The organism is Halobacteriovorax sp. GFR8 (genome assembly GCF_050955245.1).
Taxonomy (GTDB): Bacteria; Bdellovibrionota; Bacteriovoracia; order Bacteriovoracales; family Bacteriovoracaceae; genus Halobacteriovorax_A.
Genome location: NZ_JBPBLR010000002.1, coordinates 1,972,843 through 2,200,496, shown reverse-complemented (window position 1 = coordinate 2,200,496; position 227,654 = coordinate 1,972,843). Strand labels below are relative to the sequence as shown.

General features: G+C 37.1%; 233 protein-coding genes, 3 tRNA genes and 1 pseudogene (2 of these 237 only partly in view). 140 read left to right on the top strand and 97 right to left on the bottom strand.

Features of this window, described 5'->3' with window-relative positions:
* The 4 genes in view from ACRXC1_RS11015 to ACRXC1_RS11000 are tightly spaced (each overlapping or abutting the next) and all read left to right on the top strand, a layout consistent with a single transcriptional unit that may run on beyond the window.
* Positions 1-979: the 3' portion of a TolC family protein gene (locus ACRXC1_RS11015; RefSeq protein ID WP_433658758.1), read on the top strand. It extends 227 nt beyond the left edge of the window; the window shows 979 of its 1,206 coding nt (coding positions 228-1,206); the start codon falls outside the window, past its left edge; the stop codon is at positions 977-979.
* Positions 972-2,321, top strand: coding sequence for an efflux RND transporter periplasmic adaptor subunit (locus tag ACRXC1_RS11010; protein WP_433658756.1), 1,350 nt, complete (start codon positions 972-974; stop codon positions 2,319-2,321). The genes ACRXC1_RS11015 and ACRXC1_RS11010 overlap by 8 nt, the downstream gene beginning before the upstream one ends.
* Positions 2,314-5,430: an efflux RND transporter permease subunit gene (locus tag ACRXC1_RS11005; RefSeq protein WP_433658754.1), complete on the top strand. Its 3,117-nt coding sequence runs from the start codon at positions 2,314-2,316 to the stop codon at positions 5,428-5,430. Before ACRXC1_RS11010 ends, ACRXC1_RS11005 begins: the two co-directional genes overlap by 8 nt.
* Positions 5,423-5,899: a hypothetical protein gene (locus ACRXC1_RS11000; protein ID WP_433658752.1), complete on the top strand. Its 477-nt coding sequence runs from the start codon at positions 5,423-5,425 to the stop codon at positions 5,897-5,899. Before ACRXC1_RS11005 ends, ACRXC1_RS11000 begins: the two co-directional genes overlap by 8 nt.
* Here the strand turns inward: ACRXC1_RS11000 and ACRXC1_RS10995 are convergent, their stop codons facing one another.
* Entirely contained in the window at positions 5,900-6,412 is a 513-nt protein-coding gene (locus ACRXC1_RS10995; protein ID WP_392909058.1) for a DUF2391 family protein, read from the bottom strand. It lies immediately after the preceding gene.
* 74 nt (positions 6,413-6,486) lie between these two features.
* Positions 6,487-7,383, bottom strand: a complete 897-nt coding sequence (locus ACRXC1_RS10990) for a hypothetical protein (RefSeq protein WP_433658750.1) — start codon at positions 7,381-7,383, stop codon at positions 6,487-6,489.
* Between the two features lie 240 nt (positions 7,384-7,623).
* Here ACRXC1_RS10990 and ACRXC1_RS10985 point away from each other — a divergent pair, with 240 nt between their 5' ends.
* The 9 genes from ACRXC1_RS10985 (at position 7,624) to ACRXC1_RS10945 (ending at position 17,772) form a co-directional block, all read left to right on the top strand.
* Entirely contained in the window at positions 7,624-8,085 is a 462-nt protein-coding gene (locus ACRXC1_RS10985) for an ankyrin repeat domain-containing protein (protein WP_433658748.1), read from the top strand.
* A gap of 84 nt (positions 8,086-8,169) precedes the next feature.
* Complete coding sequence (locus ACRXC1_RS10980) at positions 8,170-8,400, top strand: hypothetical protein (RefSeq protein ID WP_433658746.1); 231 nt, start codon at positions 8,170-8,172, stop codon at positions 8,398-8,400.
* Positions 8,401-8,575: 175 nt separating this feature from the next.
* Positions 8,576-9,094 (top strand): hypothetical protein, encoded by a 519-nt coding sequence (locus tag ACRXC1_RS10975; RefSeq protein WP_392909065.1) that lies wholly within the window; start codon positions 8,576-8,578, stop codon positions 9,092-9,094.
* A gap of 55 nt (positions 9,095-9,149) precedes the next feature.
* Complete coding sequence (locus ACRXC1_RS10970) at positions 9,150-10,433, top strand: PepSY-associated TM helix domain-containing protein (RefSeq protein ID WP_433658744.1); 1,284 nt, start codon at positions 9,150-9,152, stop codon at positions 10,431-10,433.
* Positions 10,430-11,620, top strand: coding sequence for a hypothetical protein (locus ACRXC1_RS10965; protein ID WP_433658742.1), 1,191 nt, complete (start codon positions 10,430-10,432; stop codon positions 11,618-11,620). The genes ACRXC1_RS10970 and ACRXC1_RS10965 overlap by 4 nt, the downstream gene beginning before the upstream one ends.
* A complete protein-coding gene (locus tag ACRXC1_RS10960; RefSeq protein ID WP_433658740.1) occupies positions 11,613-13,811 on the top strand; it encodes a GNAT family N-acetyltransferase in 2,199 nt (732 codons plus the stop codon). The genes ACRXC1_RS10965 and ACRXC1_RS10960 overlap by 8 nt, the downstream gene beginning before the upstream one ends.
* Entirely contained in the window at positions 13,808-15,532 is a 1,725-nt protein-coding gene (locus tag ACRXC1_RS10955) for an IucA/IucC family protein (protein WP_433658738.1), read from the top strand. Before ACRXC1_RS10960 ends, ACRXC1_RS10955 begins: the two co-directional genes overlap by 4 nt.
* Positions 15,533-15,552: 20 nt before the next feature.
* Entirely contained in the window at positions 15,553-16,821 is a 1,269-nt protein-coding gene (locus tag ACRXC1_RS10950) for a lysine N(6)-hydroxylase/L-ornithine N(5)-oxygenase family protein (RefSeq protein ID WP_433658736.1), read from the top strand.
* Between the two features lie 15 nt (positions 16,822-16,836).
* A complete protein-coding gene (locus ACRXC1_RS10945) occupies positions 16,837-17,772 on the top strand; it encodes a hypothetical protein (RefSeq protein ID WP_433658734.1) in 936 nt (311 codons plus the stop codon).
* A 34-nt stretch (positions 17,773-17,806) separates the two neighbouring features.
* Here ACRXC1_RS10945 and ACRXC1_RS10940 read toward each other — a convergent pair whose 3' ends face one another.
* Complete coding sequence (locus ACRXC1_RS10940) at positions 17,807-18,832, bottom strand: succinylglutamate desuccinylase/aspartoacylase family protein (protein WP_393060967.1); 1,026 nt, start codon at positions 18,830-18,832, stop codon at positions 17,807-17,809.
* Between the two features lie 13 nt (positions 18,833-18,845).
* Positions 18,846-20,282, bottom strand: a complete 1,437-nt coding sequence (locus ACRXC1_RS10935) for a hypothetical protein (RefSeq protein ID WP_433658732.1) — start codon at positions 20,280-20,282, stop codon at positions 18,846-18,848.
* A 244-nt stretch (positions 20,283-20,526) separates the two neighbouring features.
* On the opposite strand from ACRXC1_RS10935, the gene proB reads away from it, so the two are divergent.
* The 13 genes from proB to ACRXC1_RS10870 all read left to right on the top strand — a co-directional run bounded on the left by proB (position 20,527) and on the right by ACRXC1_RS10870 (position 32,663).
* The gene (proB, locus tag ACRXC1_RS10930; protein WP_392909082.1) at positions 20,527-21,672 is read left to right on the top strand and encodes a glutamate 5-kinase; all 1,146 of its coding nucleotides are present in this window, start codon (positions 20,527-20,529) and stop codon (positions 21,670-21,672) included.
* On the top strand, positions 21,656-22,894 hold the full coding sequence (locus ACRXC1_RS10925; protein ID WP_433658730.1) for a glutamate-5-semialdehyde dehydrogenase: 1,239 nt from the start codon (positions 21,656-21,658) through the stop codon (positions 22,892-22,894). The genes proB and ACRXC1_RS10925 overlap by 17 nt, the downstream gene beginning before the upstream one ends.
* 24 nt (positions 22,895-22,918) lie before the next feature.
* The gene (locus tag ACRXC1_RS10920; protein WP_433658728.1) at positions 22,919-23,722 is read left to right on the top strand and encodes a pyrroline-5-carboxylate reductase family protein; all 804 of its coding nucleotides are present in this window, start codon (positions 22,919-22,921) and stop codon (positions 23,720-23,722) included.
* A 62-nt stretch (positions 23,723-23,784) separates the two neighbouring features.
* A complete protein-coding gene (locus ACRXC1_RS10915; protein WP_021268485.1) occupies positions 23,785-23,979 on the top strand; it encodes a hypothetical protein in 195 nt (64 codons plus the stop codon).
* 110 nt (positions 23,980-24,089) lie between these two features.
* Positions 24,090-25,565: a sodium/proline symporter gene (locus tag ACRXC1_RS10910; RefSeq protein ID WP_433658725.1), complete on the top strand. Its 1,476-nt coding sequence runs from the start codon at positions 24,090-24,092 to the stop codon at positions 25,563-25,565.
* Positions 25,549-26,421 carry a mechanosensitive ion channel family protein gene (locus ACRXC1_RS10905; RefSeq protein ID WP_433658723.1) on the top strand — a complete coding sequence of 291 codons (873 nt, stop codon included), beginning with the start codon at positions 25,549-25,551 and terminating at the stop codon, positions 26,419-26,421. Before ACRXC1_RS10910 ends, ACRXC1_RS10905 begins: the two co-directional genes overlap by 17 nt.
* Before the next feature lie 186 nt (positions 26,422-26,607).
* On the top strand, positions 26,608-27,585 hold the full coding sequence (locus ACRXC1_RS10900; RefSeq protein WP_433658721.1) for a LysR family transcriptional regulator: 978 nt from the start codon (positions 26,608-26,610) through the stop codon (positions 27,583-27,585).
* Positions 27,586-27,651: 66 nt separating this feature from the next.
* A complete protein-coding gene (locus ACRXC1_RS10895) occupies positions 27,652-29,076 on the top strand; it encodes a LysM peptidoglycan-binding domain-containing protein (RefSeq protein WP_433658719.1) in 1,425 nt (474 codons plus the stop codon).
* A gap of 58 nt (positions 29,077-29,134) precedes the next feature.
* Positions 29,135-29,422 carry a hypothetical protein gene (locus ACRXC1_RS10890; protein ID WP_393060977.1) on the top strand — a complete coding sequence of 96 codons (288 nt, stop codon included), beginning with the start codon at positions 29,135-29,137 and terminating at the stop codon, positions 29,420-29,422.
* 61 nt (positions 29,423-29,483) lie between these two features.
* On the top strand, positions 29,484-30,539 hold the full coding sequence (locus ACRXC1_RS10885) for a hypothetical protein (protein ID WP_433658717.1): 1,056 nt from the start codon (positions 29,484-29,486) through the stop codon (positions 30,537-30,539).
* A 9-nt stretch (positions 30,540-30,548) separates the two neighbouring features.
* Positions 30,549-31,433: a metal ABC transporter substrate-binding protein gene (locus ACRXC1_RS10880; RefSeq protein WP_433658715.1), complete on the top strand. Its 885-nt coding sequence runs from the start codon at positions 30,549-30,551 to the stop codon at positions 31,431-31,433.
* Positions 31,433-32,239 (top strand): metal ABC transporter permease, encoded by an 807-nt coding sequence (locus tag ACRXC1_RS10875; RefSeq protein WP_433658713.1) that lies wholly within the window; start codon positions 31,433-31,435, stop codon positions 32,237-32,239. Before ACRXC1_RS10880 ends, ACRXC1_RS10875 begins: the two co-directional genes overlap by 1 nt.
* Positions 32,240-32,456: 217 nt before the next feature.
* A complete protein-coding gene (locus ACRXC1_RS10870) occupies positions 32,457-32,663 on the top strand; it encodes a cold-shock protein (RefSeq protein WP_392909106.1) in 207 nt (68 codons plus the stop codon).
* Positions 32,664-32,680: 17 nt separating this feature from the next.
* Here ACRXC1_RS10870 and ACRXC1_RS10865 read toward each other — a convergent pair whose 3' ends face one another.
* Positions 32,681-33,103, bottom strand: coding sequence for a hypothetical protein (locus ACRXC1_RS10865; RefSeq protein WP_433658711.1), 423 nt, complete (start codon positions 33,101-33,103; stop codon positions 32,681-32,683).
* Positions 33,104-33,193: 90 nt separating this feature from the next.
* On the opposite strand from ACRXC1_RS10865, the gene ACRXC1_RS10860 reads away from it, so the two are divergent.
* On the top strand, positions 33,194-33,361 hold the full coding sequence (locus ACRXC1_RS10860; RefSeq protein ID WP_433658709.1) for a hypothetical protein: 168 nt from the start codon (positions 33,194-33,196) through the stop codon (positions 33,359-33,361).
* A gap of 1 nt (position 33,362) precedes the next feature.
* A complete protein-coding gene (locus ACRXC1_RS10855) occupies positions 33,363-34,820 on the top strand; it encodes a disulfide bond formation protein B (RefSeq protein ID WP_433658707.1) in 1,458 nt (485 codons plus the stop codon).
* Positions 34,821-34,823: 3 nt separating this feature from the next.
* Here the strand turns inward: ACRXC1_RS10855 and ACRXC1_RS10850 are convergent, their stop codons facing one another.
* Entirely contained in the window at positions 34,824-35,387 is a 564-nt protein-coding gene (locus tag ACRXC1_RS10850; RefSeq protein ID WP_433658705.1) for a redoxin domain-containing protein, read from the bottom strand.
* A 62-nt stretch (positions 35,388-35,449) separates the two neighbouring features.
* On the opposite strand from ACRXC1_RS10850, the gene rlmN reads away from it, so the two are divergent.
* The 8 genes from rlmN (at position 35,450) to ACRXC1_RS10810 (ending at position 42,334) form a co-directional block, all read left to right on the top strand.
* A complete protein-coding gene (gene rlmN, locus ACRXC1_RS10845) occupies positions 35,450-36,484 on the top strand; it encodes a 23S rRNA (adenine(2503)-C(2))-methyltransferase RlmN (RefSeq protein WP_393060979.1) in 1,035 nt (344 codons plus the stop codon).
* 95 nt (positions 36,485-36,579) lie between these two features.
* Positions 36,580-37,512, top strand: coding sequence for a glutathione S-transferase family protein (locus tag ACRXC1_RS10840; protein ID WP_433658702.1), 933 nt, complete (start codon positions 36,580-36,582; stop codon positions 37,510-37,512).
* Positions 37,513-37,522: 10 nt separating this feature from the next.
* Positions 37,523-38,389: a pirin family protein gene (locus ACRXC1_RS10835; RefSeq protein ID WP_392909120.1), complete on the top strand. Its 867-nt coding sequence runs from the start codon at positions 37,523-37,525 to the stop codon at positions 38,387-38,389.
* Positions 38,389-39,591, top strand: a complete 1,203-nt coding sequence (locus tag ACRXC1_RS10830) for a multidrug effflux MFS transporter (protein ID WP_433658700.1) — start codon at positions 38,389-38,391, stop codon at positions 39,589-39,591. Before ACRXC1_RS10835 ends, ACRXC1_RS10830 begins: the two co-directional genes overlap by 1 nt.
* 36 nt (positions 39,592-39,627) lie before the next feature.
* The gene (locus ACRXC1_RS10825) at positions 39,628-40,401 is read left to right on the top strand and encodes a phosphatase PAP2 family protein (RefSeq protein ID WP_433658698.1); all 774 of its coding nucleotides are present in this window, start codon (positions 39,628-39,630) and stop codon (positions 40,399-40,401) included.
* On the top strand, positions 40,398-41,324 hold the full coding sequence (locus tag ACRXC1_RS10820; RefSeq protein WP_433658696.1) for a hypothetical protein: 927 nt from the start codon (positions 40,398-40,400) through the stop codon (positions 41,322-41,324). Before ACRXC1_RS10825 ends, ACRXC1_RS10820 begins: the two co-directional genes overlap by 4 nt.
* Positions 41,325-41,561: a hypothetical protein gene (locus tag ACRXC1_RS10815; protein WP_433658694.1), complete on the top strand. Its 237-nt coding sequence runs from the start codon at positions 41,325-41,327 to the stop codon at positions 41,559-41,561.
* Positions 41,546-42,334, top strand: a complete 789-nt coding sequence (locus ACRXC1_RS10810) for a hypothetical protein (protein WP_433658692.1) — start codon at positions 41,546-41,548, stop codon at positions 42,332-42,334. The genes ACRXC1_RS10815 and ACRXC1_RS10810 overlap by 16 nt, the downstream gene beginning before the upstream one ends.
* Here the strand turns inward: ACRXC1_RS10810 and ACRXC1_RS10805 are convergent.
* The 8 genes from ACRXC1_RS10805 to ACRXC1_RS10770 all read right to left on the bottom strand — a co-directional run bounded on the left by ACRXC1_RS10805 (position 42,312) and on the right by ACRXC1_RS10770 (position 49,373).
* Positions 42,312-43,121: a hypothetical protein gene (locus ACRXC1_RS10805; protein ID WP_433658690.1), complete on the bottom strand. Its 810-nt coding sequence runs from the start codon at positions 43,119-43,121 to the stop codon at positions 42,312-42,314. The two genes, ACRXC1_RS10810 and ACRXC1_RS10805, sit on opposite strands and share 23 nt — an antisense overlap.
* A gap of 53 nt (positions 43,122-43,174) precedes the next feature.
* Positions 43,175-44,698, bottom strand: coding sequence for a hypothetical protein (locus ACRXC1_RS10800; protein WP_433658688.1), 1,524 nt, complete (start codon positions 44,696-44,698; stop codon positions 43,175-43,177).
* Positions 44,699-44,845: 147 nt separating this feature from the next.
* A complete protein-coding gene (locus tag ACRXC1_RS10795) occupies positions 44,846-45,433 on the bottom strand; it encodes a hypothetical protein (protein ID WP_392859719.1) in 588 nt (195 codons plus the stop codon).
* Between the two features lie 12 nt (positions 45,434-45,445).
* Positions 45,446-46,030 carry a hypothetical protein gene (locus ACRXC1_RS10790; protein ID WP_433658686.1) on the bottom strand — a complete coding sequence of 195 codons (585 nt, stop codon included), beginning with the start codon at positions 46,028-46,030 and terminating at the stop codon, positions 45,446-45,448.
* A gap of 15 nt (positions 46,031-46,045) precedes the next feature.
* Complete coding sequence (locus ACRXC1_RS10785) at positions 46,046-47,533, bottom strand: DUF4105 domain-containing protein (RefSeq protein WP_433658684.1); 1,488 nt, start codon at positions 47,531-47,533, stop codon at positions 46,046-46,048.
* Positions 47,534-47,629: 96 nt separating this feature from the next.
* The gene (locus ACRXC1_RS10780) at positions 47,630-48,064 is read right to left on the bottom strand and encodes a DUF5522 domain-containing protein (RefSeq protein WP_433658682.1); all 435 of its coding nucleotides are present in this window, start codon (positions 48,062-48,064) and stop codon (positions 47,630-47,632) included.
* Positions 48,064-48,795 carry a YebC/PmpR family DNA-binding transcriptional regulator gene (locus ACRXC1_RS10775; RefSeq protein ID WP_392909142.1) on the bottom strand — a complete coding sequence of 244 codons (732 nt, stop codon included), beginning with the start codon at positions 48,793-48,795 and terminating at the stop codon, positions 48,064-48,066. Before ACRXC1_RS10775 ends, ACRXC1_RS10780 begins: the two co-directional genes overlap by 1 nt.
* Before the next feature lie 65 nt (positions 48,796-48,860).
* Positions 48,861-49,373 carry a TlpA family protein disulfide reductase gene (locus tag ACRXC1_RS10770; RefSeq protein WP_392909144.1) on the bottom strand — a complete coding sequence of 171 codons (513 nt, stop codon included), beginning with the start codon at positions 49,371-49,373 and terminating at the stop codon, positions 48,861-48,863.
* Positions 49,374-49,510: 137 nt separating this feature from the next.
* On the opposite strand from ACRXC1_RS10770, the gene ACRXC1_RS10765 reads away from it, so the two are divergent.
* Together ACRXC1_RS10765 and ACRXC1_RS10760 are read left to right on the top strand one after the other, a co-directional pair.
* Entirely contained in the window at positions 49,511-49,732 is a 222-nt protein-coding gene (locus tag ACRXC1_RS10765; protein ID WP_392909146.1) for a SlyX family protein, read from the top strand.
* A gap of 6 nt (positions 49,733-49,738) precedes the next feature.
* Positions 49,739-51,226: a protein adenylyltransferase SelO gene (locus ACRXC1_RS10760; protein ID WP_433658679.1), complete on the top strand. Its 1,488-nt coding sequence runs from the start codon at positions 49,739-49,741 to the stop codon at positions 51,224-51,226.
* Here the strand turns inward: ACRXC1_RS10760 and ACRXC1_RS10755 are convergent.
* A complete protein-coding gene (locus ACRXC1_RS10755; RefSeq protein ID WP_433658677.1) occupies positions 51,223-51,663 on the bottom strand; it encodes a DUF4430 domain-containing protein in 441 nt (146 codons plus the stop codon). The genes ACRXC1_RS10760 and ACRXC1_RS10755 overlap by 4 nt on opposite strands.
* An 80-nt stretch (positions 51,664-51,743) precedes the next feature.
* Between ACRXC1_RS10755 and ACRXC1_RS10750 the strand changes: the two genes are divergently transcribed.
* From ACRXC1_RS10750 to ACRXC1_RS10720, 7 genes are all read left to right on the top strand, one after another.
* Positions 51,744-52,775, top strand: a complete 1,032-nt coding sequence (locus tag ACRXC1_RS10750) for a serine/threonine protein kinase (RefSeq protein ID WP_433658675.1) — start codon at positions 51,744-51,746, stop codon at positions 52,773-52,775.
* 63 nt (positions 52,776-52,838) lie between these two features.
* Positions 52,839-54,734 carry an acetate--CoA ligase gene (acs, locus tag ACRXC1_RS10745; RefSeq protein WP_433659916.1) on the top strand — a complete coding sequence of 632 codons (1,896 nt, stop codon included), beginning with the start codon at positions 52,839-52,841 and terminating at the stop codon, positions 54,732-54,734.
* Positions 54,735-54,802: 68 nt separating this feature from the next.
* Positions 54,803-55,837, top strand: a complete 1,035-nt coding sequence (locus tag ACRXC1_RS10740; protein ID WP_433658673.1) for a fatty acid desaturase — start codon at positions 54,803-54,805, stop codon at positions 55,835-55,837.
* Positions 55,838-55,862: 25 nt separating this feature from the next.
* On the top strand, positions 55,863-56,414 hold the full coding sequence (locus ACRXC1_RS10735; RefSeq protein WP_433658671.1) for a hypothetical protein: 552 nt from the start codon (positions 55,863-55,865) through the stop codon (positions 56,412-56,414).
* Positions 56,404-56,727 carry a hypothetical protein gene (locus ACRXC1_RS10730; protein WP_433658669.1) on the top strand — a complete coding sequence of 108 codons (324 nt, stop codon included), beginning with the start codon at positions 56,404-56,406 and terminating at the stop codon, positions 56,725-56,727. Before ACRXC1_RS10735 ends, ACRXC1_RS10730 begins: the two co-directional genes overlap by 11 nt.
* A gap of 51 nt (positions 56,728-56,778) precedes the next feature.
* Entirely contained in the window at positions 56,779-56,958 is a 180-nt protein-coding gene (locus ACRXC1_RS10725) for a hypothetical protein (RefSeq protein ID WP_392909170.1), read from the top strand.
* A gap of 125 nt (positions 56,959-57,083) precedes the next feature.
* Positions 57,084-57,488 carry a hypothetical protein gene (locus tag ACRXC1_RS10720; protein ID WP_433658666.1) on the top strand — a complete coding sequence of 135 codons (405 nt, stop codon included), beginning with the start codon at positions 57,084-57,086 and terminating at the stop codon, positions 57,486-57,488.
* 30 nt (positions 57,489-57,518) lie between these two features.
* On the opposite strand, the gene ACRXC1_RS10715 is transcribed toward ACRXC1_RS10720, so the two are convergent.
* The 3 genes from ACRXC1_RS10715 to ACRXC1_RS10705 all read right to left on the bottom strand — a co-directional run bounded on the left by ACRXC1_RS10715 (position 57,519) and on the right by ACRXC1_RS10705 (position 60,182).
* A complete protein-coding gene (locus ACRXC1_RS10715; protein WP_392909174.1) occupies positions 57,519-58,598 on the bottom strand; it encodes a lipocalin family protein in 1,080 nt (359 codons plus the stop codon).
* Positions 58,599-58,722: 124 nt separating this feature from the next.
* Entirely contained in the window at positions 58,723-59,328 is a 606-nt protein-coding gene (locus tag ACRXC1_RS10710; protein ID WP_433658664.1) for an FKBP-type peptidyl-prolyl cis-trans isomerase, read from the bottom strand.
* A gap of 86 nt (positions 59,329-59,414) precedes the next feature.
* On the bottom strand, positions 59,415-60,182 hold the full coding sequence (locus ACRXC1_RS10705) for a hypothetical protein (RefSeq protein WP_433658662.1): 768 nt from the start codon (positions 60,180-60,182) through the stop codon (positions 59,415-59,417).
* A gap of 70 nt (positions 60,183-60,252) precedes the next feature.
* Here ACRXC1_RS10705 and ACRXC1_RS10700 point away from each other — a divergent pair, with 70 nt between their 5' ends.
* The 11 genes from ACRXC1_RS10700 (at position 60,253) to ACRXC1_RS10650 (ending at position 71,745) form a co-directional block, all read left to right on the top strand.
* A complete protein-coding gene (locus tag ACRXC1_RS10700) occupies positions 60,253-60,789 on the top strand; it encodes a DUF924 family protein (RefSeq protein WP_433658660.1) in 537 nt (178 codons plus the stop codon).
* A gap of 14 nt (positions 60,790-60,803) precedes the next feature.
* Positions 60,804-61,133: a hypothetical protein gene (locus ACRXC1_RS10695; RefSeq protein ID WP_433658658.1), complete on the top strand. Its 330-nt coding sequence runs from the start codon at positions 60,804-60,806 to the stop codon at positions 61,131-61,133.
* Positions 61,134-61,166: 33 nt separating this feature from the next.
* On the top strand, positions 61,167-61,499 hold the full coding sequence (locus ACRXC1_RS10690; RefSeq protein WP_433658656.1) for a hypothetical protein: 333 nt from the start codon (positions 61,167-61,169) through the stop codon (positions 61,497-61,499).
* Between the two features lie 47 nt (positions 61,500-61,546).
* The gene (locus ACRXC1_RS10685; protein ID WP_433658654.1) at positions 61,547-62,770 is read left to right on the top strand and encodes a TolC family protein; all 1,224 of its coding nucleotides are present in this window, start codon (positions 61,547-61,549) and stop codon (positions 62,768-62,770) included.
* Entirely contained in the window at positions 62,767-63,285 is a 519-nt protein-coding gene (locus tag ACRXC1_RS10680; RefSeq protein WP_433658652.1) for a hypothetical protein, read from the top strand. Before ACRXC1_RS10685 ends, ACRXC1_RS10680 begins: the two co-directional genes overlap by 4 nt.
* A gap of 17 nt (positions 63,286-63,302) precedes the next feature.
* Positions 63,303-66,422, top strand: a complete 3,120-nt coding sequence (locus ACRXC1_RS10675; RefSeq protein ID WP_433658650.1) for an efflux RND transporter permease subunit — start codon at positions 63,303-63,305, stop codon at positions 66,420-66,422.
* A gap of 173 nt (positions 66,423-66,595) precedes the next feature.
* Positions 66,596-67,378, top strand: coding sequence for a hypothetical protein (locus tag ACRXC1_RS10670; protein WP_433658648.1), 783 nt, complete (start codon positions 66,596-66,598; stop codon positions 67,376-67,378).
* A 120-nt stretch (positions 67,379-67,498) separates the two neighbouring features.
* The gene (locus tag ACRXC1_RS10665; RefSeq protein ID WP_433658646.1) at positions 67,499-68,611 is read left to right on the top strand and encodes a hypothetical protein; all 1,113 of its coding nucleotides are present in this window, start codon (positions 67,499-67,501) and stop codon (positions 68,609-68,611) included.
* Between the two features lie 33 nt (positions 68,612-68,644).
* Positions 68,645-69,160: a hypothetical protein gene (locus ACRXC1_RS10660; RefSeq protein WP_433658644.1), complete on the top strand. Its 516-nt coding sequence runs from the start codon at positions 68,645-68,647 to the stop codon at positions 69,158-69,160.
* A gap of 885 nt (positions 69,161-70,045) precedes the next feature.
* A complete protein-coding gene (locus ACRXC1_RS10655; RefSeq protein ID WP_433658642.1) occupies positions 70,046-70,876 on the top strand; it encodes a hypothetical protein in 831 nt (276 codons plus the stop codon).
* A 131-nt stretch (positions 70,877-71,007) separates the two neighbouring features.
* Complete coding sequence (locus tag ACRXC1_RS10650) at positions 71,008-71,745, top strand: hypothetical protein (protein ID WP_433658640.1); 738 nt, start codon at positions 71,008-71,010, stop codon at positions 71,743-71,745.
* Between the two features lie 97 nt (positions 71,746-71,842).
* On the opposite strand, the gene ACRXC1_RS10645 is transcribed toward ACRXC1_RS10650, so the two are convergent.
* Together ACRXC1_RS10645 and recQ are read right to left on the bottom strand one after the other, a co-directional pair.
* Entirely contained in the window at positions 71,843-72,493 is a 651-nt protein-coding gene (locus tag ACRXC1_RS10645) for a hypothetical protein (protein ID WP_433658638.1), read from the bottom strand.
* A 91-nt stretch (positions 72,494-72,584) separates the two neighbouring features.
* Positions 72,585-74,468 (bottom strand): DNA helicase RecQ, encoded by a 1,884-nt coding sequence (gene recQ, locus ACRXC1_RS10640; protein ID WP_433658636.1) that lies wholly within the window; start codon positions 74,466-74,468, stop codon positions 72,585-72,587.
* A 130-nt stretch (positions 74,469-74,598) separates the two neighbouring features.
* Between recQ and ACRXC1_RS10635 the strand changes: the two genes are divergently transcribed.
* Genes ACRXC1_RS10635 through ACRXC1_RS10625 form a run of 3 tightly spaced genes read left to right on the top strand, consistent with a single transcriptional unit; the run spans position 74,599 to position 78,342 of the window.
* Positions 74,599-75,189, top strand: a complete 591-nt coding sequence (locus tag ACRXC1_RS10635) for an arylesterase (protein ID WP_392909217.1) — start codon at positions 74,599-74,601, stop codon at positions 75,187-75,189.
* The gene (locus tag ACRXC1_RS10630) at positions 75,189-75,863 is read left to right on the top strand and encodes an ABC transporter ATP-binding protein (RefSeq protein WP_392909219.1); all 675 of its coding nucleotides are present in this window, start codon (positions 75,189-75,191) and stop codon (positions 75,861-75,863) included. The genes ACRXC1_RS10635 and ACRXC1_RS10630 overlap by 1 nt, the downstream gene beginning before the upstream one ends.
* The gene (locus ACRXC1_RS10625; protein ID WP_433658633.1) at positions 75,853-78,342 is read left to right on the top strand and encodes an ABC transporter permease; all 2,490 of its coding nucleotides are present in this window, start codon (positions 75,853-75,855) and stop codon (positions 78,340-78,342) included. Before ACRXC1_RS10630 ends, ACRXC1_RS10625 begins: the two co-directional genes overlap by 11 nt.
* 39 nt (positions 78,343-78,381) lie before the next feature.
* On the opposite strand, the gene ACRXC1_RS10620 is transcribed toward ACRXC1_RS10625, so the two are convergent.
* The gene (locus ACRXC1_RS10620; RefSeq protein WP_393060991.1) at positions 78,382-79,053 is read right to left on the bottom strand and encodes a hypothetical protein; all 672 of its coding nucleotides are present in this window, start codon (positions 79,051-79,053) and stop codon (positions 78,382-78,384) included.
* A 217-nt stretch (positions 79,054-79,270) separates the two neighbouring features.
* The gene (locus ACRXC1_RS10615) at positions 79,271-80,866 is read right to left on the bottom strand and encodes an ABC-F family ATP-binding cassette domain-containing protein (protein WP_433658630.1); all 1,596 of its coding nucleotides are present in this window, start codon (positions 80,864-80,866) and stop codon (positions 79,271-79,273) included.
* Positions 80,867-81,047: 181 nt separating this feature from the next.
* On the opposite strand from ACRXC1_RS10615, the gene ACRXC1_RS10610 reads away from it, so the two are divergent.
* The 5 genes from ACRXC1_RS10610 (at position 81,048) to ACRXC1_RS10590 (ending at position 84,528) form a co-directional block, all read left to right on the top strand.
* On the top strand, positions 81,048-81,992 hold the full coding sequence (locus ACRXC1_RS10610; RefSeq protein ID WP_433658628.1) for an alpha/beta hydrolase family esterase: 945 nt from the start codon (positions 81,048-81,050) through the stop codon (positions 81,990-81,992).
* Between the two features lie 96 nt (positions 81,993-82,088).
* A complete protein-coding gene (locus ACRXC1_RS10605; RefSeq protein WP_392859829.1) occupies positions 82,089-82,550 on the top strand; it encodes a BLUF domain-containing protein in 462 nt (153 codons plus the stop codon).
* Between the two features lie 37 nt (positions 82,551-82,587).
* Positions 82,588-83,820 carry a TIGR03862 family flavoprotein gene (locus tag ACRXC1_RS10600; RefSeq protein WP_433658626.1) on the top strand — a complete coding sequence of 411 codons (1,233 nt, stop codon included), beginning with the start codon at positions 82,588-82,590 and terminating at the stop codon, positions 83,818-83,820.
* Entirely contained in the window at positions 83,813-84,226 is a 414-nt protein-coding gene (locus ACRXC1_RS10595) for an HIT family protein (protein WP_433658624.1), read from the top strand. The genes ACRXC1_RS10600 and ACRXC1_RS10595 overlap by 8 nt, the downstream gene beginning before the upstream one ends.
* Positions 84,227-84,330: 104 nt before the next feature.
* Positions 84,331-84,528 (top strand): cold-shock protein, encoded by a 198-nt coding sequence (locus ACRXC1_RS10590; RefSeq protein WP_021267754.1) that lies wholly within the window; start codon positions 84,331-84,333, stop codon positions 84,526-84,528.
* Positions 84,529-84,591: 63 nt separating this feature from the next.
* On the opposite strand, the gene ACRXC1_RS10585 is transcribed toward ACRXC1_RS10590, so the two are convergent.
* The 4 genes from ACRXC1_RS10585 to ACRXC1_RS10570 all read right to left on the bottom strand — a co-directional run bounded on the left by ACRXC1_RS10585 (position 84,592) and on the right by ACRXC1_RS10570 (position 87,078).
* Positions 84,592-85,428 carry a CvfB family protein gene (locus tag ACRXC1_RS10585; RefSeq protein ID WP_392909233.1) on the bottom strand — a complete coding sequence of 279 codons (837 nt, stop codon included), beginning with the start codon at positions 85,426-85,428 and terminating at the stop codon, positions 84,592-84,594.
* A complete protein-coding gene (locus ACRXC1_RS10580; protein WP_392909235.1) occupies positions 85,376-85,729 on the bottom strand; it encodes a DUF1456 family protein in 354 nt (117 codons plus the stop codon). The genes ACRXC1_RS10585 and ACRXC1_RS10580 overlap by 53 nt, the downstream gene beginning before the upstream one ends.
* Positions 85,729-86,112, bottom strand: a complete 384-nt coding sequence (locus ACRXC1_RS10575; protein ID WP_392909237.1) for an RNA recognition motif domain-containing protein — start codon at positions 86,110-86,112, stop codon at positions 85,729-85,731. Before ACRXC1_RS10575 ends, ACRXC1_RS10580 begins: the two co-directional genes overlap by 1 nt.
* Before the next feature lie 99 nt (positions 86,113-86,211).
* Positions 86,212-87,078 (bottom strand): LysR family transcriptional regulator, encoded by an 867-nt coding sequence (locus ACRXC1_RS10570; protein ID WP_433658620.1) that lies wholly within the window; start codon positions 87,076-87,078, stop codon positions 86,212-86,214.
* 104 nt (positions 87,079-87,182) lie between these two features.
* Here ACRXC1_RS10570 and ACRXC1_RS10565 point away from each other — a divergent pair, with 104 nt between their 5' ends.
* Positions 87,183-87,722 carry a YceI family protein gene (locus ACRXC1_RS10565; protein WP_392909241.1) on the top strand — a complete coding sequence of 180 codons (540 nt, stop codon included), beginning with the start codon at positions 87,183-87,185 and terminating at the stop codon, positions 87,720-87,722.
* Positions 87,723-87,777: 55 nt separating this feature from the next.
* Here the strand turns inward: ACRXC1_RS10565 and ACRXC1_RS10560 are convergent, their stop codons facing one another.
* On the bottom strand, positions 87,778-89,049 hold the full coding sequence (locus ACRXC1_RS10560; RefSeq protein ID WP_433658617.1) for a dicarboxylate/amino acid:cation symporter: 1,272 nt from the start codon (positions 89,047-89,049) through the stop codon (positions 87,778-87,780).
* Between the two features lie 78 nt (positions 89,050-89,127).
* Between ACRXC1_RS10560 and ACRXC1_RS10555 the strand changes: the two genes are divergently transcribed.
* Entirely contained in the window at positions 89,128-89,709 is a 582-nt protein-coding gene (locus ACRXC1_RS10555; protein ID WP_392909243.1) for a DNA-3-methyladenine glycosylase I, read from the top strand.
* Here ACRXC1_RS10555 and ACRXC1_RS10550 read toward each other — a convergent pair.
* From ACRXC1_RS10550 to ACRXC1_RS10535, 4 genes are all read right to left on the bottom strand, one after another.
* Positions 89,706-91,508, bottom strand: a complete 1,803-nt coding sequence (locus ACRXC1_RS10550) for a hypothetical protein (RefSeq protein WP_433658615.1) — start codon at positions 91,506-91,508, stop codon at positions 89,706-89,708. The two genes, ACRXC1_RS10555 and ACRXC1_RS10550, sit on opposite strands and share 4 nt — an antisense overlap.
* Positions 91,509-91,527: 19 nt before the next feature.
* A complete protein-coding gene (locus tag ACRXC1_RS10545; RefSeq protein WP_433658613.1) occupies positions 91,528-93,270 on the bottom strand; it encodes a phosphatase PAP2 family protein in 1,743 nt (580 codons plus the stop codon).
* Between the two features lie 11 nt (positions 93,271-93,281).
* Positions 93,282-95,570: a BamA/OMP85 family outer membrane protein gene (locus ACRXC1_RS10540; RefSeq protein ID WP_433658611.1), complete on the bottom strand. Its 2,289-nt coding sequence runs from the start codon at positions 95,568-95,570 to the stop codon at positions 93,282-93,284.
* 142 nt (positions 95,571-95,712) lie between these two features.
* Positions 95,713-98,835, bottom strand: a complete 3,123-nt coding sequence (locus ACRXC1_RS10535; protein ID WP_433658609.1) for an efflux RND transporter permease subunit — start codon at positions 98,833-98,835, stop codon at positions 95,713-95,715.
* Between the two features lie 145 nt (positions 98,836-98,980).
* Here ACRXC1_RS10535 and msrA point away from each other — a divergent pair, with 145 nt between their 5' ends.
* From msrA to ACRXC1_RS10515, 4 genes are all read left to right on the top strand, one after another.
* The gene (gene msrA / locus ACRXC1_RS10530) at positions 98,981-100,039 is read left to right on the top strand and encodes a peptide-methionine (S)-S-oxide reductase MsrA (protein ID WP_392909253.1); all 1,059 of its coding nucleotides are present in this window, start codon (positions 98,981-98,983) and stop codon (positions 100,037-100,039) included.
* A gap of 74 nt (positions 100,040-100,113) precedes the next feature.
* A complete protein-coding gene (locus tag ACRXC1_RS10525) occupies positions 100,114-101,616 on the top strand; it encodes a hypothetical protein (protein ID WP_433658607.1) in 1,503 nt (500 codons plus the stop codon).
* A gap of 2 nt (positions 101,617-101,618) precedes the next feature.
* Entirely contained in the window at positions 101,619-101,966 is a 348-nt protein-coding gene (locus tag ACRXC1_RS10520; protein WP_433658605.1) for a hypothetical protein, read from the top strand.
* Positions 101,959-103,059 (top strand): hypothetical protein, encoded by a 1,101-nt coding sequence (locus ACRXC1_RS10515; protein WP_433658603.1) that lies wholly within the window; start codon positions 101,959-101,961, stop codon positions 103,057-103,059. Before ACRXC1_RS10520 ends, ACRXC1_RS10515 begins: the two co-directional genes overlap by 8 nt.
* On the opposite strand, the gene ACRXC1_RS10510 is transcribed toward ACRXC1_RS10515, so the two are convergent.
* Entirely contained in the window at positions 103,056-104,177 is a 1,122-nt protein-coding gene (locus ACRXC1_RS10510) for a hypothetical protein (protein ID WP_433658601.1), read from the bottom strand. The two genes, ACRXC1_RS10515 and ACRXC1_RS10510, sit on opposite strands and share 4 nt — an antisense overlap.
* Before the next feature lie 93 nt (positions 104,178-104,270).
* Positions 104,271-105,176, bottom strand: coding sequence for a DUF6607 family protein (locus ACRXC1_RS10505; protein WP_433658599.1), 906 nt, complete (start codon positions 105,174-105,176; stop codon positions 104,271-104,273).
* A gap of 194 nt (positions 105,177-105,370) precedes the next feature.
* Between ACRXC1_RS10505 and ACRXC1_RS10500 the strand changes: the two genes are divergently transcribed.
* On the top strand, positions 105,371-107,596 hold the full coding sequence (locus ACRXC1_RS10500; protein WP_433658597.1) for an NADP-dependent isocitrate dehydrogenase: 2,226 nt from the start codon (positions 105,371-105,373) through the stop codon (positions 107,594-107,596).
* 45 nt (positions 107,597-107,641) lie between these two features.
* Here the strand turns inward: ACRXC1_RS10500 and ACRXC1_RS10495 are convergent, their stop codons facing one another.
* A complete protein-coding gene (locus tag ACRXC1_RS10495; protein ID WP_433658596.1) occupies positions 107,642-108,409 on the bottom strand; it encodes an STAS/SEC14 domain-containing protein in 768 nt (255 codons plus the stop codon).
* Positions 108,410-108,493: 84 nt separating this feature from the next.
* Positions 108,494-109,693, bottom strand: coding sequence for a lytic murein transglycosylase (locus tag ACRXC1_RS10490; protein WP_433658594.1), 1,200 nt, complete (start codon positions 109,691-109,693; stop codon positions 108,494-108,496).
* A 237-nt stretch (positions 109,694-109,930) separates the two neighbouring features.
* On the opposite strand from ACRXC1_RS10490, the gene ACRXC1_RS10485 reads away from it, so the two are divergent.
* Positions 109,931-110,473: a hypothetical protein gene (locus tag ACRXC1_RS10485; RefSeq protein WP_433658592.1), complete on the top strand. Its 543-nt coding sequence runs from the start codon at positions 109,931-109,933 to the stop codon at positions 110,471-110,473.
* 382 nt (positions 110,474-110,855) lie between these two features.
* On the opposite strand, the gene ACRXC1_RS10480 is transcribed toward ACRXC1_RS10485, so the two are convergent.
* From ACRXC1_RS10480 to ACRXC1_RS10465, 4 genes are all read right to left on the bottom strand, one after another.
* Positions 110,856-110,932 (bottom strand) — tRNA-Arg (locus ACRXC1_RS10480).
* Between the two features lie 40 nt (positions 110,933-110,972).
* Positions 110,973-111,377, bottom strand: a complete 405-nt coding sequence (locus ACRXC1_RS10475) for a DUF2237 family protein (protein WP_433658590.1) — start codon at positions 111,375-111,377, stop codon at positions 110,973-110,975.
* A complete protein-coding gene (locus ACRXC1_RS10470) occupies positions 111,374-111,727 on the bottom strand; it encodes a hypothetical protein (RefSeq protein WP_433658588.1) in 354 nt (117 codons plus the stop codon). Before ACRXC1_RS10470 ends, ACRXC1_RS10475 begins: the two co-directional genes overlap by 4 nt.
* Entirely contained in the window at positions 111,724-112,305 is a 582-nt protein-coding gene (locus tag ACRXC1_RS10465) for an RNA polymerase sigma factor (RefSeq protein ID WP_433658586.1), read from the bottom strand. The genes ACRXC1_RS10470 and ACRXC1_RS10465 overlap by 4 nt, the downstream gene beginning before the upstream one ends.
* Positions 112,306-112,448: 143 nt before the next feature.
* On the opposite strand from ACRXC1_RS10465, the gene ACRXC1_RS10460 reads away from it, so the two are divergent.
* On the top strand, positions 112,449-112,976 hold the full coding sequence (locus ACRXC1_RS10460; protein ID WP_433658584.1) for a hypothetical protein: 528 nt from the start codon (positions 112,449-112,451) through the stop codon (positions 112,974-112,976).
* A 34-nt stretch (positions 112,977-113,010) separates the two neighbouring features.
* On the opposite strand, the gene ACRXC1_RS10455 is transcribed toward ACRXC1_RS10460, so the two are convergent.
* The 4 genes from ACRXC1_RS10455 to ACRXC1_RS10440 form a co-directional block, all read right to left on the bottom strand.
* Positions 113,011-113,748, bottom strand: coding sequence for a lipoyl protein ligase domain-containing protein (locus ACRXC1_RS10455; RefSeq protein ID WP_433658582.1), 738 nt, complete (start codon positions 113,746-113,748; stop codon positions 113,011-113,013).
* Positions 113,738-114,721 (bottom strand): lipoyl synthase, encoded by a 984-nt coding sequence (gene lipA / locus ACRXC1_RS10450; RefSeq protein ID WP_392909282.1) that lies wholly within the window; start codon positions 114,719-114,721, stop codon positions 113,738-113,740. Before lipA ends, ACRXC1_RS10455 begins: the two co-directional genes overlap by 11 nt.
* A gap of 83 nt (positions 114,722-114,804) precedes the next feature.
* On the bottom strand, positions 114,805-117,108 hold the full coding sequence (locus tag ACRXC1_RS10445; protein WP_392909283.1) for an efflux RND transporter permease subunit: 2,304 nt from the start codon (positions 117,106-117,108) through the stop codon (positions 114,805-114,807).
* A gap of 186 nt (positions 117,109-117,294) precedes the next feature.
* Positions 117,295-117,852, bottom strand: coding sequence for a pentapeptide repeat-containing protein (locus ACRXC1_RS10440; protein ID WP_392909284.1), 558 nt, complete (start codon positions 117,850-117,852; stop codon positions 117,295-117,297).
* A 100-nt stretch (positions 117,853-117,952) separates the two neighbouring features.
* Between ACRXC1_RS10440 and ACRXC1_RS10435 the strand changes: the two genes are divergently transcribed.
* Genes ACRXC1_RS10435 through ACRXC1_RS10420 form a run of 4 tightly spaced genes read left to right on the top strand, consistent with a single transcriptional unit; the run spans position 117,953 to position 121,917 of the window.
* On the top strand, positions 117,953-118,846 hold the full coding sequence (locus tag ACRXC1_RS10435; RefSeq protein WP_392909285.1) for a LysR family transcriptional regulator: 894 nt from the start codon (positions 117,953-117,955) through the stop codon (positions 118,844-118,846).
* Between the two features lie 42 nt (positions 118,847-118,888).
* Complete coding sequence (locus tag ACRXC1_RS10430; protein ID WP_433658578.1) at positions 118,889-120,793, top strand: hypothetical protein; 1,905 nt, start codon at positions 118,889-118,891, stop codon at positions 120,791-120,793.
* 3 nt (positions 120,794-120,796) lie between these two features.
* Positions 120,797-121,399, top strand: a complete 603-nt coding sequence (pdxH, locus tag ACRXC1_RS10425; RefSeq protein WP_392909288.1) for a pyridoxamine 5'-phosphate oxidase — start codon at positions 120,797-120,799, stop codon at positions 121,397-121,399.
* The gene (locus tag ACRXC1_RS10420) at positions 121,372-121,917 is read left to right on the top strand and encodes a hypothetical protein (RefSeq protein WP_433658576.1); all 546 of its coding nucleotides are present in this window, start codon (positions 121,372-121,374) and stop codon (positions 121,915-121,917) included. Before pdxH ends, ACRXC1_RS10420 begins: the two co-directional genes overlap by 28 nt.
* Here ACRXC1_RS10420 and ACRXC1_RS10415 read toward each other — a convergent pair.
* Positions 121,907-122,299: a hypothetical protein gene (locus ACRXC1_RS10415; protein ID WP_392909292.1), complete on the bottom strand. Its 393-nt coding sequence runs from the start codon at positions 122,297-122,299 to the stop codon at positions 121,907-121,909. The genes ACRXC1_RS10420 and ACRXC1_RS10415 overlap by 11 nt on opposite strands.
* Positions 122,300-122,403: 104 nt before the next feature.
* Between ACRXC1_RS10415 and ACRXC1_RS10410 the strand changes: the two genes are divergently transcribed.
* Positions 122,404-122,661, top strand: coding sequence for a hypothetical protein (locus ACRXC1_RS10410; protein ID WP_392859900.1), 258 nt, complete (start codon positions 122,404-122,406; stop codon positions 122,659-122,661).
* Between the two features lie 16 nt (positions 122,662-122,677).
* Here the strand turns inward: ACRXC1_RS10410 and ACRXC1_RS10405 are convergent, their stop codons facing one another.
* Positions 122,678-123,253 carry a superoxide dismutase gene (locus ACRXC1_RS10405; protein WP_392909294.1) on the bottom strand — a complete coding sequence of 192 codons (576 nt, stop codon included), beginning with the start codon at positions 123,251-123,253 and terminating at the stop codon, positions 122,678-122,680.
* Positions 123,254-123,421: 168 nt separating this feature from the next.
* On the opposite strand from ACRXC1_RS10405, the gene ACRXC1_RS10400 reads away from it, so the two are divergent.
* The 6 genes from ACRXC1_RS10400 (at position 123,422) to ACRXC1_RS10375 (ending at position 128,099) form a co-directional block, all read left to right on the top strand.
* On the top strand, positions 123,422-124,378 hold the full coding sequence (locus ACRXC1_RS10400) for a hypothetical protein (RefSeq protein WP_433658573.1): 957 nt from the start codon (positions 123,422-123,424) through the stop codon (positions 124,376-124,378).
* A 162-nt stretch (positions 124,379-124,540) separates the two neighbouring features.
* On the top strand, positions 124,541-125,023 hold the full coding sequence (locus ACRXC1_RS10395; RefSeq protein WP_114706451.1) for an NADH-quinone oxidoreductase subunit B: 483 nt from the start codon (positions 124,541-124,543) through the stop codon (positions 125,021-125,023).
* On the top strand, positions 125,016-125,651 hold the full coding sequence (locus ACRXC1_RS10390) for an NADH-quinone oxidoreductase subunit C (protein ID WP_433658570.1): 636 nt from the start codon (positions 125,016-125,018) through the stop codon (positions 125,649-125,651). Before ACRXC1_RS10395 ends, ACRXC1_RS10390 begins: the two co-directional genes overlap by 8 nt.
* Positions 125,652-125,672: 21 nt before the next feature.
* Entirely contained in the window at positions 125,673-126,818 is a 1,146-nt protein-coding gene (locus ACRXC1_RS10385) for an NADH-quinone oxidoreductase subunit D (RefSeq protein WP_392909300.1), read from the top strand.
* Entirely contained in the window at positions 126,815-127,333 is a 519-nt protein-coding gene (locus ACRXC1_RS10380) for a 4Fe-4S binding protein (protein WP_392909302.1), read from the top strand. The genes ACRXC1_RS10385 and ACRXC1_RS10380 overlap by 4 nt, the downstream gene beginning before the upstream one ends.
* Positions 127,334-127,577: 244 nt before the next feature.
* A complete protein-coding gene (locus ACRXC1_RS10375; protein WP_433658568.1) occupies positions 127,578-128,099 on the top strand; it encodes a hypothetical protein in 522 nt (173 codons plus the stop codon).
* Between the two features lie 12 nt (positions 128,100-128,111).
* Here ACRXC1_RS10375 and ACRXC1_RS10370 read toward each other — a convergent pair whose 3' ends face one another.
* The 4 genes from ACRXC1_RS10370 to ACRXC1_RS10355 all read right to left on the bottom strand — a co-directional run bounded on the left by ACRXC1_RS10370 (position 128,112) and on the right by ACRXC1_RS10355 (position 130,878).
* Complete coding sequence (locus ACRXC1_RS10370; RefSeq protein ID WP_433658566.1) at positions 128,112-128,831, bottom strand: lysophospholipid acyltransferase family protein; 720 nt, start codon at positions 128,829-128,831, stop codon at positions 128,112-128,114.
* Positions 128,832-128,907: 76 nt separating this feature from the next.
* Positions 128,908-129,354: a DMT family transporter gene (locus tag ACRXC1_RS10365; RefSeq protein WP_392909308.1), complete on the bottom strand. Its 447-nt coding sequence runs from the start codon at positions 129,352-129,354 to the stop codon at positions 128,908-128,910.
* Positions 129,355-129,367: 13 nt separating this feature from the next.
* On the bottom strand, positions 129,368-130,585 hold the full coding sequence (locus ACRXC1_RS10360; protein ID WP_433658563.1) for a class I SAM-dependent rRNA methyltransferase: 1,218 nt from the start codon (positions 130,583-130,585) through the stop codon (positions 129,368-129,370).
* 2 nt (positions 130,586-130,587) lie between these two features.
* Positions 130,588-130,878, bottom strand: coding sequence for a hypothetical protein (locus ACRXC1_RS10355; protein WP_433658561.1), 291 nt, complete (start codon positions 130,876-130,878; stop codon positions 130,588-130,590).
* A gap of 52 nt (positions 130,879-130,930) precedes the next feature.
* On the opposite strand from ACRXC1_RS10355, the gene ACRXC1_RS10350 reads away from it, so the two are divergent.
* The 3 genes from ACRXC1_RS10350 to ACRXC1_RS10340 all read left to right on the top strand — a co-directional run bounded on the left by ACRXC1_RS10350 (position 130,931) and on the right by ACRXC1_RS10340 (position 134,603).
* Complete coding sequence (locus ACRXC1_RS10350; protein ID WP_433658559.1) at positions 130,931-131,791, top strand: hypothetical protein; 861 nt, start codon at positions 130,931-130,933, stop codon at positions 131,789-131,791.
* 81 nt (positions 131,792-131,872) lie between these two features.
* On the top strand, positions 131,873-133,558 hold the full coding sequence (gene ettA / locus ACRXC1_RS10345) for an energy-dependent translational throttle protein EttA (protein WP_392859919.1): 1,686 nt from the start codon (positions 131,873-131,875) through the stop codon (positions 133,556-133,558).
* Between the two features lie 4 nt (positions 133,559-133,562).
* Positions 133,563-134,603, top strand: a complete 1,041-nt coding sequence (locus tag ACRXC1_RS10340; RefSeq protein WP_433658557.1) for an aspartate kinase — start codon at positions 133,563-133,565, stop codon at positions 134,601-134,603.
* Here the strand turns inward: ACRXC1_RS10340 and ACRXC1_RS10335 are convergent.
* The 6 genes from ACRXC1_RS10335 to ACRXC1_RS10310 all read right to left on the bottom strand — a co-directional run bounded on the left by ACRXC1_RS10335 (position 134,533) and on the right by ACRXC1_RS10310 (position 139,134).
* Positions 134,533-135,699, bottom strand: coding sequence for an ATPase, T2SS/T4P/T4SS family (locus tag ACRXC1_RS10335; RefSeq protein ID WP_433658555.1), 1,167 nt, complete (start codon positions 135,697-135,699; stop codon positions 134,533-134,535). The two genes, ACRXC1_RS10340 and ACRXC1_RS10335, sit on opposite strands and share 71 nt — an antisense overlap.
* A 9-nt stretch (positions 135,700-135,708) precedes the next feature.
* Positions 135,709-137,043 carry a hypothetical protein gene (locus ACRXC1_RS10330; protein WP_433658553.1) on the bottom strand — a complete coding sequence of 445 codons (1,335 nt, stop codon included), beginning with the start codon at positions 137,041-137,043 and terminating at the stop codon, positions 135,709-135,711.
* A gap of 175 nt (positions 137,044-137,218) precedes the next feature.
* Positions 137,219-137,509, bottom strand: a complete 291-nt coding sequence (locus ACRXC1_RS10325) for a hypothetical protein (protein WP_040314888.1) — start codon at positions 137,507-137,509, stop codon at positions 137,219-137,221.
* A complete protein-coding gene (locus ACRXC1_RS10320) occupies positions 137,493-137,993 on the bottom strand; it encodes a hypothetical protein (RefSeq protein WP_392909322.1) in 501 nt (166 codons plus the stop codon). Before ACRXC1_RS10320 ends, ACRXC1_RS10325 begins: the two co-directional genes overlap by 17 nt.
* A gap of 36 nt (positions 137,994-138,029) precedes the next feature.
* Positions 138,030-138,665 carry a hypothetical protein gene (locus tag ACRXC1_RS10315; RefSeq protein WP_433658551.1) on the bottom strand — a complete coding sequence of 212 codons (636 nt, stop codon included), beginning with the start codon at positions 138,663-138,665 and terminating at the stop codon, positions 138,030-138,032.
* 298 nt (positions 138,666-138,963) lie between these two features.
* Positions 138,964-139,134: a Flp family type IVb pilin gene (locus tag ACRXC1_RS10310; RefSeq protein WP_433658549.1), complete on the bottom strand. Its 171-nt coding sequence runs from the start codon at positions 139,132-139,134 to the stop codon at positions 138,964-138,966.
* 178 nt (positions 139,135-139,312) lie between these two features.
* On the opposite strand from ACRXC1_RS10310, the gene ACRXC1_RS10305 reads away from it, so the two are divergent.
* From ACRXC1_RS10305 to ACRXC1_RS10290, 4 genes are all read left to right on the top strand, one after another.
* Entirely contained in the window at positions 139,313-140,026 is a 714-nt protein-coding gene (locus tag ACRXC1_RS10305) for an SPOR domain-containing protein (protein WP_392909326.1), read from the top strand.
* A 67-nt stretch (positions 140,027-140,093) separates the two neighbouring features.
* Positions 140,094-141,158 carry a mannose-1-phosphate guanylyltransferase gene (locus tag ACRXC1_RS10300; RefSeq protein ID WP_433658547.1) on the top strand — a complete coding sequence of 355 codons (1,065 nt, stop codon included), beginning with the start codon at positions 140,094-140,096 and terminating at the stop codon, positions 141,156-141,158.
* 8 nt (positions 141,159-141,166) lie between these two features.
* Entirely contained in the window at positions 141,167-141,379 is a 213-nt protein-coding gene (locus ACRXC1_RS10295; RefSeq protein ID WP_433658545.1) for a hypothetical protein, read from the top strand.
* A gap of 76 nt (positions 141,380-141,455) precedes the next feature.
* A complete protein-coding gene (locus ACRXC1_RS10290; protein ID WP_392909331.1) occupies positions 141,456-141,740 on the top strand; it encodes a putative quinol monooxygenase in 285 nt (94 codons plus the stop codon).
* 42 nt (positions 141,741-141,782) lie between these two features.
* Here ACRXC1_RS10290 and queC read toward each other — a convergent pair whose 3' ends face one another.
* The gene (gene queC / locus ACRXC1_RS10285) at positions 141,783-142,481 is read right to left on the bottom strand and encodes a 7-cyano-7-deazaguanine synthase QueC (RefSeq protein ID WP_433658542.1); all 699 of its coding nucleotides are present in this window, start codon (positions 142,479-142,481) and stop codon (positions 141,783-141,785) included.
* A 17-nt stretch (positions 142,482-142,498) separates the two neighbouring features.
* Entirely contained in the window at positions 142,499-144,265 is a 1,767-nt protein-coding gene (locus ACRXC1_RS10280; protein ID WP_433658540.1) for a phospho-sugar mutase, read from the bottom strand.
* Positions 144,266-144,389: 124 nt separating this feature from the next.
* On the opposite strand from ACRXC1_RS10280, the gene ACRXC1_RS10275 reads away from it, so the two are divergent.
* Complete coding sequence (locus tag ACRXC1_RS10275; RefSeq protein ID WP_392909336.1) at positions 144,390-144,638, top strand: ferredoxin; 249 nt, start codon at positions 144,390-144,392, stop codon at positions 144,636-144,638.
* 9 nt (positions 144,639-144,647) lie between these two features.
* Here ACRXC1_RS10275 and ACRXC1_RS10270 read toward each other — a convergent pair whose 3' ends face one another.
* Positions 144,648-146,108, bottom strand: coding sequence for a hypothetical protein (locus ACRXC1_RS10270; protein ID WP_433658538.1), 1,461 nt, complete (start codon positions 146,106-146,108; stop codon positions 144,648-144,650).
* A gap of 136 nt (positions 146,109-146,244) precedes the next feature.
* Here ACRXC1_RS10270 and ACRXC1_RS10265 point away from each other — a divergent pair, with 136 nt between their 5' ends.
* On the top strand, positions 146,245-147,564 hold the full coding sequence (locus tag ACRXC1_RS10265; protein WP_433658536.1) for a putative Na+/H+ antiporter: 1,320 nt from the start codon (positions 146,245-146,247) through the stop codon (positions 147,562-147,564).
* 56 nt (positions 147,565-147,620) lie between these two features.
* Here the strand turns inward: ACRXC1_RS10265 and ACRXC1_RS10260 are convergent, their stop codons facing one another.
* Together ACRXC1_RS10260 and ACRXC1_RS10255 are read right to left on the bottom strand one after the other, a co-directional pair.
* Positions 147,621-148,673, bottom strand: coding sequence for a branched-chain amino acid aminotransferase (locus ACRXC1_RS10260; protein ID WP_433658534.1), 1,053 nt, complete (start codon positions 148,671-148,673; stop codon positions 147,621-147,623).
* Between the two features lie 15 nt (positions 148,674-148,688).
* Complete coding sequence (locus tag ACRXC1_RS10255; protein WP_392909344.1) at positions 148,689-148,976, bottom strand: hypothetical protein; 288 nt, start codon at positions 148,974-148,976, stop codon at positions 148,689-148,691.
* 126 nt (positions 148,977-149,102) lie between these two features.
* Here ACRXC1_RS10255 and ACRXC1_RS10250 point away from each other — a divergent pair.
* Positions 149,103-149,179, top strand: a tRNA-Val gene (locus ACRXC1_RS10250).
* A 156-nt stretch (positions 149,180-149,335) separates the two neighbouring features.
* Here ACRXC1_RS10250 and ACRXC1_RS10245 read toward each other — a convergent pair.
* Positions 149,336-150,220 carry a sensor histidine kinase gene (locus tag ACRXC1_RS10245; RefSeq protein ID WP_433658531.1) on the bottom strand — a complete coding sequence of 295 codons (885 nt, stop codon included), beginning with the start codon at positions 150,218-150,220 and terminating at the stop codon, positions 149,336-149,338.
* A gap of 126 nt (positions 150,221-150,346) precedes the next feature.
* Between ACRXC1_RS10245 and ACRXC1_RS10240 the strand changes: the two genes are divergently transcribed.
* From ACRXC1_RS10240 to queG, 7 genes and pseudogenes are all read left to right on the top strand, one after another.
* On the top strand, positions 150,347-152,080 hold the full coding sequence (locus ACRXC1_RS10240; protein WP_433658529.1) for an ABC transporter transmembrane domain-containing protein: 1,734 nt from the start codon (positions 150,347-150,349) through the stop codon (positions 152,078-152,080).
* Positions 152,052-152,837 (top strand): annotated as a pseudogene (locus ACRXC1_RS10235) (ABC transporter transmembrane domain-containing protein); the annotation flags it as partial. The gene ACRXC1_RS10240 and the pseudogene ACRXC1_RS10235, both read left to right, overlap by 29 nt.
* A 228-nt stretch (positions 152,838-153,065) precedes the next feature.
* Entirely contained in the window at positions 153,066-153,812 is a 747-nt protein-coding gene (locus tag ACRXC1_RS10230) for an ATP-binding cassette domain-containing protein (protein ID WP_392909549.1), read from the top strand.
* Between the two features lie 79 nt (positions 153,813-153,891).
* Positions 153,892-154,938, top strand: coding sequence for a DsbA family protein (locus ACRXC1_RS10225; protein WP_392909349.1), 1,047 nt, complete (start codon positions 153,892-153,894; stop codon positions 154,936-154,938).
* A 144-nt stretch (positions 154,939-155,082) separates the two neighbouring features.
* Entirely contained in the window at positions 155,083-157,053 is a 1,971-nt protein-coding gene (locus tag ACRXC1_RS10220) for a hypothetical protein (protein WP_433658527.1), read from the top strand.
* Positions 157,054-157,091: 38 nt separating this feature from the next.
* Positions 157,092-158,786: a pyruvate kinase gene (gene pyk, locus ACRXC1_RS10215; RefSeq protein WP_392909353.1), complete on the top strand. Its 1,695-nt coding sequence runs from the start codon at positions 157,092-157,094 to the stop codon at positions 158,784-158,786.
* On the top strand, positions 158,783-159,775 hold the full coding sequence (gene queG, locus ACRXC1_RS10210) for a tRNA epoxyqueuosine(34) reductase QueG (RefSeq protein ID WP_433658524.1): 993 nt from the start codon (positions 158,783-158,785) through the stop codon (positions 159,773-159,775). The genes pyk and queG overlap by 4 nt, the downstream gene beginning before the upstream one ends.
* Here queG and ACRXC1_RS10205 read toward each other — a convergent pair.
* Complete coding sequence (locus ACRXC1_RS10205; RefSeq protein ID WP_433658522.1) at positions 159,767-160,549, bottom strand: alpha/beta hydrolase; 783 nt, start codon at positions 160,547-160,549, stop codon at positions 159,767-159,769. The two genes, queG and ACRXC1_RS10205, sit on opposite strands and share 9 nt — an antisense overlap.
* Before the next feature lie 108 nt (positions 160,550-160,657).
* Here ACRXC1_RS10205 and ACRXC1_RS10200 point away from each other — a divergent pair.
* Positions 160,658-160,733, top strand: a tRNA-Phe gene (locus ACRXC1_RS10200).
* Positions 160,734-161,352: 619 nt separating this feature from the next.
* Here the strand turns inward: ACRXC1_RS10200 and ACRXC1_RS10195 are convergent.
* On the bottom strand, positions 161,353-161,793 hold the full coding sequence (locus ACRXC1_RS10195) for an Lrp/AsnC family transcriptional regulator (RefSeq protein WP_433659913.1): 441 nt from the start codon (positions 161,791-161,793) through the stop codon (positions 161,353-161,355).
* A 99-nt stretch (positions 161,794-161,892) separates the two neighbouring features.
* Here ACRXC1_RS10195 and ACRXC1_RS10190 point away from each other — a divergent pair, with 99 nt between their 5' ends.
* Positions 161,893-162,471, top strand: coding sequence for a LysE family translocator (locus ACRXC1_RS10190; protein ID WP_433658520.1), 579 nt, complete (start codon positions 161,893-161,895; stop codon positions 162,469-162,471).
* A gap of 221 nt (positions 162,472-162,692) precedes the next feature.
* Here ACRXC1_RS10190 and ACRXC1_RS10185 read toward each other — a convergent pair whose 3' ends face one another.
* A complete protein-coding gene (locus ACRXC1_RS10185; RefSeq protein ID WP_433658518.1) occupies positions 162,693-163,325 on the bottom strand; it encodes a hypothetical protein in 633 nt (210 codons plus the stop codon).
* 726 nt (positions 163,326-164,051) lie between these two features.
* On the opposite strand from ACRXC1_RS10185, the gene ACRXC1_RS10180 reads away from it, so the two are divergent.
* Positions 164,052-164,567 carry an ORF6N domain-containing protein gene (locus ACRXC1_RS10180; RefSeq protein WP_433658516.1) on the top strand — a complete coding sequence of 172 codons (516 nt, stop codon included), beginning with the start codon at positions 164,052-164,054 and terminating at the stop codon, positions 164,565-164,567.
* 161 nt (positions 164,568-164,728) lie between these two features.
* On the opposite strand, the gene ACRXC1_RS10175 is transcribed toward ACRXC1_RS10180, so the two are convergent.
* The gene (locus tag ACRXC1_RS10175) at positions 164,729-165,448 is read right to left on the bottom strand and encodes a YoaK family protein (protein WP_433658514.1); all 720 of its coding nucleotides are present in this window, start codon (positions 165,446-165,448) and stop codon (positions 164,729-164,731) included.
* Between the two features lie 671 nt (positions 165,449-166,119).
* On the opposite strand from ACRXC1_RS10175, the gene ACRXC1_RS10170 reads away from it, so the two are divergent.
* Positions 166,120-167,028 carry a hypothetical protein gene (locus ACRXC1_RS10170; protein ID WP_433658512.1) on the top strand — a complete coding sequence of 303 codons (909 nt, stop codon included), beginning with the start codon at positions 166,120-166,122 and terminating at the stop codon, positions 167,026-167,028.
* 68 nt (positions 167,029-167,096) lie between these two features.
* Here ACRXC1_RS10170 and ACRXC1_RS10165 read toward each other — a convergent pair whose 3' ends face one another.
* Entirely contained in the window at positions 167,097-169,073 is a 1,977-nt protein-coding gene (locus ACRXC1_RS10165; RefSeq protein WP_433658510.1) for a DEAD/DEAH box helicase, read from the bottom strand.
* Positions 169,074-169,169: 96 nt separating this feature from the next.
* On the opposite strand from ACRXC1_RS10165, the gene ACRXC1_RS10160 reads away from it, so the two are divergent.
* The gene (locus ACRXC1_RS10160) at positions 169,170-169,664 is read left to right on the top strand and encodes a GrpB family protein (protein ID WP_392909375.1); all 495 of its coding nucleotides are present in this window, start codon (positions 169,170-169,172) and stop codon (positions 169,662-169,664) included.
* Here ACRXC1_RS10160 and ACRXC1_RS10155 read toward each other — a convergent pair.
* Positions 169,661-170,053 carry a cupin domain-containing protein gene (locus tag ACRXC1_RS10155; RefSeq protein ID WP_433658508.1) on the bottom strand — a complete coding sequence of 131 codons (393 nt, stop codon included), beginning with the start codon at positions 170,051-170,053 and terminating at the stop codon, positions 169,661-169,663. The genes ACRXC1_RS10160 and ACRXC1_RS10155 overlap by 4 nt on opposite strands.
* A 108-nt stretch (positions 170,054-170,161) precedes the next feature.
* Here ACRXC1_RS10155 and ACRXC1_RS10150 point away from each other — a divergent pair, with 108 nt between their 5' ends.
* The 4 genes from ACRXC1_RS10150 to ACRXC1_RS10135 are packed head-to-tail and all read left to right on the top strand — an operon-like array spanning position 170,162 to position 172,567.
* Positions 170,162-170,611, top strand: a complete 450-nt coding sequence (locus tag ACRXC1_RS10150) for a hypothetical protein (protein WP_433658506.1) — start codon at positions 170,162-170,164, stop codon at positions 170,609-170,611.
* Positions 170,592-171,029 carry a GNAT family N-acetyltransferase gene (locus ACRXC1_RS10145; protein ID WP_433658504.1) on the top strand — a complete coding sequence of 146 codons (438 nt, stop codon included), beginning with the start codon at positions 170,592-170,594 and terminating at the stop codon, positions 171,027-171,029. Before ACRXC1_RS10150 ends, ACRXC1_RS10145 begins: the two co-directional genes overlap by 20 nt.
* Before the next feature lie 11 nt (positions 171,030-171,040).
* Positions 171,041-172,060 (top strand): lipoate--protein ligase, encoded by a 1,020-nt coding sequence (locus ACRXC1_RS10140; RefSeq protein ID WP_433658502.1) that lies wholly within the window; start codon positions 171,041-171,043, stop codon positions 172,058-172,060.
* Between the two features lie 9 nt (positions 172,061-172,069).
* The gene (locus ACRXC1_RS10135; RefSeq protein ID WP_433658500.1) at positions 172,070-172,567 is read left to right on the top strand and encodes a cupin domain-containing protein; all 498 of its coding nucleotides are present in this window, start codon (positions 172,070-172,072) and stop codon (positions 172,565-172,567) included.
* 65 nt (positions 172,568-172,632) lie between these two features.
* On the opposite strand, the gene ACRXC1_RS10130 is transcribed toward ACRXC1_RS10135, so the two are convergent.
* Positions 172,633-173,934 carry a hypothetical protein gene (locus tag ACRXC1_RS10130; protein ID WP_433658498.1) on the bottom strand — a complete coding sequence of 434 codons (1,302 nt, stop codon included), beginning with the start codon at positions 173,932-173,934 and terminating at the stop codon, positions 172,633-172,635.
* Positions 173,935-174,110: 176 nt separating this feature from the next.
* Positions 174,111-174,593 (bottom strand): hypothetical protein, encoded by a 483-nt coding sequence (locus ACRXC1_RS10125; RefSeq protein WP_433658496.1) that lies wholly within the window; start codon positions 174,591-174,593, stop codon positions 174,111-174,113.
* A 143-nt stretch (positions 174,594-174,736) separates the two neighbouring features.
* Between ACRXC1_RS10125 and ACRXC1_RS10120 the strand changes: the two genes are divergently transcribed.
* The 6 genes from ACRXC1_RS10120 to ACRXC1_RS10095 all read left to right on the top strand — a co-directional run bounded on the left by ACRXC1_RS10120 (position 174,737) and on the right by ACRXC1_RS10095 (position 177,873).
* Entirely contained in the window at positions 174,737-175,189 is a 453-nt protein-coding gene (locus ACRXC1_RS10120) for a GNAT family N-acetyltransferase (RefSeq protein ID WP_433658494.1), read from the top strand.
* A 77-nt stretch (positions 175,190-175,266) separates the two neighbouring features.
* Complete coding sequence (locus ACRXC1_RS10115) at positions 175,267-175,638, top strand: tRNA-binding protein (RefSeq protein WP_433658492.1); 372 nt, start codon at positions 175,267-175,269, stop codon at positions 175,636-175,638.
* Positions 175,639-175,656: 18 nt separating this feature from the next.
* Positions 175,657-176,064 (top strand): GFA family protein, encoded by a 408-nt coding sequence (locus ACRXC1_RS10110; protein WP_433658490.1) that lies wholly within the window; start codon positions 175,657-175,659, stop codon positions 176,062-176,064.
* Positions 176,065-176,141: 77 nt separating this feature from the next.
* Complete coding sequence (locus ACRXC1_RS10105; RefSeq protein ID WP_433658488.1) at positions 176,142-176,513, top strand: hypothetical protein; 372 nt, start codon at positions 176,142-176,144, stop codon at positions 176,511-176,513.
* Positions 176,514-176,527: 14 nt separating this feature from the next.
* Positions 176,528-177,151, top strand: a complete 624-nt coding sequence (locus tag ACRXC1_RS10100; protein WP_433658486.1) for a DUF6151 family protein — start codon at positions 176,528-176,530, stop codon at positions 177,149-177,151.
* Positions 177,151-177,873 carry a phosphatase PAP2 family protein gene (locus ACRXC1_RS10095; RefSeq protein WP_392909401.1) on the top strand — a complete coding sequence of 241 codons (723 nt, stop codon included), beginning with the start codon at positions 177,151-177,153 and terminating at the stop codon, positions 177,871-177,873. Before ACRXC1_RS10100 ends, ACRXC1_RS10095 begins: the two co-directional genes overlap by 1 nt.
* A 53-nt stretch (positions 177,874-177,926) precedes the next feature.
* Here ACRXC1_RS10095 and ACRXC1_RS10090 read toward each other — a convergent pair whose 3' ends face one another.
* Positions 177,927-178,673 (bottom strand): endonuclease I family protein, encoded by a 747-nt coding sequence (locus ACRXC1_RS10090; protein ID WP_433658483.1) that lies wholly within the window; start codon positions 178,671-178,673, stop codon positions 177,927-177,929.
* Positions 178,674-178,916: 243 nt separating this feature from the next.
* On the opposite strand from ACRXC1_RS10090, the gene ACRXC1_RS10085 reads away from it, so the two are divergent.
* The 3 genes from ACRXC1_RS10085 to ACRXC1_RS10075 all read left to right on the top strand — a co-directional run bounded on the left by ACRXC1_RS10085 (position 178,917) and on the right by ACRXC1_RS10075 (position 181,679).
* Positions 178,917-179,234: a hypothetical protein gene (locus ACRXC1_RS10085; RefSeq protein ID WP_433658481.1), complete on the top strand. Its 318-nt coding sequence runs from the start codon at positions 178,917-178,919 to the stop codon at positions 179,232-179,234.
* A 79-nt stretch (positions 179,235-179,313) separates the two neighbouring features.
* A complete protein-coding gene (locus ACRXC1_RS10080) occupies positions 179,314-181,290 on the top strand; it encodes a hybrid sensor histidine kinase/response regulator (RefSeq protein WP_433658479.1) in 1,977 nt (658 codons plus the stop codon).
* 158 nt (positions 181,291-181,448) lie between these two features.
* The gene (locus ACRXC1_RS10075; protein WP_392909409.1) at positions 181,449-181,679 is read left to right on the top strand and encodes a hypothetical protein; all 231 of its coding nucleotides are present in this window, start codon (positions 181,449-181,451) and stop codon (positions 181,677-181,679) included.
* A 30-nt stretch (positions 181,680-181,709) separates the two neighbouring features.
* Here the strand turns inward: ACRXC1_RS10075 and ACRXC1_RS10070 are convergent, their stop codons facing one another.
* Both ACRXC1_RS10070 and ACRXC1_RS10065 read right to left on the bottom strand, forming a co-directional pair.
* Positions 181,710-182,003: a hypothetical protein gene (locus ACRXC1_RS10070; protein ID WP_433658477.1), complete on the bottom strand. Its 294-nt coding sequence runs from the start codon at positions 182,001-182,003 to the stop codon at positions 181,710-181,712.
* A 102-nt stretch (positions 182,004-182,105) separates the two neighbouring features.
* On the bottom strand, positions 182,106-182,450 hold the full coding sequence (locus ACRXC1_RS10065; RefSeq protein WP_433658475.1) for a hypothetical protein: 345 nt from the start codon (positions 182,448-182,450) through the stop codon (positions 182,106-182,108).
* A 138-nt stretch (positions 182,451-182,588) separates the two neighbouring features.
* On the opposite strand from ACRXC1_RS10065, the gene ACRXC1_RS10060 reads away from it, so the two are divergent.
* From ACRXC1_RS10060 to ACRXC1_RS10050, 3 genes are all read left to right on the top strand, one after another.
* On the top strand, positions 182,589-183,047 hold the full coding sequence (locus tag ACRXC1_RS10060) for a VOC family protein (RefSeq protein WP_433658473.1): 459 nt from the start codon (positions 182,589-182,591) through the stop codon (positions 183,045-183,047).
* Positions 183,048-183,094: 47 nt separating this feature from the next.
* Positions 183,095-184,309, top strand: coding sequence for a chloride channel protein (locus tag ACRXC1_RS10055; protein WP_433658471.1), 1,215 nt, complete (start codon positions 183,095-183,097; stop codon positions 184,307-184,309).
* A gap of 120 nt (positions 184,310-184,429) precedes the next feature.
* Positions 184,430-185,299 carry a hypothetical protein gene (locus ACRXC1_RS10050; protein WP_433658469.1) on the top strand — a complete coding sequence of 290 codons (870 nt, stop codon included), beginning with the start codon at positions 184,430-184,432 and terminating at the stop codon, positions 185,297-185,299.
* 55 nt (positions 185,300-185,354) lie between these two features.
* Here ACRXC1_RS10050 and ACRXC1_RS10045 read toward each other — a convergent pair whose 3' ends face one another.
* From ACRXC1_RS10045 to ACRXC1_RS10025, 5 genes are all read right to left on the bottom strand, one after another.
* Complete coding sequence (locus ACRXC1_RS10045; protein WP_433658467.1) at positions 185,355-186,644, bottom strand: ectonucleotide pyrophosphatase/phosphodiesterase; 1,290 nt, start codon at positions 186,642-186,644, stop codon at positions 185,355-185,357.
* A gap of 70 nt (positions 186,645-186,714) precedes the next feature.
* Positions 186,715-186,897, bottom strand: a complete 183-nt coding sequence (locus ACRXC1_RS10040; RefSeq protein WP_392860017.1) for a hypothetical protein — start codon at positions 186,895-186,897, stop codon at positions 186,715-186,717.
* A gap of 96 nt (positions 186,898-186,993) precedes the next feature.
* Positions 186,994-187,983 (bottom strand): YceI family protein, encoded by a 990-nt coding sequence (locus tag ACRXC1_RS10035; protein WP_433658464.1) that lies wholly within the window; start codon positions 187,981-187,983, stop codon positions 186,994-186,996.
* Positions 187,964-188,620, bottom strand: coding sequence for an inorganic pyrophosphatase (locus ACRXC1_RS10030; protein WP_433658462.1), 657 nt, complete (start codon positions 188,618-188,620; stop codon positions 187,964-187,966). The genes ACRXC1_RS10035 and ACRXC1_RS10030 overlap by 20 nt, the downstream gene beginning before the upstream one ends.
* Before the next feature lie 94 nt (positions 188,621-188,714).
* On the bottom strand, positions 188,715-189,179 hold the full coding sequence (locus ACRXC1_RS10025; RefSeq protein WP_433658460.1) for a hypothetical protein: 465 nt from the start codon (positions 189,177-189,179) through the stop codon (positions 188,715-188,717).
* Positions 189,180-189,293: 114 nt separating this feature from the next.
* On the opposite strand from ACRXC1_RS10025, the gene ACRXC1_RS10020 reads away from it, so the two are divergent.
* Positions 189,294-191,225 (top strand): hypothetical protein, encoded by a 1,932-nt coding sequence (locus ACRXC1_RS10020; protein ID WP_433658458.1) that lies wholly within the window; start codon positions 189,294-189,296, stop codon positions 191,223-191,225.
* Positions 191,225-191,659 (top strand): D-aminoacyl-tRNA deacylase, encoded by a 435-nt coding sequence (dtd, locus tag ACRXC1_RS10015; protein WP_433658456.1) that lies wholly within the window; start codon positions 191,225-191,227, stop codon positions 191,657-191,659. The genes ACRXC1_RS10020 and dtd overlap by 1 nt, the downstream gene beginning before the upstream one ends.
* On the opposite strand, the gene ACRXC1_RS10010 is transcribed toward dtd, so the two are convergent.
* Positions 191,660-191,881 (bottom strand): hypothetical protein, encoded by a 222-nt coding sequence (locus ACRXC1_RS10010; protein WP_103219125.1) that lies wholly within the window; start codon positions 191,879-191,881, stop codon positions 191,660-191,662. It abuts the gene before it with no gap.
* A 223-nt stretch (positions 191,882-192,104) separates the two neighbouring features.
* Here ACRXC1_RS10010 and ACRXC1_RS10005 point away from each other — a divergent pair, with 223 nt between their 5' ends.
* Positions 192,105-192,674: a hypothetical protein gene (locus ACRXC1_RS10005; protein WP_433658454.1), complete on the top strand. Its 570-nt coding sequence runs from the start codon at positions 192,105-192,107 to the stop codon at positions 192,672-192,674.
* 49 nt (positions 192,675-192,723) lie between these two features.
* On the opposite strand, the gene ACRXC1_RS10000 is transcribed toward ACRXC1_RS10005, so the two are convergent.
* A complete protein-coding gene (locus ACRXC1_RS10000) occupies positions 192,724-193,140 on the bottom strand; it encodes an NINE protein (RefSeq protein ID WP_433658452.1) in 417 nt (138 codons plus the stop codon).
* Entirely contained in the window at positions 193,140-193,484 is a 345-nt protein-coding gene (locus ACRXC1_RS09995) for a hypothetical protein (RefSeq protein WP_433658450.1), read from the bottom strand. The genes ACRXC1_RS10000 and ACRXC1_RS09995 overlap by 1 nt, the downstream gene beginning before the upstream one ends.
* A 69-nt stretch (positions 193,485-193,553) precedes the next feature.
* On the opposite strand from ACRXC1_RS09995, the gene ACRXC1_RS09990 reads away from it, so the two are divergent.
* Positions 193,554-193,856: a hypothetical protein gene (locus ACRXC1_RS09990; protein ID WP_392860029.1), complete on the top strand. Its 303-nt coding sequence runs from the start codon at positions 193,554-193,556 to the stop codon at positions 193,854-193,856.
* A gap of 3 nt (positions 193,857-193,859) precedes the next feature.
* Positions 193,860-194,417 (top strand): hypothetical protein, encoded by a 558-nt coding sequence (locus ACRXC1_RS09985; protein WP_433658448.1) that lies wholly within the window; start codon positions 193,860-193,862, stop codon positions 194,415-194,417.
* A gap of 59 nt (positions 194,418-194,476) precedes the next feature.
* Here ACRXC1_RS09985 and rpsD read toward each other — a convergent pair whose 3' ends face one another.
* The 3 genes from rpsD to ACRXC1_RS09970 all read right to left on the bottom strand — a co-directional run bounded on the left by rpsD (position 194,477) and on the right by ACRXC1_RS09970 (position 196,659).
* Positions 194,477-195,109: a 30S ribosomal protein S4 gene (gene rpsD, locus ACRXC1_RS09980; RefSeq protein ID WP_392860033.1), complete on the bottom strand. Its 633-nt coding sequence runs from the start codon at positions 195,107-195,109 to the stop codon at positions 194,477-194,479.
* A 183-nt stretch (positions 195,110-195,292) separates the two neighbouring features.
* Positions 195,293-196,153 (bottom strand): aminotransferase class IV, encoded by an 861-nt coding sequence (locus tag ACRXC1_RS09975; RefSeq protein ID WP_433658445.1) that lies wholly within the window; start codon positions 196,151-196,153, stop codon positions 195,293-195,295.
* On the bottom strand, positions 196,150-196,659 hold the full coding sequence (locus ACRXC1_RS09970; protein WP_433658443.1) for a rhodanese-like domain-containing protein: 510 nt from the start codon (positions 196,657-196,659) through the stop codon (positions 196,150-196,152). The genes ACRXC1_RS09975 and ACRXC1_RS09970 overlap by 4 nt, the downstream gene beginning before the upstream one ends.
* Before the next feature lie 105 nt (positions 196,660-196,764).
* On the opposite strand from ACRXC1_RS09970, the gene ACRXC1_RS09965 reads away from it, so the two are divergent.
* Together ACRXC1_RS09965 and ACRXC1_RS09960 are read left to right on the top strand one after the other, a co-directional pair.
* Positions 196,765-198,078 (top strand): CFI-box-CTERM domain-containing protein, encoded by a 1,314-nt coding sequence (locus ACRXC1_RS09965; RefSeq protein ID WP_433658441.1) that lies wholly within the window; start codon positions 196,765-196,767, stop codon positions 198,076-198,078.
* Positions 198,050-198,415 (top strand): response regulator, encoded by a 366-nt coding sequence (locus ACRXC1_RS09960; RefSeq protein WP_392909447.1) that lies wholly within the window; start codon positions 198,050-198,052, stop codon positions 198,413-198,415. Before ACRXC1_RS09965 ends, ACRXC1_RS09960 begins: the two co-directional genes overlap by 29 nt.
* A 35-nt stretch (positions 198,416-198,450) precedes the next feature.
* Here the strand turns inward: ACRXC1_RS09960 and ACRXC1_RS09955 are convergent, their stop codons facing one another.
* The 6 genes from ACRXC1_RS09955 to ACRXC1_RS09930 form a co-directional block, all read right to left on the bottom strand.
* Positions 198,451-199,464: a diiron oxygenase gene (locus tag ACRXC1_RS09955; protein ID WP_433658439.1), complete on the bottom strand. Its 1,014-nt coding sequence runs from the start codon at positions 199,462-199,464 to the stop codon at positions 198,451-198,453.
* A gap of 11 nt (positions 199,465-199,475) precedes the next feature.
* Positions 199,476-199,733, bottom strand: coding sequence for an acyl carrier protein (locus ACRXC1_RS09950; protein ID WP_433658437.1), 258 nt, complete (start codon positions 199,731-199,733; stop codon positions 199,476-199,478).
* A gap of 13 nt (positions 199,734-199,746) precedes the next feature.
* Complete coding sequence (locus ACRXC1_RS09945; RefSeq protein WP_433658435.1) at positions 199,747-201,363, bottom strand: AMP-binding protein; 1,617 nt, start codon at positions 201,361-201,363, stop codon at positions 199,747-199,749.
* Positions 201,356-203,701 (bottom strand): phosphotransferase, encoded by a 2,346-nt coding sequence (locus tag ACRXC1_RS09940; protein ID WP_433658433.1) that lies wholly within the window; start codon positions 203,699-203,701, stop codon positions 201,356-201,358. The genes ACRXC1_RS09945 and ACRXC1_RS09940 overlap by 8 nt, the downstream gene beginning before the upstream one ends.
* A gap of 104 nt (positions 203,702-203,805) precedes the next feature.
* A complete protein-coding gene (locus tag ACRXC1_RS09935; protein WP_433658431.1) occupies positions 203,806-204,720 on the bottom strand; it encodes a hypothetical protein in 915 nt (304 codons plus the stop codon).
* Positions 204,710-205,645, bottom strand: a complete 936-nt coding sequence (locus ACRXC1_RS09930) for a hypothetical protein (protein WP_392909459.1) — start codon at positions 205,643-205,645, stop codon at positions 204,710-204,712. The genes ACRXC1_RS09935 and ACRXC1_RS09930 overlap by 11 nt, the downstream gene beginning before the upstream one ends.
* A 63-nt stretch (positions 205,646-205,708) precedes the next feature.
* Between ACRXC1_RS09930 and ACRXC1_RS09925 the strand changes: the two genes are divergently transcribed.
* Entirely contained in the window at positions 205,709-206,746 is a 1,038-nt protein-coding gene (locus ACRXC1_RS09925; RefSeq protein ID WP_433658429.1) for a DUF3419 family protein, read from the top strand.
* Between the two features lie 27 nt (positions 206,747-206,773).
* Here the strand turns inward: ACRXC1_RS09925 and ACRXC1_RS09920 are convergent, their stop codons facing one another.
* Positions 206,774-209,449: a PEP/pyruvate-binding domain-containing protein gene (locus ACRXC1_RS09920; protein WP_433658427.1), complete on the bottom strand. Its 2,676-nt coding sequence runs from the start codon at positions 209,447-209,449 to the stop codon at positions 206,774-206,776.
* 48 nt (positions 209,450-209,497) lie between these two features.
* Here ACRXC1_RS09920 and ACRXC1_RS09915 point away from each other — a divergent pair, with 48 nt between their 5' ends.
* Positions 209,498-211,066 carry an AMP-binding protein gene (locus tag ACRXC1_RS09915; protein WP_433658425.1) on the top strand — a complete coding sequence of 523 codons (1,569 nt, stop codon included), beginning with the start codon at positions 209,498-209,500 and terminating at the stop codon, positions 211,064-211,066.
* 20 nt (positions 211,067-211,086) lie between these two features.
* On the opposite strand, the gene ACRXC1_RS09910 is transcribed toward ACRXC1_RS09915, so the two are convergent.
* Positions 211,087-211,908, bottom strand: a complete 822-nt coding sequence (locus ACRXC1_RS09910) for a phosphatase domain-containing protein (protein WP_433658423.1) — start codon at positions 211,906-211,908, stop codon at positions 211,087-211,089.
* A 58-nt stretch (positions 211,909-211,966) separates the two neighbouring features.
* A complete protein-coding gene (locus ACRXC1_RS09905) occupies positions 211,967-212,452 on the bottom strand; it encodes a hypothetical protein (RefSeq protein WP_392909468.1) in 486 nt (161 codons plus the stop codon).
* A gap of 147 nt (positions 212,453-212,599) precedes the next feature.
* Here ACRXC1_RS09905 and ACRXC1_RS09900 point away from each other — a divergent pair, with 147 nt between their 5' ends.
* From ACRXC1_RS09900 to ACRXC1_RS09885, 4 genes are all read left to right on the top strand, one after another.
* Positions 212,600-213,691: a cysteine desulfurase family protein gene (locus ACRXC1_RS09900; RefSeq protein WP_433658420.1), complete on the top strand. Its 1,092-nt coding sequence runs from the start codon at positions 212,600-212,602 to the stop codon at positions 213,689-213,691.
* Positions 213,692-213,702: 11 nt separating this feature from the next.
* Positions 213,703-214,914 carry a tRNA uracil 4-sulfurtransferase ThiI gene (gene thiI / locus ACRXC1_RS09895; RefSeq protein ID WP_433658418.1) on the top strand — a complete coding sequence of 404 codons (1,212 nt, stop codon included), beginning with the start codon at positions 213,703-213,705 and terminating at the stop codon, positions 214,912-214,914.
* Positions 214,915-215,029: 115 nt separating this feature from the next.
* The gene (locus ACRXC1_RS09890; RefSeq protein ID WP_433658416.1) at positions 215,030-217,225 is read left to right on the top strand and encodes a carboxy terminal-processing peptidase; all 2,196 of its coding nucleotides are present in this window, start codon (positions 215,030-215,032) and stop codon (positions 217,223-217,225) included.
* A 12-nt stretch (positions 217,226-217,237) separates the two neighbouring features.
* Positions 217,238-217,483, top strand: coding sequence for a hypothetical protein (locus tag ACRXC1_RS09885; protein ID WP_433658414.1), 246 nt, complete (start codon positions 217,238-217,240; stop codon positions 217,481-217,483).
* A gap of 262 nt (positions 217,484-217,745) precedes the next feature.
* Here the strand turns inward: ACRXC1_RS09885 and ACRXC1_RS09880 are convergent, their stop codons facing one another.
* From ACRXC1_RS09880 to ACRXC1_RS09870, 3 genes are all read right to left on the bottom strand, one after another.
* Positions 217,746-218,843 (bottom strand): type IV pilus twitching motility protein PilT, encoded by a 1,098-nt coding sequence (locus tag ACRXC1_RS09880; RefSeq protein WP_392909477.1) that lies wholly within the window; start codon positions 218,841-218,843, stop codon positions 217,746-217,748.
* An 80-nt stretch (positions 218,844-218,923) separates the two neighbouring features.
* A complete protein-coding gene (locus ACRXC1_RS09875; protein ID WP_433658412.1) occupies positions 218,924-220,567 on the bottom strand; it encodes a hypothetical protein in 1,644 nt (547 codons plus the stop codon).
* A gap of 22 nt (positions 220,568-220,589) precedes the next feature.
* Positions 220,590-221,531, bottom strand: a complete 942-nt coding sequence (locus tag ACRXC1_RS09870; protein ID WP_433658410.1) for a hypothetical protein — start codon at positions 221,529-221,531, stop codon at positions 220,590-220,592.
* A gap of 44 nt (positions 221,532-221,575) precedes the next feature.
* On the opposite strand from ACRXC1_RS09870, the gene ACRXC1_RS09865 reads away from it, so the two are divergent.
* From ACRXC1_RS09865 to ACRXC1_RS09855, 3 genes are all read left to right on the top strand, one after another.
* Positions 221,576-222,574 carry an enolase C-terminal domain-like protein gene (locus ACRXC1_RS09865; RefSeq protein WP_433658409.1) on the top strand — a complete coding sequence of 333 codons (999 nt, stop codon included), beginning with the start codon at positions 221,576-221,578 and terminating at the stop codon, positions 222,572-222,574.
* 99 nt (positions 222,575-222,673) lie between these two features.
* Positions 222,674-224,143: a LysM peptidoglycan-binding domain-containing protein gene (locus ACRXC1_RS09860; protein ID WP_433658408.1), complete on the top strand. Its 1,470-nt coding sequence runs from the start codon at positions 222,674-222,676 to the stop codon at positions 224,141-224,143.
* 32 nt (positions 224,144-224,175) lie between these two features.
* The gene (locus ACRXC1_RS09855) at positions 224,176-225,306 is read left to right on the top strand and encodes a glycosyltransferase family 4 protein (protein WP_392909487.1); all 1,131 of its coding nucleotides are present in this window, start codon (positions 224,176-224,178) and stop codon (positions 225,304-225,306) included.
* A 12-nt stretch (positions 225,307-225,318) separates the two neighbouring features.
* On the opposite strand, the gene ACRXC1_RS09850 is transcribed toward ACRXC1_RS09855, so the two are convergent.
* Positions 225,319-225,717, bottom strand: a complete 399-nt coding sequence (locus ACRXC1_RS09850) for an ExbD/TolR family protein (protein ID WP_392909489.1) — start codon at positions 225,715-225,717, stop codon at positions 225,319-225,321.
* Entirely contained in the window at positions 225,714-226,232 is a 519-nt protein-coding gene (locus tag ACRXC1_RS09845) for a MotA/TolQ/ExbB proton channel family protein (protein WP_392909491.1), read from the bottom strand. Before ACRXC1_RS09845 ends, ACRXC1_RS09850 begins: the two co-directional genes overlap by 4 nt.
* 206 nt (positions 226,233-226,438) lie before the next feature.
* On the opposite strand from ACRXC1_RS09845, the gene ACRXC1_RS09840 reads away from it, so the two are divergent.
* Both ACRXC1_RS09840 and ACRXC1_RS09835 read left to right on the top strand, forming a co-directional pair.
* Complete coding sequence (locus tag ACRXC1_RS09840; protein ID WP_021268133.1) at positions 226,439-226,717, top strand: HPF/RaiA family ribosome-associated protein; 279 nt, start codon at positions 226,439-226,441, stop codon at positions 226,715-226,717.
* A 174-nt stretch (positions 226,718-226,891) separates the two neighbouring features.
* Positions 226,892-227,654: the 5' portion of a flagellin gene (locus tag ACRXC1_RS09835; protein WP_392909494.1), read on the top strand. It continues 56 nt past the right edge of the window; the window shows 763 of its 819 coding nt (coding positions 1-763); the start codon lies at positions 226,892-226,894; its stop codon lies off the right edge, out of view.

Here is a 227,654-nt window from a genome sequence, read left to right as displayed (position 1 = left end):
GACTGGGGTTGAGCTTGGTATTTCTCAAAAAATTGCTCTTTCTAATAAGTACGCAAAAGCAGCTGAAAGTATGTATGCTCAGGCCAGAGCAATGAATTTTTCTGCTCTTGATTATGAGCAGGCCCTTGTTAAGGCCTTATGGGGGAATATCATCGAAAATCGCAAGATTGAGCATGAACTAGAGATCTTACGAGAAAATCTTGCGTGGATTAATAATATTTTAAAAGTTAGTAAGAAACTTTACTCTAATGGAAGAATTACCCAACAGGCCTTATTAGATATTCAAATTAGAAAGTCAGAAATTGAAAGTGATTTAAGTAATAAAACTTTTGAACTTAAGCAGAATAAAGCACAACTCGTCTACTTACTTGGAGATCGTGCCGTAAGTTTTGATTACAAAACGACTCCTTGGTTTTTATTAGATAAGACTAAGGAAGCAGAGATAAAAGACAATCGTCTAAAGGCCCTCGAAGAGGGGAAGGTTGCAGGAGAGTTTGCAGTTGAACAAGCAAACCTTGCTTTTATTCCAGATATAACTGTTTCTTTGGGGTATACGTTTCGTTCTGATGAGATTGATAAGAATGGCGACTACATTGGAGCTCAAATTTCTTTCCCAATACCGATCTCTGATGACAAAAGAGGTAGTAAGGGAGCCGCTGTTGCCACTCATTATGCGGCAACAAAGAAGCTTGAGGACTACAAATTAAAAAAGAGACGCGATCTGAATATTATTCAGGATGATATTGATAAACTAAAAGCTGAGCTAAATATCATTACGAAAAAATCAGTTAATTTCGCTAAAAATTCGAGATCAATTACGTCTAAGTCTTATGGGCGCGGAAATAGTTCTTATGTAGAGCTTTTACAAAGTGAATTAAGGTTACAAACAATCTTATTAAAGAAAGTTATGCTTGAAGCGCAATTAGCGACTTCAAAAGTAGATTATAAATATACTCTTGGAGAGTCCCTCTATGAATAAGTTACTTAAATTAATTGCATTTTCAACATTACTTGGATTTGTTGCATGCTCACAGAAAGAAGATGTGAGTACGCAAAGTGAATCCAAGGTCAAAACATATTATACATGTTCGATGCACCCTCAAATTAAAGAGGATGGTCCAGGTAAGTGTCCTATCTGCCATATGAACCTGACAAAAGTTGAAGTCGAGGATGATCATGATCACTCGACAATGGCCCAGGCCGAACCAGAAAAAGAACTTTGGCGTTGTACTGATTTTCCAGATGTAACAAGTGAAAAAGAAGACGTTTGTCCAATGGATGGAACTCCAATGGTAAAAGTTAACATACGAAAAGAAAGTGCGGCCAAAGTTGTTGCCAGTGTGAAGCTTAGAAAGTCTCAGCTAAAACACTTTTCACCATCATACTTTCCTGTGACGACAATGAAGATGACAAAGAAGATTAGACTTCTTGGTCAGGTACTTCAATCAGAAGAGAAGGAGAGTAATATCCCTGCTCGAATTGATGGCCGTGTGGAAAAAGTTTATGTGAAATCAACTGGAAGTTTTGTAAAAACTGGTGACCCTGTAGTTGATATTTACAGTCCAAAACTAATCACAGCTGGGGAAGAATATATTCTTGCTCGCAAAACATATCTAAAAAATAGAGGTCGTGAGTTCAGAGACCTTTATAAACAAAGTCAGGAAAGGCTAGAGTTATGGGGGATTAAGAAAGAACAGTATGAAGCTTGGGCCAAGAAAGGTTCTGTGCCAAATAAGATTACTATCTATTCTCCTGCGACAGGGATTGTTCAAAAAAGAAGCGCTACTGTTGGAACATACTTTAAAGAAGGTCAAAACTTCTTTGAATTATCAAACTTAAGCGATGTCTGGGTTGAGCTTGATGTTTATGAACAAGATTCAGCTCTCGTTGAATTAGGTCAAAAGGTTGAGTTAGAGTTTATTGCTCTACCTGGAAAAACAACGACTGGCGAGATTGATTTTGTAAGTCCTGTCCTAGACCAACAGTCTCGTACATTAAAAGTTCGTGCAACAATTACGAATGAAGAAGGAAAGCTTAAACCAGGAATGGTTGCGAATGCTCAAATCACTTTTGAATTAGAGGGACTGCCTCTTGTTATCCCACGTTCTGCAGTTATTGATACAGGAAAGAGGAAGGTTGCTTGGGTGAAGAAAAGTGACAAAGAATTCAAATCAGTAATTATTAAAACAGGACATGAGTCTGAAGGCTATGTTGAAGTTAAGCAAGGTCTAAAAGAAGGGGATCAAGTTGTCATCGAAGGTAACTTCCTTCTTGATGCTCAAGCACAACTCTTTGGCGGATATGAGGATATGAATGATTAAGAATATTATTGAATTATCCATTCGAAATCGTGTTACGGTAGTTCTTCTTTTTATTTTAGTAGCACTACTATCGGTATTCAGCTTATCGACTGCACGTATTGATGCAATCCCAGATATTGGTGAAAATCAGCAAATTGTCTTTACGAATTGGGCCGGACGCTCTCCTAAAGATATTGAAGAGCAAATTACTTATCCTCTAAGTGTACTGCTTCAGGGGATTCCTGGTGTAAAGAATATTCGCGGAACATCAGCATTTGGTTTTTCTACGATCTATGTAATTTTTAATGATGATGTCGACTTCTATTGGTCGAGATCTCGTGTCTTAGAGAAACTTACTAGTGCTAAAAATGAACTGCCAGACGGTGTTAACCCTGCAATGGGACCTGATGCCACAGGTCTAGGGCAAGTTTATATGTACACGCTTGAAAACTCTGCTGATAATGATAAACCTCTTTCTCTAGAAGAGCTAAGAACATTACAAGACTTCTATGTGCGCTACCTCCTACAAAGTGTAGAAGGAGTTAGTGAGGTTGCAAGTATTGGTGGGTTTGTTAAAGAGTATCAAATTGATGTTGATCCTAATAAATTGATTGCTTACGATGTTCATCTGACTGCAATTATAAATGCAATTCAAGACAGCAATATTGATGTTGGAGCAGAGGTCATTGAAGATGGTGATCGCGAGTTTATTGTTCGTGGAAAAGGCTTCTTTAAGTCTCTTGCTGATATCGAAAATGTTGTTGTTGCTGTTAAGAATAAAACTCCGATTCGCATTAAAGATATGGCAAGTGTTGGAACTGGCCCTGCATTTCGCCGTGGGGCCCTCGATAAAGATGGGACGGAGGCCGTTGGTGGTATCGTTACAATGCGTTTTGGTGAAAATCCAAAAGAAGTTATCGATAATGTAAAAGAGAAAATAAACATTGTTAGGGCCGGTCTTCCAAAGGGAGTCGAGTTTAACTCTTTCTATGATCGTACAGAAGTCATTGAGAGAACAATTGGAACCGTTTACTCGGCCCTTGCGCAAGAGATCTTTATCACTGTTATTGTGATCCTTCTTTTCTTATTACACTTTAAGTCTTCGATACTAGTTTCACTCACTCTTCCGTTTGGAGTTGGAATTAGCTTTATTCTTATGAAGTTTATTGGGATTGACTCAAATGTAATGAGTTTATCAGGACTTGTTATTGCCATTGGTTCAATGGTTGATATGGGTATTATCATGACTGAGAATATCTATTCGAGTCTTGCTAATGAAGATCGAGATCTCTCAAAGTCAGAACGTGTGGATATCGTTATTAAGGCCGCACGTGAAGTCGGACCTGCTATTCTTACCGCTGTCGCGACAACTATTGTCACTTTCTTACCAGTCTTTGGTCTTGAGGGGAGTGAAGGGAAACTCTTTGGTCCACTTGCTTGGGCAAAGACACTGGCCATGTTTGGATCAGTTGTCGTTGCGATCATTCTTGTTCCGGCCTTAAGTGTTTACTTTTTAAAAGGAAAGCTTAAACCAATTGAAAAGAACCCTGTAAGTTTAAAAATTGTAAATACTTATCAGCCAGTTCTTAGATGGATGCTTGATCACCGTAAGATTTTTGCAATTTTCCCAACTGTTATTTTTATTCTTGGGGGTATTGCGTACTCTCAACTTGGTAAAGAGTTTATGCCTTCTTTAAATGAAGGGGAAATTCTCTATATGCCTGTAACAACTGCCGATGTAGGGATGACGAAAGCACGTGAGCTCTTAGCATATACTGATAAGGAGCTTGTAAAGCATCCTCTTGTTGCAAGTGCCATTGGAAAACTTGGGCGAGCAGAAACTGCATTAGATCCTGCACCAGTTGCCATGTTTGAAACAGTCGTAAAGCTTGTTCCTCAAGATCAATGGCCAAGCGGAACATCTATCTATGACATTATGGCAGAGCTTGATGAGCAGCTTCAAATTCCAGGGCTAGTTAATGCGTGGCTTTTCCCGATTGAAAATCGAATTGCCATGATTTCAACAGGGATTAAAACGCAAATTGGTGTAAAAATTTTCGGGGATAATCTAGAAAAATTAGAAAAAATTGGACAAGAGATTGGTCATGTTCTTGAAGGTATTAAAGGAGCAAGTGGTGTTTATGCTCAGCAAATCACTGGTAAGCCTTATATTGAATTTGATATTGATCGTGTAGCAGCAAGCCGTTACGGTATAAACACTGGAACAATTAATAAAATACTTCAAACTGCCGTAGGTGGGATGACGATTGGTCAATTCTATGACGGAAGACAGCGTTTTCCAATTCGCGTTCGCTACAAGAAAGAGTTAAGAGATCGTGTTGATGAATTAAAGAAGGTTCTTGTTCCAAGTCCTCTTGGACAGCATATACCGCTAGAACAACTTGCTAAGATCGAAGTTGTGACAGGACCAGCAATGATACAGTCTGAGGACGGAATGTTGCGCTCTCTTGTTCTTTTAAATGTTCAAGATCGTGACTTAATCGGTTTTGTTGAGGAAGCTAAAAAGGCCGTCGAAGAAAAGGTTGAACTACCGAAAGGTTACTCACTAGTTTGGGCAGGACAATATGAAAATCAGGTTCGCTCAAATAATCGCTTAATGCTTCTTGTCCCACTGGCTTTAGTTATTAATCTAATCATTATTTACTTTGGTATTAAAAACCTAAGAAATGCAGCAATTGTCTTTAGTGCAGTTCCAATTGCTTTTGCTGGAGGTCTAATCCTTTTATGGATTGGTGGCTTTAATACTTCTGTTGCTGTGTGGGTTGGTTTCATTGCCTTATTTGGTATCGCTGTCGATGATGGAGTCGTCATGATGACCTATCTGCAAGATGAGTTTAAGTCCATCAAACCTAATAATTGGCAGGAGCTTAAGGAAGTCATTGTTAATGCTGGATCAAGACGTATTAGACCTCTTGTTATGACAACCACAACGACTGTTGTCGCCCTTGTTCCAATTATGTGGTCAACAAGTACAGGAAGCGAAGTCATGAAACCTATGGCCATTCCTACGCTTGGTGGGATGCTCGTTGAGTTAATCACACTCTTTGTCGTACCTATTACATATTCATATTTTGAACAAAAAAATCTTAAAGGAGAAACACATGAATAAATTTATTATTGTAAGTTTTATTGCTTTTAATTTATTTGCTGCCGGTCGTATAGAGATGGCCAAGGATACAAAGAAACAAGTCGTTAAGGTTCTTGAACTTAATGAGGATCTTCACTCAAGCTTTTTTAAATATGATGGAGCAAAAGTAGAGGAAGCTGCAAAGAAGCTATCTCGTGCAATTGACAAAATTAGCGATGAGAAAATTAAAAAGCTATTAACTTTCTCTAAGGTAAAGCTTTCTGAAATTCAGGCATCAAAATCAACTGCTGACAACAATCAAAATTATCACCTTGTTTCAATGGCCCTTATTCATATCATTAATACATATGATGTAGGGGAAAAGTACAATGCTTACTCATGTCCGATGGTTAAAAAGAAATGGGTACAAAACTCTTCGAAGCAGGATAAAGTTCATAATCCATATGCTTCAAATATGCCTCATTGTGGACAAAAAGATACAACGTTTTAATTACTTTAAATAGTCTGTGATGGCCGCTCCAAAGATACTTGGAAATGCAATAATAACTGTGCGTTTAAAAGCAAGAATTGGGTCGGTCATGACAGGGAATTTATCAATAAGAAATAAGATAAAGACAACGCTAGAAGTTGTAATCAAGTAAATTGCAATAATCCTCTTAACAAACTCTGCGACATTTCCCTTTAACTTGAATCGATAGAAGTTGAAATAAACAAAGCACATCACAATTACAATTGAAGATACTAGTAAGTAGTAGATATTGTTAAATTTAAGAGAAACACTTAAATTCCATACTTCTTCAGTAAAACAAAGTGGTGAAGCGACAAGAAAGGCCCCTACAAATATTTGTGAAACATCACGTAGTCGAAGCTCAACCATAAGAGGGTTGATAACATGACCAATTGGCTTTCCAGTATCATCTAAGAAGGTAACAACCTCTTTTAGGTAGCCATTAATACGCTTGATCTCTGTATGTGTATTCTTTAAGCCTTTAAATATTTCCATATTAAAATTATAGAGAGTATTTAGAATTTAGGCAAAAAAAAAGGCCCGGATAACCGGGCCTAAGTTTTTAACTATTATAGTAAGTTAATTGTAGCTGAAATTGCTAGGTTTGTTTTGTCACCATCAATGTCATCCATTAGGAATTGAACGTTAGGGTAAACATAAACATCTCTAGTTACAGAGATACCAACACCAACTGATTGGTACTCATAAGAACGAGTTAACTTCGTTGCATCATCTTCACGGTAGTTCTTGAAGTTAAAGTAACCAAAAACTGTTCTAAATGAGTATGTGTCATTGAATACATACTCAAGTTGAGGGTATAGACCAACAGAGTAGTTCGTTTGTGCTGACTTAGGTGTTCCGTTCTCTGCAAGACCTTCGTATAGGTATTGGTTGAAACCAATACTTACACCAAGAGTAAATCCAGTGTCTTTGATACTTGCCATCATGTTGTGTGAAAGACCAACAACACCAGAAATATTTTGCACATCCCAGTAGTCATCAGTTCCGTGAGTATAATCTACAGCTGAGATTGTTTGGAAGATACCAAGCTTATATACTCTTGAGTAACCAATGTATGGGTTAGATACGTCAGCTACTGAGTGTCCCCATGGATCATAAAGAGCAAAACCAGCACCTAGAGAGATACTGTCGTTTTTAGAGAAACGGTAACGTGCAGAAAAGCTACCATCGATAGATGTAGCAGTTTGTTCTTCAGGGTTTCCGTAAATATTTGGTCTTTCTGCATCAAATGGGTCTGTAATTGAACCACCACTATAGCCAACAGATAGGCTAAAGCTGAAAGGTGACTTTGAGCCAGATTCAGCTCTTAGTCTTGCGTTTGTAATTTCACTGTCGATGTCTCCATCTTTTTTACTTTTTGCTTCTTCTTGAGCATGAGTTTGAACCGTCATAGCAGCTGCTAGAATTAGCATAAGTAACTTTGAACTTTTAACAATTGTTCTCATAATCACTCCATGTGTATGTTTTTTTATAGACTAGTATTGTCTAAAGACTGATGTGAAAGATCAATTGATTTCTTAATAAAATCTTAATAAACAACAAGAAAGATTTTTGCATGGAGCGCCAATATAGCTTAAATCAACAAATAATCCTCAAATAACAATTAAGAGGCTTAATTAAACTTATCTCATCTTCACTTTAAAGTAGAGATAACTTCTCCGTAGAATTATCTATTAGGAGAAGTTATGTCTAAAATTTTTGATTGGGCCCAGAATGGTGATGTTGGCGAGTTAAGTATTTTCTTATTAACAAATGAAGAATGTAATTTGGAGGTTACTAATGAAAAGGGATATACCCCTCTTCTTGAAGCTACCCAGAATGGTCATTTTGATTTTTGTCATACCTTATTGAGTGCCGGTGCCTGCCCTAAGGCAACAGATGGCCTTGGTAATAACGCTCTTATGCTTGCTTCACTAAAAGGTAATTTAAGAATCGTTAAGTTACTCATTCAATATGGTGCAAAGCTCGGTGAATTAAATGATTCAGGGATGAGTGCTCACGACTGGGCCATGGCATTTAATCGTAAACAAGTTGTTTCTTTTATTGGTGAAAGACATAATTTTCAAAACAATCGAATTAAAAGCTATCTAGGCCTCGTGAAAAATGGAATGAAGTCAATTTCATGGCCTAATAGGAAATCTCTATGATGTCATAAAGACTCGATATTTTATTTCAATCCTATTTCTTGCGATGATGAATTAACAGATAATCAATCATCAAAGGAGATGGATATGAAAGTACACACATTATTTACGACACTAATTATTGGTGCGAGTATGATGAGTTTTTCAGCGTCAGCAGAGTCCCTTTGTGAACATAAGAATAATTCACAAGAGGTGAGCTCACATCAAAACCTAGAGAATGAAATGGTTCATTCTACTAGTTCCCTCAAGTCAAAGTATAAGAAATCTGGCGAAACTCGCATCCTTAGTAAAATCGAAGGGCGCGATCCAATCCGCTAAATCTTATATAAGGCCCTATTTATGTCTCCAAATAGGGCCTATTTTCACCAAATTTCATGTACTTATTACAATATATGTCTCTATTAGCAATCAGTTGTTTAAATGTATTGATAATAGTTTGACATGTCAAACTGGTTCAGATATTTATTCTTCATAAACATAAAGGAGAATAAACATGATGAAAAAATCACTTATAACTTTATTATCACTTCTATCAGTTTCAGCAATTGCAAATTCTGACCTAGTTCTTGAAGGGGAGAGATGGGTTGCAAAGCATAAAGGTTATGTATGTGCAGCATTTACTGACTACACGAATGCACCTGCTACTCACAACAACATGAATGTTAAATTTGAAAAGCTTTCTACTGATTACACACTTGATAATATTCTAATTAAGGCAACTTTTGAAAATGTTGATGGTGTTGAGTGTTCTTACTCTTCAATCCTATTTGCAGATAACGCAGCTTCAACAATCGAGCTTGTTGATTCAAGAGCTTTTTCAAAAGTAGATGCTTCAGCTGACTGTTCTGAAGGTAAAGCAGTTCTTGATGCTCAACTTGCAGACAATGACTATCTTTACTGGGGGCACCCTCACCACGCAACGATCATGGTTCCAGCAACTGGTGCTGCTGATGTTTGTGGTGCCGAGGCAACACATATTGGTATCGATTTTATGGTTTATAAGAAACTATAAAAAATCCTTGATATTAAGCAGGGGAGTATTAGCTTCCCTGCTTTTTTTATTTTATATGAGTTCAATAATTAGAAAATTCTTAAAAATACATCGCATTCTAGGTTTGGTCCTAGCGGTCAATTTCCTTGTCCTTGGTCTAACTGGAGTCATTCTCGTTTGGCGCCATGAGCTCTCTCCTGTTCAGACAGTTGAGCAAATGAGTGTTTTTATTTCAGAAGAATCATCACTTTCAAAAATTGAAAATTACTTATCGGAAAACGAAAATTATAAAGATAAAAAAGTACTTTCAATTTTTAAAGGCGATGACGGAGACATTCAAGCACGTGTTACAGAACCAGGCATAGAAAAGTTCAAAGGAGCAACAAGGTTAAAATTCGACCTTGCTGGAAATGTAATCTCTTCAAATCAAGTGAAGCCGACTATCTTAATAGACTTTATCTTAAAGCTTCATAGAGAAATACTTCTAGGAGGAAAAGGAAAAATTCTTATTGGTCTTATGGGACTATTTTTTCTTATTGCTCTGCTAAGTGGTGCTCTTATTGCCAATAAATTCTACCGTAATGTAAAGACGATGAATTCTCGTATCCTGCTTGGACGGCTTCATAAAATCATTGGAGTCAAGACACTTGCATGGCTTTTGATCGTCACTTTCACAGGATCGATTCTCGCATTCAATAGCACTTTGATTGGTCTCTTTTTAAGGGAGAACGTTAGGACACATCAAGCAAATGCTATCGTCATAGAAAATGCAAAATATGTATCAGTAACGACAGTTCTTAAAGAACTTGAAAAAAAGCTTCCACATTTAGAATATGACTTTATTTCTTTTCCTGATAATGAATTCTCTGTTCCCAACCAATTTGTTGTTCTAATGGAGAATGAGGAGCATCATCATGAGATCGCATATGTTGATGGCATAACAGGTAAGTTGAATCGTACTGTGTCTCTGCCATGGTACTTAGAACTTCTAATTCTTTCTGAGCCGCTACATTTTGGTGACTACGGCGGAGTTGTCTTAAAAATTATTTGGAGTATTTTTGGAATTATTTCTTCATTTATTCCTATCAGTGGGATCTATATCTTCTTATTTAGAAGGAAATATCTCACAACTAAAGCAGGCCAATATGATGGAAATCTCTTAAGTGATACAAATATTTCAGTATCTGAGGTCTTACTTCCATCGATGTTTATCTTTGTGATCTTCTTTATCACATCTGATTTTAAATGGATTTTAAGTGCTCTCTTTCTTATTTATTTAATCTTTTCTTGGCGTGATCTCCTTATTTATCTAATCACTTTTAGCAAAAAGGTGAAGAGTTCACAGGGGAGAGTACCTTGAGTTCTAAATTAAAAATTAATAACCTTACTAAGGCTATCTCATGCCTTTGTTTTGTTTTTGGTGCGGCCCAAACAATTCTTCTTGGTCTAATACCGAAAATTGCCATGGTAACAAATCTGGATATCACTTCAGTTCTTATTATTTATGGGTTTTCAATCTTCTTCTTTCTTTTTATGACAAAGGAGTGGGCCGCACTTTTTTCAAATATTCGGCCTAAGAATATTTACCGAATCGGACAATATGGGCTTCTTCTATCAACACTTGCTCTTCTTGCAACATTTACTAGTGGTAATGTTAAGTTGTCATTAGTGTGCTTTATTTTGTCTCGAATTATCTATGCAATGACTGCTAGCTCTATTATTCCATTTTCTCAGGTTGTTAAAATAGCTCGATTTGAAGATGCTCAAAAAGGTGTCTTAGAAACTACTGTTTTCTTAAATACAGGAAGACTTGTTGGGTTAATTCTAGGAGGCCTATTGGCATTCAATCTAAATATGGGACTTGTGATTTTAATTGGATTAATCGTTCTATCAATTCTTCTTGGTTTTGAAAGAGGTCGAAGTGATATCGAGTTTATTTCAGCTAAAGAAGATCAGGGTTCAAAATTTGTTGTTCTACCACTACTGATGATTCCATTGGCCTTTACTTTTATGACTTCCTTCTTTCATATGAGTATGACAAATATTGTTAGTGATCTCTTTATAGGGCAAATTAAGCAATCTGCTACTATCTATTGGACTCTAACAGTTGCATCTCTTGTAATTATTCTCACTCAATTATTCCTAAAAAAAATGAATCTCATCACTTCTAAATTTGTCACACTATTAGCAATCTTTGCTCTTATCTCTAGCTTCTACTCTTTTTATCGAATAGACGATTTAAGAACATTATATGGATTTATCATTCTGTTCTCATTTGGAGCTGCAATTATTCCAATTCTTTATATGGGACAAATTTATAAGCTTAGCTCTGGTGTTTCTAAACAGATTGTTGCCAGTGAGATCAGCTTCTATCAAACACTCGGCAATGCTCTAGGGGCGCTTACGTCTGGATTAATAATCAAATTGCAACTTACAAATTATATACTTCTTTTCTTTGTTGCTCTGGTGATGGCAGCAGTTTTTATAAGCTTAAAATATAACACTTTCTATACTGAAGAGAATTTTGGTGGAGTAACCAATGGTTAGTGAAAGTATCAGGAAACTTGCAAATAAGTATAGTATTCGATCTCTGATTAACTCGATGGTAAGAGATTATTCGCAAGATAATCTTATTAAGATTGCTCGTGATAGGGATTTAGTGAAAATAGGAAATCTCTCATTTGAGCTCGATTCATTTTCTCCTCTAGGTGGCCATCGCTATACGGGAGAAATTTATTTAAATGGCTCTTCCATTGAATTTGATCAAATGCTTCCTGAGTTAATTAGCAGCTTTCCTGATGTTGACCCAACGTTTATCGAAAATATTATTAATTCGAGAGATAATATTGAACTTATCCTAAAGCACAATCCGGAAGTTAAAATTGATAACTACCTCGCTAGTGAACAAAAAATGCTCTTAGGGCATCCATTTCATCCTTATCCAAAATGCAAGAAGGGGATGAATGAAGGGGATATTAAATTATACTCACCTGAGTTTTCTAAAGGCTTTAAACTGACTTGGATTAAGTGTGAGAAGGATTCTATTCATACAAATGGAGATTATATTGATGTTGCAAAGGCAATGAATCAATTAGCAAAATTTGATTTATTAAGCGTTGATGAATCTTTCATTTATATCCCAATGCATCCATGGCAGTGGCGTCGTTTAAGAGAGAAAGAACTTGGTGGTGATATTCTTGACGTGATGGATGGGCAAAATGATTGGTTTGCTCTTTCATCTCTTAGGTCATTATACACTCCAGGAGCACCTTACTTAGTAAAGTTCTCTATGGATGTAAAACTAACGAACTCGATTCGACACCTTCAGCCTGAAGAGGCCGTTCGTGGAATGCAGATGGAGACAGTATTTAAAAGTGAAGCTATCGCTGAATTTAGTGATAAGTTACAAATTCTCCATGAGCCATTCTATGTTGCACTTAAAGCAAAAGATGGAAGTGCCATTGTTGAGTCAACTATTCAGCTGCGTGAAAATTTTGATACATGTGAAACCTTCTTACTAGGTACTCTTGCTGAAGAGAATCCTTATACTGCTAAATCTCACTTGTTGGCCCTTGTGGAGGCCAATGCTAAAAAGGCCTGCGGTAATATCTTTCTTGCTAGAAAGTACTGGTTTGATGCATTTTTAGAAAATGTCATTGGTGAGTTTATTAGTCTCTCTGAAGAACATGGAATCCTTCTTGGGGCCCATATGCAAAATATCATCCTAAAGATGGAAGATGGACTACCGGTGGGTGTTATTTATCGCGATTGCCAGGGAACAGGATTTACCACAAAGAGTGTTGAACAATTTGGCAGTAAGTATGACTTTATTGGTAATACTAAAGGGAATATTTTAAATCCTGATGATGTTAATAAGGTTTATACTTATTATTTAATCATTAACTCAGTATTTAATACGATTATTTCTTTGGCCAATGGTAATGAAAAAGCTGAGTTATTTCATCTAACTCAGTTTAGAAATTTCATTTATAAAAGACACAAAGACTCATCATTTTTGAACTATCTCGTTAATAGTGAATTCCTTTATCAAAAAGGCAACTTTAGATGTTGTGTAACTAATCAAAATGAAAACACAATTGATAATCCGTGGGATATTTATAATAAAATAACAAATCCAATTAGCTCTACTTTAAGAAAACCTCGTGCCTATGAAGGTGAGTTGTACCGTGAAATGTCAAAGCATGGCCATGAAATTGTTTTACGTGCCTTTGATATGAACGAAGATTTAATGAAATTTCACGAGTGGCACAATAAGAAATATATTTATGAATTCTGGGAAATGAATAAGTCTTTATTGGAGCTTCGAGAATATGTGCAAGGACTCAAGGAGTCCCCTTATCAGCTACCAATTATTGTTGAAATCGATGGCGTGAAGGCCGGGTACTTTGAAGTCTACTGGGGATTTGACGATAGAATTGCACCTTATTGTGACGCTGATTTATATGATCGTGGAATTCATATTCTAATTGGAGAGGAAAAGTTTCTTGGTACTCGTGCTGTTTTTGACTCTATCTTTCATTTAACAAAGTTTCTTTTTGAAGATGATAGTAGAACGCAAAAAGTGTGGGGGGAGCCTCGTGTGGATAATAAAAAAGTATTAACTCTTGCAAGACTTCTTCCTGGCTGGGAACACAAAGGAGTCTTTAGCTTTCCTCATAAAACGTCTAATCTTTTAGAGGCCGACCGTACAAGATTTTACCGCGAGGTGGAGTTATGATGAATATGAAAAAGTTTTATGAACTTCATAAGAATCTTGTCATTAAAGCAATTGAAGAACTTCAATTTGAAGAGCTTTTTGAAGTTGAATACTGCCATGATCGCTTCTACTTTAGAATTACTGATGAGACCTACTATGGCTTTCAAGGCCGCATTAGTGTTTGGGGAAATCTTCAAATAAAAAAAGAAACATTTAAGAAGTATAGTGCTAAAAAAATTGTGGATGAGTATACTCTTGCAGACTTCTTTTTTGAGGTAAGAAATCTATGCAAGATGAGTGATGAAACACTCGCTCAGTTTATTGAAGAGGGGAATCAGACAATTTATGGAGATATTATTCAATCTAATTCATTAGAGAATATCACTATTGAAGATATAGCTAAATTCAACTTTAAAAAAATTGATCAAATTTTGTCAGGACATCCGAAAATTATCATGAACAAAGGACGTCTTGGCTGGGGAAGTGATGAACTTTCATTATATGCTCCAGAGTCTAGAAATAGTTATCAGCTCCATTGGTGTGCGATCAAGAAAGATTGCCTTGAATGGGGAATGAACCTCAATCAACATAAGGTTGACGATCTCTATTACGATTCTCTTAGTGATGATGAAGTAGATTTTGCAAAAAAGAAAGTTCAAGAGAATTCGGGAGATTTTGATGACTATATCCTTATTCCGATTCATCCATGGCAGTGGAGTAAATATATTAGTGTTCAGTTTAATCACTTGATTTTTCAAGGAAGTATTATTTCTCTTGGGATGCTAGGGAATGAATACACACCGCAGGTATCCATTAGGACCTTATCTTCTAGCTCTGATGCAAGTAAGTATGATTTAAAAGTTGCCATCTCTATATTGAATACTTCAAGTGTAAGAGGGATCCCGCAAAAATATATAAAGAAAGGCTACCTCTTATCTGAAAAAATTGAAAAGATTATTAATTCGGATCGTTTCCTTAAGAACAAGGTCGATGTCTTAAAAGAAGTAGCAGCTGTAAGCTGTCCTTTACCAGAGTTTAATCGTATCAAAGGTTGCTCATATCGCTATAAAGAATTATTAGGCTGCGTTTGGCGAGAAAGCGTAGAGAATAAAATCTCTAGCAATGAAATTGCTATACCAACAGCAGCACTTCTCTTTACTAAAGATCAAAATGCACTGGTTGCTGAGTATATTAAGTCATCAGGTTTAAGTGTTTCGGAGTGGATCAAAGAATACTTCACTGTTGTTGTGATTCCTCTCTACCATCTACAAGTTGAGCACGGACTAGGTTTAGTGGCCCATGGACAAAATACCATTCTTGTTCTGAAAGAGGCAAGGCCACAAAGATTAATTATAAAGGACTTTCATGGTGATTTTAGAATGGCAACTAACTCAAAGCACTTAGGTGATGACTTTGGCGTTGAGCTTGATCAGTTACCGGCAGAGTATTTAATTCATGATCTTATCACTGGTCATTTTATTACAGTGTTACGTTATTTTTCTAGAATAGTGGAAGAGACTCTCGATTTTAAAGAAGGAGACTTTTATCACTTACTAGGAGAGGTTGTCTCAAATTATCAAGGTGATCGTAAGGTTGCTAAAAAGGTTAACTTATTAAGAAATGAATTTGAAAAAGTATTGGTTAATACTGTTCGCTTTGTTGCTGGTTATAGTGAAACAGGTGAGCGTCTTAAGCCAATGTTAGGAAGTAATATTAAAAATCCTCTTGTGAAAAATAGTTAGGGTTGAGTTGAGGTAGTAGTATGCAGAATATATATGACATTGTTGGAATTGGCCTAGGGCCATTTAATCTAAGCTTAGCGGCGCTTCTAAATCCTCTAGGTAAAGTGTGTAGTAAGTTCTTAGATAATAAGCCTGAGTTTAGTTGGCACCCTGAGTTGATGTTTGGAGATGCTATGATGCAAACATCTTTCTTAAAAGATCTTGTGACACCTGTTGATCCTAAGAGTAAATTTAGTTTTCTAAATTACCTCGTTGAAAACGGACAGTTTTATCACTTCTTAAATACTGATAGAAAGTCGATCAATCGTTACGAATTTCAAGATTATTGTAAATGGGTATCAAAACAACTTCGTCATGATATTGATTTTGATTCTAGAGTCATTGATATCAAACATGATGGTGAGAAATTTGAAGTTATTAAAGAGGGAGGCAGCTACTACACGAAAAATATTTGTGTAGCATCTGGTCCTTCTAAGAATATTCCAGAGTGTGCGAGGCCGTTCCTTTCAAATACATTATTTCATGCAAAGTCTAAGCAAATGAAGTCACTTGATTTAAAAGGTAAGAAAGTCGTTGTTGTTGGCGGTGGACAAACAGGAGTCGAGACATTTAGAAATGCACTCAATGGAATGTGGGGAAGAGTAGAAAAGGTTACTTTGTTAAGTGGAAGAAATAATCTACAACCTCTTGATGAAGCTCCCTTTACTAATGAAATTTTCACACCTGAGTTTGTTTTAAATTTTCACTCACTTAAGCAAGAGCAGAAAGATGCATATACTCAGAGTCAACTTCTAGCTAGTGATGGAAACACTCCCAAGTACCTACAGGAAATGTATAACGAGTTATATCTTGATCGTTTCTATTTAAAGAAGCTTCCTGACTACGCCATTTCTCCAATGCGTTGGCTTAATGAAATTGAAAAGCAAGGTGAGTCCTATAAGCTTAAGGTTGATAATCTTCTCAATCAAAATAGAGAGATCTTTGAAGCCGATATTGTAATTTTAGCAACAGGCTTTAAGAGTATTCTACCAAGCTTTTTAGATGGGCTATCAGATAAAATCGCTAAGGATGCTCAAGGGCGAATTATAGTAGGGCAGGACTACAGTATTCAAACAACGATTGAGAATGGAAAAATCTATTCAATGAATTTTAGTCGTCATGGCCATGGTGTTGCAGACCCACAGACTAGCTTGATGTCTTGGCGCTCTGCCATGATTGCGAATGACCTTGTCGGTGAAAAACAATATACCACAACAAATAATAGCGAAAGCTTTCTTAGCTTTTTTTAATTAATGGAGAAAAAAATGAAATTATTGATAGTCATGTTAATATCAACTTTATCCTTTGCAGCTCCTGCAGCTAAGTCTGAAGGTGAAGTTGAAACAAAGAGCTTCAATACGAAGGAAGAAGTACTAGATAATCCAACATTGAAGACATTATCAGGATCGCTAAAGAGATGGTCTTTTTACTCTTCGTTCAAATATAATGCTGGGGCTCTTGATAATCTCAATGATGCTGAAAGACCTAATATTAGAAATGCTGGTAATACAACATCGCTAACGAATTTCACTGGTAATTTTGGTGTAAAGTATCGTCTTTCCAAAACAGATAACTTGTCTCTTCAGGTTGGTATTGAGAAGAAGGCCCCTTTTCATGGAAGTGTTGACTCTGAAAATCCAATGGTTCAGTATGAGCTAGATACTTATGGCGATAGCTTAAATATTGATAACCCAGTTCTAAGCTACTTTAAAACTTATTATCTTTTTGGAATCCAAAATGTAACATTCCTACAGTACCAATATGCAACGTGGGACTACTACAAAGACTTAGGTATTAACTCTGTTTTTAATATTAGTCACTCTTTGGCCTATAAAGTGTGGAAGGCCGCTTATATTGCCCTTTCAGGTAATGCGACACAGTACTTTTATGATAAGAGTACAATATCATTTAATGGGATGGAGATTGCAGGTAAAGACAGACAAGTAAACCGTTCTTTCTCATTAAGCCTTGCTGGTGAGCTTTACCTTTCGCGCTCCCTTTCTTTAAGACTAATTACAGATCTTTACTCGGCCGATCACTTTAGAAGTGAACGTATTAATGAGAAGGTTCTTCAGCAAACGATAGCGATGACTTACTTCTTTACTCGTGATATTTCGATTTCACCAAATATGCGCTTTATTGCGGAAGATATTAGAGCTGACAGAACAAATGTTGGCCTAACGATGAATGTAAATTTATAAAAAAAAGGGGGATTTAAACCCCCCTTTCTTATTCTTATTTTTCAGATATTTCAAAATCGTCATGACCAGGAATTTCTTCAGGAAGTGCTTCCTTAAGGTCAACACCTAGGTGGAGTATTCTTTGTCCTGCTTCACAGTTAGGTCTCACGTTTTTACCAATAACAACACCTGATCGATCAGCACAGATGACTTCTTTTACTTGGCCAAAGACATCATAAACCTTTGCAATAACTTCACCCTTCTTTACACGATGGGTAAGTTTTGGGAGTACATCAACAATTCCACCTTTTGTTGAGTAGATCCAATAAGAGTGGTCACAGATTGTGGCATCGGTAATCATATCTTGAACATCTCCTTCGATCATTGAGTAGTAGCGAAGTGTGTTCTTGATACCATCCAGTGTTTCGTCGATAAGGGCGTGTTGAAAAGCATTTGGATTTCCAATTTCAACAGTAATAGCATGGATTCCTTGCTCATTTGCCCAAGCTCTCAAAGTTCCTTCTTCATCATATTTTTGAACAATAATTTGTGGATTTTGTAAGAAGGCGAGAGTTCTCGTTTCTTCATTCTCTAGATCAGCTCTTAGGTAGAGGCTGTTTACACGGCCATGACTTGCCGTATGTAGATCAAGAAGGTAATTAAACTTAGAAACGATCTTCTGTGTAAAGTAATGTGCATAGAGATTACTTGGATTTCCGGTAAGTTTTCCAGGCATGATTCTGTTTAAATCAATATTATCAATAAATCGACGTTGATTTGTTAGGTAGCCTGGAACGTTACTAATTGGAACCATAACGATTGTTCCTTTTAGTTTTTTTGGATCGACCTCTTCAATCAGTTTAAAAATTGTTGAGATACCATTTAGCTCATTCCCGTGTACAGCAGCTGTAATACCAAGTACAGGGCCATCCTCAACACCCTTCATAATGATGATAGGTACACGCCAAGGCACACCGAGAGCATTATCTGAGAGGTGTATTTGTAAACGGTGAATCTCACCTTGCGTAAATGAGTTTAAATCGATTTCTTCAGTAGTCTTAATGACTTGTATTGCACCCATAATACTTCCTATGCTATGAGATCATGATCTCGTTAAAGAGTGACTTATCGTTATCTAAACTTCTAAAGAGTTTAGTTCTGAAAGTCCCTTTCTTACTAATTAGTTGTTCTGCCATCTTATCAATTGCAACAACTGTAAGAATCGTTTGGATATAGGCTTCGATTAAATCATCTGTACCAATACCTAGAGAATTGAAATCTTTTTGATCCATAAGCATCAGTCTTGACGTATCTGAGTCCCATTGATTTTCACCTGTTTTTACTGATAGGTTTGTTCCTAGAACTTCCCAGCTGTCCTCTGGATAGCTTGCCTCAAGTGGCTTTCTTGCACGACGAGCATAGACTGCACATGGCATAAAACCTTTTGGTGATGAGTAGACCATAAGTCTTAAGTCTGCAATATAAATATTTCCCTTCTTATTCGGTACTGTACCGATGTGAAAGAACTTACCGTGCTCACTTGTCGAGCTCCATTCGTAGTGACCAATCAAACTTTGGACAATGAATTGATCATATGGGTAATCCATTTGCATAAAGGCATCAAGCTCATCTTGATTTGTAATTGTAAAAACACCTTGTCCTGCATTTGAATAAGGGATCTTAATAACGGCCTTACCACCAAACTTTTGTACCCAAAGTGGAATCTCCAACTTATTAACGTCTTTAATCGTCTCAGGCATATTAATCTTTAGGCCTGATTCAGCAATCTCTGAGTTATATAGCTCGTAAGCTTTGTTTGCTAATAGTTTATTACGTCCACCTGATAGACATACAAGCGTTGAGTTAAAGATAAATGTCTTTGACGTTGTTGGAATGCGATTCCAAGGCTTCTGTGTAACATAGCGGAACGCCGCTCTAATTGGAATTCTTTCTCCTGTCTCAAGAGTGATATGTAGAACACCATTTTCAAAATCTGCCATTTGTTCTTCACCATTGAAGTGTGGAACGAGGTAAACATCTTCACCCGTTAGATCTGCTATTGTTGAAGCATACCCAGATGTCTCCATGTAGTTCTTATCATAGATAACAGCAAGTGCACCTTGTGGAAGCCTCTTCTTTCTTTTTTTAAGTGCTGGTAGAAAAGAATTTTCAATAAGAAATTTATATCCTCTATGCTCATCAGCATCTGTTCTTGGTGGCATTGATTTTTGGCCAGATGGACATGAGTTTGTTTCAAGAACAACCATACGTCTATTTCCAGCTTGTGTTGTAACATAGAACAAGTCAGAGCCTCCCCAGAAAAAGTGCTTACACTCATACGAGAGAATATCTCTCAAAGTGTCTGTACAGATTTGCGGGTTAAGGTGACTATATCTCTTAATAATCCTTTCGTGGTCCAAGTTAAAAAAATGGCTTACTAAAGGGTGTAGTTGCGCGTTTAGTGCCTTAGGATAAAAGTGATTTTCTTGTTCAAAATTATCAGGCTTAATAACTTCAATTCTTCTTTTCAAGTTCTCTCCAAATTGTATTTTTAAAGCATAAGTTAATGGAAATATTATAATCTCAAACCCTTCTCATGTAGCGAATATTTTGTGATTTTTATTAAAATTTTAAGGCCTGCAAATATTTTTTAGCTATATGTTGACTTGTGCACTCGGTTTTGCGTTTGTTCGGTATTGCCTAATTTGCCCTTGAGTCGCTTTTGGTTTTTTGGAATTTGTGACATGTTGTTTTTTAACAAGATAAGGGGATAGAATGAGACTTCGTAAAGAACTGCAGGGTGTAAAACGCCTTGTTGTAAAGGTTGGAAGTAATGTTATTACAAAAGGAAATGGAAAGCTAGATACTAGGAAAGTACGAAAAATTGTAGAGGATATCTGTGAACTAATCGATGAGGGGATCGAGGTTGTCCTTGTCAGCTCTGGTGCCGTCAGTGTTGGAAAGTCATTTCTTAAAGAGCACCTACCAAGAAGAGGTCAAATAGACCTTCAGCATTCAGCTAGTGCAGTTGGACAGCCAAAACTTCTAAATACATACTCTCGACTATTTGAAGAGAATCAGAAAATCTGTTCACAAATTCTTTTAACACATGACGATTTTAGAAATCGTAAACGAAATCTGCATGCCAAACAAAGTATCAATGTTCTCTTGAAGAACAATATCACACCGATCTTAAATGAGAATGACACAATCTCTTTTACTGAGATTGCACTGGGCGACAATGATCACTTGGCCGCACAAACAGCACAAATGATTAATGCCGATGCACTTTTAATGATTACATCAACTAATGGCCTCTATGATAAGGATCCGGCGTATGAAGATGCTAAGAGAATTGCGACGGTTCCCTTTGGAAGTGATGTCTTGGAAGATGTGAATTATCAGGGGAAGACAGCAGTTGGTAAAGGTGGAATGGAGTCTAAGGTTCACGCTATCACAAAAATCACACCTATTGGTATTAAGGCCGTTATTAGCTCGATGGATAATGAGCGACTTATTTTGGATCCTCTCACAAAGGAGCTCGGTACTTATTTTGCTCCTAAGAATGCTTATGATCCAGAAGAGAGAAAAGCATGGCTACTTTCAATGAAGAAGCCAAATTGCTATATCGAAGTTGATAGAGGTGCATTTGATGCCCTTAATGAGAGTAAGTCTCTTCTTCCAAAAGGTATCGTTGATGTTTACGGCCAGTTCTATAAAGGGGACTGCGTCGATATCATTTGCGATGGTGAAGTTTTTGCTTCTGGTGTTTGTGAATATGGGCATTGTGAAGTTGAACAAATTATGGGGCGCCATAGTGATGAAATTGAAGACCTAATTGGCTTTAGAACATCAATTGAAGTCGTCCATACAATTAACTTAATTTTAGAAAAGGATATAATCGATGAAAAAATTAGCTAGTACTGTAAGAAAAGCCTCAAAAGAACTTTTAAAGTTAAATAAAGAAACTAAGGATCTAATTTTTGATGATTTAGTAAAGGCCTTAGATGAAAATCGTGAGCTTATCTTAGAAAAAAACCAACTCGACTTAGATGCAGCATTTAAAAACGATCTTTCGAAGGCAATGGTTGACCGCTTAAAACTTACCAATGAAAGAATAGATGACATCATCTCAGGAGTTAAGACGATAAAGGAACAACCTGAAGTCGTTGGTTCTTTCTATAATGAATTTACAAATGATCTAGGTTTAAAGATTAAGCGTCAAAGAGTCCCGCTTGGAGTTATTTTAATGATTTTTGAAAGTCGCCCGAATGTTGTTGTAGACTGTGCGGCCCTTGCTCTTAAATCTTCTAACGCCATTATTTTAAAAGGTGGAAAAGAAGCAAAGCACTCAAATGAGGTTCTTGGTCAAATCATCCAGGATGCGATCTCTAAATATGTGAATAAGAATGTTGTAGAGGTTCTAGCATCAGATAACCGTGAAGTTTTAAATGACCTATTAGGCCTTAAGGATGATATCGATGTTGTTATCCCTCGAGGTGGACACGGTTTAATTAACCATGTTTTTGAAAATGCAAAGATGCCTGTGATTGCTCACTACCAGGGTCTTTGTCATATGTATATTGATAGTGAAGCGGATATTGAAAAGGCCGTATCACTTGTTGAAAATGCAAAAACTCAAAGAACTGGTGTATGTAACGCCATTGAAACGCTACTTATTCATAAGGATATCTTACCAAAGGTAAATGAAAAAATTTCTAAAAGGCTTCTTGCAAAAGGTTGTGAGCTAAGAGTTGATGAAGAGTTTGCAAATCAAACAAAAGGTACTTTTGTTAAGGCGACACAAGAGGATTGGTCAACTGAATACCTTGATAATATTCTTTCAATTAAAACAGTCTCTTCCCTTGATGAGGCCATTGATCATATTGATGAATACGGTAGTAATCACTCTGAGTGTATCGTTTCTAATAATGAAGAAAATTGCCAGAAATTCCTACAAAGTGTTGATGCAAGTTGTGTCATGGTAAATGCCTCTACTCGTTTTAACGATGGTGGACAGCTGGGGCTTGGGGCAGAGCTTGGAATTTCGACAACAAAACTACATGCCTATGGTCCAATGGGAGTTGAACAAATGACGACCTCTCGCTACGTCGTTGTTGGTGATGGGCAGATTAGATCTTAATTTAAAGAAAATAGGAGAGTTACCATGAAGAAAATTGCAGTTATTGGTTGTGGAAATATGGCCGGTGCAGTTGTTCGTTCAATGTATAAGGGCCAAAAAATAAAAAACAAATATCTCACATATACCCCTAGTCGCACACGAGCAATTGAACTTGCTAAAGAGGTAGAAGGTGAGGCCATTGTTGAACTAAAAGAAGCGTCCGATGCAGACTATTTCTTAATTGGTTGTAAGCCACAACAATTTGAAGAGCTTTCTAAAATGCTTAAGGATATCGACCTCTCAAATAAAGTTGTTATTTCAATCATGGCCGGAATCGACCAAGAAAGAATTAGTAATTTATTAGGCACCTCAAAAGTAATTAGGCTAATGCCTAGCTTACCAATGGAGTACGGAGAAGGAATCTGTCTCTTAAGTTCAACTGAGCAAGTAGAAGAAAATGAGGTTGAGTTTTTAAAAGAACACCTTAGTGAAAGTTCGATGATCTTGAAAATGAAGACAGAAGAACTCTTTGACCAAGTGACTGTCGTCTCAGCATCAGGGCCTGCATTTATCTATTTTTTTATGAATGCATTAGAAGACTCTTTGAAAGAGTGGGGCCTTGGTGCAATAGAGTCACGTGCAATCACGAGTCAGTTATTTAGAGGTAGTGCTAAGAGCGCATTAATTAATTGTGAGACAGAACTCGATGACTTAATTGCCAAGGTTACATCTAAGAAGGGAGTTACAATTGAGGCCATTGAGAGCTTTCGTCAAAGTGGCATTGATGCCTTTGTAAAAATGGGAGTGGATAAAGCAGTTCAACGCTCAAGTGAATTACGAAGAAGTTAGGGATAACCTAATTAGAGAATTAATCAATTCTTAATGAATCTATAGAATGTTAAGGTAGTTAAATGAACAATAAGAAATCTGAAAAGTTAGTACAGTTAGTAAGTTATAGCGTCGTTGATAAGAAGCAGTCCCGCACATCTAAAGTACAAGAAAAGACTTCTATTTGTGAAGAGGGGCACGGTAAGGCGTTAAGAGAGTCATCTTTTCTTCGTCGAAGCCTAATTGAAGATGAAGAGAATTGCCTCTCAGTACTCTAAATAATAAGTTTTTAAATTAGTATTTTATTAATTAGCAAGAGCTATCTTGTTCGCTACCGCTTTGTGTTTTTTTAGTGGATGGATAGCTATGCCAAAAAAAGGATTGTTAAATGATTGTTTACAGTTTCCTCTTTTTTTTGCTCCTCTTCGTATTGATTGGAGTTTCTTCAAGTTTTAAAAGTAAGAAAAATAATTCGGATTACCTGCTTGCAGGTCATAGTACTCCACCGTGGTTAGCAGCTCTATCTGCAGTTGCAACCAATAATAGTGGGTATATGTTCATCGGACTCATTGGTTATACCTATACGAGTGGCCTTCAATCATCATGGGTTATGATTGGTTGGATTATTGGTGATATTGTCATGAGTTTCTTTGTTCACAAGAAGCTAAGACAAGTAACTGAAAAGGAAAATCTTCTAAGTTTTGGGGGAGTTCTTTCGAGATGGCAAAGAGGGACTAGCTTTAAAAAGCTAAGACTTCTTGTTGGTATTATCACAATTCTATTCTTAGGTGTTTATGCTGCTGCCCAATTTAAGGCCGGCTCTAAGGCATTACACGTTCTATTTGGATGGGACTATAGTACTGGAGCAATTATTGGTGCTGTTATTGTATTTGCTTACTGCCTATCTGGCGGTATTAGAGCATCAATTTGGACAGATGCTGCCCAGTCATTTGTTATGATTATTGCAATGGGGATCTTATTCTTTGTTGGGATCAATGAAGTTGGTGGTTATGATGCTTATGTAAGCAAACTAACTGCTGTATCACCTGGTTTCTTAAGCTTTACACCAACTGGACTTAATGTTCCTGGTGGAACAGGGATTTCGTTATTTATTCTAGGTTGGGTATTTGCTGGATTTGGCGTTGTTGGTCAACCACATATTATGATTCGTTTTATGACAATCGATGATACTAAGAATATGAATAAGACGAGAATTTACTATTATGCCTGGTTTATTGCGTTCACAATTATGACTATTGGAGTAGGTCTTACGGCAAGACTTCTACTTCCAAATTCTGCAAACTTTGACGCCGAGTTAGCACTACCGCTAATGAGTCAGAAACTTCTTCCAGAGATTCTAATTGGTGTCGTTCTCGCGGGGATCTTTGCCGCAACAATGTCAACGGCCGACTCTCAAGTACTAAGTTGTTCAGCAGCTTTTACAAGAGATATCTTGCCGAAGAAATCAGATAATATTTATCTAACAAAGCTTGCGACTGCTGGGACAACTATTATTGCTTTAGTTGTGGCCCTTTATGGTAGCAAGAATGTGTTTGAGCTCGTCTTATTGTCGTGGTCAATACTCGCAGCTTGCTTTGGTCCATTAATTTTTATCTATGCAATTGGTAAGAAGGTATCTGAAATTACGGCCATCTCAATGGTCCTCATTGGTGGAATTGTTACTGTTGTTTGGATGAACCTTGGTTACGGCGCAACTATTTATGAGGTTGCTCCAGGTATCATGGCCGGTTTAATTACATACTTTGTTCTATCTCATACGCCTTTAAATGATATCGTTCCTGGTAATAAGGTAGTTGATAATAGAATGAAGAATTCAAAGTTTATAAATGAAGCCAATAGCTAACTCCTTGGTAAACTATTTATACCCAATTACCATTACCCTCCTATTTTTAGGGGGGTACTTTCTTGCTCTCTTAAATATTCGAAGAGTTCAAAAAAGAAAGCTAAAAAATATCCGTAAAAGAGATATTAGTGATGCTGTTGAAACAGATTCACCAGTTGATGATCAAGAAAAAGAGTTAAAATCACATGGTGTTGAGGGGATAGAAGGTCGTTTCTCATTTATGATGAGAGCACTTCCTGTTCTCTTCTTTATCCTTTGGTCTCTCTTTGTTTCTATTCCTTATCTCGGAAAGATTCCAACTGTCTATGTTTCAATTATTGCTGCGATTGTTTCGGTAATTGCTGGTTTCTCCCTAAGGCCATTCTTAGAGAACCTTTTTGCGGGTGTGATTATTTCCTTTTTTAGATCAATTAAGATCGGGGATACCGTCACTATTGATGGGCACTACGGACTTATTGAAGAGATTGGGCTGACCTATTCAGTTGTTAAGAAATGGAATTGGGTAAGACTCGTTATCCCAAATTCTAAGTTACTTCAAAAAGAAATACAAAACTTCACAATGAATGATCACTTTGTATGGACTCATATAGAATTCTTTGTTTCGCCAGACTCTGATCTTAAGTTGGTTCGTGAGATTGCAAATCGAGTCGCAAAAAAATCCGAATACTTTTGTGATGTTGAAGAGCCAACAATGTGGGTAATGAAACTAGATAAGGACGCCATTGAGTGCTGGTTGGCCGCATGGGCAGAAAACCCTAGTGATGCATGGGAGCTAAGAAACGATATGCGCACACAACTCTATTTTGAGTTACAAAGTGCACAGATTGAATTTCATAAGCTCAATATTAAAACTTAAAAACGATAAGAGGTTGATATGATGAATTTAGTTAATAAGATTTTTGAACACTTTATAAAAATGATCCTTTTCATTTTAAATCAGTTTTTTCCACTTTCTTCCGAGTCTTAGGTACTTATGAGTTTTAAGAGCTGTTCGGTTTTTGCTAATTGGTGATGGACTTGTTAAGGTAAGGAGCAAAGTTAAATGAATCGAGGAATAAGCTTGGAAAAACTAAAAGATATCAATTGGAATCATCTCTACTGTTTTTATGAAGTGGCCAAAGTTCAATCACTTAAAAAAGGTGCTGAAATCATCGGTACTTCTTCACCAACTCTTAGTGAACAGCTTAAGCGTCTAGAAAACAAATTCAATATGAAACTCTTTAACCGTAGTTCAAAAGGTCTTTCTTTAACACCTGAAGGCCTACAATTATTTGAGAGAACTAAGGGAATATTTGAGGAGGGAAGTAAGCTCCTAGAACACTTTTCTGAAGATGTTGTTGGTGGCTATCCTGTATCAATTGGAATTGAAGAGACGATCTCTTATGATCTAGCAACTGAGTTTGCTTCTCAATACTGGGATCTTTATACAAAGTATGGAACAGTAAATACCATTCGACAGGGCGATCACGACGTACTTGTGGATAATATTCTTCACGGTAATATTGATTGGGGAATTTCTCTTAGAAAGCCTAAGAGAAAGAGTTTAAATGTCGCTGAAATTGGTTCTTTTGAAATTGTCTTTTGTTGCTCAACTGAGCTCTATGATAAATTTAGAGATGAAAAAGACTTACTGGTAAATATTCCTTTTGCCGAAAGTAATTGGGATAAGAATCTCAACCGTATTATTTATCAACATCTTAGAAAAAATGGAGTGATCCCTAAAGAGAAGGTGTATAGCGATCACATCGACTTTGTTCATAAACTTTGTCTAAGAGGTCGTTGTGTGATGTTCTTACCAAAGAATCCTTTGGAGGAATATTTAGGATTGAAGACTTTCCATTTAGGTGAACCAATTCGTATGTCTCTTTATGCAATTTGGAAAAAGTCAGATGAAGGATTGATTTCTATCCGTAAGCTGCAAGAACTCTTTCAGTCAAAGCTATCAAATGTGCCGGATCGCTACGAAGATGTGGATCTCCAGATCGAAGTTTCTGATGTTTCCGATGACTTACTAAACTAGATTCGGAAAAAACTAATTTGGTTTTGAGTGTATGTAAATTCCTACAAATTCCCGTAGAATTTTTGTATGAAAAAAATTAACTCTTTGAATTCAATTAAGTACTTATCAATTATAACATTTTCAATAACTCTTCTCTCTTGTGCTTCACCAGAGAAGGAGAGTGTTGGTCAGGCACCAGCAGGTAGCAATACCATTTCATATCAAGATGAAGATAGCATTAAGCATGAATTGGAGCTCTACCAAAATGAGCGAGTCCAAAAATGGATTAATTACTTTGCTGTCAAAGACCGTGTTCGTTTTGAGCAATTCATTAAAAAAGGAATGTATTACAAAGAGGTAATTCAAACAGTTCTTGAAGAAGAAGAACTTCCTTATCAACTCTATTATCTTCCGTTAATTGAAAGTGGTTATAATAAGACAGCTCTTTCTCATGCCGGTGCTGTTGGCCCATGGCAATTTATTAAAGCAACTGGAAAACGTTATGGCCTTGCTGTTAACCGTGTTGTTGATGAAAGACGAGATCCTGTCCATAGTACCGAAGCTGCAACGAAATACTTAAAGGATTTATATACGGTTTTTAACTCTTGGGAACTCGCTATTGCTGCTTATAATTGTGGTGAGTTAAGAGTCTTGCGCGCCATTATGAAGGGAAGGACTCGTGACTTTTGGGAGCTTGCTGATCGAAAGTTACTTCCAAGAGAGACAAGAAATTATGTTCCTAAATTCTTGGCAGCTGCCTATGTCGGAGAGAACTTAGCAAAATTTGGTTTTAATGAAGAGATTATTGCAGAATCTCCAACTTATCCTGACTTAAAATTAGTGGAAGTTCCTGGTGGTGTTCATATTAAAGACGTTGCAAGACATTTTAATATTGAGAGGGATGAGATTGAAAAAATTAACCCTGCACTAAAATATAAGCGTACTCCCAATTGGATTAAACATTATGCAATTTGGCTTCCTCGCAAAGACTATCAAAATATTGAAGAGATTCAAAATAAACTTGCTAGTAGTCGTCAGTGGGGGAAACTCAAATCATTTCCAACTCATTACCGTGTGAGAAGGGGAGATTCATTAACGAAAATCTCGCGACGTTATAAAATCTCTCTTAACAGGCTTAAGAGAATTAACAATTTGAGAAGTAGTCGTATATATCCTGGTCAAAGGCTGGCCCTGCGAGCAAATGAGTATAAGGGAGTTGTTGGTAAGAAGTTCTACTTTGTGAAAAAGAATGATTATCTAGGACGAGTCGCTAGACGTTATGGCCTAAGTGTTTCTTACTTACGAAGGCTAAATGGGATTCATGGCAATAATATATACGTTGGTCAAAAGCTTGATGTAACTAAGGGTGTGAGGGTTTTTCACTATCGTGTTAAGAAGGGAGACAACTTAACACGCATTGCCAAACTCTACAATACAACCACTTATCAAATAAAAAAGAGAAACTCATTAAGATCTAGTAGTCTCTATATTGGGCAGATGTTAAGTATTTAAATAGATTATTATATAAAAAACAAGACATTCTAATTTTAGTCCTGCTAAAATTACATAAATGCAGAGTTTATTAAGCTTTCTATTTAGTACATTATTTTTTGTAAGTTCCCTTACAACGACTCTTCATTATCATGACGAGCAAGAAAGTACTAAGTTGCATCAAGCTTGCCAGGTCTGTATTAAAGTATCTCAGTTCAATTATGATGTAACTGGATCTGACCTTTCTGATGCCATCGAAGCGAGCTTTCTCTTTCTTGTGGCCGAAAGTTATCAGACACTGGTTGGTCACACTTATCAATCTCTTCTCATTCAAACAGCTCCTCGCGGGCCTCCAGCTCATTGTTAATCTAATTACATTCACTTTTTATTTTTTTAATTTAATTAATTAATTTTCAATGAGGTTTATTTTGAAAAACTTATTTTATATTTCTGCTTTATTACTAAGCTCTAATACTTTTGCACAATCACTATCTGATAACTCTAGAGGAAATGGCTTTAATCCGGCCATTGGACTAAACGCCCTGACAATCTATAAGAACTCTTCTCGTGATAATGATCATGATGGATTCTCGCTACAAGAAGCAGAGCTTCAGTTTAGTGCCGATGTGGACGCATATTTTAGAGCAGAAGCTACATTTGCAGTACACAAGGAACACCATGAAGAGGGTGGAGAGGAAGAACACGGCTATGCATTTGAGCCAGAAGAAGTATTTGCTGAAACAATTTCTATTCCTGATGTTACGGTAAAACTAGGGAAGTTCTATGCACAGTTTGGTAAGTACAATATGGTGCATACACATGCTCAACCATTTATTTATCGCAGTCTCGTTCAAGAATATATGTTTGGAGAAGAGGGATTAAATGAAGTTGGTGTAGGTGTTTCATACTTAGCACCACTACCTTGGTACTCTGACTTAACAGTTCAATTTCTTCAGCCAACAAATGAAGAACTATTTGTTGAAGATGCACACTCAATTACTACAGTTGCTAACCTAAAGAACCTTTGGGACTTATCTGAGTCACTTACTTTAGAGTGGGGACTTTCAGGTCTTTACTATAAAGAGCAAGATGAAAAGTCGACTGTTTTAGGAACAGATTTAACTCTAAAATGGCGTCCTGTGAAAAAAGGTAAGTATTCATCATTTGTTTGGTCAACTGAGTTTATCCACAAAGATGTTCAGGGAACAAATGAAGTGAAAAATGGTGGTTACTCGACATTCTTGCGTTATCAATTTGCACCACGTTGGTTTGCTCAAGCTCAGTATGAATTCCTTGGTGTAGCAAAAGATGAGTCTATTACTGATCAAAACGCATATACTGCACTTTTAGCATTTGTACCAACTGAGTTCTCTGCTGTTAGAATGCAATATGATGAAATTCATGATGGTGAGGATCGCCCAGAGAAAAGGCTGAGCCTTCAGCTGAGCTTTAGTATCGGTGCCCATCCGGCACACCAGTACTAGGTCGCTAAAATGAAGACATTTATTATAGGGTTGTTTCTTGTTCTAAGTATGAGCTCTTATGCTCAGTTGAATATAGTAACAACGACGACAAATTTGGCCGATATCGCAAAGAAAATTGGTGGAGAGAGTGTGAATGTGCACTCTCTTGCTAAAGGAACTCAAGATCCACACTTTCTTGAGGCCAAACCTAGCTACACTTTTAAAATTGCACGTGCTGATTTATTAATAAGTATTGGCGCAGGCCTTGAAGTTGGCTGGCTACCTCTTGTTGTTAGAGGTGGCCGTAATCCAAAGCTTAGAATTGGACAAGCTGGAAGATTAGAAGCCTATACTCTGGTTTCTCTTACTGATGAAGTTAAAGGTAAGCTTACTCGTGCGCATGGTGATGTTCACCCCGAAGGGAATCCACACTTCATGCTATCACCAAGTAAGGCCCTGCAAGTTGCTCAGGGGGTGCGCGATCGACTAATTCAACTTGATAGTGAGAATAAGAAAAATTATGAGTCCAATTACAAAGCGTATGAAAAACGTACGCAAGAAACAATTAGAGCTTTAAGAGCGAAAATAAAGAAAGGTGCTAAGATCATAACTTATCACCGTACGCTTACTTATTTTTTAGATGAGTTTGGTATTCATGTTCAAAATGTTCTTGAGCCTAAGCCGGGAATACCTCCAACGGCATCTCATATAATCGCTGTTATTAAAGAGATGAAGAAGGAAGGGATTCGTCACATTTTAGTTGAAAACTATTTTGATGATAGTGTGGCAAAAAGAATTCGTACGACGATCAAAGATGTAAAGATTAGAAATGTCCCTGTTGCAGTCGATGGAAGTCCTGAGGCACGTGATTTGTTCTCTCTTTATAATATTCTCGCAAAAGCACTGGAGGATTAGTGGAAGTAATTTCTTTTTTAGCTGCACCGTTTGTCATGTGCTTAATTTTAGTGGGAATTCACTGTTACTTAGGACTTCATGTTCTAAGAAGAGGGGTGATTTTTGTTGATCTCTCTCTCGCGCAAGTTGCAAGTCTTGGTTCAACGGTCGCTTTACTCCTGCACCTTGATCACCATAATGGGCTCAACTACTTTGTCTCATTAGGCTTTACTTTTGTGGCCGCAGCTTACTTTGCTTGGGCCAAGAAGTTTGAAAAGTACATTTCACAGGAAGTCTTAATTGCCTTAGTTTATGCTTTCGCTTCTTCTGCTGTCATACTTGTCGTAAACATGATGGCCCATGGTGCAGAACATATAAAAGAAATTCTTATTGGAAAAATACTATGGGTAACCTGGGCCGATGTTATTAAAACCGGTGCTATTTATAGTATTGTTGCTACAATTCACTATATATTCAGAAAACAGATTCTAAGATCTACGCTTGATAAAGATAATAGCTCTGCTTTTTGGGACTTTGTTTTCTTTTCTCTATTTGGTGTTGTCATTACATCATCTGTTGGTATTGCTGGAATATTACTTGTGTTTTCATTCTTAGTCGTACCGGCCCTTATTAGTACTTTACTCTCTCATTGTATTAGATCTCAACTCTTAATTGGTTGGGGGATTGGGTTAGTTTTAAGCTTATTAGGAATGGCATTAAGTTATTTCTACGATCTACCAGCTGGTGCAATTATTGTGGTAGTCTTTACAATTGTTCCAATAGTATTACTACCACTCTTAGTGAAAATAAAAATGAGTCGCGCTTAATTAGTGCGACTTATTTAGATTTTCTCACGTCAAGCCAATTCTTATTAAATCGAAAGTGATCTTGTCATATCAATGGGGCAAGATGCTTAAAAATATTTCAATTTGAAAATCTTAACTTATTTTAAATTCTCAAATCTCGTTGTATTGGCGATAACTTTTCTATTGTTAATTTAGTTCCCGGCAACTGATTGTCGGTTTTGGAAAAATAGGGAAGAATATGAATACAGAGCAAACAGGTAAAGTTAAATTTTTTAATGAAACAAAGGGTTTTGGGTTTATTAAACCAGATAGTGGAGAAGGTGATTTATTTGTCCATATCTCAGCTATCGAAAGTGGCAATAAGTTAAATAATAACGATAAAGTAACTTATTTGCTTGGGGAAGGTAAGCGTGGACCTTGTGCAACTCAAGTTAAAAAAGTTTAATTTTTTGAGAGGGACATTTAGTGTCCCTCTACTACCTTACATGACCAATCAAACGAATGAATTCCATAGTCTGGAATCCTAACGAATGCCCAGATATTTCCATTAATTCCACCAACGACATGATCAAGTCTGATTCTAAAACTTCCTGTGGTGAACGATTCAACCTTTGCATCATATTTTGGAATATAGTTGACTTTCTTGCGGTAAGAGAATTCTCTATCTTGGTTTATGTCTTCAACAAATACCTCAATTTCATGAAAGAGTGGGCCACGTCCAAATTGAGACTGATGAATAATAGCATCTGTCACAATAGAGCTCTTATCGTAGTTTACACAGTGATATAGTGGTTGTGATTTAGCTCCGAATTTTGCAAATGATGCAGTTGAAATAAGCATTAAAATAATTAGCTTAGCACTTCTCATTACTACTCCTTTAGTCATTTATTTATTTTACTTCATAGCTAAATTTAAGGGAAATTAACTTAGCGAACTTTTTACTTATGCCGAATCGGGCTGTTAGAAGGAGTCTTCATGGAATTTTTAGAAATAATACTGTTAATAATTGCCGGTTTCATTGTGTGGAAAAAACCACAAAATCAGAAACAAGCAGAAAAATTTCTCTATAGTGCTACTTTTCTTATGTTACTTATTTGGTTTGTTGCAACTAAGTCTATGATACTTCCACCAGGAAACTATTGAGATGTCTATGACAGATAAGTCTGAGCGTTTTTACAATGTCGTAGCCTTAGCATCGATGGCCTTGATAATCTTACCTGTTGGAATTGCCTGTGTCATATTAGGCTTTGGTCTTGGTGATAATCCTTGTATTCTATGCTGGCAGGAGAGGGCCGCTCTTATGTTTGTCACATTAACGACTCTCTTTATCATGCGTTATGGGCCCAGACCAAAATATCTAGGCCTTTTAATTTTTTATTCGACTATCGGTATTTTTATGGCCCTAAGGCATACGGGAGGGCATTTCTTACGGGATATAGGTCAAGGATTTTCACTTGAAATTTTTGGACTACATACATACACTTGGGGAGTTGTTATCTTTTGGTCAATTCTTTTAATCCTCTCCTTCATTCTTTTCTTCTTTGGAAATAATCTTGTCGATAATGAAGATGGTGAAGTTCGCTACCTCAGTAAGTTTCAATCATTGGCCTTCGTCTCTTTTTTTGTCATTTTATTTTTAAATTCTATTCAAGCATTTACTCAAGTAGGGCCTCCGCCATTCATAGGACATAGTGATCCTGTGAGGTTTTCATGGACTCCAAAGAATTGGGATTGGTCAACTAAGAATTGGAATGGTCTTCTTAAGCCTTTTAGTCTTAGAGGGAATTATTCTATTGAGAGGCCCTATTTTAAACATGATGTAAGAAGAAAAATTGCCATGTTTCAAAGTGGTGATGATTTAGTAAAAGTTAAGGATGTCACTCTTCCAAGTAATATTAGGGGAGAGATTAGAGATATCGACTATCATGTTGAGTCTAAGCTTTTTGCTATTGTAACGGATAAGTTTTATCTTTATCTATTAGATGAGAATTTGGAAAATATTCTTTACTATGTCCGTATTGATCCACTCTATAGTATTGATATTAAGTCTCTTGTGGGTGTTAGCTTTATCAGTCCAAGACGTATTATGGTGATAGGTTTTAATAAATCATTCGTTATTATTCGAATTAATGACAGAGCAAAGATTGTGGATCAGTATGCGGGGTTCTTAGAAGGAACTAATGGTGTTGAAGAAAAAGGTCGTGGTCGTTTATCTAGTGTTCGATCAAAATATGCTTATATCAGATGTCTTGCCTATGATAAGAAAACTCAAGAGTTAGTGATCCTCTCAATTCCAAATGAAAAAAACAATAGAGTTATTGCCACAAGGTTTTCAATAACTGATTTTCTTTTAAATAGTGAGAAAGAGATCTTTATTGATGATAATGACTTAGGCCCTGTTGTTTCTAGTCTCAAGATTATCGATTCTGTTTTATTTGGATTGGAGCCAAATAGTAATGAAATACTTATTCTTGATAATGAATCCGCAGCATTTGTTGGTGCTATAAAATTACCGAAAGGAAATTTTAAGGCCATGGCCGTTTATGAAAATGAACAGTTCGTTCTGGTGGAAGGAAGAATCGCAACTTTCTTTTCAAAATAGTCCTTATTCAAGAGCAGCAAGAATATCATCATTCTTCGTTCGATCTTTATACTCTTTATGGATATCCTGATAGGTGATTTTTGCATTTTTTATAACAAAGACTGCTGGATGAGCGACCATATGATGAGTTTGACCTGAGTCTCCCTCAATATCAATTTTGTAAGATTGCTTATACTTTTTGACAAGCTTATCATCGAGTTTGTTGACGATATTAAAGGCCAAAAGTAGCTCGGCCTTTGGGTCTGAGACAATATCAAAAGTATACTCGTATTTTTTTTGCATTCTCTTCGCAATGATCTTTTGATCAACGCTAATGGCAACTAGCTTAGAGTTTTTATCGAGTTTTGGCATAATCTCTTTTTGAATACTTTGCAGTTGTTTCATACAATATGGACACCAAGAACCACGGTAGAATACGAGAACTGTTTTCTTATCCATATCATCGAGAATGATTTCTTTGCCTTCGATATTTTTAATTTCTAGGTTAGGGGACTTCGTACCTATACCAAGGCCTAACTCTTGGGCGAAAGTAAGAATTGAAAAAAAACTAATTAATAAAACTTTCATTATTGACCCCTTTTGCTTCTTTGGCATGGACTATATGTGTTAATTCTTATAATGTTAGGCTTGTGAAGCAGTCATTTTTTCAACTTACATTCCATGAGTTACAGCAGTTGTTGGAACAAAACGGTCTCAATGTCTCGGCCGCGAATCTTCTTTATAATTGGTATTATAAAAGAAAAAATGAATACAGCAATTCCATTACTGATATTGCCAAGGGGACTCTTTCTTTTATCGATGATAAATTTAGTTTTAATTTACCAAAGGCAGTAAAAGTTCAGCAGGCCGAAGATAAAACGGTAAAATTTCTATTTGAATTGTCTGATGGTTCTAAAGTTGAAAGTGTTCTAATTCCTTTTAATAAGAAATATTCTATCTGTCTTTCTTCACAAGTTGGCTGTGCCATGAAGTGCTCTTTTTGCTTTACTGGAACACAGGGACTAAAGAGAAATCTTTCGGCAGCAGAGATTATTGGGCAATTCTTAGCGGCCTGGCATTGGTTAAGAGAGAATCGTCCGGGTGAAGAGAGAATTCTTAATATTGTTTTTATGGGACAGGGCGAGCCTCTTCATAATTTTGATGAAGTGAAGAAGGCATGTGATATTTTTACATCTCAATATGGAACTTCTATTGGCCATCAAAAAATTACCATATCGACAAGTGGCTATATTCCGGGGTTGAAAAGATGGAAGGATGAAATTCCTGGAGTTAATCTCGCCTTATCTCTGCATTCTCCATTTGATGAAATCCGAAATGAACTAATACCAATTAATAGAAAGTATCCGCTAGAAGAAGTTCTGGACTATATCGATGGAATACCTCTTCGCCATAAACAATTTGTGACGTATGAGTATCTCATTATTAAAGAGTTAAATGATCGCCAAGAAGATGCAGTGGCCTTGGGGCAACTTCTTAAGGATCGACGAGCTTTAATTAACCTCATTCCATTCAATGAATTTCCTGGTACTCAGTACAAAAGGCCAGAGTTAGAAAGTGTCAATCAGTTCAAGCTAATTCTAGAAGAGTATAAGATTCCAACAATGGTGCGTACCACTAAGGGTGACGATGTTCTTGCCGCCTGTGGGCAACTCAATACCAAATGATCTGTAATTAGTACATCTCGATCAGGTAAATGATCTTTTAATCGATCCATATGTTCGTTATTCTATTCCTGTATTAATCAAACAAAGGTTTAATAATGGGACGTTTAGTCGATGGAAAATGGATCAATTCTTCAGTTATTACAAGTAACAAAAGTGGAGCTTATGACCGTGTACCGCGATCATTTAGAGAGACAATAAGTAGTGGCCACCCTACGTTTCAACCAGAAAGTGGGCGCTACCATCTTTATGTCAGCTACGCCTGTCCATGGGCACACCGTACGCTTATCTATCGTAAATTAAAGTCACTTGCACCTCATATTGGAGTCAGCGTTGTCTCTCCTGATATGTTAGAGATGGGGTGGAGTTTTGATAAGTCGTTTGAGGGTGCAACTGGCGATGAGTTATATGGTTTAAGTTATCTACAAGAACTCTATTTAAAGGCCGATCCTAAAGTGAGTACAACTGTAACAGTACCTGTTCTATGGGATAAGAAAACCCAAACGATTGTTAATAATGAGTCTTCTGAAATTATTCGAATATTCAACTCTGAGTTTAATGAGCTAACTGGCAATGATGAGGACTATTATCCTGAGGAATTGGCTACAAAAATTGACGAGCTAAATGATTTTATTTATCCCGATATTAATAATGGCGTTTACCGTAGTGGTTTTGCGAAAACTCAAGAAGCTTATGAAGAAGCAGTAACAAAATTGTTCACATCTCTTGATCATCTCGAAGAGACTCTTGAAGGTCAAAGGTTTTTATTAGGAGATAGATTAACAGAAGCTGACTTAAGACTAATACCTACTTTACTAAGATTTGATTGTGTTTATGTGACACATTTCAAATGCAACATTAGACGAATCAAAGATTATAAAAACCTTTCTCGCTACGTCAGAGACCTCTATTCAATTGATGCAATTAAAGAGACGACAAATATTGATCATATTAAAAGACACTACTATTACAGTCACGATGATTTAAATCCCTATCGTATTGTTGCGTTAGGGCCAAGTGAAATTTTTTAAGGATAATTAAATGAAACAAAAAGCAATTAAATATATTTTAAATCCACCGCAAAAGCATTGGGTAGGAAATGGCTTTCATGTCCATACGATGTTTCATCCTGGTTATGATATCTATTATTATACGTCTCCATTTCTCATGATGGACTTTGCAGCTCCGAAGAAATTTTCTTCAACGCAAACAAAGAGAGGAGTGGGAGAGCATCCACATCGTGGTTTTGAGACCGTTACTTTTGCCTTTGAAGGTGAGATTGAACATCGAGACTCTGCTGGAGGAGGCGGGATCATTGGAAGTGGTGATGTGCAGTGGATGACGGCCGCAAGTGGAGTTGTGCATGAGGAGTTTCATTCTCCAAAATTTGCAAAAGAAGGTGGTATCTTTGAAATGGTACAAATGTGGGTAAACCTTCCTAAGAAAGATAAGATGACTGCTCCTCGATATCAAGGCGTTAAGAATGAAAAATTTCCAGTTATTAATCCAAATAAAGGTGTTGAGTTAAAATTAGTTTCAGGAAAATATTCTGGTGAAACAGGCCCTTGTCAGACTTTTACTCCAATAAATCTTATTCAAACAAAAATGGATAAGGATTCTAACTTCTTACTTTCATTGGATGATAAAACAAACTTACTTGTTCTAGTTCGAAAAGGAAGTGTTGCAATAAATGGTAATCAAGTTAACGAACACCAATTAGTGATCTTTGAAAGGGATGGCCAAGAGGTTGAGTTATCAAGTAATGTAGGCGCAGAGCTGTTGATCTTAAATGGTGAGCCTATTGATGAGCCAGTCTTTTCACATGGGCCTTTTGTGATGAATACAAGAGAAGAGATCGTACAAGCTTTTGAAGATTATCAATCAGGAAAAATGGGACATTTAAGCTAGTGGATTTATCAGTAGAAGAAGTTGAAAAAAAAATAGGGCGTCGTGAATTTATAACTCTTATGGCCGCTCTTATGTCATTTGCTGCATTATCAATTGATGCAATGTTGCCGGCGCTTAACCTTATTGGTCAAAGCTTAGGTGTACAAAATCCTAATGATAACCAAATGATAATCTCTTTCATTTTCTTGGGAATGGGTGTTGGACAACTTTTCTTTGGCCCAATCTCCGATGCTATTGGAAGAAAGCCTGCCATGTATATTGGTATTGCGATTTTCTTTATCGGTGGACTTATCTCTTTAAACGCACAAACTTTTACAATGATGTTAGTCGGCCGTTTTACACAAGGCCTTGGAGCTGCATCCGCAAAGATTATTTCAACTGCAATGGTTAGAGATCGTTTTAGTGGGAAGCTCATGGCCAAGACGATGTCTTTGATTATGATCATCTTCGTTCTCGTTCCAGCTCTTGCTCCAACTATTGGACAAGTCATTCTAAGTTTTGGGGGATGGCGTGATATCTTTCTAATTATGCTAGTTATTGCTGTCGTTTGTCTTACTTGGTTTACCCTAAGACAAGAAGAGACACTACATGAAGAATATCGTAGGCCGCTGTCATATAAGAAGATTAAGGATGCTGCTGTTGAGACTCTTAGTCACCCCGTAACGATTAGCTACACACTTGCCTCGGGATTAGTATTTGGAGCATTCATTGGATATTTAAATACTTCTCAACAAGTTTTACAAATTAAGTACGGGCTAGGAGAGGACTTTCCACTGGCTTTTGGTGTACTAGCTTCATTTATTGGCCTTTCTTCATTTCTAAACTCTAGGCTTGTTGAAGAATTTGGTATGAAGAAGTTATGTCGCTTGGCCTTAACAACGATTTCTTTAATCGCAATTACATTCAATATTATTTTATTCTTCACTGGGGGACTTCCTCCATTCTTTCTATTTTATGGCTTCCTATTGCTAAGTCTTTTTAGCTTTGGTCTTCTCTTTGGAAACTTCATCGCCCTCGCGCTAGAGCCAATGGGCCATATTGCTGGAACTGCAAACTCTGTTGTTAGCTCTGTTCAAATTATCATTTCTGCGACAATTGGAGGTCTAATTGGGCAAATGTATAGTGGTGATGTAACGCCAATTGCAATAGGCTTCTTAGTTTGTAGTACTCTATCTCTATTTATCGTCCTTAAAGTAAAATAAATAGACGAATTAGGTGATTTTTGTTTTCATTAATAGATGTTTAAAGCATTTATTACTCTTCTATTTCTTTCTCTAAGTGCTCAGGCCTTTGTTGCTCCTTCTGAGCATATAAGAAAATCTAAATGGGATATTTCTCCCATTCAAGTTCAATTTATGTCGGCCTTCTTTGCTTTAGAGCTGATTACTTATTCTATAATTTCACCTTCCTTTGTTAAAACAGATTTTGAGGGAGGAGACTATGATTATAATGAAGACGATCTCTCCGTACCGACGTGGTTATATGAGTTGGGAAATCATGGCCCAGAGTTATTGACTGCTGGAATGTATGGTTACTATCTATTTGGTCGTGATGAATATGCGCTAGAGAAAGCATTTGTTTTTACTGAGTCACTGCTTATTTCCCAAGGGATAACTTTTGGTATTAAGTATACTGCCAATAAAGAAAGACCAGATAGCTCAAATTACCTTTCATTTCCAAGTGGTCATACAACTCATGCCTTCGCAGTAGGGATGTGGATGAGTAAGGATATCTTTAATAGTAAAAGATTTCATCGCAACTACTTGCTTGCCTCACTCCCTCTCGTTTACGCAACTTATATTGGATGGAGTCGAATCGATGCAAAGAAGCACAGCTTTCGCGATGTTTCTATGGGGGCATTCATTGGTGGTCTAACTAGCTATCTCATGTATGACTTTCACTTTGATGAAAATGGCCACTATCGCTTTAATGAAAAGAGTAAGATCGTTATTGCACCATCTCTTGATATTATCAATGAGCGCTACGCTCTAAGCTTTGGAATGATGTTATGAAGTATTTATTAGTTTATTTAATAGCATTCTCTGCTTTTGCCGTTAACCGCTTGGACTATTTGTACCGTTTTCCAAGTAAGAGCGAGAGTGTTTTAACATATTCTCTATACTGGTCACTTGATGAAATGGAGTTTGATAATAGAAGTGCAGGGCTTGAAGAGTTCTTTGAGGTTGATCGCTCGGTTCTCGTTGCGGGCCTTGAGTACCGCTATGCTTTCTCTGATAAATTCTTAGCGGCCTTTAGTACTCATGCCGAAATTGCAGACTTTGAAACTCATCTTGAAAACGAACTAGATGAAGAGACTCCAGAGGAGAGTCCTTTTGGAATTTATGATCCTGCAATTGAATTAAGATATCGCTTTATCGATAAAGATGAAGTGTTCTTTGATGTCAGTACGAAAGTTGTTTGGGGGACGACAAACTCCGCAAAGACTCCACTTAGTAGGACTGTTAGCCCATTTGATGGCCAGGACTATTATCAAATTAATGCGATAGCTGGTATTGATTTTAATACATTCTACTTAATGAGCTATGTTGGTGCTCTTTTTTACAATGGTGGAATTAATCAATTTGAATTTGGAAATGAAAACTTAAAGGCCGAGGATAGTCATCAAGTTGTTATTGGATTTCAAGGACAAATTGATCTTTCTCAATACTTCAAAGCAAGCTTAGGGATGTCCTTCTTATCTGCGGATACTTTTACTCTAACTGGGCAGTCGCAAAGAGTTAATGTTGAGAAATCAACTCAACAAAACTTTTTTCTTAAGTTTGATTATCTGAAATATGAAGATAGAATTGGAATACTAACTTTTAAAGTTAATCAAAGAATTGATCGTTATGATTTACAAGTTGATAATAGTGATCTCTATGTGGCGGACAATTCTTATTTAGATTTTATTTTTCAAGTGGAGAAGTGGTTTTAAATGAAATTCTTGCTTTGCTTTCTATTCTCTTTTCTATTTCTTTTGGGTTGTTCTGAATTTGTGATTCGAAGAAAACCGAATACTTGTCTCACGAGTAAAGAATATCCTGAAGTCTATAAAGTCATGAGACAGTGGGGATGGGATGTTTGGCTAAAAGATACCGGTATTGAAAATGCACCTACGTTTCGTTATACAAACGATTCTAAATGGAAGGAAGTTGAGTGTCCAAAAGATTAACTATTATCTCTCTTTTATTATCATTATTCTTTCTTACCAGCTGTAGTTACCGCGAAGTTATACTCAAGAAAGCACCGGATTTCCTAAGTGAAAAGATTGATGATTATCTCTCCCTTGATGACGAACAAGAAAAAGAGCTGCGTATCAAGGTAACAAATGCTTTTTTTGAGCATCATAAGGAAGTCCTTGAGTTAAAGAAGCTTGTTGAGAATTACCATGTTGAGAAAGATTCTCTTAAAGAGGTCATTGTTAAGGGATACCCTCCTTATGCCCAAATTATGAAGAAGGTTAATAAAATATCGATTGAAGTCTTATCAAACCTTAACTTTGAACAAAGGCAGAAGCTTGTAAAGAAGCGCATCGATGATCGTAAGGAATATGAAGAAAGCTATGAACAAAGAGGCGTCAAGCGTCTTGAGAATGTCTTTGGTAAGCTCTCTGTTGAACAAGTGAAGCTAGTTAATGACTTTGCAAAGGAGTATAAAAGTTCTCGAGTGGAAGGCAGTAGTTGGCATCATGACTTTATCAAGGCCTTGAATTTAAAAGATCAAAAAGCTTATCAAAAATTTTTAAAAAAGAATTTTCAAGATATTGTTTCCTTAAATGAAGTCTTAATGCAAAATAAGTCCTTCTTTAAATTCTTCAATAAATTCTCAAAGACATTGAATAAGGAGCAAATTGCTCAATTCAATAAAAAGAGAAGGGACTTGTTAAATTGGATCGATCTTTATCTTAAAATTTATCAAGCACCTATAATTCGTAGCGCACCCTAGCTACTAGCGAGTTATTACCAAAATTCAATTCTCCTCCAACTTCAGCATCAAATACATCTGATGTTTCCTCCATATCAACTTTTAACTTAAAGGCCTCGAAGCCAAGGCCAACTGAAAATCTCTTATAGAATTGATAGTCGATAAATAGGTTTGTTGCGATAATGCTTCCGGTATAATCTCCGATTTGAATATAGAAGAGATTAAACTCATTAGACAGTGTCCATTTTGGTGTAATCTTAACTTCTGATTTTAGCTGAAAAGTTGGCAAGGGTGCAATGAAGTCACTTTGAGTTTGGGTTTTTCCTGTTTCTCCAATGGCAAACTCTAAAGGCATTATATAGAAACCAACTCCTGTTGATATATTAATTCGTTCATCTAAGAAGAATGAGTAGGAGTAGGCGAGTCGGATTATATCAAAGTTTAAAAGCGTATCGACTGATGTCCCGGCACTAATGATAACTTCGTTATTATCCTTGTCCACGTATTTTATATCTTGATCCAGAACTCTTCGTGCACTACGGTGCTGTCTATACCAGCCAGTTGTGAGGGAGTGCTTTTTGTTCTTACTAAAGCGCCATTCATATTGTAAACGAAGAGATGCTTGAGTGTCATCCAGGCCTAATGTGTCCTCTGTACTTAAAATAAGTGCACCTAAAGACTTCTTTCCAACTTGGATCGTTGTGTCGAGATAAGTGTAGCCAAGGCCTAGGGAAAAACGATGGGTACTCCATTCTCCATAAGAAAATAGTGGGATGAATAAGAGTATGATGACTAAGGTTTTATACATGAAAACTCCTAAACTCCATCTTCTCAAGATAGTAGTTTAGGAGAAAGTTAATTTTAATCTATTCTGTATAGGATTTCGCTAATTTGTTTTTGATCTTCTTCTTTCGTAGGAGCATTGTTTAAAATTGTCTTTGCTTCTTCAATTTGCTCCGCAGAAGCATTAGGGTTCTCTAGTGTTTTTCGAGCATTATCTTCTCTTTCAAGTCTAAGGAGGCGCTCTTCTTTGAAGTCGATAATCTTCTTACCTTCAGATAGGACTTCATCATATGAGATTCCACCTGTTGGTCTCTGGGAAGGAGTTTGAGGTAAGAAAATATAATCTGTTCTCTTAAGCTTTAGTCTTTTACTTTGATAAACCATTGCCTTAGCAAAGGACTCAAATGCTTTTCTCGGTACGTAGTGTTCAGTATCTCTTTTTAAGATATAACGTAGTTGAGAGAGAGTCGAAGCATTAACTCCGTCCTTCGGTGCTTTGGAGCTCATTGGAAGGTAAGTTTGGTAGTCAAAGATATTGCTAATGGCAAACTCATGAGCACCTTTGATTCCTATTGTTCTCATCGTATCATTTGATGTCGTTGTACAATTATAGAAAGGTGTAATCTCAAGGCCTTCTTCAGTGCGTACACGGTGTAACTGTTCTTCAAAAATATCCCTAACCTTAAGCATATCTTCTTTAGATCGGGCATAACCAATTAGCGTGTAAGTCGGCCTATAATTAACTTGTCCTTGAATTAGGTGGCCATAGTAGCTTACAAGGTCAGTATTACTCGCTAGAACTTCTTTTTCACCTTTAAAGTAAAAATTAAAAGTTTCTCCTTTAATGGAAAGATCATTTTGAACTTGTCCCATACCAATGGCAAAGTGTCCTGCTGCGGCCCCTGGCTCATCTCCTTGGCGTCCGCTTAGAGTTACGATAAAGACATGGTCTCCTGGAGTTGCCTCATAATTATCACGGTGTCTAATTGTTCCTCTAAAAGGCATTTTAGACTGTGAGTTCTTATTCTTTGGCATCTCTTTTAAGATGTACTTAAGTGGGTTCTTATTAAATTTCTCATTTGCTGGATATGAGTTTTCACCAGCTGTAAAAAGATCTGCTGGAATAATTGCATTGATGATAAAGGTCTCATCTTTCATATGTCCTTGAGTATGAACTTTCTTATTTTCAAAGTAGTGACGAGAAATATAGTCGAATTCACTTCCATAGATTTTTTTCGAGCGGCCAAACTCCACAAGTTGGTCATCAATATAGTAGCGGCCATCCTTTGCTCTTGTGAGTGTTCCTATTCGATCCTCAAGGTCGGCCACAACTCTTGGCATCTTATCGATTGCTAGTTTGTCTCCAGAAATTTCTCCATCGAATTCAAAGACGTAGGCCGGAGAGTTTTTTAGAACCTTATCCATATACTTATGATAGCGTTGATCAAATTTAAGAGATAGGTCTTGCTCTTGTCCATCTACTTTAACTATAGCTCTTGCTTGTCCGTCTTTATCATAGAGCTTACCGCGAAAGCTTTCGGCCTTAACGTTTGCGCTTAGAATTAGAGTGGCAAGAAGTCCCAAGCAGTAGACATTTTTCATTTCTCTCTCCTAATTTAGTTTTTGATATCTATATTAAAGAGCAATGATGGTGCCAATTAAATGATGTGATTTAAGGGCCTTGGAAGAGGGAAGTGTCCAGAAGTTAAACAATAGGCCCCTTGATAGGGCCTATTATTTAAACACTTATTAAAGTTGGTTGTTGATGTAGTTACGGATCTCTGACATCGACATCATATCATCCGCATCCATACAGAACTCACCACGTGCATCAGCTACACGGATTTCATCTGCAACTTGCTCAACAGAAACCTTGTTTCCTGAAGATCTTCTATCATTTAGGTCTTCAGTAAACTCTGCAAGAGTTGATCCTGTTACTTTTGGAGATAGCTGAGCATCTTGAATTAGCTCAATCTGTCCTCTGAAGTTTCTCTTGCTATCGTCAATTACACCAGTCGCTGCTAGTGTACTAGATGAGCCGTGATAAACAGCGTGAGTTGACGACGAAAGGCCATCTTCAATGATATCAAGAGCGATTAGATCAATAATGATATTATCAGAGTCTTCAAGTAGAGCAGTACCGGCAGCAATAGTTGTTGAAGCTAGCTCAACACCACCATAGATGACAGCTACACCTGTTGTACTAAGTGCTGCTCCTGTTGCAAGAGCACTGTCTGAAGGTGCATTATTTCTTTCTTTGTAAAGCTCAAGACATGATGCTTGTGTTGAAGCTGCTAGTGAGCAAAGTAGCCCTAGGGCAATTAATGATTTTTTCATTGTTTTCTCCTTCTATAGTTGTTCTTCGATATATTTTTGAATTTCATCTACTGTCATAAGATTTTCGCTATCAAGACAGAAATCCATTCTTTCATTTGCTAATTGAATTTCACTGGCAACTTCATTTACAGAAACCCTCTTATCCACTGGACGATTATCATTGATCTTTCCTGTCATCTCGATAATGTCACCACTGATCAGTTTAGGTGCTAGTTCTGATGCTTGGATAAGTTTCAGTTGTTTTCTATAGTCACGATCTTTGATGATTCCCATTGCTGCAGATGTACTAGATGCTCCGTAGTAAAGAGAGTCAACTGTCGATGAGACACCTCCTTTAATTGATTTAGAAATCGTCAGCTCACTTAGGGCACTATCTGGATGAAGGATTCCAACGGCACTCGTTGTTGATAGGCCTAGGGCAAATTCTCCACCAGCTACAGTAACTCCTGCGATTGTTGAAGAGATACCGGCCATCGCTCCAACATCTTGGTAGTCTGGCGCACGATGATTTTCTTTATAAACTTCTAGGCATGATGCTTTAGCACTAATACCCATTAGGATTGATATAAGACATGTTAAAAGCATAATCTTTTTCATGGTTTCTCCTATTTCTTACCATCTCGAATCGAGTAGGTAGAATCTCTTTTGATGATCTAATATTTTCTTATTAACTAATAAACCTTTGTAAGGGCGAGTGATGACCTTTTTTCTTCTCTTTGTGCTGTGGTCATGCCTCCACTTTGTAATGGCCTTAAGTGACTTTTCCTTATTGATTTCTTTAATCTTAGAAAAGGCACCTTTTCCATAAAACTCTTCAAGTCCTTTAATCACATCTTGTTCACATTTAGAGTTATTGCATATTTCATAAAGTGCATTTGGAGCCTTTGTAATTCCATGAAGCTCATCAAAGGAGACGGCCTTTGTTTCTTGAATCTGAGAGGCATAGTATTTAAAAGCATCAAGATCTAGAGTTGCAATTTCATTAAGCTTTCTAAACTCATTTAAGCTAAGAGCTTTTTGAAGCTTCTTAACTTGGTCTGTGTTGATATCGTATTGCAGATAACTTTCATCTTTTAATTCAAGAATACTTGCTGCTTTATCCTTAAGCTCTCTTAGCGAGTGGATCTTAATAATAGGGTATGGGTTAATTAATGCTCTTTGAAGGTAGTCTGGAAGAGCAAGTGGGATACGCCCCTTGAACCCCATCTTTTTGTGATATGGGTAGCCAACTTGCTTTAAGAAGTTAACAAGTGCACCAGCACAATTATTAGAGAAGAATGTGTAATCTCCTAATTCGCTACTTTCTGGTAACTCATATTTAACAGGAAATACTTCTTCAACTGTCGTCTTAAAATTTGATGTTAAGTTATTTGGAACTGGAGTAAGAGCAAAGACTGATCCTGTTCCTGAACGCAGAGGAAGGATTCCGTAGTTACCTTCTCCATACTTCTTTGTTGAAAATTGATTAAGTTCTTCAAGAGTTTCTTGTAGAACTGACTTTTGTGTTTCGACACGATGGTTAGTAACTTGTTCCCACTGATTTCTTAGTTCGTTAATAATATTTTTTCTAATTTCTTCATTTGAAATAATGATATAGCGATCAAGGTCTCGTCTTTGTTTATTATTGTATTCATCCATAAACATGCGAAGACTCTTAACTTGAGGAAATACAGGATAGCCGCCAAAGATTCCTTTAAAGTAATTGAGCTTTAGGGTGTCGACATTGGCAACAAAGCTTAGAACGACGTCGTCAGCTTCTGTACCTACATTGTCCACAAAACGTAGCATGGTGTGACCAAAGCCACTTTCAATATTTGACCAAGAACTTGAAGCGATCACAAGCTCTAGGCCTATGATATTTCCATTCTCATAGCGCTCAAAAAGTCTTTTGAAAAAACGAGAGTTCTCATTAAGAAGATCTTGGTAATTTGCTCCCCAATTGATTTGATTGGCCCTTTTTTCAAGTGCTTTTTGCTTTCTACGCTCTTCCATACGTTCACGCTGCCTTTTTTCAAAGTACGATTCATCATGTCTGGCCTGAGTTGTCAGTGAGCTAAGAAGTGCCGTAAGCACTACTGAAAGTAGAGTCATCTTCTTCATATTTTCTCCGTTTAATCTGTTTCAATATAAATTGATTACAGCTATCTCACAGAGAAATTGAAAAAAAGAAGAGTGTGTAAAAATAGTGAACAGTTTCTATATAATTGAATTTACTGTATCGAGATCAAGTCCTTGCTCTTTAAATTGCTCTTTAAGATAGAGCTTCTTTGCCTGGACGCTACCTTTTTCGATAAGGCCAAAGGTCTCTCCCTTGAGCTCAACAAAGGCAAAATCACTTGAGTTTGCTTCTGAAATTGTTACCTTCTTAGGTTTAGTTCCACCAAAGGCCGCTCCCATTAAAGAGGAGGCAACAGAGGGAGACTCTTGTTGATTGGCATCTAAAATTGCTTGTGCTTTAGCAATTTTGTCCGTAGCAATTTCTTGGCTTTGAATGCCATGTTTCTTTAAAGTAAAACCGTAAGGGCAGTGAAGACAGGCCGTCTTACAACAAGAACCACGGTTTTTAAGGAATTGAGAGGTTTTCACCTCTCGTCCTTGTTCATTTGTATAGGTTAGTTTTGCTTTATCCATTATAAATTTTCGAAGCGCTCATCAAATTGAATATTGTGGTAAACCTTTAGAACGTCTTCATCACTTTCAAGTCCATCCACCATCTTCATTATAGTTAAATACGTCTCATCATCAACTTCTTTGAAGGTTTGTGGAATTTGTTCAAGTGTTGCTTCTTCTGGTGTAATTCCCATCTCTTCTAATTTCTTAGAGATCGAGCCAAAGACTTCCATTGGCCCAGTGATTGAAAAGTAGCCATCTTCGACTTCAATATCTTCCGCACCAGCATCAATCATCTCTAATGTGAACTCGTCTTCATCAAGCTCTGCAACTGGAACTTCAAATAGGGCCTTTCTTGAAAAGACATACTGAAGAGTTCCTGTTGTTCCAACTGAACCACCGGCCTTTTTAAAATGAACTCTTACATTGGCAATGGTACGAGTCGGATTATTTGTTGAGGCCTCAACGAATACTGCAACACCATTTGGCCCATAGCCTTCATAGTTGATTTCTTCGTAACCGTCGTCTTCTCCACCAAGGCCTTTCTTAATGGCACGATCGATATTATCTTTAGGAACATTATTTGCCTTACACTTATCAAGAGCAATTTTAAGGATAAAGTTTGAGCCTGGGTCGTCGCCACCTGATTTAACTGCTTTTGTTACTTCAAATAATAGCTTTGTGTAAATCTGACTTTTTGCCTTATCAAGAGCGCCTTTCTTCTTGACGATATTGGCCCATTTTCTTCCCATAGAATCCTCGTTTAAAAATAAAGTATTGTTAATAGTAGCCAGAGAGTGACTATTTGTCGAGAAAACTACTTCTTAGCGAGGTATTGCTCTGCGCGCCAAATCCCGATAAAACTCAGACCTGAGCTCATTGAGTTGACATGAGGTCCTTCAAGCAGAATTGTTGTGGGAGTTGATTTAACATCAAGTGCTTGTACCGCGTATGGTGAAGAGATAAAGCGAAACTCATAAGGTGATTGCCCAATAAATCTTCTGATTGTTGATTCATTCTCAAATGAATTGATGGCATAAATCTGATCAGCTGAAAGCTTTCCTTCCAGGACTGATTGATGAAGACGTTTCATCTCGACTTTACATGGCCCACACCAAGTGGCCCAGAAGATAGCGAGGCTTCTATTTTGTAGATCCTTACTTGGGAACTCGAGCTTCTTATTTGTGCGAAGATCCACATACTCTTTAGGAGCAAGAGTACTTCCTTCTTTTTTAAAGTTATTGAGTACAGCAGGGGCCTGCTTGTAAATAATGAACCCAACAAGAAGGATGGAGATGAAATTTGTGGCAATATTCCACTTCTTTTTCATGGCAGTAATTGTACCACGTATTGGAAGAGGCCATATTAATAAAATCCTAATATTTTTAACAGCTGTAAGCGCCCAAAACTACAGTATTCATCGACTAAGAAATAGACGCTAGTTGAGTAATGTAGTAGTTTATAGACATGAATAATGAAGAACTTGAAAAGAAATTAATCGCATTAGAAGAAAAATTTTGTCACCAAGATCATTTACTTGGCCAACTAAATGAAGTTGTCACTAAACAAGAATTCATCATTGATGAGCTTGTCGTCCATATTAGAAATCTTCTGGCCAATCAGGGAGAGGTTTCTGGTGAACAAATGACTCTTGAGAATCTCAAAGATTTCAAACCACCACATTATTAGGTAATTATGATTAAACTAGAAGTAGCATATAAGGGCCTGCGTGAATTTAAAGATCTTACGGGTCGCCCACAACAAACTCCAGGGGCACACTTTAGTCGTGTCACTCCTGAGAAGTCTCCCGCTCCTAAAGAGCTATGCTGGTCAGAGGACCTTGCTAAGGCCATGGGGATTAATGAGACTGACAAAGAGAGTTGGCTAAAGCTGCTAAGTGGTAATCAAGAAGAGTACCATACTGCTCCTGTGGCAACTCGCTACGGAGGACATCAATTTGGCCACTGGGCAGGACAATTAGGTGATGGCAGGGCCATGACTTTAGGTCTTCATAATGGACTTGAGGTTCAGCTAAAAGGCGCGGGCCTTACACCATATTCAAGAGGTGCTGATGGTAAGGCAGTTCTACGCTCGTCTCTAAGAGAGTATATTTGTTCGGAGGCCATGTTTAACTTAGGTGTTCCAACGACAAGAGCGCTATGCCTTGTTGAAACAGGTGAACAGGTCCTACGTGATATGTTCTATGATGGAAATGCTGCCTATGAAAAGGGGGCCATCTGTACTCGTGTCGCACCAAGCTTCTTGCGCTTTGGTCACTATCAGATCCATGCTGCCAATCATGAATTAGAAGAACTAACTGAGCTTGTGAACTTCACCATTGATAATTATTTTCCAGGGATGAGCATCAAGGAGATGTTTAAGGAAGTTACTCGTCGAACAGCTTTTTTAATGAGCGAGTGGATGCGTGTAGGCTTTGTTCACGGCGTGATGAATACTGATAATCTTTCGATGCTTGGACTAACAATTGATTACGGTCCTTACGGTTGGCTAGATCGCTTTGATCCGAATTGGACACCAAATACAACGGACTTCAGGGAAAGACGCTACCGCTTTATTAATCAAGTAAGCATTGCTTATTGGAATCTTGCACAACTTAAAGAAGCTCTGCAGACCGTATGCCTTGAAGGTTTAGATGAAGTTCTTGACCAATTTCCAGAATACTTTCACGGCTTTTATCAGGAGAGTGTGGCAAAGAAGCTAGGGCTTAAGACTTGTACTCGTGAATTTATCGATGAGCTATTTGATTTAAAATATGAGCTGCAAGCTGATATGACTCTCTTTTATCGAACACTTATGTCTGTGATGGAAGGCAAGGAAGTCTCGTGGCAAGATGCTTTCTATAAAGATTTAAGTGACTCTGATCTTTCTCGTATCAGTACTTGGGTCGCTAAGTGGCAACGAGAGCAGAAGCTTCAAAGAATCGATCCTATGATTGCTTTTGGAGTCATGAACGAAGCAAATCCTGTTTTTATTCCACGTAATTATATTGTGCAGATAGTTTTAGATGATTTAGAAAAAGGGGATGAGGCATCTCTAAGAAATCTTGAAAAGGCCATTGCAAATCCATACGAGTTAAATGAATTCACAAGACCTTTTCTTGTTAAGGCACCTGATTGGTCGACATCAAGGCCTGGTTGCTCGACTCTGAGTTGTTCTAGTTAATGACAAAATTGAGCAGGAGCACGCTTCCAAGTTGGTTCACATTGAGTTAGCCATTTACCGCTGTCGTAGTGAGCATAGCCAAACCACCACATAACGTGGTCACCGTTTCCTAGTGGAACTTCATCTGGATATACTTCTGGACTTTGGCCATTTACTGAATAACACCAACCATGTGCATTCATTTGAGTGTCACTTAAGACTTCCATGGCATCAATTCCAGTTGGTGTATCAAAGATAGAGTTGATTCCTCTTTGAGACCCTTTGTAAGCAATACCAAAATTATTGAGAAGATCGATCGTCGCACTTCCAACTGTAGAACCATTCTTAAGTTGCATCTCAGTTTTAAAGAGTGCACCTCTTTTACAAGGGCCAACGAATTCAAAAGTTGCGGCAAAGCTAAAAGTTGAAATAAGTGCTAAAAGTGCAAATTTGTACATAATCTCTCCTAAGTATAAGGCTTTCTAGCACCCGAGGTTTTCATTGCCATGGCACTGTGCGCAAGCATATGATTTTTTACATGAGTGATTATGTATGGGGCAGCGAAGAGACCCAGTATTTCTTCCAATTAAATCCAGAGGCCATTTTAGATGCTATTGATGCAGTCGGTTTTAAGACGACGGGGCGCTGCCTACCGTTAAATAGTATCGAAAACCGAGTCTATGAGATTGAGGTGGACCGCCCTGACTCTGAGATCAATTCCCCAAGTGACCACTTTATTGTGGCCAAGTTCTATCGTCCTGGACGTTGGACGAAGGATCAGATCATTGATGAGCATAATTTCATAAAGGATCTTGATGATGCGGAGATTCCTGTAATCGCCCCACTTGAAATTGAGGGCACAACTCTATTTGAGATGCCAGATCACAAGATTTTCTATTGCCTCTATGAAAAGAGAGGGGGCAGAAACCCTGAAGAAATGAATATCGAACAGCTTGAAATTATGGGGCGTTCTCTGGCCCGTATTCATAGTGTCGGTGCTTTAAAAAGTGCAGATCACAGAATTAAGCTGACTCCTGAGACTTATGGAGTCGCGAATTTAAAATTTCTTGCTTCCACAAATTATATACCTGTCGATATTCGCGAGCACTTCTTAACAATTTGCGAGCAAATCATCAGTGAGTCCAAACCGCTCTTTGAAAATGTAAATTATCAAAGAGTCCACGGTGACTTTCATAAGGGAAATATCATCTTAAGAGGTGATGACTCATTCTTTGTTGATTTCGACGATATGGTAATGGGCCCTGTCGTTCAAGACGTTTGGCCAATTTGCCCAGGAGATGATCAGCAGTCTGTTATCGATCGCAATATCTTTTTAGAAGCGTATGATAGTATTCGCTCATTCCCATACGAGCAACTTAAGCTGATCCCTTCACTACGTGCTCTAAGGCTAATTCACTTTAGTGCGTGGATCGCAAAACGTTGGGATGATCCTTCATTCAAATATACTTTTGGCTATTTTGAATCGCCAAATTACTGGTATGGGCAAATGAATGACTTAAGGGCCTTACTATCTAAGATAATAGAAGTTAAGAATCCATACGTTTACTAGACGAATCTTAAAAGTTGCGAGAAAATTTACCTCTATTTAAAGAATTTAAGTGAGGTAATGAATATGGATATTCGTCTAAAAACTTTCGAAGAATACGAAGCTGCCTATGAGCAGGCCAAGAATAACCCATCTGAATATTGGGGATCAATTGCTGAGAATTTTCAATTTTCAAAAAAATGGGATGAAGTAACTCTAGGTAATTTTAAAGACGGTGATATCCGTTGGTTTCATGGAGCGAAATTAAATATCACTGAAAACTGTCTTGATCGCCACCTTGCAACTCGTGGTGATAAGAAGGCGATGGTCTTTGTGGCAAACGATCCCAATGAAGCTAACCAAGAATTTACTTATAAAGAACTTCACGCTCAAGTTTGTAAAACAGCAAATATGCTGGAAGGACTTGGTGTTAAAAAAGGTGACCGCGTTTGTATCTATATGTCGATGGTTCCTGAGCTTATGTTTACTGTTCTTGCCTGTGCAAGAATTGGCGCAATCCACTCTGTCGTCTTTGGTGGTTTTTCTGCCCAAGCTCTGGCCGGAAGAATTGAAGATGCTCAGTGTAATCTCGTTGTTACAAATGACGGAGGACTTCGCGGAACAAAAGTGACTGAGCTTAAGTCAATTGTTGATGAGGCGCTTGAAGATAAGGCCTGCAAAAGCGTAAAGAGCGTTTTAGTTCACAAACGTGCAGGAAATGAAGTGGAGATGAAAGAAGGTCGCGATGTTTGGTGGCATGAGCTTTTTGATAAGGCATCAGACAAACACGAGGCCCCACAACATGACGCCGAAGATCCTCTATTTATTCTTTACACGTCTGGATCAACAGGAACACCTAAGGGTGTTCTTCATACGCAAGCTGGTTACATGATCTGGGCCGCTTATACATTTGCGAATGTTTTCCAAGTCGATGAACAAGATATGTACTGGTGTACGGCCGATATTGGTTGGATCACTGGTCACACTTATATTACTTATGGGCCACTTCTAAATGGTGCCACGACAATGATGTTTGAAGGTGTTCCAACGTATCCAGATGCTGGACGTTTTTGGGATATCGTTGAAAAGAATAAGGTGACACATTTCTATACTGCACCAACTGCAGTCCGTGCTCTTATGGCAGCAGGAGATGATATTCCAGCTAAGTACGACCTTTCAAGTCTAAAGGTTCTAGGTTCAGTAGGTGAGCCAATCAATGCAGAAGCCTGGCACTGGTATAATGAATTTATTGGTAAGAAGAAATGTCCAATTGTTGATACTTGGTGGCAGACTGAAACTGGTGGGATTTTAATCTCTCCACTTGCAGGACTTACGAAAACAAAACCTTGTAAGGCAACACTTCCGCTTCCTGGAATTGTTCCTGTTCTAGTTGATGATAATGGCCATGAGATTGGTGAAACAATGGCCGAAGGAAAACTTTGTATTAAGTATCCATGGCCTGGAATGCTACGTACGGTTTATAAGAATCATGAGCGTTTTATGAATGCTTATCTAAGAACATATAAAGGTTATTACTTCTCTGGTGATGGCGCAAAACGTGACGTTGAAGGCTACTTTAGAATCACTGGACGTGTGGATGATGTTATCAATGTTTCTGGACACCGTTTTGGAACGGCAGAAATTGAAAACGCCATTGGAAAGAATCATGCTATCGCTGAAAGTGCGGTTGTTGGTTATCCTCACGACGTTAAAGGTGAAGGTATTTATGCTTACGTTGTGACTGACCTTACTGACGAAGCCGAGGTAACGAAGCTAATTAATGCGACAGTTGTGAAAGAGATCGGTGCGGTTGCTCGCCCTGATAAAATTCAAATTGTTCCTGGACTTCCAAAGACACGTTCTGGAAAAATCATGCGTCGAATTCTTAGAAAGATTGCGGCCCATGACTTCAATAATTTTGGCGACACTTCAACTCTTCTTGACCCATCAGTGGTTGAAGAAATTAAGAATGGTGTGAAGTAGTTCTTAATTTAAGTTAAGATTCAAGTAGCTATATTATCGATGCCTCTCTCTCATGTTAGAACAGTATGATGAGAGAGGTAATATCTAAAAGAGATGACATTCAGCTAATGAAGGAGATCTTAAAAAATCACCATACCTTAAATAAGGGTAGGGTTTGGTTTGATCTACTTCTTAATGCTCTCATTGGGTGGAGTGCTTTCTTCTACACTTGCTTCGACTTTAATATCTTCACTTTTCTTATTGCAATTTTCTTTATCTATCGTGGGACAATCTTAGTTCACGAGGTGAGTCATATTGCAAAGAAGATTAAAGGGTATCGAACGGCCTTTAATATCCTCTTTGGTTGGCCTAACGCTTATCCTGTCTATCTAGGAGACGCCCATCTTTTTCACCATGGGAAGAAGACTTATGGAACTAAAAGAGATCCAGAGTATAAGTATATTTCAGAGTTTAGCTTTCTAACTTTATCGAGACCTCTGATGGCATCAGTTGCACTACCAATTGTTCAGGTCATCCGCTTTGGGGTGCTTCCTCTTGTTTATCCACTCTTAAGTAGGGAACAAAAGGTCTGGATTTACCAAAATATGTCCACCTTAGCGTTTTCCATGGATTATAAGAGACCGATTCGAAACGAAGAAAAAGAGGTTGCCCGTATGGTTAGAAATGACCTAATGTGCGTTCTCTATAAAGTCATTGTTGGGGCCCTCATCTTTAATGAAATTCTTCCTATGCGCACGATCTGGATTTGGTTTGCAATTGTGGTGATCTCTTCAACGCTAAATATGTACCGCGCACTCTTTAATCATCTTTATACTAATGAGAAGCTAGAGCCTATGAGTTGGGAAGAACACCTCTTAGACACTGTGACAATAGAGTCGGGACTTAGTTCATTTTTCATCTTTGTTAATGGACTAAATTATCATGCCATTCACCATCTCTTTCCAGAGCTTCCCTATACAAATTTGGCCGCCGCCCACAGGGAGTTGATGAAGAAACTTCCACCAGATCATATTTATAAGTGTAATACGTATTCTAGTATTTTCCATGTTTTAGTGACGTCAATTTCCATACATAGATTTAACAAAGAAATGATTAGGCCATAGCTCAAGCTGAGTGTATAATGAGTGGATGAAACGATTTCTCGTAGTTTTAATTATGCTTTCTACATTCTTTAGTTGTTCAAAACCAACTCCAGAGCAAACAGTTGAGGCCGTCGTTCGCGAAACTTTCTTGGTCAATTTTGAAGAAACTTTCAATTACTATGACCCAGGCTTTGGGAGTCAGCAGCAAATCGCTGATTATCGTGGCTTCGTCAAAGATGTTGTTGCCTGGGAAAAGAATATCAAAAAGACTAAGAAGGAAGTTCTCACGGCCATTCAGGGCCTACTTTCATTTAAGGTTGTGGATGTCAAAAAAGAGGGAAGTCGCGCAACTGTTAGGACTATTATTATCGTGCCAGAGTTCGATAATAAATTTGATATGCAAATTGCCTTGTTGAAGTTAACAAGACCTCCTCTTATTTCAAATCGTCCCGAAACAAATGCTACGATCATGAAGAATATTAACGAAGGCAAATATACCCTAAAGCCTGTTGAAGTCGTATTTAGTTTAATGAAAAAAGATAAGTGGCGCATAACAGGTGTCACAAATATAAGAGGACTATGGCGCTTTGAAAATTAAGCAAATAATCCTATTCATCTGGTTCTTCCTACTGGGAAGTATCGCAAGTGCCGCTTCAACACAGATTGATTTTGAAGATAGTGCCAAGATCTTTTTGGACTTTAATCAAGAGGCCAGCTCCTCAATTGAAGGCCACACTAGAACTCCAGAACTTAAGTCTTTGGAAGACTTTCCCGATGAATACTTACATCTAATTAATCTCGATAATGACCTAAGAACTCCTTCTTATGGTCAACTTTCAAATACACTACCAATACTTGCCACAAGTCTATTCTTTGGCATTCACTCTGGACTCAGCCCACCATTGTCTTAGATCAATTATCACAATTTAAAAATTATTTGATTTAAAAACAATGGAGGATGTATGGAAAACGCATCAGTAGATACTTCTTTGGAAGTAAAGAAATTTGATTATGAAGGTAAAGTTAGACAACATGACAACAAAGGTGATGAGCAGGGAAGTGTTTGGGGCTTCTATTTCTGTGTGGCCCTTTTTCTAGCAATCTTTTTTGCTGTCATCATCGTTCAAATGTATTCTCTATAATTTCAGATACTTAAGGGGGCGCCGCCCCCTTGTTTAAAATCTAATCACCATAATATTTCTTACCACCCTTATATGATCTAGTGTCGTTATCTGATAGATTTTAAAAAAATTAGATGAGGTTCACTATGAAAATTACACTAGTCGCATTGCTTGCACTTATTTCTTTAAATTCATTTGCTGCTAAATTAGCGGGGAATTATGAAAGCTCAAGCGGGTGCATTGTTTCTATTGAATGTGATGAGGGATATTGTCACGCAACTGTTGAAAAAGGTGATAAGTCATTTGTTCTTGAAGGTGATTTAGAAACAGATAAGTCAGATGAGTTTAGATTATATCGTCAGTATACTGGTGTTGAGAAACGCTGGTTTCATGATGATGAATATACTGGATTTAATGATCTTGTTTTAGAGAAGCAAAGAAACGGAAAGTTTATGGTTGATTCTCTATCTTCAAAATACAATCTCTTTCCACATTTTCCAAAGAAAGAGAGAAATATTATCGTTTGTAAAAACCTAGTTAAAGTAGAATAAAAAAGGGCCAGAATCTGGCCCTTTTCTTTTTTAAAATATTACATCAGCTTCAACTGGATCAGTAATGACAACATCGTCGTCATTGCTATCACCAACTGTTGTATCAGTTGTATCAGTTGGCTCAACTACTTCATATACAGGAGTTCTTTTGATGTACTCCGGTCTAAAACCTTGATCAACAGCAATCTGAACTAGCTCTTCATACTTTGTTTCATCAATTTCTCTTTCTCGAGTCAGAATAAAGAGAGTATTTCTATTAGCGTCAGCAACGATTGCCTCAGTATATTCTTCATCAAGGTGGATGATTTGATAATCGCCAGCACCTACACCAAAGTACCCAAGTAGAGGTACAAAGCTAACTGCAAGTTTTGCGTTTGAAATTTCATCAACTACTTTTGCATATGCTTTATCAACTTTTTCTTTTCCATTAACTAGCTGACAAGAGTTCTTTACTCTAATGCGGTGGTGCTTAAGAGTGTACTCTGCCTTTGTTCCCTGACATCTTAGGTTAAAGAAAGCATCGTATGCACCTTGTTGGTACCAAGTTCCTAGGTAGCGTGAAAGATCAACATACTCAACTGTTTGGAAGTTATTCGCAGGAAGTTCTTCTGAAGGCATAAGAACTTCATTGATTTCGTGAACGATGATATTTCTATCGTGCTTCTTAATTGTTCCAAGACGTAATGTGCTTGAGTTTAGAATAAACTCTTCACTATCTTGATCCACTAGAATAACTCTACCGTGAAATGTCTTAACTTCTTTCTTTTGTCTAAGATCTTTCTTATCAAAGCGTCCGTATCCAATATGATAAAGAAGTAGCTTTCTGAGCTCTAGTGGGTTTGCTAGAAGATACTCAACCGTCTCAGGAGGTAGTTTTGCAAATGCTTCATCATTTGGTGCAAAGATCGTGATCGGGTGATCAATTGTTACAATATCGTCAAGGCCTGCAATTCGCGCAGCGCTTAAAAAATTTCTAAAGCGTCTTGTGTGCTTCATTGCACCGACTGTTTCTGTTGTTGATAATTTTGTTTCTTCTGCGCTTTTTCTATCTGCTAAGGCAGAGTTAAAGAAAAGTGGTAGCGCGGCAAAAAAGAATAATACTTTTTTCATGAATCCTCCCATAAGTTATGGAGGAGAATGTAGCTTTTTATTAACAATTTAGAAGTTTAAGTTTGGTTAAGAAAGGTTATGGAGAGTTAAAGAAAAGGGCCAATATCTTGGCCCTTCTATAAACTTATACGTTTGCTTTGATAAGTTGAACTTTAAAGATAAGAGTTGAGTGTGGAGGAATCTTAGCTCCTGCACCGTGCTCACCATAAGCAAGCTCAGATGGGATTGTTAGTTCCCAAGAATCACCTTCTTTCATTAGTTGAAGAGCTTCTGTCCAACCTTTGATTACACCACCAACTGGGAATTGAATTGTTTGTCCTCTTTGGAATGAAGAATCAAATACAGTTCCATCAATTAGTTTACCTTCATAGTGAACTTCTACAGTAGACTCAGCAGTTGGAGTTGCACCAGTTCCTGCTTCTAGAACTTTATATTGAAGACCTGAAGTTGTTGTTGTAACACCTTCAGCTGCTTTATTTGTTTCAAGGTATGCACGACCTTCTTCAGCTAGCTTATTAGCTGCTTCAGCAAGTTGTCTTGCCATATGCTCTTGGAACTCAGTCATTGTTTTTTGAGTTTCTTCAGCTGAAAGAGTGCTTGCTTCACCTTTCATTGCAGATGCTACTGCATTTGCGAAAATTTCAGCGTTGATTTCCATTCCTTGTGCAACAAAATCAGAACCAATTTGGCGACCGATAATGTAGCTTACTTTTTCCATATGAGTTTCCATTAAATACCCTTTGTTTGGTTAAATACTACTAATAATAGTGGGAACCTTAGCATTTAATGGGGGACATGTCGAAAATTTACAGGTCTTTAGCGCAACGTTCCGTTTTTTTCACCACCCGGATACCAACATTCTGGACGCTTAAGGTCTAAAATTCCGTTGATCATTGTGTCAAAACGGCATTGGGCCTCAGGATAGAATGATGGATCAGTGTTAAGCTCTGTGGCCACATTTGAAGAATATGTCTCAAAACTTACTTCATCACCATGACTTTTAAAAAAGGCCTGATCGGCTTCCATGGCAGTTAGAAGTCTAAGACAAGTAAAGTACTCGTGCTTGTCCTGTTTAGAACATAGTTCTTTATAGATAGGCTTCTCTTTTACTTCACGAAGTTGCGCAAGATACTTAAAGACAATTGCTAAGCAATCTTTCGTCGCAAAGTAATCAGATTGTCCTTCCATTGAAGAGTGATAACCCATATTCATTGGGTCATCTTTCTTAGGATCACCACCAATACCGTGGCCGATCTCATGACATGCCGTTAGGGCCAGTCCGTCAGGAGTCATTCCCTCAAGTCGGCCAAAGCCACCCATTAAGTAGATACGGTGTTCAATTTGATCTTCTTGGTTTGTGGCCTGGACATATGAGGCATGGATCATATCAATATCCCACCAATACGAATCAGGTAAACCTGCAATTGGTAAGTTAATTTGCAAAACTTCATTTTGTGATGGGGCAAGTTCACTATAAGCTTGATAGAGAGCGTCTTTGACTTGCTCGTACTCGTCCTTGCTAACGGCCGCAAAGACTGATTTTGTTAATGTAAATAAACAAACTAGAAGGATTAATTTTTTCATGAATAGGTTCTACCCAGATTTCGAATTTTGAACAAGATAGCGGGTAAAATTTCATTAAATAGGAGACTTTATGTACCACGAAGTACTTGATTTTTGGTTTGATGAGCTTACCGACGAGCAAAAGTGGATGAAGGATAGCCGCATTGATCGCGAGATCGAAAAACGCTTTGGAAGACTTCACACCAAGGCCGCAAAGGGAGAGTTATTTGAGTGGAGAGAAGAACATCTTGGTCGCTTGGCCGAAATTATCATTCTCGATCAATTCTCACGCAATATTTATCGTGGCGATGCACGCTCCTTTGCTAGTGATGATATGGCCTTGGTCTTGGCCCAAGAGGCAATTCTTCAAAAAACAGATGAAGGCTTTACGACTAGAAAGAAGCACTTTCTCTATATGCCCTATATGCATAGTGAATCCATAACGATTCAAAAAGAAGGATTAAAACTTTTTGAAAAGCTAGAAAATGATATGGCCCTCCAGTATATGCATCAGCATATGGGAATAATCGAACGCTTTGGCCGCTACCCGCATCGCAATGAAGTACTCGGCCGAGAATCAACTCCTGAAGAGATTGATTTTTTGAAAATGCCAAATTCTAGTTTCTGAGTTATGATTGAAGAATGAAAGATGCAAAACTAGTGTGGTCTGACGAGGCCGGTGATTTAAGAAAACAAAATAGTAAAAATAATTCTAAAGAAGAAGTTAATGAATCTGAACTTGTTTTAAAAATTAGAAGACTAACTTCAGGAAAGGGAAGAGCAATTGTTGAAATTAGCGATCTTCCTGCAAATAAAAAATGGTGTCAGAAACTTGCTAAGGATTTAAAAAAGTCTCTTGGTGTTGGAGGTGCCTTTAAAAACGACTATATCGAAGTTCACGGCGAAAAGCTTGATCAAGTTAAGGCACACTTCGATAAAAAAAATTTAAAGTGGAAACAAACTGGAGGCTAGACTCCAATATCTGAGCATGTTAGTATTTTACTCATGATGCGAATTCTACTTTCACTATTCACAGTCTTTATGATTTTTGTGAGCTTCACTCATGAGGCCCATGAAATTAAATTATCTGTGGATAATATAGAAAGTACTAAAGTCGAGAAATCTAAACTCGATCATCCTGATCATTGTGATGATCATGACAGTGGAGCTGATCATTGCCATATTCATTGCACTGGCCTTCACTTCTTGGCCAATCTCGAACATACTGTTCAATTAAAATTACCACTTCTTAAAAGTAATAATACACAAACACCAAGATTGGATTTCTTCAAATCCCCATACCTCGATCCGGCAAAGAAGCCACCTTCTTTATCGTAAATTTTCACATTTAAATTTTAACTTTTTTATTTAAAAGGATTTACACGATGAGTACTAGTCGAAGTAGTATCGTGATAGCGGCCATGTGCATAGGTCTAAATACCTATGGACAAAGTTGTCGTATCACTGATGCCAATGAATTTTTGAAGAAAATTAAATCAAATCATCAAGTTAATCATTTGGCAAAGGCCAATGAAGAGATACTTGAAGGTGAAATCAATTCGGCCAATCAGGTTTATAACCCGGAGGTTGAAACAGAGATTGTCTCTGCAGGGAGTAATGAAATCTCTTCCATGATTAAGTTAACTCAAACTTTTGAGTTAGGGGGGAAGAGAGGTTCTCGTAAGGCTTGGGCGCAGAGATTAAAAGAGCTTGGAAGTCTCGAATCTAAAGGTCAGAAAGAAAGAGTTGTTTTGGAGAATATCCTTAATATGTATCGCCTAAGACAGGTTCAAGAGCTTATTCCTGTCTATCAGGAGTCATATGATTCTTTAAAGAAAGTCTTTGATAAGAAAGGCAAGATTAGAAAGTCATTATCACCAAGTCAGGAAGTTGAGTATGAGACACTTTCGTTTGCGATGGATGATTACTACATCAGGTTATCAGAGCTAATTGCTGAAAAAGCAAATCTGCAAGTTCATTTAAAATTAAATGCAGGAAAGAATTGTGTTGTCACAAAAAGTGCTCTGCCAAAATTATTTAAGTTCAAAAAGATCAACTTAAAATCATTAGAGCTAAAAGATAGTACTGACTACAAGAAGGGCCTAGCGCAACTAGCTGTTGCCAAAGCTGAGTATGATGTTGCTAAGTCAAACGCTTATAGTGACCTCAGTATCGGGCCAATGTATGAATACTCAAAAGTTGATGATGAGAAAGAGCATGCCTTTGGTCTAAGCCTTACTTTTGACTTGCCTGTGTTTAATACAAATGACGGCGCAAAGGCCAAGGGGATGGCCGCAGTTAAGAAAGGCGAGTATCAAATTCGATACGACGAACTTGATCTTCAAATCGATCTTAGAAATTGGATACAAAAATACCAACGATATCAATCTGTTTACAAGAAAATGGTTTCACAGGCCGTCTTAGAAAAGAAGCATAAGAGAATTGAAAAACTCTTTGATCGCGGTGTGATTTCAACGTCGCTTATTATTGAGGCCCACAGGCAAATGGTGGATTTTTCTATCAGGCGAAATGACTACGAAATGGGTGCAGTCGAAGCTTTATGGAATATCTATTTACTAAGAGGAACGATTCTAGAGGAACAAATATGAAAAAAATATTCTTACTAATATTACTGATAGGTTTAGTTGGTTGTGAGGCTCATCACGATGAACACGAAGAACATGGACACGATGAACATAAGCATGAAGAACATGATGAACATGATGAACACGACGATCATGAAGAACACGACGACCATGATGAACACGACGACCATGATGATCACCACGGCCATGGCGCAGAGAAAACAGGCGAAGGTATGGCCATTACAAAAGTCGATAAAGAACATGGTTTTCAATTATCTAAGGAAGCACAAAAGAGACTTGCGATTAAGACAACTCTTTATAAGAAGAGTCTAAAAGGTATTCCTGACAGTGCTTATGTTGTAGTTGGGAAGGAGCGTGCTCTTTATCGTAAGAGAGGAGGCTTCTTTAAGCTAATTGATGAACATGAGTTAACAGGTGCTTTTGCTAAAGGCGATGAGATCGTTGTCAGCGGTATTGGACTTCTTCGCGTCTCAGATATCTTCTCAACAGATGAATCTGAATACGGACACGCACATTAAAGGCGAGGGGAAGAATTATGATGAATAAGATAATTGAATTTAGTGTTCATAACCGTCTCTTTGTTTTTATTGCAACAGCAATATTAATTATCGGAGGAATTTATTCTTTTGATAAGCTATCTATTGATGCGGTTCCTGATATAACAAATACACAAGTTCAGGTTAATACTCCTGTCGAAGGTCTTACTCCTGAAGAAATTGAAAGAATGGTAACGTTTCCAATTGAATCGGCCTTAACGGGAATGCCTGGTGTCGAGCAAACTCGCTCCGTTTCTAAATATGGAATCTCGCAGGTTACTGTCATCTTTAATGATGATGTCGATATCTACCGTGCAAGGCAGTTAACTTCTGAGAAACTTATTAATATTGAATTACCTGAAGGAATAAAGCCTGAAATGGGCCCTATTAGTACAGGCCTTGGAGAAATCTTCCACTACTCTCTAAGCTTTAAGGGAGAAGTAAAGACAGAAGAGGAGGAGATGCTAAAGCTTATGGAGCTTCGCTCAATCCAAGATTGGCTAATTAAGCCCAGGCTTTTAACAGTAAAGGGTGTAACAGAAGTTAATACAATCGGTGGTTATGAGAAGCAATACTTCATTCAGCCAGATATTGATAAAATGGCCAAGTTTGGAATTCACTTCGATGATATTGAAAATGCCATTGAGAGTACAAATCAAAATGTTGGAGGTGGTTATATTCCTCAAACAGGTGAGCAACTTCTTGTTCGCGGGGTTGGGCTTTTAAAAAATATCTCTGACATTGAAAATATTGTCATTAAGCGTTTGGGCTCACTTGATATCATTCGTGTAAAAGATGTGGCCGTTGTTAAGTTTGATAAAGAGATTCGCACAGGAGCAGCAACTCATAATGGAAGAGAAGTCGTCATTGGAACGGCCTTTATGCTTCTTGGGGAAAACTCTCGTGCCGTATCAATTAGACTTGAAGAGCGAATTAATGAAATCAAAAAAGATCTTCCTTCTTGGGTGAACTTAGAGATTGTCTATAATCGCTCTAATATGGTTAATGCTACTTTAAGTACAGTCGAGCATAACTTAATTGTTGGTGCCGGACTTGTGATGGCCTTTCTCATGCTTCTTGTGGGAAATGTTAGGGCCGCAATTATTGTTGCTGCAACCATTCCAATTTCACTCTTAATCACTTTCATCTTAATGCGCTGGCAGAATGTTTCAGGAAATTTAATGAGTCTCGGTGCTCTTGATTTTGGGATCATTGTCGATGGAGCAGTTATTGTCATTGAAAATTGTGTTCATCGTTTACAAAAGCGAACAAAGGAAATTGGCCGTGCCTTAACACGTGCTGAGATTAAAGATCTTGTTGTGGAAAGTGCTATTGAAATCCGTTCAGCTGCCGGCTTTGGTGAGATTATTGTTATTACAGTTTTCATTCCTTTATTTGCTCTAACAGGTGTAGAAGGGAAGATGTTCGGCCCAATGGCCACAACTTTCATTATGGCCCTGGCGTCAGCTCTTGTTCTTTCATTTACATTAGTTCCAGCTCTTGCCGCAACATTCTTAAGCTCTAATACTCAAGATCGTGAGCCTAGAATTATGCTTCTTGCAAAACAGGCCTTCGCTCCAATCTTAGAGTTGGCCCTTAAGTTTAAAAAGGCAGTTCTTGGCCTTGGAATATCGGCCATTGCTCTGGGGGGAATTCTCTTTATGGGGATGGGCTCGGAATTTATTCCACAATTAGATGAAGGAGACTTCGCTGTTCAGTTTATTCGTCCTGCAAATGTCAGTATTGAAAACTCAATTCATCTTCAACGCTTAAGTGAGGATGTCATTAAAGAGTTTCCACAAGTTAAAACTGTTTTTGCAAGAACTGGAGCTGCAGAGATTAGTACAGATCCAATGGGTGTTAATATCTCGGATTCTTATGTCATGCTAAAGCCTAGAGATGAATGGCCTAAGAATGAACATATAAAAACTAAGACCGAGCTTATGGAGGAAGTAAAAAAGGCGCTTGCCTTAAATGTTCCAGCTCAAGTGGCCATGTTCTCACAACCTGTTGAGCTTCGTTTTAACGAGTTACTTGAAGGAACAAGGGCATCTGTTTCAGCTAAGGTTTACGGTGAAGACTTAAAGGTCATTGAAGAAATCGCCAAAAAAGTTTCTGCGGCCATCGCAAAAGCTCCTGGAGCAGGAGAAGTTGAAGTTGAATCAAAAGGACTCTCTCCGATGATTCAGTATACTCCTAAACTTGAAGAGCTTGCTAAACTTGGTGTTAGTAGTAAGCCTGTTCTTGACGTTATTTCAACGGCCATTGGTGGGGCCAAGGTTGGCGATATTTATGATGGAGTAAAGAAGTATCCAATCATGACTCGTTTATCTGCAAACGCTCGGTCTGATGTGGAGACAATTTCAAACCTTCCAGTTGGGATCTCTGAAGGCTACACTGTTAAGATAAGTGATGTTGCCGATATTGAGCTTTCGCAAACTTACTCATCTGTTAGTCGTGAAAACTCTGTGCGAAGACTTGCTATTTTAATCAACCCACAAACTCGTGATATTGAAAACTTTGTTAAAGTAGCAAAAGAGATTGTTGAAAAAGAAGTCAGTCTTCCAGAAGGTTATTATATTGAATGGGGTGGAAGCTTTAAGAATCTTATTTCAGCAAAAGAAAGGCTCAGTATTCTTGTTCCATTGGCACTTCTTCTGATTTTAGTCATGCTCTATGCGGCCTTTAAGAATTATGCACAAGTCTTGCTAATTTTTCTGTGTGCACCGATGGCGCTGATTGGTGGTGTCCTTTCTTTAAAGATTTTAGGACTTCCATTTAGTATTTCTGCTGGTGTTGGCTTTATTGCTCTTTGTGGGATTAGTATTCTAAACGGTGTTGTTCTTGTGACTTACTTTAATCGACTCTTAGCTGATGGAAAATCGCCTGATGACGTTGTGAGGGAAGGGACAATGGTTAGGCTTCGTCCAGTTCTTATGACGGCCTTAACGGATATTTTCGGCTTCCTGCCGATGATTTTTTCAACTGGCCTAGGGGCCGAGGTACAAAGACCACTTGCAACAGTTGTTGTTGGTGGAATTATTTCAGCAACACTTCTAACACTTGTTGTTCTCCCTTCATTGTATCGATTATTTATTGAGCAAATGAAGACTGAATAAGCTCTAAGGTCTTGAAACTTAAGAGAAATCTTAAGTTTTAAGACCACTTCTCCCTGTTTAAAATAGGCGTCTAAATCTAAGACATCCATTGGCAAATTTTCAAATAACTCGATAGATTTCCTAGATATGATAATTTACTGCCAGACTTTTAAGAAGGTACAAGGGAGCCTGAATTGAATACATTTATTATTGCCACAGCAATCACTCTATTAAGCACTCAAGCATTTGCGTCATTATCAGTTAATGATGGCCTATCAAGTTGTCGCTTTTCAAATAGTGAAGCCGCAATTAACTATGCTCGTGCCCTTGAGGGTTCTACTAAGGCCGCAGCCTTACTTAAAAGAGGAGATCTTGCACAAGTTGAATCATGTTCAACGGCAATGACTGAAGCTCTGGCAAGGGGTGTAAGCTATAATGAATTAGCAAAGACTGTTAACACAAATTTTAATCACCTTGAAAATGGGATGGAGATCACTGTTGAGCTACGTGGCAAGGACTTCTATGAAGTTAAGGGAGATAACCTTACTGGAACTAAGTCCACAATTGAAGGTGACTTTGATATGGTTATTAGCGTTGAGGGCTCTCGTAATGAAATCACACAAGGGGTTCCTGCAAAAGAGATTCTTAATAAAATGAAGTTAAACGTTGTCTCTAAGAAAGCGGTTCAAATTATTTTTGAAGATTACGATGTGGATACAGTTGTTCCAGCTATTGTAAAAAAATCTCTTTTTGGAAAGATTAAGCAAATATCGATCAAGGCAGAAGACTTAGAAAGAGCAATTGCTCCAGTTCTTTCCGCCCAAGGTCTAGATTTAGCAGAGGACTTCAAGTTGAATACGGAAAAAGGCTCATTCACAATGGATTACTCGGTTTCGGCAATGGATTGTGGTGTTAATCAGCTCGATGAATTCGAGTGCCGATCATCTTTTATCTTTCAATTATCAGCACAATTTTAATTGGCATAACTAGAGCGAGGCCATGTCGATGGCCTTGCTATCTTACTGATATCTTTAGATCTCTGACATAAATATTTAATAATTGATATAATTACTCCGTTAAGCGTATGGGAGATAATTATGAGGAAATCAGTTATTCATATCTTAGCGCTTGTTGGCCTCTTGGCGACAGCGACCCAAGCTCATGCAAAAATGATTGTGGAGAAAGAGGAGTACTCTGGCGAGGCCATTGTCGAAGACTTTGCACTGAAGAATTACTATCGTCGATTTGTGAATATAACAGAAAGTTATAATCAAAGACGCAAAGACCCTGAGGTCTATGCCCAGTCCTTTAAAAATATCAAAGAGCAACATAAGTACTTTCGCTGGCTAAAGAAGACTGGCATCGGTGAGCTCCCTCCAGCAACGATTAAAAATGGTGTTGCTACCATTAGAGTTGGTAACTACAAATTACAATATTCCATTGAAACTCTGGTTAAGAATCAATTTCTTTTGAATGAGCGTCCTGTTGACTTCAAGAAGCTTGATTTTAATAAGGCCTTTGATGAATTAACAGAAAAGGTAAAGGCAACACGAAGGTTCACGCTTCTTGATCTTGTGATTCCAACTGCTCATGCGGATGCCATGAGTGGTCTTGAAAATACTCTTTTAGCAACAATGCTCTATGTGAATTCAGATTTCGCTGAAAGAGAGTGGTGTATTTCTTGTGACGATGAAAATGCTGAGGTGACTAAGAAGAATCTAGAGAAACTTCTAACAAGGGTCGACCAAATGCTTAACTCTTGTGAAAATGAAACCGCCAAGATTGAAGATATTTATTCAAACCTTTCTTTCTTTGCAGGGGACAACGACCAGGGTGGCTTCCGCTCTGAGTCTGCAACAACGTTAAAGAATCACTTTCCTGCTATTGAAGGTGAGCTTAAGGACGTTTCATGTGAGAAGCTGGTTTACAATGTGTATAAGGATGAAATTAATCCTGCGGACAGAAACCTCTTTGTTGAATACTACCGCTTAACACCAGAAAGACAGGCCCGCAATCAAAAGGCCGTGGCCAATTATAAGAGAATTGTAAAATCAAAATGTGATCGTATTGCAGCACTGAATGTTTGTATGATCAGTAATTATTATGGAGCAGAGGATATTTATAATGATTCTCGCTCACCTGGACAAAAGGAATACGATCGCCGTCGTAAGCCGTCACGAGAGTATCAGATTCGCGGTATTACTCAATAGGCAGCTTAGGAATTATGTGATAGAAAGACGACTATGGACCAATTACAAGAAACATTTGAAGAAATATTAGAAAAAGTAGAATTTAAGAAAATGGATCAATTTGAAGAGCTTCTTCATAAATGCATCCACGTCTCTAATGACTCATCGAAAAGTACATATGCCGTCTATGAAAATATGGTATTCAAATTAGATGCATTCTTTAAAGGCTTCGTTAATTTTCAAAATGAATTCGGTAAAGATAAGAAGTATATCGCAGCAGTTCATGCTCTAAGTGCCATCTGCTATGGCCTAGGAATTGATCTTGAAGACGAAGAGCTTTTCATTATTTACCATCTAAAAGACCAAGGTAAATTCAGAAAAAGAGAAAAAGACCTTCACTCAGAACTTAAAAACCTTTGGGCCGGTTATCCTTACCAAGAATTTGCCATGGCCGATGTGGACTTCTCTCACTCATTAAAAAACTTAATGCGTGCAAAATTCATCGACTACCGTCGCGGAAACCTTCACATCAATCAGTCTTTGATTATACGTTTTAAAGATCGCTATTAAGCACCCGCAAAATTGACTGGCCAAAGCCAGTCTATTGTTTGCGGTGCTAGGCCCCTAGCTCTTTAGCTAGAGATTTACGTCGAGAGCGAGGGTTCAAGCCCGAGCGGTTCGTCTCAAGGCCACCCGCAAAATTGACTGGCCAAAGCCAGTCTATTGTTTGCGGTGCTAGGCCCCTTACACTTCAGCTAGAGATTTACGTCGAGAGCGAGGGTTCAAGCCCGAGCGGTTCGTCTCAAGGCCATCCGCAAAATTGGCCGCCCAAAGGCGGGCTATTGTTTGCGGTGCTAGGCCCCTTACTCTTCAGCTAGAGATTTACGTCGAGAGCGAGGGTCCAAGCCCGAGCGGTTCGTCTCAAGGCCACCCGCAAAATTGGCCGCCCAAAGGCGGGCTATTGTTTGCGGTGCTAGGCCCCTTACTCTTCAGCTAGAGATTTACGTCGAGAGCGAGGGTTCAAGCCCGAGCGGTTCGTCTCAAGGCCAATGGGAAAGTCTCCGCAATATAAAAACGATATTTTCACGAAGTGAAAATGAGTAACAAATTTTAGCCAAAGAAAGTCTGTCATCGTTTTCTCATATAGCCAATTTTCATAATTAAAATCTTTAGCATTTCTTGAGGTGGACACTCATTGTTCCCATCTTATTTAAACCTATTCCTAAGCTGTTAAACTAGTAATATTTAGTCCTTGCTACCCGATAAGTAGTTATCAATTCATTTTTAGGGGTAATCAAATTGAAATTTAAAGAAGTTGTTAGAGCTATGTTTGAAGATTTGATCCAGGTGCTTTTTCTTTATGCAAGGTCAACGAAAAAGCACCTGGATACAAAGTTCTTAATAAAACTATAATTAACAAAAAAATGAAAATTTACTCTCAGCAGGGAGGTTTGAATGAATAAATTAATAATAGTCAGTTTAGTTACTTGTTTATGTTCTTGCGTCTACGGACGTGATCTTTTATATGGAACTTTTGAGCAGCGTTTTTCCGGTGACCTTAAAGAAAAGGTTGATAAAAATATATCCGAATTTAAGACAAAAGCCGATAAGATAGAGAAGAAATATGAGATATATATTTCTAGCTGCGTGAGTAGTCTTAAAAAAAATCAAAACCTTGAAGAGTATACAGACTGCGAAAGGAGGCAGCGTTATTTATTTAAGAAAAAGTTTGGAGAGAGTCCTGGCTACATCATTTCTAAAATTGATTTGAATATTGAGAATATCTATGTCGCTAATATATTTAAGAGCGCTAAAGGAAAAGAGTCTATTGGGAAACTAGGAATTAAGTTTGAGAAAGAACCTGGTGCAAGGGATGGAGTTCAAGTTAAGATATATGTAAAGCTAAAGAACGAACATTACTCTGATTTTGTGTTTACGTATGGAGTAGTGGAGAAGTTTGAAAATGGACGCGTAAAACTTTTGTCGAATCAAGATATGTGGATAAATGTTGATGAAATGAAAGAAGTGTTTAAGTTCAAAGACGATGTATTTAAACTAACAAGAGAAGAGTTGAGAAAGAAATACTCATTTGCTGGAAAAAGTTTAGGTTGTGAAGGTAAGAAACTTGCATGCGTTGATAGTTGCGGAGTTAGTAAGGTGAAGGATGATCATGTAATCATGTATCTTGAGAGTGATGATGACTTATTAGATGAGGACAAGGTAATGATTAATGAGTTGTTAAATTCAAATGGTGAGTTTGCTTGTTATGTAAATTTACTTCTTTAAGTAAAATGGCGGAAACTCCGTTTACCGCTTTTAAACTTTGTGATTTTCTTTATGCAAGGTCAACGAAAAAGCACCTGGATACAAAGTTCAAAATTGAAACTAAAAACTGTTTTAAATAAAACGAGGGTTATATGAAAATTTTAATAAAAACTATATTATGTATTTTTTGGATTTCGTTAGTCTTTGGAACTAACTCTGGCACTGGTAAGAATAAAGGCCTCGAGCCAGAATTCTTCGATAGTTATAAAAAAGATACTAGATCGTTTTTTTGGAACATTAATATGAATGTTCCTGTTTTAATATCTTACGCCTTCATTCCTGATAGTTTCCCCGAAATTAAAAAGGAGCTCTTTACCGATGCTCATAGACGTGAAAGTAGTTTAAATTTATCAGGATACTTTTATCGATACAAGACAGGAGATTGTATCAGAGTAGAGCAAGAGGGAATTGCTTTAAAGTCTTATAATGTTGTTGCTTGCCCAGCGAAAGTTATGAAAGAATTATTCTATGTTAAAGGATATGATTCACTCAAAGAACTTGTAAATGAGTTTAGAAAGTGTGCACTAAGTGAAAAAAATAAGGAGTGTATTCATTACTTTATAAATCCTGATTTTAAATATGAAACACAAATATCTAGTGTGATTCATCCTAGACTATATTTGAAAGAATATATCCTGACTAAGAAGCGATTGAAAAATATCGTGGATAGACTTGGGCAGTTGAATTTGAAAACAAAAGATGATGTTGAATATTTAAGGTTTACTATCGACGGTGAGTATAACAGTATGGGATTTAGAAAATCTGATATTTTTAATGGGAAGTGGGGAATAAGTGGAATTTATATTCGACCAGAAGAGATCGCTGATTAACTAAACGCTTAAAGATAATTATACTTATTCGGATTCAATTCAATGAATTTATCAAGTTACATTGAAGGATGTTCATTCTATCTTTTTGACAGGAGCCTTAATCGGAACTGGTAGTAAAACTTTTTATTATTAAAAACTTTTCGTTATTTGATTCTATAGACCCTATGTAAATGTTATGGTCGGCTGCCTCATAGTCGACCTCTAAAGTGTAATAAACGCTAAAGCCTGTGTCGAATTTTTTGAAGTTGTCTAGTTTGTTTAAAATAAGTTTGAAATCTTTTTTCTCAAGCTCATTTCTTAATAATTTTTCCTTCTTCAAGAAGAAGCCTGGTACATTTGGTGAAATTTCAACATTTGGAGAAATTAAGCCGCGCAGACAAACAAGGTCTTCTTTTTGTAGACAGTTTTTTAAGTCATTTTTAAAAGAGGCCCAATCGTGATGTTTTCGCATTTTTTTGTCTAATTCGAGTTTTTCTAAGACATGCTTTGGGCAGCCTATTTTTTTTAGTGGTTGTTTGTCTGTATCTAGTAAGTTGATTGATGCACATTCTTTAGATTGTTTATGATAAAGCGTCCCTGGTCCATATCTTAGGAGGTTTTTTCCATCATCATTGTCAGGGAAAAAAAGTAGTATGCCTCCACTACCTGTGACTTTATGTAGAGTATTGTATCTTGCAATACCATAATCTTCTGCAAATGTTATACTTGCTAGTAGCAAAATTAGGCCTTGAAGTAATACTTTTTTCATAGAATCTCCTTTATATGTAATTTTACCACATAAATTAAATTTAGAGGATTCTATAGATGAATATAATCGTTATCTTCGCGTAAGAATTAGTTTAAGCATCCCCATTTAACGCCTCAAGGAAAATCTTCCCAAAGCGCTTAAGCTTCTTAGGACCAACCCCGTAGATGCTTTCGAGGTCGTCGAGAGTTTGTGGACGTTGGGCGGCCATCTCCATAAGAGTCTTGTCTGGAAAAATCTTAAAGGCCTGTGTGCGTTTCTGTTTGGCAAGCTTTGATCGTAGAACTTTTAAATTCTCATACGTTGTTTTATCTGTTCCGTCATTAGGCTTATATGTGGCGACAGCTTTCTTGCGAGTTGTGGCCTTTTTGCGAACTGCTTTCTTCTTTGTTGCTTTTGTTTTAGTCGCAGACGACTTTGATGCTGGTGCACCTTTTTTAAAGTCGGCACGAATCATGACTTCTTTGCGATCTTCAATAACATCGATGGCCGATTGAGTAAGTTTAATCTCTGAGCTTCCATCCATAATCATTTTAAGATGACCTTGAGCAATTAGTTGGCGACAAAGAGAATAGAGAAACCCTTCGTCTTCTTTACTTGCATAACCAAAGCTTGTGATATGGTGGTGGCCATTTTTTTGAATGACGCCAGAAATATTTCCTTTGAGAACATCCACGATATAGTGGACGTTGTAGCGCTGGTCAGTTTCATAAACACAAGTGAGAACGGCCTTGGCAATTTCAGTTGCATTAATAAGCTTCTGCTTAGTCTGTTCACTTAAGCAGATATCACAATTACCACATGGGCCCTGATAGGGGTCATTAAAGTAATTAAGAAGAACTTCGCGGCGACAAGTTGTGGCCTCGCAAAAACCAAGAATGGCATCAAGCTTTTCTTCATTCACGCGGCGACGAGCTGCTGCGCCAACGCCTTTATTAGCAATTCTTTTTAAAAGAACAAGATCTCTTAGCCCATAGAACATCAGAACTTGAGAAGGAAGTCCATCTCGTCCTGCTCTTCCCGTTTCTTGATAGTAGGACTCAAGACACTTTGGCATATCCATATGGGCAACAAAGCGTACGTCGGCCTTATCAATACCCATTCCAAATGCAATGGTTGCCACAACGATGACATTCTTTTGAGTGATAAATTTCTCTTGAACTTTTTCGCGGTAACTGGCACTCATTCCCGCATGGTAGGCATAGGCCTTAAAACCAGCTTTAACTAATTTGTCTGCACATTCTTCAACACCCTTGCGTGAAAGGCAGTAGACGATTCCTGATTGGCCATCAAGATTGTCTTGAACAAATTGCGTGAGACGATAGAAGTCTTTTTCTTTCGTTGTCTTCTTTTGAACTTCATAAGTAATATTTGGTCGATCAAAAGAGCTGATAAAGAGATTTGAGCCATGGAGGTTTAGGCAGCGAATGATCTCACCACGTGTTGCTTCACCGGCCGTTGCAGTTAGAGCAATGCGAGGGATGTCTGGAAATTTCTTTGTGATCATGCCTAGCTGCATATACTCAGGTCTAAAGTCATGTCCCCATTGAGAAACACAGTGGGCCTCATCAATGGCAAAGAGAGAAATCTCAATGCGATCTAAGATTCGCTGAAAGTATTCGTTCATCATACGCTCTGGCGAGACGTAGAGAATCTTAATATTTCCATTGAGAAGATTTCCCACAATATCATCTTGTTCACTATGAGAAATTGATGAGTTTAAGTAAGCCGCTTCAACGCCTTTTTCAATAAGGGCATCAACTTGGTCTTTCATAAGAGCAATGAGGGGAGAGATAACAATGGCCGTCCCAAAGCGGGCAAGTGCTGGAATTTGATAACACAGAGACTTCCCACCACCTGTTGGCATGAGGACCAGTGCGTTATTTCCTGCAATGACACTTTCCACAATCTTTTCTTGATTGCCGCGAAAGGCACTATAACCAAATATATTTTGAAGTATCTCGATTCCTTGACTCACTTATCTAGTTTAACTGATGAAAGAGGGCCAGCAAAGCATTAATAAAGGCTTTGTTAAATCTTTGTAAAAAAGCGAAATGAGCTTCGCTATTTTTGCTGTGATGCCCTAAAATAATATGATTGGAGTTGTTATGAATAAATTTTTACTAGTTCTGTTAATTAGTCTCTCAACATTTGCTGCGCCGAAAGTTCTCTTTCTAGGAGACTCTCTTACTGCCGGTTATGGAATTGATCCAGAGAAGGCCTACCCAAATCTTGTGAAAGATATTTTAAAAAAAGATGGAATCGAAATTGAAGTGATGAATGCAAGTATCAGTGGCTCCACTTCTGCTTCTGCTGTTTCTCGCCTTAAGTGGTCTTTAAGAGGAAAGCCTGATGTCATGTTGCTTGCCTTGGGCGCAAATGATGGGCTACGAGGAATTAAGCTTCATTCAACAAAAGAGAATTTAAAAAATGCTATCAAGCTTGCAAAGAGTAAGGGTGTAAAGGTTATTCTCGCAGGAATGCAGATCCCACCAAATTATGGCCCTGAGTATACGAAAGAATTTCAAAGAATGTTTCCTGATTTAAAGAAAGAAGAGGGAGTTACACTACTTCCATTCTTACTTAAGGATGTAGCAGGACAGCGTCAGTATAATATTGACGATGGCATCCACCCAAATGAGGAAGGACACAAGATTATTGCAAAGACGGTCGCACCGTTTATAAGGAAAGCTTTATAATGACTGAATTAGTATTATCGCTCAAAGAAGTAAGAAAGGATTTTTCTCAAGGAGAAGAAATCCTCAATGTATTAAAAGGTGTTGAGCTTGGAGTTAGCGAAGGGGAGACCATCGCAATCCTTGGGAAATCAGGAAGTGGAAAATCAACGCTTCTTTCACTCTTATGTGGAATTGATGATGCCACTAGTGGTGATATTTCATATCGCAATAATTCACTTAAAGATCTAAATAGTGAAGAGATCACTGATCTTCGAGCAAAGCATATTGGTGTGGTCTTTCAACAATTTCATTTATTAGAACACTTAAATGCATATGAAAACGTCCTGCTTCCTCTTGAGGTTAATGGTGTTTCTGATAAAAGTCGTGTGGATTACTTTCTTGAAAAAGTAGGGATGAGTCACCGAAAGACGCATTTTCCAAATCAGTTAAGTGGTGGAGAGAAGCAGCGAATTGCCATTGCTCGCGCTCTCGTAACTCACCCTGGTGTTCTTTTGGCAGATGAGCCAAGTGGAAGCCTTGATGAGAATACAGGTGATGAAGTCATGAATCTCATTTTTGATATTGTTCGTGATGAAAAGATGAGCCTTGTTCTTGTCACTCACGATAAGGATTTAGCAAAGAGGTGTGAGAAGATCTATCACTTAGAAAATGGAGTGCTAAGTCTTGAAGCTTAAAATGGTTATGCGAGAGCTTAGAAGCTCTCCAATGTTCTTTATCATCTTTATTCTAAATCTCTCGATAGGAATGGTTGGCCTTTCAACTATTGAAGTTTTTAAGTCTTCTTTTGATAGTGCGCTTACAGCAAAATCAAAAACACTTCTCGGTTCTGATATTTCCGTGAGTTCACGTATTGCCATTACAAAAGATAGCTTAGAGATTGCAAAATCTAATCTCGACTATAGTGAGATGACTCGCAACCGCTCACTTTATTCGATGCTCTTTAACGGCGAAAAAAGTCGACTCGTTAATATCAGAGGTCTTGGAACTGGCTTTCCATTCTACGGCGATATCATCTCTAAAAGAGGTAAGAGCTTTAGGGAAATTAAAGATAATGAAGTCTTTATTTATCCTGAACTTGTTGGTCAACTTGGACTTGATGTAGGCAAGGAGATAAAGATTGGATCTAAAATATTTAAAGTCGCGGGAATTGTCGAAGAAGATGGTTCGGCCGGTTTTTCCATGGGGCAACTTGCTCCAAGACTCTATCTGAAAAATGAAGTCCTCGATTCTACTGATCTTATCAAACCTGGTAGTACAATTTGGCGAAGCCTACACTTTAAGATGGCAAAAGAGTTAAGCGACAAAGAACTTATTAAAGCAGAAAAGGATTTAAAAGCTAAAATCATTGACTCTTCAATTCGCATCCGCTCTCCTCAGTCTAACTCTGAAAGAGTGGGGCGTTCAATGGATTATCTCGCAGACTTTCTTGGGCTGGTTTCGCTGTGTGGACTATTTCTAGCAGGTCTTGGCCTCATCTACCTCTTTAGAGGATTCCTTTTAAAGAGAAGAAAGGATCTAGCGATTCTTGGCTTTATTGGCATGAAGAAGAAGGATATCTTTAAGATCTATACATTAAAGCTTTTCTTTCTAGGCCTATTTGGTTCACTTTTAGGAATTGCGATTGGGACGGCATTTAGTCCTGTTATTCAGAGCATGGTTAGTCGAAATTTAGGAATTAATTTTGAGCTAGATTTTAATCTTTCTACTTTCTTTGTCACAATGGCCGTTGGTGTTGCCTCAACTATTGTCTTGGCCCCAGCTCTTATTATTCCTTATTTAAGAGTTGATCAAAAGGCACTCTTTGATCATGATACGAGCCTTTCAAAGAACTTCTATGATTATTTGCTATTTATTCCAATTGTAATTTTCTATTGGGTAATGGCCATCTACTTATCTGAAAGCTTAATTGTTGGCAGTGCATTCATTGCAGTCTTCCTTCTAATTGTGGGGGTCTTCTTTCCTGTGGGAAGTTTTGTTCTTTCTTGGCTTGGAAAACTTAATCCAAAACTTAGCTTATCATCTAATATGGCCTTTAAGTACGTGACTCGTCATAAGATTTCAACTTTGTTTATCTTCTTATGTCTGTTCATTTCAACGAGTCTCATGACCCTTATTCCTTCAGTAAAGAATATCATTGGTGCAGAGCTTTCGATGCCGGCCGAGGAGCGCCCTGTTTATTTCCTCTTCGATATTCAACCTGAACAAGTTGAGGATCTAAAAACTTTTGTCTCAGATAAAAAATTAGAACTTCTCAATATCAGTCCAATGGTTCGTGGGCGACTCGTAAAGATTAATGGTGAAGGTTATAACCCTGATAAACTTAGTGATCTCACTCGTGAGGAACAAAGAGAACAACGTAGTCGCAATCGCAGTGCTAACTTAAGTTACCGCGATCATCTTGTAAGAGGTGAGGAGATTGTCGAAGGACGAATGCCTAAGCACTTTGATTTTGAAACTGATGATGTTGCGGAAGTTTCATTAGAACAGCGCTATGCGAGTCGACTGGGAATTAACCTTGGTGATGAATTAGAATACAATATTCTAGGGATGCCAATTATTGCTAAAGTTGTAGGCTTACGCTCAATTCGTTGGACGAGCTTCTTGCCAAATTTCTTTATCTCATTTGGGCCTGGGGTACTCGAAGATGCACCAAAGACTTTCATTGCTGCCATTGGAAAAGGTGATGGAGTTGTTAATGATCAGCTTCAATCTGACTTTGCGGCCAGGTTTCAAAATGTGTCATTAATTGATATTCAAAGCTCTCTTAAAAGAGTTGCCACTATAATGGAGAGTATCACAAAGATTCTCGTTACCATGAGTTTCATTGTCTTTCTTGTGGGACTTCTTGTGATCTACTCACTCATTGCCCACCAATTAGAATCTCGTCGAGAAGATATCTCTCTTATTAATATTATTGGGATTCGTTTTAGTGAGATTAGAAAGTCCATTATGAAAGAGATGGCCTTAATGTCTGTGAGTGCTGTTGTGGTAGGGATTACCTTAGGACAGCTTGTGACTTATGCTGTTGCAAAACTTCAATTCGATTTAAATTATATTTTCAGCTCTGTTGAAATTTTCGGCTTTGCTATTCTAATCATCGTTCTCTCAATCTTAATTTCATTTTCTTCATTTAATCGATTCATTCGAAAATAAGAAAGGGCCACTTTTGTGGCCCTTATATAAGTATTGAATCTACCAGTTATATCTTTCGGCACAGAAATAACGGTAATCGTATTCATAATCATTCAGCTCATCACGCAGATCTGCACATAGGTCATAGCCTGTCGAACATGAGTATGTGTAGAAAGTTCTCTCAACTGAATCGCTCCAACTATCAACAAGCTCGTAGTTACACGTATCATACGCGCTATAACGATGACGGTAGCCGTTGTAGATAAAGTATGGATAATCATAATCCCAGTAGTAACCATCAACATAAGAGACACGAACTCTTAGCCAGCGGTTATTGTAAACATAGATTGGTCTTACTGTTCTGTGGTAATCACGGGCCGTTGTCCAACGACGGTTGTGTCTTACATAGTCACGGTTTGGTGTGTGACGGTAGCGGCGGTAAGCACGTGTCGGATCAGGTCTTGTTGTTCGACGATCGTCATATCTTCTGTCGTCGTAGCGTCTGTCATCGTAACGTCTGTCATCATATCTTCGGTCACTGCGACGATCATCATATCTTCTATCGCGTTGTCTATTTCGGCGCGAGTCTCTGTTATATCTGCTATCTCGAGCATCACGCGAGCGACGATTTCTTAACTCGTCATCATTATTATTTCTTCTGCCTCTTTCCGGTGCGGCGAAAGTCGTTGCTGTAAGGGCCGTAAGGACTAGTAGTAGAACCAATTTTTTCATAAAATCTCCCTCTGAGTTTTAACTGAATTTGGCAATTTCTAGCGCGTGGGATGACTTTTTTGAAATTAAAATTTTGTTTAGCTAAGGAAATTTACTTTCTTACATTTTTAATTACGGGATTTTATATGCTTAGAAGATTTTCTTACAGGAAATAACCTTGTAATAAGGTAAAAGTGGCAAAAAGGCCTCATAAGAGGCCTTTAGTATTTGAAATTGATTATGCTTTTGATGCTAAGTAGTCATCATAGCTAACGTACTTATCTTCAATTACCTTTCCAGTTGTGTGGTCAAGGTCGATAATACGGTTTGCTACCGTTTGAATGAACTCGTGGTCATGAGAAGTAAAGATTAGGTTACCTTTAAATCTTGTGAAGCCTTCGTTCACTGACGTGATACTTTCTAGGTCAAGGTGATCTGTAGGTCCGTCAACAAGAAGAACGTTGGCTCCAGAAAGCATAAGCTTTGACATCATACAACGAACTTTTTCTCCCCCTGAAAGAACATTAGTCTTCTTAAGGGCCTCTTCTCCAGAGAAAAGCATCTTACCAAGGAAGCCACGAATAAATGTCTCATCCTTATCTTCTGAGTATTGTCTTAGCCAGTTCACAAGATCGTTCTTACCATCCATGAAGTAGCTTGAGTTATCTTTAGGGAAGTAGGACTTAGTGATTGTTACACCCCATTCAACAGAACCTGAATCTGGCTCCATTTCTCCCATAAGGATTTTCATAAGAGTTGACTTAGCAACATCGTTCTCACCAAGAAGAACAATCTTATCGTCTTTGTTAATCATGAAAGTAACATTATCTAAAAGTTTTACTCCATCAATTGTCTTTGTGATTCCATCAACACGTAGAATTTCTTTTCCTGCTTCACGCTTAGGATCGAATTGTACAAATGGATATTTTCTTGTCGACTTTGGAAGGTCATTAAGCTCAAGTTTTTCAAGTTGCTTTTGTCTTGAAGTCGCTTGAGATGACTTCGAAGCGTTGGCAGAGAATCTTTGGATGAAGGCCTTAAGTTCTTTGGCCTTGTCTTCTGCTTTCTTATTTTGATCAGCACGAAGTTTTTGAGCAAGCTCTGAAGACTTTCTCCAGAAGTCGTAGTTACCAGCATACGTTGTAATCTTACCAAAATCGATATCTGCAATATGTGTACATACCTTATTTAGGAAGTGACGATCGTGGGATACAACAATAACTGTCTTCTCATAGTTAAGAAGGAAGTTCTCAAGCCACTGAATGGCCTTGATATCAAGGTTGTTTGTCGGCTCATCCAGAAGAAGGATATCTGGAGATCCAAAAAGTGCTTGAGCAAGTAGAACCTTAACTTTTTCAGGTCCTGTAAGCTCTTTCATATATTTGTAGTGGTATTCAGTTCCAATCCCAAGGCCTGAAAGAAGAATCCCTGCTTCAGACTCAGCTTCATAACCATTCATTTCAGCAAATTCACTTTCAAGTTCTGCTGCTTTCATTCCATCTTCATCACTGAAGTCTTCTTTCATATAGATGGCATCTTTTTCTTTCATGATTGAGTAAAGCTTTTCGTTACCCATTAGAACAGCTTGAAGAACTTGTTCTTCTTCGTAAGCAAAGTGATCCTGCTTAAGAATAGAAAGTCTTTCACCTGGAGTAATATTGATTGTTCCTGTATTAGGTTCAACTTCTCCAGAAAGAACCTTGATAAACGTTGACTTACCAGCACCGTTGGCACCAATTAAACCGTAGCAATTACCTGGCGTAAATTTGATATTAACGTCTTCAAATAGCTTCTTGCCACCAAAGCTTAAACTAACATTGGAAGTGGAAATCATAAATTATCCTTCTTATTTAAATTTTCAATGAATTAACGGCTTCACCTTAAACTATTTAATGCGATTAGTCCATGGATTTACTGGACTGTTAAATGAATATTATTTTTGCTTAGAGCTGTCTAACTTTACTAGAAGTGGGCTTGGGCGAACAGTATGATACTGATATTACAAGGAGCTAGAGATGAAATTCTGGGCCACGCTCGTGGCGATAATCTTCTTTTTATTTAAGACTGTCCAAGTCGATGCACATCAGTCGCATTTTCAGACTACCTATAAAATTAAGATCTCTGATGATGGGCATCCTGCTGCACTCTTGGAATTACCACGTCGTTATTACTCAAAGCAAAAGTGGCCACTAGTGGTAAATATTCATGCTTATACCAGCTCAATCTTCCTTCAATATCTTCTAACTCGACTTTCATTTCATAAGGACAGGTTAGGTTTTATGATTCTTACACCTGAAGGGCGCAAAAATCCCGAAGGGGAGCGTTTCTGGAATGGCGGGAATTTCTGTTGTGATTTTTATCAGACAGGAGTTGACGACACTCTTTATATAAAAAATCTCATCGACTATATCGCAAATGATCCTCGTTTTGATCGCGTTGATATGAGTCGTATCTATTTCTTTGGTCACTCTAACGGTGGTTTTCTTTCGTTTAAGATGGCCTGTACTTATCCTGAATACGTTACAGCAATAGGGGTGTTGGGAGCAACACTAGATCTTCGTGATGAAAATGGTGAAGTGATCGTTGAACAGGACCCTTGTCCTGAAGTAAGGGCCATTCCTATTTTTCATATTCATGGAACAAAGGATAAAACGATTCCTTTTGCTGGAAAGGATTATTATCCAGAACATCCTTTTGGCCATGTCGGGGCCCAAGAAGCTGTGGAGAAGTGGATTTATCACAATCGCTGCAACTCCCAGTCTGATGACAATAGAACTAATGCTACTTGGTTTGTCAGAGGAAAGGAAACGACAATAAAGACTTATAGTGATTGTGAAGACGATGCCATTATAAAGTTTGCCGTTGTAAAAAAAGGTCAGCATGCAGAACTTTTGAGGTATTACTTTTATCGTAAGATGCTTAAGTTTTTTCTGAATTACAGCAACTCTCAAGTGGAATGAAATGATTCATTATTAAGCTGCAATTTAAGCATTCTTGTCTTCATTTGGACTCTTAAACATCTATAATAAAAGTAAATATGCAGCAAGGTGGTTTCTATGAGCAAAGAATATCAAATCATTTATATCAGCGAAAAAACTGGTGACTTTAAGCCAGAGAAAGACTTGGATAAGATTGTCTCTTCTTCGTTTAGAAATAATAACGCTAGAGATGTGACAGGTGTTCTAATGTACAATAGTGGTTTCTTCTTTCAGGTTATTGAAGGTAAGAAAGATGATGTTATCTACACATATAATAAAATTATTTTGGATCCTCGCCATCAGAATGTGAATTTACTCACGGATCGTGAGATTGAAAATCGCAGCTTCGAAAATTGGCCACTGGCCTTGGTTAAACTCAATGATATGGACTTAGATGTCATTGATCATGTGATAGCATGGAATGATTTAATCAATGATTCTCGTCGAAAAGAACCTATATCTCAGGAGAAGGTTGACCGCTTGATCGAAGCTTTACGCTACAAGATTGATATGGATACGATATCATCAAAAGCAGCTTAGGCTTTTCTCTAACTTGTTGGCGTGATAATATTTTATCATGTCAAATCAAGTTATCGTTGCCATTGTTGGAGGAGGCCCCGCCGGCCTCTTCTGTGCTTATGAATTATTAAATTCTGGAATAGAGGGAATTGAGGTTCACCTATATGAACAAACCGGTGGTGTTGGTAAGAAGTTCTTAGTTGCAGGAAATAGTGGTCTCAATCTAACTCATAGTGAAGAGCTAGATAAGTTTGCAAAAAAATATTTTAAAGATGAAGAGCGTTTTATTTCTTTATTAAAAGACTTTAGTGCAAGTGATCTCGTTTCATGGGCAAATTCCCTTGGTACGGAAACATTTGTCGGAACAAGTGGGAGAGTATTTCCAAAGAAAATGAAGGCCGCAGATATCTTACATCAATGGATGAATACACTAAAGTCACATGAAAACTTTCATCTGCATCTAAAGCACTCCCTTACAAATATTACGCCAGATGGTGATCTGATTTTTAAGCATGATCATAGCGATAAGGCCCAGAAAGCTGACTATTACATACTTGCAATGGGTGGTGGTAGTTGGACTAAGACCGGAAGTGATGGATTATGGATGGATTATATTGAGGCCCTCGGGGTAACAACCGCTCCTTTAAAGGCCATGAATTGTGGATTTGAAATTGATTGGTCAAAACACTTTCAAGAAAAAGTTGATCGTGGATTTGTTAAGAATATTGTTGTCTTTAATGAAACTCAAAGTGCAAGAGGAGAGATTATGCTCACTCCTTATGGTGTTGAAGGTGGTGCTGTTTATGCAATCTCAAATGGACTTCGTGATGAATTAGAAAAGACTCAAAGCGCTTATCTTCATATCGACTTTAAACCTGATCTAAGAATAGAAGAGGTCATAGAAAAGCTTTCAAAAAGAAGTAAGGATTCTCTAACTAATCGACTAAGAAAGCAATTAGGCTTAGATAAGATTGCTACTTCCTTACTTTATGAGGTTCTCGATCGCACAAGGGCCCAAGAAAATATTGAGTACTTGGCCATGACGATAAAGGATTGTCCGATTGAAGTAAGAAGAACGAGACCAATCGAAGAGGCCATTTCCACTTCTGGCGGTGTCTGCTTTGAAAATTTAAATGATGATTTGTCTGCTATTAAAAATAACCAGTATTACTTTGTTGGAGAGATGCTAGACTTTGAAGCACCAACAGGTGGCTATCTCTTACAAGGCTGTTTTTCGACGGCATATAGGGCCGTAAAATCAATAAAGAAGAAAGAAGGTATCGATGTTTAAACTACACGAAGTTTTAAAAAAAGACTTAATTGAAATAGATGATATGAAGCTTTCAAAAGTTATGCTCTTACCGGATACGGAAAATCCGTGGGCCGTTATTATTCCAAAACGTGAGGGGATTCGTGAAATTCATGAGCTCTCGTGGGAAGATCAAGTGACTTTACTAGAGGAGATTAATGAGGTTAGTCGCTTTCTTACAGGTAAGTATGCTCCTCAAAAATTAAATATTGGGGCCCTTGGGAATATGGTTCCCCAGCTTCATGTGCATATAATCTGTCGTTATGAAAATGATCGTTCTTGGCCTGGTGCTATATGGGGAACAAAGGCAAATAAAGAAACCTATAAAATCAGTGACTTAGAGAATACGTTTAGAGCACATTTTGAAGCATCGCGTTTATCTAAGTGACAAGGATCAGCAAAATAAATTTTTTTTCCTTTTTTCTTAGGAATTATGGGAACACTGAGGTAAAATCTCTTTAACGAAAAAAAATTTTTTACGAGGTTAATTAAATGAGTACAGGTAAAGTTAAATTCTACAATTCAGCTAAAGGTTTTGGATTTATCACAAAAGATGACGGTGGAGATCTTTTCTTCCACATTTCTTCAGTTCAAGGTGGAGAGCCAAATGACGGTGATAGCGTAGAATACGAATTAGGTGAAGGTCCTAAAGGTCCATGTGCCGTAAATGTAAAAGTAGTTCAAGGTTAATTTTAAATTATATATTTGAGTACTTAAAAAAGAAGGCCCACATTTTGTGGGCCTTTCTTTTTGTTATTGATTTAACTTGATTCCACTGTCTGAAATAGTAATCTTCTTGTCTTTATAAAGCATTCCAATCGTTCTTTTAAAGGTCTTCTTACTCATATTAAGGAAGTTCTTAATATCTTCCGGAGAACTCTTATCATTTAAAAATGAGGAACCACCATTTCTTTCTAAGAAGTCGATAATAATATCTTTTGAATCCACAAGATTCTTTACACCTTGTTCTTGGAGGGCGACATCAACAAGTCCATCCTCACGAAGCTTTTTTACAAATGCTTTATAGTATTTTCCACAAGAGACACGTTGAAAGATTTCATTCTTATAAATCATACCAATGAATTTCTTGTTTACGATAACTCTAAAACCTAATTCACTTTCTTTAGCGAGATATACGTCAACTTCATCGCCTACTGTAATATCGAAATCAGAAGACTCAATATACTTTCCAAGTTTTGTTGTTCCAAAGATACGGCCTGTTCCATCTTCTTTACAGATACGAACAATATGGGATTCAAATTTTCTAACTTTGATTTTCTGTTCATTACCTGGAACGAGAAGGTCTTTGGATGTTCCCCAGTCAAAGAAGGCCCCAAAGTCTTGGATTTCTATGGCATCGAGTAGGGCATATTCACCAACAACTGCAACTGGAAGTTCAGTCGTTGCTACTAATTCCCCTTGTGTATCAGGATAAACAAAGGCCTTAACTTTTGAACCAACTTCAATCTTTAAGGGTGCGAAATTCTCTGGAAGAAATACTTCCTGAATATTTTCTTCATCGATTAAACTATAGCCGTTATGAAGTTTTTTTAGGACTTTTAGAGTATTGTTTTTTCCTATATGGAGCATCTGTTTTTGCCTTTTTCTTAAATGGTGTTTTTGCTGCTGGTTTCGCCTGAGCTTTATATGCTTGAGCTTTGGCCTCTCTCTCTTCGCGTGTTCCTCGGTTCTTGATGATTAGACCGTTTAGAAACTTTCTTAGAACTTGATCTCCACACTCTTTGTAATTTGGGTGATCATCTTTGCGAAATAATGCTGATAGCTCAGTCTTTGTCATTTCAAAATCAACAAGTTTTAAGATCTCGATAATTTCAAAGTCTTTTAGAGAAAGGGCAATACGAAGTTTTTTTAAGATATCGTTATTCGTCATTATTTCTTTCCTAAGTGTTCGAATAATTCATTGAGACCGCGACGGCGACGAGCTTTCTTCTTTTCAATAATGATCTCTTGAGCTTCTTCTTTTTCCACTTTAGCTTTCGTTTCTTTCTTGCGTTTCTTCTGCTCTTCGAAATTATCTTTGGCAATAGAGACTTTTACAGTTCTACCATCAAGCATCGAACCATCAAGTCCATCGACTGCTTTTTGTGCCATTTGTTCATTTTGCATTTTGATAAAAGCGATACCCTTGCTCTTTTGAGTTCCAGGGATTGTTAGAAGGTTTACATCTTGAACGCGTCCATAGCGTGAGAAGATACCTTTAAGTTGCTCAGAAGTGATCTTGTAATTGAGATTACCTATGTAAACAGTTTTCATTTCTTACCTTGATTTTAACAATATTAATGCTGCAACTTAGCACTAAATGCTTAAGAAATGGGAAAAAATGCCAGAATCAGGTAATTTATTTGCGCTATTTTAGAAAGAATCCCAGATAAATTGGGCGACCTCTCCTAAGTGGTGCTCTTTTTTATGTCCTAAGCAAAATGTGACAGGAACTTTTGATTCGAGGTGCTTTAAATGGATGAGCTGGCCTTTCTTCAGTTCTTTTTCAATTAACGAGCAGGGAAGTCTTCCCCAACCAAATCCATTGAGAATAATCTCTTTCTTAGACGGCGTATCTGTCACCCTCCACTTGAGTGATTCTTCAATAACGCCAATACTTGTGGCGTCATCTGGAATAGTACTTCGTTGAATGATCTGTGGAAACTGTGCCAAGCTTTTAAAGTTTTGCTGTTTTTTTGGAAGGTCTAGAAATGGATGACCCTTGGCCACCACAAGATACATATCAACTTTACCAACAACTTTATAATCAAAGTTCTTTATACTAGAGAGATCTTCGAAAATTGCTAGATCGACCCTGTCGTTTAGAAGCATTTTTTCACCACTAAGTACTTCTCTTTCAAGAATAATTTCTGTGGAAGGGTAGCGGGCCATGGCATTTTTGATAATTGGATATAATCTATCTAGGCCATAAATTCCTGAGACTGAAATTGATAATCTCGTCTCAACATTTGATGAGATTTGTTGAGTTTTGTGAATGAGTTCATCATACTGTTTTGTGAGTTTTAGTGCCTCGCTTAAAAACTCTTGTCCCTTGGCAGTGATCGTTGGCCTATATGATGAACGGTCAACTAGCTCAAATCCCACTTGTTCCTCGAGATTGTTAATTGAGTAAATTACCGCTGACTTTGCCTTTGAAAGCTCTGAGGCAGCCTTTGTAAAACTTCCTGCTTTTTCTAAGGCCTGAAGACATTTTATTTGTTCAATTGTTATCCACATCATGGTCGAATTATAGCACAAGATGTCGCTAATAATGATCTTTATTTTCCTCTGTATTTTGTTAAGATATTTTAAAAATAATTTCATAATTCAAACGGAGGAATATTATGAGTAAATTTATGGTTTTCGCCCTTGCGGTATTTACTGTATTTGCAACTAACGCAGAAAAAATTGATACTTCAAAATCAACAGTTTTCTGGCAAGGTACTAAGGTAACAGGTCGTCACTTCGGTACAGTTAAGATTAAGTCTGGTGATGTTAAGCTTGAGAAAGGTCAACTTGTATCAGGTAAGGTTGTTGTTGATATGAACTCTTTTACTGCAACAGACCTTCAAGGTGAGTGGTTAGATAAATTAAATGCACACCTAAAAAATGAAGACTTCTTTCATGTAACTAAGTACCCAACAGCTACTCTTGATATTAAAAAAGTTGAAGGATTCACTGTAACAGCTGACCTTACAATTTTAGGAAAGACTAAAGAAGTTAAGTTTCTGGCCGCTCAAAAAGGTAAGAACTTCGTTGGTTCACTAGAGTTTAATCGTACAGATTTTGGTCTTAAGTATGGATCTGCTTCATTCTTTAAGAGCCTTGGTGATAAAGCGATTGATGATAAAGTTAGTTTAGCATTTGATGTTGTTGTAAAATAAAAATAAACTTTCTTAGACTCCAATAAAAAAGGCCGCTTCATGCGGCCTTTTGTTTTTATGTTAATTTCTTATCTAAGTATCTTTGGGTAACAACTGCTCCAATTATATCACCTTCAACGTTTACGGCCGTTCTAAAGGTGTCCAGAGGCCTTTCAATTACCAGAAGAATACCAATTGCTTCTAGTGGAATCCCCGCGGCCAAAAGCACCATCTGCATCCCTGACATTGAACCTGACGGCATTCCTGGGGCACCTACTGAAGAGAGCATGGCCATAAAGAAGATGGAAAACATTGCAACTCCTGAAAGCTCGACTCCATAAAGGTTTGCTAAGAAGATCGCTGCAATCCCTTCAAACAGGGCCGTCCCATCCATATTCATTGTGGCACCTAGTGGAAAAACAAACCCACTAACACCTTTTGAAACGCCTAATTCCTCTTCACAAGTTTGCATTGTTACAGGGAGAGTTGCAGAACTCGACGCTGTTGAGAGAGCAAGAAGTAAAGGCCTTGCAGTCTTCTTAAATAGCTTTATTGGGTTTAATCCACCAAAGAACCAAGCAATCGATGGCAGAACTAGAAGTCCATGAACCATTGTTGCACCGAAAACTAAGAGGGCAAATGAGAGAAGTTCTGAAAAGATATCTCCTGATACTTTGACTTTAAAATCAAAGACGATGGCAAAAATACCTATTGGACTCAAATTAATGATCCAGTGAAGGACCCGATTAATGACGATATTGAGATCCTTAACGATTTGATAAAGGGGACTCGAGGTATGATGAACAATAAGTAAAGATAAGCCTAGAAGTAGTGCTGCAGTTACAATCCCAAGGATATTATTATTTGCTAGGGCATGGAATGGATTGACAAGTGCTGTAGTAAAAACATTCTTAATAACAAGTGGAATTGAGTTTGAGCCTTCAGCAATAAACTTTGCAGGTTTTTGCTGCTGAATTGAATCTTTTGTTTTAATTGTCACACCTGAATCTTTCCAAGGGTGGATAAAGAAGACTGCTGTTAGTCCAATAATGATTGCAATGATTGTCGTTGAGATATAGTAAGTAATTGTCACCATTCCCATGGACTTAAGTTTTGTGATCTCACCAATACTAATGATCCCTCCAATTAGGGAGAAGAAGATCATTGGTGCAATCATCATCTTAAGAGAGCTGATGAAGACATCTTTAATCATGACGATTATTTGATAAATATCTGGTGGGTTTTTTGACGTTGCCCAAAGTGGATCACCAAAGATTGATCCTAAAATATATCCAAGTACACCTGCGACGAGTACCCAGAAGCTTAAGTTTTTGACTACTTTACTCATTTATTATCCTTTCTGAAAGTACATGAATGTTTATTTTAATCCTTAATTAGAATTAAAAAAAGGTTTATAATACTTCTTATGAAAGAAAGATGCGCATGGTTAAAGTTATCCAATAAACAATATGTCGATTATCACGATAAAGAGTGGGGAAGACCTGTTCACGACGATAGAACTCTCTTTGAATTCCTCATTTTAGAAGGTGCACAGGCCGGCCTAAGCTGGGAAACTGTTCTTAACAAAAGAGATCATTATCGTAAGGTTTTCTATAACTTTGACGTAAAGAAAGTTTCTAAGATCACTCCTGCCAAGATTGAAAAGATCTTGTTAGATCCAGGAATTATTAGAAATCGCCTAAAAGTTGAGTCAACGGTATCGAATGCTAAATATTTTCTCGAAGTTCAAAAAGAATTTGGAAGCTTTGATAAGTATATTTGGTCATTCACCAATGGAAAGACAATTTATAATACCTTTGCAAGTCTAAAAGATTATCCTTCTAAGACTGAGTTAAGTGATAAAATTTCAAAAGATTTGAAAAAGAGGGGATTCCGCTTTGTGGGAAGTACGATTATCTATGCTTTCTTGCAGGCCTGTGGAATTGTTCAGGATCATGGCCAAAATTGTTACCTACATGGAAAGAAACTTAGAAAACTTAAAGTTTAATAGATAGTTCCTCTAATATAACCTTGTCCCATAAGGTCGTTTAGGCCAATGATATTGACCATCGTGCGTTGTAGCTTTGGTCCAAGCTTTGATCTTCTAAGACTTTCAACGAGTAGAGTTGCCTTATCTTTTGTTAATTCATTAGAGCGTAGTCTATCGAGTATACGATAGATCTTTTTTGCCAATTTTAGATTCTCTAACTGCTTAAGTTTTTTCTTTTCTCTTTGAGAAAGGCGATTTGTTTGTCCATTATGGGAGTCTTCGTAAACATAGTTACTTCTTTCAAATTGTCGTCTCTTTCCTTCATCAATCCAAATTAGTGAGTTTGTATAATCAAAGGCAAGAGCTATGGACTCCCATAGGTCAAAGTCCTCTGTATGAATAAGCTTTGAAATCGCCTTTGTCGAAAATATCAATGAAGAGTAAATTTGAACCTTGCCGTATTTCTTCTTTCTATCAAAATCGATTCTCATGCCATTGTCGAGGTATCTTTCATAGAGAAGATCGGCCTCTTTATTTAGCTCTTTTCCTGTTGCGATTTCATCAACGTAAGAATAACTAAGCTCCATACTGAAGCTTGAAGTAGCATCAACGTTGGTTGGGATTATTGCTTTAACTTCAAAGCTGCGTTTTTCAGCTCCGGAAAATCCTTTGTGATCAGTAATCTTCTTGTGCTCAACGATGTCGTAATTGTAGGCATCTCCATTATTAAATGTAGTCGTGTACTTTCCATCTTCTTTTATGTAGCGTGCACCAGATTTCCAAAGCAATAGATTCAGTCCCCAATTGAACTCACTATTTCTGACATCGCCTTCTTTTTGAATATAAAGATCAACGCTCTTATTTCTAGCTTCTTCAAGATCTTGAAGCTTTGAGAAATCCTGACTAAGAAAACTTAGGTAGGCATCAAGTCCTTCTTGGGTACTCAGATCTACTTTATAGACAATTTCGTTAATTTTACGCTCTCTCTTCTTGTAGTTAAATACGATAGGAGAGTAGCCATTAGATCCATTAATTCCAATTGAAATTGGAAGATCGATAACCTCATCTAAGAAAATACTTAGCCCTGAGCCTAGGCCTTTTGATCTTTCACTTAAGTTCTTAATTGTAATCAATGCAATATCATGGGCAGCTTTTTCAATTGTAATGTCAAGAGACTTCATGACCTTAAATTTTGCCTTAGGCCCAAAGCGATCTAAGATGGGGATAACGACGTCAAGAAAATCCAACCAGATTAAATTCATACGTGTTGCAAATCCGCTCATAAGAACTGTATTGATCTGCTCACCATCACTTAATTGATTAAGCTTCTCTCTTGTCAGTGGCAGCTCGTTAACCTTCATATGATTCAGGTTTATGGCCTGTTCATAAGAACTAACTGTTGTTACCTTTGAAAACTTTCTCTCTTCAATAGGTGAGCCTTGGACAACAGGTAGGATTGTTTTAAAAAGAAAATTAACTCCTATATAGGCCATCTGTTCTAAAACTGGCGCATTTAATGTAATTGAATCCACCACAAGAAATTGTCCGTTAATAGTGGGGTAGATACTTCTTTGAACCTTAGGTCCAGTCCATCCTTTTTGATATATTGTACCAAAGTATTGAAGCTTAAGTTGAGTATCAATCCATTCTTGATTATCTTGAAGCTCTTCGAGGTTGTGCCATCTCTTATTTACGAGACTCTCGATATCTCTTAAAACGGCGTGATTTTCCTCGACAACAAAATCAAATGCCCAGGTACTAGTATTAGTACCTAGAGCAATGATTATTGTGAATATTAGAGTGAAAATAGCTTTCAATTAACTTCCTTAAGCTTTGTTATTCTTTAGGTTCTGGTGAAAATACTAATTTATAGTAGTCAATTGGCCAGGCCCTAAGATCCTTTTGTCCTTCTACTTTGTATGTTACCGCACCACCGTTTAGGTCACCAGTTACAGGCGTAAATGTTACTGGGCCGTCTTGTTTTTTATCAAATAATTTATACATTAATTTACCGGAAACCCATCCAATTAGTGCTCCTAGAGTCACATCTGAGAACCAGTGAGCATTCTTATAAACTCGTGCAAAACTTGTTAGTGCTGCTAGTGAATAAGCTGCAATTGGAACAATCTTAGTGTCTTTAAACTCTGTCGCAAAAACCGTCATAACTGACCAGGCTCCTGCTGAGTGTCCCGAAGAAAATGACGTATTATTTCGACCAAAATTTACACCATCAAAGTGGTAAGGCCCTTTTCCTTCACGAGGTCTAGCACGAGAACTTAGTGACTTAAGAAGTTGCGTAGCCAGTTGCCCAATGAGAACGGCACCAACACTTCTAACTGCTGCACGCTTGAATTGGTCATTTTTAAAGACGAGGCCTATGGCCATAGATGCTCCCACTAGTGGAACAAGACCAGCTGCTTCACCGTAATTATTTGTAAAGTCAGTAATCGTTGTTAGTGTGTCATTCTTATTGTCTTGAACAAAATCCATCATTGGCTTATCAAATGCCATCATCACACCGACAACTCCTAGAGTTCTTAGCATCAGCGATTTCTCTGAGTCAGAAAACTCAATCGGCATAAAGATTGAACGGTCGCGGCCTTTCTTATTCTTAATTAACTCTTTTAAATCAGCGTCACTAAGAAGAGACTTTTTGATCTCACTTACTTCTTGGATTTCCTGATTTAACTGGTCTTCGTCAGCTTTTGTTATTTTAACTTGTGACTTCTTAAGTTCTTTATTAACTCTCTTGATTTCACGACTTTTTACATTCTCACTTTCGCTTATTAAAAGATAAGCGATTTGTGCCATCCTTTCTTTCGCATCTGTTAGCTTCGATTGATGGTCACTATATAATTCAAATAACTCTAAAAGGGCCTGTGCCTTTACTCGGCCATCTTCATTAGAGGCGACTTCCTCCATTAAGAGGGCCGCTTGATATTCATAGATATCCTTGTCTTTGGACTTTTTATTAAGCCAAATTTCATATTTAAAGTCTGATAGAGTTTTCTCTAATCGCTTCGTTTTTGAGTTATTTAGCTTATTTGAGATGTCATTGGCCATTATTGAGCTAGGGTAATTCTTTAAGAAGTCTTCCTGAATCATAATTGCTTCATTGACGATATCGTTAGCACTTCCATCGGCCTTGACGAAATTTCCAATGGGCATATTTTTTATATCAGTAGGTAAGTTCTGATTGTAGAGATCTGCAAGTTGGTAGTGAATCGTCTCTGATTGAGGGTGATTCTTAACAAGCTTCTTTAGTGACAGTGAGAAATTCGCATAGTCATTTAAGAAGTTTCCTTTATAGAGCTCGTTGAGTAATTTAATATCAACACCTTGATCAAGGGCAAGCTTCTGATCCTTTACAAGGGCCAATTGATAGCTTCTTGCTGCCTTACAATGCTTTGAAGAGCCTGACAGGTCATGTGCATCATTTAGTGCTTCTTGAAAATCGACTTCTTCAAGCTTGATGTCCTTTTGAAGTCTTTCACAGACTTCTAGACTCTTTGCTTGGACTCCTAAGGAGCCTAGCAAGGCCAAGGCCGTAATAAGTTGAGATAATTGATTTATAGTCATATTTAATCTCCTTATAGGTTATAAGCAGGGTCGTATTCCCCGATAATAAAATAGAATGGTTTTGTTATGTCGCCGTCTTTACTAATTAGTGGAATTGTTAGACCTGCCTCAAATGTTTCAGAAACAAAACCAGCATCCATTTTTGCCCTTAGGCCAAGACCTCCGACAAGTCTAAAGTCATCAAGAGCAAATGAGCTATCACCAGGACTAAAAGCATCTAGAAAAAGAACACCACTAAAGACGTCTTTATAAATAGGCATGCTATAGGTTAGATTGGCCGAGACCATTGAGTTTGATCCAAGCTGGCCATCCTTACTGATTGAGCCGTATTCAAAACCTCTAATTGTTCCATTTCCACCTCCCTGGAGACGTTCATAAAATGGTGTCTGCTCAGAAGCGTAGCCCAGTGTAATTCTTCCCGATAGACGGTGTGCAGCTCCGTCTTGGTTACGATAAAGATCTCGTGCGAGCTGTGCGTTCACAATACTTTTAAAGAAGAGGTCTTGTTGGTTAAAAGAGGGGAGTAAATGAATTGAAATCGCTCCATTCGTTCTTAGTCCTTCTTCACTTGATTCTTCAAATTGATAGGCAAATGATCCGATAAGACCACTAACAATATCCTTTGTATCTGAAAGATCAATTTCAGAAGCATATTGTTGTGAAAGACTATTAACAGAGATGTACTCAAGCCTTGTCCCTAAACCAAGCTTGATATTCTTAGTTAGCTGCTTCTCAAAAAGAATTCGAATAGCAGTTTTATTTTCGTTATAGTGAAAGCTTCTTTCAGTATCATGATTGGCCGAGATATTTAGACTAATATTTGTTCCGAAAAGGTGTTGGTCATTGTAAACCAGTCCAATACGATTGATCTCTTTTGAAATCATTGTTGTTAAGGCCAGAGAACTCCCTGTTCCAAAAAGGTTGCCATCGCTTAGTGAAACACCAAAACCTGCACCTCCATAAACAGAGCCTAATGAGAATTGAATTGTTTGTGTACTATTCTCCTGAACCTGAATAATGATTTTTCCAGCGTTCTTAGTCATTGGAGTGTAATCAATTTTTACATCTTTGAAATACCCACTCTTATAAAGAGCTAAAATTGATTCATTAATCTTCTTAGTATCAACAACTTGTCCATTATAGATAGAGATCATTTCATAAATTACTTCTGGAGATGTCTTTGTGTTTCCGACAATTTCCATTTTGATTATTTTTTGAGAACTACCTTCTTCAATATTTAAATTAGCACTTCTTTTGGCATGATCGTAGTTCATTGTGATATGAGCAAATACATATCCTTTTTGGCCATAGAGCTCTCTAAGGTTTTGAATTGCTTCTCTCTGTTTTTTTATTGAGAAAGCAGATGGTAGATTGATAGCTAAGGTTTTTAATATCTCGTCGTTTGAAAAGACAGTATTTCCTTTAATCGTTAAATGATCGAGTTTAAGCTGATTATTTTCTTTTATCGTAAAGTGTAGGTCCGCTTTATTCTTATTAATTTTAAATGATGGAGTTACCTCGATGTTGATAAAGCCTTGCTCCATATAGTGTCTCTTAATCGTCTCTGCATCTTCATAAAATACTTTTTCTATAAAAAGATTCTTGGAAAAGAGGTGACTTTCTTTTGAAGAGATAAGCTCTTTTAATTGTCGCGACGTTATGGAATGATTTCCTACAAAATCGATATTATCAATTTTGATCTCTTTTGATTTTAGATGGATATCAAAGATGATGCTTATTTCATCTTCTCGATTAAGCTTTAAGCTCTTCTTTACTTCTACTAATGCATGACCTTTTAGTTTGTAAAACTCTTCTATCGTGTTTAAGTCTTCAAGCATCTGCTTTGATTTAAAGTAAGCGCCTCGGCGAAGCTTTAACTTTTCTCGTAGGTTGTTATCAATTTCATCTTCTAAGTTTTCATTGTCAAAAAGCTTAATAATAATTCTTTTAATAAGTCTCTTTTTTTGCATTTCAAACTTTATTGAGACATGTGTTTCATCAAGTGGGAGTATCTCTAGCTCAACATTCTCATAAAGTTCTTCATGTTCTTTTTTTAGATTCTCGAGATCATTTGTGATTTTTTCGACATCAAGCTTTTCACCAATTTTTGTTTCAAGCTCATTAATTCCATAAATTAATTTACTTCCTACGTCTTCACCTAGGTCATTGTAAATAGCAAGCTCTTGAATATAGAGCTCAAACTGGCCTGTAGAATCTTGGCCAAAGGCCAAAGATGTACACACTAGGTAGGTGCCTAGAAGCATCATTAGGAATTTCTTCAAAATACTGAATTTGATCATATGAAGAAACTAACATTATTTAGTCTTTGATTTCGTTATGTTGAAAAATCGTTAAGGGGCGTTGAAAAAGTAGACAATTTATTTTATTGGAAAAGACACCTGATATCATGATACTTAGTCGTGATATCAGGTATTTAAGTGATTAGTTATTATTTAAGAACGCCTCTTCTTCTGGGAGGTCTTCTGTCACTAGAAACTTCGACAAAAATGAGAAGATTGCAGGTGTTAAGAATAATGTGATGACTGTTGAGATTGCAAGGCCCCAACCCATCGTTAACATCATCTCAGATAGCATTGAATCGTACCCCGCAAAGCCGTAGGCCGTTGGCAGAACTCCAATAACAGTTGTTAGAGTCGTCAGGATAATGGCCCTTAGTCTGGTTGATGAGATTTGACCAATTTGCTTATACAGCTCCTTCTTATCAGTAGTATATTTTGTATCTTTGATGAGTTTATCAATGAGGACAATTGAGTCGTTAACGACAACTCCAACCATTCCTAGAGCACCAATAACTGCGAAGAAACCAAAGATCTCCATATTATGGGCCATAAGAATATAGATAACTCCAGAAACTCCAATTGGAATAATTGTCATAATAATTAGAGGTGCAGACATGGACTTAAACTGAATTGTTAAAATCATGTAGATAAGTGCGATAACGAGGAATCCAGCCATCATGAAATCGCCTGTTGATTCTCTTGTCTCTTCAATTTCACCAACAAAGTTAATAATTGATGAAGGATACTTCTTTAAGATATCAGGAAAAACCTCGTTCTCATAATGGTCTGCTACTTCTAGAGGAGTAATGCCAGAGCTCTCTTCAATATCAGAGTAGACCATCGTTGTTCGCTTGTAATCAACGCGCTCAATATTAGATGGTTTAATTACTTCTTCAATTGTAATAAAGCGCGAAATTGGAACGTATCCACCAGTACCATTATCAATTCTAAGTTGTTTTAATCTTTCAATATCAACCTTGTAGTTCTTGGCCACTGTAAGCCTAACTTCAACTTCTTCATCAGTACTCTTAAGAGTATAGAGAACTGTTCCTTGTACGAAAGTACGAAGGGAAGTGGTTACATCACTTGGTGTAAGCCCAAATCTTAAAATCTCATTTTGATTGATTTTAAAATTATATTCTTTTGTATTAATTGGCCTTTCAATCTCAACATTTTTTAGAGTCTTATTATTCTTTTGGTGTTGCGCAAGAAGGTCTGCGATCTCGGCCCTAATCTTGTCATCATTTTCTTGAATTTGAATTTCAATCGTTGATCCTGAGCCACTTCCCCAGCGAGATTTAAAGAAACGCACCTGCTCAATATTTGGCAGATCTTTCATTTTGTCTTTAAGAATATCGATAATCTGATTGGCCGATAGTTTCCTTTCATCTGCCGGTAGGATTTCAATATTGATATTGGCACGATTGTAATTAACTGCACCACCGCGTCTTGATTGTCCCACATTTGAACGAAAGCCAACGATACTTAGCTCCTTCGTTTGTGAAAGAAGTATATCTTCGATTGGTTTTAGGTACTCATTCATTTCATCTTTTGACGTACCTTTCTTCGTGTAAACACTTAAGCTTAGCTCTTTACTTTCTTCTCTTGGGAACATGACAAACTTCAGCTTGGTTTTGAAGAGGTAGCCAGAAAGCGCAGTTGAAGCAATAAAGGCCACGATAATTAGAGCACGGTAGTTTAGGGCCTTTTCTAGAACGCTAGCATAAATACCTTCATATTTTCTAAACCAACTTACTTCATGCTTCTTCTTAGGCTTACGTTGGAAAACGTGCGCCGGAAGAACTGTAAAAGACTCGAGTAAAGAGGCCACAAGCATCATTGTAATAATAAATGGTAAGACATAGACAAACTTTCCAAACCAACCGCCAAAGAAGAGAAGTGGAAGGAAGGCCACACAAGTCGTTGCAATAGCACTTGTGATTGGCATCAAGAGGCTTGCAGCATTTGATGTTACCTTATCCATTAACTCTTTCAGGGTTCCTTTGTGATCCTCTGTGATTCGGCCAATATTTTCTGCGACAATAATGGCATCGTCGACGACAATCCCCATCACAATAATAATTGCTGCAAGAGTCATATTATTAATTGTGTAATCAAAAATAAGCATACAAATCAGGGTAAAACAAAGAGTAAAAGGAATCCCCATACTTACCCAGATTCCCGATTTAAAGTCGAGGAATAGGAAGAGAACAAGCACGATAAGTGCAAATCCTAACAGTCCATTACTTGCGACAATAGCGAGTCTATTCTTAACATCATAGGATTCATCATCTAGAGTTACGATTTTAAGATCATCAAGTTGACCTTTTTTATATTTTTCAATAAAGGCAACAGTGGCCTTATTTGCTTCAAGAATATCAACGTTATGACTCTTCTTTAAGTTCAGCATGATTCCTTCGTGGCCATTGATTTTATAGATGCTATTTGTTTTCTCGAAAGACTTTCTGAAAGTCGCAATCTGATCAAGCGTGACACCTTCTCCTTCATAATTTCCCGTTACAAGGAGGTCCTTAAAGTCGCTCTCATCAATCAGTTCATTGATTGATGTAACCTTTGATTGTTGAGTGTCTTCAAGAACACCAATCGGTGCTCTAATATGACTTTCTCTTAAGCTTGAGACAACTTTATGAATGGAGATTTTATTCTCTTTAATTTTTGTCGGACTTAGAAGAATATGATTTTCTGGATCAAGATAACCACTGCGGTCAACACCAGAGACAGCAGGTAAAGTCTTAACTTGGGTTTCAAAATTTCTAACCAATTGTTGTAGGCGTTCGCGATCCTCTACTGATAAGTCTCTCTTTCCTTCAAGATAGAAACCGATATCAATATATGCTTTTTCAGATGACTTGAATTGGTGAAAAGTTGGTAGTTCGGCTTCGTTGGCCAGATCTGCACGAAGGGCCGCATCCTGAATATCTAAGTACACTTCTCTTGGGTTAGGGTAATTCTCAAGCATAACAACTGTAATTGAGCTTGAACCTGTTGATGAAACAGAGCGAACCTCTTCAATCCCAGCAACATCTTTTAATTCTTCTTCAATTGGCTTAGTGATAAAGAATTCAACATCTTCGGCACTGGCGCCTGGAAAGACTGTCACGATTCTAACATAAGGGGATTCGAAGTCAGGCATTTCTTCTTTTGGAATTTTAGTCCAAGCAAAAATTGCGATCACAAAGACACTGAAGAATAGAACGTTAGAAATTAAAAGATTATCGATAAAGTATTGTATAAATTTTTTCATATTTTAATTTTAAGTAGCCTAAATCACGAGGTCAAACTCTTTCAGTCGGCCACTGACCTTTGTGTTAAAATTAGGATGTAACAATTTCGTTATCTACGACGAATACTTATACGAAGGAAGTAAAAGAAAGTTTCACGGAGGTAAAATGAAGTTTGTTCTCTTAACTATGTTGGTCGCGTTAAGTCCTCGTATCTTTGCGGCCAAGGCCACAGCAACATTCGGTGGTGGCTGTTTTTGGTGTATGGAAGCGCCATTTGAGAAGCTTAAAGGAGTAAGCTCCGTTGTTTCTGGCTATATGGGGGGAGCAAAAGAGAGTCCAAGTTATCAGGAGGTTTCAAGTGGAGGCAGTGGCCATGTTGAAGTCGTTCAGGTTACCTACGAAGATTCCCTTGTTAGCTATGAAGAGTTACTTGAGATATATTGGCAAAATATTGACCCGACTGATAGTGGAGGGCAATTCGCGGATCGTGGCAGTCAGTATCGTACTGTGATTTTTTACGATAGTGAAAAGCAAAAACAAATTGCCCTAAATTCAAAAAATAATCTTGAGGCCTGTAAGAAGTATGACAAACCAATTGTTACGGCCATTGAAAAGGCCCACAAATTCTTTCCAGCAGAAGATTATCATCAGGACTATTATAAGAAGAATCCGATACGCTATAATGCTTATAAAGAATTATCAGGAAGAGGTGGCTATATTCGTGATGTCGCTTCAAAACCTCTAAAATGCGAAAAGAAAAAACTTGAAAATAAAAAGGATAAAGTTATGTATAAGAAACCAGATCTAAAAGAACTAAAAGAGAAGTTATCTCCACTCGAATTTGAAGTAACTCAAAACGATGCAACGGAAAGGCCCTTTGCTAATAAGTATTGGGATAATAAAGAAGAGGGTATTTATGTTGATGTCGTGACTGGTGAGCCTCTTTTCAGCTCTCTTGATAAATATGATTCAGGATCTGGCTGGCCAGCTTTCACGAAACCAATTGATCAAAAAGTTGTTAGTACTAAGCAAGACAATAAGTTACTTATGACAAGAACAGAGGTGCGCTCTTCAAGCGGAGACTCACACCTAGGTCATGTATTTGATGATGGCCCTGGTCCCGAAGGTAAACGATATTGCATTAATTCAGCTGCCATGCGCTTTATCCCCAAGGCCGACCTTGAAAAAGAAGGCTATGGGCAGTACTTGTCCCTGTTTAAGTGATTGAAATTACATTATGATTTAAGCTCTTTTCTTTAAAGATTAGGCCCAAGTCACCGATAAGACGACGAGGGCCTATGAGAAGATTATTTACCTATTTAATTGTATTCAATTTTACGTTTAATTCATTTGCATCATGTGGTGGCGTTCTTAAGTCATTTTTAGGAATGAGAAAGAGTTCTTTCTATGACACACCAGAATATGCACTAAAACAGAAGATCAATAAGCTTGAGATTTTAAATAATCGTTTAAGAAACTCAAGTGAGCATCAAGAGCCAGCAACAACACTTGCGATTTGGAAGAAGATTGAGAGGCTTGATAATAATATTTTTACGAAACACTATTCAGTGAATGTAAGAGACTGGGAAGTCTTCTTTCGTGACTTTGAAATGAACTTTATTTCATTTCAAAGACTCTCAGATATTAATAAGAAATTCGAATCAACTGAGATCACAAAAACGAAACTAAAGAGCTACGTTAGTTCAAAAGGCTATGGGAGTGAATTTCAAGAATTTATTCTATCGAAATTTGAAAATTCACCAAATCCAGAAATTTTTAAAATTCAACTAGATAAAGAAGTACAAAGCAACCTCCTACATATTGGTAATCACTACTATGAATATCGACTTGTGAGAGAGCACTTAAGAGATTTAAATGGAAGTGACCTTTGTCATAGTGAATGTGAGGAGCAGCTTAAGATTCTACTAGCAAATCTTGGTGTTGAGAGTGAGAAAGAACAGCGAAGCTTACCTATATTCTTTAAAGGGGTAAAAAGACCTGATCTTGAGGAACTAACTAAAGTTGTTCACGAGAATCCTGTGGCCCTGATAACAAAGCTTAAGAAGGAGAGAAATGCTGAGGTTGTAAATTGGCTAATCTCACTTATGCTTCAGCCTGAAATCATTGATTCGATTATGGGTCTTGTTTATAAATCGAAGCGAATTGGAAAGTATCGCGCCGTTCGTGTCTTTCAGGCTTTTTACAATGCACAGGCAAGAAATATTCATTTCCCTAAAATTAATAGTATCGTAAAGAGTTTTAAAAATGATGTTGAAAAGAGCTATTCTCACTTAAAGAATGTAAATACATCTGTTCCTAAAGATGAAATTCTTGTTACCTTTGCTCGTATGGTTGATGCCCTTGCGGTAAAGAAATGGAAAATCTTAAAAGAACATGCCAAAACTGTAGACCCAAAATTTTATGAGCGCATGATGGCCGCTGAAGAGAAGGCCGTTGCTCGTGGTGATATTAGTATCACTCATAAAAGAAGCCTTATTGGCCAACTTATCCAATTTGTTCCTGCTTCAACGCCAATCTATCTTTATCAAAGATCTAAGTTAGAGGAGAGAGCAACAGTTACTGAAGTGGATGAAAATGGTGAAGAAATTGAACCAAAGTCTCAAGAGTCTAACCCTGAGGTTTCAATTGAGCACGGTGATGAAATGGACCTTGCTCTTGAGGAAGTAGCAGAGGTTATGGCCGAGACTCAAGAGGCCCAAAGAAATCCTTCATCAGTTGAGGGAAGTTGGATTGAAAAGTTCTTTGGCCGTATCCAATCATTCTTTAGAGCAGAAGGCTAGACGTGAAAATAGCATTGATCTTTCTAATCCCATTCCTTACTTTTGCTGTGGAAAAAGATTTTCAGGTAATGAAGATTTATAAGAAAGGTGAGTTTAAAGAAGTGAAGATTTATAAGGGAAAGAATCATTCACTGATGAATAAAGAGTGTCTAAGCTCTAAGTTATGCCTGAATGCTAAAGTGGTCCCAAAGAAAGGAATTGGGCTTACTGGACATCCCGGATCAAAGGCCTGCAAGGAATTTAAAAATAGTCAGTATAAAATCTTAAAAGATAAGGATAATAATCAGTATGGCTTTTGCCTCTTTTCTGATGGAAGCCTAAAGAGTGCATGGAGTTTAATCCATGATTAAATCGTTAGTTATTCTTATGCTTTCTCTTCCTGCTTTTTCGTTGGTGATCACTGAAGATATGCGTTGGAAAGAGTATGAACATGGCGCTTATCAATACCTTCCTCCAATGGGAAGTGAAAAAGTTGTTAATAAAGTAGAAGTAAAAACGAACCCGATTGTTCGCGATCAAGATGGATTTGGGACATGTTATTTATTTGCCATGACTTCTTTAATGGATCAGTCATGCTTAAAAAGTGGTAACTGTACAAAAGACGATCAAATCTCTGTTTTAGATGTTCTAGGAAAAACTCAACTAAAGTCAGGAAACCAAAGTGAATTTCTTGGACTCAACGGTGGAAACCTTTCTCAAGTTATTGATGCCTTAACAAAAGGTGAGAAGGTAAGTCTTAAATTTGCAAAAGAAGAGTGCGCCCCTTATCAACAAATTGAAAATTTCAACAATCCTGACAATGATTTTCGAATTGTCGACTATCCCCAATTGCTTGCAATTAATGAGATCTACCATCAGGTGAAGGATAACTCTTTAAAAGATGGTGTTTGTAATAAGTGTTCAGAAGACTTTTTTAAAGACTTCTTTCCTTTTAGCTCTGAGATGCTAGACAACCTTTCACGAGCAGCAACTAGGATCACTTCAATAAATGCATTTGAAGAATTTTTAAATGAAGTACTTATTCCTAAGAAGTGCCAGGAAGACAAAAGTCAGGTTAAGCTGCCACCCATTGGCTTTAAGCAAGAGCGAATCACTGATGTCGATACGTTTAGAAAAAAAATGACTGAACTTTTTGAAAAGGATAAGTCTGCTGCTATTTCAAGTTGTACTTGGACTCGCTATTGTGATGACCCTTCTGTTAGGTATATGGAAATGTGTCCAAAAGAGCAGAGGCAACGCTATTGTGGTGGTCATGCGTACTTATTAAGTGGTTTTAGAAAGATCTGTGATGATCAAAATAAATGTCGCAATCAATACCGAGTCCACAATAGTTGGGGAAAGAACTTTGATGTCTTTAACGATAGTGGATGGGTAAACGAGGATTCACTTTTTAAGGCCTATAAAGACTTAGGAAATCAACTCGTTACATATACTGAAGATTAGTTAGTAGCATCCAATCGTACCTTACATGTTGAACTCTTTGTTTGGACATCATTAATTTTAAGATTTGGATATTTTCTTAACTTTCTTAAAGCTCTTCTTTCCATATTATAGAATGAACTCTCTCGTACTAGCTCATCACAGCCCTGTGTCCATCTCTTTGTTACTTTAAAGAACTTATTGGCCTCTTGAACAATGCGTGTATCGATAATATAGTCTTCCGTTTTTGTTACACCACAATCATAGCATTCATCCATCATCGTTTTGTAATTTAGCTTAGCAACGATATCTGGAAACATATAAGAGAGCGTGTCTTTTGCATGTTCTCTAATGTTATCAATATTGTCGCTAAGGGAGCTACCATCACAAGTGTATGATAGGTACTCTTTAAATGTATCCTTCATTGAGGAAATTGTAGACTCTGTAAGTTCAAGACATTCTTCATACTCTCGGCAATCTTCTGTCATGTATTCATCAAAGTATGCTACTTCCTCATCAATATGCTGACAGACGACATCTTGTCTTTTATCAAATGAAAGTAGCTCATAGAGGCCACTCATTTTAGTCGTGTCATAGTGAGTGAGGTCTTGGATGAGATCTCCAAGGTTTATTTTCTTTTGTCTATCTAATTCGCTAAGAAGTTCTTTCTCTGTACTAGAAATACCAAACTCTGATTTATTCTTAGCGGCCACCAGTTGCCCTAATTCATTAATAAGGGGATAGTTATCTTTAATCTTGTCTGGGTTATTCTTTATATATTCGATAGCGGCCGTAAGCTTTTGATCGTCACTAACATTCTTTATACTGATATTCATCTCTGTAGTGTGACGTTTATTCATGAGCCAAAAGTTATCATATGATGAATCTTTGTAGAGTTTATCAAAATTTTCAATATTTTCATTTTCTAGATACTTTGTAAGGGCCTCTCTTAATAGAAAGTCTTTATAGCGAGAGCCTTCAACGATTTGAAGAATACGTGTTGGCGTCTCTTGAGCGAGCTTATCCATACATTCATTTTGGCATTCTCCCAGCTCGTATTGTGAACCATCAGGTGCATAGTAGACCTTTGCCTGCGTAGAAAGTGTACAAAGTGTAAATAAAAAGAACAGATGCTTTTTCATAAGTGCCTATAATTGTTTAGTTTAAAATATAACTACCTATATATAAGCAATTGGAAGGCCAAAATAGGCCTCAATTGGTGAGGCCCTGTATTTTTATCTTAGGATGTGATTTTGAATAATCGTTTTGATTTTTTGAGTTGATTCTTTTGAGTCGTAGGCAGGTCTTGTGCTCATTTGCTCATCCAACTCAAATAGTCTTGCCCATAGAGGCGCACCTGTCTTCTTAAAGTCAATCTTCACTGAGTCTTCAGAGTAAAGCTCCTTATCCCATACACTAACAACATCACGCCAGAAGTACTTATGAGTCATCCACCAATCAATCGCTGGTTGACAGCGGCTATCGTCAACTCTTTGGTAAGTATTGTAGCTCTTTTCCATGGCCAGCTTAAGCTGCATTCCATTCTCAAGCATATCTAATTTGATATTGTCTTGATCATGAACGTGCCCGTATGGAGTCTGCTCGTGGCGGTTTGTTCTTCTTAGAACATTGTAGTCACTTCGCTTAGAGAACTCTCTTCTTGGAAGAGGAGCGTTTGCTGTACATTCCCAGTACGAAGTTTTGTCCGTGTGAATCCATGGTGCTGAACATTCATATCTTGGAGAGTCATCAACTTGATAAACTCTTTGAACCCAATTGCCTTGTGGGTTCTTTACGGCCTTATTATCCCAATTACTAAAACCCCTGTAGTCTAGTGCATTTGTCGCTTCCCAGTCCCACTGTTGTCTCCAGTGCTTAACAATAGCGTGTGGTGTAACTAGAATATGTTGAAGGTTAACCATATTTTCGTTTTCTGAATCAACAAAAATCCACTCTAGTGCACCAGAAGCGTAGCGATCATAGAAATCGTAATCATTGCTATAAGCAAATGTCTCAGCAGATTGAAATTTAATGGCATAGCATCCAGTCATCTTTTTGATCTCTTGGATATCTTTATTCTTGTCAATTGTTAGTCCTGCAAATACTGGAAGTGCAAGCGTAAGAAGTACTAGAAATTTCATTTTTTCTCCCCGAAAATGATTGCGTGTGGTTTGGTGGTTGATTATTGAAACTAGTGTATGAGTTGTCAAACTAAATTGAGGTAAATAATTTGGATTACTTTTCCGTGATGCGCAGCCAATGGACGAAGTTATTGGTTTTATTATAGAATAGGGCGTTTTATAAATTTCTTTAAACACATAACACGGGATGTAAAATGTCAGACAACTCAAAGATCATTTACACTATTACTGATGAAGCGCCAGCACTTGCGACACAGTCACTTCTTCCAATCGTTAAAGCTTTCACAAAGCATGCAGGGATCGATGTTACAACTCGTGATATCTCTCTTGCAGGAAGAATCCTTGCTCACTTTCCTGAATTTCTTTCAGATGAGCAAAAACAATCAGACGACCTAGCTTTCTTAGGTGAGCTAGCAAAAAAAACTGAAGCTAATATCATTAAGCTTCCAAATATCTCAGCTTCAATTCCTCAGCTTTCAGCTGCAATTAAAGAACTTCAAGACCACGGTTTTAAAGTTCCTAATTATCCAGATGCACCATCAACTGATGAAGAAAAAGACATCGCTGCTCGTTACGCGAAAGTTCTTGGTTCAGCTGTAAACCCTGTTCTTCGTGAAGGGAATTCTGATCGCCGTGTTGCAGGGCCAGTAAAGGAATATGCAAAAGCAAACCCTCATAGAATGGGAGCATGGAATAGTGACTCTAAGTCACACGTTGCTCACATGGATGCAAATGATTTCTATGGTTCTGAAAAATCAGCGATCATGGCAAATTCAACTGATGTAAAAATCACTCTTAAGCAAAATGATGGATCAGAAGTTGTTCTAAAAGAAAAAGTTTCACTTCTTAAAGATGAAATCATTGATGCTAGTGTTATGAGTGCAAATGCTCTTAGAGAGTTTTTTGCTAAGAATATTGCCGATGCAAAAGAAAAAGATATCCTTTTCTCTGTTCACTTAAAAGCAACAATGATGAAAGTAAGTGATCCAATCATGTTTGGTCACTGTGTAGAAGTTTACTTCAAAGATGTATTCGAAAAATATGCAGCTGAGTTCAAAGAACTTGGTGTTAACTCTGCTAACGGACTTGGTTCTGTTTATGCAAAACTTGCAGGCCTTCCAGCTGAGAAGAAAGCAGAGATCGAAGGCGCACTAGATGCAGCAATCGAAAATGGGCCACGCCTAGCAATGGTTGATTCAGATAAAGGAATCACAAACCTACACGTTCCATCTGACGTTATTATTGATGCTTCAATGCCTGCGGCAATTAGAACTTCGGGACAGATGTGGAATAAAGACGGAAACCAAGAAGATACAAAATTCTGTATTCCTGATAGAAGCTACGCTCAAATGTACCAAGAAGTAATATCATTCTGTAAAGAAAACGGAGCATTTGATCCAAAGACAATGGGAACAGTTCCAAACGTTGGTCTTATGGCAAAGAAAGCTGAAGAATATGGATCACACGATAAGACATTTAAAATCCCAGCAGCAGGTGTTGTTGAGGTTACGGATTCAGAAGGTAACACTGTATTTACTCACACAGTTGAAGAAGGTGATATCTGGAGAATGTGTCAAACAAAAGACGTTGCAGTACGTGACTGGGTTAAGCTTGGTGTAACTCGTGCCCGTCTTACAAATACTCCAGCAGTATTCTGGCTAGATGAAAATCGTGGTCACGATGCGAACTTAATTACAAAAGTAAATGAGTACTTAAAAGATCATGATACAGCTGGACTTGAGATTAAAATTCTTGATCCTGTAAAGGCAATCCGTTACTCAATGGAGAGAATCATCAAAGGTGAGGATACTATTTCAGTAACTGGTAACGTTCTACGTGACTACCTAACAGATTTATTCCCAATTTTAGAACTTGGAACTTCGGCAAAGATGCTTTCAATTGTTCCTCTTCTTGCTGGTGGTGGGTTATTTGAAACAGGTGCAGGTGGATCAGCTCCAAAGCACGTTCAGCAATTTACTGCTGAAAATCACCTAAGATGGGATTCTCTTGGAGAGTTCTTAGCACTTGGTGTTTCGCTTGAAGACCTTGCAATTAAAACAGGAAATGCAAAAGCGAAGGTTCTTGCAAAAACTTTAGATGAAGCAAATACTGCATTTTTAAAGAATGATAAGTCACCATCAAGAAAAGTAGGTGAGCTGGATAACAGAGGTTCTCACTACTTCCTAGCTCAGTACTGGGCAAAAGCTCTTGCTGATCAAAATGATGATGCTGAGTTAAAAGAAATCTTCACTCCAGTAGCTTCAAATCTAGTTGAAAATGAAGCGAAGATTGTTGAAGAACTTAATAGTGCACAAGGTGGCGCTGTTGATATGGGTGGATACTATCATCCAAATCTTGAATTAGTTGCAAAGGCAATGAGACCTTCAGCTACTTTCAACACAGTTATTGATTCTCTTTAATTAATACAATAGCAAAAAAAGGCCCTCTAAAAAGAGGGCCTTCTTTCATACGGCACGCATCTCATCTTTCGATTCAATATTTCTCAGCCAATTCCGTGCCTCGTTAATCGCGCCGTACTCAAAGACTGCAACATCAACACTATCTAAATGATCACTGACAACTGAAGCTGAGTTTCGAATTAGTTGATTACTTGTACAAATGCCGACTTTCTCAATGTGTTTGCGGTTGTCCTTAAGAAATTCAAAATGCCTAAGCAGTGATCTTAGATCATCCCATCCTGGAAACTGTTCTGAGTTTAGAATAATTCCAGAAATGATTTTAGTTTCTTTATAAACTTGATTGAGAAGATTTTGAATTTTTTCAAAATCATTAACTCGTAGGGGATGAAAGGAAGTTAGTGTGAGGATATTGTCATTCTTATCAAAATGAAATTCGATATCTGATTCAACTTCGCGCATAAGCCAGTCTTTGGCATCATCTAATTCATCAATAGTATAAGACTTAAAATCAATTGGAATGATTGGAGCAAATAACTTCACTGCTCCTGTGATTAGTGCACTATCAGTCACAACGGCACATCTTTTCATGACGTTAAAATATTTTAGGCCCATTGCCGTATCTTCAAAGACTGCACCAGGCGTGTAGCCTTCATAGGTTTCATTTAAGTAAAATAGGATACCAACTTTTTCTTCTTTTTTTATGGCCTCATCTAGAATTGGTTCAAGAACATTAATGTAATCTTCTTTAGTAATACGGCCTGAACCCTCAATACCGACGATTCCCTTTTGTAACCCTTTCATCACTTTCAACATATATTCTCCTTTCCGGTGAAGTGTTAACTAAGATAGTGACTACTTCATCGGAGAGGAGTGTGATATTTAAACTTAAGATTTTATTTATTTTAAAAGAATTTGATCGGCCAGCTCTTTAGTTAAGTAACCATCAGGAGTAATTCCTTGAGATAGTTGGAATCTTTGAATTGCTGCAGTTGTTTGCTTTCCTGGAATCCCATCTACTGGCCCAGCTTCAAAACCTAGCTCATTTAGTTTTGCTTGAATCTTCTTGGCCATCTCAAATGACATAAAAGACTTTTCATTCAAGTTAAACTTATCAAAGTAATCTCCACGCTTGGCAATTAAGTCAGAAAGAACACCTATTCCAAGAGCATATTTTTCAGAGTTATTCCATTTAAAGATCGTAAAGAAATTCGGATAAACAATAAATGCAGGTCCATTAGCTCCTTGTGGCAGATAGATTGCTGTTTTTCCACTTGTGTATGGAAGCTGAGTTCCACCTTTTAAAGTGATTCCACGATCAATCCAGTACTGTAGGTCTTCTTTATATTTTAGGCCGCTATGGAAGTAATCGAAGTCACTTGGAAGTTCAATTTCATGTCCCCAGCTTTCATCTCCATTCCAACCAACTGATGATAAGAAGTTGGCCGACGAGCCTAGGAAGTCACGACGATTTTCCCACATATTAATATGACCATCTTTATCGTAGTCGATAGCATAGGCCAGCATTGTTGAAGGCATAAACTGAGTTGAGCCCATTGCTCCTGCCCATGAGCCTTGCATACGTTCACCTGGGTATGAGTAAATTCCTCTTTGTAGCATCGTTAGTGCATTGATTAATTCTCTTTTAAAGAATGCAGATCGGCGCCCATCGTATGAAAGTGTCGCAAGAGAGCGAATAATATCAAGCTTTCCAGTAATCGATGAAAAATTTGTTTCAAGGGCCCAAAATGATAGAAGGAAGCGGTCTTGAAATTTATAGTCATCCCAAATATCAAGGAAGATATTCTCTAGCTCGGCCTGATACCTTTGACCCTTTTCAATTCTTGCCTCACTGATCACAATGTCTAGGTATCTTCCGACACTCATAACAAACTCAGGTTGCCTGCGGTCATACTTAATAACATCATCATTAAATGTGACACCTTCAAAGGCATCATCAAGTAGGGCATATGAGAAGCCATGTTCTTGATTAAGCTCAATTTTTAGCTCATTTAGCCAGTCATTGAATTCTGTTGTTGGAGTTGTTGATGAGGCAAAAATATTGATTGCCATAAGCGTTATTGTGATTAGTTTCTTCATTGGATGAAGGTACACGCTAGGGTTCTGTATTTGAAGACGCGAGGTGTCTATTGTCAGAACTTTTTATGATTTAGTGACTTAAGTACTTGAAATCTAATTATGGTTAAGTGTCTAAACTTTGTGACTCATGGAAACATTTTCAATTTCGCAAAGAATGAAATTATTAAGTGATAACTTTTCTTTAATTCATTTTATTCAAACGATAATTAAACACTGACCCCTTTTAGGAGACTAGAGATGAAAAAACTTATGTTGGCCACTGCACTTATTTGCTCATTTTCTTCATTTGCAAACGAGCTTGATCTCAATCTCGAGGCGCAAGCTATTCAAGATGTTGAAGAGAGATATGACGAGTCAGGACTATATTACAACGTAAGGTTAAGTATTCCTATAATTCCTAGTGATATAACAGGTGCCGTAGGTTACCAAAGTGAAGATGAGCTCTTTGAAGTTGAAGCTTATGCTGGGGTTCGCGCCATTCGCTATTTAAATGCACAGGACAAGTCTTTGCATATTCCATATGGTGCTAGGGTTCGTGTTGCGCTTGATAATTCACGCAGCCTCTACTTAGAGTACCAAAGAGAAGAAGTTGAAGACTTTGGTAATGATGATGGCCTTCTTGAAAAAGAAAATATGTTCTCACTTATTAAGTATAATTCAGATAAGACAATGTACTTTGGTTGTGGTGTCGCTAAGAGTGTTCACCATGCTTGGAGTAACGAGAACCATAGTCCAGAAGACTCGACTTATGTTGAGTGTAATTTTGGTCGTAAGTTTTAATTAATTCTTAGTGATTCAAAACTGCCCTTTGGGGCACTTTTTCTTTATTTTGGGAGTGCTATATAACCGTAAGCCGCGCCTTCGCTTTGCTCGGCTAGCTTCCTTGAATCACATTCATCTGTGCTTCAAAACTGCCCTTTGGGGCACTTTTTCTTTATTTTGGGAGTGCTATATAACCGTAAGCCGCGCCTTCGCTTTGCTCGGCTTGCTTCCTTGAATCACATTCATCTGTGCTTCAAAACTGCCCTTTGGGGCACTTTTGCTTTATTTTGGTAGTGCTACATAACCGTAAGCCGCGCCTTCGCTTTGCTCGGCTAGCTTCCTTGAATCACATTCATCTGTGCTTCAAAACTGCCCTTTGGGGCACTTTTGCCGCACGATGTGGCGCAGCCGGGAGGACTCGAACCCCCGACATTCAGATCCGAAGTCTGACGTTCTATCCAACTGAACTACGGCTGCATTCAATATATTGTATTCGTAATCTCTGGGCCAGTAAAGCCTAAGCTTTGTTATAGGCCATCTCTGTTAGAAATTGCATCGGAACGACGGCCAGTGTTTCCTCGTGGCAAGCTTCCAATACGATTGGGCAGGCTTTCCCGGCCTTATATGCCGTAAGCCATCTTCCTGCGCAAAGGCACCAACGATCTCCTGGCTTTAGTCCTGCAAATTGAAATTGTGGCATGGGAGTCGAAAGGTCGTTTCCATCCTCTCTAGAGAACTCAAGAAACTCTTCAGTAACGATACAACAAACTGTATGCATGCCTCTGTCATTGATATCTGTACGGCAAAAACCATCACGCCAAAAGCCTGTCATTGGTGTACACCCACACATCTGTAGGGGAGTTCCTAGTACATTTAAATGGCCGTTGCTTTCACTTGTCACAAGCTTTCCTTCGTTCTTCAATAATCACTGTATTCAGTATCAATGTCATTATATGAGAGGGTGTTAACTTCATCAAGACTTTCTAAGACATGATCATCATTTGAAAAGTTACTTTCAATATAGGCCAAATAATCCTTAACGTTACTTGTTGTACTCGAAGATTGATTTACATTAAGGAAAAGAATGAGAGCAAGACAGAAAGTGGCACTAGCAAGCGCAATACTTAGCCATTGCTTTTTCTTCTTCTGTTTCAGCTTGAGATGATCTTCAAACTTTGTTTTGAAAGCTGCCTTCATTTCTTTAGGCGGATTGATAGTCGCTTTTGATTTTAGTTTTGTTTTAATATTAATCTCATTAATTGAATCTTTCATAAAGACTCCATTGCGTTTTCAAGTGTTTCTTTTAATCTCAATTTAGCGCGGTTAATTAAGTTCTTTATTGCTTGCCTCGACTTTCCTAGTATTTCTGCAATCTCATCACCTGTGCAATCATCCATCCAGAGAGTAATTGCCTGCCTCTGTGTCGAAGGCAGTTTTGAGATGGCCTCAATGATGACTTCTGAATTGGCATCCTCAATTAGCTTTTCCAGTGCAGATAATTGCTCATCTTCAATATTAACGATCACGCTTTCATCCGGAATACTTTGTTCTTTCATCTTTTTGAGGTAGTCATAACTTTTGTTTCGCGCAATTGTCCAAAGCCAAGTTGATACCTGATATTCCTTCCGATACATTTTTCTTTTGTCATATAAAGTTAAAAAAGCATCGTGAACAATCTCTTGTGCCTTTTGTTCGTCTAAGAGAATGTAATAAACGAATTGATATAATTTTGAACTTAGTCTTTGGTAAAGGGCCTCGAACGCCTGGTGATCATCATTTTTTGCAACAATTTCCATCAGGTCTGATGAGCCTAGTTTTGATTGCGAATTTGACCAGATAAAGTTCTTCATTATACGCATACCTATTATACGAATATTGCGATCAAAGGTTTCGCCTGCTTAATAAAGTGCTATAATATTCACTAGTTACTGGCCTGTGAAACCTTTTTTTATAAGAACAGTATAACAGTTAACTGAATAAAAAGGAGAAAATGATGAAAACTCTTTCGATTATGATATTTACTTTTTTATTAGCTTTTTCTTCACTTGCCGACCGTGGTGGAAGAGGTGAGAGGAAATATAAAAAAGATCGCGGTGCTCGTTATGAGAAGATGACAGAAATGGATGGAGACTTTTCTAAACTTTCTAAAGGAGATCTTAAGAAGTTAGAAAGTGATTTTGCAAAATTTCAGGACAATCAACACAAGAAGAAGGTTGCATTTGAAAAGAAAGTCTTTTCTCAAAGAGAGAAGTTTTTAAAAGACCATGAAACTCAAATGCTTAAGCATTTAGATGAAATTTATGCTCTTAAGAAGAAGTTACAATTTGGTAAGAAAGAAGAGAATAAACAAATTAGAAAACAGATCAGAGAAAAGAGTAAAGAATTTAGAAATAATATGAAAAAACTTCGTCATCAAGATCAGCGTGAGGTAATAAAAGGCATGAAGAAAGACTTCTATGAAGAGATGAAGGCCGAAAGGAAGAAGTTTAAAGAAAAAATTAAGTCTTATAGTAGTAAGTAATCTAAATATAAAAAGGGCCTTTCGAGGCCCTTTTTTAATTCTTGTAAATTTCTTGAACTAATTGATTAATAAATCTCATACGATATTCTTCATAATTTGTATTGAGATCGTCTGAAGAAATATTCACAAGGGTATTGTAGATATCTCCAGGTAGGCCGCATGGAAAAGTCATCATTAAGGCCTTATTCATTTTTTCTGAAGGGTACACATTAAGTGCCATCCCGTGCATTGAGACGAATTTTTTAAGCTGGACACCCATTGATGCAACTTTCTTTTCTCCATGCCATAAGCCTAATAATGGCCGGTCAAAGTCAAGATCTCGAATTGTGTTATCACTTAAGCTGATTGCATTAACCGTGCTTTTAAAAAGATTGTTAATTAGCTCTATCGTTCTCAGCTTTTGTTGAGCAATATTTACGATTGGATAAACAATGACCTGTCCGGGGTGGTGGAAAGTAAGACCGCCACCGCGCTTGATTTCCACTACTGGGACATCGATCTTGCCCACAAGGGCCTGGTCAAAGTCTACTAATCCATGTTCTTCAATTTGATTTCTTTGCAGGCCTCTTCCCATTGTGAAAACTTCTGGGTGAGAAGTGATGATGTAAACCATCTGCTCCGGATTATCATAAATAAACTCGTTGGTCTTTTCTTGAAACGCTAGAGCTTCAAGATAGTCCCAATTGTCTTTTTGAAAGATATGAGTTTGGTTCTTGGACTCAAGAGTGTAGTTCTTGATATCAAGTTCATTAATTAAATCGTTAAACGTCATGACCTTTTGCCCTTAGGTGATCAAGATAATCTGCTGCCTTATAACTACTTCTTACCATTGGCCCCGAAGCAACGAATTCAAAGCCCATTTCATAGGCAATTTCTTTGTAGCGATCAAATTCTTGAGGCCTGTAGTAACGATCAACTTTTAGGTGTCTCATTGTCGGACGCATATATTGACCAAAAGTTACGATGTCACAACCAACTTCTCTTAGGTCTTTAAGTGTTTCTAGAATTTCTTCATGAGTTTCACCAAGTCCTAGCATGAGCGAAGTCTTAGTTGAAATATGAGGGTAATTTTCTTTGTAGAATTTTAAACAATTTAAAGTCTTTTCATAACCTGCACGACGATCACGAACATCATGAGTTAGTCTTCTTACTGTTTCAACATTTTGAGCAATAACAAAAGGATTACTCTTTGCTAACGTGTGCATATGTTCTTGGACAGCATTGAAGTCCGGAATTAGAACTTCAACAAGTGTATCAGGGTAGTCCTTATTAATTCTTTTTACAACATTGGCGAAGTGTCCTGCTCCAAAGTCAGGAAGATCATCACGATCAACACTTGTTACAACAAGATACTTAAGAGACATTGTTTCAACCATCTTTGCCGCATTTTCGATTTCATTGAAATCCACAATACCTTGTGGGTTTCCTGTATCAACATGACAAAACTTACAAGCACGTGTACAGGTACCACCTAGGATCATCATCGTTGCCGTCTTTGCAGACCAACACTCCGACATATTTGGGCAACTTGCTTCTTCACAAACTGTAAATAGTTGCTTTTCTCTTAATTCTTTTCTGACTTCTTTGAAGTTATCACCAGTTGGAATTTTATTTCTCAACCACTCTGGCTTTCTTTCTAGGTTGCGTGCCTCTTGTTTCTTTCCAACATTAAGACGAGCTTTCTTTTCTTGAATTTTTTTACGAGATTCTTCGTAATCCATTTGATTTACTTGGTTATCAGTCATTTATATAATCCTCAAAATATGTCCTTGCTTATAGCAATTTTAAGCTCGTAAGTTAAGACATATGCTGAGGATCTATGAATTTTCTATACCTTAGCAGTGTCTGTCTCAACTTTTGAGCTCTTTAAACTCAGTAACGCAGCAGGTAAGATCACTAAATCCGCAACTAGTGCAAGAGTTAGGATCACTGAGCAGTAAACCCCAAACTTCTGGTTTGGAACAAAATCACCTAAGTAAAAGAGTCCAAAGGCAATTGTTAACATTGTTGTTGTTAACGCTAGGGCCTTTCCTGTTTGGTGCATTGTTGATGCAAGAGCATCATGACCGTTCATTCCTTGGAGTACCTTGAGTTTGTAATTTGAGATAAAGTGAATGGTGTCATCGACCGCAATACCTAAACACACGGCAAAGACGATAACGTTACCAATATTTAACTCATCTCCCGCAAAGTACATAATTCCGGCCGCTACCGATAGAGGAAAGACGTTTGGAATAAGGGAGAGTAGTGCAAGCTTAAGATCCTTGAAAACAAATAGGATAATAAGAAAGATAATAGGCAGTGAAATACTCATCGAAGTTAGAAGAGTATTTACAACGAGGTCATTAACTCGATTGTAGATTGGCGATTGTCCCGCCTCATATATCTTAATCCCGATTTCATCGGCCTTCTTTAAAATTTTATCTGTTTTAGCAATGGCCGCTGTTGAGTCATTAATGTCCCACATGACAAGTACTCGAAAACGACGATTATCAAGGGATAACTGATTTTTGAGATCAAGCCCTTGTGGTAATCCAAGAGTGTAGAGGAAGAGTTGATCTGCTACTGCTCGACGAGTTTCAGGGATAGCATAGAATTCTTCATTATCACTATGAAGAGTTTTATTCATCTGTTTTACAATATCTAAAATTGAGCTAACGCGAATAATCTTTTCGTCCTTAAGCATCCACTGAACAAGCTCTTCTGACTTCTTTAAGAAGGCCGGGTCTTTCACACCTTCTGGTTTCTCTGAGTCAAAAACAAGCTCAATCATTCTAGAGCCACCAAACTCTTTTCTAACCATATTGAAGGCCTGCTTAACAGGAGTGTGCTCGTCAAAATATTCAATAGGGTCAGCATTGATATAGTTTTGCATTCCAAAGTAAATTGAAGCAATTGTGATAATAGGTGTCAGGATATTGATAATAACCTTATGCTTTTCTGCAAACATAAAGATGCCATCAAACGCATGGAATTTATCGTCACGATCTCCCACTTTAAAGTGTACTTTTGTTAGAAGTGCGCCTAGGAAGAAATAAGTGTAGAACCATGCGATACAAGTTCCAATCCCTGAAAGAATCCCTAGATTATAAATTGGCTTAATATCAGTGGATGTAAGAGAGAAGAATCCAATTGCTGTTGTCAGTGTTGTCAGTAGCGTTGGAATAAAGTTCTTCTTTAGAGCTGCAATAGCTGCATCGTGCTCATTCATGCGATCAAAAATATAGAAGTGTCTATAGGTGATTAAGATGTGAATTGAGTCAGCAAGACCAATCGCAATCAAGATGGCCGGGAGGGCCGCAATAATACTCGATAGCTCAATTCCTAAATGCCCTTCAATCCCAAATGTCGTAATAATGGCAAGGCCAACGAGAGAGAATGGAAGAACGATTCCTAATAGATTTCTAAAAAATAGGAAAAGGATGAGAGAAAGAACCCCAACAACGATTGGAAAGACAACCATCATGTCTCGATCAGATGCTCTTTGAAGTGACTCATTAATAAAAGAGATTCCACCGAGGTAGAACTTTATCCCTTCGGCCTTATTATATTTTTCAAGCAGTGCCTCTGTATCGACTACGACTTGATCATAGGGAGGTGTTCCTTCGAAAGTATCAAGGAATGCTCTGATATAAGTAAAGCGGCCAGATTTCGAAATTGTTGAATTAACAAGTTGTCGATCATGAGTGGCAAGCTGTTCTTTAAGTTTTAAATTCTCTGGAGTTAACTCAACTTCTTCATCTAAGAAAGGCGTAATAAAAATATCATCATCTTCTGATTCAATTGAGTTGTGATTCGTTAAACTTTCAACTCGTACAATATGCTTAATCTGCCACAAGTCTTGAGTGATATCTTGAATTGTTTTAATGGTATTTTCATCAAAGAGGCCATCTTCTTTATAGACCATGATGTCGATGGTGTCTGAACTCCCAAAGATTCCTTCATGCTCTTTTAGATCTAGCAGGCGCTGGTCGTGATCCATTAGCCAACCCTTAACGGAGTAGTTAGCATGAATTTTTGGTAGACCTGAGCTTAGGGCAATTAAGAAGATAAATGAAATTAGAAGACAAGTTTTAGTATGGTCGACGATATATTTCGCGACTCTTTCTGCAAGTGAGTGAACACGTTTCATATAATTCATTTCCTTTGAAGTTTTCACTAACACTATATTAAGTTTTGTAAAGAAAAGCTAAGAATTTAGGGGGGAGATGATAAGAAATACTCGATTGATGTAGACGCTCTAGCAAAATAGTGTCGATACTCTCAATGTGTTCGAGAGTGAACATTGTCAGCTAGAGCGTTTGTCTAAAGCTAGGCCTTATTGGATTCCAACGAAATCCATTCCTAACTTAGAAATGGCATTCTCTCTTAAGAATGGCATTTTTGTATTGATATTAAATTTAGCACCTTTAAGGTTACAATTGATAAAGATCGTCCCTGTTAAGTCAACATTAGAGAAGTCACATCCAGTAAGGTTGCAACTTTTGAAAGTTACACCCCTTAAGTTTGCCCATCGCATACTTGTCGCTGCAAGGTCACATTCATCAAATGTGCTATCTTCTAAATTTGTACACTCTAAGTTCACGTCTTTCAGATTAATTCTTTTAAAACGATTCTTTGCAAGGTTTGACCAAGTGAAGTCAACACCCTCGTAGTTTGAGTTATTATGCTTTGCATATTTGATATTACATTTTCTTAGATCACTCTCGTTTAAATCAGAGTGGCGAATATTGATTTTATCTAGCATTGAGTTATCGAAAGAACTCTTCTCAATCTTAGAGGCACTGATTAATCGTAAGTTATCAACATTCCTAAGGTTGATACGATTCTCATTTTGTTTTTTGATTGCTGTAAACATCGTGTTTTGCGTCGTCATTTCCATCCTCTTTGTAAAACTAGTAAGATAGTAGCGATTTTATTTAGCTATATTAAGTCAATTGTTTGTAAATTCGGAATTTCCGAACTATTGTAGTCGTATGAATTGGAATCATCTCTATTGTTTTTATGAAGCTGCAAAGCATAAATCTGTAAAGAAGGCCGCTGAAAAAATGGGCCTTGCTTCATCAACTGTAAGTGAGCAGATTAAAAAGCTTGAGCAAAATTACGGTGTGCAACTTTTCGAAAGAAAGGTTAGGGAGATCGTTTTAACAAAAAAAGGTGAGGAGGTTTATTCTCATGCTAAGGGGGTTTTCTCAAATGGGATGCGCCTTGTTGATCATTTAACACCTCATGACGATGGTGGTTACGATGTGACTTTTTCGATTGAGTCACATCTTGAGTCGCCAAATATTGCAGCGGTATTAGCGGACTATTATTCTACCTATAGTGATTTTGGCCATACCATCACAAAGCGCTCAAAGAATTTCTCTCAGACAATGTACTATCTTGAAAATGATACTGTTGATGTGGCCATCAGCGATAAGAAGCTTTCTAATGAATTATACGAAAACTACCTCGTTGCCCAAAATCAGCTTCGTTTCTATGTAAACACTGCTGTTGCAGCGAAATATCGCGACTTACCATTCGAAAAATTAGTTAAAAAGCTACCCATTGGTTTTCTTTCATCTGATGAAAAAATGATTGTTAATGCGAAGCAAGTTCTTAAAGAGCAGAAGGTTTACTTAAAGGAAGCTTTCTTTAGTGAGCACCTTTATTATTTGTCGACGTTGGCACAAAGAGGGGAGATCGTTCTTGCTGCAATTGGTAATGAGTCGATCTTTCAGGAGTTGTACTGCCTTGGCCCTCAGCATGATATTGGTGTTCCAACATATGCAATTCTTAAAAAGAAAAATGAGAATTTACTCTTTGCTAGAAAATTAAAAGATTTATTAATGGTTGATACAGACGTTAATCAGTTAAATCTTCATTAATTTCCATTTGCCGACCTGTTTAAAACTAGTTAGCATTTGTCGATGAAAAATTATTCCCTTATTAAGTCCATTGCATTGACTATACTTATCTCTATGTCTCTTCATGTATCTTTTGAGACTAGGGCCGAAGATATTGGCTTTCTAAAAGATGGAAAGATTAAAGATATTATTGTTAGAGAGATTGCCAACCTTAACCTGTCCACAACTGTAAAGTTGTTAGATTGGGATAAAATAAAAGGTGTAGGTGTCGGTCTTAAGTACGGCTATGAAATGACTCCTTCCTATTTGAAGGGGAAGTTTGCTCGTGTCGATGAGTGGAGTTTTAATCGTCACGTAAACCCTGGCTCATATATAGATGCCGTGACACCGATTAATCTAACGTTTTCTAAAAATGATCGAGTAACTTTTATTCGTCACTTTGATGATCAAAAGAAAGCAATTCTCGCGATCCCTTATTCAATTAACAAGCTTCCTTATAACGCAGAAAGTACTCTTAAGAGGTTGGCCATTGGGGACTTTGTCAGTATCCCGGCACAAATGACTTTAAATTTTGGATTGAGTGCTGCTTACGGTTATGGGGATATTGTTGATGCCAGTGCTTTTGCCAATGTTATTACAAGTGGTAATTACAATATTAATATCTACCGCATGGACGAAAGTAAGGTTCGCTTAAAAATTGTGACAAGAACTTCTACGGAGGCCAAAACTGGTGCCAAAGTAAAGAGTGATTTCTTTGTTGCCCTTGTTGAGAAGGTAAATACACCCGACTTTGTTTCTAAGAACTTCCAACTAAAGTTATTAGAATATAACCTAGGCCGTGGAATAGGCGAGCAGTATGTTCTAGATTATATCTTTGACCTAAGCCTTCCGCACGCAAGAGAGGCCTTTGATCGAATCATTAAGCCGAAGTATAAATTGAATACGGACAAAATGATTGGTCAGTATACAGGTCGAAAGTATATTGAAGAAAAACTTATTTCTGACTTTAGCCTAGCAAATGAAATTGCAACATTTGGTACGGGGGTAAAGTTACTATTCCAAGGTTTTAATGAATATAAATTCAAACGTCGAGGATTCAAGCTCGGAATCTTTATTAGTGATGTTGATTACGATTGGACTTATTATAAAAACCATATCTCGATCTTAAATGGCCCTGATGTTGGAGAGTATTTCTTTCCAAATAAAGTTTATAAGTACAGTGAAGAGTTCAATATCCTTATTCACAAAAGAAGAGATAAGATTGAAGAATCGTACTTTTCTTTTATACCAAAGGATAGGGTAACTGAAACTTCTGTTGATTTTGGAACAAATTATCTTAGAAAGGATCGATACTTTACACGCGGTGAGTGGAAATCGACAAAGAAGAAGATTAAGGCATTGGTTCCTCAGTTCATTTTCTCAAAGATCGATTTTAAAGAGCTTGATACGGTCAAGACTAATATCACGACAGAGGTTAAGTACCGTCTTGTCTTAAGGAAAGATATCTTTGAATATATTAAGAATGTTCCATTAGAACGTATTATTGATGAGGTTAATAAGATTAAAAAAGATCGCGGTTATCGCGTCGTCACACGAAATGGAAAAGGTAAGTATTTCATAAGTAAGATCTTTTTCTGGCAAAGGGCCCATACTCGTCATGTTGCCAAGCGAATTCAAAGAATCCTTAACTCGGAAGTGGATAATATCTATATAAAACTTGAAAAGGTGATCGATAACATCGACAAGAATAACTTTCGTAAGTACTTTTATCGTGTTGTGCAAAGTCTTGTTCCAATTGATGACCTGCCAAACTTAATGTTTTTTAAGTTGGATATTTTAGGAAACCGTACTCAACCAGTTCATTTTAATTATGGTGAGCATGAGTTCCCTAAGGTTTATTATGAGATCCTCGATATTAACCGCGATTTTCACGACTCAAAAAGAGACTTTCAAATTATTACGGAGTAGGGTGTGAGTGATTACAAAGAATTTTTAGGTGACTACAAAGAATCTCCTGTTGAGATTTTTGAAACATGGTTTAAAGAGGCCGTGGCCAAAGAAGAAAATGGCCCTGCATTTACTCTTTCAACAGTTGATGAATCAGGGCAACCAAATGCTAGAACGCTTCTCTTAAAAGAAGTCGTTGGTAATAGGCCACTATTTTTCACAAATTATAATTCGGTAAAGGCACAGGAGATTATTGCAAACCCAAATGTGGCCATGACTTTCTACTGGCATCGACTTGGTAGGCAAGTCAGAATCAGGGGTTCAATTTCAAAGTGTGATACTGAAGTATCAAAGAACTATTTTCAATCTCGTGCTCATGAGAGCCAGGTAGCAAGTTCAATTTCTAATCAGTCTTCACCAGTTGAAGATCGCAAGAGGTTAGTACAAGAATATAATGAAGGGCTTGAACGCTATAAAGAAGAAGTCCCATATCCTGAAAACTGGGGTGGTTACTTAGTCGATATTAAAGAAATTACTTTCTTTATTTACGGAGAGTTCCGTTTAAACGATCGCTTTCAATTTGTTAAAAAAGGTAATGAGTGGCACTCACTAAGACTTTATCCATAATTATATTTACTATTTTAATCTATACCTCTAGCGGAAATGCTTCTGAGCTATATGCTGGAGGTGGGGCATCACTAAGTGGTGTTATATCTGAAACAGATTATTACAATGGTGCAACGGCAATCTTTCCTTCTGCAAATGTCGGAGTGAAGTTTGGTGCACTGGCACTGGAAGGCTTTTTTAGAACAGGAACACTTTCTAATGATCATCAAGGATTTAAGGTCGATCTTGATACAAATCAATTCGGCTTTATGTTTCGTATTTCACCAGAAGAGTGGCTTGATATGAATCTTGGTGGACATTGGACGATGGTTGAGGGGAGATCTTCTATTTATAACGGACAAATGCTCACGGGGCTTGTAAATCGAACGTATAGCTCTGTCATTCTTGGAATGGGTTTTAATATTCCATTCTCAGACCAATTAAGAGTTCGCACAGATATGAATTACTACGGAGGAAAAGAGATCTTTTCTCTTTTTCAATTTGATATTTCTATCGTTTATAGCTTTCTTACTTTTTAGAATCCTTACTTGCTGGAAGTCTTCCACTTTCTCTTGTGATGTACTTTGCAAGCTCAGGTGTAACGAGGCCATTTCTATCAAGTGCTTTTGCTAGTTTGTCGTTACCTGTTTTTAAAGTGTAGATATGTTGCTTGGCCTGCTGGTTTGCAGAGACAAGGCTTTGCATATTATTGAGTGCCGCTTGGTACTCATCTTTAATACCTTTAATTGTTTCTTTCTGATACGCAACTTGTTGTCTTAAGTTAGCGATCTCAACTGCCTGACTAATTTGAGCATTTAGATTCTTTTCATATTGAATTGCATCTTGGTCCTTATATTCACGTCCAGCTTTAATTGTGAAAGCGATTAGAACAAGTAGGTTAGCGGCAATAATTCTTTTCATAAATATCTCCATTATTCTATGTACCTATCGACATAATAAAAAAAATCATTAATATTTTTCGAAAACATCCGAAATAATAAGTACTTATACTTTGGGGAAAGAGAATGTTTTTGATTGATGTAAATTTATTTGAAGATGAGTTTTACCTTTTACCTGTTGAGCAGAGGAAAGGGGACCAATATAAAATTCAGTGCCACTCAATTGAATCGGCAAAATTACTACAAGAAACGTTAGGACAGATTAAGCATCTGCATCCAACTAAAGATAAGTCTCGTTTCAAGCTTTTAAGAAGAGAAAAGCAATTTGGTTTTGAAGTAAAAGTTTTAGGTTATATCGAAGAAGAAGAAAAAAAGGCCTCATAAGAGGCCTTTCGTTTGATTAAAGATTTGAGTTAACGAAATCCCAGTTAACTAGCTTCCAGAAAGCTTCGATATATGAAGGACGAGCGTTTCTGTAATCAACGTAGTAAGCGTGTTCCCATACGTCAATTGTCATTAGAGCAGTGTGACCATCAGTCATTGGAGTTTGTGCATCGTCAGTGTTAACGATCTCTAGCTCTCCACCTTTAGTCTTAACTAGCCAAGTCCAACCTGAAGCAAAGTTAGTTGCAGCTGCATTAGAGAATTCTTCTTTGAACTTATCAAATGATCCCCATTTTGCGTTGATAGCGTCAGCTACTGCACCAGTTGCCTCACCACCTGCGTTTGGAGCAAGACAGTTCCAGTAAAAAGTGTGGTTCCATACTTGAGCAGCGTTGTTGAATAGGCCACCAGTTGACTTCATGATGATTTCTTCAAGAGTCATATTTTCGAATTCAGTACCTGGAATCGCAGCGTTTAGCTTTGTTACGTATGCATTGTGGTGCTTTCCGTAGTGGTACTCAATTGTTTCAGCTGAGATATGAGGTGCTAGAGCATCCTTTGCCCATGGTAGTTCTGGAAGTTTATGTTCCATTCTTTTCTCCTTAATTCTAGATTCTTATAATGTTTTTTGAACAGCTCTATTCTAATGCGTTTGTTCTTTAAGTGCAAAACGCATTAAGTTATAGAAATTATTTTTGCCCTTTTGAAATTCTCCTCAAATTTTACTCAAGAATTTTGCCCAGATGTCGATTTTAAGCTAATGCATTTTCGACGTCATCTACCTACATTTGCTCTATCAATATTAACAATTTACCTTGTGGCATTTAGTGCAAATGCGAGCAGTTGGGGGCAACGCGGTGGAGTAATTCACTCGGCTACTGATAAGTATGGTGGAAATTGGCGCAAGCTGAGTTCGACTCAAGAGGGTAGCATTGAGCAATTAATTGAAATCGTCTCAACCTCAAAGCTTGGGATTCAGTTAATTGATAAGGCACGCTTAAGGGCCGCCAAGGATCGCAAGCGACTTGAAGAGGTTATTGATAGTGGTGATGCTTCAGTGACAGATACGACCCTTGTGAGAAAGTTCAATCCAAGCTCACCTGAAAGCGTACGCTTTGAGACAAGGTCCAAGGTTTATATTGATAAGTCTCATTCAACTAAGAATGCCGTTCTAGATCTTATTCACGAGTTAACTCATTATATCTATAAGAAGCCATTTAATCCTTACTTAAGTGATTTCTCTGTTTCTACCTTTTTAAGTGATACGATCCAGGGCAAGGGTGGGGAAGTTGATGCCTTTTTAGTTGAGTGTCGTGTCGGACGCGAGATTTATGGGCTTAAAGCGATCTCTCCACAGTGCCTAAATATTTTAGATGGAGAGGAGTTCTCAAGGGAGCTTGCTGTAAAGGAATTTTATAAACTAGGGGCACATTATGACCAGTTTAAGCATGCGGTAAACAAATTAGGTATCTCTCATGAGATAGTTGAGCATAGTTCGAGCGAAGACTCTAGCCTCATCTCATCGGCTTGGTCTAAGCCGTATCCAGTAGCTGTAATAGAGGAGTTTGAAACGATCATGACCAAGGTCTGTCAAAATGATCTTAAGCGTATGACCTATCTAAAGGAGAGTCAAAGCCGCTCCATAGCGAGTGCCAATAAAAAGGTGGGTCAGGAAGAATCTAAATTTAATGCTAGATGTCGTTCATATTTAGACTAAATTTTATTGACTACTAAACTCAATAATGTCTCTATGCACCAACGCTTCCTTACAAAAAACTCTCTTTTTTCCTCGGCTTTAATTGACTACAAAGCTAAGCATTGGTAATTTATAACCTAAGAATTTCATAATTTTATACATCTATAAAAAGGATTGCTGGCAATGCAAGATAGTGTTGTTTTATTAAAACTTGATGACTTCCTTAACTGGGGAAGAAAGAACTCTCTTTGGCCAATGACATTTGGTCTAGCTTGTTGTGCTATTGAAATGATGGCAACTGGTGGTGCTAAGTATGACTTAGAACGATTCGGTTGTGGTGCTTTCATGGCGACACCAAGACGTGCTGACTTAATGATTGTTGCAGGTACTGTAACTCTTAAAATGGCACCAAGAATTAAGACTCTTTATGAACAAATGGCCGAGCCGAAATATGTTATTTCGATGGGTTCATGTGCTAACAAAGGTGGGCCATACTGGCAACACGGTTACCACGTTCTAAAAGGTGTTGATGAGATCATTCCTGTTGACGTTTACGTACCAGGTTGTCCTCCAAGACCAGAGGCTCTAATCGAAGGTTTAATGACACTTCAAAAGAAAGTTGCTAACGAGAGACTTCTTAAAGATAAGTGGGTGAAGCATGCTTAATGAATTAGTAACTTTTATTAATGATAAAGTTAGCGGTGCAAATGCCTCTTTAATTGAAAACGAAGCAGGTGATAAGCCGATCTTAGTTGATGCTTCAAAAATTAAAGACGTTTGTTATGCGCTTAGAGATAGTTCTGAATATCAATTCAACGTACTTCAAGTTGTATCAGGTGTTGATTACGAAAATGAAATCGAAGTTAACTATATGCTGGCTTCATTCATTACAAACTCTGATGATGTAATAATTAAAGTAAAGCTTCCAAAAGCAAACAAAGATGATGTTCCTAAAATTGATTCTGTATGTGATGTTTGGAAGTCGGCTAACTTCTTAGAGAGAGAAGTTTACGATATGAATGGTGTTGAATTTGTTGGACACCCAGATCATAGAAGAATTCTTTGTCCAGAAGATTGGGAAGGTTTCCCGCTTCGTAAAGACTATGAAGTTCAAAAAGTTTGGCAAGGTTTCGAAGTTAATCCTGAACATAAAATGAATATCGCAGATCACGAATTCTTCGCTAAGGCGAGAATTGATGCTGCTGAACCAAAGAAGATCTCTGGTTCATGGGATGGAAAGATTTCTACTGATTTAGAGGCCGCTCTAAATAAGAAGATGGAAGAAGCTAAATAATTAATTTTAAGGATATTTTTAATGGAAGATAATACATTAAAACAAGAACAAGAAGCCTTACATACTGATCTACTGACAGTAAATATGGGGCCTCAGCACCCTGCCACTCACGGTGTTTTGCGTGTTGAGATTAAAACAGATTCTGAAATCGTTGTTGAAGCGACACCATACCTTGGTTACCTACACCGTTGTATGGAAAAGCACAGCGAGAACTTAGATTATCGTGGAATCATTCCTTTCACTGACCGTATGGACTACCTTGGTGCCATGGGAATGGAGTGGGGATATGTTCACGGTGTTGAAAAGATGCTTGGAACTGAAGTTCCTGAAAGAGCGGAGTACATCAGAGTTATTGTAGCTGAGCTACAAAGAATTGCATCACACTTAATGTACTTTGGTACATATGCAATTGACCTTGGTGCTTTTACTCCTTTCTTATATGCATTCCAAGATAGAGAAGAAATCCTAAGAATCTTTGAAGAACTTTCTGGGGCACGTCTTCTTTATAATTATATTTGGATTGGTGGTGTGTGGAATGATATCAATGATGATCAACTTCGTCGTATTGATACTTTCTGTACTAAAATGGAAGAGAATATGAAGAAGTACCACGATCTTGTTGGTATGAACGCAATCTTCCGTAACAGAACTGCTAATGTTGGTATTGTTACTCCTGAAATGGCATTTGAGTACGGTGCTACAGGTGCTGTTCTTCGTGGTTCAGGTGTTGAGTGGGATCTTCGTAAGAAGAAACCATACGGACTTTACGAAAAATTTGATTTCGATATCGTTACAGGTAAAGGTGAAATGGGAACTGTTGGTGACTGTTGGGATCGTTACTATGTACGTGTTTTCGAGATTTTTGAATCAATTAAAATCCTTCGTCAAGCTCTTGATGGAATTGAGGCTGGACCTGTTATGGGGAAAGTTCCAAAAATCATTAAGCTGCCAAAAGGTGAGATTTATACAAAAACTGAGTGTCCTCGTGGAGAGCTTGGTTACCACATCGTTTCAGATGGTGGAAAAACTCCTTATAGAGTTAAAGTTAAGTCTTCATGTTTTACACACACTTCAATGCTACCTGAACTTGGAAAAGGTCAGATGATCGCAGACTTCGTTGCTACGATCGGAAGTATTGATATTGTACTAGGAGAGGTTGACCGATGAGCACTCAAGCAACTTACCAAGCAGGTGAGCAACTAACATTAGGAAAATGGTTTAAGAATATCTGGACTGGAGTTAGAACAGTAACTAAAGGTCTAGGGATTACTTTTAAGTATGTATACGGTGTAAAGCCTGTAACAATTGAATATCCAGAAGTAAGAGAAGAGCTTCCAAAGAACTCTCGTTCACGTCTATTTAATGACGTTGAAAACTGTATTTCTTGTTACCAGTGTGCAACTGCTTGTCCAGTTGACTGTATCTACATTACAGCTGTTAGAAGAGAAAAAGATGCTCCAGCACTTAAGACAAGTGGTGGGACACCAATTAAGTTAGATCTTCTTCAATACACAATCGATACAGCTCTTTGCTGTTACTGTGGTCTTTGTACTACTGTTTGTCCAACTGAGTGTCTTACTCACACGACAGATTACGAATTCTCTCAATATACTCTTGATGAGATGAAGTACGACTATCTAGCACCAGATATCAAAAAATGGCGTGAAAGAATTGTAAAATAAGCATCCGCAGCATCCTGCGTAAGCAAGATATGATGTGGTGCTAGCTCACTAATACTTTAGCTAGAAAACTATATTCAACAAGCCTGCATTTATGCAGGCTTTGTTGTCTCTGGAGCTATGGGAAGGGCCAGCTAGCGGAGCCTTTTTTATTTACACTGTCTTAGTCTTAGACACTCTATCTCCTTAAAATTACATATAAATCTTGGCACACAAAGTGCATCTCTATAGGTATAGAGGGGAAAATATGAAAACACTTATCAAATCAATTTTAGTTCTATTTGTTGCACTTAACTCATTTGCTTACCAGCAAATCTTTGCAACTTCTGGTGATTTAAAAATTAGAACTAAGTACCATGGTGATCAAGATATTAGATCAATTAGAATTTTTGGTGATACAGTAAGTGCTTACTCTAAAGATACTAATGGTAGAGATTATAATGATGTTCTTTTCAAAATTACGAAAGAATATGCACAGTACAAGGAATTCCTATTTGATATTCTAGAGAAGGGTGATTTTGTTATCCTTCCTAATAAAACAGGTAAGATTGAAGATTTAGAGATTATCTATAATGGTAAAAAGTATAGCTTTATTGAAGCAGCTCTCTTCTTAAATAGAAAAGATCTTTGTGGCCTAGGGATGGAGTGTCCAACAAGTAATGCTGCTATAAATGATGGAAGAAGAACAACTGCGCCAGGTACGCAAGGACCACTAAGAAGAGCAGACGCTAGAAAAGTTGATTACATGACAAGAGTGAATATCTTCTAATAAGAGTGTATGTTAAGATAGCTCAGCAGCTAGTTTATTAATATGGGCAAGCATTCTTTCACGAGTCTTGTCCATGAGATCCCCAATATCATCCATCGTCATTCCTTCTGTTGAAATCGGCTCAAGAGCTTCAATGATAACTTTTCCAGGCCTAAGTTTTCTTAGATCAAATGACTTTTCATATTCAGAAAATACGACAGGATAAATTGGGAGCTGTCCTTGGATGGCAACCACAAATGGGCCCTTCTTAAATGGTAGAAGTCCGCGCCCTTTAGAACGAGTTCCTTCTGGCATAATCCATACATTGCAATTATCTTCTTTAATTGTTCGTGCAACTTCGGCCATGGCCTTCCAGGCTTTTGTTCGGTTTGTTCTATTAATTAAAATATTTCCCGCGAGGTAATACATTTGGCCAAAGATAGGAATCCAAACGAGAGATTGCTTTCCTAGTGAAACTGTTCTTTTCGGTAGCGCTGGGCCAACAAAGAAAATATCGAGGTTAGATTGGTGGTTAGAAATGATTACTGAATTTCTAACGTCTTTATGGTCTTTCTTTACTCTTGCATCAATTTTAATATGTAAGAATAGACGAGTAAGCCACGAATAGTAATTGGCGATAAGGTAAGTGTTTCCTCGATTCGCAGGGCGAAACATACAGATTGGAATCCAGATTAGAGTACCAATAACTAAAAATAGTCCTGCAGTGAATAGACGAAAATACATTAAAAGCATTTCTACTTTATAGCATAGGAATTATCTGTGTCAGACTATAAAATGAAAGTGTGTTAACGCTATTTATAATTAACTGTTAAAACAGTGTAATTAATAAAACAGAGCCAATTGCCATAAGAATCCCAAGTCCTTTGGGTACAGTTAATGAGATATTCTCAACAAATATATCCCATAAGACGCTTGTCACCATTTGGGCCGCAATTAGACCTACAGTTGTTTTAACGGCGCCAAGTTCATAGATTCCTAGAGGGAGCCCTACAACAAATAAGAATCCAAAAAAGCCCGGGATGACATACCACCACCTAAATTGGAATTCTTTTAAGCGAACAAACTCAGGAAAGAGTTCAGGGTTATGTTTAACGAAAAAGAAGAATCCAGTACAAACAACGAGAGTAACAAAGTTTCCAAGAAGGGCCATCCAAGTAAGGCCAATATCATTTGTCATTAATCGGTTCAGTGCACCTTGAAGGATACCAATACAACCAATAAATAGGGGAACAATTATTGCTAGGTTATTTGTCATCTACTCTTTTCCTTTATTTCTTTAGAAGTGTTAATCCCTTAAGGTAGTCGCCTTCAATAAAGCCCTTGAGAGATGGACAATCACCAGTAAGCTTTAGTGATCCTGTGATACTAATCTTACGGTTGCCAATATATTCTTTGATTTTATTTTCAAATTTCTTACGTGTAATTGAATGTGTATTTAAAAAGATATGTGCTTTTCCACCCTTATTTAAAATCATATCAAATAGAGGAATCATATCTTTGTATGCATCAATAGCTTTGGAAACTTTCTTTCCATCACTTGATGCACTAGGAGGGTCACAAATAATTAGATCAAACTTCTTACCTTCGGCCTTGAACTTTTCGAGGGCCTTGATTGTCGGCATACAAAGTGATTCATGGCCTTCACTCATTTCGTTAAGTACTAGGTTTTCCTGTAGCCAATCAAGGTACTTTTGCGATAGATCAACACTTGTTACATCTGTTGCACCTTGTTTGAGGGCAAATAAAGAGTAAGCACCTGTATAGCTATAAAGGTTTAAAACACTTTTTCCATCAAAGTCATCTTTTACACGATCTCTAATGGCCGCCATGTCAGTGTAGATTCCAATATCATAGAATTGGTTAAGCTTGATCTGATACTTAACACCAAACTCTTCTATTATGAAATTATCTTCTTTTAGTTGTTTATTAGTCGCACAGTAGAATTCTTTCTTGCGCTTAAGGTTTCTTTTCTGAACCCAAATCGTATCTTTAGGGTAGAAATCTTTTACAATCTTTAGAACATCACTTTCAAAGTGATTCCAAAAGTTTGCATAGAATTGAATTAAGATTCTATCCTTTAAACGTATAATGAATAGTCCTGGTAGATAATCCGACTCACCAAAGGCTAGGTAGTAGTTTTCTCGATTGTCGATATTTCCACGTGCCTCAAAGCTTGCTTGCATACGCTCACGTAATTCAAAGTAAAACTCCTTTGGACCAAGGTGAGAAGAGCCTTCGCCAATTCTCCAAATTCTAGCGAGTACACTATCGTGAGTTGGATCATTAAGCATTACAACAAATTTCGCATCATCGTTCTTAACTTCATCAAGCTTTGCTGTAATAAAAGGAGATCCCTTTGGAAACTTTAAAGAGTACTTATCTTTTGTAATCCAAGGATGACCTTTGAAAATATATTTAACACTAGCAGGGTGTAGTTCTACCCTAGGTGTGCGAATGCGTGGACGACCTGCGGTTTTCTTGTTCATTGTTACTTTTCTTTTTCTATCTTAATACGATACTGAAGGTTGTTCTCTAGCAAGAGAAGAAGTTTATTTGTAATCTCAAAAGGATTTGAGAGTTCAAGAACGCCAAATTCTTGTAAACGAAATTTCGTTTCAAGATCCATATCACGGTATGGATCAAAATTTTGGCAAAAGAGTTGTAGCTCTTCTAGTAGCTCATCATTGAGATAGAAATCAGGATGATCAATATCTTCTGATTGCTGTTCAATAGCATGCTTTTCATTTCGAATGTGAAATAACTCTTCTTTATTTTCCATGGAATATTGTTATTTCAGATACATAGCGTTACGTCAAGATAGGAGGTCTATTTTGGCAATTTTATCTTTTCTATCGATTTCACTTATCGCTCTTTTCATACCTGCAGAAAGACTAATCGAAAGGTTTAACTTATTGAAATATCGAATGCGTTCTGAGTACCAAAGAGGTAAGGACTTATTAATTGAAGTATCCCAGCTCAATCTGATGGGAGATCTATCGCAACTATCAAATTATAAATTCTATGATTCTCTAGTTTGTGAAATTGCTCAGATTGCAAAAGAATTTGGCGCTGCGACAAGTCGGACCCTTGCAAAAATGCGCCATGCTCTTTCAAATGATCTACAAATAGAGAAAAAGGTCTCAGGAACAATCAATGAGACCCTCTTTCAGTTTCTTATGGCCATGGGCCTTACATTTGCTCTCAATATCTTTGCAACTAATATTCTTGGGCTAAAGGCTGATTACTTCTTCCTGGCCTTGGCCTTCCTATATAATATGATTGGTGTTGTTAGCTTTATTTTGTTGATCAAAAAATTAAAGCATAAATTTCTCTCACCAATTAGTAAGATCTTAAACTCCTACCTTATCTTTAAACTGATGTACGACGTTGGGACTCCCATCAATCAACTCATCCATCGTTCATCAATCAATTCGATTGTTGAGATGAAGCAAAGCTTGGCAAAGGAGCTGTTTCGAAGACTCTCGGCCCTTATTGAGATGAAAAAGCACCAGGGAGTAGACATTTGTGAAGACCTAGAGTCAATTGAAATTAATTTATGGGATGATTATCGAAGTGAAAATGAAGTATTTTTACAACGATTAAAGATATTCAAATTTGCATGGCTTGTCGTCTTCTTCTTTGTGCCTTATGTCGCAAACTTTTTCCGCCTAATAAGTCATTTAAATCTTTAAGCTTATGAGCAGTTATAATTGATATTCTATCGTTTTGTAGGTACTTTATTTGGGTAATAAAAAAACAAATGGAGTCAGCTGATGGCCTATCAAAATGATAAGCAAATTATTTATTCAATGAATCGTGTTGGGAAAGTTTATAAGCAAAAGCACGTTCTAAAAAATATCTCCCTTTCTTATTTCTATGGAGCTAAGATCGGTGTTCTAGGTCTTAACGGTGCTGGTAAGTCAACACTTCTTAAGATTATGGCAGGGCTTGATCAAGACCACTTAGGTGAAACTCACTTAGCAAAGAACTACTCAGTTGGTTACCTTGAGCAGGAGCCAAAACTTGATCCAGAGTTAACTGTTAGAGAAGTAGTACAACAGGGTTGCCAAGAGACAGTTGATCTTCTTGCAAAATTTGATGAGATCTCTGCAAAATTTGCAGAACCTATGTCAGATGACGAAATGAATGACTTATTAGATAAGCAAGCGAAGCTACAAGATAAACTTGATGCAGCCGATGCTTGGACACTTGATAACCAGCTTGACCTTGCAATGGAAGCTCTAAACTGCCCTCCGTCAGAAGCGAAGTGTGGAAATCTTTCAGGTGGGGAAAAGAGAAGGGTAGCACTATGTCGCTTACTTCTTCAAAAACCAGATATTCTATTATTAGATGAGCCGACAAACCACCTTGACGCAGAAACTGTATGGTGGTTAGAAAGACACCTTCAACAGTATAAAGGAACTGTAATTGCTGTAACACACGACCGTTACTTCCTAGATAATGTTGCAGGATGGATTCTAGAGCTTGACCGTGGACAAGGGATTCCTTTTGAAGGGAATTACACTGGTTGGCTAGAAACAAAAGCAAAGCGTCTTGCTCAAGAAGAAAAGACTGAGTCAAAGAGACAAAAGGCCATGAAGGAAGAGCTTGAGTGGATTCGCTCTAATCCTAAGGCACGTCAGGCGAAGTCAAAGGCTCGTATCAAAAATTATGAGGAAAGAGCAAAAATTTCAAGTGAGAAGAGAAATGAAACAAATGATCTTTTCATCCCTGCCGGACCTCGACTTGGTAATAAGGTAATTGAAGCGCACGGCGTTTCAAAAGCATTTGATGATAAATTACTCTATGAAAACCTAGAGTTCTCTCTACCTCCTGGTGGGATCGTTGGTATCATCGGTCCAAACGGTGCAGGTAAGACAACTTTATTTAAAATGATCACAGGTCAAGAACAACCGACTTCAGGAACTTTTGATGTGGGTGATACTGTTAAGCTGGCATACGTTGATCAAGGACGTGACCTGGATCCAGAGAAGACAATCTACGATGTTGTTGCTGATGGAACTGAATTCATCAATGTTGGTGGTCAAGAAGTAAACTCTCGTGCCTATATCGCTAAGTTCAACTTCTCAGGTGAAGACCAGAAGAAGAAAGTATCTGAGCTTTCAGGTGGTGAGAGAAACCGTGTTCACCTTGCAAAGGTTTTAAAAGAAGGTGGAAACGTTCTACTTCTGGATGAGCCAACAAACGACCTTGATGTAAATACGCTTCAGGCCCTAGAGAAGGCCCTCGTTGATTATGCTGGTTGTGCCGTTATTATTTCCCACGACCGTTTCTTCCTAGACCGTCTAGCTACTCATATCCTTGCCTTTGAAGGTGATGGTAAAGTTGTGTGGTTTGAAGGTAACTTTGATGAGTATGAAGAAGATAAGAGAAAGCGTCTTGGTGATGCAGCTCTTAACCCTAAACGTTATACATACAAGAAGTTAACAAGAGACTAGAAACTTGAGAAGTGTATATAAATTTGGTGGCAGCTCTATTAAAAGTGCTGCTGCCATTAAGCAGATTGCAGACTTAATCCTAGCATGTCCAAATGATGCGCTTGTTGTACTCTCTGCGACCTATAATTCAACTAATGAACTTGAATCAATTTATTTCAATGAAGACTCCACTTCGTTAGTTGAAGCCTTTTTTGAAAAGCATAAGGTGATCGTTGATGAGCTAGAGCTTTCCGTTGATCTCTCTAGCTTTAAAAAAGAATTAATAGGTTATCTTGCACTTCCTAAATCGAGTGCCACTCTTGACTCTATCTACAGTATTGGAGAACGAATCTCTACTTCGATACTTGCAAGCTATCTTGAGCAACAGGGAAGAGAGATCTTTCATGCTGATGCTCGTGATTATATTGTCACAAATCGAAATTTTAATGAGGCCAAGGTTCTCTTTAAGAATACGAAAGCAAATTGCAAAGAGTTAAATAACTATTCACTTATCATTACTCAAGGCTTTATTGCTCGAACAACTGATGGCCAGACTTCGACTCTTGGCCGTGAAGGATCTGACTATTCTGCTGCAATCTTTGCTTGGGCACTTGATGATGTACAAGAACTTGTGATTTGGAAGGATGTAAAAGGAGTCTATGGCCACGACCCTAAGGTTCTGACTAATGCTCCACTAATTCACAATCTCAGTTATCGCCAAACAAAGCTTCTAACTAATAAAGGAGCGAAGATTCTTTTTCACAGAACGATGAATCCTCTGATTGAAGCCAATCTTCCTCTTATCGTTAAAAGTGTATTTTATCCAAACGAAGCCGGAAGCTGTATAAGTGATGCCAAGGAAAATCATTTCTGTGCAATTTCAACGGAAAAAGATGAAGCCTCTCGAAACTTTATCACTGTTTTTGGACTTGCTCTTGAAGAGGCCAGGCTACTCAATAAGTCTTTTCAGTTAGACGAGAATAATGACGATTACTTTACGCTTGAAGTTGATGGCAAAGATCTTCGTGAGTGGATAGACCTTTTTGGTGACCAGCTATTTTCTTAGTTCTTGAATAAAGTGTCGAATAGATTGGACGATCTGCTTCACTACCGTGAACTTCGATAATTTCTTTGACTTCTTTGTTTTCAATAAAAACGACATGGTCAACACTTTGACAAATAAGCCTAAGGATTTGATCGAAGTCGATTCCATTCTTACTTTCTGAAAAAATTGAGAACAATGTAGTTAATCTTAGGAGCGTATCCTTTGCACTATTGGCGTGAATGGTACTCATCATCCCTTTGTGTCCAGTATTCATGGCCAGTAAGAATGGAATAACTTCACTCGATCTAATTTCACCTAGAATGATTCTCTTGGGAGACATCCTAAGGGCATAGCTACAATAGTCCTTTAGGCTTTTTCCTTCACTTGGATGTGAAAGTAAGTGAGTTGAGCTTGAGATATCACCATCTATTTCTGCGACATCTTCAATGATAACGTGATGTTCACCTTCTTGGCATATTGATTTGCAGGCCCTCAGAAAGCTCGTTTTCCCACTTGCCGTGGAGCCGGCAATAACTATATTTTTGTAATTGGAAATAAGTTCAGTCATGAGACTCTGTGCATCTTTATCTTTTGTGAAATTTGAAACTTTAAATTTCTCTTGTGAGTGGACTCGTAGAAATGCCTTTGCTTGTGACTTAGGTGAAAGGCACGGGTGGGTAAGGCTGACACGAAGATCAATCGCATTGCCACTTATCACTCGCGTATCTTTAAATGAAGCAAATGGTGTACTGAAGCTCCAGTCGATACTAAGCTTTTGTGTTAGAAAGACAAGGCTTAGAACAAAGTCCTCATTACTTAGAAATTCAACTTTAAGGTTTAGGTTGTCTTGCTTGTGAACTTCGATATCACTAGGAGAGTGAATAATGAACTCGTTTGCATCATAAAGTTTTAAAAGGTCGTCAATATAGCTTTGATGATAAACCTTATTAAACCAATCCTTTATATCTTCTAGGTTTGTGATGTCTTTTTCTTGCAGATTATTTCTTTCTAAAGTTTCTAAAATAATTTCTTCAAAATTTAAGTGAATAGTCTTCTTCGACTTTTCTGTTAAAAGCATTTTAAATTCATTGAAAAAGTACTGGTTAATTTGTGACATATATATTTCCTATTTTAATTTAGCGATAGCAATAATTCTTTTATACGTTTTAAATTTTGCAGACGAAGAAAATAGCTTTCCAAGTATGGGGATCTGACCAAGAATAGGAAGTCTTCTGCCGGCGTTGTCATCAGTCGTTAAATCGATTTCAAACATTTGAATCGGGACTCCTTTTTTAATGAGAAAACTCGACTCTTGTGCACTCCCGTTTATATAGGTATCACCATTTGTCTGTCCCATCGGTCTAGTTAGCTTTGTGCTATATTTTACTTTGTATCTGTTATTTATTTTTTCAAGAAGCATCTCAATTTTTAGTCCAGCAAATCGCCATTGAGTATTATTACCATTGTTATTCGTTGTCGTGGTAAAAGGGATATCTGAACCCATTTGAACTGTTGATTTGTTATTTGTGCGTAAGAGGATTTTTTGAGTCGCTAGCGTCGACACATTATAATCAGTATTTCTAAAGACAATGCTCTGACTTTTAGCTAGTGCTGATGCACCCTCATCGAGTAAATCGGAAAGTCCGACGTCGACTTGATCAAGACCAAAATTAATCTCTTTTCCATCCATTCTTTCAATTTGTATAATTCTCATTTCAAGCTTATGGTTAACGAGATTATTAAACCTTTGAGAGAGAAAGAACTTAACCATGAGCTTACTTTGTAGTGGCGCTAAGAACTTCTTATCTTTTAAGATCTCTTCGTTAGTAAAGCAGTGGATATCAATCTTGGATTTTTCACAACGAATATCATCGTAATAGTTTTGAAAAAAGCTGTGGTGAATTTCGCCAATGATTTTCTTAGCGACTTTATCTTTAAGTTCACCCTTAAAGATAATACTCTTATTCTTATTGAGAAGCGGTCTAAGAACTAGGTACTGATCAAGTGTCGTTATATCCTGAGAGATGATTAGTTTATCGCCTTTAATTTCTCCATTTATGCCAAAGTGACGTAGGTTGTTTAAGACCTCAAGTACTTTAAATTGGCCTGACTTTGAAAGGACGTAAACTTCATGTATCTTCTTCTTGCCTGAACTAGTCCAAAGTGTAACAATCGATTGGCCCTGCATTTTTCCTTTAAGAAAGAGTTTATTCTGAGCTTGAATTGCTTTGCTCGATAAAACTTCTTTATTGGAAATACTGAAGTTTGATATCCCTGATAATGAAATTTCAGTGACTTGGCCTATGGCCAGAGTAATTTGATTTGAGCTAGTTGCGTAAATATTGAAATTTACGATACATATTAAGCTAATGACTTTGACAAAAGGCAGGAAACTTAGTAAAAAGCTATACTCGAAAACTGTTTTTAATTTAGATTTAAATATATTGAGGAGATTTATCATGGTATCAAGAACTCGTATTACAAGAAACAAGCGTAATGCTAAAAAAACAAAAATGGGTGCTAAAAGAAAAGCGCATAACAGAAACAAGGGAACTACTCCTAAGTTTAAAATTCATCTAGATTAATATTTAATTATTTTTCAGATATAGAAAGAGGGCCAAGACGTTGGCCCTTTTTTATTGCCCAAATGTGTTTTGAAGCACTCGCTTATCTTGTCTAACAACTAAAGGCTCAGCTTCTTCACCTCTAAAGCATATGTGAAGTAGGGCGCTTTTATAGATATCTTCACATGGGTTCTTTTTCTTTATAAATCGAAAATCCTCTTTCTTAATTCCGTTCTTTGCCATTAATTCGCTAAGTACTTCAAACATGTGGTTTTTGTCAGAGTCGTATGTATAAACAATGACTTCACGTGCATGAATGCTTGTACATAATAGGATTGTAATAAGGCTAAATTTCAATTTCATAAGCTCCTCCTTTGGACTTAGGTAGATCTGTAACTGGATAGGAATCTAGCTCTAAAGCCTTGTAAGGAGCAATTCTATTCAAATCTGAAATAGAAATTTTTACGAGATAAATAGGGACTTCTTCATCGTTTAGTTTTTTCACAATCTTGGCCTTATTTGTGATGTGTGTAGGGCCTGCATATAAAGACACATACTCTTCACTTCCTACTAGGTTGGTCATTTCATTTAATTTAAGCTTAAGGAGCCTCTCGTTTTTTTCCACTGTAATATGCTCCTCTGGAAGTCTTTGTGGCGAAGGAATTGAAAGGATATAGGTGAAGATATTGGTAAGAATCAAAGCAACCCAGAACCTAAGATAGAGGGCCTTCTTCATCTTTTCTTCCTTCTCTTTATTAAAGAGTAGTGGTGATGAAGGGGTGTCACTATTTGATTGAGTTCCAGGTTTTGATGAAGTTTTGGATTTCTCGTTGTTTAGAATTTTCAATTTTAATCTCCAGGTTAATCATAAGAATTAATGTGCTTACAAAAATTGAAGTCCATAGAAGTCCTTCAATTGTTGAATACCCTTGGGTGCCATGTGTTTTGAGGTGAGAGTGAAATCGTCTAAGATTCTTCCCTCTTCGAGTTTGAATTTTAAGGTAATAACGAATGAGTGATTTTCTGATAGGTTACTCCCTGTGTAGTGAAAGGGCATAAAGGCCTTCCATTTCTTTTCAAAGACAGCTGAAGTATCGAGCCTTCTTTTGATTTTCCATATTTTTTTTCCTAATGGGTCCGTTTTAAGAAGACCTAGAATATTAGTTGCATCACACTCAGTTATAGTTAAGAGCTTGTAGCGTAGAAAGTAGCGAAGCGCACTTTGAAGATACTTAAGGCCTTTTGCCCCATACTTCATAAATGGTTTTAGCCACGCTGCTAGGGGTAAAAATTGAGCGTAAAAGAGGCTTTTAAGACCGACGTTGATATAAGAAATTCTTTTATAGAAGGACTTGTACTCAACAATTGCCTTCTTAGAGCAGATATATGATTTATTGTAATATTTAATTATTTGGAGTTCTTCATAAGAGCGTGCCATATTTGAAAAGATAATGGCGATGAAGGCCATAAAAAATAAGACCGCTACTAGAGAAGTACTACCTCTTTCATCTAAGACCATTTGAAAATCCTAAGTGATGTTTCTCTTTTCGATACTTCAGGTATTTTCCATTTTTATTTTTTACAAACTTAATCCGTGTTTTTGAATCAAGCCACCTCTCAAGTGAGAGGAGGCTTTTACAAGAGAATGTTTTCGATGATTTTTTATTATTATGTGATTTTATTAATGAGTGCACATAAGCTTGAAAGACAATACTATTCTTACAGCGATACTTTTCGCTAACAGCTGAGCTTACGAGGAAGACGAAGACAATTAGGGTAATAGATAGAGCGTAAGAAAGTATTTTCATAATTGTGTATTAATTTACTTTTATACTCTTAGTGATTTTTTCGGATGCGTCCTCTAGTCTTTTTTGGACTCTTGTTCCAAGGGTTTTTACGGCAGTGATGCAAATGATTCCAACTAGGCTTGTGATGATCATATATTCCATAACACCTTGTCCTTTATTATTTTTTAAAATCTTTTTCATATTCTTTCTCCCGGTTTGGTAAAGTTCATAAGACTGCACGGGTTATAAAATATAAAGATAGGAGAGTCTTTATCCTGAGTCTCAATGTCGGGATATATTTCAAAACTGAAATAAAGGATTATTTTTCCTAGTATTTTCAGCAAGTTGCTAATAATTGTGGAGAGATTAAAATATCCTTATGAACGATAAAAGTAACTTCTACGTATTTGAGAAAAAAGAAATCTTATTGGTTGTCATCTTTGTCATCCTTGTTGCCATTACATCATTCTTCTTTGGCCTAAAGATTGGATCTAATTATGCTTTTGAAAAAGCTGGGCTTAGTAATAAAGAGGAAAAAGCGATTGTTGAGCCAATGGATGAGAAGCAAAAGATTGAACTAACATCTCCAGAAGAGGAGAAGGTTAAAGAAATAGTTCAAGACAAAGAGATAAAGAAGGTTTCTAAAGAAGAGCTTAATAAGAGAATTGAAGAATCATTAAAGCAGAAGATGGTTAATGAGTTCTCAAATGAGAATAAAGACTTCAATGATGTCGGTGTTCAAGATTCTCCTGTAGACGAGGCCGTTGCGGAAAGAGTTGCAGAACCTGTTCAGCAACAAGTCGTCGAGAACAATATCGCTGAGGAATCGACTTCAAAAACTGATGAGTACACTGGTAAATACACAATCGTAGTCGGTTCATTTGAGTCAATTGATGATGCTAAGGAATTTGCTGAGGGTTTTAGAGTTTTAGGCTTTAGCCCAATCGTAAATGAGAAGGATGTACCAGGAAAAGGTAATCGCTTCCGTGTAAGCCTTGGGGCATTTGAGAGAAGTATTGAAGCGAAGCAATATGTTAAGAAGCATCCGTCTCTTTTTGCAGGGCGTGATTATTTCTTCACAAAATTCGACTAATTCACCATTTAGAACATTTACATTTTTTATGATACGATGCCCTTATACTATTTAAGGGCATTTTTTTATGAATATTTACACACTTATTATGGCCGGTGGGAAGGGAACACGCCTATGGCCAGAGTCAACAGAATCAAAACCAAAGCAGTATCTTTCCCTTGTTGGAAATGAAACTCTACTAGGTCAAACTCTTGATCGTTTTGAAGAAAGTGTAGACTTAAAGAATCGTTTTATCATCACAACTCGTGATCAATCAGAGTTGGCGATTTCTTGCTCAAAAGATCAAATTCTTGAAGAACATATTATTTATGAACCTGCTGGGCGAAATACGGCACCTTGTATTCTTCTATCTCTTGCTGCTATTGAAGCTGCGGGAGCTAACTCGGATGATATTATTGCTGTTATGCCTTCGGATCATGTCATCTTAAATAAGTCAGGCTTTAAGACCAGCTTTGAGAAGGCCGTGAAGCTTTCAAGCGATACCCAAACGATTACAACGATTGGGATTCCTCCTCACTTTCCACACACTGGTTATGGCTACATCAAAACAAGTGAAGCAGTAGGTGATGGATTCAAAGTTGATGAATTTGTTGAAAAGCCAAATTTTGAGAAGGCCAAGGAATACTTATCAACAGGTAAGTATGTTTGGAATGCTGGGATGTTTATGGCGCCACTTGGTGTTTTTAAAGAAGAATTTGCGGCCCATTCTCCAGAAATGTTTTCTTTCTATGAAGAATTGAAGGCAAGTCTTGACGACGAGGCCAAGCTTGAAGAAGTATATAATAAGATTCCAAAAGACTCGATTGACTATGCGATTATGGAGAAATCAAACCGTATCAGCTTAGTTAAGGCCGAATTTGATTGGAATGACCTTGGTTCATGGGAAGCTCTTGAACAAGTAGTTGACCGTGTGGAAGGAAACACTATAATTGATAGTAATGGAACTTTTTTAAAGGATGCGACTGGGAATATTATTTATGCTCCTGATAAGCATGTTTCTTTAATTAATGTTCAAGATCTTGTTGTCGTTTCAAATGATAAGGCCGTAATGATTGTGCCTAAGGATGATTCTCAACGAGTAAAAGAAATTGTTCAACACCTAAAAGATAACAAACGCAAAGAATTATTATAGGAGAAGTCATGGAAGTTGTTAAAAAATCTGGTGAATACACTATCGTTAAAAAGAGATCTGGTCGTTTTGCAGTTAAAGATGCAAACGGTAAGTTCGTAAACAAAGAAGAAAAAGTAAAAATTCTAACTGATGCAGGACTTATAACTGCTCCAGTTGCAAAAGTAGAAGCACCAGCTGTTGAAGAAGAAACAGAAACAGAAACAGAAGCTGCTGCTGAATAACTAATTTAAAAATAATAATAGAAATGGCCCCCTTAGAGGGGCCCTTTTCTTACAACTTTAAAATAGGGAGTACTTTATGCTAGTTCTTATCGTTAATATTAAGGCTAAGTCTGAAAAAACTGAATTGATTAAAACTGAGTTATTAAAACTAGTAGAAGAAACTTATAAAGAAGTTGGTTGTACCAAGTTCGACCCACATCAGGAAGAAGAAGATCCGTCGAGCTTTTGGTTATATGAAATATGGGAAACAGAGGCACATTGGAAGGCCCATATGGAAACAGAGCATGTTAAACATTTCTTGGCATTCTTTGATGAAAATGTTGAGAAGTTTGATGTTAGAAGAGCAGAAAAATTAATATAAAAATAGCTCCCAATTAAGGGAGCTTTTTTATTTCTTTATTGTTTAAGAAAGATAATTTGGTCTTTGATCGTACTCAATTGGATCTTCAATCCCGGCCTTCTGGAAGCCTCTAAGCCTTAGGGCGCATGAATCACAAACTCCGCAGGCCTTATCTCCACGAGCATAACATGAATAAGAATATTTAAGTGGAGCACCTAGGTCTACCGCTTTTTGAACAATCTCATTCTTTGCCATGTCAATAACTGGAGTGATGATCTCGATGTCACCATCTTTTGTTCCTTGTTTGATTAGCTCGTTATAAGCAGCATAGTAACTTGGACGACAGTCAGGGTATCCTGAAGAGTCTTCATTTACAGCACCGATATAGATATTCTTTGCCCCAACTACCTCTGACCATGATACGGCCATGGCGATGATGTGAGTGTTTCTAAAAGGCACGTAGCTATCAGGGATTTCTTCTGATTCACCTTTGTATTGTTTTACATCAATTCCATCGTCTGTCAGTGAGCTTCCACCGATCTGTTTAAGAAAAGATACATCAATTACTTTACGAAGTGATTTATCAACTCCGTAGTGATCAGCGATTTTTTGGAAACAATCTAATTCACGTTCTTCAGTTTTTTGTCCGTAGTTTAGGTGAAGAAACGCAAGGTTTTCATGTTTCTCATTTGCAATTGCAGCACAAACCAACGAATCCATACCACCACTAACTAGAACAACTGCAAGTTTATCACTTTTCAAATTTTTACTCCTTAACCTTATAGTCCTTCAGCAGTTTCATTAATAAATGCTAGGAACTCATCAGTTACTTTTGAAGCCTTCGCTTTCTTTTCAGAAAGTTCGCCTTCTTTTTCTTGAATCATAATGTAGAACTTAATCTTTGGCTCAGTTCCTGATGGACGAAGATACAGGCGGTTCCCATTTTTGAAGTGGTAACCAATAACATTACTTACTGGGTAATCCAGTTTTGACTCTTCGTTTGATTCAAGGTCTTTTACAATACCTGTTTGATAATCTTCTATAACGCGAATCTCTTGTCCGCACAAGCTTGTCGGAGCTAAGTCTCTAAAATGACTCATTATTCGTGTAATTTTTTCGGCCCCTTCTTTACCCTGGTAAACAAGATTTAGGAGAGATTCCTGGCTAAACCCAAATTCTTCGTAAATCTTATCGAGAGCTTGAATAAGGTTCATTCCTTGCTTTTTAAAATAGAGTGTTACTTCAGACATGAACGTGATTGAAGCTACACCGTCTTTGTCGCGAACAAAGTCATGTGGAAGGTAACCGAAAGACTCTTCTGTTCCAAAAAGGAAGTTTGCCGAAGGATCTTCTTTTTCAATTTTATTCATTAGCCCACAAATCCACTTAAAACCAGTTAGAGTTGAGTAAGACTTAACTCCGTACTTATCAGCGATAAGTTCTTGAAGAGGAGTTGTTACAACAGTTTTCACAAAGTATGGATTAGTTGGCATTTTGCCATTTTCTTTAAGGTTGTGAAGCATGTAATACAGCATCAGAATTCCGATTTGGTTTCCGTTAATGTATTGAGTTTCACCTTCGTGTTCAAAGGCAACACCAAGTCTATCTGTATCGGGGTCTGAACCAAATGCGATATCCGCTCCAGTTTCTTTCATTAGGTCTACGGCCATTTTCATTGCAGACGCATTCTCTGGGTTTGGAGAACTTACAGTAGGGAAGCGTGAGTCTGGCTGTGCTTGCTCTTTTACGACTTCTACATTTGTAAATCCAAGTTGAGCAAGTGCTGTTGTACATGGAATAAGCCCTGTACCGTGAATAGGTGTATATACGATCTTAAGGTCTTTCCCGTCTTGCTTACACATTTCAGGATTAACTGTTTTAGATAGAATATCGTTATAGAAGCTTTGTTCTACGTCTTCACCAACCCAGTTAATGAAACCTTCGGCTTCTGCTTGAGAAAATTCCATGAATTTTACAGCATCGTATGAAGTAATATCGTAGTAACGATTGATAATATTCTTGTCATTTGGTGGCGTAACTTGTGCGCCATCATTCCAGTAAACTTTATATCCATTGTACTCAGGAGGGTTGTGAGAAGCTGTCACCATTACTCCGGCCTGGGCCTTGTGGTATCTTACCGAGTAAGAAAGCATTGGTACTGGGTTTAGTCTCTTGTAGATATAAGACTTAATTCCATTGGCGGCCATGACACTACAGACTTCCTTAGCAAATTCAAAAGAGAATTTACGAGAATCATAACTTACGGCGATCGATGGGTTCGTGATTCCAGTTTTCGCACTATGGTCAAGTACTTCACCAGCAAGGGCCTGAGTTGCTCTACGTACTGTATACTTGTTAATACGATTATTTCCAGCGCCAAGGATAGAGCGAAGTCCACCTGTTCCAAATTCGATATCTTTATAAAATCTTTCTTCGATCTCTTTCATGTCATCTGCGTCAATTAATCTTTGGATTTCTGCGCGTGACTCTTCATCAAAATATGGGTTATTGGCCCAAGCATTAGCTTTTTCAAGGCTCGTTGTCATTTTAAAAATCTCCTGTGAAATTTATGATTGAGTATCTTGTGCTATATTCTCAAATCTAGTAGACTTAGGCAAAATATAATCAATGAAATATTGTGTTGTGTGTTAATAAAATCAAGGAGTTAACATGGCAAATAAAGAAATGAAGCACAAAGATAATGTTGCTGGAAAGTGGTATTGTACAGATCCAGATGATGATAACGGAGAAGGATGCATTGCATGTAACGTTTGTTACACTGGTGCTCCGGAATTTTTCGCAGAAGATGAAGACGGAAATGCATACGTAGTTAAGCAGCCATCTACACCTGAAGAAGAAGAGTTATGCCAAGAGCAAATGGATGCTTGTCCAGTTGCTTCTATTGGAAATGACGGTTAATTCATTTAATTAGAATTTCATATCAAAAGAAATGAAGGCAGAGGTACGGTCAACATTGACGCCTCTGTCTTGCGTCGAATGCTGTACTTCCATTGTGATATTAGCATCATCAAATACTTCAAATGACCTTTGTGCTCTGAAGTCAACTTCCCCCTGAGCGTTAATCACTGTACCAGTTTTAATAATGGTTGTTCCTTGGAACCTGAAATCGTTAGCAATAGTCGCTGTCTGATTTGTGTCGTAGCTCATATCTGTTTCAATATCAAAATTTTGAAACTTAGGAGTCGCGACAGTAACACCTGCTAGGAAGTAGCCATCTGCTCTTGCTAAGGCCCTTGCAGTTGACTTGCCTTGATGTTTTAAGTCTAGGTTGATTTGTTGGTTATCTGAAGAGATATCAGCATTGCTATCAATTGTAATATCGTCGCTATAGCGATTAGATAATTTGAGGTTTAGGTTTTGTTTATTTGGTTTGATGTCGAGGCGTCCATTTAAGGCCGTATCTTCAGTTAACTGGCTATTAAGATCGACATTGATTCTTTGCTTTTTATCATTAATTTCAACTTTACTTGTAAGTTTTGTGTTCTCTCCAAGGCTACTTTCTGTTTCCATTTCTAATAATGTTAGAGAAGTAGGGATGTAGTAGCTTTGCTCAAGTAGGAGTGCTTTATTGATTTTTACTTTCCCAATAAAAGTGTCATACTCCTGATCTTTCATTAGCGCCATTTCAGAGTCATTACTTGTCTCAAGGGTTACACCCTCAGGAATATTTTTTTCAACATCTGTTGGCTTTATTGGGTCAACGTAAGTGTCGTGTGGATAGTAGATCTGAAAATATGGTTCTTGGTCTTTTATAAAAACAACTTTAATAAAGATATCTTCGCCGATTTCATCAGTAGAGCGAAACCAAGTAATTCTGGTTTTTGTTTGTGTTCTAGGGGCGAGGCTTAGAGAGGAGAACTCACTAAGTGCGATATCAGAAGTAAAAACTAATTCGAAGTCATCAAAATCTCTTGTATTGTAGCGTTCTTTGCCGCTATCAAAATCACTTTCTAGACAAGTAACTTCCCCTAATTTATCAACCGTTTCAATATAGGTAGCAATGGCCTTGAGTTTTAAGGCCTTTTGCTTGACCTTAATACTAGGTTTTGGGTTGTCTTCGTTGGCCTTAGAGATGATATCTGAAATATTTGAAGCTAGCTCGGCCATATCTCGACATTGAATACAAACTTCAGCGCTACCACTATTGTGCCTTGGAATATCGTCAGAAACTGCATTTTCACGTCTAATCGGAATATATTTAGGTGACTTTGATTTTGTAATTCTCACAATATCTTTGACTAGGTCTTTGGCCTTTATCTGTTTTCCATTAACATCAACTTCTTCTTTAAAGAAGCTTGGCTCAATGGCCAGAGCATTGACTACAACTGAAAATGCAAGAATGGAGAGAGAGATTCTTTTTAATAGCACGAATTCTTATCGGAGCTGGTTTAGAAAAAGTTTACGAAAATAGTAAATTATTTTAGGTGTTAGGAAATTTCAGTACTTGCGCACCTTTGCCGACAAGAATAAAATAAAGAGGATCACAATTTACAAAGGAAGTTTCATGAATCCAACAAATCTACAGCTCGTAGGGACGATTCTATTCGCATGTGCGATTTTGCACACATTTCTAGTTTCAAAAATTCAACACTTAGCTCACAAGTATCCGGAAGGATCGATGATGGAAAACCTTCTTCACTTCTTGGGTGAAGTCGAAGCGGTATTCGGTATGTGGGCCGCTGCCTTTATCGTTTACTATAGCGCCACTCAAGGCTTTGCAGTTTACGATAATGCACACCAGGTTATTGGTGGGGCACTAAAGTACCTTGAACAAGATGTAAACTACACAGAAGCAGCATTCGTTTTCGTTATTATGTGTATGGCAGGGACGAGGCCAATCATTATGCTTGCTGAAAAAATCATTGGTATGATTGCAAAGCTTATTCCAATGCCTGGTAAGATGGCGTTCTATGTTTCAGCTCTTATTATTGGGCCAATCTTAGGATCTTTCATTACTGAGCCAGCTGCTATGACAGTTACTGCTCTTATCCTTTTAGATTACTTCTTCTCAGATGAGAAAATGAGTCTTAAATTTAAGTATGCAACGATTGGTCTACTTTTCGTAAACGTATCAATTGGTGGAACACTTTCTCACTTTGCTGCACCTCCTGTTCTTATGGTTGCTTCAAAATGGCACTGGGGATTTGTTCATATGATTACAAACTTTGGTTATAAGGCAACAATTTCAATTATTATTGGAACCCTAATTATTGCATTCATGTTTAAAAATGAACTTCAAGGAAAGCTTGAAATTAAACAAAAGCATGAGAATTGGATGGCACCAACTTGGTGGATGACTCTAATTCACATTATCTTTATGGGGCTAGTTGTTTTCTCTGCTCACCATATGGTTTTCTTCCTAGCTCTATTCCTATTCTTCCTAGGTTTTACAACTGTTACAAAAGAGTACCAAGACGAAATCAAACTAAAAGAATCACTTCTTGTTGGTTTCTTCCTTGCTGGTCTAGTAACTCTAGGTGGACAACAAGGTTGGTGGCTACAACCAATTCTATCTAAGCTAGGTGACTTTGTTCTTTTCGTAGGTGCAACTTCACTAACTGCTATTACTGATAACGCAGCTCTTACTTATCTGGGAACTCTAGTTGATCTAACTGATTCAGCTAAGTACAACCTAGTTGCTGGTGCTGTTGCCGGTGGTGGTTTAACTGTTATTGCAAACGCTCCAAACCCAGCTGGTTTCGGTATCCTAAAAGGGACTTTTGGAAAAGACGGGATTAACCCAGGAAAGCTTCTTCTTGGAGCACTTTTCCCAACAATCCTTGCAATGGTTATGTTTCAAATTCTTCCAAATTTAGCGAAGTAAAAATACAAAGGGCCTCTAATGAGGCCCTTTTTTATTTTGTAATTTTTTAATTATTCTTAAAGGTCAACTACCCAGTTAAATGGGTCTTCAATCGTTTTTTCTTGAATGCCTAGGAGAGTTTCACGTAGCTCTTTTGAAACCGGTCCAAACTCTTCTTGAATATTATAGAACTCACCAGACTCTTCATGTAATGAGCAGATCGGTGTGATAATTGCAGCTGTTCCACATGAGAAGCACTCTGTACACTTCTTCGACTTAATATCTTCAATTAGTTCATCAATACTAATCTTTCTTTCAACAACTTTGTATCCTTTATGACGAGCAATATCGATAAGTGATCGACGAGTGATTCCATCAAGGATTGTCTCTGTCAGTTCTGGAGTATGTATTTCTCCATCAATAACTGCAAAAAAGTTCATCCCACTTAATTCCTCAATCGACTTGCGGTCACTTGCCGATAGCCAAAGAGTTTGGTGCAGACCAAGTTTAAGAGTTCTTACACCAGCATTTAAAGCACCGGCATAATTCCCACCAGTCTTTGCTGTACCCATCCCGCCAGCACATGCACGGATCATATTTCTTTCAATAAGAAGCTTGTAGCTTCCACCTGAAAAGTATGATTCAACAGGAGAGGCAATAACCATGAAAAGAAATTCTTCACTTGGTTTAATTCCCAGATTATTTTCTGTGGCAATCATAAATGGCCTAATATACAAAGATTCTCCACCGCGCTTAGGAATGTAGTTTTCACCCATTTTAGTGATTGTATTTACAGCAGTAGTAAAGATTTCCTTTGGAACTTCTGGCATCGCCATACGTCTCGCTGAATGATTAAAGCGTTTAAAATTTTCAAGGGGCCTAAAAAGATTAGGTCCATTTCCTTTAAAATTATAGGCCTTCATTCCTTCAAAGATCTCTTGTCCGTAGTGAAGAACTTTACATGTTGGGTCTAACTCCAGTTTGCCATAAGGCTTAACTTCAAGCTCGCCCCATTCTCCACGTTTGTATTCACATGTTGCCATGATAGGAAGTAGTACTTTTCCAAATCCAACATGGTCAGGCATTGAGAAGTTTTCGATTGCTTTTTTTGCACTATCTAAAATTATCATTAAAAATCCTTATTCTTATTTACAGTGGTAACCAAGTCCAAAAACCTTCCAAACATTTCCTTCGTTTACAGATTCTTTAATCCAGATTGTGTCTCCACCTTCATCTGCGACTAGGTTGATGGCATGGTTAACGGCCAGGTCTTTAATTCCGTTTTCATTCTCACCAACAACATTTGTAAAAGGCTTACAGTTCTTATGACGTGGCTTTTGATATGTTACTTTTACTTTTTCTCCAGCAGGAGTCAGTTTTGTTTTAGAAACAGCACAACTAGATAGAATTAATATCATAATAATATTTTTCATTATTCCTCCATGATTTTTAGTTATACTAGCAAAATTGCAACGATGTTGCTTAGGTTTGTGCGTCAATTTTATCTTTTGACGAGTTTGGTGAATTAGAATATTATTCTTCTACTTTAAGACACTTGTAGGACTATAGCTCAGTTGGTTAGAGCGCTACCTTGACATGGTAGAGGTCTGCAGTTCGAATCTGCATAGTCCTACCATCTTTGTTTTTCCTTATACATTGCTTATTGATTTAGTCTGCTGATACCGATATCAACTCAGCGCCAAAACATGCCTTTGGGCATCTTTTGATCGCAGGTTGTAAAGTTCGAATCTGCATAGTCCTACCATCTTTTCGTCTTTTATCTCCAGGACATTTACTGATTTACCTCGCGCAAAGGCTTTCTTTTTTGATTAGGCCCTGCTTTCGATTTCTCAACGGTATCTTGATTATTTGTTGCTGCGTTAACGAATGTCATGGTGAAGGTTGAGCCGATGCCATCAATATTGTTAAATGCTTTGATATTTCCCCCATAGAATTTCATATATTTTTTAACGACCGGAAGGCCAAAGCCTGAACCTTCTTCTCCGTGAGTTCCTTCGCGGTGGGTCTCGTTAGTAAATGAGAAGAGACTATTTATCATTGTTTCAGGGATACCGATTCCCTGGTCTGTTATATCAACACGGATAACAGAGTTTCGTTGAGAAACTCTTACTAAGACTTCTGAGCCTTCAGGTGAAAATTTTGAGGCATTAGTCAGAAGGTTACTAAAGACGCTGTGACAGAGTGATGATGGTTCTGCCATGGCCTGGATATCTTGTTCTTCAAATTCAACACGGATATGTTGACTCTTTTTTTCAAGCCTTTTTCTAATGAGCTGTATCGAATTTTCAATGGATTCTTTTAATGGGACCGGTTCTAATTTGATATTTGATTTACCGGATTCAATTGATTGGATTTTTCGAATATGTTGAATAAGCTCGGCCATATTTTCAATGACTCCACTTACGCGACCAAGATTTTGTAAAATTCCATCCTTGTCTTTCATGGCCAATAAGGACGAGTCGCTGAGCAATGAAAGAAGGGTCGTGGAATTGGATAAGTCGTGAAATAAAACGGAGAGTAAATGTTGTTTTTCTTCGAGCCTTCGCGAGAGGTCGCGGCCTTCAACTTCGAGCTGTTTAATCTTAATGGCCTGATGAGTGATGACCATAATTGAACAGAGAATTATAATCGTTAGTAAACTTACGAGATAGATCACTTTCTTTCCTTAAATATAGTTCTTCTTGAAACCTAGTATTATATGAAACCAATTAATTTTGTAGGATTTTAGCCAGCTTTATTCTTATAACCAAGTTCGAGAAGGTAAATTTAACTTAAATTAAGAATGTATTTTCACATTTCAACTATCCCAGCAAGAAACAGAAAGGTGACTGATGGGTGTAATTCAAGTAGACTTGCTGGAATGAAAGACTATCTTAATAAAAAGTTAACATCACTAGTGGTGACGCAGTTTGTCCATTACTGGTATTTCTATATTGGGGCCTTTATTTGCCTCTATCTAACTCACAATATCCAAAGTGAACTACCTTTTATAGCAAAGGATTTGGCCGAAAAAATTTCCAAAGGGATCTCTATTCCTGTTGGGCATTTGTTCTTATTGGCTTTGGGGATTATTGTATTTAGAACTTCATCAAGGCTACTATTCTTTTATCCTGCTAGGGTTCTACAAAAGATTCTACGTTTTGATTTAATGAAGAAATTAGAGAAGGTAAGTCCTTCTCGTTATAAAGACTATCCAAAGGGACAAATATTTCAGATTATTGGTGGTGACCTTGAGCATGTAAGAGCACTTATTGGTTTTGCTCTTTTACAGATTGCAAATATTATTATCGCTCTCTCAATTCTAGTTCCAAAACTCCTAAGCTTTAATAAAGAGCTTTTCATTGCACTTCTTCCAATGTTTGTAGCATTTATTATTTTCAGTGCAATCGTTTCAACAAATCGAAAGTTTTACCGCAAAACTCAAGACCTTCAAGGTGAGGTTCAAAATATCATTATTGAAACTTATGCTGGAAAGAAGACGATTAAAAACTTTCACGCGGAGAAGGCCTTTATTGATCTCTTTGCAAAGAAGTCGTTGGAAGAACTTGATAACTTTTATGAAGCAGGTAAGCGTGTTGGAATTTCAATTCCCCTTATGCCTACAGGTGTTGGCCTGTCTTTAATCTGGGGTGCCTATATTATCTTTACTGAGCAATTAGGAGCATCTTCTCTCATTTTATTCTCGGGTTTTGTTTACTTATTTTTAGAGCCTATTATGTTTCTTGCTTGGATTGGAGTTGTCTTTACTCGTTCGGCAGGAGCATGGGCACGGGTAAGGGAGTTAGTTGCTGTCTTAGACAAAGAAAGTGAACTTGAGACAATGCTTAAAAGAGAATTCTCTTTTAAAGAGAAGAGTGAATCATTTGAACTACAACTTCCATTTTGGGATAACGATATAAATCTAAAGATTTGGAAAGATGAAAAGAATGCAATCGTTGGAAAAACTGGTTGTGGTAAATCTGAGCTACTCGTAAAAATTTCAGAAGTCCTAAAGATACAAGGCCGTAGTACAAGCTATGTTGCTCAAGACCCATATCTTTATAATGGAACGATTTTAGAAAATATAGCGCTAGGAAGAGACTTTAATGAAGAGCAACTTTCTAAGGCGTATGAGCTATTAAAAATATTTGGCCTTGATTACTTAGCATCCGATCGCAAGAGCTTGTTTAACCTTGTTGTTGGAGAAAATGGGAAGAGACTATCAGGTGGTCAGATTAAACGTGTCTCTTTAATAAAGTCACTGCTTTTCGAGAGTGAGTTTATTATATGGGATGATCCTTTTTCTTCGGTTGATGTTGTTCTAGAAAGAGAGATCTTAAGTCAGTTAAACGCAATGAAGATTTTTGAAGGCCGAACTCTTATTATGTCCACTCACCGATACACAACAGCAGTACAGTGTGATCATTTAAGTTTGATCTGTGAAAGTGAAGGACTAAGAGAAGAGTCAAAAGTTGTCGACTTTACACAAAAACAAGAAGGAGGAATTTATGAGCACTTTAGAAAACAACTCATCTAAATTCCTATTATATAAAGGTAGTGGGAAGTATTTAATAAGCATGGTGGTATGTCTTATTATTTCAAGTGCACTCGGTGCTGCGCTTCCACAGTTAATTACAAAACTTACTGCAAATTATGAAGTTGAAGAAGTTTATCGTCAGACTCTTGGGATCATGACATTTATCTTTTTGGCGACAGCTTTAAATCGTGCTGTTTATAACTTAATTATCAACCGCTATGTTGTGGGCCTAGTCCAATTTGTTAGAACCCATTGTTATGGAAAGTGGCTTTCAAGTGTTGAGCTTCAAACTTCAAAAGAGAATCGTAATGATCGCTATCCTCAAGGAGAGGTTTTAGCTCGTATTATGAGTGACACAGAAAGTTTAAGAGAGCTTGTGACTTCAGGAACTTTTGGAATCATTATTGATATCTTCTTTGTTGTTGCTTCACTTATTAGTTTTGTGAGCCTTAATGCCGTTGCGGGAGTTTATCTTGCAGCAATTCAATTTGGGGCCTGCTTTGTTTTAATTTGGTGCTCTAAGTATATGCGTGCTGTTTTCTTAAGTGTAAGAAATTCCCGTGCTAAACTCTACCGCGTTGTTGCAGATTTGATTGGTGGTGTGAGAGAGAATTACTATAATCCGGCAGATCAATATACATCGAAGAAGTCTTTATTTGTTTTTGATGAATTTCTTAAGAAGATCCTTTCTTCAAATGTTTGGGATGCTTCTTACTATTCATTTGCTGAGTCCCTCTTTCCAGTATTCTTGGCCTGTGCCATCTTTATCATACCTAATAGTGGAATTACTCAAGTTGCTTTAATCTTTGCCCTAATTGATTTAATTCAGCGTTCAATTAATCCTATTAAGGATGTTTCATCAAAAGTTGCCAATATCCAAAGGGCCGCAACAGGTGTTGGACGTATTAATGAATTTCTTGTTGATTTAGGTAAAGAGAAGTCTTCTGATGTTAATGCAAAGAGACGTCAGTATGATGTCGAAAAAATGCATATCGAAATTCAAAAGTTTACTTACCCTGCAAAAGGGGAGAACTCGACACCATTTACGTTAGAAGATATTTCTTTTGATTGTCGTCAAGGTGATCTTATCGGCATCGTTGGTCTTTCTGGAAGTGGTAAGTCGACTCTTTTAAATATTATGGCAGCAAATATTATTCCTGATGAAGGTAAGGTATTTGTTGAAAATCACAGCGGAGTTAAGAAAGAATATAATTTTGATTATATTGATGACTTTAATGAGTACCGTGAATTAATTGGAATTGTATCGCAAGACTCGCATATCTTCTCTGAGACTGTTGAGTTTAATATCACAATGGGACAAGCAGGTTTTGGAAATTTTGATGCTTTCTGGAATGAAGTTTGTGAGCAGATCTCTTATCTTTCTAGATGGGGGATTAAACCAGATACAGTGCTTGATCAAAATGAGATCTCACTTGGCCAAAAGCAGCTTATATCGGCGATTCGATCGTGTTACCTAAAGAAGCCAATTGTTCTTTTTGATGAAATTTCTTCTTCATTAGATAGCGATCTTGAAGAAGCTCTTCGTAAAATGATTCTCTTTGTTCAAAAGCAGGCCGTTACAATTATCGTTGCCCATCGAGTTGAAACGATACTCGATGCTCAGCAGATTCTTGTTATGGAAGGTGGAAAAATTATTGCTAAAGGGATTCATGAAGAACTTAAAAATACTTCGCCGCAATATGATCTATTTGTTAAGCAATTATCGAATTGACAAAAAAATGACGTGAACACTAATGCATTATTTCTCTTTTTTACATATAATTAATTTAAATTGATGTAAGGAGATCATTATGTTTAAAAAATCCAAGCTAGCTCTTGGCCTAGTTGCTATTTCTGCAATTGGAATGATTGCGTGTACGAGCGAAGTAAATTCAAAACCAAATTTCTTATTTAAAAAGGCACCAAATGCCACTGCAGTGATTAAATTCAATGGAAAAGAAGTTAGTCATGATGAACTTTTTAAAGGTTCTGAAGCAGAATTGTATGAAGCTCAGCTGAAAGTTTATGAAATGAAACTTGGAAAGGTTAAGGCCTATCTTCTAGAAAATTTTAAAAATGAAGATCCAGCAAGAAGTTCAATGTCGATGGAGCAATTCATTGATGTTGTTGTTGCAAAAGACGTAAAGGTTTCTGACAAAGAAATTAATGAATTTGCGAAGGAAAGAAATATTCCTGATGTAAACCCTCAGCTAAAGGCCAGAATTGTTGATTTCTTAAAAAATACAAAAAAGCGTGATGCGATTGAAGCATACCTATCTAAGAAAACTAAGAATAGCCCAGTTGAAATTTACTTAGAAAGACCAAAAAGACCTCGTTTTGAAATTCCTGTGACAGGTAAAGAGCCAATGTTTGGTGGAAAAGACGCGGCCGTTGTTATTACTGAATACTCTGACTTTCAGTGTCCTTACTGTGCGAAGGGTGTTGAAATCATGAATGAAATCAAGAAAACTTATGGAAATAAAGTTAAAATCGTTTTCAAGAACTTCCCATTAAACTTTCACAAGGATGCTGCAAAAGCTGCAGAAGCTGCACTTTGTGCAAATGAGCAGGCGAGTGAGAAATTCTGGAAGCTTCACGATTCAATGTTTGCTGACCAATCTGGACTTTCTGTTGATGGACTTAAGGCAAAAGCGAAAGCTGTTGGCCTGGATCAGAAGAAATTTGATGAATGTCTTGATTCTGGACGTATGAAAGCAGAAGTTGATGCTACTGTTAAAGAAGGTGTTGATGTAGGTGTTAAATCAACTCCAACATTCTATGTGAACGGTATGCTAATTAATGGTGCACAACCATTTGAAGTATTCAAAGAGCTTATCGATTCTGAATTAGGAAAATAATTCAAAAAAATACATTACTAAATTAGTCTGAAAGACTGAAAATACTAAGGCCGGGGCATTTATTCCCGGCCTTTTTATATTGGGCATAATTGATAGAATAGAAGGGGTATATATATCTTATTGCATCTAAATCGGAAGAAAATTATGGACGTTAGAGATTATTCAAAGAGACTTTCACAACACCGCGAAAACTTTCAGCACACTATTGATGAGCAACGAAAGAATCATAATCGTGAGGTCGGTGAATTAAAAGATACTCAAGAATATCGTTTAAATAAACAGCGCCAAGCCTATGATAACTCTCTTAACAAGATTGAAGATAGGCAAGACCAATTTAGAGAAACAGCTAGTGCAGATACTAAGAGAAGAATTGAAGAACAACAAAAAAATTATCTAAGTAAGTTAGATGGAAATAAGCGTGAGTTTGAACGTGATCGTAAAGATATCAAGGATCAGTTTGATACACGTTTTAAGAATATACGTGAAGCTTATGAGACAAAAGGGATGGCCGATCGCTCTAATATGGATCACCGCCTTTCTTCACAACAAAGAAGATTTGACTCGACAATGGGCAAGATGAACGATCACTTCAATGAAACAATTGATAAGGTCTATCGTGATTCACGTGATAAGGCCCATTCGCATGAATTAGAAACAAAGCAAGATCGCCGTGAGCTTATCTCAAGTTATGAAAATGAAATGAGGGATCAGTTAAAAGAAAGCGGTGAAAAACGTGCTCGCTTATATGAGAAATTTACTGATGATGTTGATGGCCTAAGAAAGAATCATAAGGGTAGAGAGGAATCTCTTAAGGATTATCAAGAGCAACGCATTTCAGATATGACTGCTCAAAAAGATAAGCAACTTTCTGAAAACCAAAAGAGCTTTAAGAATTCAATTGAAGAAATCAATGATAGAAATTCAAGAAAGAGACAAGTTGAACAAAGAGACTTCTCTCAAAATGCTAAGGATCTTGAGAATCGTCATGCGAAAGAGCTTTATCGTGCAAGACGTGAGATGAATCAGAAGTTATCTGGTGGAAGTCGTGAAGATGTCTTTAATGATAAATTAGAGCAGACGGAAAGAGGATATGAGACACGAATTAAAAATATTCGTGATCAAATTGATACTGATCGTTTTAATGCAGATATTCAAGAAAGACGTCGATCGCAGTCAACTAAAGAAGCACTTCGCTCGCAAAAACAAAAATCATCTGAGTATATTGCAGGTCTTGAAAAAGATATGGCCAAGTTTAAGAGTGATACACTAAGTGATATCAATGTTGAGCTTAATAGAGACGTTGAAGAGCTACAAGGAAGCTTTAAACGCCAGATAAGAGACAAAGAGCTTGAGGCGTATAATGATAAAGAACAGTCTAAAAAAGTTTTAGAAAGACAAAGAGCTCAATTTGGGGAAACTGTTCAGAAAATGAGCGATCGTAACACGGAAGCTGTCTCTCAAATGCAGGCAGATTTCGCGGATGAGTCAAAGAAATTTATTCAAGATACACATATGAAGCATTCTCAAGAAATGCAAGAAGTAAAAGAGCATTTTATTGAGAGCAAAGATAAGCTTGCTAAGTCACTTACGCAAAAAATTGAACAATTAGAAGAGACAAACGAAAAGTTAATTTCTTCTTATGAATCAAAGTTAAATCGACTAAAAAAAGCAAATGCTAAAGAGATTGAAAGAATCCGCATGACTCACGGTCTAGAGTCTAATCAACTTAAAGAAGTCACGAGAAATGCAATTGCATTGAAAGATCGTGAAAATCACAGTAACCTATCTAACTTACGAGGCGAGTTTGATAAGAGACTTTCTCAAGTTAAACAAAGAGCAGACATTCAAGTTAAAAGAATGGTAGAGTATTATGAAGATATGCTTGCTCGAGAAAGAGATGAGTCTCAAAGAAAGTATGTTTCAAAAGTTACTGAACTTGAGAATCAATACAATACTCTTTATGAGAACTCAAAACTTGAGAGATCAAATCTAATTAATCAGTATGAAAATCGCATGGAAGAAATCCGTGCTGCAAATGCTGAGGCTTTAGAGGAGAGATCAAGTGAGATCAGAAGTGGTATGTTCTCTGATCAACAAGAATCTCGAAAAGCATAAGTATAAAGACATAGCATATAAGAATTCAGGGAGAGATAATGGGAATGGGCAAAGTCCGTCGCGCTAAAATTGTTGCGACTTTAGGGCCATCTTCTAATACAGTTGAAATGATTGAGAAACTCATCATGGCCGGTGTTAATGTAACACGTGTTAATATGAGTCACGGAACTCATGAGTCACACGCCCAACTCATCTCTAATATTCGCCAAGCTTCAAAAAATATCGGTAGAGAAGTTGCCATTCTTATTGACCTTCAAGGTCCAAAGATTCGTACAGATAAATTACCAAATGGACTACAGCTTAAGAATGGAGATACTTGGGTAATTGGGCCATCTTCAAAGCAAGCAGATTATCCAGAATATAAAGATTGTTATATTCCGACTATTTATGAAAAATTAGTTGATGACTGTCATGATGGTGCAAGAATCCTATTTGACGATGGAAAGTTAATTGCAAAGGCAATAACAAGAGATCGTGATGTCTATAAAATTGAAGTTTTAGTTGGGGGAGAGCTTAAGTCTAATAAGGGAATTAACCTTCCTGACTGTGAAGTTTCTGCACCAGCATTTACTGATAAAGATGAAGCAGACTTAATGTTTGCGCTTAAGCATAATATTGATTATATCGCTCTATCTTTTGTTCGTAAGAAAGAAGATATTATGTCGGTAAAGGCCCTTCTTCATAAATTGAAAGTTAGGGTTCCAATTATTTCTAAAATAGAAAAGCCACAGGCCCTTGATAATATCGAAGAAATTTTAGATGTTACAGACGTTATTATGGTTGCACGTGGAGATATGGGAGTAGAGGTAGGTAACCACCTTGTTCCTTCAATTCAAAAAGATCTCATTCAAAAGTGTAACGATCGTATGATTCCGGTTATTACGGCCACTCAGATGCTAGAGAGTATGACAGATGCTCCAACACCAACGAGAGCAGAGGCAAGTGATGTTGCCAATGCTATTTGGGACGGAACTGATGCAGTAATGCTTTCAGGAGAGTCCGCTTCTGGGATGTATCCTGTTGAAGCAGTTCAAATGATGAGTGATATTATTTATGAAGCTGAGAAGACTCCAAAAGAGCGTCCACTTCTAAGAAATATTGACCTTTCTTCTGTAAACTCATCTGTCATGGTTGCGGCATCAATGATTGCTGAAAAAGTTGAGGCAAAAAGAATTCTTGCGGTAACAGAGGGTGGAAACTCTTGTCGTAAGGTTTCAATGTTTAGACCTCAAACTCCAGTTGCTGGAGTAACTCATAATCTTCGAACAGCAAGACGTATTTGTCTTTACTGGGGAGTATACCCTTATCTTGTTGACGAGGAAGTGCAGGATACTGGCTCTTACGTTAAGTATATTGTTTCTCATGCTAAAGAGAAGATGGGCCTATATAATGGAGATAAAGTTGTTGTTACTTTAGGGGATGGGAAGATCTTCTCTAAAGGTTACTCTAACTCTGTTAAGGTTGAGATAATTAAAGAAGCTCGCCACCACGAAGAAGCTGGTGAAGAGACTTTCGAAGTAGGGGAAGATAAAAAAAAAAGAATCCTACTAGACCATAATATTTGTTCGACTTGTCAGAATTGTGTTTCTATTTGCCCTCATGAAATTTGGGTTGCAGATAAGAAGACAAAACTTACTAAACTTAATAAAGATCAAATTAAGCACTGCACGCTAGACTATGAATGTATTCGAGTTTGTCCAACAGGTGCGATTGAGATTATCGATAAGTCATGATCAAAAAAGACGACATTCAAAATATTTTAAGTACCCAAGGGCTTGAAGTATGGGGTGTCGTCGCTGAATCAAAACCAAAGTCACTAGAGCGCTTCAAGACTTGGATTAAAGATGGCCTTCATGGTGCCTTAGGCTACCTTGCTGATGATCGTGCTATTAAAAGAGAAGATCTAAAAAATTACTACCCCGATATTAAATCCACACTCGTTATCGCATTCGATTACTCTCATATTGCTCGAAGTGCAAAGAAGTTCTATGAAAGCGGAGAAAGCAATGGCCTGAAAATAGCTAACTATGTTGTGGGCTTTAAAGGACGCGACTATCACTATGAAGTGAGGGACAAACTTCAAGCAATTGGAGAAGAGCTACAAAAGCTTGACCCTGAGTTGGACTTTAAGTTCTCTCTTGATACTCAACCAATTCTTGAGCGTGATTTTGCTTACCAGTCAGGACTTGGTTGGTATGGAAAAAACTCTATGCTGATTAATCGTCATATTGGGAGTTACTTTATTATTGGCTCACTCCTTTTAAATAAGGAAGTCGAAGCGCCCAGTGAGAAGCTTGAAACAGATCACTGTGGCCAGTGTACTCGTTGTGGTGACGCTTGCCCAACTGGTGCTATTGATATTGAAAAGAGAACGATTATTGCAGATAAGTGTATTTCAACTTTTACCATCGAACACTTTAAGGAAGTCTTTCCTCCAAGTGGGATTGAAAATGCAAACGGTGAAATCTTTGGCTGCGATATCTGCCAAGATGTTTGTCCTTGGAATAAGAGACTTGAGCGAAAACTTGAGGCCGACTCAAGTGCCTTCAAAGAAAGTGGAAAGCAATTCATCGACTTCTTTTTAATGAGGCCACTTGAAGATATTTTTTGTGATCTTGAAGAAATGAGTAATCGTGAGTATCGAAGAGTTTTCAAAGGCACCCCACTTGAGCGCACGGGGCGCGTGGGGATGCTTAAAAATCTTAGGCTTTATTTAAAGTAATCCAATTTTCTTTGCATACTTTTTAATAAAACTTCCTGCCATATCTGGAAGGTGGTGGCCAAGTTTCTTTGGCTTATCCATCGTTACAGTATTGCCAAGGTCTTCTAAGATCTTAGCAAAGTTTTCCATTCCTTCTTTTCCGACAACCACGTCATCTTCACCAGAGATGAGATGAATCTTATGGTTTGATAGAGTTAGGTGATACTTCTGATCCTTGATCCAAGGAAACATTATTTCTGGTGCAAGGTGTTTTGAGACAAGTTCTGCGCGGGCCTTAACTGTGGCCTGGTAAAATGGCGTATCAAATACGTGTGTCACGCCCTCTGGTGGAACACCGAAGCCAACACCACAGTGATATACATCTAGGCCTTCAAAATAGTTATTTTGAACTGCTAGTATTGAAGTAAGGGCACCTAGAGAGTGTCCTCCCACTAAAATTCTTTGTTGTTGGTTAGGGTAGGCTTCTCTTAATTTATTTAGGGCATGACTAAAAAGCATTGGAGCATCACTTTTAAAGTCCTCAAAAGAAGCTACATCATGAAACGAGCCCGTAAAATGACCTGGTTGGTCAAATATAAGAGTAGGCACTCCATCGTCGCAAAGTTTTTGCGCCCAAGAGAAGATACTGATCTTATGTGACGTGTAACCATGAGTAAAAATGGCATATCCGGTGTCTTTGAGCTTTGAGCTAGGTGGTCTAAAAAGAAGGGCATTAACCGTTGTTTGACCTTGATTTAAAATAATTTTATCGATACTTAAAAACTTTTCATTCATAGCAGATATCATAATTAAAGATATCTCAAATTAAAATTAAAAAACTTTTTAATTTTCTATTGACGAAAGAGACATAAACCATTAATTTAATGGAACCAAATCATTTATGCCCTGATAGCTCAGTTGGTAGAGCAAAGGACTGAAAATCCTTGTGTCCGTGGTTCGAATCCGCGTCGGGGCACCATAAAAAAGCTACTTCTTTGAAGTAGCTTTTTTTTTTGCCTTCAATCACCAAAACATTGCACATTACAAAACAACAAGGACTTTTCTGGACTTTGCTCGTGTAGAGCAACCTGACCGAAAAAACGTGCCCAAAGTGCACGTTTTTACTTCTTAAGTACCAAGTAAAAAGATATTTATCGCGAGTGCGAGTTCGGGCAGGCCGTAGCCCAGGAAGGGCGGAGGTGTCCAACGAGCAGGAAGCGGTGAACATTTATATAATGATTTTTGAATCGCTATTTAATCCGCGTCGGGGCACCATAAAAAAGCTACTTCTTTGAAGTAGCTTTTTTTTTGCCTTCAATCATCAAAACATTGCATACTACAAAACAACAAGGACTTTTCTGGCCTTTGTTCGTGCGCGCGCTCATCACGAGCAAGCGTTATGACGACGCCGCTTTACCGTTGTGCAATCGCGACGTCACAACGTCAGCGATGCATGGGCGGAGACCATCTATTTCAATAGTTATATTGCTTAAAAAAATGGGGAGGCCGTAGCCCAGTACAGATTATTTAAAAGTGGGTTCGAACCACCGACCAAAATTATAAAAAGTTGTCACAACAATCCCCACGATTGAATCATTTTACAAATTACACTTTATGGAATCTAAGATGACAAGAGTCTGTATGGAGTTTACTTGCGGGAGAGACCCTAGTACTTCTGTGTGAAGAGCTTTATATTCAGGTATTCCTCCGGTCTCGACTTTAATAAGATATTCTGTTGCTCCAGTTATATTGTGAATTTCAGTTATTTCAGATGCATTTAAAATAGCTTTCTCAAAAGAATCTTGAGCTTTTTTAGTATGTTTGTTAAGGCCAATTAAAATATATGCTTTAAAACTCATACCTAACTTGGAACGATCTATTACTGCTTTATAACCAGATATAACATCCAATCGTTCCAACTCTTGAACTCTACGAAGTGTTGCCGAAGGAGAGAGTCCGATTCTCTTTGCGAGTTCAACATTACTAATTCGACCTTCAAATTCTAGTATTTGCAATAATCTTTCGTCAAATTCATCTATTTTATACATATGTTGCAAAGTATACGTCACTTTGAACAATAAAAGCAAGATAAAGTTTTCCCAGTGATGCTAAAATGAATACATGGATTGGAGGTTTGTATGCTTATTGGATTATTAATTTTTGCCGCGATAGGATTAATTACACCGGGACCAAATAATGTTCTGCTACTCAACTCAGGATTAAAGTTTGGTTACAGAAAGTCAGTTTTTCATATTCTGGGGATAGGCTTTGGGCTTTTCTCTTTATTTTTAACTGTTGGTAATGGAGTTTCAAAATTTTTCTCTCAATACCCTTTTATTGAATCTATTTTGCAAATACTCTGTTCCTTATACCTTGTATATCTATCTTATAAGATAATCAATACTTCAACTGATTTGAGTGATGAAAGCAATGATACTGAACCCATGTCTTTTTTAAATGCGTTCTTATTTCAATGGATGAATCCTAAGGCATGGACATTAGCATTGACAGTAATTAGTATTTACAATGGAATTCAATTTGAAAATCCGATCTTTATCATCTCGGTATGTTTTCTTGTAGTTAGTTTAATTACGAGTTCACTATGGGTTGTATTTGGCCTTCAAATTAAAAAGATACTTAAAAACGCAAAACAAGAAAGAATACTGAATATTTTTATGGGCTGTTCTCTACTTAGCACATTATTCATAATGTTTTAGGTATAAAATAAACTTATTCAACTTAGAAAGACCATAGAAAATCCGCCAAATGTACTTAAACACGCAGATTTTCACTTACTAATGTGAATACGGTTGGTTAGGTTCGTGATCCAAGCAATGCAGTTCGATAATCGCCCACGTCGGGGCACCATAAAAAAGCTACTTCTTTGAAGTAGCTTTTTTTTTGCCTTTTTTCCACCTTCAAGTGTGAAGAGCCAGCCCTATTTCTTACAGGCATGCTTAAACTGATCCCATAAAGTTGTTTTAAACGCATCCTGCTTCCAATCAGGGCTTATTTTATCGAGTAAGATGGAAAGGAAAAATCCTGTATCGTAGTAATAATTACTATTCTGATCTAACGGAGTAATCATATATTCAAAAGTCTTCCTACCGTATTTGGCGTAATAGTTTAAAAGTTCCACATTCATAAGCCTGTTAAGCTTAGGGTTTTTCATTGCTTGTAGGTCAATATGTTTTTCAAAATATCGAGCTGTACCTTCTAACGCTTCATAAAATAGCTCAGAAGCTTTTGTATCATTATCGATCTTGAAATTTTTAAATCTACTTTCTCGATATTTTATAAGATCTCTACAGGTATTTATCTTGTTATTAGCTTTTTGTAAGTCTAACTTTAATACAGCATTTCTGATTAACTGAACTTCTTGGTTTATCGAGTCAATGTAGCTTTTATTTTTTTTCAAACTTATAAGTGCATCAGTATTCATCTTATATGGAGATGAGATTAACTGCTGTCCAAGTTTATTATTTTGAAATAAATGAAATACTTCATGTATGTAGATAGTTATCCAGTCATAATCATTCCAGTTAAGGCCTTTTTTCAGACATAGTTTCATGTGAATCGATCATAAAAATTGAATTATCGAGCCCTTTATGTATCTTACTTAAATAAGCAGTATGATAAGGCTTTTTCTTAATTTCTATTCCAAGAGGATGCCTAATAGTATCATTAAAATAATAATACCCATTATTAGGATAAGTATCAGAGTTGAGAAGATATTGAGTGTTATGGTGGTTGATTAGAACGAGTGGTTTATAGTCTTTTAACTCTGGAACTTAGCAGCACCCTATTCTATAAGATCCTCAGCAATCTCAATATTATTATTTATATCAACAGGTAGTTTTCGATTCGAGCTCGCGCAGGAAGTCAGTAGTAAGAATATGAGTATTTTCTTCATTTATATATTATAGTAGTAAAGTCAGATGTTTAAATGATTATTTCAAGTAAGACAGTTTGATAATTATCGATGTCGGGGCACCACAGAAAAGCTACTTCTTTAATATGCGCTCCAGTTGCTTTTCCTTTACGCAAGGTCAACGAAAAAGCACATGGAGCAATTACTCCTCTCGTCGCCAAAGATCTTCTTTCGATAAACATTTAAGGCGTTATTTAGAATTAGAGCACCTCTTTTAGAATTGTTCGAAAAAGCCCAGCTTAATCCACTGGGCTTTTATATCAAAACTTATTTCACAAATGAAGTAATTCGACTCTACTTTTATCTTTATATTTCATAAGTATCAAAATTTTCTTATCAAACTCTGTTAAGTTAAACGGAGGAAAAATGGATATTCAATTAGATCAAATTCAAAATATGATTTATGTGATCAGAGGACAGAAAGTGATGCTGGATAGTGACTTAGCTAAACTTTATGGAGTGGAGACAAAGGTTCTTAATCAATCAGTAAAAAGAAACATTAAAAGGTTTCCTGATGATTTTATGTTTCAATTAACAAGTGGCGAGCATGAAGCTTTGAGGTCACAAATTGTGACCTCAAAAGAAGGAAAAGGTGGACGACGCTATCAACCCCTTGTTTTTACTGAGAGTGGTATTGCAATGCTATCTAGTGTACTCAAGTCAGATATTGCAATTGATATTAATATTGCAATAATGAGGGTTTTCATTAAGCTTAGAAGTTTCTATGTTTTTGAGAGTAAGTTGGATCAGAAAGTAGGTAGGTTAGAAGAGGATGTAACGAAAGTATTTAAAGTTGTCTTTGAAAGGTTGGACAACTTGGAAGAGAAAATACCCACTTATGACAGTAATAGAAGGAAGATTGGATTAAAGCCTAAAAAGTGACTCTTCCCGTGTGAGCAGATGAAATTCCTTGTTGTTATACATTATTTTAAGTATTTCAGTTCGATACTTGTATATGTTGGGGCACCATAAAAAAGCTACTTCTTTGAAGTAGCTTTTTTTTTATCTAAATGAATTGAGTATCTTAAAACAGTCTCTAATTATTATATTAAATTTCTTCTTGTGCTGTAGAGTCTCAAGCCGACGGCCAGACTAATCATTGAGGGGATGATAAAGCCAATGAAATGTAGTTTGGGAAAAACATAGGCGCCGACGATGCTACCTATTATAAATGAGAATATTAAATTCATTCTAATGGCATTTATTTTTCCTTCACGGCGATCTTTTGAAATAAAGTATTTTGCGAGTCCAATACCAAGGTCTGTTGTTAAACCTGTTAGGTGAGTTGTGCGGATAATTGACTTCGAATAATGAGTGAAAATTGCATTTTGCGTACCACAAGCAAAAGAGAGAATGCATAGGAGTACAAAGCCTTCGACTTCTTCAAATGGGGCCCCAAATTCTCCAAAGTGATTATTGTCTCCAAGGAGTGCGATGGAGAGAAATATCATTGAGAGAAAGACGAGCACTTGAATATAAACAGGGGACTTCTTTGTTTCTTGTCCCTGGCGATTATTTCTAACTTGAGTTAACACGGAGCTTAGGAATGAACCGGCCAAAAAGAAAATAGGGACAAAGAGAAAGTATAGTGAGCTTAAGTAGTTTTGATCAACGAAGTCTTTAGAGAGTCTTGCGGAGAACCCTGTTACATGAGAAACGAAGATATGTATTGATAGTAAGCCTCCCATATTTACAAAGCCACCTTGAAAGGCCAGGAGACTCCAGGTAAAACGGTTTTTTCGATGAAGGATGGTATCAGACATATTGGGGTTGCCTTTAGTAACTTCTTTTATTTTAATTTTATCAAGGATTTAAGATATCAGCCAGTACATCATGGATAAAATAACTTAGTTTCGAGGCACCATAAAAAAGCGACTTCTTTGAAGTAGCATTTTTGCCTTAATTTCAAATTAGAAAACCTCGTCTTCTTTTACCATTCAACTTTTATAAATTCTTAAGTTTCGCTAGAGAAGGAAAACAGAGGTAATCTCTTGTTTTTACTTGCGATGCTTCTAAGTGTTTTAAAGAGTAAGTAAGCAGTTCAGGTTAATATTGCAATCATGAGGATTTTTACGAAGTTAAGAAGCTTTCTACTTATGGAGCAGGAAAATAGTAAAAAGATCGACTTAATTGAGAAAGGAACTAATCATCTGTTTAAAGTCTCTATCGAAGAATTCAAAGCTATGAGGTTCTAAATTGGCATCTCAAAAGTCGCCCTAGGCCTTTCTCTTATCTAAAGTCATTAATTAGACAGTTGTTGGTTTTATAACCGAATTGATCGATCGTAACTGGCCAACCTGTCGATTTCACAATACCGTGTGAGTTATTCTTGTTGGCATCTCATTTGCAACATCATTCTAAATATTTAATAAGAAATACAATAGCAAATACTAGAGCTGTCTACATTGATGAGATGAGATGAGAGGAGAATTTAATGAAAAAACTATTATTAGGTTTAACTATTGCGAGCACTTTCAACTCAACTTATGCAAGTGATGTTATTCGAGTTATTTTGGATAAGGATCAAGTTGTAGACGTAAAGATTAAAAAAAATACTCTTAATATAAATTACTCAACAATTAACCTTTCAATGTATAACGGAGTTGAGGTCGAAGGTGTAAACTTTCGTGACCTAAACAATGAAGTTCAGACTAGGTTCTTATTAAAGGAAATTGATGAAGACGAAGCTCTTGGGATGGTTCCTTATTCAGTTTTTGGCTTTCATACTTTAGATCGCAATATTTTATGGGCGAAAGCTGAATGGGATGCAGAAAAGTTCAATAGCGAAAAAAGACCAGGAGAAGATGAAGTTACGGCGGAGGATTTAGTTAAGACTGTTATTAACGATGCTCAAAACTTGATCGAAAAAGTTGAAAAAAGAAAAACTCAAAATCAATTAAGGCTTATTAAGACTGCATATAAATGTATCAATTCTGGTAAAGAGGAGTCGACAGGCTTATTCACATGTTCCGATGAAAATGTTGTTAATGATATTATTTCTGAAATTAAAGAGCAAAATTTTATTACATATCCAAACTTAGGCAAAGCTAAACACCCTCTTCTTACACAAGAGGAATTAGCTAAGTTCAAAGAGAACTCTTTGTCTCGTTATGTTATTGAAGGGGATCGAAAGCTAGTGTACGGCCGCCCATATCATGATGTTTCAGGAGATTTTACAGGCCGTATTCAAGACAAGAACCTTATATTTAAATCTTATAAAGAGTCTTATTCAATGACTATGAGAGATGTTTTCTCAGAGTTAATTGGTGTTAGAAAAATTTCTTGTGAAAAGGGAGAAAACTTTTTCGGTAAAAATAATTCATGTACTGTTGAGATTTTATAATTTACGTTCTGGGTGCTTTTCTTCATAAAAGGTTATCGAAAAAGCACCCGGATCGGTAGTTTTGAAAGTTACGCTAGTGTTATTTGAATCTTCTTCATTCGGCCTTCACCGATCGAGACTGTTTTAACTTCTTTATGCTTATCAAGGTGTTGATGAACAAGCCTGCGATCAGAAGCGTTTAAAGCTTTAAGCGTAACAGGCTCGCGAGAGTCTAGAACTTTGGCCGTTTCACGCTCAACCATCTTTATAAGACTGTCTTCTTGATTCTTAATACCCTTACACTTGAAATTTAGTCTAACTTCTCGAGGAACTTCAACACTGTTGTAAAGGTGTAGCCTTGTAAGATGTTCAAGAGCTTGGAGTAGTTCATTATTATCTCTTGTTAACATTTTCTCGTCTGCTCCAGAAAAGAAGATTTTAATATCCTTTCCATTAAATGAGAACTTGGCGAATAGCTTCAACTTTGCCTTTTTAATAAGCTTAATTAGAAATGGCATCACGATCTTCTTATACGTTGGTCTAAGGCTATAAGTGAACTTAGTTAGTCTCTTTCCAAATAGGAAGAATTTCTTGCGCCCCTGTGTCGTTTCATCCAGGCTAAGTTGAGATTCATACTTTATCTTAAAGAATGCAAGAGCAGCTTTCTTCGCACTTTCTTGAGAGTCTGCTTGAATCGTAAACGTTGGTGCAATTGGCTTCTTCTCTATTTTCTTAACAGGTCTTGTTGTCGCTTGTTCATTTACAGGCGCTTTCTTTGTTCTTTCCTGAGATCTCTTTTGAGTTTTCTTACGCTGAGGTTTCTTGCGCTGATCTTTTTGCTCTTGTGTTAGAGGCTTACCAGTTTCTCTATCCACAACTTTGAAAGTTTTGCGGTCAATGAATGGCTTCTTTGCTAGCTGTTTAGAAATATCTTCTGGGCCCACTTCTAACTTTGGGATTTTGTCACCAATAAAGTCTTGAATAGGGTCTAGGTATTCACAGTCATCAAATGAACAAAAACTTATTGCTTCACCTTCAGAGCCTGCACGGCCTGTTCGACCAATTCGGTGAACATAGTTAGCAGCATCTTGTGGAAGATCATAGTTGATAACAAGATTAACATCTTTAATGTCAAGTCCTCGTGCCGCAACATCTGTACAGACAAGGATTGTTGTTTCTTTAGATCTAAAATCTTTAATTAATTTGGTTCTCTTACTCTGAGAGAGGCCACCTGAGATTGCTTTTGCTTTGAAATTCATTGCGATTAGCCATTCAGCAACTAAATGTGTTTGAAATTTTGTATTACAGAATACAAGAGCGTATGCATCTTCATGATTTCGGATGGTACTTACAAGAAGGCCCATTTTTTCATTAGCATTAATCATCGCTAACTTATGATCGATATGATCAACAACCATGTTATCTTCATTCAACTTGAGTTCGATTGGAGTTGAGTTGAACTTATAGGCCGTGTTTAAAACTTCCATATTAGTCGTAGCTGAAACCATGATTAATTGTCTATCATCTGGCATTTGTCCAAGAGTGTATTCGATATCTCTTTTAAAGCCCATGTCAAACAATCGGTCAGCTTCATCAAATACGATTCCGTAAGTGCGATCAATAAGGACGGCCTTTTGCTTCAATAGATCTACTAAGCGGCCAGGAGTTGCAACAATGATATGTGCACCTTTACTTATTTGTTCTTTTTGCTTTTCGAGGCTTTCACCACCGATAACGCAGACCGTATTAATACCAGACTCACTACCAAGCTGTTTGAATACTTTCTCAGTTTGTTGTGCTAGTTCTCTTGTAGGAGATAGGACAACGTAGTGAACATCATCAACTTCAACAAGGTCGTCATGGATGATATGTTCGATGATTGGGATTGCAAATGACGCAGTCTTTCCAGATCCTGTTTCAGCAAGAGCAAGTATGTCTTTACCTTCTAAGATTGGATCAATTGTTAGTTCTTGAATGGCGCTTGCTGTTGTGAAACCACATTTTTCAATGGAATCAAGAAGGCCAGGGCTTAAATTAAAGTCTTTAAATGGGATATTATTAGTCATAGTAATCAATATACGCTAAACGTCACACTAATCTAAGTGTTTTCTTTATTTTCATTATATAACGCAAGTGGTAAATTAAATTTAAGGATATTGGTAATGAAATTTTATGAAGCGCATGAATACCAAGATAAAGTAAATAAGATCTTTAAAGAATTAGAGTCTGAGTTATCAGCTCTCTTAGAGCATGTTCGAATTATTCATATCGGAGCCTCATCAATTCCTGGAGCTGTTTCCAAAGGTGATCTCGATGTCTTTGTTGGGGTAAATAAGAAATACTTTGAACCAAGTTTGGTAAAAATCAAGAAGCTAGGTTACGTTGAGAAAGAGGGGACTCTAAGAACACCTCAGCTTTGTATGCTTGTTACTGATAAATATAATCATGATGTAGCGATACAATTAGTTGAAAATGGAAGTGAGTTTGAAGACTTTTTAAAGTTTAAAAATTTGCTATCTGAGAATCCTGCTTTGATTGAGCAATATAATGAATTAAAGAGAACTTCTACTCATCTTAATGAAGATGAGTATAGGAGTAGAAAATCCAAATGGGTTAAAAACCTATTGAAGAATAATGATGAGCCAGAAATAGTTTAAGAAATTGGTTTCTCTATTTGATGATCAGTTGGTTGTGGAGTTACCACCATAATCTTTACACCTTCAGGGACTTCAAATCGGTGCCAGGTATTTTCGGGAACAACTGCAAACTCTAACTTATTGAGTTTAATTCTTTTTTCGTGTCCATCTATAAGTAGAATTAAGTTTGCCATTCCATCAACGACCATAACAATTTCATCGCCGTGAGGGTGTCTCTCCCATTCCGAGTTACCGGCATATTGGCCGGCATAGATACCACCATTCCTGTATTCAGACAGTGTACAAAAAGTTTCGTTCATTTCTTCAGGTGGAGTATCTGGTTTTCTATTTGGAAAAAAAATAGTGGAATTTATTTTATCTAAAATTGAAACTTTTTCTGCTTTTGGCACACTGACCTCTATAAAATTCTTTTGGGGTTCTTATTTTAGTTTGATAGTATATTTAATAGGGACGGTTGTCTTTATTAATTTTTTTATGCCTTATTAGGAGTATTCAATATGGAATCAAAAGATACTTACAATTCACTTATAAACTTCTTAATAGGGAAATGGGATAATGTGAGTTTTGAAGTGTCAGATGGAAAGCCGATTAAGACGGAGTCTTATCCGGAGACAATGATTGGTAAAAGTAAGCATGTTATTACTATCACTGCACATGGATATAAAGAAGGTAAAGATCTAACTAGGGATATGAATCTAGAGATTAGTGATGGCCAAATAAAAATGGCCCAAGGAGATTTTTCTGCAGAAGGTAGCGTTGAAGGCAATGTTTATTATTTAAAAGGTAATCACGAAGATGTTGAATTTAGGTTTAGGCTTTATACGATGGGTGATAAATATGTATTCCATAGAGAAACTTGGAAAGATGGAATGGCCCAGCAAGTAGATATGTCCTATCTTATTAGGAAGACTAAAGAAAGAGAAAATTATGGAATTAAGAAAACCTAAGTTATCAGAAGTTGAGCAGCTATTTCAAATCGAGTTGGAAAACTACGGGGCAGACGAATCAACAGAGATAGAAACTTTTCACGCATTAGTAGAGTTTCCTGAGGACTATCCTGGCTATCAACTCATGGCCTTAGTAGATCAAAATATCTTAGGTTTTTACTGCACTATTGAAGAAGATGAATATGTTGAGCTCGTAGATATTGCAGTTAAGAAAGATCATCAAAGTAGAGGACTTGGCTCAAAACTACTGGAACAATGTATCAGTGCGCAAGGTTCAATGACAATGGGGCTGACTGTTAGAGAGGATAATCGTAGTGCGATCGCTCTTTATAAAAAGTTTGGATTTGAACAAGTCGAAGTTGTTGAGGGCTATTACGATGATTGTCATGGACTTAGACTTGAAAGAACGGTTTTATAAGTAGGAAGATTATGAGTAAGAAAGTAAAAGTTTTTATTGCTGAGCAGTATGATCCATATTTTAATCTCGCCACAGAGAATTGGATCTTTAACGATATGGATACTGATTCACACGTCCTCTTTCTTTGGCAAAATGATGAAACTGTCGTTATTGGTAAGCACCAAAATCCATGGACAGAATGTATCACAAGCAAGATGGATGAAGATGGGGTGAAGCTTGCCAGGCGACAAAGTGGTGGCGGGGCCGTTTTCCATGACTTGGGAAATACAAACTTTACTTTCATGTCTTCAAAAGAATCATATGACAAAGATGCAAATAATAAGATCATTACTAATGCCTTAAAAGAGTTTGGAATTGAAGCATATCCTAATGGGAGAAATGATATTGAGGTAAGTACTCAGGAAGGCTCAAGAAAGATCTCTGGCTCGGCCTTCAAAGTGAAAAGAGACCGAAGCTTTCATCACGGAACGCTCCTTATTAATGCAGATCTAAGCAAGCTTGCAAATTACTTAAATCCTAATAAGAAGAAATTAGAGTCAAAGGGGATTAAATCTGCACGCGCTCGTGTGATTAATTTAGTCGAGCTTAATACAGAGATCAATCACGATAGTCTTTCAAAAGCAATCATCGAAGAGTTTTGTCGTTTTTATAAAGCGGACGCCGAAGTTGAAATTCTAAATTACGACTTCTTGAAGTCTGTTCCCAAATTAAATGAATACTACGAAGAATTAAAAGATTGGAATTGGCTCTATGGTAAGACTCCAAAGTTTAATCATCAATTTGATGAAAGATTTAACTGGGGAAGTGTTGAAGTCCATTTAAATTCTAATAAAGGGCGAATTGAAGAGGCCACTATCTTCAGCGACTGCCTACATCCGCCTTTAATTGAGTCGTTTGCTAAAAATTTAAAAGGCATTCCCTATGATGCTAATGCGGTAGAAGAAGCTCTTGTTTCTGTTAAAGAAGATCTACAATCTCATGAAGGTGAGGTGAATGATTTTACTCAGTGGCTTATATCGAATATTCGTTAGGTTTATATTATGCATAGTCCTGAAATTAATAAAATAATTGAAAAGTATAAATTAGAAGCTCACCCGGAAGGTGGGTATTTTAAAGAATCATACCGTAGCCACGACAGCTTTAAGTCACTGCCAGAACCATTTAATGGTGATCGCAATTACTCAACAGCAATTTATTTCTTAATGCCTCAAGGCAAGAAGTCTTCTCTCCATAAGATCGCATCAGATGAAGTTTGGCACTTCTACTTAGGTGGACCAATGACTATTTATCAAATCTCTCCGGACGGTGCCTTGGAAATTATTACTTTGGGACAAGATATCTTAAAGGGAGAGAAACTTCAGCATGTCGTGCCGGCCGGTTACTGGTTTGGAGGACATACAAATAGTGGCTCTGATTATAGTTTTGTTGGCTGTACAGTTGCACCAGGTTTTGATTTTAATGATTTCGTATTGGCCGATAGAACTGAGCTTTCCAAGCTTTTTCCTCAACATATTGAAGTAATTGAAAAGCTTACTTAAAATCTTTATTAGTAGTGAGTATTGATGTGTCTCCATTAAATGAAGTGGAACATTGGGTAGACTTTTTAGTTATTTAAGATTTCAGACAGGACTTGGTTACAGCTTCTTGCAGGTATAAGAAATTCTGAAGCCTTTTCGAGGATGTCTTTTGTTTGATAGCTAATTAGTCCATAGTCAGATTTTAGTTTTTCTATTGTCGTTAATGCTTCTTCGCTATGTTTTGTATTGGATAGTATTCTTTGCATATTATCAGCAATGATAAAAGAAATATCATCTTCAAGTTCTTCGTCTAATCCTATTTCATTCATTTTTTTATAGATGAACATAAATGATTCGAGATCATAGATATTTGCCATTACTTTTTCAGTGAATTGTGAAAAGTAGAAAGGTGAAAACTTTCCAAGATTATTTAATAGGATTACTAATTCTTTCTTTTTTATTTTCCCTGTAGGAAATTTTGATAGGTGGTTTGTAATAAAGTCTTTTTGTAATAGGGTATAAAATGACATCATATGTCTGCCCTTAAGACTACTGTAGACTTTTAAAACTTCTTCATGACTTGATAATTCACTAAGTTTACTTTTGATTTTTTCAATTTCAATATTATCTAGACCTATCTGTTTCGTTCTCTCTGCTGATATCGCTTCGTTTAATCGAATCATTAGCTCTCTTTCATAGTCACTAATCGCTCGTTTACTATTTGTGAAAAAATGATCTGTGAAAAGGACCGGTGAAGAAGGTTGTCTTGCAAGAGTATGCCCTGAAGACCAGTCAAGTAGAAACCATTTACGTTTACTCATTGAGTAGACTAATTGTTCGTTATGGAAATCACCTATTGATTGATAGATAGCACTTTCTTTTGCAAATTCGATTAGTGCATTTTCTACTAGAACTTTTTGGTCGCTTGTTATCGTTTCAATATGATTAAAGTATTCTTTTAAGTCAAAATCATTTTTTATTAAGTCCACAAGAAGATATGAGCTTTTCTCATATTCGTGAATCTTAGGTATTGAAAGGTCTGTTTCATTTAACTCGCTATAACCTTCATAGGAGTAGTTAATGAACTTCTTTCCATCATAGAGTGTATATTGCTTTTCTTCATTTCCATGTGGTAGGCGTAAGGCGAGATTTCTTTGTAATCCTTCATCGTATACATTAAGAATGAGTGTTGTATTTCCACTACCTAAAATCTCTTTGAAGGTTACGACTTTATTCTTTAAGTGAATATTTTCACCGGCCTTAAGATCTCCTGAAAAAATATTCTCTCTATAACTATCATTAAAACTATCATCTGAATTAAAGAGATAGAGGTCTGCTGACCAAGCAGAAAAATTTAGGATGAATATGAGAAAAGTATATTTGAGCATCAACTTAAATGATGCAGTTTATATGCCAGTATATGCCAGTAAAGTTACTTGATTTCAGCGTCTTAGAGCTGGGATGGTGTCTAATTAATTGACATCTGTAGCATAGAAGTTAATTAAATGAAGTAAAGAGCTGTCGTTATCAAAAAAGGGCCAATTTACTTGGCCCTTATATATTCTTAGTAATTTAAAATGAGTGTTTCAACAGGGTCAACACATGACTCAAGAATCGTCATATAAAGGTATTCTTGTTTGTCATTGTCGTATTCAGTAAGTTCTTCGTTATTAAGTCCGTACATTGTACATGAGATATTCACAGAGGCTCTTTGCTTACTTTCAAGTTGGTAGTTTTCAAATTTAAGTGATGAGCTTAGACGAGGAAAGTTTTTAGTTTTTCCTTCTATTGCTTTTAGGAGGTCTGCGTCAAATGTCTCTGCATCATTTTCCCAAGTGTAGGCCTTAAATGAAATTGTACATTGGTCACCACTACAGTTCATACCTTTTGTGTACCAATTGATGTCACCACCACAATATGTATCCATACAAATATCATCCATGTATTCGTTAATTTTATCTGCTTCCTGCTTTGTTAGAAAGTCAGATTGTGCTGATACAGCTGTTGATAGTGATATTAAAAATAATATCGTGAAAAGACTCTTCATCGATTACTCCTTGCGTAATTTGTTTTAGAGTTTAATAACGAAGTATTGATGAAATGATAAGCTAGTAGATAATATTTACTTAGATTGATTTAGAGCTATTTATTTGTAAAGTATTGAAATTTTATGATATATTCTCCGTCCTTATGAATCATTACGAGTATAAAGAATATTCACAAATCTCTGATGAGGTCTTTGAAATCGTTTCTCAAACGAATTCTCAGATCTTTAGTACGCCGTATAGTGTCGACAGAATGTACTCAAAAACAAAGGACTGTACTAAGTTTCTTGCGCAGTTTTACTTTGATGGTAGCCAGCCTATCGCTTTTAAAGTTGGCTATGATTGTGGTGATTACTTCTATAGCTGGGTAGGTGGTGTTGTGCCATTTTACAGAGGTCAAAAATTAGCGACAAAGCTTATGGAAAGACAGCATGAGTGGGCCAAAGGTGAGGGGTTCTCAAAAGTACGTACTCATACAGATGCTCGCTATCCAGAAATGATTGAGCTAAATGAAAAGTTCGGTTTTAAATTAGTTGATACTCGTATGAAAGAAAATCAAATTGAACAACTAATTCTTGAAAAAAACCTTTTTGAATAACCTGAGCTAATTCCTTTTTTTTGATATTATTACCTTTCTTGATATAATATTTTTATCGAATTACGAAAGGAGAAACTATGCACATCGATTTTAGTGCAACGGCACCAGCACAGGAAAATATTGATTTTAGCAAATTTCTTGAAGTCGATATGAGAATCGGTGAAGTCGTTGAAGTTCAAGACTTTCCTGAGGCGAGAAAACCAAGCTATAAATTGAAGATCAATTTTGGTGAAGGTATCGGTGTAAAAAAATCTAGTGCGCAAATCACTGTTCATTATAAGAAAGAAGATCTAATCGGTAAGAAGGTCTTGGCCGTGGTTAATTTTCCTCCAAGGCAAATAGGAAAGTTTATGTCGGAAGTTCTCGTGATGGGATTTTCTGATTCAAATAACGATATTGTTTTGTTTAATCTTGATAGAGATGTACCTAATGGAGCACGCCTTCATTAATTTAAAAGGGGACTAACTGTGAGTGAAATTCATAAGGGTTCTTGTCTATGTGGTAATGTTAAATTTGAAATAGATGGAAGTTTTGATAACTTCTTTCTTTGTCATTGTAAGTATTGTCAAAAAGATACAGGTAGTGCTCATGCTGCCAACCTCTTTGCTAGTAATGTTTCATTTAAATGGATTAGTGGAGAGAGTGAAGTTCAATCTTATCGTCTTCCTGAAACTCGTCATACAAAGTGTTTTTGTAAGACTTGTGGTTCTGCCGTTGCTGGGGTTTATAATGAAGGTCAGATGGTCGTAGTCCCTGCTGGTTCTTTAGATTCTCCTGTTGATATAAAGCCTAATGCACACCTCTTTGTTAAGAGTCGTGCAAATTGGGATCATAAGCTTGAAAATATTACTAAATTTGAAGGTCTACCAAGTTAATAAAATAACTATTTCTAATTTTGCCAGAGTGCTTTTTGAACTCCTATAATAGAGTTCTAATAACAAAGGGATAGTGTATGCGTAGTACGTTGGTACTGTTGGCAATTTTCTTTACGAGTTTTTCGTACGCTTCAAATAACTCTAACAAGAGTATGGATGGACTTCTTTGCGCTGTTGAATCAGCAACTTATTATAAAAGAGTTCTAGAGTCTCAGAATTTAGAAGTTGATAAGTATAGGCATTGTACTGTCTCTTGCATCGTTGGTATCGAGTGTGGAATCAGCTCTTCTGCAATCATAGGTGTCGCAAAAGAAATTTATGATTTATTTGGTGGGGGCCATGCGGAGTGGCGCGACCTTTTGGCCAACATAAACGGACTGCGCTTAAGTCAACAAGTTGATATTCAAAATTTTGAAGATTGCTCTGTTTCCTGTAAGAGTATTTATTAAAAAGGATAAGTAAGGTGAGTAAAGAGATCGTTTCTTTAAAGTGTGAATGTGGCGCAGTTGAAGGCGAGTTAACAATTAATAAAAGTCTGAGTAATCATGTTGTTTGCTGCTGTGATGACTGCCAGACTTATGCACAGTATCTTGGGCGTCGAGACTTACTCGATCAGTATGAAGGCACAGAGCTTTTTCAAACAGCACCAAGCTACGTAAAGATAACGAAAGGTCATGAGCATGTATCATGCCTAAGGTTAACTCCTAAGGGGCTCTATCGTTGGTATGCTGGGTGTTGCAATTTTCCAATGGTAAATACTCTTGATGCTAAAGTTGCATTTCATGGAGTTGTTTGTGCTTTTGTTAGTGATGGAGATAAGACCAAACTAGGTGAGATCCAATCTTATAATATGATGAAATACTCGTCAGTTGAGCGCAAAAGCTGGCCCAAAAAAGGATTTCAGAAGTTTTCTAAAATGGCAGGCTTCATTCTTTTAAAACTCATTTCTATTGGGTCTATCTTAAGATTAACAAGGCCTAACTCATTCTTTGATATGGACTCTGGTTTACCTAAGGTTGGGCCACAAATTCTTTCAAAAGATGAAAGAGCTTATACCAGAAGTAAGATTTCACACCTTGGTAAATAATGAAGTTCAGACAAGTCATAATTTTAATTTTAATTCTGTGTAGTTTTCAAAGATCCTTTGCAAATGAATGTGGAAGTTTTTTATCCGATCTTACTGCTCCTATATGTACTGACGCTAAGTATATCTTCTGGACGGGCACTGGAATTACCTTGGGCCTTCGCCTCTTAAAAGAATATAAGGGAGTTGATGAGATTCAAAAACGTGCGGCCCAGAAAAACCATCTAAAAGAACTTGGAAAGTTTGGTGGTGATATTGGTTATGGTGTTTTAAATGGAGCTTATATTATTGGCCAATACTTCTGGGGAGGGAAACTAGGAAAAGAGCGTGCCTCGCATATGTTACAAGCAACGGCCTATACTGTTGGTACCACTGTTGCTTTAAAAACTGCAGTTGATGAATCGAGACCTGGTTACCCCGATGAAAAGGACTCATTTCCTTCTGGCCATGCCTCTGCTTCTTTTGCCTTTGCATCAGTTGTGACGGCCCAACATGGTTGGGGCTGGGGTTCTGCTGCTCATTTGGCCGCAATTTTTATTTCATTTAGTCGATTAAATGATAGTTGGCATTATCTACATGATGTTACTGCTGGAATGACGATTGGGCTAAGTTACGGTTGGGGGATATACTTTAACCATGTTGAATATAATAAGCCTTACTGGCTAAGTATTCTTCCAACAGCTAAGTTAGATGGCCTAACCCTTAGCTTTTCCCAAAGTTTTTGAAAAAAAAAGGGCACCTGATTAGTGCCCTTTAACTCTTTTATATTTAAAATATTTTAGAAATCTGTAATTCTTGAAACTAGATCAGGGGCATCGATAAATGGGTTTCTATTCCCCTGGATGTCTTCAATTCTGTCATTTCTTAGACGTTCTTCCTCATCAACTGGATCTAATTCATGCCATTGACGTAGAGTTTCTTCCATTTGTGAATTGATTTTACGATCATAGCGAACGGCAAAGTAGAACATCGCTCTTGCAACATTTCCTTTGTGGTAAGTTGGAGGCTCGTATGTATTTCCATCAAACTTAGAAGCTGGGCAGTAGTCTAGTCTTGAGTTTTTAGCGTCTACTTTTCCAAAATTATAATTCCCACGAGTGCTATTTGCTCTATTTTGAGAAGGGTATAGGTGGTGAAGGTCACCAACTTGGTATTTTGATAGGCCACCACGATCAAATTTTGATTGTGGCCAAGTGTGTTCGCAGTTTACAACTTCATGGTTAGGAATTCTTCCTTTACCAATCTTTCCAATGCGAGGAGTTGAGTTTGTGTAAACCTCGTCACAGTATACATCGCGAATATAAGCTCCATTACCGTTGTCTCTTTCAAGGTGAAGAGTTCCGAATAGGTGCTTTCTTGCAGTTTTATAAGAGTTTCTTGTGTGTCCCTTAGTTGTTAGTCTTTCAAGGTCATAGCGAACGCCTACAGAAGTATTTGAGCTTGCTAGGATTGCCTTAGCTTTCTCGAGGTTGGCCGATGAGTATGCGCAAAGGCAAAGTGCGGATACAATTAGAAGTTTAAACATTCAATTCTCCAAGTGTTCATTTTTGTGTGTGTAAAAATGTTATAGTTTATGAGTATTAAATTGTCTAATAATTAAAATTAGTCGTGGCTAATGCATGGAACTGCTCACGTAATATTGATGAGTTTGCTTTGCATCATGAAAAACTCTTATTCCAGTGATCGAATCTATTCATTTTTTTTATTAAATTGAGTTAACTAAAGTCTCCTTATCCAAAATGATTTGGATTTGCTTAAGGAGAGTATTATGAAAAAGTTAATTTTAGGTCTTGCTGTTGTATTGAGTTTTTCTAAAGCGGTATATGCTGAAGCAGTCATAATTCCACAAAATGATGTGACTTTATACGTTGGTTCTTTTTCGAATATGGAAGCTGAATTAAAAGAAAAGATCTTTGAAGCGGCGATTAAAAAGTGTGGAGATTTAGAAAATGCACGTATTGGCAGAACTGATATTCAATTAACTATTGGCAATGTTTACAAAATTTCACTTCAAGGAAAAGAGGACCTTATTGAAGGCTCTTACCCTCGAGTTAGTGCGGTTACAGATATTACTTGTTACAAGTAAAGATTAGTTAATTATTGTGCTAGTTAGCACGTAAGAATCTTAAGTTAAGTTTGCAGCAAACAACGACGATTTGTTTGCTGTGAAACTTGGCCTGTCAAAAATCTCATTAACAATTTTAATCTTAGGAATATCATTCCTCTCTCTTCTCTATTATCAAAGAGAGCAATTTCTAAGAGACAAGTATGAAGAAGAATTTAAAAGTAGTGCTCAAGAGATAATTTCGTCAATTCAGGCAAATCGAGTGGTACGTGGTGAGGCCTTACTCGCAATCTCACACTTCTTTGCTTCATCTTTAAATGTCAATCAGTGGGAGTTTAATAATTTTACAAAAACGACTTTAAAGAAGCTTAATATCTCGGCCATTTGTTATAGTGGTGAAAATGGAACACTTTATGAAACACTACAGTCTAGAGGAAAGACCTGTGGTAAGTTTGGTAAAAATAATAAGGTCATCTTTGATACTGCAACATCAGATATTATCTTACAAGAATTTGTAAGCTCTGTTGATGGAACAAAGGGGAGGGCCTATATGATCTTTTCGTTCTCCTCTTTATTACCTGAAAGTGTAAAAAGTGAAGCTAATTCAAATTATCGAGTTAATCTTGATGTTGGTTATGGAGGTGGTGATAAGAGTTATAATTTCTATCGACATGAGGAACCATTTGCTACTGATGGAAATACAAATTACTACCTGACTGTATCTGGGCCAAGAACTCTATCAACTCTTACGATCTCTTTTGATTATATTGTTAACCTCGCACTTTTCTTATTCATCATAGTCTTAACGGTTTATATCATCGAAACAGGTAGAAGAAGAGAATACCTCATTTCTAAAAAAGTAAAAAGACAAGAAGAGGCGATAAAAAAGCAGTATGAAGAATTGGGAAGGCAAAAGAAGCTTGTTAGTCAAAATGAAAGATTGGCCTCAATTGGAATATTAGCGGCCGGTATTGGTCATGAAATAAATAATCCTCTAACAATAATTCTCGGCCATTTAAAGTCTCTTAAGAAAAGAATGGGGGAGAAAAATACTGAGGAGCTTCTAGAGAAGATTGAAAAGTCCGAAACTGCAGCACAACGAATAGAAAAGATTGTATCAGGACTTAGAAAGTTTTCAAGACAGGCCCAAGATGAAGAGCCTACGGACTTCAGTGTGGTCAGTGTTTTTGAAGATACTGTGTCAATGCTCAAAGATTTCTATGATAAGGACAATATTCATTTAAGTCTCTATATGAATGTAAGTGAAAAGGCACTGATCAAAGGTGAAAGAGGAAAATTTCAGCAGGTTCTAATCAATCTTATTTCTAATGCTAGAGATGCGGTAGAAGGTAAGGATAATGGAAAAGTAAATGTTATTGTTAAAGAAAACAATGAACGAATAACATTTAAGATTGAAGACAATGGGCACGGCATTAGCGAAGAAGATCGAGGTCGAGTTTTTGATTTATTCTATACGACTAAGGATATAGGTAAGGGGACGGGGATGGGACTCTCTATTGCCCATGGTTTTATAAAGGATGAATTTAACGGAAGGATGACGTTGAAGAGTGTTGTTGGGATAGGGACTGTATTTAAAGTCTCCCTGCCAATACATTATGGACAAGAGGTATCATCTTCACAGGAGAATAATGTGGTTAGCTTGAGTGATTTTAAGATGAAATTTCGTGCAATAGTTGTTGATGATGAAGAAGGTATTAGAGATCTTCTCGAAGAGATATTGCAAGATATTGGTGTCACGGTTTCCTTAGCAGAAAATGGCAAGGTTGCATATGATATGTACGTTGCAAGTCCTGAAAGTTATGACCTCATTATTACTGATATGAAGATGCCAGTTATGAATGGCCCTAAGTTAATAAAGAGTATTAGAAGTAATAAATTAATTGATCAGCCACGAATTCTTATTACTACAGGTTGTGTAAATTTAAATCTCGAAGGCGAAGATAGGGAAGCCTCAACTATGGTTGATGGATTTTTATATAAGCCTTTTACAGAAGAAGATATCGTACAAGAAATTTCTAAGGCCATGCGAGGAGTCGCTGAAAAGAAAGTTGCATAAAATTAAGGTCTCATTAGCAAAGTGTTATGTTTTTGTTAAGTATGTTAAGTTTTGAATAAGTAATTGCCGGGCCCTTTCGCCCCATATAGAAGTGGATTACAATAGAATAGTAAAACGAATGAATCGTTTACACAGTTTAAGAAAATTAGGAGTGTAGGATGAAGCGTTTATTTATTCTTGCTATTTTCTTAACTTCGCCACTTTCTTTTGCAGCTAATGAGAGAAGAATTAATAGTTCTGAAAATTACAATGCGCCAAAGAGTAAAGTGAATGAATTAAGCAATTATGCAAATGGAAAAAAAAGTCATCAGAGAAAGAATTACAAGAGAAGTTTTGATGACATCCAGGATTACCGAGAGGTACTTCAGTCAGAAACAAGAGAACGTTAAAAAAAAGGCTACTTAGAGTAGCCTTCTTTATTACATTAGTGAAAGTTCGAAACTTACTACATCACATCTTTCATCAATCACTGTATCCAGTTTGAATGCACCTGAATAAGTATTGAAATAGGCAGAGTAAAGATCTAGGCCTTCTGCATTTACCCCTACAAACGAAATATTTGTTTGATATTCGTTATAAACTTCATCATAAGATACTGCTAACTCTTGAGCTAGAATATCCATTGATTGAAGCTCTACTTCAAGACGACATGATGCATATGTGCTTGATAGTGCAATAACAGAAACTAATGCTAGTTTAATTAGTGATTTCATAAGGACTCCTCAAAGTGATTTTAAGGAGCTTATATGAATTTTGTTTTAATCGGTCAATTAGCATTGATCGTATATGAAAAAATTAATGCAATCTTGATAAACTTAGGGAGCTTGCATAATACTCTTAACTTGCGATTGGATATTTTTAAATTGTTTTGAATTGAAATCAATATTTTGAGCTGCACTATCAACACTTAGGTCTACATTACCATTTGCTACTTGTTGAGAAGCTAGCTTTCTGCCCAGCTCACTTAATTGACTCCATTCTTGATCTGGCATGGCCGCAAGCTTTGATTTGGCCTGCTCTGCTTCGTGCTTACCAATGATTCCTCTTGCAACCATTTGGTCAATCATTGAAACGGTCGTATTTCGATCAATTTGCTCAGCGAAGACAAAGGTGGATAGTTTAAGTGATAAAGTAACGATAAATAGCCTTAAATAGTTCATATTGGGCCCTCTTTAAAATTATGCAGAAATTATAAATGAGAATTAGATTTGACTAAAAACTAACGAAATTTTAGTACTTTATATGTGTGAGTCTTGCTAAAGTAGACTAATAATTGACAACTAATCTTGGAGGTTAAAATGAAGTTTCTCCACACAATGGTTCGTGTAAGTAACCTAGATGAAAGTATGGACTTCTATTGTAATAAACTTGGACTCAAAGAAGTTCATCGTATTGAAAGCGAAGCTGGGAAATTCTCTCTTGTGTACTTAAGTGCACCAGAAGATGAAGAGAAAGCATTAAAAGAACAAGCTCCACTTATTGAGCTAACTTATAACTGGCCTGATGAAAATGGCAATACTGAAAAGCTACCTGTAAGTAGTCGTAACTGGGGACATCTAGCATTTCGTGTTGATGATATTTATGAGACGTGCCAAAAGCTCATGGATCAAGGTGTGACTATTAATCGTCCGCCAAGAGATGGTTATATGGCCTTTTTAAAATCACCTGATGATATCTCTATTGAGTTACTTCAAAAAGGTGAGCCTCTTTCTCCAGCTGCTCCTTGGAAGGATATGGAAAATACAGGTACTTGGTAAAATTCATAATAATAGACGCTGCTATATTTCTAACCTAGAATAGAAATATGGCAGCAGAAATTACTAATGATAGTCGTAATCTAAAGTATTATTTTTCTTTTATCGTTTTAGGTGTCCTTACGGGGATAGCTTCTTCTTTCTTTTTACATCTATTAAAACTAGTAACAACCCTTAGATTCAAATATAGTTATCTTATTTATTTTCTACCAATTGCGATGGTTGCAGTTAACCTCTGCTATAAGAAATGGTCTCCGATTAGTGAGAAGGGAAATAATCTTATTATTGATGAAGTCCATCATCCTAAAAGAGATATTCCACTTATCATGATTCCTCTAATTTTATTCTCGACTTTAATTTCACACCTATTTGGTGCAAGTGTCGGGCGAGAGGGAAGTGCTGTTCAAATGGGGGGAGCAATTGGAAATTATTTAGCAAAATTTTTCAACCACTCAAAAAGAAAGAGGGCCGTTCTCTTAATGGCAGGATGTGGTGCCGGTTTCGGTTCTGCTATAGGAGCTCCTTTTGCTGGAGCTATCTTTGGCATTGAAGCAATTTACTTAAACGCTAGGATAAAAATATCGACTTTTCTTGAATGCCTAATCGCTTCTTATATAGGTTTTTACACGACCCATTTACTCTATGCTCCTCATTCGACATATATTCAAATAACTCAACTAGAGTTTTCATGGAAGCTCGTTCTTTATGCCCTTATTGCAGGGGCCGGCTTTGGCCTAGTTGCAAGACTATTTGTTTTAGTTGTCGAGAAGTCAAAAGATAAAATGAAGTCATTTGGTAGGCCCCTAATGATAACACTATTGGGTAGTGTTGTTTTGCTGGCCATCTACTATGTACTGAATGACTTTTACAAACAACGCTATACAGGGCTAGGTATTGAAGTCATCCAACAGGCTTTAACTGAGATCGTTTCGATTAAAGACTTTATTCTAAAATTTATTCTCACTGCAATATCTCTTGTTTCTGGAATCAAAGGGGGAGAGTTCACTCCACTTGTTTATATTGGAACAACAATGGGGTCTTGGTTGTCCTCGATTGTTTCAATCAACCCTAACTTTCTTGCGGCCCTTGGTTTTTGTGTTGTCTTTGGTAGTGCTTCTAATACACCCCTTGCATGTATTGCCATGGGGGCAGAAATCTTTGGATTTGAGTTACTGCCTTATCTTTCTATTGCGATGATTATCGGACAAATCGTTTCGGGTAAAGAGACAATTTATTCAGCACAGATTGTTAAGAAATTTAAATAGTTGACCAAAAAACTTTTCTAACTAAATCTGGCAAGTTAATTTTTTTTCTTCACAGAGTGTTTTTTTAATTTCTATAATAACTTGTTTATATTTATTTATGTACTTTCAGGGAGGAAAGAGATGAGAAAATCAACGCTAATGATTGCTCTTTTTGCTGCAATCTTTTCAATTCAATCTTATTCATGTGATATTCACGGAAAAACAGGAATCATGCCAGAAAATGATCTATACCGTGGTGTTGATGCACTAACAGGTAATGGAATGACTGAAGAGTTATTCAATATCATTATTGATCGTGCAAACGAAGTTTATGCACCAGTTGTTGAAACTGAGGGTGCTACTCTTAAGTTTCACCGTAAATGGGAAGATGGAACAGTAAATGCTTACGCTAACCAAGGTGGAGGAGTTTGGAATGTTCACATGTTTGGTGGTCTTGCTCGTCACGAGCTAGTAACACCAGATGGATTTGCACTTGTTGTATGTCACGAACTAGGTCACCACCTAGCAGGTGCTCCAAAGATCAAAAGATTTTGGATTCCATCATGGGCATCAAACGAAGGTCAATCTGATTACTGGGCATCACTTAAGTGTTTCAGAAGAATCTTCCAAGATGATGACAACGCACGTATCGTTTCAAAAATGGATATCGATCCAGAAGTTGAGTCAAAGTGTAACGCTGTATGGTCTGATTCAAATGAAAATGCTCTATGTAAGAGAATGGCACAAGCTGCAAAAGGTCTAGCGACTCTTCTTAACTCAGGTCGTTCAGTATCTTTTACAACTCCAGATATGTCTGTTGTTAGAAAAACTGATGATAAGCACCCAGCTGGTCAGTGTCGTCTAGATACTTACTTCCAAGGTGCACTATGTGACAAAGACCTAAATGATGACGTATCTAAAACAGATGCTCTTGCAGGTACTTGTAACAGAGTAGATAGCTACGAAACAGGTATTAGACCACTATGTTGGTATAAGCCAAAAAATATGTAATTAAATTAAATTATCGATAAAAGAAAGGCAGGTTTTAAACCTGCCTTTTTTATTTCTATTGATTGATGACGTCTTGAATTGCTTCGATCTTTCCATCGATTTGATAATGGTTATCGAGCCCTAAAAGTCTTAGAACGAGAGGGAAGATGTGAATATTCTCTTTTGAATCAGCTATATAATTCTTCTTAAAGTCAGGTCCCTGAGCATAGAAAATTCCATGCATATCCATATCGCTGAACTGGTCCCAACCATGAGTTGCCTTTGGATAACTAAAGTCTGAGGCGGCAATCCACCAGCCTGACTTGGCGATACACGCAATTGATCCAACACGAATATTATGTCTAAAGTTAAGGTTTTTTGGAGTATTATCTTTGTTATAACATTTAAAGTTTTGGGCCTTAGCATTTAGTGCCACAATATCTTTTTCAACATCTCGACCCTTGGCCTTTAGATAGAATTGAGTAATTGGGCCAGCGCCATAAATTCGGTAATCCTCTTTTAATTGCATGAGATCATCATCTTTTAAGATAATTTCTTTCTTCTTCTCATCGACATTCTTCATTCCATGATCAGAGACAATGATAATATTTAAATTTGGCGCAAGCTTAGTTGCTTGAGTGATAAACTTCTCTAATGTCGCGTCTACTTTTGCAATGGCCTCTTTAACTTCCTTTGACTCTGTCCCATGATGATGGCCTGCTGAGTCTACATCAGGAAAGTAGAGAGTCATAAAGTATGGCCTTTCTTTTGGAGGCAGCTTTAGCCAGTCTAAAACTTGGTCGACACGATCCTTGTGTGGCATTGAGTGAATATAGTCATACCAATATGAAGGTCTGATACCTAATATATCAGCTTCTGATCCTGGCCAGAATAATGTTGCAGTCTTTAGTCCTTGCTCTTCTGCTGCCACCCAAATAGTAGGAGAGAGGTAGAAGTTCTTATTTCTAACGGCCTTACGATCCTTTAGTGAGTAGCTCTTTTCAAGGTCAGGTGCATAGAAGTGATTTGCCACAATTCCATGATTCATTGGATAGCGGCCCGTCGCAATTGATAGGTGATTTGGAAATGTTTTTGTAGGGTATGAAGGAATAAGGCTCTTTAACTGAGTTCCTTCATTTGAAAATTGTGATAAGAATTTTGGTTGATACTTCTTTGTGTAATCGTAGCGATAGCCATCTAAGGAGATCAGAAGAACTGGATTGATATTTTGTAGTTCTTCAACAGAAACACTGTTCTGACTTGATTGCTCAATATGATAGCTATTCTTGTATGTCGAACTGTTCTTTGTACAGGCCGTGTACGAGAATAGCGTTATTAATGCTAATGGAACGAGTATCTTTTTCATTGGTTAATCCCTTGTAAATCAATATTTACTTAAATTGTAAGGGATTAACCGTGTTCTTGTATATTAGGAATTAATAACAGTTATAATCATCAAAATCGATATCTGAAAATCTAAATTTTAATGTTCTAATATGCTCAAGAGGAATGTCGTATTCTTGACGAAAAAGACCATCTAAATCTTTCGTAAAAATAATTCCTTCTTCAACTCTGTATTCAACTGCTTCAATTGTCATAACGTTTATCTCCTTCTTCATGGAGAAATTTTAAGACAATTAACTAAAGGTGAACAAGTAAAGATTTTCTTAAGAAAAGCTCTAAAGCCCCGTTTCTTAAGGTTATCTTAAGGTTTGTTAACGGTTAAAAAGTGGGTGAGTTCCTACACCCGTATATTCACTAGTGATGTAGATACAGGCCACAATAAATGATGTTACGATTACAGTTGATAGTAGGAGTGTAACATTTTCTGACATTCCTTTCTCTTCTAAATAATTTACGAGTTTGGCCTGTCCCCAGATACCAAAAACGATCGTGATAAGAAAGAGAATACCTGTCGAGACAAGTGTTAGGACAATATTTGAAATTTCTGTATAGTCACTATCAGGTGCAACATTGGCCGTTGTGTTCTTAGTGATTTTACCATTTGGTAGAATGAGTGGCCCTCCGGATGTTTTAGCATCCAGAGAGACGTTTCTTTTTACTGAGTCTGTTGGTAGATAAAAGCGAGAGAAGGCCGGCTTATCATTTGATTGATAGGCTTCAATCGTAAACTTAATGATTACTTCTTCACCAACAACCAGGCCACCATCAAAGTTCTTACTCCAGTTGATGCCGAAGTCAAAGCGATTGATTTTAAAGCTACCTTCAAAATAGATCCCATCTTTATTTGTCCAAGGATCTGTACGCTTACCTAAGTATTTAAAGCTAACAGGCACAGTCTTTGTTTTATCTTTAACTGTAAGAGCGATTTTCGCATCAGCTTTATTATCTTTTAAAGTAATAGCTTCAGTACTTTTAAATTTAATAATTGGGAAATTATCTGCATTAAAGAATTCGTTCTTCTTTAAATGTTGGTCTCTCTTTTTATCAAAAGTGTTGATACTTTTAACGATAATCTCACCTTGCAGGTCAGTGATCTTATTTTCATCTTTCTTAAAGTAGATCGTGTAGTCATCAAACTGGCCTTCAACGTCAGTTAATGCCATATACTTGATGCTAAATTTAAGCTTAGAATGCTCTTTATTTACAATATAAGATGAGCCAAAAGTATTAAGGGAAATTATTAGTGCAAAAAAAAGGTGCCCAATAAGGCACCCTTTATAATTATTTAACAAATTTTTCATTATAGTCTTCTACTCCGAGGTTAATAACTTTCATTGCAGTTTCTGCATTATATGTTTCTGTGATTTCAACTTTAGCTTCACCTTCTTTTACAGGGATCTCCTTGTAAGTTAAGAAGTAGTGCTTAAGTTCTGCTAGTATCGGCGCTGGAACTTGGTCGATATCTGTGATGTGACCAAACATTGCATCATCTTTTAGAACAGCAATAATTTTGTCATCAATTTCACCACCATCAAGCATTCTGAATCCACCAACAGGAATACAGTTTACTAGGATATCTCCTTGCACAATATTCTTCTCAGCAAGTACACAAATATCGATTGGATCAAGATCACCAACGATTCCTGTACGTCCTGTCTCTTCTTGAGCAAAGTTTGCAGACTTTTCATCTGAGTATGTTCGTGGGATTAGTCCATATAGTTGTGGAATAATATTTGAGAACTTCTGTGGGCGATCGACCATTAGGTAACCGCTTTCTTTATGAACTTCATATTTCACACGGTCATTTGGAGTAATTTCGATATAAGCATTAAGAACTTTCTTATCTTCATCGTCCCAAGTCTTGATACCATGCCATGGATTTGGCCTAAACATTTTTCCATATTTCTCTAAGAAATCATTAAGTTCTGAGTTAGTCATTATTAATCCTTTTTGTGAATATTTTGGCAATAACTTAGCACAAAGAGGCTCGTCTAGGAAGTTTTATCAGGACCAATAAAATAGTGGCGAGAATCTATTTTGAGAAGAAGCGAATGATCTCTGCAAATGCACTCTTAGGTCCACTGGCACGTTTATTTAGGTTGTTTTTGTTGAGTTCGCTAATGGCGTGAGCGCTATGGGTTGTTGCGTTAAGGATGCCAATTTTTGCCTCGATATCATCGAGGATTTTCTTTAAAAAGACTTCTTCTTTTGGATCAAGTTCATCTGATCGAAAGAGAACGTTGGCCAAGTGGTGAAGTTGGCTTAGATGAGCAGGGTAATTTACTTTATGAATAAACTCATCAGGGCGATGTCTTTGTACAAGGTCTTCATTTAATAACGCTCTATCGTGTTCTTCAAGCTTTGCATTGATGATGAAGTCTTGGATAAGAGTTCTTTCCTGCTCTGAAACAATATTGTCGAGGTGTGTCAGAGAAACAAGTGTTCTCCACATATTTAGGAAACTTTCGTATTTCTTTTCATCGCTTAAGCTATTCATTGAATTATCTTAGCACAGTAGCAAAATCAGGTGTTTAAGTATGATACTCTTTGCCTAGTGAACGAGAGACTATAAAGAAGGTATAATTTTAGGGACGGGCGGTAGTGTAAATTTATGAAAGTCGAAGATTACTCAAAGAAAATTACTCAAATGAATCAAGAGCAGCGTAAGCAGCTCAATCACATTCGTGAAGGCTACCAGTCCAATTTACAAAATATTCAAGATAAGAATGCTCATAAGATTGATAATATCAAGCATGAGCACGCTAAAAAACAGCAGGCCCTAATTGAAGATAATCAAGAAAAGCTTGATGAGGCCGCAAAAAAGGCCAAGCTTGCAATGGCCAAGTCAAAAGAATTCTTTCGTGAAAAGAATGAGCAGATTAGAGACGACTTCCACAAAACTTCAACAGATCAAAAATCAAAATTCGATGAGAAGCTTGCCAACCTAAAACAGGCCTATGCAGATACGATCGAGCAAAGAGATACGACTTATCAAAGTAATCTCGAATCACAAAATAAAAGATCACAAGAACGCATTGATCTTAATCAAGACCGCTTTCAGGACACTATCAAACAGCTAAGTGAGCACACGACAGAATCAAGTCAGAAATTAAATGCCGACTTCGCCGCCCGCGAAAAAGCACAAGTGAGAAGAAATCGTGATCAGTTAAATGAACTTAAGTCGCAATTTTCTCTTGAGAATCGTGATCTAAAAAATGCTGCGGATAAGAATCTTAGAAAGGTTGTTGATGAAGGCAAGAGGCGTGAGGACTTTCTAGTCGCTTCAAAAAAGAATGCTTTGGAAGAGGCAAATCAGTCTTATCTTCGCCAGATTAATGAGAAGCAGGCAGGTGTTGATCAAATTTCTCGTGATCTTCACATGAAGACTCAAAAGTCACTACAAGATCAAAGACTGAATCACGAAAAGGAAGTGTCAGACCTTCTAAGAGATCAAATCAGTTCTAGAGAAGACATTAAAGGTGATCACGACCTTGATATTGCGCGCTTTAAAAGCTCTCAGTCGATGAATCAAATGGAGCAACGAGGTGTAGAAGATAAATTTCAACAAAAGATCGATCGCCTAAAGCAGCTTAACTCAGAAATCATTAAAGACTTTGAAAATAAACTTGTTGAAAAAGATAATACAGTTACGAAAAGAGTTAAGGATCAGTCTCACGAACAACAGGCCCGCATGGCCGAGTTTAAGAATGAAACAAGAGCAAAAGCTGATGCTATTCAAGCTCGTTCTCAAAGACAGCACGAAATAAAAAAGTCCCAATATAATAGAAATATCACTCATGAAAAGAAGGTTGCTGAAGATAATGTTGTTCAAAAAGAAAATCAATTTCGTGAGCTAATGGATAACCAAAGGGACCACTTTAGAGATAATTTGATTCGTACAGAAGAAAAAAATCTTGAAACAGTTAAGTCTCTTCAAGACTCTTTTAGAGAAGAAAAAGAAGAGATAAATGCTCGCAACCACGAGATGTATGCAGAGACTCTTAAGTCGCATCGTCAAGAAATGGATAAGAAGATTTCTGATATTCAAGCTTCTTATGAAGGAAAGTTTCAATTACAAGAAGAGCAGTTAAAAAAGTCTATCGCTGATGCAGAAGAAAAGCTCTATATGTTAAGGACTTCTTCTAAAAGGAAACAGCAATCTGAAAGTGAGTTCTTTCAAGAACAGTCTCGTATGCAAAGAACTGAAATGAAAGAAAACCTCGACCATATTAAGGATCAGTATGAGAAGAGGTTTCAGGCGCTTCGTGATGACTTCAATACACGTTTAAAAATGGTTAAAAGAGAAAATGAAGTTAAATCATCTCGCATGACTCATAATCATAATCTTGAAAAGCAGAAGATGACAGCTGATCACAATACAGATATGAGAAGAAAACTTAATCTTGCTCAAAAGAAACTAGAGAGACAAATGAGCGACTCTCAAAGACTTAGAGATCAACTTGTTTCAAGCTATGAAGAGAAGATTAAGAATTTAAAAAAACAATATGAATTGAAACAAATTGAAGAGTATAAGCAAAGTTAATGAAAATAGTTGTCCAACGAGTCTCAAGTTCCAATGTAAAAGTTAATAATGAAGTAGTTGCTCAGATTGAGAGAGGACTTCATTTACTTGTTTGTATTGAACATGAAGACAGTCAGCAAACACTCAAGAAAGCAGCAGATAAGATTTTGGCCTTAAGAATATTTGCAGATGAGCAAGGACGTATGAATCGATCTGTTGTTGATATTCAGGGAAGCATCCTTGCTGTTTCACAATTTACACTTTCGTGGAATGGTAAAAAGGGGAATCGCCCAAGCTTTGATGGAAGTGCAAAGCCAGAAGTTGCAAACAAGATGTTTACTCAATTCGTTGAGATACTACAAAGCACTGTCCCTGTAGAGAAGGGAGTATTTGGAGAAAGCATGGCCGTCGAAATACATAACGACGGGCCAGTAACTTTTCATATTGAATTCTAATTAAGCTGTAACTTTAGACTTAGATCCTTCTTTTTCTCTTTTTTCCATTCTAACTGCTGTTTTCCAAATTCCAGCAAAGATAAAGGCAAAGATCACAAAGAAAGTCATAACGTGAAGAACTTCAATCGTTAGAGAAGATGCAATGTATGCTGTATCTCTAACTGGCTCTAGCATTTCACCTTTAGGAACAATAGACGTCTCGTAAACTTTAGTGTTTTCCATGGGGTCTCCGTTTAAGTAGTCGATATTGCGTCAATATTAAACAATTTTAGAAAATTGTCCAGTTTTAACTTACTACAAATATGAAATAGAAAACATGTTCTTTATCAGTTTTTTGTTTAGTCTCGAAATAAGTATAAATTTCACATCACTTATGCAAGTATGGACAATCTAAATTTTGTGTTTTAAATACAATTTATTTTATTTTTCGTCATATGGAGGGGATATGAGATTTTTCACAATTGCCTTATTACTAGGGCTATTAGTTGGTTGTAAAACTGAATTTAAAGGAACACTTTCTGTTGATTCAGCAGTGGAGCTTAAGTCAAAAGACGATAGTATTTCACTTGTTAAAGGTGACTACAATGCAAAGCTAAAGTTTATTGGAAAGCGAAAGCTTAAGATTAATGTTGCTGGTGAAAAGCTAACTGTTAAGTTTGATGAGAAGTTTAAGCTTCCAAGAAACGGAGAGTTTACACTTGATAAGGCCGATACAACTCTAAATTATGACCTTCATGGAACGATCACAACAGATATCGAACGTGGGCCAATTCGCCACCGTGATGAGTTCTGTGAAATCACAATTCCAGAAGTTATTTGTAGCAGAAGAAGAGGTCAGTGTACGACAGTTTATCGTCGCTACCCAGGACGTCGTTTTGTAGAGTACCGTGATGATATCATCTCTAAGGTTTTCAAAATTGATGTTGCAGATGCAGGTCAAACTTACTCGACTTTTGATGCAACTTCTAGAGACTATGACCGCGTTTACCTTTATCAAGGTCGCTGTGGTTTCTAATTAATCCAAATTGAAATGAATAAAAAGGCCCTCTCTTAGAGGGCCTTTTTTATGCAATACCTTTGTTAATATCATCAATTTGTTCATTGAGTGTCCAGAAGTCATAAAGGACACCAAAGAGGAAGAAGCCACCTGTTAGAAGGTAGAGTAGCCCCATCACAATCTTTCCTTGATAGAATTTGTGAAAGCCAAAGACTCCTAGGAAAGTTAGAAGAATCCAAGCAATATTATAATCAAGAACACCTTCATAGTAGCGATTATCACATTCTTCATCCATTGCAGGTATAAGAAAAAGATCAACTAGCCAGCCAATCCCTAGCAGGCCTAGTGTGAGCATCCAGATCGTACCTGATATTGGTTTCCCATAATAGAAGCGGTGTGCACCCATAAAGCCAAAGAGCCATAATAAGTAGCCCATGACCTTGCTATGAGAGTTATTTGGGAGAATACCTTGTTGCTGATTCATTACTTATACTCCTTTAGACCCCATGGAGGTGCTTGGCGATCACTTAGTAGCAGCTCAAACGCATCCTCGATCTTTTCAAAGATTTCTTTGGCCTCAAAAAAATCTTCTAGCTCTTCCATTTGCTCTTCTTCATCAAGAGATAGTGGAATTCCCGTAATAAAATAATTTAGCTCGGCACCTTGGTACTTAGCATTTATCGTCAATGTATGAAATTTCATTTCATCATTTTGGTACTTGGTAAGCTTCGGGCCAGACAGAAATAAATGGTATTTATCATTGGTATCAGGGCCAATTTCCGTAGTGAAAAAATACTCAATATCGTTAAATTCGCAAGAGAACTTCATATTTTGCTCGTTGGTTTATTAGATTTAAATTTAAGTTACACTATTATTATACTAGACTTGGAGATATATGTGAAAGTTGATTATTTAAAGAACTCAAATGGAGAAAACGTGAGCGAAGAAAATAACTCGAAAGAGAGGAAAGAGCCTCGTCGCATTCTAGTATCAAGTGATAAAAAAACTCTTAATCTTACAGATAAGGATATCTTAATTGTGGCCTCAAAACTTAAGAAATATATTAAGGATAAGCATAACCTTAATACATCGGCCAATGTGATGGAGATTCTTTCTGATATCGTCCGTGTAAAGTGTGACTCTGCAGCAGAACGCGCTAAACAAGATGGACGAAAGACTCTACAAAGCAAAGATTTCTAGCGAATGAGTAAATTAGAAGAGATCGCTAGTAGAGTAGAGCTCTATTCTTCCGAGACAAAGTCATCAGTCACTTTATTTGGTGGAAGTTTTCATCCATTTCATGATGGCCATCTCGAGTGCCTTAATCAGTGCAGTGAATATGAAAACAATATTATTATCGTCCTAGACTACAGTCCCTGGAAGTCTAATGAACAGGAAGACCCATACGGTGAGTACTTAAAGATTAAAGAGGCAACAGGGGCCCGTTTTCCTATTTATACAGGCTTTTGGGCACAGAAGCTAAGAAGACCTACGTATGAATGGCTACAAGAGGTGAGATACCCTGAGGTGAATTGGTTAATGGGTGATGATACCTTCGGCTCATTTCTTAAATGGTTTGAGGTTGAAAAGGTTTGCCAGCTTCTGACAAAAATCTATGTTGTCCCTCGTGATGAGAAAATGGATGAGTATAGAGAAGTGGAAGCGAAGATTAAAGAATTTAATCCAAAGCTTGAGGTGATTTATCTAAGGCCTCATGACTTTCAAGAGCTTAGTTCGACACAAATAAGATCAAATAAATAAGTAAAAAAAAAGGGCTTCAAAAATGAAGCCCTTATATATAGTCCTAATTTGGTTAGGTTCTATTTTACCTTCCAGTAGTACTCAATAACTAGCTGAGAGTTGAATTCAAATGGTACATCTGATTCAAGAGGAGCTGCAACCATAGTTGCTTTCTTCTTATCTGTACCTTCAACATTGTAACAAGCTGGAACTGCTGCGAAACGTGGAGTTTCTTGAGTTTGCTTGTAAAGTTGGTTGTTATAACCTTTCTCAGATAGAGAGATAACATCACCTTGGCTAACGATGAAAGATGAACGGTCAACTTTCTTTCCGTTAACTAGGATTTGTCCGTGAGAAACCATTTGAGAAGCTGCCATCATTGATGGTGCAAATCCAAGTCTGAAAACTACGTTGTTCAGTCTTGACTCAAGGTTAGATAGAAGTACTTCCATCCATGGCTTACCAGCAGTGTTCTTCTTAGCTTGCTTAACGTAAGTAACAAGTTGCTTTTCTCTTAGACCGTAGTGGAATACTAGTTTTTGTTTTTCTTTAAGACGTACGGCATAGTCAGAAATTTTCTTTCTTTTGTTACCGTGTACACCTGGTCCGTATGGACGACGTGCTAATGCACCAGCTTTTCCAAGACCTGGAAGTTCAACACCTAGTGCTCTTTGGATTTTAAAGCGTGATCTCGCTGTAGTACTCTTTGCCATTGTTGGCTCCTTTTGAATAAAAAAGATCTTAGGGACAAGGAAAAGTTACATCACATCTCAAAGGCTAGTGCCTTAGGCCCATCAATCTTACTTAATAATTTCGGATGTAACTGAAGCTTTATAGCGAACAATGGCCACTGTTGTCAATGGGAAAGGATGTAAATATTAGATATTATAGAAGTTTCATAGTTCTGACTTAAAGATATCAAGTACTTGAAGGGTTTTACTTCCAGGCTTTCCGTTTCCGATTGTTGTATCATCGACTTTTACGATTGGTACAAGGTATTTTGTTGATGATGTTAGAAAGCATTCGTCCGCTTCCTTTAACTCACTTCCCGTGAAGTTTACTTCTTCAAATGCAATGCCTTGCTCGCCAAGAATGCGAATAACATTTTCCCTCGTGATGCCTTTAAGAAGTCCTGCTGCAATAGGTGGAGTTTTAAAAATACCGTCTTTTACGATCCAGATATTGCTTGTCGTGCACTCGGTAACGTTGCCATCTTGATTGAGCATGATGGCATCAAAGTATCCTGCTTCCTTGGCCTCGTTGTAGGCTAGGATATTATTTAGATAATTTCCTGACTTAATATTTGGATCCATGGACTTTACTGGATTTCTAAGAGTGGAAGCAATAATGACTTCAACGCCGTCGTCATACCAAGTTCTTGGATTTTCCGGAAGCTCTTTGCCAATAATGATAACATTTTGATTGCTGGCCGCTTGTGGGTCGAGCGTAATTTCACCTTCTCCACGTGTGACGACTAAACGAATATAGCACCTGTCGTGGCCAGCTTCATGAAGCTTTGTTGCAACTTCTATAATGCGTCTTTCGTACTCTTTGAAACTTAGCTGGAGGTGCATGTGCATCTTTAAAGCAGAGTTTTGTAGACGTTCAAGATGCTCTTTTAAAAAACCAATCTTTCCATCTCTAACCTCCGTTACTTCGTAAACAGAATCACCATAGAGAAAGCCACGATCAAGTACTGAGATTTTTGCATCAGCTTCGTGATCTAAAATCTGGCCATTAATACTTATTACTTTCATGGTAGAATTGCTTTGTATCCTTCTGGGATAATATTCCAAGCATCATTTTCAAAGCGAATCTCTTTTGTCTCTTTACCCATTAGATAAATCTTCTGACCACATTGTAGCCAATCAAGAATTCCGCCAAATAGATTCGTAAATTTTGTATTTGGATTAGTTTTAGAAAGCTCGAGAATAGCTTTAGTTGAACGCGTTCCAATCGTAGAGTAGACAACGACTTCCTTACCTTGAAGTTGTGGGTAGACTTCGTGAAGCTTTGACAAAGGAATAGCTCTCTCAATATGAGAGACCTCAAATTGATAAGTATTTCGTGCATCGACGACAACAAGGCGGTTATCCTTAAGTCGAAGGCGTCTTTTTAGGTAGTCGCAGTCCACATTCTCAACACTTGGGTACTTCTTGGAAAGGGCCTGGGCCATACTGCCAATAACTTTTCTCTGATCCTTAATTCCATCCGTTCCAATACATGAACTTAGTAGAAGTATTGAGAGTACAATATATTTCATAATTTGATCCAAACCTTTGTCATTTAAACTACTTAACTATTTCAATTTATCATGCCAAATCTTTAATTATTTGACCATGAATAAAACTTAACCCATAATTTTACTATGCAGAAATTATTTAAAATCTTCATTTTTCTTTACCTTACAATCACAAGTGCTTACGGTGCGAGTCTCGGATTAGATGACACTGAAGAGCCTGTTTTTTACCTCAGAAATTCAACAGGTGAAAACTTAAATGAGCTTTTTTATAATTTAGGTGGAGATGGCTCAACAGCAGAAGCAGCTATCACTCTCTATGTACCTCTTAGTCTTGGTACAGGTGTACAAGATTTTGCTTATTATCTTGCTGACTCAAGTGGTACATCTCCTAACTTGGCCGATGAAACGTCTGATGTAGGAGGGCTCTTTCTACGAGACGTTGACTCTCTAGCTTATACAAATGAAGAGCTTTATGTTGCATTAAAAGACAACGATAACTCAAATCCGGTTTATCGTATTGTTACTGAAATCCCAAGCTCACAAGTTGAGGCACCATTTGTAAGCTTTCTCGATATCTGCTCAACAAGTGAATTAAACTGCGCCGGAATCACAGATTCAATTGCTTCAATTAAAGACAGCATCGAGCTGGTTCTATTCTATATGCCTAAAGACACAGACTATAGCTCTAACGAAGAAGTGGAGATTCCTGATACTGTAGGTAGAGCGATTTACTTTAAACTCGTTATTAGTGCCGCTGTCACTGATATCAGAACACGTGCAAGCTTAAATATCACAGGGACTTATGCGGGAGATGAGACTGCAGTTCTTGATTATTTTGGTGATCATGGTGGGAATGGTACTTATATTTCTCGCATCGCCCTCTATGTTAAAAATGGAGGGGGACTTGTCACTAGGACCGTTGATGATATTCGAATTATTGAAGATCAATCAAATGAAGGTAATGTTAAGGTGACAAATCTCACTAATAACGCAACTTATAGCTCTGCTATCGCGTATCTTGATCACTTTGGCTTTATTGGGCCAGGTAGTACAAGTAGTGCGGATCTGGATGTACAAACGGCAGATTATCAGCCTCAACCAATTGAGAAGCTGCTTTCGGAAAACCAGTGTTATCTTGTAACTGCTGGCTTTCAAAGAAATCACTACGTCTTAGAATACTTTCGCGTTATTAGAGATGAGTATCTGATGAAGACAGCTCTTGGTGCTGCGTTTGTAAAATTTTACTATAGCACTGCGCCATTTTTTGTGGAAACAATCTTAAATAACGAGTCCTTGGCCTCAATGATTAAGAGATATAGTTTCTCAATGTATTTTGTTTTACAAAATATCCTATTTATATTAGGATTCATGACTATAATTACGTTTTTAACGTTTAGAAGAGAATTTATCTATGCCTTACAAAGTTTTAATCGTCGATGACGAACCAGATATTCTAGAGTTACTGGCCGAGGAGCTTCAGTTTGAAGGCTATGAGACGGAGTGCGCAAACTCTGGAAATAGTGCTGTTAAGCTAATCAATAGTGGCCAAACTTTTGATGCCATAATTTCTGACTATAAGATGCCAGATGGAAATGGGAAGGTTGTTCTTGATTGCACAAATAGTAATGACAGCCAGAAGGAGAAAGTATTTTACTTTGTTTCAGGACAAGCAGATATTTCTCTAAAAGAGGCAATGAAGGAAGGGGTCACTCGTTTCTTTTACAAGCCCTTTGATCTAGATGAGCTACTGACAAGTTTAAAAAAAGATCTACAATAAAAAAAGGGACCGTATTGGGTCCCTTTTTAATTTGGCTAGTTTAGGATTGTCGAATGCGTACCTCGTACGTATCGGTTTTTCCCCAGATGATCTTCCTTACTTTCTTCAAGTAGCAGATCCCAAAAACCATCCATTTCGTTATATTTGGCCAGTAACTCATACGTACGGCCAAGCCCCTGTCTCGAAAAGGCACTTCGTTGGAATTCAACATTCGTACGAAGTGATTCAAATTCGCTTTTTAATTGATTAACTGTTTCCTGTGAAAGATCACTGAACTCTTCTTGCATTAGTTCTAGGATTCTTCCAGCAAGTCTCTTAGGTCCAAAGTATGATGAAATAAACTTTACAAAGACGCTGGCATTGATTTTTCTAAGGATTGGGTTGGCCTTATCGTAAAAGGCCGCAAGAAAACACTCATCAATTTGCTGATGCCTTACTTCATCAAGCATATGATAGTAGTGGCATTGCCAGAAGTTCCAATCGACTTCACCGGCCTTTAGCGCCTTGTTATATTTCTTAGAAATATCTAATGTTCTTTCTTCAAAGAATAGGGCAATCCAAATCCACCATAAGAAGATATTTGGAAATTTTGTGACAACTTTCATGATGAAGTTCTGCACAGGACTAAGCTTAAATATACGTAGAGGGTTCTCTTTCGAATAATTTTCAGGCTCGGCCTTCATAAGCATTCTTAGAAAGATTTCGCCGTGCTTATCTTCTTCTTCCATAAAGTGATCAATGGCCTCAGTCATTTGAGGGTTTAGCTTATAAATTCTTTTACAGCTTTTAAGGGCCGGATTTAGAAGAACGTTTTCAAACCAAATAAATTGCTCACAAATTGAAAGTCCAATTAATTGGTTGAATCTAAGTTTTTGGGCCTCTGTAAGTAAGTCATAACTTGGTAGGTAAGAGATGGTCACCATTTCATCTGGTGTCCACTTTAGCTTCTTATCAATTGGTTTAGACCAATCAAGTGCATCAACAGTGAAGGCGCGCTCGACAGATTGTTTATTAAGTTTTTCTAATTTGCTAATAAGTCTCGATTCCATCTTAGCTCCAATTATGAAAGTACTTGCTTTAGTTCTTCGTTATGATTTTTTTCTAAGTAATTAATTAAATCTTGAGTCGTTTGGCATTGTAAGAAGATTGTGACAGGTAGTTCTTCGAAATCTTCTTTTAGGCGTCCGATAAATGACATGGCATCATATGAGTCAAGGCCCAACGTGATAAAGCTTGTCTCAAGAGTCAGTGTAATTTCTTTTTCATCACTGACTTCAGCAATTGCTTCATTTAAATATTTTAAAACTTTCTTATCCATAGTGGTATCCAAGTTATCCCAATTTCTCTTTGATTAAGAAATTAAACTTAAATTTATTTTTTATGTATCGAGAAACTATAAGATTAAATCGATAATTTTTCTCGATTTTTGTAATTTCTCCGGTCATGTATCTTTTTTGGGCATTTTGGCGTTTTACCTTCCCACTTGTCGTTTTCTTAAGAGTCAATTCTGGCACGATCGAGATATTGTCTTCTGAGAGGGCCATCTTTGACTTAAGTGCGTTAGCGACGTCTCGTTTTACTCTATTTCTGGCCTCTTTTGACTTCTCATTGAGCTCAATGATCAGGTGAGGTCGCTCGCTCTTATCCGTTTGGATAGAGAAGGCAACCATGCGCCCAAGCTTTACCGCTGGAACTTTGGCGGCCATAAATTCAAGGTCATTGGCAAAGATATTCACTCCGTTACAAATCAACAGGTCTTTGCTTCTTCCTGTTACGTAGAGCTTACCTTCTTTATCGAGAAACCCTAGGTCTCCTGTATTAAGCCAACCATCTTCAAGATGTGACTCTCTTCCAAAGTAATGAGTTGAAATAGATGGGCCTTTTATGTAGATTTCTCCAACTCCTTGGCCTTGATTTCTAATCTCTAGCTGAGTAGGAGAAAGGACCTTTCCACATGAAATAAACTCTTCGTTCTTAAGCGTTAGAGTTTCAAACTTAGTTCCAACGTCATGAAATGTTACAGCAAGAGTTGCCTCCGCTAGTCCATAAACAGGCATAATAGCATTTGCACTGAAGCCGTATTTTTCAAAACGTTTACTAAAGGCTTTTAATACATTTGCCTTGATAGGTTCCGCGCCACATTGAGCGAAGCGAATATGTGAAAGATCGAGTCCTTCTAGTTTTTTTTCTGGAATTTTTGTCGCACAAACATAGTAGGCCGAATTTGGAATACAAAGAGCACTGCACTTCGTTTCAGATACTAAGTGAAGCCATTTGTGAGGTGCTATCACGTAATCTTGAGTGCGAATAATATGACATTCTAAATTCTTTAACAGGGCAGTTAGAAGACTTCCTATTAGTCCCATATCATGATGAAGTGGAAGCCAAGTACAAATGGAGTCAGAATCACTTAGCTTGATGCCTTGATTAATCTGGTCATTATTTGCAAGTAGGTTACTATGGCTGATAACAACACCCTTAGGGGCCGAAGTTGAACCAGAAGAAAATTGAATAAAACAAGTTTCATTACTTTCTGGATTTGCAAATTGTGTTGCCATTGCAACGTCGTTAAATTTTACTATATTTGTAAAGCCCTCTGGAGAGTTCTTTGCTGCGATATACTTTGTTTGTGCTGCTGAGGCGAATTGGAATAGTAATTCTTGATAATCTTCTTTTAGCATTAAGGCGTTTGATGCCATTGGTACTGGTACATTTCCTGAAAGAATAATACCAAAGAAGTATGTCACAAAGCTTTCTTCATTTTCAAAAGAAAGGATTATATTACTACCAGTGATTTCATTTGCTTTAATTTTTGAAGCAATTGCACGGGCCTTCTCCATAAGCTCATCGATAGAAAGAGAGCTAACAAGCTTAAAGTTCTTGTAAAAGAAGAGAACCTTCTTCTCTAGATCTTTATTTGAAAGTAGCTTGTCAATTAGGTTACGCATTCAGTTGACCTTCTAAGTAAGCAATGATCTCAAGTGTTTTATTAAAGATATGTGGCATGAATTCATACTCATTTACACTATGACCTACATAGTAGAATAGGACACGATTAAGTAGATACTCATTTGCACATGAAAGCATATTTTCTAATTTCTCTTCTTTCGTTAGTTCTAGTCCATCCTTAGCGAAGTAATATTCGATATCACTTTCGATCTCTCCACTTGGTGTTGTGAAACTCATGAACTCAACTAAGTCTCTGTATGGAGAGTTAAAACGTGATAATTCCCAGTCATAGAAGCATGGACGTCCATTCTTGAAACAAATATTTCTTGGGTTAAAGTCATTGTGAGTTAGTGTTTTAGGGCCCTTGTTAATGATCTTTGCCCATTGTTCAACGCTGCTTAGAACTTCTTCCAATTTCGCTTCGGTCTTTGCGCTAATGTAATTTTGTGCGCGAATATAAGTGATAATCGATTTTGTTAAATCCTTATCAATATTAATCTTCCCAAGATTAAGGGATGACTCTGCTACTTCTTGTGAATTAGCAAAACTCTTGTGGACTTTAGAGATGGCATCATAGATTAATTCACGAGTTGAGCTAATCCATAGCTCTAAACTTCCTTGCGTATTCATTAACTCAATTTTTGAGAAATTTAAGTTCTCAAGAAGAAGAAGGTAAGCTTCTTTCTGAGCATTCACATACGTACCGTGAAGCTCTGGCATATAGCGAGAGAAATCTTTTGAAACCATACGGTATGCTTCAATTTCTCTTACATGACATTTCGTAAATTCATTATTATGAATTGTTTTGATAAATTTTCTTCTGATATCACTATCGGCAAAACCTGCGATAGCTGCAAAGCCTGCAATCACATCAGTATCAAGAGGCTTTGATTTAAGGATGATTTTTTCTTCTTTGTTTACTTCTAATGAAGTAAAACCAAGTGACTTGTTAACTACTCGGGAAGTCGCTTCTGTGATAATCCCATTTTCAATATTGATCTTATGATCATGCTCAATCGATTCACTTTCTTGAACAAGAGTCGACTGATCAGTGAAATTTTCATTGATAAATTCTTTTGTGATATCTTTTGTCTTAAGTTGATCTTTTGGATTATTTCTTCCTAGCTTGTCGTGAGCATAAGCAAATTGTCCACCACAGATGGCCGACATCGTCGAAAGCTCTAGTGATAGGGCAGCACCTGCAATAATTTTAGCAAATCTTTCGACCTTTCCGGCACCTGAACAACCAATCGACTTCAGGCAGTCCTTATAGTGACCTAGACCTGTTCCACCACCAACAGTTCCAATAACAAGTGAAGGTAGTGTTAAGCTTACATATAAACCTTTTTCATGTTTTTCAAAATTTAAAACCGCAGTTGAAGATTCATGAATACAGGCGAGATCCTGTCCAGTTGAAGCAAAAATGGCAGCAACAGCATTGGCAACGTTGACGTTATAGCCAGTCATTCCTTCTAAACGAGTGATAGGAAGAGATCTTAGGTATAAATTGATAAGATCAGTACTCGTAGTCTTTAAGATACGCTTTAAAACTTTTTCAGAGATCACACATTCTGCAGTTACATAAGTTCCGCGTGTCTGCATGGCAGATCCAACTGAAACTTTCTTATCACTTGATCCATTTCCTTCAAGGAAAAATTCTACGAGATTAATTTTTGAAGTAAGAAGTTCTTCTTTGATCCAAAGGCATGATTGCCAAGTACAAACCGTCGTCATATTTTGGCCAGAGGCATCAGCGCACTCATAGATAAATTTAGCGTGAACGTTGCGGCCTATAAGAACTGGCTTAATCTTTTTAAGATCAGCAAAATTTGAGTACTTCTTAGTAATACTTTTAATTGTATCGAAATTATCTTCTAACCATGAGATAAATTCATCAGCATGGTCAATATCATCAAATGTAAAAACAGGAGCGCGGTACATGCGCTTTCTTAGTACCTTGGCCTTAAATCCACCACATAAGGACACAGCAAGTGCGCCGCGAGTGATAGAAGAGACTAGTGCACCTTCAGATGTTGCAATAGGGATATAAAGATCTTCTTTTTCGCCTTTTTCATTTATTTTTAATGGCCCACAAATTCCCATTGGAATCGAAATGCTTCCAGTATAAGACTCGATATTTCCCTTGAGGCTTAGGCCATCTAAGTCAGTCGTTTGAATTGAGTCGAGGCTTTCTCCGCACTGGGCCTCTAAAATTGCAATACGATTTAGTCTTGCTGCCTCAGAGTAGTCAAAACGAGATGGGGCCGAAAGCTTCTGCTTTACGACTTTTGCTTCCTGGTCAGAAGCTAAATTTGTGTGTGTTTCATTGATCTTCATTGTTCAAATATAGCTTATAAAGATGAACGAGAGCGCTTGATTGAAAATTGTACTATGGCCGTCTACTGTGTAGACGGCATGTGTATTATAGTAAAATCAGTAAGTTAGAGACTGAATAGGTGATAGAATCGAGTTTTCTGTGAAATATCTTTCGCAAATAGAGAAGGAAGGTTTCCGTCTCGCATTAAGCATAGATAAGCCTGCTCATATTGAGATCGAACCTGAGGGATGATCTCCTTTAGAAGGTAAATGAAGCTTAGGCCCATATGACGATGATCTGGGTGAACTCCCATAGTCTTAATTAAGAGCTTCTTTTTGTCTGTTGATGTGGGGTCCACAAAGTTTAGGATGATACCAACAATCGAGTTATCCTCTTTTGAAATTAGAGCACGCGATGTGTGAGGGCAAATAAGAGCAGCTGCCTGAGGTCCATACTTTAGCTTGAATGTTTCAAATGAAATTGGGGAGTAGGCGATATTTTCTCCAAAGACTTGATCAGCACTTTGATAGAATCGTTCAAGATTATCTAGCCAAAATTGGCCATCAATCACTTTGAGCTCATAATTCTGAGTCATTGGTGAGTCATCGATTTCATCAAATTGTTTAGACCACTTCAAGAGCTTATCAAAGTCATTGATCTCATAAGTTACATAACTCTCAAAGACTTCACCGTTAGCACTTAATAAGTCATACAGACTTTTGTCATATGGTGGCTCCATTAAGTGATGGGGAAGGTCTTCGTTTTGTTTAAGGCGATAGGTATTATAAGTTGAAAAATTAAGGGGACCGACTATTTTGTCGATACCATGTGTAGCACGATATGCTTTTGCCGCTTTTATAAAGCTATCTGATAAACTCCCAGAACAAAAACCAAAGTAGGCTTCTTTACCGATAAGAAAGAAGATTGCGCAAGCTTCACCATCGACAAATTGTTCAATACTTGAGATTGCTTCGTTATCTTTAAAAAGAAGAAACTCTTGTTTTTGATCCTGTGTAAGTAGGTCTAAGTTAATTTGCATAAACACCTACAATTAGAGCGATATAAAGTAGGAGAGCAAAGAGTCCAAATGACTTTTCGTTCTTCTTACGTCCTTCTAGACTCGGTTTTTTAAGATATTTAAAAAGAGTTGATTGTGCAGCTGCAAAGCCTGCAATTCCCATTGCTGCTAAAATTGAACGCAGGTTTGGCATTAGCGGAATAAGGTAAAGGAAGCATCCTAGAGTTACCATATTCATTAATGTGATGATTAGAACACTACCTCCAGCTCCATAAATTTTTGTATATGAATCAAGTGTTTCAGTTTCTTCTTCTGGCCCTCTCGTCTTTCTTGTGAATTCATATGAGAAGCCTGAAGCAAATGACATGGCAAGAATTAGATAAACGTAGAATTCAAATGTTGGAACTTGCCATTTTGCCGACATGATCCAAATAATAATAAGAGGAGAAACTAACATGTGGCTAATTGAGTAGAGAGTTAAGCGTTTTTCTAGCCAAGGGCCAATAAAGAACTCTTTGGCCATTAGAACTGACCATAGGTAAACGGCTCCATAACAAATAAGAGTAAGATAGTTATTTGAGATTAAGAATGAATAAGTTAGTCCAATAATAGTAAAAATGGCCGCAATAATATCGAGGTGCCAAAGTTTAATTAGGCCTCTTTGAAGAGCACGCTCTGGGTGATTAATACAGTCAACTTTAAAGTCTTTATGTTCATCGAATACTCTTAATACAAAGTAATGGCCAACTACTGCAATGGCCCCTAGGATATCTAGTGGTGTGAAGTCTAGTGCTTTATCTTGTAAGAAGAGGGCCAGACGACTCATGACAAAGAAAGTAATTAGGCCAGAGATGACATTGGCCATTGGAAAGCGCTCGCTTGACCATGCTAAATATCTCTTAATAAATGAATCTTCCATTTTAATATGACTTATATCTTTGCTCATACATCCTCATCTGAATTTAATTTCTTTGTACCATTATATAATGAAAACAACTATAATTGTGACATGGCAAAATATTTTACTGACAAATTAAATTACTCACTTGCAAATGAAGATATTGAAATGGAGTCAAAAGTTTGTAGAAAACTTTCTTCAAAAAATATTGGTTCTATTTGTGGTGCCGGGCCGAGAGGCTTATATCTCGTGACAAATGTTGATTCAAGACTAGACCTCTTTGATGTTTCTGGACTCCAAATTGAGTGGGCCAGGGCATATGAGAAGGCGATCCTTGCCCTTGATGAAGTTGAGTTTTTAAGAGCGTATCATGATGATTCTGGAATCTTAAAGACTATTGGTGCAAATGTTGGACTTAGTGAATACTTTGATGCCAATGAAATTGCGGCCCTTGCTGGCTCATGGGAGAAGACGTTTATTACTTTCTCAAAGCTTTGTCGTAAGATCCTTGGTCATCGAATTATTGATGCCCTTAAAAACTGTAAAACTGTTCAAGAGCAGCTCAATATTATGGATACAGTAAGCTTTAAAGTGAAGTGGACTGTTGTTCTGTCGATTGTTGGGAATAAAGCTCTAATGAATTCTCTCTTATATCGAGGGGACTTTATCAGAAAGAATATCCCCGAGAGTTATGTGAAGTTCTATCGAAATCGCTTTGCTCGTCTATTTAAGAATAACCTTATCAAAGATAATTTCTTCTTAAGTCTATGCTTTTTTGGAGAAGTTACTTTGACAAATACGCCACTGCGATGTCGAAAGTTTTCTGAGCTAAAAAGGTGTATTGAAACAACTCAAGTCAATTATCATATTGGTGATGTTGTTGCAGAGCTTGCCAGTGGAAAGCATCAATTTGATTACTTTTCTTATTCTGATGTTCCTAGTTACTTTAATAATGAGCTAGGTCGAGACTTCATACAAAAGGCCAAAGCTTCAATTTCTATTGGTGGTGTGATTTGTGTTCGCTATTACTTACGTGTTCATTCACCAAACTTAGACGGCTTTGAAGATATAACAGCTGACTTCTCTGATCTTATTAAGAAGGAGAAAGTTGGGGTTTATGATATTAAATTTTATAAAAGAATTTCATAGAAAAAGGCCTCATTATGAGGCCTTTTGTTATTCTTGATTATCTTGAAGTAAGTTAATTAGACCTTTTTCACAGTCCATCTCAATCTCTTGCCCATTTTCAACAATTTTTGTAATTCCTGGAACACCGACAATTGTCGGTATTTTAAGCTCTCGTGCGATAACCGCAGAGTGTGATAGTGTCGATCCTTTTTCTACGAGAAGTCCCTTAATTGATGGGAATAAAGGGGCCCAGCCTGGGTCAGTTCTTACCGTACAAAGAATCTTATCATTCACATCGATTCCATCATCTGGTTTAAAGAGTAGGGCGACTTCTCCTGTGATATGTCCTGGATAGCATCCAATACCCTTAAGTGCACCATCGTGATCGAGATTTGTATTACCTTCATAGATAAACTTATTTCCCGCATGAACAAAGCCAAAAGTCTTAAAATGATGACCAGGCTCTTCATCTTCATATGATTCATACTCAGACTTTCTTAAGCTAATTAGCTCTTTTAGACTTGTCTGCACAATACGCCCATCTTTCAACTCTTCGATCTCACTAAGAGTTAGAAAGAAGATATCTTCAGGTAAATTGATTAAGTTAAAGCTTGCTAGCTGATTTCCCATCTCACGGTAAATTTGGCGTGAAATTCCAAAAGACTTAGTTCGTAGTAGCCTTGTATTTTCTCTGTAGCGAATTGCCTTTCTGAGTTTTTCAAGGTCTTTATAAAAACGTTTTCTAGCAAAAGAAGAAAGCTTCTTTTTAATGATTGGAGCTATTTTAGCTTCTTCAGATTCTCTAAGTTCAAGCTCATTTGCAATAAAGTTATCATAACTTAGACTTTCTTTAATAACGTAGTTCTTTAGAATATTAATAAGAAAGTCGGGGTTTTCACGCAGAGATAAACTCTCTAATTTAAGTTCCCCAATAGTGCGGTCACCATAGTCTTGAATATACTTCTGACATAGATCAAAGATGGCCTTATTGTTGATATAGAAGAAGTCCATGACTTTTGAGTTTTCTAATTTTAAGAATTGATCCTGAAAGTCTTGATCACACTTCTTAATTTCATCACTAATCTTTAGAAGTTCTTTTGTTGGCTGGGTACTGGCTATATCGTGTTCTCCAGACAATAAGTTTCCAAGCGTGATATCGGAATTTTCAACCGCAAGCTTCTCCATCCAGCGATACATCTTTCCATTCATCATCATGACATAGAAATCATTTATAAGCGGGGCATGCCACTTACTTGTGATTTTTTGATCAAGCTCTTCAGTTAGGTCATAGAGTTGTGTGAGATTAAGTCTGTTAAGTTTAGAAAAATCAATATCTTCATATACTTCATAAAAGCTAGACATAAAGTCTGCAACAACTTTATCAATTTTAGAAAAATACCACAGCAGACTTCCAAAGGTTTTAATTAAACCAGGAAGCATCTTAAGCCTCTCACAAAATGGAAGATTCTTATCTTCAATGAATTCGACAGGGTCTGTTATTCCCATCATCTTTTCCATATCACCTTTTGATTGTTTAAAAGATGGAAGTAACAGAAGTCCTTTGTACCAAGACTGAATATTGTAGAAAACACGCCCTTCGATAAGTGCAATCATATTCTTATGTCTTTTTTCGTGCTTCTTTAACTCTTTTTCACTTAATCCCGTTAGGCCTAGTAATTGGTGATAGACCTTAAAGTACATCTTAGAAGCATAAGAAAATGTTAGAGGAGTTGTGACGCCATTGAATGACTCCTGAATATTTGAATTATCAAAGACATTGGCAAACTCTTCTCGCTTATCCATAGGAAGAGAAGTGATATCCCTTGTTTGGACAATATAGATTTTTCCATTTTTAAAGCAAAACTCAATATCTTGTGGTTTCTTCTTTAGTGCAAGAATATCAAGTGCGATCTTATTTAACTCGATAATCTCAGCGTGAGTTAAGACACTTGAGTTAATATCACTTCCTACGACTTCAACTTTCTTGGTTGTCTTATTTTCATAATCAGCAATTATTTTAAAATCTTTTTCTCTAATTTCATCTTTAATAATACCGCGGTCATCGATTGTGTACTCGTCAGTGTTACACTCGCCACTAACGACACCTTCACCTTGGCCATAATTTGCTGAAATGAGCATTTCGTCTCTGTACCCATTAATTGGGTTGGCCGTAAAGAGAACACCTGATTTTTCTGGATCAATCATTTCTTGTATGATGACGGCCATTTTAGGTGTTGATTGATGAATTTGATTCTTAAATCGATATGTAAGGGCCGTTAGAGAAAAGTTACTCTTAAAGCAATTTCTTATGGCAGCCTCTATTCTTTCTTTTCCTTGGACATAGAGAAATGATTCGAGCTGTCCTGCAAAAGAGAAGTGACTACCATCTTCATCTGCAGCAGAACTTCTAATAGCATAATGAATTTCAGGATTAATTCTTTCCATTACTTCATCAATAATTGATATTTCACACTTATTAATCTCTGTATGAATCTTTGCAATAAGTTCTTTTAAGTCGTCAATAAATTCAAGTTGCGTGTATTGAATGATAAGTTGTTTTAATACTTCATTTTGGTCAACTAATGTTTGAAAGTAATCACTAGTAATACAAAACCAATCAGGTGTATTAACACGACATTTTTCAAGCTTTGCAAGATTATAGGCCTTGCCACCAACTTGTGTTTTTGTTGTAAGAAGAGAATCAAATTTACTTAATAGATACATTTACTACCTAATATTACAAATTATATTATTTTCATTTAATATTATCATATGAAAAATATTGAAGATATAAGGCAAGAACTGGGTTATATCGGTGGGCCAATAAACGGCTGCCATTACCTCGATTCTCATTTTAGAAATAATTTAGAAAAGCGATGCTTAATATACCAAGATAAAGACCAGACTTATGGTGAATTTATGTCTCAAGTTGGGGCGTGGATAAAGACTTTATCTGATGCTGGAATTAAGAAGGGAGATCGAGTCATTGTTCTTATTCCACTTCGTCTTGAGCTATATCAGATTATGGTTGCCTTATTTTACATGGGAGCGGTTGTCGTCTCGATAGACTCGACTATGCCTAAGGAGAAGCTTAAGCAGGCCATAGGGGATGCAAATGCTCAGGGAATCATCTCTGTTAAAGAGCTTTTAAAGTGGACTCCTTTAATTCCTGCTCTTTGGAAAATGAAGCGTTTTACGTACGATCAAGACTGTTTCTTTGCCAAATCTTTAACAAATATTAAAGCTGAAGATAATCTTAATTTTTCGCAAACACCGATTGAGCAAGATGCTCAAACGCTTATCTCTTTTACAACTGGCTCAACTGGCAGGCCAAAGGCAGCAAATAGAAGTCTTGATATCTTTTTAGCGCAGAAGATCGTTTCAGAATACTTTTGGTTACATCGAGAAGATGAAGTTGATATGCCATTTTTCCCAACTCTTGTTCTTCAAAATTTGGGACTTGGAATAACGACAATTTTTCCAGATATCGACTATCGAAAATTGTCTGAGTTTGATGTTTCAAAAGTAATTGAACAAATGAATAAGTATAAGGTCACGCGTTTCAGTGCTAATCCTATGATCATTAAACGTCTTGCAAATTACCTTGCTGCAAATGAAATTAAGATTCCAAGTCTGAGAAGTATCATTATTGGTGGTGCTGAAATTTCAACGAAGCATGCAAACTTTGTAAAAGAAGTATTTGAAAAGGTAAGTGACGGTATCGAAATACATATTATCTATGGATCAACGGAAGTCGAACCAATTAGTTTTGTGCCAATTGATGAATATATCTCAAATAAAAAAACAGGACTTAAGCTAGGTCATGTCATTGAAGTCTTGGAAGTTAAAATTAATGAGGTTGCTAATAGTTTTGACTTTCAAGAAGGGCTTATCTGGGGTGAGATTTGTTTAAGTGGTCCTCATGTAATTAAGGAGTATATCGATAATCATCCGGCCAATAAGGCCACAAAGAAGTGGGATGAGCAGGGAAGGCTATGGCATTTAACTGGCGATGTTGGTTATATGAGTGGTGGCCAGATTTATCTCTTAGGAAGATTAAAAGATTGTTTAAGTATTGATGGAAAGCTTGTTCCTACATTTCATTATGAAAATGAATTAGCACGAATCGATGGCGTTGAACGAGCTGCTCTTGTGCAAGTTGGAAATAAGATTAAATGCCTTATCGAAGGCGAAGTAAAAATTAAAGATCATATTAGTGAAATTTTAAACGATTGGAATTTAGCAAATGCAATTATTGAGTTTGGAAGAGTTCCTGTTGATTCGAGGCACTTTTCTCGCGTTGATCGCAATGCCATAAGAGAAGGTATCCAGCACAAATAATATGTGCTGGATTATGTATTCTAGTTTTCGTAATTTTGACAAAGAATCGAAATTTTCTTTGTTAGCTCTTTTGGTAGAGTAGAGAATAGGTTTGACCAGCTATTCACTTTATGTCCGTAGCATCTTTGCCAGTGTGGAGTATAAAGCTGCCCTTTATCTCTTAATAAATACTCTTCCATATAATTTTTTAAATGTAGGTCTTGAAGATCTTTTGAGTCTGATCTTTCTAATACTTTTCTTTGATAGAGGGTATCTGCAATTTCAAATGGTGTAACAAAACTTGCTTGTCCTTTATAAAGCTTATTAGATTCATCAAAGTTGTATGCTGCTCGAATAAAAGTGTGAAACTTAATTCCTGGGTAAGTTTGTTTAATACCATTGTAGAAAGAATTATCGTGCTCACCATTGTCACCAACAAGGATAACTGTATCTGGCCTGTGCTCTGAGATTAGCTCTTCAAGTCTTTGGGCCTTAAAGATCTTACTTGAAACTTTAATCGGTCTAATCTCAAGACTCCCTTCTGGAAAGTTTCCATTCTTAAGTAATTCTGTGTGTGACCATGCCATCACTTCTTCTGGAGCGTTTGTCAGATAGAATACATCTGCATTGAGGCGATTCTTTATAATGCGGTAAAGATCGGCCATACCAAGGAAGATATTATTTGTGCGGTAGGCATTTGAAACAGCATCAATTTTTGATCTGATATGGCCGACCTTAATAGTGTCGTCGATATCAGAGATTAGAATCGTTTTTCCACTATCCTGAGTAAAGGCTAGAGTTGCTGATGCTAAAAGGTTAAACGTAAGTACTAGGATTACTGATTTGATGTTTCTTGTTTTCATAAAGAAATCATATGGAATGAATTCATAGATTTCACTGTGTATCGCGTTAGTATGAACATTATACAGAGATTTCGTTAAAATTATCCATCCAAGTGCTGAATTGTTGGCATTTTTGGACTTCTTGCGCCTTTAGAAGATAGAGATTCTTGTGTGATCTGAAAGTTAGGATACTACCCTTAACTTTGAGCTCTTTGAGTTTTTCGACCTCTTTATAGTGCTCAATATTACGATAATCACAGGTACTAATTGTTTCGGCTTCAATTTTCAGCTTTTGAGTGACCTCGTTTTGGAGCTCTTTCATAAGATTAAGCTGTTCTTGGGAGAGTTCGTGACTAATTTCTCCTAATCTCGCTAGGTAGTCTTTTGATTCATTTAAGCTTCTGGCCGCAAGATGGCCAAGTCCTTTTTTTGAAAAATTATTGAATTCCTCAATCTTTACTTGAGAGCGAAAGAGGTAGTCGTCGGCCTTTAGTCCAGCAGCGTGGACCGAATTTGAAAGCCAGTAGACTCCGAATAATATAAGGATAAAGTATCTCAGTTTCATATGTATTTTAAAGAGCAAGAAAAGTGCCAAGAAATAGGGCACTATAATACGAGCTTTCAATAACTTGGAGTGTATATCATATGGACAGTGTCTAAAAATATCGTTATTTAAGGTACTTACTGTTTAAAACATGGTATAAGGCAATTTATGTACTATTTTGATCACGCGGCCTCTACTAAGCTCTATCCTGAAGTTATTGAAGTTTTATCGAAAAGCTTCGAATTGGATTATCCCAATCCTGCTGCCAAGCATTTGGCAGGAAAGGAATGTGCTAAGAAGATTGAGGATGCCAGAGCTAATATTTTAAAACTCATCCAGGCCAAGAATTATGGCCTGATTTTCACTTCCTCTGCAACAGAAGCAAATAATCAAATTATTCGCTCAATTGAGGAGGGGATTATCTTCCTCAGTGGAGACCATCCTTCTGTTACCAAGGTCATTGATAATGGAGAAGGCTTCAAAAGCATTGAAGAAATAGTCAATGCAGTAACAAGTGAAACACAACTTGTTTGTATCAGTCTTGTAAACTCTCAGTCTGGACAATATTTTGAAGTTGAAAAAATCGCACAAGCTGTAAAGGCCAAGAATAGAAAGTGCCTCGTTCATGTAGACGCAACTCAGGGTTTTGGAAAGGTTCCTTTTACTCTTAAAGATTCTGAAATTGACTTTGTCACTTTCGGTGCTCATAAAATGGGAGGGCCAAGAGGTATTGGTGGTCTTATTTTCAAAGAAAGTAAGGTGCATTTTCTTAAGCGCTATCTTAGAGGTGGTGCTCATGAAAAAGGTCTTAGGGCCTCAACTCCTTCAACGTCACTTGTACTCGCACTGGCAAAAGCTTGTGAACTAGCTTTCACTGACTTAGATGATTCATTTGAGAAAGCAAAGATACTAAAAGAAAAAATTAAAGCTGGGCTAAGTGGTCTGCATAAGAATATTAGTTATCCGTTTGAGGATCAAAATACTTCGCCATTTATTCTATGTGTTCTCTTTGAAGGGATTGCTAGTGATATTATTATGAGGCACCTTGAAACAAAGGGAATCATGATCTCATCATCAACTGCTTGCTCATCAAAGATTAAGGGGTTAAACCCACTTTTTGCGGGCCTTGGGATTGATGAGAAATTTCATAAGAATATTTTGAGAATCTCAATCGGAAAGTCTACAACTCAAGAAGATGTTCAAGGTATGTTAAAGGGCCTTAGTGAAGTAATCGAAGAAATTGGTTTTTTAATTAAATAGGAATAAGAAAGATGTATAAGAGTTTAATTTTAACTGTTGATGAATTATGGCTTAAAGGTAAGAATAGAAAATCTTACTATAAGAAACTGCAAACAAATCTAAGTCGAATCTTTAGTAAGTATCATCATACATCTTGGAAATTAAAAAATAATCAACAACGCCTAGTGGCCGAGAGTGAAGAAGAGTTTAGTGAAGAGTTAATTCACAGACTAACTTCAGTTGCGGGGCTAAGTTCAGTCACTCCTATGAGATCATGTCCATTAGATCTTGATTACGTTTGTGAGCTCGCTGTTAAAGAGTTAAGCCAGTTAACTAACGTTAAGACTTTTAAAGTTCAAACTAAGAGAGCTCTTAAACAATTTCCAAAAAACAGTGATGAAATTAATCGTTATATTGCAACGGCAATTCTAAAGAGTACAGATCTTAAAGTTGATGTAAGAAATCCTGACCTTATGGTTGATGTTAAGGTTATGAATGAAGAGATCTATTTATCATGGGAAAAGATTCCATGTATTGGTGGACTTCCTGTTGGAACGAGTGGCCATGCAGTAACACTTCTTTCAGGTGGTATTGACTCACCAGTTGCTAGTTATCTGATGGCAAGAAGAGGAGTGAGGCAGTCCTTTGCATTCTTCTATGCTTACCCATATGTTGGCGAAGAAGTTAAAGAGAAAATTTTAGAGCTTGGAAAAATTCTTTCTAAGTTTCAAGATAGCTTTAAATTATATGTTCTTCCATATGGTGATATTCAAAATTATATCGCTAAGAACTGTAAAGAAGATTACCGCACGTTATTTTTTAGAAAGTATATGATGGACACTTCTGCATATCTTGCAAGAAGGGCCAAGGCCAGTGCATTAATTATGGGTGATGCTCTAGCGCAAGTATCTAGCCAGACTCTTCAGAATATGAGTGTACTTGATCGTTCTTGTCCGATGCTTGTGATGAGACCTCTTATTGGAATGAATAAATTAGATATCATCACTGAGGCCAAAAAAATTGATACTTTTGAAACTTCTATTATCCCACACGATGATGCCTGTTCGATGTTTGCACCAAAGCATCCGGTTATTAAGGCCGACACAAAGTATTTTATGGAGTTTTGTGAAGAGCATGATCTTTCGCAATTGATTAAGGAATGCGTGAATAATGCTGAAGTATATCAGTATGATATTCAGGGCAACTTTGAGAAGAAAGAAAAAAGAAATAGTGAGCAGGAGTAGTGTTTTTTGTGCATTGCAAGTAATTTCTTCCTGAATAATTAATCTTTGATTAATGTTAAAGAGGCTTTAAAATATAATTTAGGAACTACCTAATATTATTAGAATTGGAGCTTCAATGCACAAGAAATTTCGAAAGTCGTTGGGACTATTTTTAGGTCTCATTCTTTTATCAACGCCATTTGTCTTAAGAGCTGAAAATGGAATTTTTAGCATCAATAAAGATCAAGTTTTAGGAAACTTATTAATCGAAGTACTCGAAAAACTTCACTATAAGAAACTAAAAGTTAATGATGATCTTTCCAAGAATGCATTCAAAGAATTTGTTCAAAAAGTCGATTATTCAAAGCAGTTCTTATATGAGAATGACGTTAAGGAGCTTAAAAAGTACGAATCTTTAATGGATGATGAAATGCGATCGGGGAATTATAAACTTGTCCTTGATGCAATGAAGATTAAAACTCAAAGAATTCAAGAAGCGGATGCTCTGAGAAAGAAAATGTTTAAAGAGAAGTTTAATTTCTACGGAAATGAAGTTGTTGAGCTTGATCCAGAAAAGAGACACTTTGCTAAGAATAAGAGTGAGTTTGAAAAGAACTGGCGTCTAACTTATAAGCAATCTGTAATGGCCCGTTATATCTCGATGAAGGAAGATCAAGAAGATCTGAAGAACCCTAAAAAGAATAATAAGAAAAAGAATGGGAAAAAAGATAAGAAGAAACTTAGCTCTGAAAAAATCCTAACAGAAAAGGAAATCGTTGCTAAGGCACATGAAGCGATTGATAAGAAGTATCGTTTATATTTCGAAAGACTTCTTAAAGATACTAGAGAAGACTATATGGAACTTTTCTATAATTCAGTTGGTGCTGTATTTGATCCGCACACAGCTTACCTTGCTCCAAAAAGAAAAGAAGATTTCGATATCGATATGTCTGGTCAACTAGAAGGTATTGGTGCCGTTTTATCTGAAGACGAGGGCTATATCAAAGTTGTTGAAATCGTTCCTGGTGGAGCTGCATGGAGACAAAAAGAACTTGAAGTTGATGACTTAATTCTTGCTGTAAGTGAAGGGAGTTCTGAGAAAGAGCCTGTTGATCTTGTTGGGATGAGAGTTGATGATGCCGTTAGATATATTCGTGGTAAAAAAGGAACTGTTGTAAAGCTTCATGTTAAGAAGGCCGATGGTTCAAGAAAGACAATTGGAATTACAAGAGATGTTGTTAAGATTGGTGCTTCATTTGCAAAGTCATCTGTTCTTGAACTTAAGGGTGTAAAAGGGAAGTTTGGTTATATCAACGTTCCAAAGTTTTACCGTGAATTTAATGGAACAATTAACTGTACTGATGATGTTAGAGCAGAACTTAAAAGACTAAAAAAGCAAAAAGTAAATGGTGTTATCCTCGATCTTAGAAATAATGGTGGTGGTGCATTAACTGATGCACAACTTATGTCTGGACTTTTCATTAAGGAAGGGCCAATTGTTCAAACTAGAAATTATTTGAATCAAGTAGAGACTTTAGCTGATACTGATCCAGGTATTGAATATAGTGGTCCACTAATTGTTATGGTAAACCGTTATTCAGCATCTGCTTCAGAAATTTTAGCTGCGGCAATGCAAGACTATAAAAGAGCTGTTATCGTTGGTGGAGCAGTTACTCACGGTAAGGGAACTGTTCAAGTTGTTTATAGCCTAGATCAAGGTTTAAATAAAATGATGGGACAAGAATTTGGGGCGCTAAAGCTTACAATCCAAAAGTTCTACCGAGTAAATGGTGGTTCAACTCAGTACAAAGGTGTAACTCCTGATATCGTAATCCCTGATCCAATGTCTTATGCTGAAAACCGTGAACAAGACCTAACTTACTCTCTTAAGTGGGATCAAATTAAGCCTAAGGAATACCAGAAATGGCCGGGGAAACAATACAATATGAAAAAGCTTATCAAAGCTTCTAAAAAACGTGTTGCTAAAGATGAGCGTATGAAGAAGATTGAAGAGAGTGTTGCATACCTGAAGAAGAGACGTAAAGAAACTGAACTTAAGCTCAATATTGATTCTTGGATGAAAGAGGAAGAAGCAAATAAGAAGAAGCTTGAAGATCTTAAACTAGATCAAGAAAATAAGAATTTAATTGTTACTCACTTTGAAGAATCATTAAAGTCACATGAAACTGTTAAAAAAGGTGAAGATAAGCAGTGGAAAGAAGACTTTAAACAACGCAAAGAAGAGTGGGTATCTTCACTACGTAAAGATGCAGGTTTAGAAGAGGCAATCTATATTATGCGTGATATGATTGCTCAGCAAGCTAAGAAATAATAAGGATTAAAAATGGACTTAAATAAATTAATTGATAATTCAGATATTGATCGTGTGATGACAGTTCTTGAAGAAATGGATGATGAACAATTATCAGTTGAGTTACTTAGAAAATTTAATGATAGTACTAAAGCGCTAGGTGAGTTACTTATGAATAAGGATCCTAACTTGGATCACGCTCATTGGAAAACTCAATGCGACGATGCTAAAAAACTTGTCGATAAAGTCGTAACAGAAATACTGTCACATCAAAAATAATTTTTTAAGGTAAAAAAGAGTAAAAGTTTCAACTTTTTTATATATTTAAAATTAAGTAAGGCCAAGTCATAAGTACTTGGCCTTTTACTTTTTATTTTCTGAAAATTGTTCCCCTTAATAAAAAGAGAAAAATGGCGAATAATAAATACCATGTAAGTCTTTTCTTACTATCCTCACATCAAGTTAGTCTAATTCACGTTAGACGGATTGGCCCTGGCCCCCACCAGGGCCTTTTCTATTCTTGAGGCACCATTTGAAATTTCTACTTTGTAAGCATTAGTTTTCTCATAAAGTCACTTGCACTGCGAACCTCTTTAGCAGCATCTTCTTCTGTAATATAATCACCTTCAAGAAGATTTAGAATTGCTTGATCAAAGCTTTGGCAAGGAATATCTGCTGAGTTTGTTCCACCGTTTTCAATAATAGGAATAATACGATCTAGTGGCTCATCACCACGGATACATTCTTTTACACCTGGACCTGTTACCATGATCTCTTGTGCAACACGAACTCCATTGGATGATTTCTTTGAACGAATCATGCGCTGTGAAATTGTAGCATAGAGTGAGTCCGCAAGACGCTTTCTCGCATCCGCTTGCTCATCTCCTGGAAACATTGAAATAATACGACTAATAGTCGAAATGGCATCAGTTGTATGAATTGTTGCTAGGACTAAGTGTCCTGTTTCCGCTGCCTTTAGAGCAATTTCAATTGATTTCTGGTCTCTAAGTTCTCCCAGTAAAATTATATCTGGGTCTTGTCTTAGAGCAAACTTAAGAGCGTCTTCAAAATTATCTGTATCAACTCCAAGCTCTCTTTGAGTAATACGAGATTTCTTTTGTTCGTGGATAAATTCAATTGGGTCTTCAATCGTAATGATATGTTTTGCACGGCGCTCATTGATATAATTAATCATGCTGGCAAGGGTCGTTGATTTTCCAGATCCTGTTGCCCCTGTCACTAGAATAAGTCCACGTTTTGCACGAATAACTTGCTTAAGAGAATCACTTAAACCTAGCTGTCTATAGCTTGGAATATCTTTTTTAATGACTCGAAATACAAGACCGTTCTTATTATTAAATTTAAAATAATTAAATCTCAGTCGGCACTTATCTTCAAAATCAAATGAGCCATCGAGGTCTTTAATTGCCTCAAGTTCTTGTTGTTCTTTATCACCGATAAGTAGACGTAGAATATCGTAGATACTTTCCTGCGTGAGTAGTTTATTTGATTTAACAGCGACCATATCGCCGCTAATTCTAAAGCAAGGGGTTTCCCCCGCCCTTATGTGTATGTCACTGGCATTATTATCAATTGCGACATTGATTAGTGACTTGAAATGAGTATACTCAAACGCCATTTATATCTTCCTTCATCGTATAGTTAAACACTTGTCGGAAGACCGTGCGAAAAAGTTTAGTATTATGTATTTTTAATACCTTACTTAGCGTATCTCTTTCGCATTTCCCACAGAAGGTTACTGATATATGGCCTTCTTGACTCCTTCGTTGTTAGCATCAGAAGTTTTGTAATCTTAAGATTCTTAGGATCTGAGTAGAGGAGAATTAGCATTTCGCGAATAAAATTTGTAGAAAGAGTGATGTAATTATCTGTTCCAACTCCAAGCTTGACTCCCTTTTTCTCCCACCATGAAAATGGATGGTCTTTGAAGTCTGGAAAGACTCCAGTTAACTTAAGGTTTGAAGAAGGAAGTGCTACTAGTGAAACACTCTTTTGAATAATACGATTTAGAATATCGTGTTGGTAGTGCTCGACTTCACGTGCGTTGTGAAACTTTGTCTTTAAGAATAAAGTAACTTCTTCTGCTGTTAAAGGCTCTCCTTTAAAGAGCTTCTTTTTTACTCCAATAGCATATGATTCCCAATCCATCTCTTCCAGCTCATGGCCTTCTGTTGACTTCTTATCAATAGCTTGGTGTTTAGCATTCACTTCTATTATTCTTTGAAATAGACGATGATAGTAATAATTAGGATTGATCCCAAGGCTTAAGCCGTGTTCTAGGGTGTCGATATGCCAAATATTCATCGCATTATCGACTGATTGGATTCCTTTTTTTAGTGTAAGCCAAGTTTCCCCGTGGTGAGAGCGAATCTTAAGACCTCTGTACTGAAGTTTACGTAGGCCACTTTTAAGTTCTTTGAAGTGTGCCTTACGGTAAAGGGCCTTCTCATCTCCAACAGTATCAATTTCAACGAGATTCTCTTTTAAGTATGGATACTTTTCTAGGATTTCTAGAAGGGCATCAACTTGGTGTTCAAAGTGCTCTTTCTTAGTTTCAAAGTTTGTATCATCAAAGAAGTTTAATTCCTTTCTAAATGAAGGGGAGAGGATGAACTTAAAGCTTGGTACTTCCTTTTCAAACTTTTTAAAGCCTTCATAGAGCCCTAGGACAACATCTTCTTCCGTCACTTCTCCAATTCCTGGGATTTGTTCAGCATCCATTTTTGAAGCACGAGAAAGAGTAAACTTTAGCCTAATACTTCCGACATTATAATTTTCGTATAATTCTTTTGCCATATGGTAGGCTGCATCTTGATGGGCCTTCTTTGAAGTAAGAATAAGTTTTGCTAAAAAAAGAATGCGAAGGTAGGTTGCAAATTGTTCACCTTCTTTTAGGCGAATAAGGTTATCCACATCCTCAACACAAGTGATCGGAAGTGCATCTTCACCGTATACTTCGGCAATTCTCTTTTCATAAATTTTCTTGTTCTTTCCACTTAGTAGCTTCTTGAGCCTTGGATAAATAAATTCTGCATTAAGGGAGCCTGTTAAGTGGATATGTTCTTCATAGTACGGAATTGGAAACTTTTGAAAGAAGTTAAAAACTGCATCTGAGACAGGGTGATTTAGGAGAGTTTCAATATCAACTTCGTCAATTTGAAAAGAAGATAGTAATTTCATAAATTCAAGAATTGGCTTTTCTAGAAGTTGATTATCGCGAATACTAGGAGAGTGAACGAGCAGTTCAAGAGTGTCATTTAAAGAGATACCATTTGTCTCACTGACAGTTCTTATTAACTCGCATTCGATATTATTTATGATTTGTTCTTTTCTTTTTTGCATCTTCTAATTCTCTCTAACTAAATTATTTGGTTTTATTGTAGATATTTTGTAACTTATTAAAATTTTCATTTAATCGATCATTAATGATCTTTGATTTAAATTTTGTACTCCACTTATCAGGGTGGTATGTTTGCACTAATTTCTTATATTTCTTTTTTCGGTCACTTTCTTCATTAAGTGAACTGAATTCGTCACTTAACTTACTTTCATCAATAGGTAAAATTGCGAAGATTTCATCATATGAAGTATTGATCTTCTTAGTAATACTTTCAAATAAAGCTTCATTTCTTTTTGGTAATGAGATTTTCTCATTATTTATAAAACTCTCAATTGTTTCCACGTGATTTGTGGACTTTGTGGAATAGGTAATAAGGAAGGTTAGGATATTCTTTTCATAGCGCTTATGTTCAATACGATCTAGATTTTGAAATAAAAACATCGTTGTTGCATAAGAGATAAAAGCTTCTTTAGTTAGTTTCAAGTGATTGATCCTACTAAGCTTCAATAACTCATCCTTAGAGAAGAATTGCTTTATAAAAGGATTAATTAGCGCATTTAACTCTTCTTTATCGAATTTATAATCTTTACGTAATCGATTTAAAACCTCTTCTCCTTCTTTAAAGTCACCCCATTGAAGTGAAGAAAGAAGACCTTGAAAGAATTTTAAATCTTCATCCGTAGCAAACATTTGCTTCTCTTCAAAGTAAGATAATAAAGTTCGTTGACCACCTTTAGTTGACTTAGACAATTGGGAATCTGTTGATGATGAACTTCCAGAGACAGACATTCTCTCAATTTTTCTTCTAACCATTTCATCAAACTCTTCTTTGGAGTGTGACTTATTAGTTTTCTTGTGAGGGTTAAAAATTCCATCAAAGAATTCTTTGAAAAGAGGCGCAAGCATGTAGGCCAAGACAATGGCAATAAATGCTAGTGTGATATTTGAAATTATTTTTGGTAACATAATTTAGTCTTTTTAATAATTATTTTAACGCTTTAAGGCATAATATGGAATGGGCAATAGATACACGACTAGTTAACTTGAATAAACCTTGGAAAATTTCCGGTGCTGAAGTTTTGGCCAAGGAGATTATCTATGTAACACTCAAGAACGGTGATTACAAAGGTTATGGAGAGATAAGCTACGGCTCAAAAGAAGATATTAGCGTTGAAGATTTAAAGTTAGAACTTGAGCGATTTGCATCAGATTATGAATCGGCAGGGATTGTTCAATATAATGAATTAACTCAGTATCTTGATCAATATGATTTTCATGTTCCTCGTCTAAGGCTAGGTGTTGAAACAGCATTCCTTGATTATCTCGTTAGGGCAACAGAGCTAAGTCCTTGGAAAATTCTTGGAACGAATACAGTTAAGAGTGTTGAATCTCTTGACTCATTTCCTGTCTTTGACTCTTTGGAAGAGGGAAGAAAGCTTCTTGCTGAAGCCGATACTAATGGTGTTATAAAGCTTAAGATTACTCACGAAACCTTTCCCGTTCAAGTCGAATTGATTAACGAATCAAATCGTGTATTTGTTCTTGATGCTAATGAGTCCTATGCAAATAATCTCAATTTATTACTTGAGCATTTGGCCCTGATTAAGGATGAGAATGTTCTCTTTATTGAACAGCCACTTTATCGTAATGAATTCGATTTATATAAAGAATTAAAAGAAAAATCACCAATTGACGTCTTTCTCGATGAAGGCATAGAAGATCATAGATTCCTCGATCCGTTTAAAGACCTTTGTCATGGTGTCGTACTAAAAACATCTAAGGCAAATGGGCTTATGAAGACCTTTGCGCAACTGCAGCAGGCCAAGAAGCTTGGATTAAAAACAATGCTTGGTTGTATGGTTGAATCAACAGTAGGGATCGCGTCACTTTTTAATATCGCATACGGTTTTGATTATTTTGATTTTGATGGTTTTACAAAGTTAAAAGATAATTCAGAACCTCACGTTATTTGGGAAAAAGGAAAAGTGATTTTGTCTAATATGAATTAAATTCCCCCCCTCGAAAAATTGTGGTGTTCATTTAAAATAGTAAGATATGTAAATTGGTAGAATTACAGTAAACCTGTATGGAAGCTTTTTGGGAGCCCAATGAAAAAAATCAATATCTTATTACCTTTATTTATTCTTGTATCATGTGCAAATGTTAAGCCTACTTATGTTGGTGAAGCACCCGGACAAAATCCAAAAGTAATCGTAAAGGAAGTCGTAAAGTATAAATCAAAAGATGTCGGAAGCGTAAAGGCCTATACCATTAATAATATGGATAAGCTTGAGCTTCACTATCATCAAAAGCACTTCGACTTTTGGGTAAAGTATTTCACTGAAAAAGAAAGGGATCTCTTTCTACGTTATGTTAATAATGGTGCTCGCTACCGTAATGTAATTGAGAAGATTATGCGTTCTCATGGTATACCTGAGGATTTATTCTTCGTGGGCCTAATTGAATCGGGTTATAACACTTTTATTAAGTCTAAGGCCGCAGCAGTAGGCCCATGGCAGTTTATCAAGGCGACAGGTAAGAGATATAAGCTAAGAGTTGATAGTTATGTTGATGAAAGAACTCATATCATCAAATCAACAGAGGCAGCCGCTCAGTACTTTAAAGATCTTTATAATATCTTTGGTTCTTGGGAACTTGCTCTTGTAGCGTATAACAAAGGTGAGTATGGAATTATTAGAGCTATCAGAAAAGGTAAGACTCGTGATTATATGAAGCTTGTGTCTCGTAAGCTGATTCCTACAGAAACAATTTACTATGTTCCAAAAGTTGCTGCTGTTCGTGAGATCTATAACAATGCAGCAAAGTATGGGATGAAAATCACTGAATCAAAAGATAGTCCATTTGAGAAAGTTAAGCAGCTAAATGTCAGAGGATCTTTTGACTTATATAAGTTAGCACGTGCTCAAGGTGTCGATGTAAAGACGTTAAAAGTTCTAAACCCTGACTTAAAAAGAAAGTGGGTAAAGGTAAATAGAAGACACGCTCAAAGTATTTTTCTACCATCTAAAGACTTCACAGACTATGCGTCTTTAGCAGAATACGAAACTCGTAAGTATATTAAAGTTGCAAACTCATCAAATGGTAAGAAATCTAACGGTGTCTATAGAGTAAGACGTGGTGATAATCTATCTATTATTGCAAATCGTCTTGGTGTAAGAGTAACTGACCTAAAGAGAATTAATGGTATTAGAGGATCAAAGATTCTTGTGGGACAGAGACTAAAGTATAATACTAAGGGTGATATCGTTACTCATAAGGTTAGAAGAGGGGATAATCTTTCTGATATAGCACGTAAGTATGGTGTAAGCGTTTCAAAAATTAAGTCTTTAAATAATTTACGATCAAGTCGTATTTTCATTGGTCAAAGATTAAAGATTTCGACAACTAGAGTACCTTCAAGTGTTGCTTATAAGAGATACCGTGTTCGTCGCGGTGATAATTTAACGGCCATTGCAAGAAGGTTTAAAACTTCAATTGGTACGATTAAAAAAGTAAATGATATCTCAGGGTCTGCCTTATATGCAGGACAAGTCATAAAAGTTCCAAGTGAGGGATAGGCAAATAGAGGCCTTTCCCTTATACTAGTCAAATGAAAATTGGATTTGACGCAAAGAGAGCATTTCATAACTTCAGAGGTCTTGGAAACTATTCTAGAGACCTCATCGCAAGTTTAAGTCGCTACCACACACAGAACTCATATTATCTTTTTACTCCAGAATTTGATGACCCTAGGGCCATCCACTGGTTAGATCAATACGATAATTTAAATATAGTTAAGCCTAGTGATTTCTGGTCAAAGAAGTTTCCAGCTGCATGGCGATCATTTCAGGTTGCTGATGAAGCAAAGAAATTAGAAATTGATATCTTTCATGGATTATCTCATGAACTCCCTCATGGAATTGAGAAGACGGGAATTAAGACCGTTGTAACAATTCATGATCTTCTCTTTATGCGTTTTCCTGAGAACTTCAAATGGCTTGATCGTCAGGTTTATCTTCGAAAAATTAAATATGCTACAGAAGTTGCAGATGTTGTCCTAGCAATTTGTGAGCAAACGAAGAGCGATTTAATAAATTATCTTGGTTGCGACCCAAATAAGATTAAAGTTGTTTATCAAACATGTAATCCACGTTTTTATTCTCCTATAGCTGTAGAGAAACAAGTTGCAACAGTTGAGCGCTACGGAGTTAATGATAAGTTCATTCTCTATGTTGGTGCTATAGAGCCCAATAAGAATGTTTTAACGCTTGTTAAGGCTTACGCTGATATCAAGAAATCCATTAATCACAAGCTTGTTATTATTGGTAATGGTGGAAGCTACAAGAAAGAGGTTGAAAGTTATATCCATTCCAAAGGGCTTGAAGATCGAATTGTTATCTTATCTAACGTAACAAATGATGATCTACCTGCTTTTTACCAAAGAAGTGACTTATTCGTTTTTCCTTCTTTTTTTGAAGGTTTTGGTATCCCAATTATTGAGGCACTTTTTTCAAAGACTCCTGTCATCACTTCTAAGGGGTCAGTATTTCCTGAGGCCGGTGGACCAAATACGATTTATATCGATCCTAAAGATAAACACGAGATGAGTGAACAGATTGTTAATGTTCTTACGAATTCTGATCTTGCTTTTGAGATGGTAGAAGAGGGCCGTAACTTCGTTGAAAAATTTCATCGTCGTAAGACGGCCCAGAATTTAATTGATTTGTATTCTTCTATGTAAATTTATGTAAATCTACTTTTCAGTAATTAGTGAGAGGTTAGTTAAGCTGTACTTTTTTAGAACATCTAAAATACGAACTAGCCTCGAGTACTGAACTTCCTGATCAACCCTTAGGTCAATCGGTTTGTTTTTATCTTTTATTGCTGCAAGTTCTGAATCGAGTTGATCGACAGTGTACTTCTTACCAGCAATGGCAACTTCCTCTTTAGACAATTCAATTGTTAATACTTTAGAGTCTGCAGAGGCCTGTTCTCCAGATTCTGTTTTTGGTAGATTTAAAAGAAGTGCAAGCTCAGACTTCTTAAATACAGTCGAAGTCATAAAGAAAATTAAAAGTAGGAAGACGACGTCAATTAACGGAGTGATGTCCGCATTTGCTTCTTGTCTTGTTCTTTTAGTGCGGGAACTCATAGAACTTTTTCCATAATTTCTTTTTCAAGCTTTGTCTCGAGTTTATCTACTGAACCTAGTAGGTAGTTGTGACCAACAAAGTGAGGAATTGCAACAATCATTCCACCAACAGTTGTAATTAGTGCCATTGAAATACCTTGAGCAAATGATGCAGGATTAGAGAGTCCTGTTTCTGACATAACATGGAAAGCTGTAAGAACACCAACAACCGTACCAAGAAGTCCAAGAAGAGGTGAGATCGTCGCAATAATCTTAACAGTGTTTAGGCCTTTTTCAACATTCATAATGTGTCCGGCGAGATATTGCTTAGCAATTTCGATAGTCGATGAAGTATCCATGTGCTCACCATTATCTTTGATTTTCTTTTGAATATCATTTGATGTCTGTGCCGTCATTTTCATTTCCACAGAAAGAAAATAGGCTTTTGATAACATGATTGCCCATCCTACTACATTGATAAATAGTAGAATATACATAATTATTCCACCCTGTTGGATGTATTCATATAAGCGCATTGCGTCTCCTTTATTATAAAACATATTAATTTTATTATAAAAATGGGGCCATGAGAACACTAAAATATTTTGATCAGATATGCTCATATCAAACAATTTATTACTTTTAGAGAATTTTACAAAAATCTAACATAGCTCAGATAATTAATTGTGCCGGCCTGATATTATATATTCATAGAGGAACACAGGAAAATATTGGAGGTCCTATGAACTACGAATTAAGCTTTCATAACGTTGATCACTCATCTGCTTTTGAGAATTATGTTGCCAAAAAGTTAAAGGGTATTTCAAACGATTTTAGGAATGTGGGGCATATTCAGTTCGTGGCCGATAAAAAAGGTCCAGAATATGTATTCTCGGCCAATGTGAACGGTCACAAACATCAGTTCCACAAAAAAGCCAAAGGAGATAATGTATACCAAGCAGCTTCAGATGTCTTAGTTGCTTTTAAAAATTGGTATCGCGATCAAAAGATTGCTAGCTAGTTAAATAAGATACTATTATAGTCGACTACTTTAACTCTCAATTCTAACTAAACATGTGCCCAAAGTTTTTTACTAAGACGTATAAACTTTGGGCATTTTTTTCCGATAAATTTTAAGTAGTAGACTCTTTCACGGTGGAAAGAGATCTTAAAATGTAAAGGATAGTCTTCAAGGATGAGAGTAGGGACTAATGTCACATCACAGCTGGCGCAAAGGATGCTAGGTGAAGTGAACGATCACAAAACTAGTGAAGTTCGCAAGCTAGCAGGTGCAAAGCGCATTTATCAGGCCGCAATTGATCCGGCCGGTGCAGCTATATCTCTTAAGATGACAGCGCAGAATCGTTCCAATCTCCAGGCCCAACGAAATTCAAATGATAGCTTTTCAATGCTTGAAGTTGCAGATGCAACGATGGGGAGCATGCAAGACATAGCTATACGTCTAAAAGAGCTTTCGATTCAAATGGCAACTGATACCTATAATGATAGTGATCGTATCAACACGAATCGTGAATTTAAGCAGCTTGCTAGAGAGATCATTCGTATTCAAGAGAATGCAGAGTACAACGGAACAAAACTATTAAATGGTGGCCGTGATTTAGAGATGCAAATTGGAATACGTAATTCTGAAAAGAATGATCGTATTAAATATAATATTAATGATGTGATGACATCTAATCGCAAATTACTCAATCAAAATGTTCTTACAAAAGAGGGAGCAAGGTCTGCAATGGGAGCGGCCGATGCCTTAATCGATAAAATCTCACACTCTCGTGCTAAGGTTGGATCAACGATGAAAAGAGTTGAGAGTACAACTGTTAATTTACAGCATAATTATGAGAATTCAGAAGCGGCAAGATCAAAAATTGAAGATACAGATATCGCAAAGGCGACAGCGGCAAAAGCGCTCGATTCGATTAAGATGGAGTCTGCAACAG

What these genes read in the sequence shown, in the direction of transcription:
- ACRXC1_RS10145 (WP_433658504.1), top strand. Translation starts at nt 170,592, where the DNA reads ATGGAATTAAGAAAACCTAAGTTATCAGAAGTTGAGCAGCTATTTCAA.
- ACRXC1_RS10840 (WP_433658702.1), top strand. Translation starts at nt 36,580, where the DNA reads ATGGGACGTTTAGTCGATGGAAAATGGATCAATTCTTCAGTTATTACA.
- ACRXC1_RS10355 (WP_433658561.1), bottom strand. Translation starts at nt 130,878, where the DNA reads ATGGAAAATAAAGAAGAGTTATTTCACATTCGAAATGAAAAGCATGCT.
- ACRXC1_RS10760 (WP_433658679.1), top strand. Translation starts at nt 49,739, where the DNA reads ATGATTAAACTAGAAGTAGCATATAAGGGCCTGCGTGAATTTAAAGAT.
- ACRXC1_RS10770 (WP_392909144.1), bottom strand. Translation starts at nt 49,373, where the DNA reads ATGAAAAAGAAGTGGAATATTGCCACAAATTTCATCTCCATCCTTCTT.
- ACRXC1_RS10540 (WP_433658611.1), bottom strand. Translation starts at nt 95,570, where the DNA reads ATGATCAAATTCAGTATTTTGAAGAAATTCCTAATGATGCTTCTAGGC.
- ACRXC1_RS09955 (WP_433658439.1), bottom strand. Translation starts at nt 199,464, where the DNA reads ATGGAATCGAGACTTATTAGCAAATTAGAAAAACTTAATAAACAATCT.
- lipA (WP_392909282.1), bottom strand. Translation starts at nt 114,721, where the DNA reads ATGACTGATAACCAAGTAAATCAAATGGATTACGAAGAATCTCGTAAA.
- ACRXC1_RS10010 (WP_103219125.1), bottom strand. Translation starts at nt 191,881, where the DNA reads ATGGAAAACACTAAAGTTTACGAGACGTCTATTGTTCCTAAAGGTGAA.
- ACRXC1_RS09915 (WP_433658425.1), top strand. Translation starts at nt 209,498, where the DNA reads ATGAAAAATATTGAAGATATAAGGCAAGAACTGGGTTATATCGGTGGG.
- ACRXC1_RS10565 (WP_392909241.1), top strand. Translation starts at nt 87,183, where the DNA reads ATGAGTAAATTTATGGTTTTCGCCCTTGCGGTATTTACTGTATTTGCA.
- ACRXC1_RS10020 (WP_433658458.1), top strand. Translation starts at nt 189,294, where the DNA reads ATGAAAGTCGAAGATTACTCAAAGAAAATTACTCAAATGAATCAAGAG.
- ACRXC1_RS10860 (WP_433658709.1), top strand. Translation starts at nt 33,194, where the DNA reads ATGGAATTTTTAGAAATAATACTGTTAATAATTGCCGGTTTCATTGTG.
- ACRXC1_RS10265 (WP_433658536.1), top strand. Translation starts at nt 146,245, where the DNA reads ATGAATCCAACAAATCTACAGCTCGTAGGGACGATTCTATTCGCATGT.
- ACRXC1_RS10395 (WP_114706451.1), top strand. Translation starts at nt 124,541, where the DNA reads ATGCAAGATAGTGTTGTTTTATTAAAACTTGATGACTTCCTTAACTGG.
- ACRXC1_RS10095 (WP_392909401.1), top strand. Translation starts at nt 177,151, where the DNA reads ATGAAGTTCAGACAAGTCATAATTTTAATTTTAATTCTGTGTAGTTTT.
- ACRXC1_RS10435 (WP_392909285.1), top strand. Translation starts at nt 117,953, where the DNA reads ATGAATTGGAATCATCTCTATTGTTTTTATGAAGCTGCAAAGCATAAA.
- proB (WP_392909082.1), top strand. Translation starts at nt 20,527, where the DNA reads ATGAGACTTCGTAAAGAACTGCAGGGTGTAAAACGCCTTGTTGTAAAG.
- ACRXC1_RS10190 (WP_433658520.1), top strand. Translation starts at nt 161,893, where the DNA reads ATGCTTATTGGATTATTAATTTTTGCCGCGATAGGATTAATTACACCG.
- ACRXC1_RS10685 (WP_433658654.1), top strand. Translation starts at nt 61,547, where the DNA reads ATGAGTACTAGTCGAAGTAGTATCGTGATAGCGGCCATGTGCATAGGT.
- ACRXC1_RS10865 (WP_433658711.1), bottom strand. Translation starts at nt 33,103, where the DNA reads ATGACTAAAGGAGTAGTAATGAGAAGTGCTAAGCTAATTATTTTAATG.
- ACRXC1_RS11000 (WP_433658752.1), top strand. Translation starts at nt 5,423, where the DNA reads ATGAATAAATTTATTATTGTAAGTTTTATTGCTTTTAATTTATTTGCT.
- ACRXC1_RS10780 (WP_433658682.1), bottom strand. Translation starts at nt 48,064, where the DNA reads ATGGATAAAGCAAAACTAACCTATACAAATGAACAAGGACGAGAGGTG.
- ACRXC1_RS10955 (WP_433658738.1), top strand. Translation starts at nt 13,808, where the DNA reads ATGATGAATATGAAAAAGTTTTATGAACTTCATAAGAATCTTGTCATT.
- ACRXC1_RS09900 (WP_433658420.1), top strand. Translation starts at nt 212,600, where the DNA reads ATGTACTATTTTGATCACGCGGCCTCTACTAAGCTCTATCCTGAAGTT.
- ACRXC1_RS10535 (WP_433658609.1), bottom strand. Translation starts at nt 98,835, where the DNA reads ATGAAAAAATTTATACAATACTTTATCGATAATCTTTTAATTTCTAAC.
- ACRXC1_RS10505 (WP_433658599.1), bottom strand. Translation starts at nt 105,176, where the DNA reads ATGAAATTTCTAGTACTTCTTACGCTTGCACTTCCAGTATTTGCAGGA.
- ACRXC1_RS10300 (WP_433658547.1), top strand. Translation starts at nt 140,094, where the DNA reads ATGAATATTTACACACTTATTATGGCCGGTGGGAAGGGAACACGCCTA.
- ACRXC1_RS10960 (WP_433658740.1), top strand. Translation starts at nt 11,613, where the DNA reads ATGGTTAGTGAAAGTATCAGGAAACTTGCAAATAAGTATAGTATTCGA.
- ACRXC1_RS10735 (WP_433658671.1), top strand. Translation starts at nt 55,863, where the DNA reads ATGAAACGATTTCTCGTAGTTTTAATTATGCTTTCTACATTCTTTAGT.
- ACRXC1_RS10290 (WP_392909331.1), top strand. Translation starts at nt 141,456, where the DNA reads ATGCTAGTTCTTATCGTTAATATTAAGGCTAAGTCTGAAAAAACTGAA.
- ACRXC1_RS10820 (WP_433658696.1), top strand. Translation starts at nt 40,398, where the DNA reads ATGAAGTATTTATTAGTTTATTTAATAGCATTCTCTGCTTTTGCCGTT.
- ACRXC1_RS09885 (WP_433658414.1), top strand. Translation starts at nt 217,238, where the DNA reads ATGGACTTAAATAAATTAATTGATAATTCAGATATTGATCGTGTGATG.
- ACRXC1_RS09935 (WP_433658431.1), bottom strand. Translation starts at nt 204,720, where the DNA reads ATGCAAATTAACTTAGACCTACTTACACAGGATCAAAAACAAGAGTTT.
- ACRXC1_RS10260 (WP_433658534.1), bottom strand. Translation starts at nt 148,673, where the DNA reads ATGATAATTTTAGATAGTGCAAAAAAAGCAATCGAAAACTTCTCAATG.
- ACRXC1_RS10165 (WP_433658510.1), bottom strand. Translation starts at nt 169,073, where the DNA reads ATGACTAATAATATCCCATTTAAAGACTTTAATTTAAGCCCTGGCCTT.
- ACRXC1_RS10455 (WP_433658582.1), bottom strand. Translation starts at nt 113,748, where the DNA reads ATGACGTTTAACGATTTAATTAATGAACTTGATATCAAGAACTACACT.
- ACRXC1_RS10870 (WP_392909106.1), top strand. Translation starts at nt 32,457, where the DNA reads ATGAATACAGAGCAAACAGGTAAAGTTAAATTTTTTAATGAAACAAAG.
- queG (WP_433658524.1), top strand. Translation starts at nt 158,783, where the DNA reads ATGATCAAAAAAGACGACATTCAAAATATTTTAAGTACCCAAGGGCTT.
- ACRXC1_RS10380 (WP_392909302.1), top strand. Translation starts at nt 126,815, where the DNA reads ATGAGCACTCAAGCAACTTACCAAGCAGGTGAGCAACTAACATTAGGA.
- ACRXC1_RS10040 (WP_392860017.1), bottom strand. Translation starts at nt 186,897, where the DNA reads ATGAAGAAGGAGATAAACGTTATGACAATTGAAGCAGTTGAATACAGA.
- ACRXC1_RS10070 (WP_433658477.1), bottom strand. Translation starts at nt 182,003, where the DNA reads ATGAAATCACTAATTAAACTAGCATTAGTTTCTGTTATTGCACTATCA.
- ACRXC1_RS10365 (WP_392909308.1), bottom strand. Translation starts at nt 129,354, where the DNA reads ATGACAAATAACCTAGCAATAATTGTTCCCCTATTTATTGGTTGTATT.
- ACRXC1_RS10120 (WP_433658494.1), top strand. Translation starts at nt 174,737, where the DNA reads ATGAATCATTACGAGTATAAAGAATATTCACAAATCTCTGATGAGGTC.
- ACRXC1_RS10170 (WP_433658512.1), top strand. Translation starts at nt 166,120, where the DNA reads ATGAAAAAACTATTATTAGGTTTAACTATTGCGAGCACTTTCAACTCA.
- ACRXC1_RS10030 (WP_433658462.1), bottom strand. Translation starts at nt 188,620, where the DNA reads ATGACTAACTCAGAACTTAATGATTTCTTAGAGAAATATGGAAAAATG.
- ACRXC1_RS10635 (WP_392909217.1), top strand. Translation starts at nt 74,599, where the DNA reads ATGAATAAATTTTTACTAGTTCTGTTAATTAGTCTCTCAACATTTGCT.
- ACRXC1_RS10880 (WP_433658715.1), top strand. Translation starts at nt 30,549, where the DNA reads ATGAAGACATTTATTATAGGGTTGTTTCTTGTTCTAAGTATGAGCTCT.
- ACRXC1_RS11010 (WP_433658756.1), top strand. Translation starts at nt 972, where the DNA reads ATGAATAAGTTACTTAAATTAATTGCATTTTCAACATTACTTGGATTT.
- ACRXC1_RS09875 (WP_433658412.1), bottom strand. Translation starts at nt 220,567, where the DNA reads ATGCAAAAAAGAAAAGAACAAATCATAAATAATATCGAATGCGAGTTA.
- ACRXC1_RS10310 (WP_433658549.1), bottom strand. Translation starts at nt 139,134, where the DNA reads ATGAAAAAGATTTTAAAAAATAATAAAGGACAAGGTGTTATGGAATAT.
- ACRXC1_RS10560 (WP_433658617.1), bottom strand. Translation starts at nt 89,049, where the DNA reads ATGAGTAAAGTAGTCAAAAACTTAAGCTTCTGGGTACTCGTCGCAGGT.
- acs (WP_433659916.1), top strand. Translation starts at nt 52,839, where the DNA reads ATGGATATTCGTCTAAAAACTTTCGAAGAATACGAAGCTGCCTATGAG.
- ACRXC1_RS10910 (WP_433658725.1), top strand. Translation starts at nt 24,090, where the DNA reads ATGATTGTTTACAGTTTCCTCTTTTTTTTGCTCCTCTTCGTATTGATT.
- ACRXC1_RS10800 (WP_433658688.1), bottom strand. Translation starts at nt 44,698, where the DNA reads ATGAAAAATGTCTACTGCTTGGGACTTCTTGCCACTCTAATTCTAAGC.
- ACRXC1_RS10950 (WP_433658736.1), top strand. Translation starts at nt 15,553, where the DNA reads ATGCAGAATATATATGACATTGTTGGAATTGGCCTAGGGCCATTTAAT.
- ACRXC1_RS10515 (WP_433658603.1), top strand. Translation starts at nt 101,959, where the DNA reads ATGATTAAATCGTTAGTTATTCTTATGCTTTCTCTTCCTGCTTTTTCG.
- pyk (WP_392909353.1), top strand. Translation starts at nt 157,092, where the DNA reads ATGGGAATGGGCAAAGTCCGTCGCGCTAAAATTGTTGCGACTTTAGGG.
- ACRXC1_RS10160 (WP_392909375.1), top strand. Translation starts at nt 169,170, where the DNA reads ATGAAATTTTATGAAGCGCATGAATACCAAGATAAAGTAAATAAGATC.
- ACRXC1_RS10750 (WP_433658675.1), top strand. Translation starts at nt 51,744, where the DNA reads ATGAGTGATTATGTATGGGGCAGCGAAGAGACCCAGTATTTCTTCCAA.
- ACRXC1_RS10025 (WP_433658460.1), bottom strand. Translation starts at nt 189,179, where the DNA reads ATGAATAGCTTAAGCGATGAAAAGAAATACGAAAGTTTCCTAAATATG.
- ACRXC1_RS10975 (WP_392909065.1), top strand. Translation starts at nt 8,576, where the DNA reads ATGATGAAAAAATCACTTATAACTTTATTATCACTTCTATCAGTTTCA.
- ACRXC1_RS10465 (WP_433658586.1), bottom strand. Translation starts at nt 112,305, where the DNA reads ATGAAGAACTTTATCTGGTCAAATTCGCAATCAAAACTAGGCTCATCA.
- ACRXC1_RS10335 (WP_433658555.1), bottom strand. Translation starts at nt 135,699, where the DNA reads ATGTCACAAATTAACCAGTACTTTTTCAATGAATTTAAAATGCTTTTA.
- ACRXC1_RS10500 (WP_433658597.1), top strand. Translation starts at nt 105,371, where the DNA reads ATGTCAGACAACTCAAAGATCATTTACACTATTACTGATGAAGCGCCA.
- ACRXC1_RS10545 (WP_433658613.1), bottom strand. Translation starts at nt 93,270, where the DNA reads ATGACTATAAATCAATTATCTCAACTTATTACGGCCTTGGCCTTGCTA.
- ACRXC1_RS10055 (WP_433658471.1), top strand. Translation starts at nt 183,095, where the DNA reads ATGGCAGCAGAAATTACTAATGATAGTCGTAATCTAAAGTATTATTTT.
- ACRXC1_RS09995 (WP_433658450.1), bottom strand. Translation starts at nt 193,484, where the DNA reads ATGAAGTTCTCTTGCGAATTTAACGATATTGAGTATTTTTTCACTACG.
- ACRXC1_RS10220 (WP_433658527.1), top strand. Translation starts at nt 155,083, where the DNA reads ATGGACGTTAGAGATTATTCAAAGAGACTTTCACAACACCGCGAAAAC.
- ACRXC1_RS09930 (WP_392909459.1), bottom strand. Translation starts at nt 205,645, where the DNA reads ATGAGCAAAGATATAAGTCATATTAAAATGGAAGATTCATTTATTAAG.
- ACRXC1_RS10230 (WP_392909549.1), top strand. Translation starts at nt 153,066, where the DNA reads ATGCATATCGAAATTCAAAAGTTTACTTACCCTGCAAAAGGGGAGAAC.
- ACRXC1_RS09865 (WP_433658409.1), top strand. Translation starts at nt 221,576, where the DNA reads ATGGAATGGGCAATAGATACACGACTAGTTAACTTGAATAAACCTTGG.
- ACRXC1_RS10970 (WP_433658744.1), top strand. Translation starts at nt 9,150, where the DNA reads ATGAGTTCAATAATTAGAAAATTCTTAAAAATACATCGCATTCTAGGT.
- ACRXC1_RS10275 (WP_392909336.1), top strand. Translation starts at nt 144,390, where the DNA reads ATGGCAAATAAAGAAATGAAGCACAAAGATAATGTTGCTGGAAAGTGG.
- ACRXC1_RS09920 (WP_433658427.1), bottom strand. Translation starts at nt 209,449, where the DNA reads ATGTATCTATTAAGTAAATTTGATTCTCTTCTTACAACAAAAACACAA.
- ACRXC1_RS10205 (WP_433658522.1), bottom strand. Translation starts at nt 160,549, where the DNA reads ATGAATGAAAAGTTTTTAAGTATCGATAAAATTATTTTAAATCAAGGT.
- ACRXC1_RS10240 (WP_433658529.1), top strand. Translation starts at nt 150,347, where the DNA reads ATGTATTTTCACATTTCAACTATCCCAGCAAGAAACAGAAAGGTGACT.
- ACRXC1_RS10700 (WP_433658660.1), top strand. Translation starts at nt 60,253, where the DNA reads ATGTACCACGAAGTACTTGATTTTTGGTTTGATGAGCTTACCGACGAG.
- ACRXC1_RS10825 (WP_433658698.1), top strand. Translation starts at nt 39,628, where the DNA reads ATGTTTAAAGCATTTATTACTCTTCTATTTCTTTCTCTAAGTGCTCAG.
- ACRXC1_RS10225 (WP_392909349.1), top strand. Translation starts at nt 153,892, where the DNA reads ATGTTTAAAAAATCCAAGCTAGCTCTTGGCCTAGTTGCTATTTCTGCA.
- ACRXC1_RS10990 (WP_433658750.1), bottom strand. Translation starts at nt 7,383, where the DNA reads ATGAGAACAATTGTTAAAAGTTCAAAGTTACTTATGCTAATTCTAGCA.
- ACRXC1_RS10705 (WP_433658662.1), bottom strand. Translation starts at nt 60,182, where the DNA reads ATGAAAAAATTAATCCTTCTAGTTTGTTTATTTACATTAACAAAATCA.
- ACRXC1_RS10060 (WP_433658473.1), top strand. Translation starts at nt 182,589, where the DNA reads ATGAAGTTTCTCCACACAATGGTTCGTGTAAGTAACCTAGATGAAAGT.
- ACRXC1_RS10490 (WP_433658594.1), bottom strand. Translation starts at nt 109,693, where the DNA reads ATGAAGAAACTAATCACAATAACGCTTATGGCAATCAATATTTTTGCC.
- ACRXC1_RS10325 (WP_040314888.1), bottom strand. Translation starts at nt 137,509, where the DNA reads ATGAAATTGAAATTTAGCCTTATTACAATCCTATTATGTACAAGCATT.
- ACRXC1_RS10130 (WP_433658498.1), bottom strand. Translation starts at nt 173,934, where the DNA reads ATGCTCAAATATACTTTTCTCATATTCATCCTAAATTTTTCTGCTTGG.
- ACRXC1_RS10835 (WP_392909120.1), top strand. Translation starts at nt 37,523, where the DNA reads ATGAAACAAAAAGCAATTAAATATATTTTAAATCCACCGCAAAAGCAT.
- ACRXC1_RS10900 (WP_433658721.1), top strand. Translation starts at nt 26,608, where the DNA reads ATGAATCGAGGAATAAGCTTGGAAAAACTAAAAGATATCAATTGGAAT.
- ACRXC1_RS10330 (WP_433658553.1), bottom strand. Translation starts at nt 137,043, where the DNA reads ATGATAAATCTCCTCAATATATTTAAATCTAAATTAAAAACAGTTTTC.
- ACRXC1_RS10370 (WP_433658566.1), bottom strand. Translation starts at nt 128,831, where the DNA reads ATGCTTTTAATGTATTTTCGTCTATTCACTGCAGGACTATTTTTAGTT.
- ACRXC1_RS09960 (WP_392909447.1), top strand. Translation starts at nt 198,050, where the DNA reads ATGCCTTACAAAGTTTTAATCGTCGATGACGAACCAGATATTCTAGAG.
- ACRXC1_RS10755 (WP_433658677.1), bottom strand. Translation starts at nt 51,663, where the DNA reads ATGTACAAATTTGCACTTTTAGCACTTATTTCAACTTTTAGCTTTGCC.
- ACRXC1_RS10940 (WP_393060967.1), bottom strand. Translation starts at nt 18,832, where the DNA reads ATGGGTGCAATACAAGTCATTAAGACTACTGAAGAAATCGATTTAAAC.
- ACRXC1_RS10650 (WP_433658640.1), top strand. Translation starts at nt 71,008, where the DNA reads ATGAAAATTTTAATAAAAACTATATTATGTATTTTTTGGATTTCGTTA.
- ACRXC1_RS10065 (WP_433658475.1), bottom strand. Translation starts at nt 182,450, where the DNA reads ATGAACTATTTAAGGCTATTTATCGTTACTTTATCACTTAAACTATCC.
- ACRXC1_RS10115 (WP_433658492.1), top strand. Translation starts at nt 175,267, where the DNA reads ATGCACATCGATTTTAGTGCAACGGCACCAGCACAGGAAAATATTGAT.
- ACRXC1_RS10050 (WP_433658469.1), top strand. Translation starts at nt 184,430, where the DNA reads ATGAGAAAATCAACGCTAATGATTGCTCTTTTTGCTGCAATCTTTTCA.
- ACRXC1_RS10795 (WP_392859719.1), bottom strand. Translation starts at nt 45,433, where the DNA reads ATGAAAAAATCATTAATTGCCCTAGGGCTACTTTGCTCACTAGCAGCT.
- ACRXC1_RS10255 (WP_392909344.1), bottom strand. Translation starts at nt 148,976, where the DNA reads ATGAAAAATATTATTATGATATTAATTCTATCTAGTTGTGCTGTTTCT.
- ACRXC1_RS10570 (WP_433658620.1), bottom strand. Translation starts at nt 87,078, where the DNA reads ATGATGTGGATAACAATTGAACAAATAAAATGTCTTCAGGCCTTAGAA.
- ACRXC1_RS10605 (WP_392859829.1), top strand. Translation starts at nt 82,089, where the DNA reads ATGAGCAAAGAATATCAAATCATTTATATCAGCGAAAAAACTGGTGAC.
- dtd (WP_433658456.1), top strand. Translation starts at nt 191,225, where the DNA reads ATGAAAATAGTTGTCCAACGAGTCTCAAGTTCCAATGTAAAAGTTAAT.
- ACRXC1_RS10740 (WP_433658673.1), top strand. Translation starts at nt 54,803, where the DNA reads ATGAGAGAGGTAATATCTAAAAGAGATGACATTCAGCTAATGAAGGAG.
- ACRXC1_RS10725 (WP_392909170.1), top strand. Translation starts at nt 56,779, where the DNA reads ATGGAAAACGCATCAGTAGATACTTCTTTGGAAGTAAAGAAATTTGAT.
- ACRXC1_RS10390 (WP_433658570.1), top strand. Translation starts at nt 125,016, where the DNA reads ATGCTTAATGAATTAGTAACTTTTATTAATGATAAAGTTAGCGGTGCA.
- ACRXC1_RS10385 (WP_392909300.1), top strand. Translation starts at nt 125,673, where the DNA reads ATGGAAGATAATACATTAAAACAAGAACAAGAAGCCTTACATACTGAT.
- ACRXC1_RS09940 (WP_433658433.1), bottom strand. Translation starts at nt 203,701, where the DNA reads ATGAAGATCAATGAAACACACACAAATTTAGCTTCTGACCAGGAAGCA.
- ACRXC1_RS10140 (WP_433658502.1), top strand. Translation starts at nt 171,041, where the DNA reads ATGAGTAAGAAAGTAAAAGTTTTTATTGCTGAGCAGTATGATCCATAT.
- ACRXC1_RS10180 (WP_433658516.1), top strand. Translation starts at nt 164,052, where the DNA reads ATGGATATTCAATTAGATCAAATTCAAAATATGATTTATGTGATCAGA.
- ACRXC1_RS09945 (WP_433658435.1), bottom strand. Translation starts at nt 201,363, where the DNA reads ATGCGTAACCTAATTGACAAGCTACTTTCAAATAAAGATCTAGAGAAG.
- ACRXC1_RS10125 (WP_433658496.1), bottom strand. Translation starts at nt 174,593, where the DNA reads ATGAAGAGTCTTTTCACGATATTATTTTTAATATCACTATCAACAGCT.
- ACRXC1_RS10185 (WP_433658518.1), bottom strand. Translation starts at nt 163,325, where the DNA reads ATGAAACTATGTCTGAAAAAAGGCCTTAACTGGAATGATTATGACTGG.
- ACRXC1_RS09890 (WP_433658416.1), top strand. Translation starts at nt 215,030, where the DNA reads ATGCACAAGAAATTTCGAAAGTCGTTGGGACTATTTTTAGGTCTCATT.
- ACRXC1_RS10105 (WP_433658488.1), top strand. Translation starts at nt 176,142, where the DNA reads ATGCGTAGTACGTTGGTACTGTTGGCAATTTTCTTTACGAGTTTTTCG.
- ACRXC1_RS10460 (WP_433658584.1), top strand. Translation starts at nt 112,449, where the DNA reads ATGAAAACTCTTTCGATTATGATATTTACTTTTTTATTAGCTTTTTCT.
- ACRXC1_RS10890 (WP_393060977.1), top strand. Translation starts at nt 29,135, where the DNA reads ATGCAGAGTTTATTAAGCTTTCTATTTAGTACATTATTTTTTGTAAGT.
- ACRXC1_RS10715 (WP_392909174.1), bottom strand. Translation starts at nt 58,598, where the DNA reads ATGAAAAAAGTATTATTCTTTTTTGCCGCGCTACCACTTTTCTTTAAC.
- ACRXC1_RS10710 (WP_433658664.1), bottom strand. Translation starts at nt 59,328, where the DNA reads ATGGAAACTCATATGGAAAAAGTAAGCTACATTATCGGTCGCCAAATT.
- ACRXC1_RS09870 (WP_433658410.1), bottom strand. Translation starts at nt 221,531, where the DNA reads ATGTTACCAAAAATAATTTCAAATATCACACTAGCATTTATTGCCATT.
- ACRXC1_RS09910 (WP_433658423.1), bottom strand. Translation starts at nt 211,908, where the DNA reads ATGAAAACAAGAAACATCAAATCAGTAATCCTAGTACTTACGTTTAAC.
- ACRXC1_RS10680 (WP_433658652.1), top strand. Translation starts at nt 62,767, where the DNA reads ATGAAAAAAATATTCTTACTAATATTACTGATAGGTTTAGTTGGTTGT.
- ACRXC1_RS10660 (WP_433658644.1), top strand. Translation starts at nt 68,645, where the DNA reads ATGGACCAATTACAAGAAACATTTGAAGAAATATTAGAAAAAGTAGAA.
- ACRXC1_RS10785 (WP_433658684.1), bottom strand. Translation starts at nt 47,533, where the DNA reads ATGAAGAAGATGACTCTACTTTCAGTAGTGCTTACGGCACTTCTTAGC.
- ACRXC1_RS10510 (WP_433658601.1), bottom strand. Translation starts at nt 104,177, where the DNA reads ATGAAAAAGCATCTGTTCTTTTTATTTACACTTTGTACACTTTCTACG.
- ACRXC1_RS09925 (WP_433658429.1), top strand. Translation starts at nt 205,709, where the DNA reads ATGGCAAAATATTTTACTGACAAATTAAATTACTCACTTGCAAATGAA.
- ACRXC1_RS10315 (WP_433658551.1), bottom strand. Translation starts at nt 138,665, where the DNA reads ATGGTCTTAGATGAAAGAGGTAGTACTTCTCTAGTAGCGGTCTTATTT.
- ACRXC1_RS10600 (WP_433658626.1), top strand. Translation starts at nt 82,588, where the DNA reads ATGTCAAATCAAGTTATCGTTGCCATTGTTGGAGGAGGCCCCGCCGGC.
- ACRXC1_RS10375 (WP_433658568.1), top strand. Translation starts at nt 127,578, where the DNA reads ATGAAAACACTTATCAAATCAATTTTAGTTCTATTTGTTGCACTTAAC.
- ACRXC1_RS10850 (WP_433658705.1), bottom strand. Translation starts at nt 35,387, where the DNA reads ATGAAAGTTTTATTAATTAGTTTTTTTTCAATTCTTACTTTCGCCCAA.
- ACRXC1_RS10495 (WP_433658596.1), bottom strand. Translation starts at nt 108,409, where the DNA reads ATGTTGAAAGTGATGAAAGGGTTACAAAAGGGAATCGTCGGTATTGAG.
- ACRXC1_RS10485 (WP_433658592.1), top strand. Translation starts at nt 109,931, where the DNA reads ATGAAAAAACTTATGTTGGCCACTGCACTTATTTGCTCATTTTCTTCA.
- ACRXC1_RS09975 (WP_433658445.1), bottom strand. Translation starts at nt 196,153, where the DNA reads ATGAAAGTAATAAGTATTAATGGCCAGATTTTAGATCACGAAGCTGAT.
- ACRXC1_RS10005 (WP_433658454.1), top strand. Translation starts at nt 192,105, where the DNA reads ATGAGATTTTTCACAATTGCCTTATTACTAGGGCTATTAGTTGGTTGT.
- ACRXC1_RS10045 (WP_433658467.1), bottom strand. Translation starts at nt 186,644, where the DNA reads ATGAAAAAGATACTCGTTCCATTAGCATTAATAACGCTATTCTCGTAC.
- ACRXC1_RS10090 (WP_433658483.1), bottom strand. Translation starts at nt 178,673, where the DNA reads ATGTTTAAACTTCTAATTGTATCCGCACTTTGCCTTTGCGCATACTCA.
- ACRXC1_RS10525 (WP_433658607.1), top strand. Translation starts at nt 100,114, where the DNA reads ATGAGAAGATTATTTACCTATTTAATTGTATTCAATTTTACGTTTAAT.
- ACRXC1_RS09880 (WP_392909477.1), bottom strand. Translation starts at nt 218,843, where the DNA reads ATGGCGTTTGAGTATACTCATTTCAAGTCACTAATCAATGTCGCAATT.
- ACRXC1_RS09950 (WP_433658437.1), bottom strand. Translation starts at nt 199,733, where the DNA reads ATGGATAAGAAAGTTTTAAAATATTTAAATGAAGCAATTGCTGAAGTC.
- ACRXC1_RS10415 (WP_392909292.1), bottom strand. Translation starts at nt 122,299, where the DNA reads ATGAAAAGAATTATTGCCGCTAACCTACTTGTTCTAATCGCTTTCACA.
- ACRXC1_RS09850 (WP_392909489.1), bottom strand. Translation starts at nt 225,717, where the DNA reads ATGAGTTCCCGCACTAAAAGAACAAGACAAGAAGCAAATGCGGACATC.
- ACRXC1_RS10430 (WP_433658578.1), top strand. Translation starts at nt 118,889, where the DNA reads ATGAAAAATTATTCCCTTATTAAGTCCATTGCATTGACTATACTTATC.
- ACRXC1_RS10645 (WP_433658638.1), bottom strand. Translation starts at nt 72,493, where the DNA reads ATGAAAAAAGTATTACTTCAAGGCCTAATTTTGCTACTAGCAAGTATA.
- ACRXC1_RS10620 (WP_393060991.1), bottom strand. Translation starts at nt 79,053, where the DNA reads ATGAAAAAATTGGTTCTACTACTAGTCCTTACGGCCCTTACAGCAACG.
- ACRXC1_RS10980 (WP_433658746.1), top strand. Translation starts at nt 8,170, where the DNA reads ATGAAAGTACACACATTATTTACGACACTAATTATTGGTGCGAGTATG.
- ACRXC1_RS10920 (WP_433658728.1), top strand. Translation starts at nt 22,919, where the DNA reads ATGAAGAAAATTGCAGTTATTGGTTGTGGAAATATGGCCGGTGCAGTT.
- rpsD (WP_392860033.1), bottom strand. Translation starts at nt 195,109, where the DNA reads ATGGCAAAGAGTACTACAGCGAGATCACGCTTTAAAATCCAAAGAGCA.
- ACRXC1_RS10585 (WP_392909233.1), bottom strand. Translation starts at nt 85,428, where the DNA reads ATGCTCCATATAGGAAAAAACAATACTCTAAAAGTCCTAAAAAAACTT.
- ACRXC1_RS09985 (WP_433658448.1), top strand. Translation starts at nt 193,860, where the DNA reads ATGAGTAAATTAGAAGAGATCGCTAGTAGAGTAGAGCTCTATTCTTCC.
- ACRXC1_RS10655 (WP_433658642.1), top strand. Translation starts at nt 70,046, where the DNA reads ATGAATAAATTAATAATAGTCAGTTTAGTTACTTGTTTATGTTCTTGC.
- ACRXC1_RS10580 (WP_392909235.1), bottom strand. Translation starts at nt 85,729, where the DNA reads ATGACGAATAACGATATCTTAAAAAAACTTCGTATTGCCCTTTCTCTA.
- ACRXC1_RS10615 (WP_433658630.1), bottom strand. Translation starts at nt 80,866, where the DNA reads ATGATTTCCACTTCCAATGTTAGTTTAAGCTTTGGTGGCAAGAAGCTA.
- ACRXC1_RS10630 (WP_392909219.1), top strand. Translation starts at nt 75,189, where the DNA reads ATGACTGAATTAGTATTATCGCTCAAAGAAGTAAGAAAGGATTTTTCT.
- ACRXC1_RS09840 (WP_021268133.1), top strand. Translation starts at nt 226,439, where the DNA reads ATGAACTACGAATTAAGCTTTCATAACGTTGATCACTCATCTGCTTTT.
- ACRXC1_RS10805 (WP_433658690.1), bottom strand. Translation starts at nt 43,121, where the DNA reads ATGTATAAAACCTTAGTCATCATACTCTTATTCATCCCACTATTTTCT.
- ACRXC1_RS10945 (WP_433658734.1), top strand. Translation starts at nt 16,837, where the DNA reads ATGAAATTATTGATAGTCATGTTAATATCAACTTTATCCTTTGCAGCT.
- ACRXC1_RS10305 (WP_392909326.1), top strand. Translation starts at nt 139,313, where the DNA reads ATGAACGATAAAAGTAACTTCTACGTATTTGAGAAAAAAGAAATCTTA.
- ACRXC1_RS10590 (WP_021267754.1), top strand. Translation starts at nt 84,331, where the DNA reads ATGAGTACAGGTAAAGTTAAATTCTACAATTCAGCTAAAGGTTTTGGA.
- ACRXC1_RS10440 (WP_392909284.1), bottom strand. Translation starts at nt 117,852, where the DNA reads ATGACGACGCAAAACACGATGTTTACAGCAATCAAAAAACAAAATGAG.
- ACRXC1_RS10405 (WP_392909294.1), bottom strand. Translation starts at nt 123,253, where the DNA reads ATGGAACATAAACTTCCAGAACTACCATGGGCAAAGGATGCTCTAGCA.
- ACRXC1_RS09855 (WP_392909487.1), top strand. Translation starts at nt 224,176, where the DNA reads ATGAAAATTGGATTTGACGCAAAGAGAGCATTTCATAACTTCAGAGGT.
- ACRXC1_RS10035 (WP_433658464.1), bottom strand. Translation starts at nt 187,983, where the DNA reads ATGAAAAATTTGTTAAATAATTATAAAGGGTGCCTTATTGGGCACCTT.
- ACRXC1_RS10595 (WP_433658624.1), top strand. Translation starts at nt 83,813, where the DNA reads ATGTTTAAACTACACGAAGTTTTAAAAAAAGACTTAATTGAAATAGAT.
- ACRXC1_RS10855 (WP_433658707.1), top strand. Translation starts at nt 33,363, where the DNA reads ATGTCTATGACAGATAAGTCTGAGCGTTTTTACAATGTCGTAGCCTTA.
- ACRXC1_RS10720 (WP_433658666.1), top strand. Translation starts at nt 57,084, where the DNA reads ATGAAAATTACACTAGTCGCATTGCTTGCACTTATTTCTTTAAATTCA.
- ACRXC1_RS10985 (WP_433658748.1), top strand. Translation starts at nt 7,624, where the DNA reads ATGTCTAAAATTTTTGATTGGGCCCAGAATGGTGATGTTGGCGAGTTA.
- thiI (WP_433658418.1), top strand. Translation starts at nt 213,703, where the DNA reads ATGTATAAGAGTTTAATTTTAACTGTTGATGAATTATGGCTTAAAGGT.
- ACRXC1_RS10555 (WP_392909243.1), top strand. Translation starts at nt 89,128, where the DNA reads ATGAAAGAAAGATGCGCATGGTTAAAGTTATCCAATAAACAATATGTC.
- ACRXC1_RS10665 (WP_433658646.1), top strand. Translation starts at nt 67,499, where the DNA reads ATGAGGAAATCAGTTATTCATATCTTAGCGCTTGTTGGCCTCTTGGCG.
- ACRXC1_RS09860 (WP_433658408.1), top strand. Translation starts at nt 222,674, where the DNA reads ATGAAAAAAATCAATATCTTATTACCTTTATTTATTCTTGTATCATGT.
- ACRXC1_RS10360 (WP_433658563.1), bottom strand. Translation starts at nt 130,585, where the DNA reads ATGAACAAGAAAACCGCAGGTCGTCCACGCATTCGCACACCTAGGGTA.
- ACRXC1_RS10280 (WP_433658540.1), bottom strand. Translation starts at nt 144,265, where the DNA reads ATGACAACGAGCCTTGAAAAAGCTAATGCTTGGGCCAATAACCCATAT.
- ACRXC1_RS10815 (WP_433658694.1), top strand. Translation starts at nt 41,325, where the DNA reads ATGAAATTCTTGCTTTGCTTTCTATTCTCTTTTCTATTTCTTTTGGGT.
- ACRXC1_RS10470 (WP_433658588.1), bottom strand. Translation starts at nt 111,727, where the DNA reads ATGAAAGATTCAATTAATGAGATTAATATTAAAACAAAACTAAAATCA.
- ACRXC1_RS10675 (WP_433658650.1), top strand. Translation starts at nt 63,303, where the DNA reads ATGATGAATAAGATAATTGAATTTAGTGTTCATAACCGTCTCTTTGTT.
- ACRXC1_RS10925 (WP_433658730.1), top strand. Translation starts at nt 21,656, where the DNA reads ATGAAAAAATTAGCTAGTACTGTAAGAAAAGCCTCAAAAGAACTTTTA.
- ACRXC1_RS09965 (WP_433658441.1), top strand. Translation starts at nt 196,765, where the DNA reads ATGCAGAAATTATTTAAAATCTTCATTTTTCTTTACCTTACAATCACA.
- ACRXC1_RS10175 (WP_433658514.1), bottom strand. Translation starts at nt 165,448, where the DNA reads ATGTCTGATACCATCCTTCATCGAAAAAACCGTTTTACCTGGAGTCTC.
- ACRXC1_RS10610 (WP_433658628.1), top strand. Translation starts at nt 81,048, where the DNA reads ATGAAATTCTGGGCCACGCTCGTGGCGATAATCTTCTTTTTATTTAAG.
- ACRXC1_RS10150 (WP_433658506.1), top strand. Translation starts at nt 170,162, where the DNA reads ATGGAATCAAAAGATACTTACAATTCACTTATAAACTTCTTAATAGGG.
- ACRXC1_RS10000 (WP_433658452.1), bottom strand. Translation starts at nt 193,140, where the DNA reads ATGAATCAGCAACAAGGTATTCTCCCAAATAACTCTCATAGCAAGGTC.
- ACRXC1_RS10905 (WP_433658723.1), top strand. Translation starts at nt 25,549, where the DNA reads ATGAAGCCAATAGCTAACTCCTTGGTAAACTATTTATACCCAATTACC.
- ACRXC1_RS09970 (WP_433658443.1), bottom strand. Translation starts at nt 196,659, where the DNA reads ATGAAATATATTGTACTCTCAATACTTCTACTAAGTTCATGTATTGGA.
- ACRXC1_RS10695 (WP_433658658.1), top strand. Translation starts at nt 60,804, where the DNA reads ATGAAAGATGCAAAACTAGTGTGGTCTGACGAGGCCGGTGATTTAAGA.
- ACRXC1_RS10295 (WP_433658545.1), top strand. Translation starts at nt 141,167, where the DNA reads ATGGAAGTTGTTAAAAAATCTGGTGAATACACTATCGTTAAAAAGAGA.
- msrA (WP_392909253.1), top strand. Translation starts at nt 98,981, where the DNA reads ATGAAGTTTGTTCTCTTAACTATGTTGGTCGCGTTAAGTCCTCGTATC.
- ACRXC1_RS10400 (WP_433658573.1), top strand. Translation starts at nt 123,422, where the DNA reads ATGCATTTTCGACGTCATCTACCTACATTTGCTCTATCAATATTAACA.
- ACRXC1_RS10135 (WP_433658500.1), top strand. Translation starts at nt 172,070, where the DNA reads ATGCATAGTCCTGAAATTAATAAAATAATTGAAAAGTATAAATTAGAA.
- ACRXC1_RS10085 (WP_433658481.1), top strand. Translation starts at nt 178,917, where the DNA reads ATGAAAAAGTTAATTTTAGGTCTTGCTGTTGTATTGAGTTTTTCTAAA.
- ACRXC1_RS10690 (WP_433658656.1), top strand. Translation starts at nt 61,167, where the DNA reads ATGATGCGAATTCTACTTTCACTATTCACAGTCTTTATGATTTTTGTG.
- ACRXC1_RS10915 (WP_021268485.1), top strand. Translation starts at nt 23,785, where the DNA reads ATGAACAATAAGAAATCTGAAAAGTTAGTACAGTTAGTAAGTTATAGC.
- ACRXC1_RS10410 (WP_392859900.1), top strand. Translation starts at nt 122,404, where the DNA reads ATGTTTTTGATTGATGTAAATTTATTTGAAGATGAGTTTTACCTTTTA.
- ACRXC1_RS10790 (WP_433658686.1), bottom strand. Translation starts at nt 46,030, where the DNA reads ATGAAAAAGATTATGCTTTTAACATGTCTTATATCAATCCTAATGGGT.
- ACRXC1_RS11005 (WP_433658754.1), top strand. Translation starts at nt 2,314, where the DNA reads ATGATTAAGAATATTATTGAATTATCCATTCGAAATCGTGTTACGGTA.
- ACRXC1_RS10775 (WP_392909142.1), bottom strand. Translation starts at nt 48,795, where the DNA reads ATGGGAAGAAAATGGGCCAATATCGTCAAGAAGAAAGGCGCTCTTGAT.
- ACRXC1_RS10765 (WP_392909146.1), top strand. Translation starts at nt 49,511, where the DNA reads ATGAATAATGAAGAACTTGAAAAGAAATTAATCGCATTAGAAGAAAAA.
- ACRXC1_RS10075 (WP_392909409.1), top strand. Translation starts at nt 181,449, where the DNA reads ATGAAGCGTTTATTTATTCTTGCTATTTTCTTAACTTCGCCACTTTCT.
- ACRXC1_RS09845 (WP_392909491.1), bottom strand. Translation starts at nt 226,232, where the DNA reads ATGCGCTTATATGAATACATCCAACAGGGTGGAATAATTATGTATATT.
- ACRXC1_RS10895 (WP_433658719.1), top strand. Translation starts at nt 27,652, where the DNA reads ATGAAAAAAATTAACTCTTTGAATTCAATTAAGTACTTATCAATTATA.
- ACRXC1_RS10575 (WP_392909237.1), bottom strand. Translation starts at nt 86,112, where the DNA reads ATGAAAACTGTTTACATAGGTAATCTCAATTACAAGATCACTTCTGAG.
- ettA (WP_392859919.1), top strand. Translation starts at nt 131,873, where the DNA reads ATGGCCTATCAAAATGATAAGCAAATTATTTATTCAATGAATCGTGTT.
- ACRXC1_RS10445 (WP_392909283.1), bottom strand. Translation starts at nt 117,108, where the DNA reads ATGAAACGTGTTCACTCACTTGCAGAAAGAGTCGCGAAATATATCGTC.
- ACRXC1_RS10995 (WP_392909058.1), bottom strand. Translation starts at nt 6,412, where the DNA reads ATGGAAATATTTAAAGGCTTAAAGAATACACATACAGAGATCAAGCGT.
- ACRXC1_RS09905 (WP_392909468.1), bottom strand. Translation starts at nt 212,452, where the DNA reads ATGAAACTGAGATACTTTATCCTTATATTATTCGGAGTCTACTGGCTT.